The 225173-nt window shown below is 64.1% G+C and carries 213 protein-coding genes, 3 tRNA genes, 1 other RNA gene and 1 pseudogene (1 of these 218 running past the window's edge); 105 read left to right on the top strand and 113 right to left on the bottom strand.

Annotated elements, in window-relative coordinates; all coding sequences use genetic code 11:
* Positions 1-120 carry the 5' portion of a glycine-betaine demethylase subunit GbcB gene (gbcB, locus tag DMX06_RS02960; RefSeq protein ID WP_110734665.1) on the bottom strand. Its footprint begins 981 nt before the window's first position, so 120 of the gene's 1101 nt are visible here — the first part of the coding sequence; its start codon is at positions 118-120; the stop codon falls past the left edge of the window.
* Positions 121-417: 297 nt separating this feature from the next.
* On the opposite strand from gbcB, the gene gbcA reads away from it, so the two are divergent.
* Complete coding sequence (gbcA, locus tag DMX06_RS02950) at positions 418-1710, top strand: glycine-betaine demethylase subunit GbcA (RefSeq protein WP_110734422.1); 1293 nt, start codon at positions 418-420, stop codon at positions 1708-1710.
* Between the two features lie 494 nt (positions 1711-2204).
* Here gbcA and DMX06_RS02945 read toward each other — a convergent pair whose 3' ends face one another.
* The 8 genes from DMX06_RS02945 to DMX06_RS02905 all read right to left on the bottom strand — a co-directional run bounded on the left by DMX06_RS02945 (position 2205) and on the right by DMX06_RS02905 (position 12632).
* Positions 2205-3005 carry an RHS repeat-associated core domain-containing protein gene (locus DMX06_RS02945; RefSeq protein WP_110734420.1) on the bottom strand — a complete coding sequence of 267 codons (801 nt, stop codon included), beginning with the start codon at positions 3003-3005 and terminating at the stop codon, positions 2205-2207.
* Between the two features lie 61 nt (positions 3006-3066).
* Entirely contained in the window at positions 3067-3804 is a 738-nt protein-coding gene (locus DMX06_RS02940; RefSeq protein ID WP_375538075.1) for an RHS repeat-associated core domain-containing protein, read from the bottom strand.
* 993 nt (positions 3805-4797) lie between these two features.
* Entirely contained in the window at positions 4798-5568 is a 771-nt protein-coding gene (gene etfB / locus DMX06_RS02930; protein WP_110734415.1) for an electron transfer flavoprotein subunit beta, read from the bottom strand.
* Positions 5569-5579: 11 nt separating this feature from the next.
* Positions 5580-6812, bottom strand: coding sequence for an electron transfer flavoprotein subunit alpha (etfA, locus tag DMX06_RS02925; protein ID WP_110734413.1), 1233 nt, complete (start codon positions 6810-6812; stop codon positions 5580-5582).
* Entirely contained in the window at positions 6812-8764 is a 1953-nt protein-coding gene (dgcB, locus tag DMX06_RS02920) for a dimethylglycine demethylation protein DgcB (protein ID WP_110734411.1), read from the bottom strand. The genes etfA and dgcB overlap by 1 nt, the downstream gene beginning before the upstream one ends.
* 206 nt (positions 8765-8970) lie before the next feature.
* Positions 8971-11031, bottom strand: a complete 2061-nt coding sequence (gene dgcA, locus DMX06_RS02915) for a dimethylglycine demethylation protein DgcA (RefSeq protein WP_110734409.1) — start codon at positions 11029-11031, stop codon at positions 8971-8973.
* Between the two features lie 15 nt (positions 11032-11046).
* Positions 11047-11577, bottom strand: a complete 531-nt coding sequence (locus DMX06_RS02910; protein WP_028688448.1) for a DUF5943 domain-containing protein — start codon at positions 11575-11577, stop codon at positions 11047-11049.
* Positions 11578-11654: 77 nt separating this feature from the next.
* The gene (locus tag DMX06_RS02905; RefSeq protein ID WP_011536164.1) at positions 11655-12632 is read right to left on the bottom strand and encodes a dipeptidase; all 978 of its coding nucleotides are present in this window, start codon (positions 12630-12632) and stop codon (positions 11655-11657) included.
* 286 nt (positions 12633-12918) lie between these two features.
* Here DMX06_RS02905 and DMX06_RS02900 point away from each other — a divergent pair, with 286 nt between their 5' ends.
* Positions 12919-13320: a lysozyme inhibitor LprI family protein gene (locus DMX06_RS02900; protein WP_110734407.1), complete on the top strand. Its 402-nt coding sequence runs from the start codon at positions 12919-12921 to the stop codon at positions 13318-13320.
* Positions 13321-13420: 100 nt separating this feature from the next.
* Here DMX06_RS02900 and DMX06_RS02895 read toward each other — a convergent pair whose 3' ends face one another.
* Positions 13421-14365: a GlxA family transcriptional regulator gene (locus DMX06_RS02895; RefSeq protein WP_110734404.1), complete on the bottom strand. Its 945-nt coding sequence runs from the start codon at positions 14363-14365 to the stop codon at positions 13421-13423.
* Positions 14366-14509: 144 nt separating this feature from the next.
* Here DMX06_RS02895 and choX point away from each other — a divergent pair, with 144 nt between their 5' ends.
* From choX to DMX06_RS02870, 5 genes are all read left to right on the top strand, one after another.
* Complete coding sequence (gene choX, locus DMX06_RS02890; RefSeq protein WP_110734402.1) at positions 14510-15454, top strand: choline ABC transporter substrate-binding protein; 945 nt, start codon at positions 14510-14512, stop codon at positions 15452-15454.
* Positions 15455-15652: 198 nt separating this feature from the next.
* Positions 15653-16537, top strand: coding sequence for a 3-keto-5-aminohexanoate cleavage protein (locus tag DMX06_RS02885; RefSeq protein WP_110734400.1), 885 nt, complete (start codon positions 15653-15655; stop codon positions 16535-16537).
* A 20-nt stretch (positions 16538-16557) separates the two neighbouring features.
* Positions 16558-17523 carry an L-carnitine dehydrogenase gene (locus tag DMX06_RS02880; protein ID WP_110734397.1) on the top strand — a complete coding sequence of 322 codons (966 nt, stop codon included), beginning with the start codon at positions 16558-16560 and terminating at the stop codon, positions 17521-17523.
* Positions 17524-17533: 10 nt separating this feature from the next.
* Positions 17534-18007: a thioesterase family protein gene (locus DMX06_RS02875; protein WP_110734395.1), complete on the top strand. Its 474-nt coding sequence runs from the start codon at positions 17534-17536 to the stop codon at positions 18005-18007.
* Between the two features lie 291 nt (positions 18008-18298).
* Positions 18299-18556, top strand: coding sequence for a hypothetical protein (locus DMX06_RS02870; RefSeq protein ID WP_110734393.1), 258 nt, complete (start codon positions 18299-18301; stop codon positions 18554-18556).
* 147 nt (positions 18557-18703) lie between these two features.
* Here the strand turns inward: DMX06_RS02870 and DMX06_RS26075 are convergent, their stop codons facing one another.
* From DMX06_RS26075 to DMX06_RS02860, 3 genes are all read right to left on the bottom strand, one after another.
* Complete coding sequence (locus DMX06_RS26075; RefSeq protein WP_146232181.1) at positions 18704-20005, bottom strand: hypothetical protein; 1302 nt, start codon at positions 20003-20005, stop codon at positions 18704-18706.
* 313 nt (positions 20006-20318) lie between these two features.
* Entirely contained in the window at positions 20319-21425 is a 1107-nt protein-coding gene (gbdR, locus tag DMX06_RS02865) for a choline metabolism transcriptional regulator GbdR (protein ID WP_046853807.1), read from the bottom strand.
* Between the two features lie 389 nt (positions 21426-21814).
* Entirely contained in the window at positions 21815-23191 is a 1377-nt protein-coding gene (locus DMX06_RS02860; protein ID WP_110734390.1) for an L-serine ammonia-lyase, read from the bottom strand.
* A gap of 444 nt (positions 23192-23635) precedes the next feature.
* Here DMX06_RS02860 and DMX06_RS02855 point away from each other — a divergent pair, with 444 nt between their 5' ends.
* The 3 genes from DMX06_RS02855 to choV all read left to right on the top strand — a co-directional run bounded on the left by DMX06_RS02855 (position 23636) and on the right by choV (position 26688).
* Positions 23636-24583 carry a choline ABC transporter substrate-binding protein gene (locus DMX06_RS02855; RefSeq protein WP_110734388.1) on the top strand — a complete coding sequence of 316 codons (948 nt, stop codon included), beginning with the start codon at positions 23636-23638 and terminating at the stop codon, positions 24581-24583.
* Between the two features lie 81 nt (positions 24584-24664).
* Complete coding sequence (gene choW / locus DMX06_RS02850; RefSeq protein WP_181427774.1) at positions 24665-25513, top strand: choline ABC transporter permease subunit; 849 nt, start codon at positions 24665-24667, stop codon at positions 25511-25513.
* Positions 25510-26688 (top strand): choline ABC transporter ATP-binding protein, encoded by a 1179-nt coding sequence (choV, locus tag DMX06_RS02845; protein ID WP_110734382.1) that lies wholly within the window; start codon positions 25510-25512, stop codon positions 26686-26688. Before choW ends, choV begins: the two co-directional genes overlap by 4 nt.
* A 152-nt stretch (positions 26689-26840) precedes the next feature.
* On the opposite strand, the gene hisF is transcribed toward choV, so the two are convergent.
* The 6 genes from hisF to DMX06_RS02815 form a co-directional block, all read right to left on the bottom strand.
* Entirely contained in the window at positions 26841-27611 is a 771-nt protein-coding gene (hisF, locus tag DMX06_RS02840; protein ID WP_110734380.1) for an imidazole glycerol phosphate synthase subunit HisF, read from the bottom strand.
* 9 nt (positions 27612-27620) lie between these two features.
* Entirely contained in the window at positions 27621-28358 is a 738-nt protein-coding gene (hisA, locus tag DMX06_RS02835) for a 1-(5-phosphoribosyl)-5-[(5-phosphoribosylamino)methylideneamino]imidazole-4-carboxamide isomerase (protein ID WP_062572543.1), read from the bottom strand.
* Positions 28359-28385: 27 nt separating this feature from the next.
* Positions 28386-28646, bottom strand: coding sequence for a DUF2164 domain-containing protein (locus DMX06_RS02830; RefSeq protein ID WP_110734378.1), 261 nt, complete (start codon positions 28644-28646; stop codon positions 28386-28388).
* Positions 28647-29285 carry an imidazole glycerol phosphate synthase subunit HisH gene (hisH, locus tag DMX06_RS02825; protein WP_110734376.1) on the bottom strand — a complete coding sequence of 213 codons (639 nt, stop codon included), beginning with the start codon at positions 29283-29285 and terminating at the stop codon, positions 28647-28649.
* Complete coding sequence (gene hisB / locus DMX06_RS02820) at positions 29286-29879, bottom strand: imidazoleglycerol-phosphate dehydratase HisB (protein WP_028688464.1); 594 nt, start codon at positions 29877-29879, stop codon at positions 29286-29288.
* Positions 29880-30150: 271 nt separating this feature from the next.
* Positions 30151-31809, bottom strand: a complete 1659-nt coding sequence (locus DMX06_RS02815; protein ID WP_110734374.1) for an OFA family MFS transporter — start codon at positions 31807-31809, stop codon at positions 30151-30153.
* A 424-nt stretch (positions 31810-32233) separates the two neighbouring features.
* Here DMX06_RS02815 and DMX06_RS02810 point away from each other — a divergent pair, with 424 nt between their 5' ends.
* The 6 genes from DMX06_RS02810 to DMX06_RS02780 all read left to right on the top strand — a co-directional run bounded on the left by DMX06_RS02810 (position 32234) and on the right by DMX06_RS02780 (position 37806).
* Positions 32234-34483 (top strand): AsmA family protein, encoded by a 2250-nt coding sequence (locus DMX06_RS02810; protein WP_110734372.1) that lies wholly within the window; start codon positions 32234-32236, stop codon positions 34481-34483.
* Complete coding sequence (gene mutY / locus DMX06_RS02805) at positions 34480-35547, top strand: A/G-specific adenine glycosylase (RefSeq protein WP_110734370.1); 1068 nt, start codon at positions 34480-34482, stop codon at positions 35545-35547. The genes DMX06_RS02810 and mutY overlap by 4 nt, the downstream gene beginning before the upstream one ends.
* Positions 35544-35816 carry an oxidative damage protection protein gene (locus DMX06_RS02800; RefSeq protein WP_110734368.1) on the top strand — a complete coding sequence of 91 codons (273 nt, stop codon included), beginning with the start codon at positions 35544-35546 and terminating at the stop codon, positions 35814-35816. The genes mutY and DMX06_RS02800 overlap by 4 nt, the downstream gene beginning before the upstream one ends.
* A 90-nt stretch (positions 35817-35906) precedes the next feature.
* Positions 35907-35982 (top strand) — tRNA-Phe (locus tag DMX06_RS02795).
* Between the two features lie 188 nt (positions 35983-36170).
* Complete coding sequence (gene ppk2, locus DMX06_RS02790) at positions 36171-37181, top strand: polyphosphate kinase 2 (protein ID WP_110734366.1); 1011 nt, start codon at positions 36171-36173, stop codon at positions 37179-37181.
* Positions 37182-37362: 181 nt separating this feature from the next.
* Complete coding sequence (locus DMX06_RS02780; protein ID WP_110734361.1) at positions 37363-37806, top strand: hypothetical protein; 444 nt, start codon at positions 37363-37365, stop codon at positions 37804-37806.
* A gap of 83 nt (positions 37807-37889) precedes the next feature.
* Here DMX06_RS02780 and gabP read toward each other — a convergent pair whose 3' ends face one another.
* On the bottom strand, positions 37890-39275 hold the full coding sequence (gene gabP, locus DMX06_RS02775) for a GABA permease (protein ID WP_110734359.1): 1386 nt from the start codon (positions 39273-39275) through the stop codon (positions 37890-37892).
* A gap of 607 nt (positions 39276-39882) precedes the next feature.
* Here gabP and DMX06_RS02770 point away from each other — a divergent pair.
* The 5 genes from DMX06_RS02770 (at position 39883) to DMX06_RS02750 (ending at position 44197) form a co-directional block, all read left to right on the top strand.
* Positions 39883-40656 (top strand): ABC transporter ATP-binding protein, encoded by a 774-nt coding sequence (locus tag DMX06_RS02770; RefSeq protein WP_110734356.1) that lies wholly within the window; start codon positions 39883-39885, stop codon positions 40654-40656.
* A 13-nt stretch (positions 40657-40669) separates the two neighbouring features.
* Positions 40670-41431 carry an ABC transporter substrate-binding protein gene (locus tag DMX06_RS02765; protein WP_110734354.1) on the top strand — a complete coding sequence of 254 codons (762 nt, stop codon included), beginning with the start codon at positions 40670-40672 and terminating at the stop codon, positions 41429-41431.
* Between the two features lie 57 nt (positions 41432-41488).
* Positions 41489-42181 (top strand): ABC transporter permease, encoded by a 693-nt coding sequence (locus DMX06_RS02760; protein ID WP_110734352.1) that lies wholly within the window; start codon positions 41489-41491, stop codon positions 42179-42181.
* Positions 42182-42871 carry an ABC transporter permease gene (locus tag DMX06_RS02755; protein ID WP_110734349.1) on the top strand — a complete coding sequence of 230 codons (690 nt, stop codon included), beginning with the start codon at positions 42182-42184 and terminating at the stop codon, positions 42869-42871.
* A 102-nt stretch (positions 42872-42973) separates the two neighbouring features.
* Positions 42974-44197: a methyltransferase gene (locus DMX06_RS02750; protein ID WP_110734347.1), complete on the top strand. Its 1224-nt coding sequence runs from the start codon at positions 42974-42976 to the stop codon at positions 44195-44197.
* A gap of 225 nt (positions 44198-44422) precedes the next feature.
* Here DMX06_RS02750 and mdtI read toward each other — a convergent pair whose 3' ends face one another.
* Together mdtI and DMX06_RS02740 are read right to left on the bottom strand one after the other, a co-directional pair.
* Positions 44423-44740, bottom strand: coding sequence for a multidrug/spermidine efflux SMR transporter subunit MdtI (gene mdtI / locus DMX06_RS02745; protein WP_110734345.1), 318 nt, complete (start codon positions 44738-44740; stop codon positions 44423-44425).
* Positions 44734-45093 (bottom strand): multidrug/spermidine efflux SMR transporter subunit MdtJ, encoded by a 360-nt coding sequence (locus DMX06_RS02740; protein WP_110734343.1) that lies wholly within the window; start codon positions 45091-45093, stop codon positions 44734-44736. The genes mdtI and DMX06_RS02740 overlap by 7 nt, the downstream gene beginning before the upstream one ends.
* Before the next feature lie 526 nt (positions 45094-45619).
* On the opposite strand from DMX06_RS02740, the gene DMX06_RS02735 reads away from it, so the two are divergent.
* From DMX06_RS02735 to DMX06_RS02675, 12 genes are all read left to right on the top strand, one after another.
* The gene (locus tag DMX06_RS02735; protein ID WP_110734340.1) at positions 45620-46198 is read left to right on the top strand and encodes a hypothetical protein; all 579 of its coding nucleotides are present in this window, start codon (positions 45620-45622) and stop codon (positions 46196-46198) included.
* Between the two features lie 9 nt (positions 46199-46207).
* Positions 46208-46414 (top strand): helix-turn-helix domain-containing protein, encoded by a 207-nt coding sequence (locus DMX06_RS02730; protein WP_023629980.1) that lies wholly within the window; start codon positions 46208-46210, stop codon positions 46412-46414.
* An 18-nt stretch (positions 46415-46432) separates the two neighbouring features.
* Complete coding sequence (locus DMX06_RS02725; RefSeq protein ID WP_028688479.1) at positions 46433-46819, top strand: hypothetical protein; 387 nt, start codon at positions 46433-46435, stop codon at positions 46817-46819.
* 22 nt (positions 46820-46841) lie between these two features.
* Positions 46842-47093: a hypothetical protein gene (locus DMX06_RS02720; protein ID WP_258378796.1), complete on the top strand. Its 252-nt coding sequence runs from the start codon at positions 46842-46844 to the stop codon at positions 47091-47093.
* A 98-nt stretch (positions 47094-47191) separates the two neighbouring features.
* Positions 47192-47267 (top strand) — tRNA-Thr (locus tag DMX06_RS02715).
* A gap of 162 nt (positions 47268-47429) precedes the next feature.
* Positions 47430-48749, top strand: coding sequence for a tyrosine-type recombinase/integrase (locus DMX06_RS02710; RefSeq protein WP_110734338.1), 1320 nt, complete (start codon positions 47430-47432; stop codon positions 48747-48749).
* Between the two features lie 930 nt (positions 48750-49679).
* Positions 49680-50660, top strand: a complete 981-nt coding sequence (locus DMX06_RS02700; RefSeq protein ID WP_110734661.1) for an integrase domain-containing protein — start codon at positions 49680-49682, stop codon at positions 50658-50660.
* On the top strand, positions 50657-50932 hold the full coding sequence (locus DMX06_RS26505; RefSeq protein WP_110734333.1) for a hypothetical protein: 276 nt from the start codon (positions 50657-50659) through the stop codon (positions 50930-50932). Before DMX06_RS02700 ends, DMX06_RS26505 begins: the two co-directional genes overlap by 4 nt.
* 313 nt (positions 50933-51245) lie before the next feature.
* Positions 51246-51566: a DUF4031 domain-containing protein gene (locus tag DMX06_RS02690; RefSeq protein ID WP_309147755.1), complete on the top strand. Its 321-nt coding sequence runs from the start codon at positions 51246-51248 to the stop codon at positions 51564-51566.
* Positions 51567-51591: 25 nt separating this feature from the next.
* Complete coding sequence (locus tag DMX06_RS02685) at positions 51592-52545, top strand: thymidylate synthase (protein WP_181427769.1); 954 nt, start codon at positions 51592-51594, stop codon at positions 52543-52545.
* Position 52546: 1 nt separating this feature from the next.
* Entirely contained in the window at positions 52547-53395 is an 849-nt protein-coding gene (locus tag DMX06_RS02680) for a hypothetical protein (protein WP_220037402.1), read from the top strand.
* Positions 53382-54317, top strand: a complete 936-nt coding sequence (locus tag DMX06_RS02675) for an alpha-glutamyl/putrescinyl thymine pyrophosphorylase clade 3 protein (RefSeq protein ID WP_220037401.1) — start codon at positions 53382-53384, stop codon at positions 54315-54317. The genes DMX06_RS02680 and DMX06_RS02675 overlap by 14 nt, the downstream gene beginning before the upstream one ends.
* Here DMX06_RS02675 and DMX06_RS02670 read toward each other — a convergent pair whose 3' ends face one another.
* Positions 54318-55391, bottom strand: a complete 1074-nt coding sequence (locus DMX06_RS02670; RefSeq protein ID WP_181427768.1) for an ImmA/IrrE family metallo-endopeptidase — start codon at positions 55389-55391, stop codon at positions 54318-54320.
* Between the two features lie 4 nt (positions 55392-55395).
* The gene (locus DMX06_RS26070) at positions 55396-55734 is read right to left on the bottom strand and encodes a hypothetical protein (protein WP_104883144.1); all 339 of its coding nucleotides are present in this window, start codon (positions 55732-55734) and stop codon (positions 55396-55398) included.
* Between the two features lie 600 nt (positions 55735-56334).
* Here DMX06_RS26070 and nirK point away from each other — a divergent pair.
* Both nirK and DMX06_RS02660 read left to right on the top strand, forming a co-directional pair.
* Positions 56335-57480 (top strand): copper-containing nitrite reductase, encoded by a 1146-nt coding sequence (nirK, locus tag DMX06_RS02665; protein WP_110734325.1) that lies wholly within the window; start codon positions 56335-56337, stop codon positions 57478-57480.
* 77 nt (positions 57481-57557) lie between these two features.
* Positions 57558-57770: a DUF3079 domain-containing protein gene (locus tag DMX06_RS02660; protein WP_110734322.1), complete on the top strand. Its 213-nt coding sequence runs from the start codon at positions 57558-57560 to the stop codon at positions 57768-57770.
* Between the two features lie 105 nt (positions 57771-57875).
* Here the strand turns inward: DMX06_RS02660 and DMX06_RS02655 are convergent, their stop codons facing one another.
* The 7 genes and pseudogenes from DMX06_RS02655 to serA form a co-directional block, all read right to left on the bottom strand.
* Positions 57876-58289, bottom strand: a complete 414-nt coding sequence (locus tag DMX06_RS02655) for a type II toxin-antitoxin system HicB family antitoxin (protein WP_110734320.1) — start codon at positions 58287-58289, stop codon at positions 57876-57878.
* Between the two features lie 17 nt (positions 58290-58306).
* Positions 58307-58498, bottom strand: a pseudogene (locus DMX06_RS02650) (type II toxin-antitoxin system HicA family toxin).
* A gap of 176 nt (positions 58499-58674) precedes the next feature.
* The gene (locus DMX06_RS02645) at positions 58675-59220 is read right to left on the bottom strand and encodes a phosphonate degradation HD-domain oxygenase (RefSeq protein WP_110734319.1); all 546 of its coding nucleotides are present in this window, start codon (positions 59218-59220) and stop codon (positions 58675-58677) included.
* Between the two features lie 94 nt (positions 59221-59314).
* Positions 59315-60337 carry a putative 2-aminoethylphosphonate ABC transporter substrate-binding protein gene (locus tag DMX06_RS02640; protein ID WP_110734316.1) on the bottom strand — a complete coding sequence of 341 codons (1023 nt, stop codon included), beginning with the start codon at positions 60335-60337 and terminating at the stop codon, positions 59315-59317.
* 30 nt (positions 60338-60367) lie between these two features.
* The gene (locus DMX06_RS02635) at positions 60368-62092 is read right to left on the bottom strand and encodes a putative 2-aminoethylphosphonate ABC transporter permease subunit (protein WP_110734314.1); all 1725 of its coding nucleotides are present in this window, start codon (positions 62090-62092) and stop codon (positions 60368-60370) included.
* A gap of 1 nt (position 62093) precedes the next feature.
* Positions 62094-63152 carry a putative 2-aminoethylphosphonate ABC transporter ATP-binding protein gene (locus DMX06_RS02630; protein ID WP_110734312.1) on the bottom strand — a complete coding sequence of 353 codons (1059 nt, stop codon included), beginning with the start codon at positions 63150-63152 and terminating at the stop codon, positions 62094-62096.
* Positions 63153-63336: 184 nt separating this feature from the next.
* The gene (serA, locus tag DMX06_RS02625) at positions 63337-64566 is read right to left on the bottom strand and encodes a phosphoglycerate dehydrogenase (protein ID WP_110734310.1); all 1230 of its coding nucleotides are present in this window, start codon (positions 64564-64566) and stop codon (positions 63337-63339) included.
* Between the two features lie 170 nt (positions 64567-64736).
* On the opposite strand from serA, the gene DMX06_RS02620 reads away from it, so the two are divergent.
* The 4 genes from DMX06_RS02620 to DMX06_RS02605 all read left to right on the top strand — a co-directional run bounded on the left by DMX06_RS02620 (position 64737) and on the right by DMX06_RS02605 (position 68889).
* Positions 64737-66134, top strand: coding sequence for an FAD-binding oxidoreductase (locus tag DMX06_RS02620; protein WP_110734308.1), 1398 nt, complete (start codon positions 64737-64739; stop codon positions 66132-66134).
* 25 nt (positions 66135-66159) lie between these two features.
* Positions 66160-66825 (top strand): fumarylacetoacetate hydrolase family protein, encoded by a 666-nt coding sequence (locus DMX06_RS02615; protein ID WP_110734306.1) that lies wholly within the window; start codon positions 66160-66162, stop codon positions 66823-66825.
* A 151-nt stretch (positions 66826-66976) separates the two neighbouring features.
* The gene (locus DMX06_RS02610; RefSeq protein ID WP_110734304.1) at positions 66977-67897 is read left to right on the top strand and encodes an SdiA-regulated domain-containing protein; all 921 of its coding nucleotides are present in this window, start codon (positions 66977-66979) and stop codon (positions 67895-67897) included.
* An 86-nt stretch (positions 67898-67983) separates the two neighbouring features.
* On the top strand, positions 67984-68889 hold the full coding sequence (locus DMX06_RS02605; RefSeq protein ID WP_110734302.1) for an SdiA-regulated domain-containing protein: 906 nt from the start codon (positions 67984-67986) through the stop codon (positions 68887-68889).
* A gap of 71 nt (positions 68890-68960) precedes the next feature.
* Here the strand turns inward: DMX06_RS02605 and rpiA are convergent, their stop codons facing one another.
* Positions 68961-69635: a ribose-5-phosphate isomerase RpiA gene (gene rpiA / locus DMX06_RS02600; protein WP_011536226.1), complete on the bottom strand. Its 675-nt coding sequence runs from the start codon at positions 69633-69635 to the stop codon at positions 68961-68963.
* Between the two features lie 133 nt (positions 69636-69768).
* Between rpiA and ilvA the strand changes: the two genes are divergently transcribed.
* On the top strand, positions 69769-71283 hold the full coding sequence (gene ilvA, locus DMX06_RS02595) for a threonine ammonia-lyase, biosynthetic (protein WP_110734299.1): 1515 nt from the start codon (positions 69769-69771) through the stop codon (positions 71281-71283).
* 87 nt (positions 71284-71370) lie between these two features.
* A complete protein-coding gene (locus DMX06_RS02590; protein WP_110734654.1) occupies positions 71371-71796 on the top strand; it encodes a DUF2269 family protein in 426 nt (141 codons plus the stop codon).
* A 120-nt stretch (positions 71797-71916) separates the two neighbouring features.
* On the opposite strand, the gene DMX06_RS02585 is transcribed toward DMX06_RS02590, so the two are convergent.
* Positions 71917-72573, bottom strand: a complete 657-nt coding sequence (locus tag DMX06_RS02585) for a histidinol-phosphatase (protein ID WP_110734297.1) — start codon at positions 72571-72573, stop codon at positions 71917-71919.
* A gap of 141 nt (positions 72574-72714) precedes the next feature.
* Here DMX06_RS02585 and DMX06_RS02580 point away from each other — a divergent pair, with 141 nt between their 5' ends.
* Positions 72715-73194: an RNA pyrophosphohydrolase gene (locus DMX06_RS02580; RefSeq protein WP_028688498.1), complete on the top strand. Its 480-nt coding sequence runs from the start codon at positions 72715-72717 to the stop codon at positions 73192-73194.
* Positions 73195-73216: 22 nt separating this feature from the next.
* Positions 73217-75490, top strand: coding sequence for a phosphoenolpyruvate--protein phosphotransferase (gene ptsP / locus DMX06_RS02575; RefSeq protein WP_110734294.1), 2274 nt, complete (start codon positions 73217-73219; stop codon positions 75488-75490).
* A gap of 49 nt (positions 75491-75539) precedes the next feature.
* Here the strand turns inward: ptsP and DMX06_RS02570 are convergent, their stop codons facing one another.
* Positions 75540-76286, bottom strand: coding sequence for an NRDE family protein (locus tag DMX06_RS02570; protein ID WP_110734292.1), 747 nt, complete (start codon positions 76284-76286; stop codon positions 75540-75542).
* 131 nt (positions 76287-76417) lie between these two features.
* On the opposite strand from DMX06_RS02570, the gene DMX06_RS02565 reads away from it, so the two are divergent.
* From DMX06_RS02565 to DMX06_RS02555, 3 genes are read left to right on the top strand one after another with little or no spacing between them, the layout of a single operon-like run.
* Positions 76418-77200 carry a sulfite exporter TauE/SafE family protein gene (locus tag DMX06_RS02565; RefSeq protein WP_050707397.1) on the top strand — a complete coding sequence of 261 codons (783 nt, stop codon included), beginning with the start codon at positions 76418-76420 and terminating at the stop codon, positions 77198-77200.
* A gap of 16 nt (positions 77201-77216) precedes the next feature.
* Positions 77217-78026 (top strand): prolipoprotein diacylglyceryl transferase, encoded by an 810-nt coding sequence (lgt, locus tag DMX06_RS02560; RefSeq protein ID WP_023630701.1) that lies wholly within the window; start codon positions 77217-77219, stop codon positions 78024-78026.
* A 48-nt stretch (positions 78027-78074) separates the two neighbouring features.
* On the top strand, positions 78075-79046 hold the full coding sequence (locus DMX06_RS02555) for a thymidylate synthase (RefSeq protein ID WP_110734290.1): 972 nt from the start codon (positions 78075-78077) through the stop codon (positions 79044-79046).
* Between the two features lie 141 nt (positions 79047-79187).
* On the opposite strand, the gene cadR is transcribed toward DMX06_RS02555, so the two are convergent.
* Positions 79188-79631, bottom strand: a complete 444-nt coding sequence (cadR, locus tag DMX06_RS02550; protein WP_110734288.1) for a cadmium resistance transcriptional regulator CadR — start codon at positions 79629-79631, stop codon at positions 79188-79190.
* A 111-nt stretch (positions 79632-79742) separates the two neighbouring features.
* On the opposite strand from cadR, the gene DMX06_RS02545 reads away from it, so the two are divergent.
* Both DMX06_RS02545 and DMX06_RS02540 read left to right on the top strand, forming a co-directional pair.
* Entirely contained in the window at positions 79743-81974 is a 2232-nt protein-coding gene (locus DMX06_RS02545; protein ID WP_110734285.1) for a heavy metal translocating P-type ATPase, read from the top strand.
* Between the two features lie 32 nt (positions 81975-82006).
* Positions 82007-82876 (top strand): LysR family transcriptional regulator, encoded by an 870-nt coding sequence (locus DMX06_RS02540; RefSeq protein WP_110734283.1) that lies wholly within the window; start codon positions 82007-82009, stop codon positions 82874-82876.
* Between the two features lie 58 nt (positions 82877-82934).
* Here the strand turns inward: DMX06_RS02540 and DMX06_RS02535 are convergent, their stop codons facing one another.
* Positions 82935-83411 carry a DUF4399 domain-containing protein gene (locus DMX06_RS02535; RefSeq protein ID WP_062359824.1) on the bottom strand — a complete coding sequence of 159 codons (477 nt, stop codon included), beginning with the start codon at positions 83409-83411 and terminating at the stop codon, positions 82935-82937.
* A 228-nt stretch (positions 83412-83639) separates the two neighbouring features.
* Between DMX06_RS02535 and DMX06_RS02530 the strand changes: the two genes are divergently transcribed.
* Complete coding sequence (locus DMX06_RS02530; RefSeq protein WP_110734281.1) at positions 83640-84122, top strand: transporter substrate-binding domain-containing protein; 483 nt, start codon at positions 83640-83642, stop codon at positions 84120-84122.
* Between the two features lie 195 nt (positions 84123-84317).
* Here the strand turns inward: DMX06_RS02530 and DMX06_RS02525 are convergent, their stop codons facing one another.
* Together DMX06_RS02525 and DMX06_RS02520 are read right to left on the bottom strand one after the other, a co-directional pair.
* Entirely contained in the window at positions 84318-84821 is a 504-nt protein-coding gene (locus DMX06_RS02525) for a DUF523 domain-containing protein (RefSeq protein ID WP_110734279.1), read from the bottom strand.
* Positions 84808-85431, bottom strand: coding sequence for a 2OG-Fe(II) oxygenase (locus DMX06_RS02520; protein WP_110734277.1), 624 nt, complete (start codon positions 85429-85431; stop codon positions 84808-84810). The genes DMX06_RS02525 and DMX06_RS02520 overlap by 14 nt, the downstream gene beginning before the upstream one ends.
* Positions 85432-85552: 121 nt before the next feature.
* Between DMX06_RS02520 and DMX06_RS02515 the strand changes: the two genes are divergently transcribed.
* Positions 85553-86305: a DUF2059 domain-containing protein gene (locus DMX06_RS02515; protein WP_110734275.1), complete on the top strand. Its 753-nt coding sequence runs from the start codon at positions 85553-85555 to the stop codon at positions 86303-86305.
* Here the strand turns inward: DMX06_RS02515 and DMX06_RS02510 are convergent, their stop codons facing one another.
* On the bottom strand, positions 86306-87232 hold the full coding sequence (locus DMX06_RS02510; protein WP_110734273.1) for an alpha/beta hydrolase: 927 nt from the start codon (positions 87230-87232) through the stop codon (positions 86306-86308).
* A gap of 205 nt (positions 87233-87437) precedes the next feature.
* On the opposite strand from DMX06_RS02510, the gene DMX06_RS02505 reads away from it, so the two are divergent.
* A complete protein-coding gene (locus DMX06_RS02505; RefSeq protein WP_110734271.1) occupies positions 87438-88007 on the top strand; it encodes a DUF6436 domain-containing protein in 570 nt (189 codons plus the stop codon).
* Here DMX06_RS02505 and DMX06_RS02500 read toward each other — a convergent pair.
* Positions 87986-88552: a sugar O-acetyltransferase gene (locus DMX06_RS02500; protein WP_110734269.1), complete on the bottom strand. Its 567-nt coding sequence runs from the start codon at positions 88550-88552 to the stop codon at positions 87986-87988. The genes DMX06_RS02505 and DMX06_RS02500 overlap by 22 nt on opposite strands.
* A gap of 88 nt (positions 88553-88640) precedes the next feature.
* On the opposite strand from DMX06_RS02500, the gene DMX06_RS02495 reads away from it, so the two are divergent.
* Positions 88641-91004: a penicillin acylase family protein gene (locus DMX06_RS02495; protein WP_110734267.1), complete on the top strand. Its 2364-nt coding sequence runs from the start codon at positions 88641-88643 to the stop codon at positions 91002-91004.
* Positions 91005-91038: 34 nt separating this feature from the next.
* Here DMX06_RS02495 and DMX06_RS02490 read toward each other — a convergent pair whose 3' ends face one another.
* The 18 genes from DMX06_RS02490 to DMX06_RS02395 all read right to left on the bottom strand — a co-directional run bounded on the left by DMX06_RS02490 (position 91039) and on the right by DMX06_RS02395 (position 109462).
* Positions 91039-91911: a transporter substrate-binding domain-containing protein gene (locus tag DMX06_RS02490; protein WP_110734264.1), complete on the bottom strand. Its 873-nt coding sequence runs from the start codon at positions 91909-91911 to the stop codon at positions 91039-91041.
* Positions 91908-92681: an amino acid ABC transporter ATP-binding protein gene (locus DMX06_RS02485; RefSeq protein WP_110734262.1), complete on the bottom strand. Its 774-nt coding sequence runs from the start codon at positions 92679-92681 to the stop codon at positions 91908-91910. Before DMX06_RS02485 ends, DMX06_RS02490 begins: the two co-directional genes overlap by 4 nt.
* A complete protein-coding gene (locus tag DMX06_RS02480) occupies positions 92678-93337 on the bottom strand; it encodes an amino acid ABC transporter permease (RefSeq protein WP_110734260.1) in 660 nt (219 codons plus the stop codon). Before DMX06_RS02480 ends, DMX06_RS02485 begins: the two co-directional genes overlap by 4 nt.
* Entirely contained in the window at positions 93318-93983 is a 666-nt protein-coding gene (locus DMX06_RS02475; protein ID WP_050707417.1) for an amino acid ABC transporter permease, read from the bottom strand. The genes DMX06_RS02480 and DMX06_RS02475 overlap by 20 nt, the downstream gene beginning before the upstream one ends.
* A 715-nt stretch (positions 93984-94698) precedes the next feature.
* A complete protein-coding gene (locus tag DMX06_RS02470; RefSeq protein ID WP_110734258.1) occupies positions 94699-95484 on the bottom strand; it encodes a MetQ/NlpA family ABC transporter substrate-binding protein in 786 nt (261 codons plus the stop codon).
* 181 nt (positions 95485-95665) lie between these two features.
* Positions 95666-96613, bottom strand: coding sequence for a sigma 54-interacting transcriptional regulator (locus DMX06_RS02465; RefSeq protein ID WP_110734256.1), 948 nt, complete (start codon positions 96611-96613; stop codon positions 95666-95668).
* Positions 96614-96676: 63 nt separating this feature from the next.
* Complete coding sequence (locus tag DMX06_RS02460) at positions 96677-97258, bottom strand: alpha/beta hydrolase (protein ID WP_110734254.1); 582 nt, start codon at positions 97256-97258, stop codon at positions 96677-96679.
* Positions 97259-97615: 357 nt separating this feature from the next.
* A complete protein-coding gene (locus tag DMX06_RS02450; RefSeq protein ID WP_110734250.1) occupies positions 97616-98017 on the bottom strand; it encodes an ExbD/TolR family protein in 402 nt (133 codons plus the stop codon).
* 1 nt (position 98018) lies between these two features.
* A complete protein-coding gene (locus DMX06_RS02445; RefSeq protein ID WP_110734248.1) occupies positions 98019-98741 on the bottom strand; it encodes a MotA/TolQ/ExbB proton channel family protein in 723 nt (240 codons plus the stop codon).
* 30 nt (positions 98742-98771) lie between these two features.
* Positions 98772-99557: an energy transducer TonB gene (locus DMX06_RS02440; RefSeq protein ID WP_110734246.1), complete on the bottom strand. Its 786-nt coding sequence runs from the start codon at positions 99555-99557 to the stop codon at positions 98772-98774.
* Positions 99558-99917: 360 nt separating this feature from the next.
* Positions 99918-100907 (bottom strand): sulfate/molybdate ABC transporter ATP-binding protein, encoded by a 990-nt coding sequence (locus DMX06_RS02435; protein ID WP_008093195.1) that lies wholly within the window; start codon positions 100905-100907, stop codon positions 99918-99920.
* Positions 100908-100910: 3 nt separating this feature from the next.
* Positions 100911-101783: a sulfate ABC transporter permease subunit CysW gene (gene cysW, locus DMX06_RS02430; protein WP_050707422.1), complete on the bottom strand. Its 873-nt coding sequence runs from the start codon at positions 101781-101783 to the stop codon at positions 100911-100913.
* Between the two features lie 12 nt (positions 101784-101795).
* Positions 101796-102614: a sulfate ABC transporter permease subunit CysT gene (gene cysT, locus DMX06_RS02425; protein WP_110734244.1), complete on the bottom strand. Its 819-nt coding sequence runs from the start codon at positions 102612-102614 to the stop codon at positions 101796-101798.
* Positions 102615-102801: 187 nt separating this feature from the next.
* Complete coding sequence (locus DMX06_RS02415; RefSeq protein WP_110734240.1) at positions 102802-103809, bottom strand: sulfate ABC transporter substrate-binding protein; 1008 nt, start codon at positions 103807-103809, stop codon at positions 102802-102804.
* 48 nt (positions 103810-103857) lie between these two features.
* A complete protein-coding gene (gene oscA, locus DMX06_RS02410) occupies positions 103858-104040 on the bottom strand; it encodes a sulfur starvation response protein OscA (protein ID WP_016489716.1) in 183 nt (60 codons plus the stop codon).
* Positions 104041-104259: 219 nt separating this feature from the next.
* On the bottom strand, positions 104260-107313 hold the full coding sequence (locus tag DMX06_RS02405; protein WP_110734238.1) for an efflux RND transporter permease subunit: 3054 nt from the start codon (positions 107311-107313) through the stop codon (positions 104260-104262).
* Positions 107310-108377 carry an efflux RND transporter periplasmic adaptor subunit gene (locus DMX06_RS02400; RefSeq protein ID WP_110734236.1) on the bottom strand — a complete coding sequence of 356 codons (1068 nt, stop codon included), beginning with the start codon at positions 108375-108377 and terminating at the stop codon, positions 107310-107312. The genes DMX06_RS02405 and DMX06_RS02400 overlap by 4 nt, the downstream gene beginning before the upstream one ends.
* A complete protein-coding gene (locus DMX06_RS02395) occupies positions 108374-109462 on the bottom strand; it encodes an efflux RND transporter periplasmic adaptor subunit (protein WP_110734234.1) in 1089 nt (362 codons plus the stop codon). The genes DMX06_RS02400 and DMX06_RS02395 overlap by 4 nt, the downstream gene beginning before the upstream one ends.
* Positions 109463-109602: 140 nt before the next feature.
* On the opposite strand from DMX06_RS02395, the gene DMX06_RS02390 reads away from it, so the two are divergent.
* Positions 109603-110769 (top strand): AAA family ATPase, encoded by a 1167-nt coding sequence (locus DMX06_RS02390; RefSeq protein ID WP_110734232.1) that lies wholly within the window; start codon positions 109603-109605, stop codon positions 110767-110769.
* Positions 110770-110829: 60 nt separating this feature from the next.
* Here the strand turns inward: DMX06_RS02390 and DMX06_RS02385 are convergent, their stop codons facing one another.
* The 7 genes from DMX06_RS02385 to DMX06_RS02355 form a co-directional block, all read right to left on the bottom strand.
* Positions 110830-111723, bottom strand: a complete 894-nt coding sequence (locus tag DMX06_RS02385; RefSeq protein ID WP_110604142.1) for an ABC transporter permease subunit — start codon at positions 111721-111723, stop codon at positions 110830-110832.
* Entirely contained in the window at positions 111720-112601 is an 882-nt protein-coding gene (locus DMX06_RS02380; RefSeq protein WP_181427772.1) for an ABC transporter permease subunit, read from the bottom strand. Before DMX06_RS02380 ends, DMX06_RS02385 begins: the two co-directional genes overlap by 4 nt.
* 35 nt (positions 112602-112636) lie before the next feature.
* Positions 112637-113779, bottom strand: a complete 1143-nt coding sequence (potA, locus tag DMX06_RS02375; RefSeq protein ID WP_110734228.1) for a polyamine ABC transporter ATP-binding protein — start codon at positions 113777-113779, stop codon at positions 112637-112639.
* A gap of 57 nt (positions 113780-113836) precedes the next feature.
* Positions 113837-114931, bottom strand: coding sequence for a polyamine ABC transporter substrate-binding protein (locus DMX06_RS02370; protein WP_110734226.1), 1095 nt, complete (start codon positions 114929-114931; stop codon positions 113837-113839).
* Positions 114932-115092: 161 nt separating this feature from the next.
* Entirely contained in the window at positions 115093-116190 is a 1098-nt protein-coding gene (locus tag DMX06_RS02365) for a polyamine ABC transporter substrate-binding protein (RefSeq protein ID WP_110734225.1), read from the bottom strand.
* 169 nt (positions 116191-116359) lie between these two features.
* Complete coding sequence (locus DMX06_RS02360; protein WP_110734223.1) at positions 116360-117721, bottom strand: aspartate aminotransferase family protein; 1362 nt, start codon at positions 117719-117721, stop codon at positions 116360-116362.
* A 48-nt stretch (positions 117722-117769) separates the two neighbouring features.
* The gene (locus tag DMX06_RS02355) at positions 117770-119128 is read right to left on the bottom strand and encodes a glutamine synthetase family protein (protein ID WP_028688542.1); all 1359 of its coding nucleotides are present in this window, start codon (positions 119126-119128) and stop codon (positions 117770-117772) included.
* Between the two features lie 667 nt (positions 119129-119795).
* On the opposite strand from DMX06_RS02355, the gene DMX06_RS02345 reads away from it, so the two are divergent.
* A complete protein-coding gene (locus DMX06_RS02345) occupies positions 119796-121172 on the top strand; it encodes a glutamine synthetase family protein (RefSeq protein WP_110734219.1) in 1377 nt (458 codons plus the stop codon).
* Between the two features lie 203 nt (positions 121173-121375).
* On the opposite strand, the gene argA is transcribed toward DMX06_RS02345, so the two are convergent.
* Positions 121376-122674 (bottom strand): amino-acid N-acetyltransferase, encoded by a 1299-nt coding sequence (gene argA / locus DMX06_RS02340; RefSeq protein WP_110734217.1) that lies wholly within the window; start codon positions 122672-122674, stop codon positions 121376-121378.
* Positions 122675-122783: 109 nt separating this feature from the next.
* Entirely contained in the window at positions 122784-123929 is a 1146-nt protein-coding gene (argE, locus tag DMX06_RS02335) for an acetylornithine deacetylase (protein WP_110734216.1), read from the bottom strand.
* A gap of 128 nt (positions 123930-124057) precedes the next feature.
* On the opposite strand from argE, the gene DMX06_RS02330 reads away from it, so the two are divergent.
* Positions 124058-125437, top strand: a complete 1380-nt coding sequence (locus DMX06_RS02330) for a CYTH domain-containing protein (protein ID WP_110734214.1) — start codon at positions 124058-124060, stop codon at positions 125435-125437.
* 57 nt (positions 125438-125494) lie between these two features.
* On the opposite strand, the gene DMX06_RS02325 is transcribed toward DMX06_RS02330, so the two are convergent.
* The gene (locus DMX06_RS02325; RefSeq protein WP_110734211.1) at positions 125495-125965 is read right to left on the bottom strand and encodes an Lrp/AsnC family transcriptional regulator; all 471 of its coding nucleotides are present in this window, start codon (positions 125963-125965) and stop codon (positions 125495-125497) included.
* A gap of 126 nt (positions 125966-126091) precedes the next feature.
* Between DMX06_RS02325 and DMX06_RS02320 the strand changes: the two genes are divergently transcribed.
* From DMX06_RS02320 to DMX06_RS02310, 3 genes are all read left to right on the top strand, one after another.
* Complete coding sequence (locus DMX06_RS02320) at positions 126092-126406, top strand: hypothetical protein (RefSeq protein WP_110734209.1); 315 nt, start codon at positions 126092-126094, stop codon at positions 126404-126406.
* A gap of 99 nt (positions 126407-126505) precedes the next feature.
* Entirely contained in the window at positions 126506-128188 is a 1683-nt protein-coding gene (locus tag DMX06_RS02315) for a GspE/PulE family protein (RefSeq protein ID WP_110734208.1), read from the top strand.
* Positions 128189-128280: 92 nt separating this feature from the next.
* Entirely contained in the window at positions 128281-128595 is a 315-nt protein-coding gene (locus tag DMX06_RS02310; protein WP_028688550.1) for a DUF2388 domain-containing protein, read from the top strand.
* Positions 128596-128868: 273 nt separating this feature from the next.
* Here the strand turns inward: DMX06_RS02310 and gcvP are convergent, their stop codons facing one another.
* The 10 genes from gcvP to DMX06_RS02260 form a co-directional block, all read right to left on the bottom strand.
* Entirely contained in the window at positions 128869-131742 is a 2874-nt protein-coding gene (gene gcvP, locus DMX06_RS02305) for an aminomethyl-transferring glycine dehydrogenase (protein ID WP_110734206.1), read from the bottom strand.
* A 173-nt stretch (positions 131743-131915) separates the two neighbouring features.
* Positions 131916-132299 (bottom strand): glycine cleavage system protein GcvH, encoded by a 384-nt coding sequence (gcvH, locus tag DMX06_RS02300; RefSeq protein ID WP_110734204.1) that lies wholly within the window; start codon positions 132297-132299, stop codon positions 131916-131918.
* 49 nt (positions 132300-132348) lie between these two features.
* Positions 132349-133431, bottom strand: coding sequence for a glycine cleavage system aminomethyltransferase GcvT (gene gcvT / locus DMX06_RS02295; protein ID WP_110734201.1), 1083 nt, complete (start codon positions 133429-133431; stop codon positions 132349-132351).
* Between the two features lie 124 nt (positions 133432-133555).
* The gene (locus DMX06_RS02290; RefSeq protein ID WP_110734199.1) at positions 133556-135178 is read right to left on the bottom strand and encodes an ABC transporter permease; all 1623 of its coding nucleotides are present in this window, start codon (positions 135176-135178) and stop codon (positions 133556-133558) included.
* Positions 135179-135340: 162 nt separating this feature from the next.
* Positions 135341-136342, bottom strand: a complete 1002-nt coding sequence (locus tag DMX06_RS02285) for an extracellular solute-binding protein (RefSeq protein ID WP_110734197.1) — start codon at positions 136340-136342, stop codon at positions 135341-135343.
* Positions 136343-136501: 159 nt separating this feature from the next.
* Positions 136502-137719 carry a 2-octaprenyl-3-methyl-6-methoxy-1,4-benzoquinol hydroxylase gene (locus tag DMX06_RS02280; RefSeq protein WP_181427771.1) on the bottom strand — a complete coding sequence of 406 codons (1218 nt, stop codon included), beginning with the start codon at positions 137717-137719 and terminating at the stop codon, positions 136502-136504.
* A gap of 9 nt (positions 137720-137728) precedes the next feature.
* Positions 137729-138211 (bottom strand): DUF4442 domain-containing protein, encoded by a 483-nt coding sequence (locus DMX06_RS02275; RefSeq protein WP_110734193.1) that lies wholly within the window; start codon positions 138209-138211, stop codon positions 137729-137731.
* Complete coding sequence (gene ubiH / locus DMX06_RS02270; protein WP_110734190.1) at positions 138208-139407, bottom strand: 2-octaprenyl-6-methoxyphenyl hydroxylase; 1200 nt, start codon at positions 139405-139407, stop codon at positions 138208-138210. The genes DMX06_RS02275 and ubiH overlap by 4 nt, the downstream gene beginning before the upstream one ends.
* The gene (gene pepP / locus DMX06_RS02265) at positions 139404-140738 is read right to left on the bottom strand and encodes a Xaa-Pro aminopeptidase (protein ID WP_110734188.1); all 1335 of its coding nucleotides are present in this window, start codon (positions 140736-140738) and stop codon (positions 139404-139406) included. The genes ubiH and pepP overlap by 4 nt, the downstream gene beginning before the upstream one ends.
* Positions 140739-140759: 21 nt before the next feature.
* On the bottom strand, positions 140760-141314 hold the full coding sequence (locus DMX06_RS02260; protein ID WP_110734186.1) for a YecA/YgfB family protein: 555 nt from the start codon (positions 141312-141314) through the stop codon (positions 140760-140762).
* Positions 141315-141460: 146 nt separating this feature from the next.
* Here DMX06_RS02260 and DMX06_RS02255 point away from each other — a divergent pair, with 146 nt between their 5' ends.
* The 4 genes from DMX06_RS02255 (at position 141461) to DMX06_RS02240 (ending at position 142851) form a co-directional block, all read left to right on the top strand.
* A complete protein-coding gene (locus DMX06_RS02255) occupies positions 141461-141670 on the top strand; it encodes a TIGR02449 family protein (protein ID WP_023631616.1) in 210 nt (69 codons plus the stop codon).
* The gene (locus DMX06_RS02250) at positions 141667-141984 is read left to right on the top strand and encodes a cell division protein ZapA (protein WP_023631617.1); all 318 of its coding nucleotides are present in this window, start codon (positions 141667-141669) and stop codon (positions 141982-141984) included. Before DMX06_RS02255 ends, DMX06_RS02250 begins: the two co-directional genes overlap by 4 nt.
* A gap of 17 nt (positions 141985-142001) precedes the next feature.
* Positions 142002-142181, top strand: a non-coding RNA gene (ssrS, locus tag DMX06_RS02245) — 6S RNA.
* A 61-nt stretch (positions 142182-142242) separates the two neighbouring features.
* Positions 142243-142851 carry a 5-formyltetrahydrofolate cyclo-ligase gene (locus DMX06_RS02240; protein WP_110734184.1) on the top strand — a complete coding sequence of 203 codons (609 nt, stop codon included), beginning with the start codon at positions 142243-142245 and terminating at the stop codon, positions 142849-142851.
* Between the two features lie 7 nt (positions 142852-142858).
* Here the strand turns inward: DMX06_RS02240 and DMX06_RS26255 are convergent, their stop codons facing one another.
* On the bottom strand, positions 142859-143014 hold the full coding sequence (locus tag DMX06_RS26255) for a hypothetical protein (RefSeq protein ID WP_181427767.1): 156 nt from the start codon (positions 143012-143014) through the stop codon (positions 142859-142861).
* A gap of 176 nt (positions 143015-143190) precedes the next feature.
* Between DMX06_RS26255 and DMX06_RS02235 the strand changes: the two genes are divergently transcribed.
* From DMX06_RS02235 to DMX06_RS02220, 4 genes are all read left to right on the top strand, one after another.
* On the top strand, positions 143191-143640 hold the full coding sequence (locus DMX06_RS02235; RefSeq protein WP_110734182.1) for an EVE domain-containing protein: 450 nt from the start codon (positions 143191-143193) through the stop codon (positions 143638-143640).
* 93 nt (positions 143641-143733) lie between these two features.
* Positions 143734-144693, top strand: coding sequence for an HlyD family secretion protein (locus DMX06_RS02230; protein ID WP_050703321.1), 960 nt, complete (start codon positions 143734-143736; stop codon positions 144691-144693).
* Positions 144690-147413, top strand: coding sequence for a ribosome-associated ATPase/putative transporter RbbA (gene rbbA / locus DMX06_RS02225; protein ID WP_110734180.1), 2724 nt, complete (start codon positions 144690-144692; stop codon positions 147411-147413). Before DMX06_RS02230 ends, rbbA begins: the two co-directional genes overlap by 4 nt.
* 1 nt (position 147414) lies before the next feature.
* Entirely contained in the window at positions 147415-148524 is a 1110-nt protein-coding gene (locus DMX06_RS02220; RefSeq protein ID WP_110734178.1) for an ABC transporter permease, read from the top strand.
* Here the strand turns inward: DMX06_RS02220 and DMX06_RS02215 are convergent, their stop codons facing one another.
* Positions 148525-148926, bottom strand: a complete 402-nt coding sequence (locus DMX06_RS02215) for a flagellar basal body-associated protein FliL (protein WP_110734175.1) — start codon at positions 148924-148926, stop codon at positions 148525-148527.
* A gap of 157 nt (positions 148927-149083) precedes the next feature.
* Here DMX06_RS02215 and DMX06_RS02210 point away from each other — a divergent pair, with 157 nt between their 5' ends.
* The 7 genes from DMX06_RS02210 (at position 149084) to DMX06_RS02175 (ending at position 156926) form a co-directional block, all read left to right on the top strand.
* Complete coding sequence (locus DMX06_RS02210; protein ID WP_110734173.1) at positions 149084-150064, top strand: NADPH:quinone oxidoreductase family protein; 981 nt, start codon at positions 149084-149086, stop codon at positions 150062-150064.
* Between the two features lie 360 nt (positions 150065-150424).
* The gene (locus DMX06_RS02200) at positions 150425-151669 is read left to right on the top strand and encodes an SfnB family sulfur acquisition oxidoreductase (protein WP_110734169.1); all 1245 of its coding nucleotides are present in this window, start codon (positions 150425-150427) and stop codon (positions 151667-151669) included.
* Positions 151670-151815: 146 nt separating this feature from the next.
* Complete coding sequence (locus tag DMX06_RS02195; RefSeq protein ID WP_110734167.1) at positions 151816-152997, top strand: SfnB family sulfur acquisition oxidoreductase; 1182 nt, start codon at positions 151816-151818, stop codon at positions 152995-152997.
* Positions 152997-154388, top strand: coding sequence for an LLM class flavin-dependent oxidoreductase (locus tag DMX06_RS02190; protein ID WP_110734165.1), 1392 nt, complete (start codon positions 152997-152999; stop codon positions 154386-154388). Before DMX06_RS02195 ends, DMX06_RS02190 begins: the two co-directional genes overlap by 1 nt.
* A complete protein-coding gene (locus DMX06_RS02185) occupies positions 154381-155181 on the top strand; it encodes a MetQ/NlpA family ABC transporter substrate-binding protein (protein ID WP_110734163.1) in 801 nt (266 codons plus the stop codon). The genes DMX06_RS02190 and DMX06_RS02185 overlap by 8 nt, the downstream gene beginning before the upstream one ends.
* A gap of 1 nt (position 155182) precedes the next feature.
* Positions 155183-156292, top strand: a complete 1110-nt coding sequence (locus DMX06_RS02180; RefSeq protein WP_110734161.1) for a methionine ABC transporter ATP-binding protein — start codon at positions 155183-155185, stop codon at positions 156290-156292.
* A complete protein-coding gene (locus tag DMX06_RS02175; RefSeq protein ID WP_110734159.1) occupies positions 156282-156926 on the top strand; it encodes a methionine ABC transporter permease in 645 nt (214 codons plus the stop codon). Before DMX06_RS02180 ends, DMX06_RS02175 begins: the two co-directional genes overlap by 11 nt.
* 66 nt (positions 156927-156992) lie before the next feature.
* Here DMX06_RS02175 and dibA read toward each other — a convergent pair whose 3' ends face one another.
* The gene (gene dibA, locus DMX06_RS02170; protein WP_110734157.1) at positions 156993-158888 is read right to left on the bottom strand and encodes a phosphodiesterase DibA; all 1896 of its coding nucleotides are present in this window, start codon (positions 158886-158888) and stop codon (positions 156993-156995) included.
* Between the two features lie 151 nt (positions 158889-159039).
* On the opposite strand from dibA, the gene desA reads away from it, so the two are divergent.
* Both desA and DMX06_RS02160 read left to right on the top strand, forming a co-directional pair.
* Entirely contained in the window at positions 159040-160224 is a 1185-nt protein-coding gene (gene desA, locus DMX06_RS02165; protein WP_110734155.1) for a delta-9 fatty acid desaturase DesA, read from the top strand.
* A gap of 140 nt (positions 160225-160364) precedes the next feature.
* Complete coding sequence (locus DMX06_RS02160) at positions 160365-161354, top strand: GGDEF domain-containing protein (RefSeq protein ID WP_110734153.1); 990 nt, start codon at positions 160365-160367, stop codon at positions 161352-161354.
* A 6-nt stretch (positions 161355-161360) separates the two neighbouring features.
* Here DMX06_RS02160 and DMX06_RS26250 read toward each other — a convergent pair whose 3' ends face one another.
* The 6 genes from DMX06_RS26250 to DMX06_RS02130 all read right to left on the bottom strand — a co-directional run bounded on the left by DMX06_RS26250 (position 161361) and on the right by DMX06_RS02130 (position 171013).
* The gene (locus DMX06_RS26250) at positions 161361-162140 is read right to left on the bottom strand and encodes a hypothetical protein (protein WP_181427766.1); all 780 of its coding nucleotides are present in this window, start codon (positions 162138-162140) and stop codon (positions 161361-161363) included.
* A gap of 140 nt (positions 162141-162280) precedes the next feature.
* On the bottom strand, positions 162281-163618 hold the full coding sequence (locus DMX06_RS02150; protein WP_258378794.1) for a response regulator: 1338 nt from the start codon (positions 163616-163618) through the stop codon (positions 162281-162283).
* Between the two features lie 137 nt (positions 163619-163755).
* The gene (gene gabT, locus DMX06_RS02145) at positions 163756-165033 is read right to left on the bottom strand and encodes a 4-aminobutyrate--2-oxoglutarate transaminase (protein WP_110734151.1); all 1278 of its coding nucleotides are present in this window, start codon (positions 165031-165033) and stop codon (positions 163756-163758) included.
* A gap of 183 nt (positions 165034-165216) precedes the next feature.
* Positions 165217-166659: an NADP-dependent succinate-semialdehyde dehydrogenase gene (gabD, locus tag DMX06_RS02140; protein WP_028688580.1), complete on the bottom strand. Its 1443-nt coding sequence runs from the start codon at positions 166657-166659 to the stop codon at positions 165217-165219.
* A 326-nt stretch (positions 166660-166985) separates the two neighbouring features.
* Positions 166986-168659: an aryl-sulfate sulfotransferase gene (locus DMX06_RS02135; RefSeq protein ID WP_110734149.1), complete on the bottom strand. Its 1674-nt coding sequence runs from the start codon at positions 168657-168659 to the stop codon at positions 166986-166988.
* 17 nt (positions 168660-168676) lie between these two features.
* Entirely contained in the window at positions 168677-171013 is a 2337-nt protein-coding gene (locus DMX06_RS02130; protein WP_110734147.1) for a TonB-dependent receptor, read from the bottom strand.
* 192 nt (positions 171014-171205) lie between these two features.
* Between DMX06_RS02130 and DMX06_RS02125 the strand changes: the two genes are divergently transcribed.
* Positions 171206-172120 carry a LysR family transcriptional regulator gene (locus DMX06_RS02125; protein ID WP_110734144.1) on the top strand — a complete coding sequence of 305 codons (915 nt, stop codon included), beginning with the start codon at positions 171206-171208 and terminating at the stop codon, positions 172118-172120.
* 141 nt (positions 172121-172261) lie between these two features.
* Here the strand turns inward: DMX06_RS02125 and DMX06_RS02120 are convergent, their stop codons facing one another.
* On the bottom strand, positions 172262-173167 hold the full coding sequence (locus tag DMX06_RS02120) for a TauD/TfdA dioxygenase family protein (protein ID WP_110734142.1): 906 nt from the start codon (positions 173165-173167) through the stop codon (positions 172262-172264).
* A gap of 28 nt (positions 173168-173195) precedes the next feature.
* A complete protein-coding gene (locus DMX06_RS02115) occupies positions 173196-174236 on the bottom strand; it encodes an ABC transporter substrate-binding protein (protein WP_110734140.1) in 1041 nt (346 codons plus the stop codon).
* 299 nt (positions 174237-174535) lie between these two features.
* On the opposite strand from DMX06_RS02115, the gene DMX06_RS02110 reads away from it, so the two are divergent.
* The 3 genes from DMX06_RS02110 to DMX06_RS02100 all read left to right on the top strand — a co-directional run bounded on the left by DMX06_RS02110 (position 174536) and on the right by DMX06_RS02100 (position 177142).
* Complete coding sequence (locus DMX06_RS02110; protein WP_181427765.1) at positions 174536-176119, top strand: ABC transporter permease; 1584 nt, start codon at positions 174536-174538, stop codon at positions 176117-176119.
* A complete protein-coding gene (locus tag DMX06_RS02105; protein WP_110734138.1) occupies positions 176116-176979 on the top strand; it encodes an ABC transporter ATP-binding protein in 864 nt (287 codons plus the stop codon). The genes DMX06_RS02110 and DMX06_RS02105 overlap by 4 nt, the downstream gene beginning before the upstream one ends.
* Positions 176980-177065: 86 nt before the next feature.
* Positions 177066-177142: transfer RNA gene (locus tag DMX06_RS02100), tRNA-Arg, on the top strand.
* Positions 177143-177234: 92 nt separating this feature from the next.
* Here the strand turns inward: DMX06_RS02100 and DMX06_RS02095 are convergent.
* The gene (locus DMX06_RS02095) at positions 177235-179079 is read right to left on the bottom strand and encodes a DUF3857 domain-containing transglutaminase family protein (protein ID WP_110734650.1); all 1845 of its coding nucleotides are present in this window, start codon (positions 179077-179079) and stop codon (positions 177235-177237) included.
* A 389-nt stretch (positions 179080-179468) separates the two neighbouring features.
* On the opposite strand from DMX06_RS02095, the gene DMX06_RS02090 reads away from it, so the two are divergent.
* Both DMX06_RS02090 and DMX06_RS02085 read left to right on the top strand, forming a co-directional pair.
* Complete coding sequence (locus tag DMX06_RS02090; RefSeq protein ID WP_110734136.1) at positions 179469-181199, top strand: dipeptidase; 1731 nt, start codon at positions 179469-179471, stop codon at positions 181197-181199.
* Positions 181200-181345: 146 nt separating this feature from the next.
* Entirely contained in the window at positions 181346-181783 is a 438-nt protein-coding gene (locus tag DMX06_RS02085) for a CBS domain-containing protein (RefSeq protein ID WP_050703295.1), read from the top strand.
* 6 nt (positions 181784-181789) lie between these two features.
* On the opposite strand, the gene DMX06_RS02080 is transcribed toward DMX06_RS02085, so the two are convergent.
* The 3 genes from DMX06_RS02080 to DMX06_RS02070 form a co-directional block, all read right to left on the bottom strand.
* Positions 181790-182428: a hypothetical protein gene (locus tag DMX06_RS02080; protein ID WP_028688591.1), complete on the bottom strand. Its 639-nt coding sequence runs from the start codon at positions 182426-182428 to the stop codon at positions 181790-181792.
* A 70-nt stretch (positions 182429-182498) separates the two neighbouring features.
* Positions 182499-182741 (bottom strand): DUF2789 domain-containing protein, encoded by a 243-nt coding sequence (locus DMX06_RS02075; RefSeq protein ID WP_110734134.1) that lies wholly within the window; start codon positions 182739-182741, stop codon positions 182499-182501.
* A gap of 60 nt (positions 182742-182801) precedes the next feature.
* A complete protein-coding gene (locus DMX06_RS02070; protein WP_028688593.1) occupies positions 182802-183260 on the bottom strand; it encodes an aminoacyl-tRNA deacylase in 459 nt (152 codons plus the stop codon).
* A 96-nt stretch (positions 183261-183356) separates the two neighbouring features.
* On the opposite strand from DMX06_RS02070, the gene DMX06_RS02065 reads away from it, so the two are divergent.
* Both DMX06_RS02065 and DMX06_RS02060 read left to right on the top strand, forming a co-directional pair.
* Positions 183357-184706 carry an NfeD family protein gene (locus tag DMX06_RS02065; RefSeq protein WP_110734132.1) on the top strand — a complete coding sequence of 450 codons (1350 nt, stop codon included), beginning with the start codon at positions 183357-183359 and terminating at the stop codon, positions 184704-184706.
* 3 nt (positions 184707-184709) lie between these two features.
* Positions 184710-185462: a slipin family protein gene (locus tag DMX06_RS02060; RefSeq protein ID WP_110734130.1), complete on the top strand. Its 753-nt coding sequence runs from the start codon at positions 184710-184712 to the stop codon at positions 185460-185462.
* 28 nt (positions 185463-185490) lie between these two features.
* Here DMX06_RS02060 and DMX06_RS02055 read toward each other — a convergent pair whose 3' ends face one another.
* The 3 genes from DMX06_RS02055 to DMX06_RS02045 all read right to left on the bottom strand — a co-directional run bounded on the left by DMX06_RS02055 (position 185491) and on the right by DMX06_RS02045 (position 188798).
* Positions 185491-186123, bottom strand: a complete 633-nt coding sequence (locus DMX06_RS02055) for a LysE family transporter (protein ID WP_110734128.1) — start codon at positions 186121-186123, stop codon at positions 185491-185493.
* A 177-nt stretch (positions 186124-186300) separates the two neighbouring features.
* Positions 186301-186888 carry a mechanosensitive ion channel family protein gene (locus tag DMX06_RS02050; RefSeq protein ID WP_110734126.1) on the bottom strand — a complete coding sequence of 196 codons (588 nt, stop codon included), beginning with the start codon at positions 186886-186888 and terminating at the stop codon, positions 186301-186303.
* Entirely contained in the window at positions 186888-188798 is a 1911-nt protein-coding gene (locus tag DMX06_RS02045) for an ATP-binding cassette domain-containing protein (RefSeq protein WP_110734124.1), read from the bottom strand. Before DMX06_RS02045 ends, DMX06_RS02050 begins: the two co-directional genes overlap by 1 nt.
* Before the next feature lie 50 nt (positions 188799-188848).
* Between DMX06_RS02045 and DMX06_RS02040 the strand changes: the two genes are divergently transcribed.
* Positions 188849-189328, top strand: a complete 480-nt coding sequence (locus DMX06_RS02040) for a TIGR02444 family protein (RefSeq protein ID WP_110734122.1) — start codon at positions 188849-188851, stop codon at positions 189326-189328.
* On the opposite strand, the gene DMX06_RS02035 is transcribed toward DMX06_RS02040, so the two are convergent.
* Positions 189304-190386, bottom strand: coding sequence for an AlgP family protein (locus DMX06_RS02035; protein ID WP_110734120.1), 1083 nt, complete (start codon positions 190384-190386; stop codon positions 189304-189306). The genes DMX06_RS02040 and DMX06_RS02035 overlap by 25 nt on opposite strands.
* 224 nt (positions 190387-190610) lie before the next feature.
* Here DMX06_RS02035 and DMX06_RS02030 point away from each other — a divergent pair, with 224 nt between their 5' ends.
* A complete protein-coding gene (locus DMX06_RS02030; RefSeq protein WP_110734118.1) occupies positions 190611-191276 on the top strand; it encodes an FKBP-type peptidyl-prolyl cis-trans isomerase in 666 nt (221 codons plus the stop codon).
* Between the two features lies 1 nt (position 191277).
* Here the strand turns inward: DMX06_RS02030 and DMX06_RS02025 are convergent, their stop codons facing one another.
* From DMX06_RS02025 to DMX06_RS01995, 7 genes are all read right to left on the bottom strand, one after another.
* Positions 191278-191748, bottom strand: a complete 471-nt coding sequence (locus DMX06_RS02025) for an Rsd/AlgQ family anti-sigma factor (protein WP_050703285.1) — start codon at positions 191746-191748, stop codon at positions 191278-191280.
* A gap of 230 nt (positions 191749-191978) precedes the next feature.
* A complete protein-coding gene (locus DMX06_RS02020) occupies positions 191979-192476 on the bottom strand; it encodes a disulfide bond formation protein B (protein ID WP_110734116.1) in 498 nt (165 codons plus the stop codon).
* Between the two features lie 278 nt (positions 192477-192754).
* Positions 192755-193993: a heme biosynthesis protein HemY gene (locus tag DMX06_RS02015; RefSeq protein WP_110734114.1), complete on the bottom strand. Its 1239-nt coding sequence runs from the start codon at positions 193991-193993 to the stop codon at positions 192755-192757.
* A complete protein-coding gene (locus DMX06_RS02010; RefSeq protein WP_110734112.1) occupies positions 193990-195090 on the bottom strand; it encodes a uroporphyrinogen-III C-methyltransferase in 1101 nt (366 codons plus the stop codon). Before DMX06_RS02010 ends, DMX06_RS02015 begins: the two co-directional genes overlap by 4 nt.
* Positions 195091-195136: 46 nt before the next feature.
* Positions 195137-195904, bottom strand: coding sequence for a uroporphyrinogen-III synthase (locus tag DMX06_RS02005; protein ID WP_110734110.1), 768 nt, complete (start codon positions 195902-195904; stop codon positions 195137-195139).
* Complete coding sequence (hemC, locus tag DMX06_RS02000; RefSeq protein WP_110734108.1) at positions 195901-196842, bottom strand: hydroxymethylbilane synthase; 942 nt, start codon at positions 196840-196842, stop codon at positions 195901-195903. Before hemC ends, DMX06_RS02005 begins: the two co-directional genes overlap by 4 nt.
* 167 nt (positions 196843-197009) lie before the next feature.
* Positions 197010-197759 carry a LytR/AlgR family response regulator transcription factor gene (locus DMX06_RS01995; protein ID WP_110734106.1) on the bottom strand — a complete coding sequence of 250 codons (750 nt, stop codon included), beginning with the start codon at positions 197757-197759 and terminating at the stop codon, positions 197010-197012.
* Between the two features lie 297 nt (positions 197760-198056).
* Here DMX06_RS01995 and argH point away from each other — a divergent pair, with 297 nt between their 5' ends.
* Entirely contained in the window at positions 198057-199451 is a 1395-nt protein-coding gene (gene argH, locus DMX06_RS01990) for an argininosuccinate lyase (RefSeq protein WP_110734104.1), read from the top strand.
* 97 nt (positions 199452-199548) lie between these two features.
* Here argH and DMX06_RS01985 read toward each other — a convergent pair whose 3' ends face one another.
* A complete protein-coding gene (locus DMX06_RS01985; RefSeq protein ID WP_110734102.1) occupies positions 199549-200208 on the bottom strand; it encodes a glutathione S-transferase family protein in 660 nt (219 codons plus the stop codon).
* Positions 200209-200354: 146 nt separating this feature from the next.
* On the opposite strand from DMX06_RS01985, the gene DMX06_RS01980 reads away from it, so the two are divergent.
* The 3 genes from DMX06_RS01980 (at position 200355) to DMX06_RS01970 (ending at position 203970) form a co-directional block, all read left to right on the top strand.
* Positions 200355-200654, top strand: coding sequence for a hypothetical protein (locus tag DMX06_RS01980; protein ID WP_110734100.1), 300 nt, complete (start codon positions 200355-200357; stop codon positions 200652-200654).
* 51 nt (positions 200655-200705) lie between these two features.
* Positions 200706-200951: a TIGR02647 family protein gene (locus DMX06_RS01975; protein WP_050703275.1), complete on the top strand. Its 246-nt coding sequence runs from the start codon at positions 200706-200708 to the stop codon at positions 200949-200951.
* A gap of 154 nt (positions 200952-201105) precedes the next feature.
* Positions 201106-203970, top strand: coding sequence for a class I adenylate cyclase (locus DMX06_RS01970; protein ID WP_110734097.1), 2865 nt, complete (start codon positions 201106-201108; stop codon positions 203968-203970).
* A gap of 5 nt (positions 203971-203975) precedes the next feature.
* Here DMX06_RS01970 and rnk read toward each other — a convergent pair whose 3' ends face one another.
* The 3 genes from rnk to cyaY all read right to left on the bottom strand — a co-directional run bounded on the left by rnk (position 203976) and on the right by cyaY (position 205095).
* Entirely contained in the window at positions 203976-204386 is a 411-nt protein-coding gene (rnk, locus tag DMX06_RS01965; RefSeq protein WP_110734095.1) for a nucleoside diphosphate kinase regulator, read from the bottom strand.
* A 156-nt stretch (positions 204387-204542) separates the two neighbouring features.
* Positions 204543-204761, bottom strand: a complete 219-nt coding sequence (locus DMX06_RS01960) for a DUF1289 domain-containing protein (RefSeq protein ID WP_110734093.1) — start codon at positions 204759-204761, stop codon at positions 204543-204545.
* 1 nt (position 204762) lies between these two features.
* A complete protein-coding gene (gene cyaY, locus DMX06_RS01955) occupies positions 204763-205095 on the bottom strand; it encodes an iron donor protein CyaY (RefSeq protein ID WP_028688616.1) in 333 nt (110 codons plus the stop codon).
* A gap of 207 nt (positions 205096-205302) precedes the next feature.
* On the opposite strand from cyaY, the gene lptM reads away from it, so the two are divergent.
* The 6 genes from lptM to DMX06_RS01925 are packed head-to-tail and all read left to right on the top strand — an operon-like array spanning position 205303 to position 209916.
* Positions 205303-205509, top strand: a complete 207-nt coding sequence (gene lptM, locus DMX06_RS01950; protein ID WP_110734091.1) for an LPS translocon maturation chaperone LptM — start codon at positions 205303-205305, stop codon at positions 205507-205509.
* A 9-nt stretch (positions 205510-205518) separates the two neighbouring features.
* Complete coding sequence (gene lysA, locus DMX06_RS01945) at positions 205519-206766, top strand: diaminopimelate decarboxylase (protein ID WP_110734088.1); 1248 nt, start codon at positions 205519-205521, stop codon at positions 206764-206766.
* Between the two features lie 4 nt (positions 206767-206770).
* On the top strand, positions 206771-207601 hold the full coding sequence (dapF, locus tag DMX06_RS01940) for a diaminopimelate epimerase (protein ID WP_110734086.1): 831 nt from the start codon (positions 206771-206773) through the stop codon (positions 207599-207601).
* A 13-nt stretch (positions 207602-207614) separates the two neighbouring features.
* The gene (locus DMX06_RS01935; RefSeq protein ID WP_110734084.1) at positions 207615-208325 is read left to right on the top strand and encodes a DUF484 family protein; all 711 of its coding nucleotides are present in this window, start codon (positions 207615-207617) and stop codon (positions 208323-208325) included.
* Positions 208325-209224, top strand: coding sequence for a tyrosine recombinase XerC (gene xerC / locus DMX06_RS01930; protein ID WP_110734082.1), 900 nt, complete (start codon positions 208325-208327; stop codon positions 209222-209224). Before DMX06_RS01935 ends, xerC begins: the two co-directional genes overlap by 1 nt.
* Positions 209221-209916 carry an HAD family hydrolase gene (locus DMX06_RS01925; protein ID WP_046853674.1) on the top strand — a complete coding sequence of 232 codons (696 nt, stop codon included), beginning with the start codon at positions 209221-209223 and terminating at the stop codon, positions 209914-209916. Before xerC ends, DMX06_RS01925 begins: the two co-directional genes overlap by 4 nt.
* Positions 209917-210226: 310 nt before the next feature.
* Here the strand turns inward: DMX06_RS01925 and sutA are convergent, their stop codons facing one another.
* From sutA to glnK, 3 genes are all read right to left on the bottom strand, one after another.
* Positions 210227-210556: a transcriptional regulator SutA gene (gene sutA / locus DMX06_RS01920; protein WP_110734080.1), complete on the bottom strand. Its 330-nt coding sequence runs from the start codon at positions 210554-210556 to the stop codon at positions 210227-210229.
* Between the two features lie 431 nt (positions 210557-210987).
* Positions 210988-212322, bottom strand: a complete 1335-nt coding sequence (locus DMX06_RS01915) for an ammonium transporter (protein WP_028688622.1) — start codon at positions 212320-212322, stop codon at positions 210988-210990.
* A gap of 47 nt (positions 212323-212369) precedes the next feature.
* Positions 212370-212708 carry a P-II family nitrogen regulator gene (gene glnK, locus DMX06_RS01910; RefSeq protein ID WP_002555808.1) on the bottom strand — a complete coding sequence of 113 codons (339 nt, stop codon included), beginning with the start codon at positions 212706-212708 and terminating at the stop codon, positions 212370-212372.
* Between the two features lie 407 nt (positions 212709-213115).
* Here glnK and DMX06_RS01905 point away from each other — a divergent pair, with 407 nt between their 5' ends.
* From DMX06_RS01905 to DMX06_RS01875, 6 genes are all read left to right on the top strand, one after another.
* Positions 213116-213379: an accessory factor UbiK family protein gene (locus tag DMX06_RS01905; RefSeq protein ID WP_110734078.1), complete on the top strand. Its 264-nt coding sequence runs from the start codon at positions 213116-213118 to the stop codon at positions 213377-213379.
* Between the two features lie 3 nt (positions 213380-213382).
* Complete coding sequence (locus tag DMX06_RS01900) at positions 213383-213736, top strand: gamma-glutamylcyclotransferase family protein (protein WP_110734076.1); 354 nt, start codon at positions 213383-213385, stop codon at positions 213734-213736.
* Between the two features lie 41 nt (positions 213737-213777).
* Positions 213778-214206, top strand: coding sequence for a TOBE domain-containing protein (locus DMX06_RS01895; RefSeq protein ID WP_110734074.1), 429 nt, complete (start codon positions 213778-213780; stop codon positions 214204-214206).
* 920 nt (positions 214207-215126) lie between these two features.
* Positions 215127-217838: a magnesium-translocating P-type ATPase gene (gene mgtA, locus DMX06_RS01885; RefSeq protein ID WP_110734072.1), complete on the top strand. Its 2712-nt coding sequence runs from the start codon at positions 215127-215129 to the stop codon at positions 217836-217838.
* A 10-nt stretch (positions 217839-217848) separates the two neighbouring features.
* Positions 217849-218283: a DUF2493 domain-containing protein gene (locus DMX06_RS01880; RefSeq protein WP_110734070.1), complete on the top strand. Its 435-nt coding sequence runs from the start codon at positions 217849-217851 to the stop codon at positions 218281-218283.
* Positions 218284-218376: 93 nt separating this feature from the next.
* Positions 218377-218649 (top strand): type II toxin-antitoxin system RelE/ParE family toxin, encoded by a 273-nt coding sequence (locus tag DMX06_RS01875; protein ID WP_062359937.1) that lies wholly within the window; start codon positions 218377-218379, stop codon positions 218647-218649.
* A gap of 9 nt (positions 218650-218658) precedes the next feature.
* On the opposite strand, the gene DMX06_RS01870 is transcribed toward DMX06_RS01875, so the two are convergent.
* A complete protein-coding gene (locus tag DMX06_RS01870; RefSeq protein ID WP_110734067.1) occupies positions 218659-218925 on the bottom strand; it encodes a type II toxin-antitoxin system RelB/DinJ family antitoxin in 267 nt (88 codons plus the stop codon).
* Positions 218926-219124: 199 nt separating this feature from the next.
* Between DMX06_RS01870 and DMX06_RS01865 the strand changes: the two genes are divergently transcribed.
* The 4 genes from DMX06_RS01865 (at position 219125) to DMX06_RS01850 (ending at position 224158) form a co-directional block, all read left to right on the top strand.
* Entirely contained in the window at positions 219125-220612 is a 1488-nt protein-coding gene (locus tag DMX06_RS01865; protein WP_110734065.1) for a YifB family Mg chelatase-like AAA ATPase, read from the top strand.
* A gap of 227 nt (positions 220613-220839) precedes the next feature.
* Positions 220840-221091: a DUF2790 domain-containing protein gene (locus DMX06_RS01860; RefSeq protein ID WP_110734062.1), complete on the top strand. Its 252-nt coding sequence runs from the start codon at positions 220840-220842 to the stop codon at positions 221089-221091.
* Positions 221092-221122: 31 nt separating this feature from the next.
* Positions 221123-222139: an alpha/beta hydrolase gene (locus DMX06_RS01855; protein WP_110734060.1), complete on the top strand. Its 1017-nt coding sequence runs from the start codon at positions 221123-221125 to the stop codon at positions 222137-222139.
* Positions 222140-222370: 231 nt separating this feature from the next.
* Entirely contained in the window at positions 222371-224158 is a 1788-nt protein-coding gene (locus tag DMX06_RS01850) for a monovalent cation:proton antiporter-2 (CPA2) family protein (protein ID WP_110734058.1), read from the top strand.
* A 3-nt stretch (positions 224159-224161) separates the two neighbouring features.
* Here the strand turns inward: DMX06_RS01850 and DMX06_RS01845 are convergent, their stop codons facing one another.
* On the bottom strand, positions 224162-224440 hold the full coding sequence (locus DMX06_RS01845) for a HigA family addiction module antitoxin (RefSeq protein ID WP_110734056.1): 279 nt from the start codon (positions 224438-224440) through the stop codon (positions 224162-224164).
* Between the last annotated feature and the right edge of the window lie 733 nt (positions 224441-225173).

The following is a 225173-nucleotide window of genomic DNA, read 5'->3' as shown; positions in this document are numbered from 1 at the left end:
GGCCATGAAGCAGAAGGTGCGCACGTCCCAGGTTTCCTGGATGACCTTGACACAACGCACGATGTGGCGGCCATTGGCCCAGGTCTGGGTGGTAACCGGATTGAGGAAGGTATCGGACATGTTCATCTCCAGCAGCCGACTGTCGGCCATTCTTATGGCTCCGATAATGCGCAAGCGCACCGCGCCGTACATTCCCATCCGCGACATCGGCGTGCTTATCGCGACCAGCCCCGCGCTACAAGGGTTGGCGCGTCGGAATTCGATGCGGCCATGTCGCCCGTGGATATGGTCATTTCCCGGCCCGGACGCACACTCCTCGGCAAAACAACAGGCTGTTTATCGCGAACAACAGCCTTGCGGCACTACAACAACGATTAGCCACTTCAGCCGGCCGCGCGCGGCCACGAGGACCACACGATGGACGTCACCGCAACCCTGAGCCTGGGCGATCCACTGGAACCTGCACGCAAGGCCACCGCCGAGATGCTGCAGACCCGCGAGCGCACCTACTCGCTGCCGCAGCCGTTCTACTGCGACGAGCGCCTGTTCCAGATCGACATGCAGGAGATCTTCCACAAGGAGTGGCTGATCGCCGGCATGGTTTGCGAGATCCCGACCAAGGGCAACTACATCACCCTGCAGATCGGCAAGAACCCGATCATCGTGATACGCGGTGCAGAAGGTAAGGTGCATGCCTTCCACAACGTCTGCCGCCACCGCGGTTCGCGCCTGTGCGTCAGCGACAAAGGCAAGGTGGCCAAGCTGGTCTGCCACTACCACCAATGGACCTATGAACTCGACGGCCGCCTGCTGTTCGCCGGCTCCGAGATGGGCGCCGACTTCGACATGAACCAGTACGGCCTCAAGCCTGTGAACGTGAAGGTGGCCGGTGGCTACATCTTCATCAGCCTGGCCGAGAACCCACCGGCCATCGACGAGTTCCTGGCCACCCTCGACCACTACATGGAACCCTACGACATGGAGAACACCAAGGTGGCGGTGCAGACCACCTTGATGGAGAAGGCCAACTGGAAGCTGGTGCTGGAGAACAACCGCGAGTGCTACCACTGCAGCGGCTCACACCCCGAATTGCTGAAAACCCTGCTGGAATGGGACGACACCAACGACCCCCGCGCCAGCCAGGAATTCAAGGACCACGTGGCCGCCTCGGCCGCCGCCTGGGAAGCCGAGAAGATTCCGTACCTGCACAAGAGCCACGGCCTGCGTAACCGCATCGTGCGCATGCCGCTGCTCAAGGGCACCGTGTCGATGACCATGGACGGCAAGCAGGCCTGCCAGAAGCTGATGGGCCGCATCAAGAACCCGGACTTGGGCTCGATGCGCATCCTGCACCTGCCGCATTCGTGGAACCACTGCATGGGCGATCACATGATCGTGTTCACTGTGTGGCCGATCAGCGCGCAGGAAACCATGGTCACCACCAAGTGGTTGGTGCACAAGGACGCGGTGGAAGGCGTGGATTACAACCCGGAGGACATGCGCAAGGTGTGGGACGCCACCAACGACCAGGATCGGCGACTGGCGGAGGAGAACCAGCGGGGGATCAATTCCACTGCGTATCAACCGGGGCCTTATTCGAAGACCTACGAGTTTGGGGTGGTGAACTTCATCGACTGGTATAGCCAACGGCTGTTGAACAATTTGGGGGCGGAGCCGGCGGCTTATCTGAGAGAAGTGCAGGCTCAATGAGGTAGTAGAAGGATACAGTCGACTACATTGTCCCAAAGGGCTGCATTGCAGCCCTTTGAATGGCGCTGGTTTACGCTTGGTCACTCATATCAATCGCTTAGATCGCGTGTGTCATGCATGTTGCTTTGGGGGCTTCTAGTGTCCTGCCTCGAAAATACGTTCTCTTTGTGCTCGCATGCCATGCTCTCTCGGACATCCTGGATCTTGCGCAGACCGAATTCGTCGGTTCAGCTCAACTGGTTCATCATCACTGAGCACGATGCCTTGAAAATTCATTGCTCCACCCCGCGTCCTGTCTGACCAAGGAAGCGTAGCTCAAATAGAATACTTTATTCGTGACAAAATACTAATTACTCGAATCTACCAGACACATAAGTGCAGATACACTCTATTATCTAGCCTCTAATTCTCCCGGAGATGGCAGTCGCACCCTTACTTGTTTTTAACCGCCTTCACTCATGCAGCCTAAAATCAATCAAGACGGCGCTTGCAACTCATCGCCGAAGCCTGTTCATCTCAGATGAAGGCCAAGTTCCTAATCGGGGACGTCTGCTAGAAATCAAGTCACCTGACTCATCATGCTCGCCCCCCGGCAAAACTGGAATCGTACCACTATCCAGCCGAGGTTCTTCGAACCCCTCACCCTCCATCCTGCCAATCATACCATTAAGATCGTTGATGATGACTTCAACTCTAGACTTTTTCCTCTCGACCTTCACACTACTAATGATAAGTTTCGGAAGCTGATTTAAAAGTTCAAGATGGCTATCCGTATATGGCTTTTTATCTTTTCTAGCTTGATCAAGAAAATACTCAGCATCCCCAATTCTACCTTCCACATTTTTCTTGGATTTATCTAAAAACTTCCGAAATGACTCGGCATAATAAACGGTTTCCCGCAGCGCACTAACAAAAATACCTGAATAATCTCTTGTCTTACTCAGGTCAAGCACAGATACTGCTCTACTTTTGTTACTCCCAGAATGGTCCTGCCAGTTCACAGGATCCCCTTCACAGTATGCATAGGCGTTGATCCCCCCTCGTCCGAACGGACTTACACGATCCGGGGACTTAAAGCGCATCAGCCATGGGTTATACACTCGATAACCATTGCCCAGCAAATACCCTTCCAAGCAACCATCAAAGTACTGCCCTGTAAAGCCAATATTCATCGCCCCACCCTGTGACCAGTTATAGCCATAGGGTGTGAAAGGTACATATTGCAATACTCCTTGGGTGAGGGCTATTACTTTACTCAATTGATGGTCGCCCCCCAAGATTGTCGATGCCCGCATGTTATACCTCCAGACACAGAGTAACAGATAGCCTGCAACGTTTAGCAAACTAACAAAACTCCTAACTTCTGACCAAAGCCTGTAAATCTTGAGGGTTGCTAGCACTTAATCGCCTAGCAGGCGCTACCTCAGGGTATTGGAAGTGAACAATTTCTTCTCCATCTTGCTGTGAAAGCAACTGCCTGTTAAGCTCCACAGCTTCATTAACCGATTTTGCCCTATGCTCTGAATTATTTGCAGCCCGTCTAGTCACCTCACCGGTTACTACCGTATTTGGGGACCCAGGTGGCGTACTAAAGTGAGCCGCCACACGGTCCTTCGCAAGTTTATAAATATTCACCCCAAATCGATAAAATTCATCACCGAGAGCCAGTGCCGGGGCTAAAACGGTCGTCACATCCGCTACGATGCTTCCTTCGTCGCCATTATTAAGCTGCTGAACTCCAGCGGAGAAACCCCACGCTGCAATGGCCATCGTTACACCTGATCGGGCACCGGTTCCAAAGTTAGTTTTTCCTGTCTCTATCCGCTGATTAGCAAGTGCCAGCCCCGCCTGGGCAAAAGCAAGTCCATTTGCAGCCATTGTGATCTGGTGCGTAGCCCATTGGCCAGTAGGATCTATCTTGTTGATAGGGTCACCGTGACAGTACGCATAGCAATTCAGTCCGCCTTTCCCAAACGGACTCAACACATCAGCAGAAAGAAACCGCATCAACGACGGACTAAAAGCGCGATAGCCATTACCCAGCAGGTAGAAGCCCAACTCGACTTCTCGCAGTTTGCCAGTGAACCCCGTCATCGAGGCCTCTTTCGGTGCGGGGCGCCCACCATAGGCTGTGTAGGCGACCGGTGTCCGCCCTGACGAAGTCATCGTTGTTTGTGGGCTTTGTAGCCTGTCTACGACGAGCAAACATTTTCTGGTCATGTGCTTGTGCTCCATGGGCTGATTGGCACCAAGCTAGCATTGCCGTTGTGTTGTGATAACTGACAAAAATGCCAGGTCTCCATGGCGGGAAGCGATTGATCGAAGGGCTTTTACCCACAGCCCTTCAAGTAGCCTGGACGACGTAGCTCGAATAATAGAAATGTCTGTATTGATCAAAAAACAATCAGCTGCCTGCAAACCTTTGAAAACGTGGGGTTGAGACAAAACCGAACACGTTTTCCACAGGTGAACCAACAGGGAATGTTGATAAGGCCGACCCAGAATCTTGCAGACCCGTGGATAGCGTCATGAAGCACTTTTATTCCGAGACTTTAGCCACACTGAAGAAGGGCTGATCAAAAAACAGCCAACATTCTCCAAGCCAATGGATTCAATGCCTGTAGAGAAATCCAAACATGTTGTCCACAGGGCCACCAACAGCGATTGTGAGCAATTTCGCTGGTACCTGGCACTACGGTTTGGTTGTGCTTTTTACCGAGCTGATCATTTTTTGATCTATCCTTTGTAGGCCTTGAATTTCAGTGGCTCTGGCAATGCACGAACATTTTATTCACAGCCTGGCAAACAGATTCAGTGGGCAAGTGATGGAGCCGGTTCGAGTCGATGTCAGTCCAGCAGGATTCTGAGGATAGTTATGCACATGGATCAGTACGGCTATGGCGGAGCGTAAACAGCGGCCCCCTATGGGAGCGGGTTTACCCGCGAAGCCGGCCGCGTGCTGGATGGCACCGGCTCTGCCGGTGTTCGCGGGTAAACCCCTTCCCACACGGGGAGGTGTGAACTGGCCTAATGATTCTGGGCACCTTCACCGGGCGTTATGAGCTTGTGGATAGTGAGTGCCGCAAGTCAGCGCAGGACGCCCTCCTCCACCAGCAGCTTCAGGATCGCCTCGGCACCCTCCTGTGGCGACACATCTTTGAGCACCTTACCGCCCCCGCCACTGGCCTTGGCCGTGGCGGCTTTCATGCGGTCGGCACCACTCTTGGCCTTGATCACCTTGAGCCGCTTGGGCCGAGGGCGGGCAGGTTGTAAAGCATCCTCGGCCAACAGCGTATCCTCGATCACCGCTACGTGACGTGCCGCCAGCACCCCGCGCCGGGCCGGGCCGAACGCCGACTGCCGAGGCTTGGGCGCAGCGTTATCCACAGTCGCCAGCAATGGCAGGCGCACCTTCAGGCGACGCCGCTGACCCCTTGGCAGAGCCTGCAGCACCTGGGCGGTACCGTTGTCGATGGACTCGACCTCGGCCAATCCCACCACCAGCGGCCAGCCCAGTCTCTCGGCCAGCAGGAACGGCAGCATGCCCGAGCCTTCGCCGGTTTCGGCCTGGCTGCCGGTCAGCACCAACTGGGCACCCGCGTCGCGCAGATAGTCGCCGAGCACGCCCAATACATCGGCGCCGGCGGGTTGTTCCAGCACATCCAGATGATCCAGCCCCATGCCCAGGTAGGCACGTAGCGCCTCTTCGCGAGGATCGCCGGCATGCACCACCTGCAAGTTATCCCCAGCCAGCTGCAGACCCAGTTCCACGGCGCGGGCATCCTGCTCGGCGCGGCGGGCGCGGCCCGAGCTGGGGTGGGCGCCGATCGAGACCAGGCTGATGACTTTCGTACTCATGCTCGCTGCCCCTATGCCGCGTCGCGCTGGCCGCCGCTGCGGAAGTTGTCCACAGCCTCGATCAGTGCCTTGAGAATCGCCGAGCTGTCGCCGATCACCGACAGGTCGGCCCGTTTGATCATGTCGCAGCCCGGGTCCATATTGATCGCCACCACCTTGTCACAGGCGCCGATGCCCTGCAGGTGCTGGATGGCGCCGGAGATACCCACAGCCACATAGACCCGCGCCGTGACCCAGGTGCCGGTGGCGCCAACCTGGCGGTTGCGCGGCATGAAGCCGTCGTCCACCGCCACCCGCGACGCGCCCTCGGTGGCGCCGAGGGCCGCCGTGGCCCGGTGGTACAGGTCCCAGTCCTTGACGCCGTTGCCGCCGGAGACGATGAACTCGGCCTCGGCCATGGCGATGGCGGCCGGGTCCACGGCCACCGAGCCAAGATCTTCGATACGCGACAGGCTGCGCGCCACGCCTGTGGACAACTCCACCGGCAGCGCTTCGTGACGGGTTTCGCTGACCGGCTCGGCGCATTCGGCGGCGGCCAGGATCAGCCGTGGCACATTGCGCTGAATATCCTGCTGGCCGGCACCAGCACGGCCAATGCACTGGCCATCCTTGACCTGCCACACCCGCGTCGCCGGGCGTTCGCCCAACGCGGCGGCCAGGCGACGCCCCAGTTCGCCGCCGCCGGTACGGCTGTCGGGCAGCAGCCAGTGGCGTGGCGCGAACTGGTTATCCACAGCCCGCAAGCCCTGGACCAGTTGCTCCGGTGCATAACCTTCGAAGGCCTCGCCCTCGATGACCAGCAACCGATCGACGCCGGCTGTGGAAAAGTTGTTTTCCTTGTGCTCGCCGAAGACAACTGCCAGCACCGCGCCGTCGCTGCCAGCAAGGCTGTGGGCAAGGCCCAGCAGGTCTCGGTCGTGGCTGCCCAGGCGGCCACCGACCATGTCCGGTACCACGGCAATGTAGAAGGCCGGGGCCGCCACACTGTGCAGCGGCAACTGCACTTCGGCGGCCGCACTGCGTCGCCCGCCGACACCGGTGCCCTGCTGGGCGCCGCTGCGGTCAATGCGCTTGAGGCCGCTGGGGCCGATGAAGCCGGCGGCGATCGCGTGCGGGTTCTTGCGGATGATGCCGTGAGGCCCCATCCAGCTGGTCTGTTGCGTCTGCATCGCCGCGTGCAACGGGTGCAGGCGGTTACGGGCGATCCACTCGGCGCGTGGGTCGCGGCGGATGATGTCGCTCATCAGTGCACCTCCGCAGGTTCACGTTTGGCAGCCTGCGACTTCGCGGTTGTAGGGGTTTGGTCTTCGATCAGCACATCGGCGACCAGCTCGGCCAGGTCCTTGATCTGTGGGCGCGGTTCGACCACGCCCTCGAGCATCGCCGTGCACTGTGGACAACCCACCGCCACCAGCTCGGCCTCGGTCTCGCGGATATCGTCCATGCGCATGTCGGGAATACGCTGCTTGCCGGGGATGTCGGTGATCGGCGCACCGCCACCACCGCCGCAGCAGCGGGAACGGAAGCCCGAGCGCTGCATCTCGCGCACTTCGATACCCAGCGCCTTGAGCACTTCACGCGGGGCTTCGTATTCGCCGTTGTAACGGCCCAGGTAGCACGGGTCGTGGTAGGTGACACTGCCACCCTTGTGCTGGCCGAGGTTGAGCTTGTTCGCGGCGATCAGCTCGGCAATGTAGGTGCTGTGGTGCTGCACCTGGTACTCGCCGCCCAGGGCGCCGTATTCATTCTTCAGCACATGGAAGCTGTGCGGGTCACAGGTGACGATGCGCTGGAACTGGTACTTGCCCAGGGTCTGGATATTGCGCTTGGCCAGTTGCTGGAAGGTCGCTTCATCGCCCAGGCGCCGGGCCACGTCACCGCTGTCGCGTTCTTCCAGGCCGAGCACGGCGAAGTCCACGCCGGACGCTTTCAGCACTTTGACGAAGGCACGCAGGGTGCGCTGGTTGCGCATGTCGAAAGCACCGTCGCCGACCCAGAACAGCACCTCGGTGCGCTTCACCTCGGACATCAGCTTGAGGTTGAGGTCGGCAGCCCAGTTCATCCGCCCACCTGGAGCGAAACCACCGGGGTTGTCAGTCGCGATCAGGTTGTCCAGCACCTCGGCACCCTTGTTCGGCGTAGCGCCCTTTTCCAAGGTCAGGTGGCGGCGCATGTCGACAATGGCATCGACGTGCTCGATCATCATCGGGCACTCCTCGACGCAGGCGCGGCAGGTGGTGCACGACCACAGCGTCTCGGCGTCCACCAGGCCGTTGACGATCGGCTGGTGCGGATGGCCGCCATGCTCGCCGACCGGCTTGCCCGGGTAGGGGCTGCCGGCGAACTGCGCGTCGGTGCCACCGGCCAGGCCGATGACCATGTCCTGGATAAGTTTCTTCGGGTTCAGCGGCTGGCCGGCGGCGAACGCCGGGCACATGGCCTCGCATTTGCCGCACTGCACGCAGGCGTCGAAGCCAAGCAGCTGGTTCCAGGTGAAGTCGACCGGTTTTTCCACGCCCAGCGGCGCGTTGGGGTCTTCGAGGTCCAACGGCTTGAGGCCGGTGGAGCGGCCACCGCCGAAGCGCTCGGCGCGGCGGTGCCAGGCCAGGTGCAGGGCACCGGCGAAAGCGTGCTTCATCGGGCCGCCCCAGGTCATGCCGAAGAACAGCTCGGACACGCCCCACAGCACACCGACACCCAGCAAGGCGACCAGCACCCAGCCGCCAGTACCTTCCGGCAGGATGCCGGCAACCGGCAGCGTGGCGATGAAGAAGCTCGCCGCGAACATCAGCAGGCTTTTCGGCAGGCGCATCCAGGGGCCCCTGGACAGGCGCGAAGGAGGATTGAGTCGGCGTTTGAAGACGAAAAGCGCGCCCGTGAACATGATCACCGTGGCCACCAGCAAGGCATAGCCCAGGATCCTGCTATGCAGGCCGAAGCCGTGCACCAGGATCGCCAGCACGGCCGACAGCACGAAGCCGCCAGCGGTGGCCACGTGGGTCTTGGACATGTACTTATCGCGCTCGACCACATGGTGCAGGTCCACCAGGTAGCGCCGCGGCATGGCCAGCAGGCCACCAATCAGGTCAACCTTGCTCGGTCGCCCGCGCCGCCACATGCGTACCCGGCGCAGGGCGCCGAGCACCGCCAGGCCGAGGGCGGTGAACAGCAGGATGGGTAAGAGGGTGTTCAACATGGGAGGCTCCCACAACAGCTAGAATCCTGCGCCGCTCTCATGGGCGGCACCGACCCCTGTAGGAGCGGCCTTGTGTCGCGAAAGGGCTGCGAAGCAGCCCCAGCAATTCATCAGCGCTGAGAATGCCGGGGCCGCTGCGCGACCCTTTCGCGACACAAGGCCGCTCCTACAGGGGGGCCAATCCCGCCCCTAGAGAGGCGGTGCGATCAGAAGTCCTTGCACAACCGCAAGGCGTCATAGATCGCCGCGTGCACGTTGCGCTGGGCCACGCAGTCGCCGATGCGGTACAGCAGGTAGCCCTCGCCCGGCTGGCTCAGGATCGGCTGCGGCTTGATGGCGAACAGCGCCTCCACGTCGATCTGGCCCTTGTTGCGCGAGCCGTCCTTGAGCGCGTAGTACAGCTGCTCGTCAGGACGCACGCCGTTCTCCACCACCACCTGGTCGACCACGCGCTCTTCCTTGGCGCCGGTGTACTCGTTCTCGAGCACCGCCACCAGCTTGTCACCCTCGCGATAGACCTTTTCCAGCATCATGTCGCCGGTCATGATCACTTCCTTGGGGTACATGCTGCGGTAGTAGGTCGGGAAGGTCGTGCCGCCCATGGCCACGCCCGGCTTGATGTCGTCGGTGACGATCTCGACCTGGCTGCCCTTGTCGGCGAGGAAGTCGGCCACCGACATGCCGGTGAACTCGCAGATGGTGTCGTACACCAGCACGTTCTTGCCCGGTGCCACCTTGCCGTCGAGTACGTCCCAGCTGCTGACTACCAACCCTTCTGCGGCGCCCCAGTGCTCGTTCTGCTCAAGGAACGAATGGCCACCCACCGCCAGCACGATGATGTCCGGGCGCAGGTCCTGGATGGTGTCCACATCCGCGGCGGTGCCCAGGCGCAGGTCGACCTTCAGGCGGGCGAACTCCAGCTGGTACCAGCGGGTGATGCCGGCGATCTGGTCGCGCTGCGGCGCCTTGGCGGCAATAGTGATCTGCCCGCCGATCTGGTCCTTCTTCTCGAACACGGTGACGTCGTGGCCGCGTTCGGCGGCGACGCGGGCCGCCTCCATGCCGGCCGGGCCGGCGCCGACCACCACCACCTTGCGCTTCGGCCCGGTGGATTTCTCGATGATGTGCGGCACGCCCATGTATTCACGGGAGGTCGCGGCGTTCTGGATGCACAGCACATCCAGGCCCTGGTACTGGCGGTCGATGCAGTAGTTGGCGCCGACGCACTGCTTGATCTGGTCGACCTGACCCATCTTGATCTTGGCAATCAGGTGCGGGTCGGCGATGTGCGCGCGGGTCATGCCGACCATGTCGACATAGCCGCCTTCGAGAATTCGCGTGGCCTGGTTCGGGTCCTTGATGTTCTGTGCGTGCAGCACCGGGACCTTGACCACTTCCTTGATGCCGGCCGCCAGGTGCAGGAACGGCTCCGGCGGGTAGCTCATGTTGGGGATGACGTTGGCCAGGGTGTTGTGGGTGTCGCAGCCCGAGCCGACCACGCCGATGAAATCGAGCATGCCGGTGGCGTCGTAGTACGCGGCGATCTGCTTCATGTCCTCATGGCTCAGGCCATCGGGGTGGAACTCGTCGCCGCAGATGCGCATGCCCACGCAGAAGTCGTCGCCGACTTGGGCACGTACGGCTTTCAGAACTTCCAGGCCGAACTTCATGCGGCCCTCGAAGGTGCCGCCCCATTCGTCGGTACGCTTGTTGACTCGCGGGCTCCAGAACTGGTCGATCATGTGCTGGTGCACGGCCGACAGCTCGACGCCGTCCAGGCCGCCTTCCTTGGCACGACGCGCGGCTTGCGCGTAGTTGCCGATCACCCGCCAGATCTCCTCCACCTCGATGGTCTTGCAGGTCGCGCGGTGCACCGGCTCACGGATGCCCGACGGCGACATCAGGGTCGGCCAGTTGAAGCCGTCCCAGCGCGAGCGACGGCCCATGTGGGTAATCTGGATCATGATCTTGGCGCCATGCTTGTGCATGGCGTCGGCGAGGTTCTGGAAGTGCGGGATGATGCGGTCGGTGGAGAGGTTGACCGACGACCACCACTCTTGCGGGCTGTCGATGGCCACCACCGAGGAGCCGCCGCAGATGGCCAGGCCGATGCCGCCCTTGGCCTTCTCTTCGTAGTACTTCACGTAGCGGTCGGTGGTCATGCCGCCGTCGGTGGCGTAGACCTCGGCGTGCGCGGTACTGAGCACGCGGTTGCGGATGGTCAGCTTGCCGATCTGGATCGGCTGGAACATTGCTTCGAAGGCCATGACGCTATCTCCGGCTTACAACGGCTTTGTAACGAACAGGCCATCTTCGTGGCCCTCTTCCGAACCGCCGTAGACCTGCTCGGCCACGGTGCGGATCGAGCTGCCGCGGGCAGCGAGAATCTGGTCCATGGCCCCGGCGAACCAACCGGTGAACATGTAGTCGACCTTGCGGCCGCACTTGCCATACACGTACACGAACGCGGAGTGCTTGAGCTTGACGCTGCAAGTGCCTTTGTCGAGGTCGATGTCCTGGATCTGGAACAGGCCCCAGCCACGCTGGGACAGGCGCTTCATGTAGTGCTCGAACACTGCCACGCCTTCCAGGCCATGGCATTCGGCCTCTTTCTCGCACCAGTGCCAGGCGGATTTGTAACCGGCCTTGTAGAGGATCTCGGCGTACTTGTCGGCGCCCAGCACCTCCTCGATGCCCATGTGGTTGTTGACGAAGAAATGCCGCGGCACGTAGAGCATCGGCAGGGCGTCGCTGGTCCAGACACCGGTCTCGCTGTCGACTTCGATTGGCAATTGCGGGGCGATCTTGGCCATGGAAACTCAACTCCATAAAATTTTTTGTTTGGATGCCCCGGCGTTGCTGGCAGGGGCTCTCAGGCTTGGAGAGCGGCTTACTCGCCCCAGACGTCTTTCAAGACGTTGACCCAGTTTTCGCCCATGATCTTGCGCACCACGCGTTCGGAGTGGCCGCGCTTGAGCAGGGTTTCGGTCAGGTTGGGGAACTCGCCGACGGTACGGATACCCAGCGGGTTGATGATCTTGCCGAAGTTGGTCAGGCGCCGGGCGTAGCCCTTGTCGTGGGTCAGGTACTCGAAGAAGTCCTGGCCGTGGCCCTGGGTGAAGTCGGTGCCGATGCCGATGGCGTCCTCACCGACGATGTTCATGGTGTACTCGATGGCCTCGGCGTAGTCGTCGATGGTCGAGTCGATGCCCTTGGCCAGGAACGGCGCGAACATGGTCACGCCGACAAAGCCGCCATGGTCGGCAATGAACTTGAGCTCTGCGTCGGACTTGTTGCGCGGGTGTTCCTTGAGGCCCGATGGCAGGCAGTGGGAATAGCAGACCGGCTTCTTCGACTCGAGAATGACTTCCTCGGAGGTCTTGGAGCCGACGTGGGACAGGTCGCACATGATGCCGACTCGGTTCATCTCGGCGACGATCTCGCGGCCAAAGCCCGACAGGCCGCCGTCACGTTCGTAGCAACCGGTACCCACCAGGTTCTGGGTGTTGTAGCACATCTGCACGATGCCCACGCCGAGCTGCTTGAACACGTCGACATAGGCGATCTGGTCTTCGAACGCATGGGCGTTCTGGAAGCCGAAGAGGATGCCGGTCTTGCCCAGTTCCTTGGCCTTGCGGATGTCGGCGGTGGTGCGTACCGGCATCACCAGGTCGCTGTTCTCGCGGATCAGCTTCTGGCTGGACGCGATGTTGTCGACGGTGGCCTTGAAGCCCTCCCACACCGAGACCGTGCAGTTGGCCGCGGTCAGCCCGCCCTTGCGCATGTCCTCGAACAGCTCGCGGTTCCACTTGGCAATGATCAGGCCGTCGATGACGATGCTGTCGGCGTGAAGTTCGGCTGGGCTCATCAGGCTGTCCCCTTTTATTGAAGTCTGCATGCGCCGAACCTTGTGCCGGCGCTTTGGGGCCAGCATATGCCTGCCGCCCGAGGCGCCCCGATGCAAAAACGACAGGGGGTTTGCCGAAAGCGTCAAAGCCCGACAGGGCACGCTCTGGCCTGCGCCTCGCAGATGAGAGCCAGTCTCGACAACTGCCTTTGCAAGCCTTTGATGAACATTTCGTCAGGGAGCTATCGCCGCGCCCGAGGCTGAGCGAGAATCCCTGCGATTCGTCAGCCTGTTCAGGAGAAAACGGATGAAATCAATGGCATGGCTGGTCCTGCTGGCCGTCGCGTACGGCGCTCAGGCCGCCGAAGAAGAAAGCACGCCCTGCGACAACGTCGAGAGCGACCAGCAGGGCTATGCCTGCGCGGCCTACAACAAGCAGACCGCCGAGCGCGAGCTGAAGGCTGCCTACGATGACTTGATGCAACGCATCCGCGACCAGTACGCCGACGAAAGCGACAAGGCCGGTGCGCTGACCGGGCGTATGGAGGCAGCCGAGAAGCTGTGGGCGCAATTGCGCGATGCCGACTGCAAGGTCGAGACCTATGCCGAAAAGCCAGGCAGCAAGGCGTTCGAGGCGGCATGGAACACCTGTGTAGCGCAGCGTAGCGATGAGCGGTCGGAGTATCTGCAGACCATTGGGCAGCAGTGATCCTGCACCGGCCCCTTCGCGGGTAAACCCGCTCCCACAGGGACCGCGAATGCTTCTGTGGGAGCGGGTTTACCCGCGAAGGGGCCGGTGCAGGAGAACATCAGACTGCCTTGGCCAGCCTGTCCTCCCTCGGACAGCGCTCGAACCGCGCCCGGTAGCAGCGGGTGAAATACGACGCCGACTCGAATCCGCACGCCACCGCCACCTCCAGCACGCTCATGTCGGTCTGGCGCAGCAACTGGCGGGCCTTGTCCAGCCGCAGCCGCAGGTAGAAACCACTGGGCGTGTCGTCCAGGTACAAGCGAAACAGCCGCTCCAACTGGCGCCGGGTCACCTGCACGCCATCGGCCAGCACCTGGGTGTTGAGCGGCAGTTCGGTGTTGCGCTCCATCTCGCCGATCACCTTCACCAGTTTCTTGTTGCGCAGCCCATAACGCGTGGCGATCTCCATGCGCTGGTGGTCCTGGCGCGGACGGATGCGCCCTAGCACAAACTGCTCGGAAACCTGCACCGCCAGCTCACTGCCGTGGGCCTGGGCGATCAGGTCGAGCATCAGGTCGATGGAGGCCGTGCCGCCGGCGCAGGTGATGCGTCGGCGGTCGATCTCGAACAGCTCCTGGGTCGCCTGCAGGCGTGGATAGCGCTCCTTGAACGCCTCCAGCGCCTCCCAGTGCAGGGTCGCCCGGTGACCGTCGAGCAGCCCGGCCTCGGCCAGCACCATCGCGCCCGTGTCGATACCCCCGAGCACCACGCCTTCATGGTCGAGACGACGCAGCGCCTGCTGCAGCGCCGCGCCATAGCACGCCAGTGGCTCGAAGCCGGCCACCAGCAGCAACAGCCGCCCATGCCCGCCCTCCCCCAGCGCGCCGTCGGCATTCACCGACATGCCGTTGCTGGCCTCTACCGCGCCACCGTCCAGGCTCAGCACGCGCCAGCGGTACAACGGGCCACGGAAGCGGTTGGCCACGCGCAGCGGCTCGATGGCACTGATGAAACCCATGGCGGAAAAGCCGGGTAGCAACAGGAAGTCTATGGTTTCCGGCATCGCATGCTCCGCGCAAAGGTGGTCGCCTCCGTGCAAGTGTTGGTCGCCAGGGTGCGATTTTCCACCCTGCCGCCAGCGTAGCGTGTTCTCACGGCCCGCAGAGGCCGGACCCATAACAATATGCACTGCCGATGGAGAGCCACCATGCAACGCTTTATCCGCCGCAGCCTGTTGTCCCTCGCGCTCAGCACCACCGTAGCCGCTCCCCTTTTCGCCGCCGAACCCGCCGTCTGCAAGGACGTTCGCCTGGGCGTGGTCAACTGGACCGACGTGATCGCCACCAGCGCCATGGCCCAGGTGCTGCTCGATGGCCTGGGCTACCAGACCAAGCAGACCAGCGCCTCGCAGCAGATCATCTTCGCCGGTATCCGCGACAAGCGCCTGGACATGTTCCTCGGGTACTGGAACCCGATCATGACCCAGACCATCACCCCGTTCATCCAGGCCAAGCAGGTCAAGGTGCTCGACAAACCCAGCCTGGAAGACGCCCGCGCCACCCTGGCCGTGCCGAAATACCTGGCCGACAAAGGCCTGAAGACGTTCGCCGACATCCACAAGTTCCAGAAGGAACTGGGCGGCAAGATCTACGGCATTGAGCCAGGCTCCGGCGCCAATACCCAGATCAAGGCGATGATCACCAAGAACCAGTTCGACCTGGGCAAGTTCCAGCTGGTCGAGTCGAGCGAGGCCGGCATGCTCGCTGCGGTGGACCGCGCGGTGCGACGCAAGGAGGCGGTGGTGTTCTTCGGCTGGGCGCCGCACCCGATGAACGTGAACATCGACATGGTCTATCTCGGCGACAGCCAGGATGCCCTGGGCCCGGACGAAGGCCGTGCCACGGTGTGGACGGTGACCGCGCCGGACTACGCCCAGCGCTGCCCCAACGCCCACCGCCTGCTGGCCAACCTGAGTTTCAGCGCCGAAGACGAGAGCCGGATGATGCAGCCGCTGCTCGATCACAAGGACGCGCTGGAGTCCGCCCGTCAGTGGCTCAAGGACCATCCCGAGGACAAGGCGCGCTGGCTCGAGGGGGTAACGACCTTCGATGGCAAGCCCGCCGCGGACAACCTCAAGCTCACCGCCAACTGACAGAACCTCATCGCCTATTCGCACACCGACAGGTCAACCCGGTCGGTGTAGGAGCGGCCTTGTGTCGCGAAAGGGGTGCGAAGCGCCCCCAGGATTCGTGCATCAAGCAGATGTTGATGGGGCCGCTTTGCGGCCCTTTCGCGGCACTAGGCCGCTCCTACAAAAATCTATCGCCCAAATCATTACCAGGAATCCACCATGAACCACGAAGTCATCATCACCTGCGCCCTCACCGGCGCCGGCGACACGGTAGCCAAGAGCCACCTGGTCCCGGTCACCCCGAAACAGATCGCCGAATCCGCCGTCGAAGCCGCCAAGGCCGGCGCCACCGTGGTCCACTGCCACGTCCGCGACCCGCAAACCGGCCGCTTCAGCCGCGACGTCAACCTCTACCGCGAAGTGATGGAGCGCATCCGCGAGGCTGACGTGGACATCATCGTCAACCTCACCGCTGGCATGGGCGGTGACCTGGAGATCGGCCCGGGTGAATCGCCCATGGAGTTCGGCCCTGGCACTGACCTGATCGGCCCGCTGGAACGCCTGGCCCACGTCGAGGCGCTGCTGCCGGAAATCTGCACCCTCGACTGCGGCACCCTCAACTTCGGCGACGGCAACGCCATCTACGTCTCCACCCCGGCCCAGCTGCGCGCGGGCGCCAAGCGCATTACCGAGCTGGGCGTGAAGGCCGAGCTGGAAATCTTCGACACCGGGCACCTGTGGTTCGCCAAGCAGATGATCAAGGAAGGCCTGCTGGACGACCCGCTGTTCCAGCTGTGCCTGGGCATCCCGTGGGGCGCGCCGGCGGATACCACCACCATGAAGGCGATGGTCGACAACCTGCCCGCCGACGTGACCTGGGCCGGCTTCGGTATCGGCCGCATGCAGATGCCCATGGCCGCCCAGGCGGTACTGCTCGGCGGCAACGTGCGGGTGGGGCTTGAGGACAACCTCTACCTGGACCGTGGCGTACTGGCCAGCAACGGCCAGTTGGTGGAACGGGCGGCGGAAATCATCACCCGCATGGGTGCCCGCGTACTCAGCCCGGCAGAAGGCCGGGAAAAGATGAACCTCAAGCGTCGCTAAAATCCCCGTAGGAGCCTGATATGCCTTTCATCACCGACATCAAGACCTTCGCCGCCCTGGGTAGCGGCGTGATCGGCAGCGGCTGGGTCGCCCGTGCCCTGGCCCATGGCCTGGACGTGATCGCCTGGGACCCGGCGCCGGGCGCCGAGGCGGCCCTGCGCAAGCGCATCGCCAACGCCTGGCCAGCCTTGCAGAAGCAAGGCCTGGCGCCCGGCGCCTCGCAGGATCGCCTGACCTTCGTCGCCACCATCGAGGAATGTGTACGCGACGCCGATTTCATCCAGGAAAGCGCCCCCGAACGCCTGGACCTCAAGCTCGACCTGCATGCGCAGATCAGCGCCGCCGCCAAGCCCGACGCGATCATCGGCTCCAGCACCTCGGGCCTGCTGCCCAGCGAGTTCTACGAATCGGCCACCCACCCCGAGCGCTGTGTGGTGGGTCATCCGTTCAACCCGGTCTACCTGTTGCCACTGGTGGAGATCGTCGGTGGCCGCAATACCAGCCCCGACGCCATCGAAGCGGCGAAAACCATTTACACCGCGCTGGGCATGCGCCCGTTGCACGTGCGCAAGGAAGTCCCCGGTTTCATCGCCGACCGCCTGCTCGAAGCGCTCTGGCGCGAGGCCTTGCACCTGGTCAACGACGGTGTCGCCAGCACCGGCGAGATAGACGACGCGATCCGCTTCGGCGCCGGCCTGCGCTGGTCGTTCATGGGCACTTTCCTCACCTATACCCTGGCCGGTGGCGACGCCGGCATGCGCCACTTCATGGCCCAGTTCGGCCCGGCGCTGAAGCTACCCTGGACTTACTTGCCAGCGCCGGAGCTGACCGACAAGCTGATTGACGACGTGGTGGAAGGTACCTCGCAGCAGCTGGGCGAACGCAGCATCGCCGCGCTGGAGCGCTATCGTGATGACACCCTGCTGGCGGTGCTGGAGGCGGTGAAATCCAGCAAAGCCAGCCACGGCATGGCCTTCAGCGATTGAGGAGAAAACGATGCCCGCCCTGATCACCTACCGTACCCGGGTGTTGCCGGAATGGGTCGACTACAACGGCCACCTGCGCGATGCCTACTACCTGCTGATCTTCAGCTACGCCACCGACGCGCTGATGGAGCGCATCGGCCTGGATACCGACGCACGGGGCCAAAGTGGACACTCGCTGTTCACCCTGGAGGCGCACATCAACTACCTGCACGAGGTGAAGCTCGATACCGAAGTGTGGGTGCAGACGCAGATCATCGGCTTCGACAGGAAGCGCTTGCACCTGTATCACAGCTTGCACCGGGAAGGGTTTGACGAGGCGTTGGCGGCCAGTGAGCAGATGCTGCTGCATGTGGACTTGGCGGGGCCGAAGTCGGCGCTGTTTGGCGAGCATAGTGTTGCGTTACTGAATGGCCTGGTGGGCGAGCAGCGTGATCTGCAGGCACCGCAGTTTGTCGGGCACGTCCTGAGGCTACCTGCTGGCTGACAGATTCTGGGGGCGCGTTGCGCCCCTTGTGCCGCGAAAGGGTTGAAAAAAAACCCCGGAATGCCGTGAGCGTCCGGGGCCAGAAGCGAGCAACATCCACTGTGCATGAAGTGAGGGTGACCAAACCCTCGGTGCCGTGAATGACGTCAGTGTGCGGCCTCCCTTCCCCGACGATTTAGCCGTAAACGACCTGTTCTTAACCAAAGCGGCCATCGCGACAATCCGCCCTTGCCGCCTTGGCACATCGGACACAGAATCGATTGCAAACAACAGCAGCGAAGGACATTAGCCATGATGCATGCGGACTTGATCGACCAGGACGACCTGCTGGGCCAGCTGCGCTCGCGGGGTTTCGACATTCCGGCCGGCGCCAGCGCCGAGCAGGCCTGCGAGGTGGTGATACGCGGACTGACCGAGCCCAATGCGCGGGCCCTGAAGGGCATGGTCGAGCAAATGTACACCGGCAGCGCGACCATCCTCCCGGCAGTGCGCCAGGCCATCGACAAGCAGTTGCTGCCGGCGTTGGCGCATTTCATCAAGCGCGCTTGAAATGCTCGTGGGAGCGGACTTATCCCGCTCCCACCAAGTGCGTGATATATACATAAGTGCACACCGGCGAACGTTGACTCGCAAAATACATATTCACGAGCGCGCGTTAACCATGCCCCATGTCGAACCTCGCGACAGGGTTAATCACTAACGGAAATAATTCGCAATCTCCTCTCGACGCTCGTTAAGCAGGCGCACGACATTATTGTTATTAGCCGTTCCCAAGGCCGTACCTTCGTAAGTCGCGTTCGGGTCCGAAAAATGATTAAGCACCACAGAGTTATCTGTGGTCCAGGTAAATCTGTCCATCTCCGTTCTGAACGCCCTGCCACCATTTAATAACTTCCCTCTGTATGCAAACCGATAACGAGGCTCGCCCAGGTCGGGATCTCCAGTTACCCAGAGATGCTCAGCTCCAAAAAGATGTCCTAACTGATGATGAACGTTTAGTGCCCAAGTGTATGGTGGCACTATAGCAAATGCATTTTCTTTTCGGTTTGCAACATAGCTTTTCCCAGGCCTGCGGGATACCTGAGAAACAACCATCACCACATCGCCGCCCTCTTCTTCCCTCACAGCAGCTACCCTCTTGCCCACCGCTGTTGTTGGAAATCGAAAATAGCGCAGCAGTTCAGCTTCAGTACTCTTATGTTCAGAATTGCCAATTTCTCTAAACACAGGAGTGAACTTTACATTCACACCACTTGATTGAAATAATGAAGTAGCCGTTTCAAAGTCGTTCTGGAATCTTGGATGCAGATCAGGTACTTTCAACGCACTATCAGTCAATAGGACAAGCACCCGAATTTCACTTCTTGCACTAGACTTCTCCTTTACCTTTATGTCATTCCCTGTGTGCGCCACACTCTCGTGCAATGGCTGACAATCCATCTCCTCGGTAGGTTCTTGCTTTATCAGAACCTGCCGTGCATCTTTCAATGTATCCAACGCATAGACAACCCCTCGCACACTGACCGTTCCAAACAACCGCCCGTCGTAGCGGCTTACCGAAATCCAGGTCAGTGGATCCACATCGACTTCTTGAGCGGAAGAAAAACGTTGTTTACGGTCGTCATTTATATCGCCAAACCAGTATGAGCCGTGAGCATCGTCATCCTCTGATCTTCGCTTTTGAAACTGCAGAACCTGGCCGTCTGGCATTGATACAGATAGAGATTTTGTATCTCCTGCTATCAAGTCAGGTCTGGTCTCAACTAAATTAACCTCAACCTTGTACTTGCCGTGCACCGACGACACCAACTCCCGCACCACGGCGTCGCCTGGAAGTTTCGATTGCAGTTCCCCAAGGTCCAGCACCTGCTTTACCCGCAGCAGCATTGAAGCGTCATCTATCGACGCAGCATTTTCGCGCCCCATGACTTCCGGCGCTGAATTCAATAATAACGCACAAAGAACCAGCTTCACTTTGAACATTATGCGGTATGACATACTCTACCCCTGCCCTTCACTATATTGGATGCACTGGATGCATTGGATGCCATGAGTGATGAATCGGCAACTGGTAGAAATGTCAGGTCCTCAAAAGCCCCCTAAAAATCCGTGATCATCCGGGACACGTGCGAGCACAATCCATTTTGTGAAAACTGAAGGCGAGCAGATATCGGCGCCGAGAGTGGCCAACAGGCGCGTTACAACAATTCGCGGGAGCGGGCTTGGTCCGCGGAATCATCCGCAGGTGCTGCATCGCTGCCTTTTAGGCACCATCGCGGGCAAGCCCGCTCCCAGCAAGCGCGAGATGTGCTTACAAGCGCACACTGGCAAACGTCGACTCGTTGCGCGCCTGGCTCAGCGCCGCCATCGGCCCGCTGTGGGGCGACAGGGCCATGGCTTGCGGAATCGGCATCATCGCCACCTGCTGGGTGGTGTTCGAACCCACACGCTCGTCACGCGGCGGAATGCCGAAGTACTCGCGATAGCACTTGGAGAAGTGCGGCGTGGACACGAACCCGCACACCGACGCCACCTCGATGATCGACATCGGCGTCTGCTTGAGCAGTTGCCGGGCGCGGATCAGGCGCAGCTTGAGGTAGTAGCGCGACGGCGAGCAGTGCAGGTACTTCTGGAACAATCGCTCGAGCTGGCGCCGCGACACCGCCACATACACCGCCAGTTCGTCCAGGTCGATCGGCTCCTCGAGGTTGGCCTCCATCAGCGCGACGATCTCCTGCAGCTTCGGCTGGTTGGTGCCGAGCATATGCTTGAGCGGCACGCGCTGGTGATCCTGCTCGTTGCGGATGCGCTCGTAGACGAACATCTCGGAAATCGCCGCCGACAGCTCACGGCCATGATCGCGGCTGATCAGGTGCAGCATCATGTCCAGCGGCGCGGTGCCGCCGGAACTGGTGAAGCGGTTGCGGTCGAGGGTGAACAGGCGGGTGCTCATGTTCACCCGTGGATAGGCTTCCTGCATTGCCGCCAGGCATTCCCAGTGCACGCTGCAATCGAAACCGTCGAGCAACCCGGCGCAGGCCAGCGCCCAGCTGCCGGTGCACACCGCGCCCAGGCGGCGCGACTGGCGGGCCTGGGCCTGCAGCCAGGTGACGTGCTCGCGGGTGACGGTGCGCTGGATGCCCACGCCACCGCAGACGATCACCGTGTCCATGGGCGGTGCGCTGTGCATCGCCGCGTCCGGGGTGATCTGCAGGCCGTCGCTGGCCCATACCTGGCCGCCGTCGACGGTCAGCGTGTGCCAGCGGTACAGCTCACGACCGGACAACTGGTTGGCCATGCGCAGGGGTTCGACGGCCGAGGCCAGCGAAATGAGGGTGAAGTTGTCCAAAAGGAGAAAGCCGATGGACTGGGGTGCTGTGCGGTTCTGGGTTGGGGTCCCGGAGGTGTACGACGTCATCGCGATTTCTCCTCACACAATGCAGGGTGTGCCTCAGGCGAGCACTGTTCTTGTAATGGCCCCGTTTCGTATGCAGGGGCTTTGCCAATCTCAACGCAAATGGCATGCCTGAAATTGAACGCTCATCCAACAAAACCCAAAAACGACGTCGGCATGCGCCTTCCAACGGGCCGGGTGATGAGCGTCAGGTCAAACGCAAACGGGCGCGCCAGCGCCCCTGCGCGTCACCGCTGAGCAATTCGGTAGCACTTGTGGGAAGGTTGCCCAGATGCGACAGACTTGAGTGTCACCGACAACGACGCTGCTGGTAACGACAGGCGACGGCCGGTAGATGACAACCGATGCGCCAGAATGTGGCGCATCGGCCAGGCGTGGGCCGGAACGGCGCATCAGCATTCGATGACGCTGACCGCAAGGCCCCCACGGGAGGTTTCCTTGTACTTGTCGTGCATGTCGGCGCCGGTGTCGCGCATGGTGCGGATCACCTGATCCAACGAGATGAAGTGTTCGCCATCACCACGCAGGGCCATCTGCACGGCATTGATCGCCTTCACCGCGGCGATGGCGTTGCGCTCGATGCACGGCACCTGCACCAGGCCGCCGACCGGGTCGCAGGTCAGGCCGAGGTTGTGTTCCAGGGCGATTTCGGCGGCGTTTTCCAATTGTGCCGGTGTGGCGCCGAGCACATCGGCCAGACCGGCGGCGGCCATGGCACAGGCCGAGCCGACCTCGCCCTGGCAACCAACCTCGGCGCCGGAGATCGAGGCGTTCTTCTTGCACAGAATGCCTACCGCAGCAGCACCGAGGAAGAAATCCACCACGTTGGATTCATCCACCACATCGGAGAAGCGCATGTAATAGTGCAGCACCGCCGGGATGATTCCCGCCGCGCCATTGGTGGGCGCGGTGACCATGCGCCCGCCAGCGGCGTTCTCTTCGTTGACCGCCAGGGCGAACAGGTTGACCCACTCCATGGCGCTCATGGTCGAACCGATCACGTTGGGCTTGCCCAGCTCCTGCAGGCTGCGGTGCAGCCGGGCGGCGCGGCGACGCACATTGAGCCCGCCGGGCAGGATACCTTCATGCTTGAGGCCGTTGTTCACGCACTCCTGCATGGCTTGCCAGAGCTTGAGCAGGCCGGCGCGGATCTCGGCTTCGCTGCGCCAGACCTTTTCGTTCTCCAGCATCAATTGCGACACGCGCAGGTCGTTTTGCTTGCACAGGCGCAGCAGCTCGGCGGCGCTGTCGAAGTCGTATGGCAGCACGGTCTGGTCGGCGTCCAGCACGCCGCTGGCGGCCTGGGCGGCATCGACCACGAAGCCGCCGCCCACCGAGTAATAGGTGTCGCGATGCAGCTCGCCACCCTCGCCTTCGGCGATCAGGGTCATGGCGTTGGGGTGATACGGCAGGTTCTCGTCGAGCAGCAGCATGTCGCGGGCCCAGACGAATTCGATGGGCAGGCGGTTGTCGAGCTTGAGCACGTTGGTTTCGCGCAGGTCGGCGATGCGCGGGGTGATCTGGCTGGGGTCGATGGCGTCGGGCCATTCGCCCATCAGGCCCATGATCGTGGCGTTGTCGGTGCCGTGGCCGACGCCGGTGGCCGACAGCGAGCCATACAGCCTCACTTCGATGCGCCGCACCTGCTCCAGCTCGCCGCGTTCGCGCAGCCCCTGGACGAACAGCGCACCGGCGCGCATAGGGCCGACGGTGTGCGAGCTGGAAGGCCCGACACCGATCTTGAACAGGTCGAACACGCTGATGGCCATTGTCGCATCACCTCTTGATGGGCTTGTCTCGCAGCGCCGAACACCGCCTTGCGCAACTGCTAGGCTGAAAGCTCGAGCCGCCTTGGAATGCTCGCATCATCGGGCTTTTGCCCACCCCCTCGCCGTCTGCAACCGACGTACTTTTGTCCAGCAGCGCCGCCACTGCACCGGCCCTGCGTGCGCCGTTTTCCAGCGCCGGGACGCCGCAAAAACCGAGGCCGGGGGGTGGAAAAATCCAGTTGCGACATCGTCCGTACTGGATGCGACCCGTCCTGTACTGGATACGACGCCACCAGTAGGCGATTGCCGAACGCTGGAGGATTATCGAAAGCGACTCGTATTGCACGGCCTCGCATCCTGCCCTCTGCAGGCCTGGTCGACCGGAGCCCTGAGAACGCCCGGCGACCCACGCGAACCCGAAGATAAAATCACAGGAGTCCATCCATGAAAGGTTCACCCTCGCTGTTGCTGGTCGCGTTGCTGTCCGCTCCGCTGCTGGCCCAGGCCGCCGAACCCGAGCAGTGTCAATTGGTGCGTTTCTCGGATGTCGGCTGGACCGACATCACGGTCACCACCGCGACCACCAGCGTCGTGCTCGAAGCCCTGGGCTACAAGACCCACACCACCATGATCTCGGTACCGGTGACCTACAAGTCGCTGGCCACCGGCAAGGACCTGGACGTGTTTCTCGGCAACTGGATGCCGACCATGGAGAACGACATCAAGCAGTACCGCGACGCCGGCACCGTCGAGACCGTGCGCGCCAACCTGGAGAACGCCAAGTACACCCTGGCCGTGCCCCAGGCGCTGTATGACAAGGGCCTGAAGGACTTCTCGGACATTCCGAAATTCAAGAAGGAACTGGACGGCAAGATCTACGGCATCGAACCGGGCAACGACGGCAACCGCACCATCCAGAGCATGATCGACAAGAACGCCTTCGGCCTGAAGGACGCCGGTTTCAAGATCGTGCAGTCCAGCGAGGCCGGCATGCTGTCGCAGGTCGAGCGGGCGCAGAAACGCGACGAGGCGGTGGTGTTCCTGGGCTGGGAACCGCACCCGATGAACACCCGCTTCAAGATGCAATACCTGACCGGCGGGGACGAGTTCTTCGGTCCCGACTTCGGCAAGGCCACCGTGCTCACCAACACCCGCAAGGGCTATGCGCAGGAATGCGCCAACGTGGGCCAACTGCTGAAGAACCTGTCGTTCGAGCTCAAGGATGAAAGCACCATGATGGGCTATGTCCTGGACGACAAGATGAAACCCGAGGCCGCGGCCAAGAAGTGGCTCAAGGACAACCCCGGCAAGCTGGATGCTTGGCTGGCCGGCGTGACCACCGTGGACGGCAAGCCCGGCCTCGAGGCGGCCAAGGCCAAACTGACGCAATAACGCAAGACGCCATGGCAACACCGCGGGGCGGGACCGTGCCCGCCCCGGACTGATTTCAATCTTTGCAGGTGGAAGCTCGCTATCATGCTTATCGATCAGAAAATACCCCTGGGGCAGTACATCGCCTCATTCGTCGAATGGTTGACCCAGAACGGCGCCAGCTACTTCGACGCCATCGCCGCAGGCCTGGAATTCATGATCCATGGGGTCACCAGCGCCCTGACCTGGTTCAACCCGTTCGTGCTCATCGCCCTGTTCGCCGCGCTCGCGCACCTGATCCAGCGCAAGTGGGCACTCACCGTCTTCGTCGCCCTGTCGTTCCTGCTGATCCTCAACCTGGGCTACTGGCAGGAAACCATGGAAACCCTGGCGCAGGTCACCTTCGCCACGGTGGTCTGCGTGGTCATCGGCGTGCCGCTGGGCATCGCCGCCGCGCACAAGCCGATGTTCTACACCGCCATGCGCCCGGTGCTGGACCTGATGCAGACCGTGCCCACCTTCGTCTACCTGATCCCTACCCTGACCCTGTTCGGCCTGGGCGTGGTGCCGGGGCTGATCTCCACCGTGGTGTTCGCCATCGCCGCCCCCATCCGCCTCACTTATCTGGGTATCTGCGACGTGCCGCAGGAGCTGCTGGACGCCGGCAAGGCTTTCGGTTGCTCGCGCCGCCAGCTGCTGACCCGCATCGAACTGCCCCACGCCATGCCGAGCATCGCCGCTGGCGTGACCCAGTGCATCATGCTATCGCTGTCGATGGTGGTGATCGCCGCCCTGGTCGGCGCCGACGGCCTGGGCAAACCCGTGGTCAACGCACTGAACACCGCCGATATTTCCCTGGGCTTCGAAGCGGGCCTGGCGATCGTGCTGCTGGCAATCATGCTCGACCGTATCTGCAAGCAACCGGAGCTGCCGGTAAGGGGTGAGGCATGAGCATCATTCGTTTCGAAGACGTCGACGTCATCTTCTCAAGCAAGCCGCGCGAAGCGCTTTCCCTGCTCGACCAGGGCAAGACCCGCGAGCAGATCCTCAAGCAGACGGGCCTTGTGGTCGGCGTCGAGAAGGCCAACCTGGACATCAACAAGGGCGAGATCTGCGTGCTGATGGGCCTGTCCGGCTCGGGCAAATCCAGCCTGCTGCGCTGCATCAACGGTCTCAACACCGTGAGCCGCGGCAAGCTGTTCGTCGAGCACGAAGGCAAGCACATCGATATCGCTCACTGCACCCCGGCGGAACTGAAGATGATGCGCACCAAGCGCATCGCCATGGTGTTCCAGAAGTTCGCCCTGATGCCCTGGCTGACGGTGCGCGAGAACATCAGTTTCGGCCTGGAAATGCAGGGCCGCCCGGAGAAGGAACGGCGCAAGCTGGTCGACGAGAAGCTCGAACTGGTGGGCCTGACCCAATGGCGCAACAAGAAGCCGGACGAACTCTCCGGCGGCATGCAGCAGCGCGTGGGCCTGGCCCGGGCACTGGCGATGGACGCCGACATCCTGCTGATGGACGAGCCGTTCTCGGCCCTCGACCCGCTGATCCGCCAAGGCCTGCAGGACGAACTGCTGGCCCTGCAGAGCAAGCTGAGCAAGACCATCGTGTTCGTCAGCCACGACCTCGACGAGGCCCTGAAGCTGGGCAGCCGCATCGCGATCATGAAGGACGGGCGGATCATCCAGTACAGCAAGCCGGAAGACATCGTGCTCAACCCGGCCGACGAGTACGTGCGCACCTTCGTCGCCCACACCAACCCGCTGAACGTGCTCTGCGGCCGCAGCCTGATGCGCAGCCTGGACCAGTGCAAGCGGGTCAACGGCTCGGTATGCCTGGACCCGGGGATCGACTCATGGCTGGACCTCGGCGAAGGGGGCTCGCTCAAGCGCGCGCGCCAGGGCCAGAACGGGCTGGACATGCAGAATTGGGCACCAGGGCAGGACGTGGAGCTGCTGGAGCGCAGGCCGACCGTGGTGCACGCCGATATCGGCATGCGCGAGGCGCTGCGGATTCGTTACCAGACCGGCAACAAGCTGGTGTTGCAGGATAACGACAAGGTGGTGGGGATTCTTGGGGATACCGAGCTTTACCATGCCTTGCTTGGCAAGAACCACGGGTGATGCCTCTGGGGCCGCTTCGCGGCCCTTTCGCGACACAAGGCCGCTCCCACAGGGACAGTGCCAGCCTTAAGGGCAGCGCTGTACCTGTAGGAGCGGCCTTGCCGAGGCGTCGGACCGGTCGGAAAGGAGGGCAAAGCCCTCCCAGCAATTGCTCAGCGTACGACAATCCCACGCGAAGCCATATAGGCCTTCGCCTCAGGCACCGTGTACTCGCCAAAGTGGAAGATACTGGCCGCCAGCACCGCGCTGGCATGCCCTTCCAGAATCCCGTCGGCCAGGTGCTGCAGGTTGCCCACGCCACCCGAGGCAATCACCGGGATCCCCAGCGCATCGCTGATCGCCCGGGTAACCCCGAGGTCAAAGCCATTCTTCATGCCGTCCTGGTCCATGCTGGTCAGCAGGATCTCGCCGGCACCCAGGCCTTCCATCTTCTTCGCCCACTCCACTGCGTCCAGCCCGGTCGGCTTGCGACCACCGTGGGTGAAGATCTCCCAGCGCGGCGTTTCGCCTGTGCCTGAGACTTTCTTGGCGTCGATGGCAACCACGATGCACTGCGAACCGAAGCGGTCAGCCGCCTCACCCACGAATTCCGGGTTGAACACCGCGGCCGTGTTGATCGACACCTTGTCGGCACCGGCGTTGAGCAGGTTGCGGATGTCCTGCACGGTACGCACGCCGCCGCCCACGGTCAGCGGGATGAACACCTGGCTGGCCATGCGCTCGACGGTATGCAGGGTGGTGTCACGGCCATCGACGCTGGCGGTGATATCCAGGAAGGTGATCTCGTCCGCGCCCTGTTCGTTGTAGCGACGGGCGATCTCCACCGGGTCGCCGGCATCGCGGATATTCTCGAACTTGACGCCCTTGACCACCCGGCCGTTGTCCACGTCCAGGCAAGGGATGATGCGCTTGGCCAGTGCCATGGTCGTTCCTCAGCCTTGGTAGTTGTCGCAGAAGGCCTGGGCCTCGGCGACGTCGAGGGTGCCTTCGTAGATGGCGCGGCCGGTGATGGCGCCGATGATGCCGGGGGCCTTGGCGTCCAGCAGGGCCTTGATGTCGCCCAGGTTGTGGATGCCGCCCGAGGCGATCACCGGGATCGAGGTGGCTTCGGCCAAGGCCTTGGTGAAGGGCACGTTGCAGCCCTGCATCATGCCGTCCTTGGCGATGTCGGTGTAGACGATCGCCGAGACGCCATCGGCCTCGAAACGCTTGGCCAGGTCGATGACCTGCACCGAGCTCACTTCGGCCCAGCCGTCGGTAGCGACGAAGCCGTCTTTTGCGTCAAGACCGACGATGACCTTGCCCGGGAAGGCCTTGCACGCTTCGGCGACGAACTCGGGCTGCTTGACCGCCTTGGTGCCGATGATCACGTGGCTGACGCCGGCCTTGACGTAGTGCTCGATGGTTTCCAGCGAGCGGATGCCGCCGCCGATCTGGATCGGCAGGTTCGGGTAGCGCCTGGCGATGGCGGTAACCACTTCACCGTTGACCGGCTGGCCTTCGAAGGCACCGTTCAGGTCGACCAGGTGCAGGCGACGGCAGCCACCCTCGACCCATTTGGCGGCCATGCTCACCGGGTCGTCGGAAAATACGGTGGAGTCTTCCATGCGGCCTTGGCGCAGGCGTACGCAGGCACCGTCCTTGAGATCGATAGCGGGGATAATCAGCATCTTGGCAACCTGTCTTGTTCGTTGGGTTCAGGGCTTCTCGAGCGCCCACAGGTCGCTTTCGATGCTCTCGAACCGCTCCTTGAGGTGCAGCTGAACATCGGCAATCGCCCTGTTGTAATAGTGGGGTGCAATTTCCTTGCTGAACAGCTCGAGGACCTCGGCCACCTCGAACGACCCCAGCTCCAGCTCGAAGCGGTCTTCGAGGAAGCGCTTGAGCGTGTCGAGCGCGTCGCGCTCCTGCTCCGGGGTCAGCGTGATGATCGGGGCCTTGGTCTTCGATCGGCTCATTTACCAGCGCCCGTCCCAGGCGACGAAGTTCTGCAGCAACTGCAGGCCATGGGTATGGCTCTTCTCCGGGTGGAACTGCACGGCAAAGCGCGAGCCATCGGCCAGCGCGGCGGCGAAATCGACGCCATAGTGGCCGCGACCGACCACCTGGCCCGGCTTGCCGGCGTTGATGTAGTAGCTGTGCACGAAGTAGAAGCGCGCACGGTCGGGGATGTCGTGCCACAACGGGTGGTCATTGGTCTGGCCGACCTCGTTCCAGCCCATGTGCGGCACCTTCAGGTGCTCGCCATCTTCCTTCAGGTCTTTACCGAAGAAGCGCACCTGGCCGGGGAACAGGCCGATGCAGTCGACGCCATCGTTCTCTTCGCTATGGTCGAGCAGCGCCTGCATGCCGACACAAATGCCGAGGAACGGGCGATCCTGGCTGACCTCACGCACCAGGCTGTCGAAGCCCAGGCGGCGGATCTCGGCCATGCAGTCGCGGATCGCGCCGACGCCGGGGAACACCACGCGATCGGCCTCACGAATCACCGCGGCATCGCTGGTCACCAGCACCTTGCCGGCGCCCACGTGCTCCAGGGCCTTGGCCACCGAGTGCAGGTTGCCCATGCCATAGTCGATTACGGCTACCGTCTGCATTTACAGGCACCCTTTGGTGGACGGCATCTGCCCGGCCATGCGCTCATCGAGGGTGACGGCCATGCGCAGCGCGCGGCCGAAGGCCTTGAACACGGTCTCGATCTGGTGGTGGGTGTTGTGGCCACGCAGGTTGTCGATGTGCAGGGTCACCAGGGCGTGGTTGACGAAGCCCTGGAAGAACTCCTGGAACAGGTCGACATCGAAGCCGCCGACGGTGGCGCGGGTGTAGGGCACATGCATCTGCAGGCCCGGCCGGCCAGAGAAATCGATGACAACGCGCGACAGCGCTTCGTCCAGCGGCACATAGGCATGGCCGTAGCGGAAGATGCCTTTCTTGTCGCCAATGGCCTGGGCGAACGCCATGCCGAGGGTGATGCCGACGTCCTCGACGGTATGGTGATCGTCGATATGCAGGTCGCCCTTGCACTCGATGTCCAGGTCGATCAGCCCATGTCGGGCGATCTGGTCGAGCATGTGTTCAAGGAAAGGCACGCCGATTTCGAATCGGGCCTTGCCGCTACCATCGAGGTTGATCGAGCACTTGACCTGGGTTTCCAGGGTATTGCGCTCGACGGAAGCCTTACGTTCGACCATCACCAGCTCCGCAAAATCATTGGGCGAAAAGGGCTCCATTATAGGCCCAGAACGCGCCGGCTTGAAACGCGGATGACATATGGCAAGGCTAGTAATTGCGGGGGCGGGACGGGTCTACAGGTCTATACAAGTACCTTTGGGGGCTGCTTCGCAGCCCATCGCGACACAAGGCCGCTCCCACAGGAACCTCGTAACCCTGAAGGTACGCAGTGCCTGTGGGAGCGGCCTTGTGTCGCGAAAGGGGCGCAAAGCGCCCCCAGGGCCAGCTAACTCAATGGAACAGCACCGCCGTCTTCTGCAAGGTGATCCACACCCCCCAGGCCAGCGGAATCACCACCACGGCCCAGGCCAGCAGCACCAATGGCAGGCTGCCCGGCGCCGCATGCCACTCCAGCGAGCGCGCCGAATCCGCGCCCTTGTCATGGCTCAGCGCCCGCTCGGCAGCCAGTTCGGCATCGGTCATGAAGTACTTGTCCGCCACCGGCCGCACCAGCATGTTGCAGATGAAGCCCAGTACCAGCAGGCCGGCGAGGATGTACAAGGTCATGTCGTAGGCCGCCGCCCGCTCCACGCCCGCCGCCAGTTGCGCCTCGCGCAGGTAGGTGATCAGCACCGGACCGAGCACGCCGGCCGCCGCCCAGGCGGTCAGCAGGCGACCATGGATGGCGCCGACCATCTGCGTGCCGAACAGGTCGGCCAGGTACGCCGGCACGGTGGCGAAGCCGCCGCCGTACATCGACAGGATGATGCAGAACGCCGCCACGAACAGCGCCACGTTGCCAATGTGCCCCATGTTCGGCACCAGGCTGTAAAGGCCCACGCCCAGGGCGAAGAAGGCGAAGTAGGTGTTCTTGCGCCCGATGTAGTCGGAGAACGACGCCCAGAAGAAGCGCCCGCCGATGTTGAACAGGCTCAGCAGGCCGGTGAAGCCGGCGGCAATGGCGGCGATCTGCGCCAGCTGCGCGGCATTCAGCTCGCTGAAGGTCAACTCGTTGCCCAGCAGCTTGCCGGCGAACACTTCCTGCAGCAGCGGCGAGGCCATGCCGAGGATGCCGATGCCGGCCGACACGTTCAGGCACAGCACCAGCCACACCAGGGCGAACTGCGGGGTTTTCCAGGCCACGCTGACGTGCACGTGGCGGTCGGTGACCATGGCGTTGGCCTTCTTCGCCGGCGGCGTCCAGCCTTCAGGCTTCCAGCCGGTCGGCGGCACGCGGTAGGCCAGGGCACCGGCGGTCATGAACACGAAGTAGATTGCGGCCATGGCAACGAAGCTCTGCCATACGCCCACTTCGGTCGGGCTGGAGAAATGGCCCATCAGCGCGGTGGCCAGCGGCGCGCCCACCATGGCACCCCCGCCAAAGCCCATGATCGCCATGCCGGTGGCCATGCCACGCTTGTCCGGGAACCACTTGATCAGCGTCGACACCGGCGAGATGTAACCCAGGCCCAGGCCAATGCCGCCGATCACACCCGAGCCCAGCCACATCAGCCACAGCTGGTGAGTCTTCACGCCAATTGCCGAGATCAGCAGGCCGCCGCACCAGCACAGCGCCGATACCAGGCCGGCCTTGCGCGGGCCGGCGTGTTCCAGCCAGCCGCCGAGCACCGCGGCCGAGCAGCCGAGGAACACGAAGAACAGGGTGTAGATCCAGCTGAGCATGGAGATCGGCCAGTCGCACTCGGCGCTGAACAGGCGGGCGACGAAGCCCATGTCGGCGGCGCAGGCCACCGGCGCGCTGACGCCCAGGGCCTGGGACAGCGGCAACCAGAACACCGAGAAGCCATAGGCCATGCCGATGCACAGGTGAATCGCCAGGGCCGCCGGCGGCACCAGCCAGCGATTGAAGCCCGGGCGGGCGATGATGCGCTCCTTCGACAGGAAGCCCGGCGCGCTCGCCGCCGCCCCCGCCGTGATACTGCTGTTCATGGATTGTTCCTTTTGTAGGTGGGCTGTGCGCGTGGACGGCTCTGCTTTGGCTGCACGCAAGGCAGCCCGGCCGCTTGGGGTGACTCTCCGCGACAATGGGTCGCGGGGGTTCCACGGGCGGGCGCAAGATTACCAGCAGGCGGTGACATGAAAGCAATCTGATATCGTGTTTTTTTCGCTAGCTGAATCGGTATTTCGCGTACTCAGGTGAGGCTGTGTCGCCTGTTCGGGCCTCATCGCGGGGCAAGCCCGCTCCCACGCCGAACGGTGATGCGTGGGAGCCGGCTTGCCCCGCGATGAGGCCCGAGCAGGCAATAAATGAACTGTCATCATTGCCACTGTCGAAATGTCGGATACGCAGAGCCAGGTGCCGCGGCGCTATACTCGCCGCTGAATTTCTAAATCGGACTACAAGGACTCGCCCATGAAAGCGTTCGGCAAAATCCTGGGGCTGGGGCTTCTCGGGTTGTTGCTGATCATCGTGGCGCTGGGCTTCGCCCTGACCCACCTCTTCGATCCCAACGACTACAAAGACGAAATCCGCAAGCTGGCCCGCGACAAGGCCCATGTGGAGCTGACCCTCAACGGCGACATTGGCTGGAGCCTGTTCCCCTGGCTGGGCCTGGAGCTGCACGAGGCAAGCATCGCCACGCTGAACAACCCCAAGGTGCCCTTCGCCGACCTGCAGATGCTCGGCCTGTCGGTGCGCGTGCTGCCGCTGCTGCGCCGCGAGGTGCAGATGAGCGACGTGCGGGTCGAAGGCCTCAACCTGACCCTGACCCGCGACGCCAACGGCCACGGCAACTGGGAAGACATCGGCAAGCCCCTGCCGCAACCGACCATTGCCGGCGCGCCGGCCAACTCGCCGACTGAAGCGCCAGCCGCCGCACCTGCCGCCTCGGAAGCCAGCGAGCGCTCGGTCAAGCTCGACATCGACAGCCTGACCGTCAACAACGCCCGTGTGCTCTTCACCGACGAGAAGGCCGGGCAGACCTACGGCGCCGAAAGCATCCAGCTGAGCACAGGCCCCGTGCACGAAGGCGCGAACATCGCGCTCAAGGCCAGTGCCTTCCTCAGCGCCAGCCAGCCGAACATCAAGGCGCGCACCGAGCTGACCGGCGAGCTGCGCTTCGACCGCAAGCTCAAGCGCTACAACCTCGAGGACATGCGCCTGTCCGGCGAGACCTCGGGCGAGCCGCTGGCCGGCAAGACCCTGACCTTTGTTGCCCAAGGGCAGGTACTGGTCGACCTGGCGGCCAATGTCGCGTCCTGGAGCGGCCTGAAGGTCTCGGCCAACCAGCTGCGCGCCCTGGGCGAGCTGAACGTGCGCGACCTGGACAAGGCCCCGCAGGTCAGCGGCGGCCTGTCCATCGCCCAGTTCGACCTGCGCACCTTCCTCGACGGCATCGGCCACCCGCTGCCGGCCACCGCCGACCCGGCGGCATTCAAGAAGCTGGAGCTGGTCACCCGCCTGCAGGGCACGCAGAACAGCCTGGCCCTGGAGGATCTGGCGGTGAAGCTGGACGACAGCACCTTCACCGGTCGTGTCGCCATGGACGACTTCGCCAAGCAAGCGTTGCGCGTGCGTCTCAAAGCCGACAAGTTCGACGCCGACCGCTACCTGCCGGCCAAAAGCGAAGAAGCCAAGGGCGCCACCGCCGCGCGCCAGGCCGAGGTCAAGCAGCAGGAAGCCACCGCCGTCGCTGGAGCGGGCACCACACCGCTGCCCGACGCACCGACCCAGGTGGCCTGGAGCAACGACAAGCTGTTGCCGGTCGACCGCCTGCGCGCCCTGGACCTGCAGGCCGACCTGTCGTTCGGCGCGCTGACCCTGGACAAGCTACCGATCAGCGACGCACAGCTGACCGCCAGCGGCCAGGCCGGCCTGGTCACCCTGCAGACCCTGCGCGGCGGCCTGTACAACGGCACCTTCGAGGCCAAGGGCACTGTCGATGTGCGCCCCGCCGTGCCGCAGATCGGCGTGAACACCAGGATCAACCGTGTGCCTGTTGAGCACTTCATCAAGCGCGAAAGCCCGGACCAGGCGCCGCCGGTCAAGGGCCTGCTGACCCTCAACAGCGACCTGACCGCCACCGGCAACAGCCAGAAGGCTCTGGTCGATACCCTCAACGGCAACGCCAGCTTCACCATCAACGACGGTGTGCTGGTCAACGCCAACCTGGAACAGCAGCTGTGCCAGGCCATCGCCACCCTCAACCGCAAGCAGCTCAGCGGCGAACAGCGGGGCAAGGACACACCGTTCCAGGAACTGCGCGGCAGCCTGGTGGTGCGTAACGGCGTGGCCAGCAACCCGGACCTCAAGGCACGCATCCCGGGCCTGACCGTCAATGGCCATGGCGACCTCGACCTGCGCGTGCTGGGCATGGACTACAACGTCGGCGTAGTCGTCGAGGGCGACCAGCGCGCCATGCCCGACCCGGCCTGCCAGGTCAACGAGCGCTTTGCCGGCGTCGAAGTGCCGCTGCGCTGCCGTGGCCCGCTGGAGCTGGGCGCCAAGGCCTGCCGCCTGGACCAGGACGGCCTGGGCAAGGTCGCCGCGAAGCTGGCCGGCAACCGCCTGAAGGACAAGATCGATGAAAAGCTCGAAGAGAAACTCGGAGACAAGGTGAGCCCGGAACTCAAAGATGCGCTCAAGGGGCTGTTCAAACGATGACCCCCCAGCAGTTCTCCAGCGCCGTGCTGGACTGGTACGACCAGCACGGCCGCCACGACCTGCCCTGGCAACAGGGCATCAACCCGTATCGGGTGTGGGTCTCCGAAATCATGCTGCAGCAGACGCAAGTCAGCACCGTGCTCAACTACTTCGACCGTTTCATGCAGGCCCTGCCGACCGTGCAGGCCCTGGCCGAGGCGCCGGAGGACGAAGTGCTGCACCTGTGGACGGGCCTTGGCTACTACACCCGCGCCCGTAACCTGCAAAAAGCCGCGAAGATCGTCGTCGAGCAGCATGGCGGCGAGTTCCCGCGCAGCGTCGAGCAGCTCACCGAGCTGCCCGGCATCGGTCGTTCCACGGCGGGCGCCATCGCCAGCATCAGCATGGGCATCCGCGCACCGATCCTCGACGGCAACGTCAAGCGCGTGCTGGCCCGCTTCACCGCGCAGGCCGGCTATCCCGGCGAACCCAAAGTGGCCAACCAGCTATGGGCCACCGCCGAGCGCTTCACACCGATGACCCGGGTCAACCACTTCACCCAGGCGATGATGGACATGGGCGCCACGCTGTGCACCCGCAGCAGGCCCAGTTGCCTGATCTGCCCGCTGCAGCGCGGCTGCGAAGCCCACCTGCACGGCGAAGAGACCCGCTACCCCGAGCCCAAGCCGCGCAAGGCCCTGCCCCAGCGCAAGACCCTGATGCCGCTGCTGACCAACCACGAAGGCGCGATACTGCTCTACCGCCGGCCCTCCACCGGGTTGTGGGGGGGCCTGTGGAGCCTGCCGGAGCTGGACAACCTCGGGCAGCTCGACGACCTCGCTTACCAGCACGGCCTGCGCCTGGCCGGCAGCCAGGCACTCGAGGGCCTGACCCACACCTTCAGCCATTTCCAGCTGGCCATCGAGCCCTGGCTGGTGCGTGTCGAGCCCGTCGGCTCGCACGTGGCCGAGCCCGACTGGCTCTGGTATAACCTCGCCACCCCGCCGCGCCTGGGCCTCGCCGCCCCGGTCAAGAAGCTGCTGCAACGCGCGGCCGACGAACTGATTGCAGGAGACAAGCCATGACCCGCACCGTGAAGTGCCGCAAGTACAACGAAGAACTCCCAGGCCTCGACCGCCCGCCCTACCCGGGTGCCAAGGGCCAGGACATCTTCGAAAACATCTCGCAGAAAGCCTGGAAGGAGTGGCAGGACCACCAGACCATGCTGATCAACGAGAAGCGCCTGAACATGATGAATGCCGAGGACCGCAAATTCATCCAGGCCGAGATGGACAAGTTCTTCGCAGGCGAGGATTACGCCCAGGCCGAAGGCTACGTTCCGCCCTCGAACTGACCCCGAAAACCGTAAGCGACGGAATTAATTTAAATTTTTTCAAAAAAGTCGTTGACGATCGGTTCGGAAATCTATTTAATGCACCTCGTCGCCCAGATAGCTCAGTCGGTAGAGCAGAGGATTGAAAATCCTCGTGTCGGCGGTTCGACTCCGTCTCTGGGCACCACCTTCAAGCTTCTGGTGGTTGCAAAGTTACCCGAAGCGACACAAGAAACCCGCCCAGTGCGGGTTTTTTGTTGCCTGCGATTTTTACCTCAACAATCCTGCATCGCTGGTTGATCGATATCAAAAAGCCACTCATCACTTGCCCATAGGATGGAAGGTGGACATTCGAACGACCCCGCAAGGACCTCCATGAGCGAAGAATCCGCCACCCTCCTCCTGCCGTCGCCTGTCGAGACCGGCAGCAGCCCCAAGCCTGCTCCCCGCACCCGCCGCCCACGCCAGCGCAAGCCCGCCGCCAGTATCGCCGCGCAAGAGACCATCACCCAGGTCAGCCAGCAACCTGCAGCCCTGGAAGTGGCCAACGCCCGCAAAGGCAGCAACGAAGACAGCACCTCGGCACGCCTGCCAGCCAACTACCCGTACCGCACGCGCATGCGTCGCCAGGACTACGAGAAGGCCAAGCACGACCTGCAGATCGAGCTGCTCAAGGTGCAGAACTGGGTGAAGGAAACCGGCCAGCGCATCGTCGTGCTGTTCGAGGGTCGCGACGCTGCCGGCAAGGGCGGCACCATCAAGCGCTTCATGGAGCACCTGAACCCGCGCGGCGCGCGCATCGTCGCGCTGGAGAAGCCTTCCGAGCAGGAGAAGGGCCAGTGGTACTTCCAGCGCTATGTCCAGCACCTGCCCACGGCCGGTGAAATGGTGTTCTTCGACCGCTCCTGGTACAACCGCGCCGGGGTCGAGAAGGTCATGGACTTCTGCTCGCCCCTGCAATACCTGGAGTTCATGCGCCAGGCGCCGGACCTCGAGCGCATGCTGTGCAACAGCGGCATCCTGCTGTTCAAGTTCTGGTTCTCGGTGAACCGAGAGGAGCAACTGCGCCGCTTCATCTCGCGCCGGGATGATCCGCTCAAGCACTGGAAGCTTTCGCCCATCGACATCAAGTCGCTGGACAAGTGGGAGGACTACACCGCGGCCAAGGAAGCGATGTTCTTCCATACCGACACGGCCGATGCGCCGTGGACGGTGATCAAGTCGGACGACAAGAAGCGGGCACGGATCAACTGCATTCGGCATTTCCTGCATTCGCTGGATTATCCGGGCAAGGACCACAGCGTGGCGCATGCGCCGGATCCGTTGCTGGTCGGGCGGGCTTCGCGGGGGTTCGAGGAGGATGAGCCGGCGGCGCTAGTCAGTTGAATCCCCGGGGCTGCTACGCAGCCCTTTCGCGACACAAGGCCGCTCCCACAGGCCCGTGGGAGCGGCCTTGTGTCGCGAAAGGGGCGCAAAGCGCCCCCGGTGATCTCGAAGACCCCTTGGGTTTCCCTGGCAACTACGCTTCAATACGCGCCTTTACCAGCCCCCCCAAGGACCTGCCTCCATGGCCACCAACAGCAAACAACAGAAACGCGCCAAACGCGCCGCCACCAAGGCCAAGCAGAACCGCATGGTGCGCAGCGGCCAGGCGGTCAAGGCCAGCGCCGGTGACAGCGCCAGCGTCGAGCAGGTGTTCAACAAGGCCATGGAGTCGGGCAGCTACAACAGCCTGTTCGAAAAGATGAAGGAAGCCCAGGAAAACGGCCTGGTGCCAATGATCTCGGTATTCCTGGTCGACCCGCTGCTGGCGCTGGTGCTCAAGGGCCACAAGGAAGAACACGCCACCGACTACATCGTCCTGGTGTTCACCGCCTACCGCAAATGGCTCGACGGCGCCGACGAGGACGCAACCATGGCCTGGCTTGAAAGCGACGAGTTCCAGGACGCCTATGTCACCGCCTCGGAGGTCGTCGCCAGGCAGCAGCAGCAACAGAAGCAGTTCGGCTGAGTCGCACTGCACAACCTGCACCCTGGCAAACAAAAAGGCCGCGCCCCTCACAGGGCGCGGCCTTTTCATTTCACACCAGTGGATCAGCTATCCAGCGCAACACGCGCAGCAGCGCCACGCTTGCGGTGCAGCAACAGGCCAGCCGCCACCACACCAATGCTCAGGATGGCCGTGGCGATGATCTCGGCACGGTGGTCTTCACGCAGGGCCATCACCACCAGGATGGCGATGATGAAGGCGATGGTCGCCCAGGTCAGGCCCGGGAACATCCACATCTTGAACGAGACCTTCTCGCCCTTCGCTTCACGCTGGGCACGCATGCGCAGTTGCGACACGGCGATCACCAGGTACACCAGCAGGGCGATGGCGCCGGAGCTGGCCAGCAGGAACTCGAATACCGCGGCCGGGGCCAGGAAGTTGGCGAACACGCACAGGAAGGCGGCGGCAGTGGACAGCAGCACGGCCCAGTGAGGGGTGCCCGCCTTGGTGGTGCGCTGGGCAATGGCCGGGGCGTCACCACGTTTGCTCAGGGAGAACAGCATGCGCGAGGAGGTGTACAGCGCCGAGTTCAGGCAGCTGGTCACGGCGATCAGCACGACGATGTCGACGATCAGCTTGGCGTTCGGCACACCTATCAGGCTCAGCACGGTCTGGTAGGACCCCTTTTCGGCCAGGGTCGGATCGTTCCACGGCACCATGGCCACGACCAGGAAGATCGACACCAGGTAGAACAGGCAGATACGCCAGATCACCGAGTTGGTGGCCTTGCTGATCTGGCGGCCCGGGTCTTTCGACTCGGCAGCGGCGATGGTGACGATCTCGGTGCCCATGAACGAGAACATGGTGGTCAGCATCGCGGCCAGCACCGCGCCCAGACCGTTGGGCATGAAGCCCTGGGTGTCGAACAGGTGGCTGATGCCGCTGACCTGGCTGCTCGGCACCATGCCGAACATGGCCGCGCAACCGACAACGATGAAACCGATGATCGCCAGCACCTTGAGCAGGGCGAACCAGAACTCGAACTCACCGTAGTTCTTCACGCTGAACAGGTTGGTGATGGTCAGCGCCAAGGTAATGATCAGGGAAAACGCCCACAGGTCCACGGAGGGGAACCAGGCATGCAGGATGGCGGCGGCAGCGTTGGCCTCCAACGGAATCACCAGGACCCAGAACCACCAGTACAGCCAACCGATGGTGAAACCGGCCCAGCGTCCGATGGCGCGGTCGGCGTAGGTGGAAAAGGAACCGGTATCCGGCGAGGCGACCGCCATTTCACCGAGCATGCGCATCACCAGCACGACCAACGTACCCGCGGCGGCATAGGCCAGCAGCACGGCAGGGCCGGCGGCGGCAATGGCGTGGCCCGAGCCGACGAACAGGCCGGCGCCGATGACGCCAGCGATGGACAGCATGGTCACATGCCGTTGCTTGAGCCCCTGAGCGAGGTCATTGGAATTGTTACCGCTCATAAAACTACCTTTGTAAGGAGGTGGACTACACGAATGACTGGCCAGCGCGCCGGGGGTGAGAGCGGGCGTCGCTGCATTCAGTGGTTTCGGAATGGCAATAAGCGGGCCAGCCAAGAATGACTTTCGTCTGAAATGTTTCTGCAACCAATAACGACGCGGCTTGCAGGGCATTGTGCCAAGCCTTGGCCGAAAGGTCGCCAAATCCCCATGCCAAGTCGGGATTACTGAAATACTCACTTACAAACGCACCAAAGGTGCCCCTCGGTAACACCTGGGCACAAAGTCAGGGCACGGCAAAGCGCAACCTGAAGGCGCAACCTCCACCCCGTATTACCCGCGACACAGTGCCACCCGGCCAAAAACGGCTTCCCAGACCGGGCCAAAGCTGGCACCATCGCGCCTTTTTTCATCAAGGCTCCGGTGCTGGGCAAAACGCCAATGCGGATATCCTGGCGACAGTCCACTGCAGCGATGCGACAAACTGTCCCACCAGCGACCCGAGCCCCCCGCGACCCGGTTGGCCGCCGTTGCGCCGCTATGCTAGCGTGGCGCTCGCCAGGAAGGCCGCCAACAGCTGGGAACGCACCCGAACACATGAGGACCGCACATGGCCCAGGCCACGCCCGCGCTGGAAATCCGCAACCTGCACAAACGCTATGGCGAGCAGGAAATTCTCAAGGGTATTTCGCTGACCGCGCGCGACGGTGACGTGATCTCCATCCTCGGCTCATCCGGCTCTGGCAAGTCCACCCTGCTGCGCTGCATCAACCTGCTGGAGAACCCGCACCAGGGCGAAATCATCGTCGCCGGCGAGTCCCTCAAGCTCAAGGCGCAGAAAAACGGCGACCTGATCGCTGCCGACAACCGCCAGATCAACCGCCTGCGCAGCGAGATCGGCTTCGTCTTCCAGAATTTCAACCTGTGGCCGCACATGTCGATCCTCGACAACATCATCGAGGCGCCGCGCCGCGTGCTCGGCCAGAGCAAGGCCGAGGCCACCGAGCATGCCGAAGCGCTGCTGAACAAGGTCGGCATCTACGACAAGCGCCACAGCTACCCCGCCCAGCTGTCCGGTGGCCAGCAACAGCGTGCCGCCATCGCCCGTACCCTGGCCATGAAGCCCAAGGTCATCCTGTTCGACGAGCCGACCTCGGCGCTAGATCCGGAAATGGTCCAGGAAGTGCTTAACGTCATCCGCGCATTGGCCGAAGAAGGCCGTACCATGCTGCTGGTGACGCACGAGATGAACTTTGCCCGCCAGGTGTCCAGTGAAGTGGTCTTCCTGCACCAGGGCCTGGTCGAAGAGCAGGGATCGCCGCAGCAGGTCTTCGAGAACCCGACCTCGGCGCGTTGCAAGCAATTCATGTCCAGCCACCGCTAACGGAGCAACACGAATGCAGACCTACAAGAAATTCCTCCTGGCCGCTGCCGCCACCCTGGTGTTCTCGGCCAATGCCATGGCAGCCGAGAAACTGAAAATGGGCATCGAGGCGGCCTACCCGCCCTTCAACAACAAAGATGCCAGCGGCCAGGTGGTCGGCTTCGACAAGGATATCGGTGACGCCCTGTGCGCCAAGATGAAGGTCGAATGCGAAGTGGCCGTCTCCGACTGGGACGGCATCATCCCGGCGCTGAACGCCAAGAAGTCCGACTTCATCATCTCCTCGCTGTCGATCACCGACGAACGCAAGCAGGCCGTTGACTTCACCGACCCCTACTACTCGAACAAGCAGCAGTTCATCGCACCGAAAAACGTCGATTTCAAGACCGACCGCGCTTCGCTCAAGGGCAAGACCATCGGCACCCAGCGCGCCACTCAGGCGGCTACCTGGCTGGACGATAACGGCGGCATGGACGGCGAGTTCAAGGTCAACCTGTATGACGGCCAGGAAAATGCCTACCTCGACCTCACCTCCGGCCGCGTCGATGCCATCCTCGCCGACAAGTACGCCAACTACGACTGGCTGAAATCCGAAGCCGGCAAGAACTACGAGTTCAAAGGCGACCCGGTCAACGAAAGCGACAAGGTCGGCATTGCCGTGCGCAAAGGCGACAATGAGCTGCGCAACAAGCTCAACGCCGCACTGAAAGAAATCGTCGCCGACGGCACCTACAAGAAGATCAACGACAAGTACTTCCCGTTCAGCATCTATTGATTCGCCCCGACAGGCATCGCCGCCCTGGCGATGCCTGTCCCTTGAACAAACTTACCCATGAATATCGACCTGCACGGATTCGGCCCGGCCATGATGGCCGGTACCCTGATGACCGTAAAACTGGCGCTCTGCGCCTTGCTGCTGGGGCTGGTCCTGGGCCTGCTCGGCGCCCTGGCCAAGACTTCCCCGATCAAGCCGCTGCAATGGCTTGGCGGCACCTATTCGACACTGGTGCGCGGCGTACCCGAACTGCTCTGGGTGCTGCTCATCTACTTCGGTACCGTCGGGCTGATGAATAGCCTGGGCGAACTGCTGAACATGCCGGGCCTGGAGCTCAGCGCCTTCACCGCCGGGGTTATCGCCCTCGGCCTGTGCTTCGGCGCCTACGCCACGGAAGTGTTCCGCGGCGCGATCCTGGCCATCCCCAAGGGGCACCGTGAAGCGGGCCTGGCGCTGGGCCTGTCCAAGGGTCGCATCCTCTCGCGGATCATCCTCCCGCAGATGTGGCGCATCGCCCTGCCGGGCCTGGGCAACCTGTTCATGATCCTGATGAAGGACACCGCGCTGGTATCGGTGATCGGTCTGGAAGAGATCATGCGCCATGCACAGATCGGCGTGACCGTGAGCAAGGAGCCGTTCACCTTCTATGCCGTCGCCGCCTGCATCTACCTGGGCCTGACCATCATTGCGATGATCGGCATGCACTTCCTGGAAAAGCGCGCCGCTCGCGGCTTCATGAGGGCCGAATAAATGAACTGGGAAGTCATCATCAAGTGGCTGCCACGCCTGGCCCAAGGCGCGACCCTGACCCTGGAGCTGGTGGCCATCGCCGTCATCGCCGGCCTGATCCTGGCCATTCCGCTGGGTGTGGCGCGCTCTTCGCGGCATTGGTACGTGCGCGCCCTGCCCTACGGCTATATCTTCTTCTTCCGCGGCACACCGCTGCTGGTGCAGCTGTTCCTGGTCTACTACGGCCTGGCCCAGTTCGACGTGGTGCGCAGCAGTTCGCTGTGGCCGTACCTGCGCGATCCGTTCTGGTGCACGGTGCTGACCATGACCCTGCACACCGCAGCCTATATCGCCGAGATCCTGCGCGGCGCCCTGCAGGCGATCCCCAAGGGCGAGATCGAGGCAGCCAGGGCGCTGGGCATGTCGCGGGGCAAGACGCTGTTGTACATCATGCTGCCGCGCGCGACGCGCATCGGCCTGCCCGCCTACAGCAACGAAGTGATCCTGATGCTCAAGGCCAGCGCCCTGGCCAGTACCGTGACACTGCTGGAACTGACCGGCATGGCGCGGACCATCATTGCCCGGACCTACCTGCCGGTGGAGATCTTCTTCGCCGCCGGGGTGTTCTACCTGCTGATCTCGTTCGTGCTGGTGCAAGGCTTCAAGGTGCTGGAGCGCTGGCTGCGCGTGGATGCCTGCCAGGGGCGTTGAACCCATGAAGACAACGGGGCCGCACGCGGCCCCTCTGTAGGAGCGGCCTTGTGCCGCGATGGGCTGCACAGCAGCCCCTCTCGCTAGCGCCCCGGTGCTCGAATGACCACATCCCCCATCCTGCAAACCGACCAGCTCTTCGAGCGCTTCCAGGCCCTCGACCGCTTCCTCACACAACACCAGCCCCTGTGGCGCCCGCGCCCGTTCACCCACCTGCGCCTGGCGTGGGAAGACGAGCACCCGGCACTGTCCCATTGGCTGCGCCAACGCACGCTCGAGCAAGCCGAATCCCCCGACACACCTGAGGCCCCGCCCCCCTTCCCACAACTGGCCGCCGAAGCCGCGCAGCTGTCCGCCGTCGGCGAACTGCCCGATGCCGGCCTGCATCCCGCCGGCCACCGCCTCGATGTCGGTGTTCCCGGCCGCAAGTGGCAGCAGATCGAAGCCTTCAGCCGTCGCCTGGCGTTCAACCAACCCGCCCAGCACTGGCTCGACTGGTGTTCCGGCAAAGGTCATCTGGGTCGCCGCCTGCTGCAGACCGGCCAGCAATTGACCTGCCTGGAGTACGACGCCGAACTGGTCGGCGCCGGCAAGGCCCTGAGCGAGCATCACCACCTGCCCGCCACCCACGTACACCAGGACGTCATGGCCGCCGACAGCGCCCGCCATCTGGACGGCGACAAGAGCGCGGTCGCCCTGCACGCCTGCGGCGACCTGCATGTTCGGTTGCTGCAGCTGGCAAGCCAGCAGGGTTGCCGACAGATCGCGGTGGCGCCCTGCTGCTACAACCGCATCCAGGGCAAGGCCTACCAGCCGCTCTCCAGCGCCGCCCGGGCCTCGGCGCTGGCGTTGACCCAGGAAGACCTGGGCCTGCCGCTGAGCGAGGCGGTCACCTCCAGCCTGCGCACCCGACGCCAGCGCGACAGCTCCATGGCGCGCCGCCTGGGCTTCGACCTCTTGCAGCGCCAGCAACGTGGCATCGACGACTACCTGCCCACGCCATCGCTGCCGGTCAGCTGGCTGACAAAATCCTTCGAGCAGTACTGCCACGACCTGGCCGAACTCAAGCAGGTCACGCTCAGCGGCGATCCCGACTGGACCGCCCTGGAAGCTGCCGGCTGGCAACGCCTGGCCCAGGTGCGCAACCTCGAGCTGGTACGTAACCTGTTCCGCCGCCCTCTGGAAATGTGGCTGGTGCTCGACCGCGCCCTGTTCCTTCAGGAGCAAGGCTATGCGGTTCGTGTCGGGGTGTTCTGCGATTACCCGCTGACCCCCCGCAACCTGCTGCTGCTGGGTGAGCGCGGCACAGCGCCGCAGCGCGGTTGACAGCCTGTGGATAACTCTGTGAACAAGCTTGTGATGAAAATCACCAAATTCTGGATCCAGAGGCTATTTGCGCGGCTTTGCTTATTCCACCACAGCCGTCAAAGCCAGTAAAAACAGGCCTTTGCGCAAAGACCGATGGTAGCGCCGACCGGCATGCCTTTCGCGCAAGCGGCCAATGCCCATTGTGCATAAACCATTCGGCCAAGCGCTTTGGCGGGGGTGTTGTCAAGCCAGTTTGAGCAAACTCATGCCTACAAGCAGCAGTACCAGACCGAGCCAGCCACGCCCGGCCAGGCGCTGGCCGAACAACGCCCAGCCCATGGCCACGGTGGCGAGAATGCCGAAGCCACCCCAGATGGCGTAGGCCAGCGACAGGTCGATGTCCTTCACCGCCTGGGCCAGCGCGGTGAACGCCGCCAGCACGCAGAGGATCGAGGCGACGCCCAGGCCCTTGCGGCGCAAACCGTCGGAATACTTGAGCAGCAGGTTGGCCAGGACCTCCAGCACGATGGCCAGGCCCAACCAGGCAAATGGAATCAGCATGGCACGGCCTCCTCTTCACGTTCGACGGCCTTGGCCCGGGTGCCGGCCTTGACCAGCAGGATGCCGGCGATCATCACCGCCAGGCCCAGGGCCTTGGTCCAGCCCAGGCTTTCGCCGAGCCAGAGCACGCTGATCAAGGTGATCAGCACGATACCGAACCCCTCCCACAGCGCGTAGGCGACACCCACCGGCACGCGCTTGACCGCCAGGGCCAGGAAGAAATACGACAGGCAGATCATGACGTACATGACGGCATGCCCCAGCACGGGGAAATGGGTGGCGGCGAGTTTCATCGACGCCGTGCCGATCACTTCGAAGGTGATGGCGACGATCAGGTAGATCCAGGAACGCATGATGCCCTCCCATGGGCGACAGCAGCTGAGCGCACAGTCATCGGCGCCAGACGGAGACGTTTACGGTTGCAGAGGGAGGGTGGCGCTAGAGGTCGCCGGTCCAGTGACGCTCACGGGAAACCAGGCGGGAGGAAGAGAGGAGCTTGAAAGCTTTACTGTTCAACATAATGAACACAAGATTAGCTGAGCTGATCGATTAAGTCAAAACGATAGGCTAAGACTAAATATTTCTCGCGAAAATTTGCGCGTCTCTAGATTTATCCCCTTAAAGCCTGCTGAAAGCTTCGTAAATTATATTCCCCACACTCGTTCCTATTGGGATGATTCTTCGTCTGCTTTTCAGCGCAGGCAAGCGCCTTCGGCGTGGGAGCGGGCTAGCCCCGCGATCACCGGCAAGGCTGGTTCCATGCCCGGCCATCCTCCTGCGACAAACCGTCGCCATCGACACAAACAGAAAATTAATTATTGTTTTACGATAATTATTCAAGAATAATCCGCCCCGTTCATCACTGTACGGAGGCACCCCATGAACAGTAGATCCGTGGCCTATGCGCGTTCGCGCCTACGCACCATTGGCGCATTCGCCGCCTACCTGGCCTGGACGACCGCGATCGTCGAGCTGACGGTCACCCCGCTGCTCTTCATCTTTGACTTCCCCGAAATGCACAACGGTTATCTGCAGGCCTATGGCGACCAGATGCCCCTGCTGCTGGAACCCGGCTACCAGGCATCCCCCCTGGCCATCGGCCTGGTACTGGCGGTGGACATGATCCCGACGATGATTTCCGTCGTCGCTCTCTGCCTGACCGGCCTGTTCTTCCACCGGCTCTCCCGTGGCCAGACCTGGACCTCGGACAATATCAAGCTGCTGTGGTGGGTCGGCCTGCTGTGCATCTTCACCCCGTTGCTGTGGCCGGTGACTTACACCTTGCAGGGCCTGGCCCTGGCCATCGACCTGCCGGCCGGCGAAAGAAGCTTCAGCTTCTCGATCGGTGTATCATCGCAGGCTGTCTACGAGATCATGAAAGGCATCCTGCTGTGTGCCTTCTCGCTGCTCATGCGTGACGCCAAGACCATCAGCGATGAACACAACTGTTATGTCTGACTGCTTCCTATGCCGATAATCATCCGCCTCGACGTCGTCATGGCCCGGAACAAGATGCGTTCCAAGGACCTGGCGGAAATCATCGGTATCACGGAAGCGAACCTGTCGCTGCTGAAGAACGGCAAGATCAAGGGTTTCAAGATCGAGACCCTGGAGAAGCTGTGTCGCGCCCTGAACTGCCAGCCCGGCGATCTGCTGGAGTTCAGCGACGAATGATCAAGGACTGCAACACCCATGGCACTTTTCCACAACAGTTTGGCCGCCCTCGTGCTGGCCTGCCTGGCCTTGGCCCTGGCCGGCTGCGGCCCGAGCTACACCTATAGATACTCGCCACCGCCCAGTGCGCATGGCATGAATTGCATCAACAGCTGTTCGACGGAGCGCAACCACTGCCAGCAGATGGCGCGCCTGCAGGAGAACAGCGAACGTGCGCTGCACCAGGCCGAAATGAGGGCCTACCAGTACTGCAAGAACGGCAAGAGCAAGAAAGAAGCGCGTCACAGTTGCTACTACCCGAGCTACCCCTCCTACACGGGGAGCAGCTACAGTTGCGGCAATGACTACGACTCCTGCTACATGGCCTGCGGCGGCACCATCCAGCGCATCCTGAACAAAGACTGATCCCGGAACGGACTCGAACATCGTGAAACACACCAAGCCTTTCGCCCTGCTGACCCTCGCCCTGGCCATGACCGGCTGCGCCAGCGGCATGCCCTCGAGCAAGCCCGCCCCGCTGAACTGGAACATGCCCGGCATGCAACTGGGCGGCGACCGCGGCCTGCCCCTGCACAACGCCGACGGCAGCTGCCGCAAGCGTGGCTGCGACAACGGCAAGCTGTTCTTCAACCCCGGCCAGCCCGAACCAAGCGTCAACTCCATCCACCGCGGATGGTAGGAAAATTCTCCTTTGTGCGCGGTGACTTAGGGGAATGTGCGATGGATGCAACGAAGTGGTTTACAGCGGCAAATCCATCGCTATAATGACGCCCCTGTGCCGGTATAGCTCAGATGGTAGAGCAACTGACTTGTAATCAGTAGGTCCCGGGTTCGATTCCTGGTGCCGGCACCATTCAAGGTTCCATAGAAAGCTTTCAAAATCTCTGGAACCCCCGAAAAACCCGCCTTCTGGCGGGTTTTTTCGTTTTGGCGTTCCGTCGGATTCCGAGGGTAGCCAGCGCTAATAAGGGTACATTTAAGGATACCTACCAATTCGATATTGGAAAGTACCCTTATGGCTCGCACAACGGCTCCCCTCACCGACAACGCCTGCCGCACTGCAAAGGCTCGCGAACGTGAGTACAAGCTTTTTGACGGCGATGGCCTTTACCTGCTCGTGAAGCCCAACGGTCGCAAAGGCTGGCGGCTCAGGTACGTGAAGCCCGATGGCCGCGAGGGCCTGACCTCACTCGGCAATTATCCAGTGGTCGGGCTGGCTGACGCTCGCCGCAAGCGCTTCGACCTCAAACAGCAACTCGCCAACGGCATTGACCCTATTCAGTCCAAGCAGCAGGCCAAGGTGCAAGCCGTGATCAATGGCCGCACCTTCGAAAGCGTTGCGCTCGATTGGTATGCCGGGATGGTGCCGAAGTGGGCGCCGGGCCATGCTAAGACTGTGCTCAGCCGGTTGAAGACTCACGTATTCCCTTTGTTAGGTGCCAGGGCAATCGTTGAGTTGGACACCCACGACCTCATGCAGCCACTGGAGGCTGTGACGAAGCGCGGCACCATCGACGTGGCGCTCAGGATCAAGAACTACCTGCAAAGCATCATGCGCGAAGCCAAACGACTGCGACTGATCACGGCGAACCCGGCTCACGATCTCGATGGCTCGATCAAAACGCCACGGGTTACACATCGACCCGCACTACCCTTATCGCGGTTGCCTGAGCTACAGGCGCGTGTCGACGGCTACAAAGGTCGCCCGCTCACGCGCCTCACGGTGATGCTATCGCTGCACGTGTTCGTGCGCTCCAGTGAACTGCGCTTCGCCCGTTGGAACGAGTTTGACCTCAAGCGTGGCATCTGGGAGATCCCCGACACCCGCCCGGCGCTGGACGGAGTACCCTTTTCCACAAGGGGTACAAAAATGGCCGGGGATATCCACGTTGTACCCTTATCGCCGCAGGCAGTGGCCTTGCTTGAGCAGATCCACGCGATCACCGGCAAGTTCGAGCTGGTGTTCGCGGGGGATGCCAAACCTTGGAAACCGATGTCCGAGAACACGGTGAATGCCGCGCTCAGGACGATGGGCTACGACACCAAGGTGGATATCTGCGGCCACGGGTTCCGAGCCATGGCGTGCAGCGCGCTGGTCGAGTCCGGGTTGTGGTCGGAGACGGCTATCGAGCGGCAGATGAGCCACAAGGAGCGCAACAACGTGCGCGCCGCCTATACCCACAAGGCCGAGTTCCTCGAAGAGCGCCGGATGATCATGACCTGGTGGAGTCGGTTTCTAGAGGCGAACCGCGAGGACCATGTGACGCCGCATGAGTTTGCCAAGCAGACGGGCGAGAACGTCACGCGCCTTCGCAGTGCCAAGAGGACCGAGTAACCCGCCGCACCACCACCTCAACTCGCTGTGAAGTTACCCACAGCACCGCATGAAGCTCCTCCGCGCGGGTCCATTCAAACGGGGCTGCATAGCCGCCCCGTTTGAATGGACCATACCTTAGAAAAAAACTGGTGGCACAGAGTACGTCTGTGGAAAACCACTGATGTCCACCGGGGGATAGTTTTATCCACAGGCGCTAAATACCTGAAATCGCTTTGCTTGACGAATATTGTCCACAGGCGTAGACCGGGAGTTGCAAGAGCTGTCGATGACAGCACCCCAGGTGGCCCGAACCTTCAAGGCCACGCCGCTCTCGCGGTGGTTCTCCCCAAGGGCGATTAGCATTCGGCAGCTCGCCCGGTCACTACCCATGTGATGAATGCTCTTACACATATAGCGCTCGTGCGCCAGATACTCCGTACCTCGCTGCCCTGCAGCAACCTATCCGCTTGGCCGAAAATTTGCGCCAACCTGTGCCCGTCTCTTTCTTCTGGAAAGAGACGGGCACTTCTACCACTGCTGCAGCCCTGATCGCACAAGGCTTTGCGGCATTCACCCTCGTGACAATCGGCATGACAAACGCCGATGTCACCAGCAACAGCGCTGTAGATGATGGTGCCGCAGACCAGGGAATGGACTGCACCTGACTGACAGTCAGGCATGCCCCGGTCATCGCACCGCTGCGTTCACCCGGCTCAGGATCTTCAGGCGCTGGCCTCGTCAGCCAGCACTGCCTCCACCCGCCCACCGGTAACGGTGTTCAGGAGGCCAGATCATGAGATGCCCTTGCTCCCGGTCGTAAGGAGCCGCCAGTCCCGCGTAGAGGACATTCCCCACAGGTCGCAGGGGCCTTGATCCCTGATAACACTCAACATTCTTGGCGGGATGACGTGGGGCGAGGATCGGAGAACGGCAGATGAGGTGATCGACATGGCATTGGTGGGTAGACGCGATGGCCGTAATTTCGGCTACGGCAGGCAATTGAACTACGCAGGTCCGCAGGCGCTGAAAGATATGTTCGACGGAGGCCACTACGGCACGGTCAAGGCACACTGTGATCGGTGGCGGGCATTCGTCAAATGGTGCCGCTCCGAACAAGGGCCAGGTATCAACGATGCGCGGCAGATTGATCGGAAGGTACTGGCGGACTATGCGGCGTATCTGCACGACGTGGTTAGGCGCGGTGACCTCGCCATCAGTACCGCACAAAACCGACTATCCAGCGTTAACAGAACCATGGCGGCGCTTCGCGGTGATCAGTGCGTGAAATTGCCAAGTCCAAGCAAGGCATTGGGTATGCAGCGCACCGGGGTTCGACACTCGGTGCCTCAGGGCCAAGACCGCGAACAGGTTAAGCAGATTGTCGATGCACTTTGCATTCGTGATCATCTGCGGGCCGCCGCGATCGTTCTGTTGGCGCGAGCCACCGGCATGCGCTTACGTGAGGCCATCCTGGCAGACCTGCCACGGCTGAGCCATGAGGCTAAAGAGCTAGGCAGAATTAACATTCAAGATGGCACCAAAGGCGGCCGCGCCGGAGCCTCGGCCCCCCGCTGGATTGCGATTGACGACCATGTTCGAGGTGCTCTTGGATTCGCACGACAGGTTTTGCCTACGGGTAGCCGCAACCTGATTGCGCCACACGAGAGCTACCTAAATTTTCTGCAGGAAACCATCCGCCCTGCGCGGGACATCCTGCATACATACAATCTGAAAGGCTTCCATGAACTACGAGCAGCGTACGCATGTGAGCGCTATGAACAAATCACCCAAAATCGCGCGCCTATCAACGGCGGCCAATGTTGCCATGTAGATAGGAATCTTGACCATGAGGCCCGGTGGCAAATTAGCTATGAACTGGGACATGGTCGGATGGAGGTGACCGCGGCCTACATTGGAGGTCGAGCATGAGTAGGCCATTCGATATGGAGTTGTTCCTGGCTGGAGTGCTGACCGGCTCACACGCAACTCGACAACGTCATGTGAGACAGGCAAAAATCATCCAAGCAGAAATCGCAAAGCGCTGGCATCGAGAAACGCCTTGGGCATGGCAGAGAAAACACTTGACCTGGTTTCTTAATCGTTGCTTGAACAGGCAAAGTTTGGCTACGCGATACTATTACTTGCTGACTATACGGTTGTTAAATCGTCGGCTAGGCAAAACATGGGTAATTGATCTCTGAACGACATTCTGACTGTGATGACCCAAAGCTGTCACAGCGTAAACACGACTGAAACCAATCCAAAACTGAAGTGAAAACTGGGTAAGGCTCGTTAACTCTCAGGAGACCTGGCAGCTTCTTGCGGCAGTAGAGATGTGCGTCGGGCTGGCGTTTAACCTAGCACTGGCTTTTCTGCCGATGAATCGCATGAACCTATGAATTTACCATGCCTTGACTATTCCTCCCTCTACTCGACCATGCTAAAGTCCTACGACCCCCAAACCAAGGACGGCAGAATGATTATTTTTCCATCAATAATTCCTATAGCACGCACATGTCGCGGGCATGCTCTATGACTATTTACGTTGACAATGTCAAAGTTAAATGGGCTGGCAGTGAATGGTGTCATCTAGTCGCTGATACACTAGAGGAACTGCACAATTTCGCGTCACTGATAGGCCTTCGTCGACAATGGTTTCAAAGCTCCGCATCATATCCGCACTACGACATAAAACTTGCGGTACGCGAAAGAGCAATTCAGCTCGGAGCAGTTCCAGGCACAAGAAAGCAGATTATAGAATGTGCCAAAAAACTAAAAGTGGAATACCAAAAAAGAAGCACAAATGAAACTCCACAATTGAATCTTTTGTTTTAAGCACAAGTCCTGATTGGAGCTACGAGTGTTTATACAAGGCGATACCGTTGATGACCTGTTAAAGAAGATATTCAAAAAAATTCTGGACGATGGTACGGAAGTGCATCCCACGAAAGGCAAAACTAAGGAGTTATCCGGTGTTTTGCTGAAACTGACGGATCCACTAGGTAGGTTAAGCCGCACCGAGGGTAAAGGAACTATCTTCAGCTGCTTAGGTGAGCTTCTATGGTACTTGTCAGGATCTAACAAACTAGATCAAATTCAGTATTATATACAAAACTATTGTAAGTACTCGGATGACGGCAAAACCATATTTGGAGCTTATGGTCCAAAATTATTTGGTGTTGATGGTCAAATCCCATCGATCATCGTAGCCTTACAGCGGCAAAGCTCAACCCGGAAAGCAGTTGTCCAGTTGTTTTCTAGCTCAGACATCAAAGCGCAGCACAAAGATATACCTTGTACCTGTACACTTCAATTTATGGTTAGAGACGGAAAACTCAGTCTTTATACATCCATGCGTTCAAATGATGCATTCAAAGGTCTTCCCCACGATATCTTCGCGTTTACGATGCTTCAAGAATTGGTCGCGCGCAGACTCGAGCTTCCCATGGGAGAATACGGACACTACGCCACAAGCCTACATATATACATGGAAGACCTCGCTAAGATTCAAGGTTTCCAAAATGAAGGCTGGCAAGAAAAGGTTAGCATGCCGCCGATGCCTAATGGCGATCAGACGAGCAATGTCCTACGGCTACTTAAGCATGAAAGAGAACTGCGACTGAGCAATACAAGAATCTCTGGCAAACATACAGATGTCTATTGGAGAGACTTATCTCTTCTGCTTGAAGCGTTTAATCTTGTAAAACATAAAAAAATCACAGAGCTTAAAAATATAGAGCAATCTATAACGAACTTAGAACTACAAAGGTTTGTCACGAAAAAAATCATGTTAATCCAGGGAAATGGAGCATAAATTGCCTGAACACATTGATTTAAACTCGCTCCCTGAGACTCAGCTTAGCATATTGCAAAAAATGACAAGCCTCATTTCGGATCAACTACTCGACAAATTTGATGTAATTAAATGGGCTGCTCCAATTCCGTATTTTGGAGACCCTTGCAAGACAACTATTGCCACAGTCGGTTTAAATCCGAGCGACCGAGAATTCGTATCATCTGAGGGCAAAGAGCTCACCGAATCCGCACGTAGATTCCACACGCTAAATTCTTTTCAGTTGGCTAACTGGAATCAATTGAGCCTGCCTCAGCTAGAAGCTATACATACCTCTTGCACAGAGTATTTTTCCAGAAATCCTTATGATGCTTGGTTCAAGCCGTTAGACCTTTTGCTGAAAGGGACTAATGATTCATTTTATAGCTCATTATTCCATGCCTGCCATTTGGATCTCATCCCGTATGCAACAAGCGTGAAATGGGCATTTTTGAAACCTTGGCAACGTGAATCTTTGCTATCTATATCTGCAGGCTTCCTCGGTCAAGTTCTAAAATATTCGCCAATCAAAATACTAGTATTAAACGGCAAGACTGTAGTTGAAAATTTCGAAAAGGCTACTGACGTCACCTTCATCAAAAAAACTAAAGACGAATGGAGCTTACCGAGAAAAAATGGAAATCATATCAAAGGATATAGCTATGAAGGTAAAATTTCACGAATAGGAAGTAATGAGCTAGGAAGAGAGATCTACATATTAGGATATAATCACAACATCCAAAGCAGCTACGGTGTAACATCTACGGTACGAACTTCTATTCAAGAATGGATCACGAAAAAGACTAAGGAGATTCTAATTGCCAAACCCTAGATTACCTGTCAAGCAGTCATTGAGTACCAAACTCGATCAGGCTTTGAATACTGGTTTACAGCTACCCGGAATCCGTGCAATAGAAAACAAAACTGCGCTTGTGGAGCAGTTGGTAGAAAGTATTCGTCGAGTAGACTATGTAAGTGCGATTGCCTCAAGGAATATCAGCGCTAACCGCATTGACCCTGACAGTAATTACTTTGATCCAATCCGTGCTGCAGTCTTAAATGCGCATATTGGAAATTTTGAAGAGGCAAGTTGGCTAGTTTTCTTGGCAACACATTTCGGGAAAGCTAGTCGAACGGGTTGGCTCTTAACCAAAGACGTGTACGGAGCTCTCGGCGCAGGGTTCAACTGGACATGGCCATTGGTCAGCACCCAACCTTTGGACATGAGCCAATGGATTGCCAATAATCAGGCAGAATTAAGGAGTGGTGGCCGGAAATTTGGGAATCACCGAAAGTACGAGACTCTCGATCCATCCAAGTCAAACTCGACGGGGGAAGTTATTGAGAGCTACGTGAATTGGGTTATGCAGCATGGCTCCCATATGAACCTATTTACTAACGCGTTGGCTCAATCTGGTGGAGACCCCAGAGTTGCGTTTGGCATTCTCTATAAAACCATGGGGGCTGTAAAGCGGTTCGGTCGAACAGGAAAGTTTGATTACCTTACCATGATCGCGAAGGTAGGTATTTCAACAATCGTCGCAGACTCGACCTATATGGCGGAAGCAACTGGCCCCCTCAGAGGAGCACGCCTACTTTTTGGCGGAGCAACATCGGCAAATATTTCTGCCGCAGAGTTGGAGCAAAAAATTCAGCAGTTGGACGCAGTACTAGGCGTCGGCATGCAGGTTCTCGAAGACGCTCTGTGCAACTGGCAAAAATCCCCAGGACATTTTGTAAAATTCAGGGGTTAGTCAAATTGAGGACCACGAATATCGGACCTTCAACTTGTTCATATAGTTTACTTTCAATATACCTTCATACTGCATTTGCCCCACAACAATACCAGGAGCAACACCTATAGACTTAGCAAACTTAATTATACTTCTATAGTTTGAAGCATGAGCTCTCATATTTCTCCTAAATTCCATAGGAATGAGTTTGAGAGCTGCAAACTCATTAGCCTCTTCTTCCTCTTTCGTGCATTCGAACTCTTCACCATCCACAAAAGTCGATGTCTGCCCATGGAGCACAAGATGCCCAATTTCATGAAACAATGAAAACCAAAAATGATCATCCGACAAGTATCGGAAACTTAGCATAATAAGCGCTTTATCTGAAGAAACGAATTTAGCCAAACCACTAGCCGGACACCCATCGGGGGCTCGAGAGATAACCAATGCAACACCACAAGCTTTTAAAATATCTTGAAGCTTAGGGATAAATGACGAAGGCTCTGAAATATGCGTGAGGGCTAAAATTTCATTAAGGCTATTTAGAAGCTTATTTTCATCCCACGGCTCACATGAAATTTTTAGAGCCCTGAGCTCGCCAAATCTAACCCATGCAGCAGTTGCACCTACTTTCTTATCGAATGACTTGCTTGTTCTAAACCTTACGTTTTTAGTAAATTCCGAGCTTACATCCTTCCATGCACTAATGTCAGGAATACCGAAATAATCAAGGCAGTCGATTACCTTTTTTGACTTGCTTTCCGAGTCTGAAATCCACCCAAAATCCTGCATGCTTTTTATGGGTAACTCTTCAAGCCAGTTATCTTCCGTCTTGCTTGTCTTTCTAATAATCCGTGATATATCTTCACGATACTGCTGTTCTCGAGTAATCCAGAAATCAGCATCGGGGCCAATAGCTCCAGCTAATTTATGAGCCAAACTCTCATTTATAATATAATTGCCATCCAACAAGGCATTTACAGCGACCAAGTCATACCCTATGTCTCTTGCCAGGCACTCTGGACTAATATCAAGATCAGAGATAATGTCCAAAATTGTTTCGCCAGGAGGTGAAATCCAGGTTGGCTGAAACATAGAGTTATTCATCATTGTCTTTTCCAATCTTCAACAATTTTACATCCGTAACTGAGCCCCAGTTTACATTACCAGTGGCTAAGATTGGGACTTGCTGATGAGCGGCACTGAATAGAAGATGATGATTTTGATGAAGCTTCACCACCACTAGCCCAGGCGGTACAGCATCAATTTCGGCAGGTCTTCCGACGGGGAGATAGAGGATATTTGAGGCAGCGCGGATGTCCGCAAGCCGTTTGAAGAGACTCAGCGCCACCGTTTTTGGTAACTCCCGCAGAGCGATCACTTCGCTTGTGCAAAGGTCCCGGAGCTCCTCCGTCTCAAACGCCAATTTCAACGCCATTCTGTCCGATTCGTCCGTGATGTGGAGGCAGCAGTGGCATAATGATACCTCTTCGCCGTAAGAAAACACACGGTCTGTCACGTGTCAGCGCAAAAAGGATTTGTGCGCGTCAAACGTTCATCGCTTGTGGGATGAGTGGACCCATCGCAAGCGTTGGAACCCAGCACTGCAGCCATCATCTCGTCCCGATGGATCGCAGAATCCTTGGCTCATACTCCAAAGATATAGCAACCCACGTAATGCGCCAGGCAAGGATTTGATTTTTAATCCGCCTCATGCACTCCATTTGCCTGAGGCGGCCTACCCAGCAACAGGACAACGAACCGTGGCTCGTCATTTTGGCGAGGTATTAGGGTAGCTTTAGAGATAGAAGCTAATGAACCTAAAAGAAATATCCTTTAAATACATATATTTACGAGAAATTTCGACTCCTGGTGCCGCACCATCCTCAAAAGCCTCGACGAATGTCGGGGCTTTTTCGTTTCAGCCCCTGCGACACATTGCCCACCCTCTCCACTTCTTGTTCTCCCTCAATAAACCCTACATTCAAAGCGGCTATTCCTGTGGCCGACGGCTTTCGTCGACTCAAGGAGAAGTCCCATGAATGAGCAAGAAGGCGTGTCCCTGACCCGGCGTGGCATGCTGGCCGGTACCGTGTTGCTGGGCGTCGGCGCCTCGGCGCTTGGCAGTGGCCTGGCCCAGGCCGCGACCGCCGTGCCAGGCCAGGACCCGGCGGTTGACCTGGCGAAACTGGAGCGCATCAGCGTCGAGCTGGTGGCGCCGCCTCAAGTCCACGCTCATACCCAGCGCGCCGAGGGCAAGCCGCGGATCGTCGAGTTCCGCATGGTCATCGAGGAAAAGGAACTGGCCATCGACACCGCCGGCGCCTATATCCACGCCATGACCTTCAACGGCTCGGTTCCCGGCCCGCTGATGGTGGTGCACGAGGGCGACTACGTGGAACTCACGCTGGTCAACCCGGCCAGCAACAGCATGATGCACAACATCGACTTCCACGCCTCCACCGGCGCCCTCGGCGGCGGCGAGCTGACCCACGTGAAGCCCGGCGAGCAGGTGAAGCTGCGCTTCAAGGCCGACCGGGCCGGGGTGTTCGTGTATCACTGCGCGCCGGGCGGGGCGATGATCCCCTGGCATGTGGTGTGCGGCATGAACGGCGCGATCATGGTCCTGCCCCGCGATGGCCTGAAGGACCCCGAGGGCCGGCCATTGCACTACGACAAGGTCTGGTACATCGGCGAGCAGGACTACTACATCCCTCGCGACAAGGACGGCAAGTACAAACGCTACGCCAACCCCATGGCCAGCTTCGGCGACATGAGCCAGCTGATGAAAGGGCTGGTACCCAGCCATGTGGTGTTCAACGGCAGCGTCGGTGCCCTGACCGGCAAGCAGGCGCTCACCGCCAAGGTCGGCGAGACCGTGCTGATCGTTCATTCCCAGGCCAACCGCGACACTCGCCCGCACCTGATCGGCGGCCACGGCGACTATGTCTGGGCCTCGGGCAAGTTCGCCAACCCGCCGCAGCGCAACCTGGAGACCTGGTTCATCCCCGGCGGCGCGGCAGGCGCGGCGTTGTACACCTTCCGCCAGCCCGGGCTGTACACCTACCTCAACCACAACCTGATCGAAGCGGTGATGCTCGGCGCCGCCGCGCATGTACAGGTCGAGGGCCGCTGGAACGACGACCTGATGAAACAGGTTCAGGCGCCCGGACCGATCAGCTAGCGGCATTGACCCCGATCAAGCCCCTTGGCCATGCGCGGCATAGCCTGAATGCAGGCATTCACTTCATGGAGGGAGACATGGCCAAGCGATTTCCCAACAACCCCAGCCATCCCGAACGGATCTGCTGGGGCTGCGACCTGTACTGCCCGGCCAAGGCGCTGGCGTGCGGCAACGGAGCGGACCGGACCATGCATCCGGTGGAGTTGTTCGGGGAGGATTGGAACCAACTGGATGATCGCCTCGACAAGCCAATCGACAGCCACCCGGATCACCAAGCGAACACAGGTTGATGCGGCCCTCCAAACCTACAGATCTCGATCGGACTGAAACTGGAGATCCGGCAAGCTGGCGAATTGTGTCTCAGCGTGCGACTACCGTTGGACACGATTGCCCGATCACTTGCAATCACCCTGCAGGATCCTGAGCGCCGCTTCGGCCAAAAAGCCCGAACGGCTCTTGTGCTCCGGGTGGTTCTGCACGTACGAGTCGATGCGGGTGAGCAGGTACGCCGGCAGCGTGATATTGAGCTTCTCGGCCTTGCCCAGGTAACGGGTGATGTCGATATCGATCAGCGCCCAGGTACAGCCGGCATAGGCCGGATTGGCAGCGTGTACGCTGACCAGGCTGGCCTTGGGAATCTCCTGCTGGTCCTGGGCCAGCAATTCGAGGTGGCCTTCGATGGCTTCGCGGGCCATGGCGATGGCGTTGTCGAGGTCCTCGCCGGCCGAGAAACAGCCCGGAATGTCAGGGACTTCCACACCCCAGGCATGTTTATCGTCACCGGGGAGAATCGCAATGGGGAACAACATGGTGATGGGTCTCCTCTTCAGCTGGCATAGCCGATCAGCGCCTGGCGCAGGATGCTGGCCGCAGTGGCGGGCAGCAGATCTTTCTTCGGATGCGGGATGGTGACCAACCCTTACTTTTCGGGGTGCTTGAAGTGGTGGTGGCTGCCTTTCGAACGCACCAGGTACCAGCCATCCGCCTCGATCACTGAAATCATTTCACGGCTGTTCATGAACCCATTCCTTGGGCTGGTCGATCGGTGGTTAGTATAACCACCGAACAACTTTCATCAACACCATACCCACTATTGCGACGAGTGGGCTGCCAGGAGGGGAAGTAGGGTAAGAGGCACAGCATGAGCACTTGGAGAAGTGATGCGGGATCTTGCGATGAGGGATAGCGAGTCGATCAAAGTACCGCCAGCGCCTTTTTCTTAAGCACCTCAAGGTCCATCACAGGCACCCCGGTCAGCTTCGCCATCTCGTCCCACTCGCGCAGGCGCAGGCTCACCCGGAATAGTGGGTCGGTTTCGAAAGCGTCAGCCTCGCTGTTGTTCATCACCCCGCCCTGGTAGGCCAGCGTGCGCCGGCTGGCCTCGCTCAGGCGATCGTAGTAACCGGGCTGGCGCAAGGTCAGGTAGCGCTTGGCTTCGACGTGATACTGCACCAGCCGCGCCAACCGCTCGCTGAAGCCGCAGCGGCGCAGGTACTCGGCACCGATGCGCTCATGGCTGACGATGCCATAGCCGCCCATGTCCTCGCCCTCGCACAGGTGGCCGATGTCGTGGAAGAAGGCGGCGAGGATCACTTCATCGTCGTAGCCCTCCTCCATCGCCAACTGGGCGGCCTGGGACATGTGCTCGACCTGGGTGATGGCTTCACCGATATAGTCGGCACTGCCGTGACGGTCATAAAGGGCAAAGATGTCGCTGACGGTCTGGGAGGATGTTGCCATGACGCAGGCTCCTGTTCTGACGAGTCTGATGCTACCGCGGGGCAAGCCCACTCCCACCGACTTGCAGGAACAGGCTCGCTGCGCGATGAAGGCTTTACTGCTGGGCGACCTTCTCGGACTTGCCGTCGTAGCGCTTGCGCCACTCGCTGAGGATCTGGTCGCGGTTCTTCGACGCCCAGGCGAAGTCGTTCTTGATCAGGCGCTGCTCATAGTCCGCCGGCAACTCGGTCTGCGGCTTGGCGATGCCCGGCGCGGCAAGCACGGCGAAGTTTTCCTTGTACAGCTCCATGGCCGCAGGGCTGGCAGAGAAGTCGGCCAGGCGCTTGGCGGCATCGGCCTTCGGCGATCCCTTGATCACCGCAGTGGCTTCGATCTCCCAACCCAGGCCCTCCTTGGGCAGCACGATATCCAGTGGCGCGCCCTGGCGCTTGAGCTGCACGGCCGGGTACTCGAACGAGATGCCGATCGGGAACTCACCGGCGGCGGCCAGCTTGCACGGCTTGGAGCCGGAGTGGACGTACTGGCCGATGTTCTGGTGCAGCGCATCCATGTAGGCCCAGCCCTGCGGCTCGCCGAAGGTCTGCAGCCAGGCGCTCACATCCAGGAAGCCGGTGCCGGACGAAGCCGGGTTGGGCATGACGATCTTGCCCTTGTACTCAGGCTTGGTCAGGTCCTGCCAGCTCACTGGCTTGCTCAGGCCCTGCTTCTCGGCCTCGACGGTGTTGAAGCAGATGGTCGCGGCCCACACGTCCATGCCCACCCAGGCAGGTGGGTTGGCGGCATCGCGGTAGTTGGGCGAGATCTTGCCCAGGTCCTTCGGCGCGTAGGCTTCGAGCATGCCGTTCTGGTCGAGGATGGCCAGGCTGGAAGCGGCCAGGCCCCACACCGCGTCGGCCTGCGGACGTTCCTTCTCGGCCAGCAGCTTGGCAGTGATGATGCCTGTGGAGTCACGCACCCACTTGATCTCGATGTCGGGGTTGGCCTTTTCGAAAGCTTGCTTGTAGCTCTTGAGCTGCTCGGCCTCGAGGGCGGTGTAGACGGTCAGCTGGGTCGCGGCCGAGGCCTGCAGGCTGAAGACGGCGGATACGGCAGCGGCAAGTGCGAGGGGCTTGAACATGATGCGGTTCCTATCAGTGTGGGCAGTCGGTCAATGGCCTGGCGCGCGCTGGCGCCAGGCCTGGGAGCGGCGCAGCAGGCCGCGTGAGGCAGCGGCCAGCAGCAATGAGGCGGCGGCGCTGGTGAGCAGGATCAGGGTGGACATGGCGGCAGCGCCGCCGACGTTGCCGGCATCGTCCATGTTCAGCACGGCGACGGCGGCGAGGATGGTGTCGGGGCTGTACAGGAAGATCGCCGCCGACACGGTGGTCATCGCCGAGACGAACAGGTAGCGGATGATGTCCAGCAGCGCCGGCAGGCAGATCGGCACGGTGACCCGCATGAAATGCTTGTACAGCGGCGCCTTGAGCGACAGCGCGGCGGCCTCGAACTCGCCGTCGAGCTGGCGCAGGGCGGTGGTGGCGGTCATCTGCGCGGTGGTCAGGTAGTGGGCGATGGTGCACACCACCAGCAGCGCCATGCTGCCGTAGAACACATGCAGCGGGTTGCCGTTGAGGTTGAAGAAGAACACGTAGCCCAGGCCCAGCACCAGGCCGGGCACCGCCATGGGAATGAAGCTGAGCAGGCGCAGCAGCTGGTTGAGCAGGCGCTGCCCCTGGGTCTTCTCCATCAGGTAGGCACCGGTGAAGATCACCACGCTGCCGATCAGCGCAGTGCAGATGGCCATGGTCACGCTGTTACGGTAGGCCAGCCAGCCGCCACCGGCGGTGTCCTCGAACATGTAGTGCTTGAGCGACAGCGACAGGTTGTATGGCCAGAACTTGACCAGCGACGAGTACACCGCCATGCCGATCACCGCCAGCAGTGCCGCGCACACCAGCAGCACGATGGCCAGGAAGCAGCCATCGCGCAGCCTGGACGGCTTGGGCTCGAACACCTGGGCGCGGCCGCTCATGGCCTCGCCCTGGCGGCGACGCAACCAGGCATCGACGGCGAAGCTGAGCAGCGCCGGCACCAGCAGCACCATGCCGATCAACGCGCCGCGACCGAACTGTTGCTGGCCGACCACCGCCTTGTAGGCTTCCAGGGCCAGCACCTGGTAATCCCCACCCACCACGACAGGCACGCCGAAGTCGGTGATGGTCAGGGTGAACACCAGGCAGAACGCGGCGAACACCGCCTGGCGCGTGGCCGGCCAGGTGATGCTGAAGAACGCCCGCGCTGGCCCCGCCCCCATGCTCGAGGCCGCATCGAACAGCCTTGCGTCGGCCAGCGACAGCGCCGAGAGCAGGATCATCAGGGCGTGGGGGAAGGTGTAGATGACCTCACCGAGGACGATGCCCCAGAAGCCGTAGATATTGTCGCTGAGCAGCCCGCGCAGCAGGCCCTGGTTGCCGAACAGGTAGACCAGCGCAATGGCCGGCAGCATCGACGGCGCCAGCAGCGGCAGCAGCGAGATGCCGCGCCACAGGCCCTTGGCCGGGATCAGCGTGCGTTGCAGGGCATAGGCGAACAGGTAGGCCAGCGGCACGACGATGGCGGCGACGGTGAAGGCCACCGACAGGCTGTTGCCGAGCAGCCAATGGAAGTTCTCGCTGGCGAACAGTTCACGGGCAGCTGGCAGGCCGCCGCCCTGCCCGGCTTCAGCGCTGAAGCCGCGCCAGAAGATCGCCAGCAGCGGTATCAGCACCGCCAACACCAGCAGGATCAGCAGCAGGCTCTTGCCACCGATCACGAACAGACGGTCCCCCAGGGCAACTCCACTGCGAGGTGCCGCCTTGGTGGAGGTGAGCGGCAGGGTCATGGGCGCTGCCATCTCAGGCAAACACCTGCAGGCTCTGCGGCGGCAGGGCCACCCAGATGTCCTGCGAACCCAGGCGCGGCATCGCCTCCGGCGCCAGCTCAGCGAGCAACGCATGGCCCGGGAAGGCCTTGAACTCGAAGCTCATGCGGCAGCGGTTGCCAAGGAAGGTGATCTCGCGGACCTTGGCCGGGAACAGGTTTTCCTCGTGTACCACCGGGTTGACGGTGATCGCCTCGGGTCGGCAGAACAACCGGCCGCTGCTGGCGCCAGCGGCGTTGGCCGCCAGGCGCATGTGCAGGCCGCCGACCAGGGCATGGCTGTCGCCGCTGCGCTGGAACGGCAGCCAGTTGCCCTGGCCGACGAACTCGGCGACGAACGGTGTGGCCGGCTGGTCGTAGATTTCCTGGGGCGTGGCGTACTGCTCGACCTGGCCGTTGTTCATCACGGCGATGCGGTCGGCCATCAGCATGGCCTCGTCCTGGTTGTGGGTGACCATCAGCGTGGTGATGCCCAGCTGGCGCTGCAGTTGGCGCAGCTCGGTGCACAGGTGCTCGCGCACGCGGGCGTCCAGCGCCGACATCGGCTCGTCGAGCAGCAGCAGCGACGGCGAAGGCGCCAGGGCGCGGGCCAGGGCCACGCGCTGTTGCTGACCGCCGGAGAGTTGGCCGGGGTACTTCTTTTCACTGCCCGTCAGGCCGACCAGTTCGAGCATCTCGCCGACCCGCTGGCGCGACGCCTCGCGGTTGCTGCCGGTCAGGCCGTAGGCGATGTTGGCTTCGACGGTGAGGTTGGGGAACAAGGCGTAGGACTGGAACAGGATGCCGTAGTCGCGGGCCTGGGGTGGCAATTCGGAAATGTCGCGGTCACCGATGTACAGGGTGCCGCGGTCCTGGCGTTCGAGACCGGCGATGCAGCGCAGCAGGGTGGTCTTGCCGCAGCCCGACGGGCCGAGCAGGCACACCAGTTCGCCGGCGGCGATGTCGAGGGAGACGTCGTTGAGCGCGGTGAAGGCGCCGAAGCGCTTGTGGATACCGCGCACTTTCATCTGTGCGCCTGGGGTGGCGTTGTTCATGGCAAGGCCTCATCGAAGAGATGGGGCCATGCTAGGAGGGCTGTGAGACGGTTGTGTGGCGAGGGGGCAAAAACGGGTGATAGTGGTATTGGTGATTTTTTGTAGCGGCCATCCGCTTTTCAGCCGTTGACCGAACAAAAAAGGGAGGCCACCAGGGCCTCCCTCCTTCAGGACGCAGTGAAACTCAGAACAGTACGCGGGAACGAATGGTGCCCTTCACGTGCTGCAGTTTCTCCTGGGCCAGGTCCGAGTACTCGGCGTCAACGTCGATGACCACGTAACCCACTTTCTCGTTGGTCTGCAGGAACTGACCGGAGATGTTGATTGCGTTCTCGGCGAATACTTTGTTGATCTCGCTGAGCACGCCCGGGATGTTTTCGTGGATGTGCAGCAGGCGGTGCTTGCCAGGGTGCGCCGGCAGGGCCACTTCCGGGAAGTTGACCGACGACACGGAGGTGCCGTTGTCGCTGTACTTGACCAGTTTCTCGGCCACTTCCAGGCCGATGTTGGCCTGGGCCTCGGCGGTGGAACCACCGATGTGCGGGGTCAGGATCACGTTGTCCAGGCCGCGCAGCGGGCTTTCGAACTCTTCGTCGTTGGAGCGCGGCTCGACCGGGAACACGTCGATCGCGGCGCCGATCAGGTGCTTGTCCTTGATCGCGGCGGCCAGGTGGTCCAGCTCGACCACGGTGCCACGGGCGGCGTTGATCAGGATCGAGCCCTTCTTCATCGCGCGGATTTCCTTCTCGCCGATCATCCACTGGGTGGACGGCAGCTCAGGTACATGCAGCGAGACGATGTCGGCCAGGCCCAGCAGCTCGTGCAGGCTGGTGACCTGGGTGGCGTTGCCCAGCGGCAGCTTGGTCAGCGGGTCGAAGAAGTACACCTGCATGCCCAGGCTCTCGGCCAGGACCGACAGCTGGGTGCCGATCGAGCCGTAGCCGACGATGCCCAGCTTCTTGCCACGGATCTCGAAGGAGTTGGCCGCGCTCTTGATCCAGCCGCCACGGTGGCAGGAAGCGTTCTTCTCGGGGATGCCGCGCAGCAGCAGGATGGCTTCGGCCAGCACCAGCTCGGCCACCGAACGGGTGTTCGAGTAGGGGGCGTTGAACACGGCGATACCGCGCTCGCGGGCCGCTTCCAGGTCGACCTGGTTGGTGCCGATGCAGAAACAGCCGACCGCGACCAGTTTCTTCGCGCAGTCGAAGATCTCTTCGGTCAGTTGGGTGCGCGAACGGATCCCGATGAAGTGGGCATCGGCGATCTTTTCCTTCAGCTCGGCTTCCGGCAGCGAACCAGTGAGGTATTCGATGTTGGTGTAGCCGGCAGCCTTGAGGGTATCGACCGCGTTCTGGTGCACACCTTCAAGAAGAAGGAACCTGATCTTGCTCTTGTCGAGAGAAGTCTTGCTCATCTGCGTAAACCTGTATCCCGGAGAAAAATGGCGAGGAGAGTGGAGCGGCGCGGCGTCGGCCTTAGCACGAACAGCGGGAGGGCTATGCTAGCATACGCGACACAACCTGAGCTTATCCCGACAGGTGAAGCGTGCTCAGGGTGACTATGAATAAGTCGAGAGTTCCAGCGATGACCCAGTCTGCGGTAATTGATGAGCTGATGACCCTGGTCGACCCTGGCAAGGTCCTCACCGACCCGGCCTCGCTCGAGGCCTACGGCAAGGACTGGACCAAGCACTACCCGCCGGCGCCAAGCGCCATCGTCTTCCCCAAGTCCGTCGAGCAAGTACAGGCCATCGTGCGCTGGGCCAACCGGCACAAGGTCGCCCTGGTGCCGTCGGGCGGACGAACCGGGCTGTCGGGCGCCGCCGTTGCCGCCCATGGCGAGGTGGTGGTGGCCTTCGACTACATGAACCAGATCCTCGCTTTCAACGAGTTCGATCGTACCGTGGTCTGCCAGCCAGGAGTCGTCACCCGCCAGTTGCAGCAGTTCGCCGAGGACCAGGGCCTCTATTACCCGGTGGACTTCGCCTCGAGCGGCTCCAGCCAGATCGGCGGCAATATCGGTACCAACGCCGGCGGGATCAAGGTGATCCGCTACGGCATGACCCGCAACTGGGTGGCCGGGCTGAAGGTGGTCACCGGCAAGGGCGAACTGCTCGAGCTGAACAAGGACCTGATCAAGAACGCCACCGGCTACGACCTGCGCCAGTTGTTCATCGGCGCCGAAGGCACCCTGGGCTTCGTGGTCGAGGCGACCATGCGCCTGGACCGCGCGCCGCGCAACCTCACCGCCATGGTGCTGGGCACGCCCGACTTCGACGCGATCATGCCGGTGCTGCACGCCTTCCAGGGCAAGCTCGACCTGACAGCCTTCGAGTTCTTTTCCGACAAGGGCCTGGCCAGGATCCTCGCCCGGGGCGATGTGCCCGCGCCGTTCGAAACCGACTGCCCGTTCTATGCCCTGCTGGAGTTCGAAGCCAGCACCGAGGAGGTGGCCAACGAAGCCCTGGCCACCTTCGAGCACTGCGTGGAGCAGGGCTGGGTGCTGGACGGGGTGATGAGCCAGAGCGAGACCCAGCTGAAGAACCTGTGGAAGCTGCGCGAGTACCTGTCCGAGACCATCTCGCACTGGACGCCGTACAAGAACGACATCTCGGTCACCGTGTCGAAGGTGCCGGCCTTCCTGCGCGATATCGACGCCATCGTCGGCGAGCATTACCCGGACTACGAAGTGGTCTGGTACGGCCATATCGGCGACGGCAACCTGCACCTGAACATCCTCAAGCCCGACCACATGACCAAGGACGACTTCTTCGCCTCCTGCGCCAAGGTCAACAAGTGGGTGTTCGAGATCGTCGAACGCTACAACGGCTCGATCTCCGCCGAGCACGGCGTGGGCATGACCAAGCGCGACTACCTCGGCTACAGCCGCTCGCCGGAGGAAATCGCCTGCATGAAGGCGATCAAGGCAGTGTTCGACCCTAACGGCATCATGAATCCGGGTAAGATCTTCGCTCCCGAATAAAAAGCAGTATTCACAGGAGTCGGCCATGAGTTACCAGCACCAGTACGTAGACGGCACGCGCATCCACTTCCCGCTGGGCAAGGTGGTGTGCATCGGCCGCAACTACGCCGAGCATGCCAAGGAACTGGACAACCCCATCCCCAGCGAGCCGCTGCTGTTCATCAAGCCCGGCAGCTGCGTGGTGCCCCTGGAAGGCGGCTTCAAGATCCCGACCGAGCGCGGTTCGGTGCACTACGAGGCAGAGATCGCCGTGCTGCTGGGCAAGCCCCTGTCCACCCACCCTTCCGAGGAAGAGGTGCTCGACGCCATCTCCGGCTTTGCCCCGGCGCTGGACCTGACCCTGCGCGACGTGCAGGCAAAGCTGAAGGAAAAGGGCCTGCCCTGGGAACTGGCCAAGAGCTTCGATGGTGCCTGCGTACTGCCGCCGTTCGTGTCGGCCGGCACCTTCGAGGACCTGACCGACATCGGCATTCGCCTGACCATCAACGGCGAGGTGCGCCAGGACGGTAACAGCGCGCTGATGCTCAACCCGATTGTGCCGATGATCCAGCACATGGCGGCAAACTTCTCCCTGCAGGCCGGCGATGTCATCCTCACCGGCACCCCGGCGGGCGTGGGACCGTTCAATGTGGGCGATGAGCTGGTGCTGGAACTTCCGGGTGCAAGCCGGTTCGAAGGCCGGGTGCTTTGACTCCGGGCGACGACGGTGCAATGCCGTCGTCGCTGACTGTGCCGGTGGGATTTGTCGTTTTTTTCACAATTGATCCGGATAATTCGCTGTTTCACGTTCCTTTGCCCGCCGTGGCGAGCACGCTACCGCCTACTTCCAGGATCCCTGTCCGATGACCAATCCCCCTAGCGCATCCCTTCCGCCAAAGCGACGCATGCTCACACGCTGGTCGCTGTGGCTGCTTGCGCTGGCGATCATCGCCTATGGCCTGACGGTGGCCATGCACTGGGATGACCGTGGCCTGCTGTGGATAAAGGAAGGCTTTGAAAGCCAGGCCGAGCGCCAGGAAAGCATCTGGCTGCCGGATTATGTGGCCGACATCGACGCCAAGCCATTGCCGGGCATGGAGCGTGACGAGGCCTCGGACCTCGCATTCAACCCACACACCCGGACGTTGTTCTCGGTCATGGGCAAGCACCCGTTCCTGGTCGAGCTCACCCTTGACGGTGATGTGTTGCGCAAGATTCCGCTGGTAGGCTGGTCCAATCCGGAAGGCGTGGCGGTGCTCGAGGACGGCCAGATCGGCATCGTCGATGAGCGCAGGCACGACCTGACGCTGGTCAAGGTGAACCCCGACACCACATCCCTTGATCGCGCCGACTACCAGCCATACGACCTTGGCGAGACCGAAGACAGCAACAAGGGCTACGAGGCCATTGCCTGGGACCTGATGCGCCAGCGCCTGGTCATCGGCGCGGAGCGGCCGCCCAGGCTGTTCATCTGGAGCACCGATGGCCGCGGTCCGCTCAAGGGTGAAAAACAACCGCTGCCGAACGACGAACTGGACCTGCGCAACCTCTCCGCCCTGGCCATCGACCCCCGCACCGGGCATCTGCTGGCACTGTCGGCGGACTCCAACATGCTCCTCGAGCTGGACGAGAAAGGCGAGCAGGTCAGTTTCATGACCCTGCTGGGTGGTTTCAACGGCCTGGGTGACACCATCCCCCGGGCTGAAGGCGTGGCGATGGATGACCAGGGCAACCTGTACATCGTCAGCGAGCCCAATCTGTTCTATCGCTTCAGAAAGCACTGATCATTCAGATATTTCTGGTGATGGCATTAAGCTTTGCTTCAGTTGATAGTGGTTAGATACGTGCTCCTTTCGCCGAGTCCGACCCCATGCGCCGCCACCTTCGCTTGATCCTCGCCTTCATCGTGCTTGTTGCCCTGCTCGTCCTGGGCGCCGCCGGGCATGAGTTCCGCCTGTTCGAGCGGGGCTGGTTCAACCTCAAGACCTGGTGGCAGCCGGCCGAGCAAAGCATCGGCCTGGATCGCTATCAGGTGGCGATCGAAGCGCAACCCATCGACGGGCTGGACGACGACCTCTCGGCGCTGACCTACGACCCCGACCGCAAGAGCCTGTTCACCGTCACCAATGCCCGCTCGGAGCTGATCGAGCTGTCGCTGGACGGCCGCATCCTGCGCCGCGTGCCGCTGACCGGCTTCGGCGATCCCGAGGCGGTGGAGTACGTGGGTCCCAACAGCTACGTGATCACCGACGAGCGCCAGCAGCGGCTGATTCGCGTGCGCCTTGACGATGACACCCTGTTCCTTGACGCCAGCGATGCCGAACAACTGTCCCTCGGTATCGGCCTCAATGGCAACAAGGGGTTCGAAGGGTTGGCCTACGACTCGGCAGGCAAGCGCTTGTTCGTGGCCAAGGAACGCGACCCAATGATGATCTACGAGGTGCACGGCTTTCCCCATGACAACCCCGACAAGCCCTATGCAGTACATGTGGTGCAGGACCGCAAGCGCGACCGGCGGCTGTTCGTGAGGGACCTGTCGAGCCTGCAGTTCGACGAACGCAGCGGGCACCTGCTGGCGCTGTCGGACGAGTCGCGGTTGGTGCTGGAGCTGGATGTGAAGGGCAGGCCGCTGAGCACGCTGTCGCTGCGCAAGGGATTCCAGGGCTTGAAACAGACGGTGCCGCAGGCGGAAGGGATTGCGATGGACGACGCCGGGACCATCTACCTGGTCAGTGAACCGAACCTGTTCTATGTGTTCAGGCAGCCGGCTGATTGATTGCCTGGGCTGGCGCTATCGCGGGGCAAGCCCGCTCCCACGGTGGGAGCGAGCTTGCCCCGCGATGAGGATTACTCGGCCTTGAGGGTTTTCACGCCTTCAGCGGTCCCCAGCAACAGCACATCCGCCGGACGCGCCGCGAACAGACCATTGGTGACCACGCCGACAATGGCGTTGATCTGGCTTTCCAGCTCCACCGGGTTGGTGATCTGCAAGTTGTGCACATCCAGGATGACGTTGCCGTTGTCGGTCACCACGCCTTCACGATAGACCGGGTCGCCGCCCAGCTTGACCAGCTGGCGCGCCACGTGGCTGCGGGCCATCGGAATCACCTCGACCGGCAGCGGGAAGGCGCCCAGCACCGGCACCAGCTTGCTGGCGTCGGCAATGCAGATGAAGGTCTTGGCCACCGCCGCGACGATCTTCTCGCGGGTCAGGGCCGCGCCACCGCCCTTGATCAGATTGAGGTGGGCGTCGCTCTCGTCGGCGCCGTCGACGTAGAACTCCAACTCGCTGACACTGTTCAGCTCGTAGACCGGGATGCCATGGCCCTTCAGGCGCTGAGCGGTGGCTTCGGAGCTGGCGACGGCACCGTCGAAGGCGGTCTTGTGCTGGGCCAGGGCGTCGATGAAGAAATTGGCGGTCGAACCGGTACCGACGCCGACGACGCTTTTCTCATCCAGTTTCGGCAGGATGAGATCGACGGCGGCCTGGGCGACAGCCTGTTTGAGTTGGTCCTGGGTCATGCGGGCTCCGGAAGGGGCTGGGCGGATTTCAAAGTTGCCTAGTATAACGGCTCCGGCGGCTTTGCTGTGGTCGCCCGACGTGGCGCTGCGGTAGACTCCCAGCCCTTGTCCCGCGGCCCAGTGATGCTTTCCGATGCTCGAACAGTACGTCAAGAAGATCCTCACCTCGCGCGTCTACGACGTTGCCGTCGAAACCCCGTTGCACAGCGCCGGGCAGTTGAGCAAGCGCCTGGGCAACACGGTGCTGCTCAAGCGCGAGGACCTGCAGCCGGTGTTCTCGTTCAAGATCCGCGGGGCCTACAACAAACTCGCGCAACTGAGCGCCGAGGAACTGGCCCGCGGCGTGGTCACCGCCTCCGCCGGCAACCACGCCCAAGGCCTGGCCCTGGCGGCGCGGGAGCTGGGGATCAAGGCGACCATCGTCATGCCCAAGACCACCCCCGAGATCAAGATCGAAGGCGTGCGTTCCCGGGGCGGCAAGGTGGTGCTGCACGGTGACACCTTCCCCGAGGCGCTGGCCTACTCGCTGAAGCTGGTGGAAGAGAAGGGCTTCGTCTACATCCACCCCTACGACGATCCGCACACCATCGCCGGACAAGGCACGGTGGCCATGGAGATCCTGCGCCAGCACCCGGGCCAACTGGACGCGATCTTCGTGCCGGTCGGCGGCGGCGGGCTGATTGCCGGGATCGCGGCGTACGTGAAGTACCTGCGCCCCGAGATCAAGGTGATCGGCGTCGAACCGGACGACTCAAACTGCCTGCAGGCCGCCATGGACGCGGGCGAGCGCGTGGTGTTGCCGCAGGTCGGGCTGTTCGCCGACGGCGTGGCGGTGGCGCAGATCGGCCAGCATACCTTCGATATCTGCCGCCACCATGTGGACGAGGTGATCACCGTCAGCACCGACGAGATCTGCGCGGCGATCAAGGATATCTACGACGATACCCGCTCGATCACCGAACCTGCCGGAGCTTTGGGCGTGGCCGGCATCAAGAAGTACGTCGAGCTCAAGGGCGTTGCCGGGCAGACCCTGGTGGCCATCGACTCGGGCGCCAACGTCAATTTCGACCGCCTGCGCCATGTGGCCGAGCGCGCCGAACTGGGCGAGAAGCGCGAGGCGATCATCGCCGTGACCATCCCGGAACGCCCTGGCAGCTTCAAGGCCTTCTGCGAGGCCATCGGCAAGCGCCAGATCACCGAATTCAACTACCGCAAGCACACCTCGGACGAGGCGCATATCTTCGTCGGCGTGCAGACCCACCCTGAAACGGACCCGCGCGCGGCGTTGGTCCAGCAGTTGACCAAACAAGGCTTCCCGGTTACCGACCTGACCGACAATGAACTGGCCAAGCTGCACATCCGCCACATGGTCGGCGGCCACTCGGCCGGGGCCAGCGACGAGATGGTGCTGCGCTTCGAGTTTCCCGAGCGGCCGGGCGCGCTGTTCAACTTCCTCAACAAGCTGGGCGGGCGCTGGAACATCTCGATGTTCCACTACCGCAACCACGGCGCCGCCGATGGCCGGGTGGTCGCAGGCCTGCAGGTGCCGGAGGAGGAGCGCCACCTGGTGCCGGCGGCGCTGGCCAAGATCGGCTATCCGTACTGGGACGAGACCGAGAACCCGGCCTACCAGCTATTCTTGGGCTGAACACGCCACACTGACCTCGCGGGAGCGGCGGTGCGCCGATGCGACTTGCCCCGCGACGAGGGCATCAGCAAGAAGGACGATCACGAAATGGAACACCTGACCACCCTCAAGACCCTGCATATCCTCGCCACCGCCCTGCTATTGCTGGGCGCCCTGGGCCTGGCGACCTGGACTGTTCGCGCCCGCCGCCAGGGCGATACCGAGGCCTATGGCAAGCTGTTGCGCCGACCACTGGTGTTCGTCTGGCTGCTGATGGGGCTGTGCCTGGTGAGCATGCCATTCACCGGCTGGTGGCTGGTGCACCTGGTCGGCTGGCCGCTGGGGCAGACCTGGGTACTGGCGTCCAGCGTCATCTATACGCTCGGCGCGTTTGCCGTGTGGTGGCTGGTGGTGCGCCTGAACCGACTGCGCAAGGCTGAAACCGTGGGTTTGAAGTTCACCTTGGCGTTGGCGGTGTTCAGTGGCGTCTGCTTCCTGTCCATTGCAGGCCTGATGGGCGCCAAGCCGATCTGAAGCATCGCGGGGCAAGCCCGCTCCCACGCCAGATCGGGTTGCGCCCAAGATATTGGACATCAATCCAACGCCCGGAAGCAGTTCAGATCGTGGGAGCGGGCTTGCCCCGCGATCAGGCCTTCAATTGCGCAACGAAATAACCGGCCACCCACGCCGCTCGGCCTCGACCCGCAACCTCGGATCCGGATCCACTGCCACCGGGTTCGCCACCACCTCCAGCAACGGCACATCGTTCAGCGAGTCGCTGTAGAAGTAGCTGTCTTCCAGGTCGAACCCGTTCTCCAGCATCCAGCGCGCAAGCCGCGTCACCTTGCCTTCACGGAAACAGGGTATATCGGTACTGCGCCCGGTATAGCGCCCGTCCTGCGTTTCGCATTCGGTCGCCAACAAGGTACGCACGCCCAGGCGGCGGGCGATCGGCGCGGTGACGAAGCGGTTGGTGGCGGTGATGATCACCAGTTGGTCGCCCGCCTCGCGGTGCTGCTGCAGCAACGCCAGGGCCCTGGGCAGGATGATCGGCTCGATGCAGTCGCGCATGAACTCGCGGTGCCACTGCTCCAGTTGCGCAGGCTCGCTGGCCGCGAGGATCTCCATGGAAAAGGCCAGGTAGGCCTGCATGTCCAGGGTACCGTTGAGGTAGTCCTGGTAGAAGGCGTCGTTGCGTTGCTTGTAGGCGATCGGGTCGAGAATGCCCCGCTCGCACAGGTAGTCACCCCAGGCGTGGTCGCTGTCGCCACCGAGGAGGGTATTGTCCAGGTCGAATAAAGCCAGGCGCATCGCGGTCACTCGCATCAGCCACGGAAGAGTCCCGCAGAATACGGAGTTTTCACCTCGCTGCACATAAGCTTGGCGGGCGCGTTGCTGCGCGCTCGGGCTTTGTGGAACAATGCGTTGACATGCGTTTGCGAGGTTGCTGCCGTGATCGACCCGGATGGTTTTCGCCCCAATGTCGGGATCATTCTCACGAATGATGCCGGGCAGGTGCTATGGGCTCGGCGGATCAACCAGGATGCCTGGCAGTTTCCCCAGGGTGGCATCAACCCTGACGAGACGCCGGAAGATGCCCTGTACCGCGAGCTGAACGAAGAAGTGGGCCTGGAACGCCAGGACGTGGAAATTCTTGCCTGCACCCGTGGCTGGTTGCGTTATCGTTTACCCCAGCGCCTGGTGCGCACCCACAGCCAGCCGCTGTGCATCGGCCAGAAACAGAAGTGGTTCCTGCTACGCCTGGTGAGCAATGAGCAACGGGTGCGCATGGACCTCACCGGCAAACCGGAATTCGATGGCTGGCGCTGGGTCAGCTACTGGTATCCGCTTGGCCAGGTGGTGACATTCAAGCGCGAGGTATACCGCCGCGCCCTGAAAGAGCTAGCCCCGCGCCTGCTGACGCGCGACTGACGACGGAGTCCGACCCCGAGCCATGCTCAATACGCTGCGCAAGATCGTCCAGGAAGTGAACTCCGCCAAAGATCTCAAGACGGCGTTGGGTATCATTGTCTTGCGCGTCAAGGAGGCGATGGGCAGCCAGGTCTGCTCGGTCTACCTGCTCGACCCGGACAGCAACCGCTTCGTGCTGATGGCCTCCGAGGGCCTGAACAAGCGCTCCATCGGCAAGGTCAGCATGGCCCCCAACGAGGGCCTGGTCGGCCTGGTCGGTACCCGCGAGGAGCCGCTGAACCTCGAGAACGCCGCCGACCACCCGCGCTACCGCTACTTCGCCGAGACCGGCGAAGAGAAATTCGCCTCCTTCCTCGGTGCGCCGATCATCCACCACCGCCGCGTGGTGGGGGTACTGGTCATCCAGCAGAAGGAGCGCCGCCAGTTCGACGAGGGCGAAGAGGCCTTCCTGGTCACCATGAGCGCCCAGCTCGCCGGGGTTATCGCCCACGCCGAGGCGACCGGCTCGATCCGCGGCCTGGGCCGCCAGGGCAAGGGCATCCAGGAGGCCCGCTTCGTCGGCGTGCCAGGCTCCCCGGGCGCCGCCGTCGGCCGATCGGTGGTGATGTTGCCGCCCGCCGACCTCGAGGTAGTGCCGGACCGCACCGTCGAGGACATCGACAACGAACTCAAGCTGTTCAACAACGCCCTCGAAGGTGTGCGCGAGGACATGCGCAAGCTGTCGGCCAAGCTCGCCACCCAGCTGCGCCCCGAAGAACGCGCGTTGTTCGATGTATACCTGATGATGCTCGAGGACGCCGCCCTCGGTGGCGAAGTGGTCGAGGTCATCAAGACCGGCCAGTGGGCCCAGGGCGCCCTGCGCCAGGTGGTCGGCGAGCACGTCAACCGCTTCGAGCTGATGGACGACGACTACCTTCGCGAGCGCGCCTCGGACGTCAAGGACCTGGGCCGACGCCTGCTGGCGTACCTGCAGGAAGCCCGTTCACAATCGTTGGTCTACCAGGACAACACCATCCTCGTCAGCGAGGAGCTGACCCCCGCCATGCTCGGCGAGGTGCCGGAAGGCAAGCTGGTGGGCCTGGTTTCGGTGCTGGGCTCGGGCAACTCCCATGTGGCGATTCTTGCCCGTGCCATGGGCATCCCGACCGTCATGGGCGTGGTCGACCTGCCGTACTCGAAGGCCGACGGCATCGAGATGATCGTCGACGGCTACAAGGGCGAGGTGTTCACCAACCCCGGCGAGGTACTGCGCAAGCAGTACAGCGATGTGGTCGAGGAGGAGCGCCAGTTGGCACGTGGCCTCGACGCCCTGCGCGAGCTGCCGTGCATCACTCCGGACGGCCACCGCATGCCGCTGTGGGTCAACACCGGCCTGCTCGCCGACGTGGCCCGCGCCCAGCAGCGCGGCGCCGAGGGCGTCGGCCTGTACCGCACCGAAGTGCCATTCATGATCAACCAGCGCTTCCCCAGCGAGAAGGAACAGCTGGCGATCTACCGCGAGCAGCTGCAGGCGTTCCACCCGCTGCCGGTGACCATGCGCAGCCTCGACATCGGCGGCGACAAGTCGCTGTCGTACTTCCCCATCAAGGAAGAAAACCCGTTCCTCGGCTGGCGCGGCATCCGCGTCACCCTCGATCACCCGGAAATCTTCCTGGTGCAGACCCGCGCCATGCTCAAGGCCAGCGAGGGCCTGAACAACCTGCGCATCTTGCTGCCGATGATTTCCGGCATCCACGAGCTGGAAGAAGCCCAGCACCTCATCCACCGCGCCTGGGGCGAGGTGCGCGACGAGGGCACCGACGTGCCGATGCCGCCGGTGGGGGTGATGGTGGAGATTCCCGCCGCCGTGTACCAGACCCGCGAGCTGGCGCGCCAGGTGGACTTCCTTTCGGTCGGTTCCAACGACCTGACCCAGTACCTGCTGGCGGTCGATCGCAACAACCCGCGGGTCGCCGACCTGTACGACTACCTGCACCCGGCGGTGCTGCAGGCCCTGCAGACCGTGGTCAGCGTTGCCCACGAGGAAGGCAAGCCGGTGAGCATCTGCGGCGAGATGGCCGGCGACCCGGCTGCGGCGATCCTGCTGATGGCCATGGGCTTTGACAGCCTGTCGATGAACGCCACCAACCTGCCGAAAGTGAAGTGGATGCTGCGCCAGATCAACCTGGGCAAGGCCAAGGAGCTCTTGGCCGACGCCATGAGCCATGACAACCCGCAGGTTATCCACAGCTCGCTGCAACTGGCGCTGAAGAATCTTGGCCTGGCGCGGATGATCGGGCCGAACAAGACCCTTTGATCGTCTGTACCGGCCTGATCGCGGGGCAAGCCCCGCGATCAGGCTGGACTCACACCTCTAGGCTGATCTCGCCCAGATGCCCACCAAACGGCCCGAAACTGCGCTCGACCATCCGCCGACGCCCCTGGTCATCGACGATCAGCACCGTGCTCGCCCGCGTCCCATAGTTCTGGCTGGCGATGAACACGCTCGACAGCAACCGCTCGGTGGCTAGCCCCACGCCGGTCTCCGGCAATTCGCCGTCTGGCGCGGGCTGCACATCGCCCAGCAGGGCCAATAGCCGTTGCGGATCAGCGGCCTCGAGCAATCCCTCAAGCCCACTGCGCGCCTTGACCAGCTTCGGCCACGGCGTATCCAGCCCGGCATTCGAAAGCCCGTAGATACCAGGTTCCAGCAGGCGCGGCGCGGCCTCGCGGGCATGCAGGTAGCCCAGCCGCCCGCCATCGCCCACCAGCAGGTTGAACCCCGAGTACTGCCCGCTGCGGCTGGCCACTTGGTCCAGATAGGCCTCGACCCCCAGCTCGCCCTGCAGGTACGCCGCCACCAGCTCGCCCCGTGAGCGCGGCCCCAGCGGCTGGCGCGGGTCACGGATGTTGGTCAGCGCCGCGAAGCGCCCGTTCGGCCCCACGCCAAGCCAGGTTCCGCCGGCCTCCAGGTCACGCCCGGCATGCACCCCCGGTGCATCCTCCCAGGCTGCCAGGGCCTGGGTCGGTCGGGCGTAGAACTCGTCGCGGTTGGCCGCGACGATCAGCGGCCGGACTGTCCCCGGCCGCCAGGCGAATACGATCAGGCACATAGGTTGTCCCCTGTGTTTTCGGCCACTCTACCCGCGCCGCCGACCGCTATCCATCATCTGACACAGAGTTCACTAGAGCGCCGGGCGCGGCTTCCGTTACCATGCCGGATTGTTTTCCACTGGGGCCACGAATGGAATTCGCTCTCTATCTGCTGTTGGGCGCCTGTGCCGGCGTGCTGGCCGGGCTGTTCGGTGTCGGTGGCGGCATCATCATCGTGCCGGTGCTGGTGTTCAGTTTCACCCTGCAGGGCTTCGACCCTTCGGTGCTGACCCACCTGGCGGTCGGCACGTCGTTGGCGACCATCGTCTTCACTTCGATCAATGCCGTGCGCGAGCACCAGCGCAAGGGCGCGGTGCAGTGGCCGATCTTCGCCTGGATGACCGTGGGCATCCTGCTCGGCGCGCTGGTCGGGGCCAAGACCGCCTCGCTGATCCAGGGCCCGATGCTGCAGAAGATCATCGGCGTGTTTGCCCTGGTGATCGCCGCGCAGATGGCCCTGGACCTCAAGCCCAAGGCCAGCCGCGGCATCCCCGGCAAGCCCGGATTGACCGCCGCAGGCGGGGTGATCGGCTGGGCCTCGGCCATTTTCGGCATCGGCGGCGGCTCGCTGACCGTGCCGTTCCTCACCTGGCGCAGCCTGCCCATGCAGCAGGCAGTGGCGACGTCGTCGGCCTGCGGCCTGCCGATCGCCCTGGCCAGCGCCCTGGGCTTCATCTGGCTGGGCTGGCATGAGGAACACCTGCCGGCCCACAGCCTGGGCTACGTCTACCTTCCGGCGCTGGTCGGCATCGCTGCCACCAGCATGTTCTTCGCCCGCTACGGCGCGCGTCTGGCGCACAAGCTGTCGCCGCGTGTGCTCAAGCGCCTGTTCGCCGCGCTGCTGTTCTGCGTCGGACTCAGCTTCCTTATCTGAACCTAGAGGAAAGACAATGCTGCCTTACCCGCAGATCGACCCCGTGGCCGTGGCCCTCGGTCCACTGAAAATCCACTGGTACGGCCTGATGTACCTGATCGGCATCGGCGGCGCCTGGTTGCTGGCCTCGCGCCGGTTGAACCGCTTCGACCCGACCTGGAGCCGCGAGAAACTCTCCGACCTGGTGTTCTGGCTGTCGATGGGGGTGATCGTCGGCGGGCGCCTGGGCTATGTGCTGTTCTACGACCTGCACCAGTACCTGGCCAACCCGACGCTGATCTTCGAGGTGTGGAAGGGCGGCATGTCGTTCCACGGCGGTTTCATCGGCGTGATGCTGGCCGCGCTGTGGTTCGGCAAGCGCAACAACAAGTCGTTCTTCGAGCTGATGGACTTCGTCGCGCCGCTGGTGCCGATAGGCCTGGGCGCCGGGCGCATCGGCAACTTCATCAACGCCGAACTGTGGGGCAAGGCCACCGACGTGCCGTGGGCGATGATCTTCCCGCCGTTCAGCGACCCGGCCCAGTTGCCGCGTCACCCGTCGCAGCTGTATCAGTTCGCCCTCGAAGGTGTGGCATTATTCGTCATTCTCTGGCTGTACTCGCGCAAGCCGCGCCCGACCATGGCCGTTTCCGGCATGTTCGCGCTGTTCTACGGCATCTTCCGCTTCATCGTGGAATTCGTGCGGGTACCCGACGCCCAGCTGGGCTACATCGCCTTCGGCTGGTTGACCATGGGTCAGTTGCTCTGCGTACCGATGATTCTCGGCGGCATCTTCCTGATCTGGTGGGCCTACAACCGTAAACCGTCGGCCAAGGCCACCGTCTGATTTCCACGGCAGGGGCGATCCCCCTGCCGTTCTTGCTACAGGTAAGCCATGAAACAGTATCTAGATCTGGTCCGTGACGTCATCGACAACGGCACGCTGCAGGAAAACCGCACCGGCATCCGCACCATCAGCCTGCCGGGCGCCATGCTCAAGTTCGACCTGCAGAAGGGCTTCCCGGCCATCACCACGCGCAAGCTGGCGTTCAAGTCGGCGATCGGCGAGATGGTGGGCTTTTTGCGCGGCGTGAAGAACGCCGGCGAGTTCCGCGAGCTGGGCTGCAAGGTCTGGGACCAGAACGCCAACGAGAACGCCCAGTGGCTGGCCAACCCGTTCCGCCAGGGCCATGACGACCTCGGCGAGATCTACGGCGTGCAATGGCGCCAGTGGCCGGGCTACAAGCGCATCCCGCTGAGCAACCCGGCGGCCATCGAGATGGCCGAGCAGGCAGGTTTTCGTCGCATCGCCCAGGACGAAGAGGACGGCCAGGCGTTCGTCATCCTGTACAAGGCCATCGACCAGGTGCGCCAGTGTCTGGACACCATCGCCAACGACCCGGGCAGCCGCCGCATCCTGTTCCACGGCTGGAACTGCGCCCAGTTGGATGAAATGGCCCTGCCCCCGTGCCACCTGCTGTACCAGTTCCACCCGAATGTCGAGACCAAGGAAATTTCCCTTACCCTCTACATCCGCTCCAACGACCTGGGCCTGGGCACGCCGTTCAACCTCACCGAAGGCGCGGCGCTGCTGTCGCTGTTCGGCCGCCTGACCGGCTACACCCCGCGCTGGTTCACCTACTTCATCGGCGATGCCCATGTGTACGAGAACCACCTGGACATGCTCAATGAGCAGATGAAGCGTGAGCCTTTGGCGGCACCGAAGCTGGTGATCAGCGACCGCGTGCCGGCCTTCGCCGAGACCGGCAGGTACGAGCCGGAGTGGCTGGAGAAGATCGAGCCGAGCGACTTCTGGCTGGAAGGCTATGAGCACCATGCGCCGATGACGGCGCCGATGGCGGTGTAGCTTTTCAGATTGCCGGGGCTGCCTTGCAGCCCATCGCGACACAAGGCCGCTCCCACAGGTAGGCTGCAGAACCTGAAACTGCGCTGTACCTGTGGGAGCGGCCTTGTGTCGCGAAAGGGGTGCGCAGCGCCCCCAGTACTTTCAATGCCCGTGGCTTCTGCCCACATGCGTATGCTCTATCTCCGGCACCGTCACCGCCCCATTGGTTTCCAGCTGCTGCAGAATCGCGCACTCCGCCCCCTGCGCATTGCATTGCAGGCGCAACTCCACCAGCTGCGCCTGCAGCGCCACCAGCCCGTCGATCCTCGCCTGCACATGCTCGATATGCTCGTCGATCAGCGCGTTGACGCTGCCGCATGAGCCGTCGGGGCTGTCGCGCAGGCTCAACAGGCTGCGGATTTCATCGAGGGTCATGTCCAGGGTGCGGCAGTTGCGGATGAAGGTCAGCCGCTCGACATGGGCCTGGGTGTAGAGCCGATAGTTGCCGTCGCTGCGGGCGGGCTCGGGCAGCAGTTGCTCGCGTTCGTAGTAGCGGATGGTCTCCACGGCGCAGTCGGTGGCCTTGGCCAGTTCTCCGATCTTCATGGCAAATCTCCAGCAAGGGGCTTGACCCTATAGTGGCTACAGGGTGTTCACTTGGCAACAACCCACTCTGCGGATAACTGCAGAGGCCAGTGCTCAGTTAAGGATGATTCCATGAACCAGCCTGTCAGCCCCGATCACAAGCATGACCACGCGCATGGCCATGAGCCCCACGCCCACAGTTGCTGCTCCAGCAAGGCTGCCCCGGCCCTGGTGCAACTGACCGAGAAGGCCAGCGCCCAGGCGCAGCTCAGCCGCTTTCGCATCGAGGCCATGGACTGCCCCACCGAACAGACCCTGATCCAGGACAAGCTGGGCAAGCTGGCCGGCATCGAGCAGTTGGAGTTCAACCTGATCAACCGGGTGCTTGGCGTGCGCCACACGCTGGCCGGCACCGCCGAGATCGAGCGGGCCATCGACAGCCTGGGCATGAAGGCCGAACCGCTGGCTGCCGAGGACGACGGCGCCGCCAGCGCGCCCCAGCCGAACAGGACCCGCTGGTGGCCGCTGGCACTGTCGGGTGTCGCGGCAATCGCCGCAGAAATCGTGCACTTCTCCGGCAAGGCGCCGGAGTGGGTGGTCGCCGCGCTGGCCCTGGCGGCGATCCTCGGCTGCGGCCTGGGCACCTACAAGAAGGGCTGGATCGCCCTGAAGAACCGCAACCTCAACATCAATGCCCTGATGAGCATTGCCGTGACTGGCGCCGTGCTGATCGGCCAGTGGCCGGAAGCGGCCATGGTCATGGTGCTGTTCACCATCGCCGAGCTGATCGAGGCGCGTTCGCTGGATCGCGCGCGCAATGCCATCGGCGGCTTGATGCAACTGGCGCCGGACCTGGCCACCGTACAACAGGCTGACGGCCAGTGGCGCGAACTCGATGTGCGCGAGGTATCGATCGGCGCCCTGGTGCGGGTACGTCCGGGCGAGCGTATCGGCCTGGATGGCGAGGTGGTCAGTGGCCAGTCCAGCGTCGACCAGGCGCCGATCACCGGCGAGAGCCTGCCGGTCGAGAAGGCCGTGGGCGACAAACTGTTCGCCGGCACCATCAACCAGGCCGGAGCGCTGGAGTACCGCGTCACCGCCGCCGCCGGCCAGTCGACCCTGGCGCGGATCATCAAGGCGGTCGAGGAGGCCCAGGGCGCCCGTGCGCCGACCCAGCGCTTCGTCGACCAGTTCTCGCGCATCTACACCCCGGTGGTGTTCGCCGTGGCCCTGGCCGTGGCGGTGATCCCACCGCTGTTCATGGCCGGCGCCTGGTTCGACTGGATCTACCGCGCCCTGGTGCTGCTGGTGGTGGCCTGCCCGTGCGCGCTGGTGATCTCGACCCCGGTGACCATCGTCAGCGGCCTGGCCGCGGCGGCGCGAAAGGGCATCCTGATCAAGGGCGGCGTGTACCTCGAAGGCGGGCGCAAGCTGGACTTCCTCGCCCTGGACAAGACCGGCACCATCACCCACGGCAAGCCGGTGCAGACCGACAGCAAGGTCCTCGACCCGCTGTTCGAAGGCCGAGCCCAGGCACTGGCCGCCAGCCTGGCCGCCCGCTCCGACCACCCGGTGTCCGGCGCCATCGCCCTGTTCGCCAAGGACCAGGGCCTGGCCTTGAGCGAGGTCACCGAGTTCGCCGCCTTGGCCGGTCGCGGTGTGCGCGGCGATATCGAGGGCCAGACCTACCATCTGGGCAACCATCGCCTGGTGGAAGAGCTCGGCCTGTGCTCCCCGCAGCTCGAGGCGCAACTGGATGTGCTCGAGCGCCAGGGCAAGACCGTGGTGCTGTTGCTCGACCGCTCCGGCCCGCTGGCGCTGTTCGCCGTGGCCGATACGGTCAAGGACAGCAGCCGCCAGGCCATCGCCGAACTGCACGAACTGGGCATCAAGACTGTCATGTTGACCGGCGACAATCCCCACACCGCCCAGGCCATCGCCGCCCAGGTGGGGATCGATCGCGCCGAGGGCAACCTGCTGCCGGCGGACAAGCTGGCCAGCATCGAGCGCCTGTACGGCGAGGGCCATCGGGTCGGCATGGTCGGTGACGGCATCAACGACGCACCGGCCCTGGCCCGTGCCGAGATCGGCTTCGCCATGGCCGCCGCCGGCACCGACACTGCCATCGAGACCGCCGACGTGGCACTGATGGACGACGACTTGCGCAAAATCCCGGCGTTCGTCAGGCTGTCGCGCCAAAGCGCGGCGATCCTCACCCAGAACATCGTGCTGGCCCTGGGGATCAAGGCGATCTTCCTGGCAATCACCTTTGCCGGCATGGCCACCATGTGGATGGCGGTGTTCGCCGACATGGGCGTGAGCCTGCTGGTGGTGTTCAACGGTTTGCGCCTGCTGCGCAAATAAGCGCCCGCAGCGCAGAACAGAGGTTATCCACAATGCTGAGCGCCGAGCTCAAAGCCTTCTACATGGTGGCTCGCCTGGGCAGCATCACCCTGGCGGCGAAGAAGCTCGGGCTCAGCCAGCCGACGGTGACCACGCAGATCCGCAATCTCGAAGGCCAGTACAACGTCGAGCTGTTCTATCGCGGTGGCCGGCGCCTGGTGCTGAGCGAGGAAGGCGTGCGCCTGCTACCGATGGTCAAGGCACTGCTGCAGCAGGAGGCCGACATCGAATTCGAGCTGCGCAACAGCGGCCAGGCCCAGGGCAGCCTGCGCATCGCCGCCACGGCGCCCTACTACATCCTCGACCTGGTGAAGATCTTCCGCGAGCGCCTGCCCCAGGTGGAGGTGGCGGTGGAGATCGGCAACTCGCAGCAGGTGCTGGAGATGCTCGAGGATTACCGGGTGGATATCGCCGCTTCCTCGCAACTGCTCGAAGATGCACGCCTGGTGCGCCGGGTGCTGGGCACCGACCCGCTGGTGGTGGCGGTGCACCGCAATCATCCGCTGGCCCAGCGTCAGGCGGTATCCATCGACGTGGTGGCCGGGCATTGCCTGCTGATGCGCGAGCAGGGCTCGACCACGCGCAAGCTGACCGAGCAGATGATGCAGGAGGCCAACGTGAAGGCTGGAGCGCAACTGGAGATCGGCAGCCGCGAGTCGATCCGCGAAGCGGTGCTGCGCAACATCGGCATCAGCATCATTGCCCGCCACGAGGTGCCGCATAACCCGGAGCTAAGGGTGCTGGCGCTGGAGGATGCGCCGGTGATGCACGAGTACCTGTACTGCCTGAAGGAGCGGCGCCAGGCGCGGTTGCCGGCGGCTTTTCTGGGCGTGGCGCAGGAAGTGGTTGGCTCGCAGTTCTGAAACGGCCTGCAATGACGTCATCGCCGGCAAGCTGGCCTGCCGGCGATGGCGCAGCGGGTTATTTCACGTTGACGGTGATTTTCTGCGACTCGACGCTCGGCTTGAACGGCACGTGGTACTTGTCACCCAGCACCAGTTGCAGGGTGTGCTTACCCGGCGTGAGGGTGATGGTCGCCTCGGTCTGCGCCTTGCCGAAGTGCAGCACCTGTGGGCCGGCCGGCAGCGGCGCGTTGTTCTCGGGCATCAGGCTGGTGGGCAGCGGCTGGTCGGCCAGGGGGGCCTTGTCCACGTCCACCAGCAGGTGGTGATGGCCGGAGTGCGGGGTCTGGTCGCCCGCGGGCTTTAGGTCCATGCCTTCGATGCCGAATTTGACGGTGAAGGTCTTGTCGACCGTGGCCCCGTCGGCGGGGGAAACGATGAAGACCTTGGCGCCTTCCGGTGGCTGCTCGCTCTTCAGCGCATCCGCGGCACTGGCGAACACCGACGCCCCCATCAGCAGACCGGCGACGGCAGCACGCGAAAATAGGCTTTTCATTCACTTCTCCTGTGATTCACTTCAATTGACCGCTATCACTTAAACGAAGTACGGCGGTACTTCACCATAGTCCAACGCGACCGGCAGAGGTTCAAAAACAGGGACAGAAATATTTCAGGGCAGAAGAAAACCTTGCCGCGACCTGGAGGTCATAGGCTGCGTTCGCCCGAGGTAGACGAGAAAGCCACGGCGAATGCAATTCATCTGCCGAACAAGAAAGGGGCTCTCATGCGTTTGACCATTGGCATTCTGCTGGCGGTACTGTTCAGCCCATTGGCCCAGGCCGAACTGATCGATGAAATCAACGACCGTGGCGAACTGCGCATCGCCGTGCTTGGCGACGCGCCACCCTATGCGTTCAAGGAAAACGAACACCTGACAGGCTTCGAGATCGAATTGGGGCAGGCCCTGGCCAAGGAGCTGGATGTACGGGCCGAGTTCGTCGAGACTCCCGCCGAAGAGGTGCTCCCCGGAGTGGAAAGCGGAAAGTTCGACATGACCTTCAACCAGCAAGACATCGAACTGAGCGACAAGCTCGACGCCATTCGGGCCCTGGCCAGCCAGAAGCTGGTGATCCCGTACCAGAAGGGCAATCCAGCCTTCGAAGCGGCGGTGAACAATGCCCTGCAGCGGATCGAGGACGATGGTCGGTTGGCTGAGCTGGAGAAGAAATGGCTTACGGCTGCGCGCGAGACCAGTGCCGAACAGTAGTCATGCTACCAATGCAGGTCTGCGCCGACCTGTAGGAGCGGCCTTGTGTCGCGAAAGGGCCGCAAAGCGGCCCCGGCTATCTTTGCGTCAACACTGAAATTCTGGGGCCGCTACGCAGCCCTTTCGCGACACAAGGCCGCTCCTACAGGGATTGCGCATGGCCTGAAGAATGGGGTCACCCGCAAAATCGGCTGACTACAGGTAGCTTTCAAGCAACGCTCGCTGCGCGTCTTCCAGCTCCAGCTCGCTGAACACCTGCACCCCTTCTCGACGCAGCAAGGCCGTGGTCACCCCTTCCCCCGCCACCTTTACACCGCTGAAGGTGCCGTCATAGGTCTGCAGGTTGCCACACGACGGGCTGCCGGACTTGAGCACCGCCACACGGATGCCATGCCGGCGCACCAGCGCCAGCGCCAGTCGGGCCCCGGCCAGAAACGCCTCGCTGACATCGTCGCCGGTCACCGTCAGCACCTGTGCCTGCCCATCCAACACCGCACCACCCTGTCCGCCCGGAATCTCCGCAGGCGGTCGCGGCGTCGGCAAGCCACCGGCCACCTCCGGGCACAGCGGCACCACCCGGCCTTCGGCCTGCCAGCGCTGCAAGACATCGGGATGGCCGCTGGCACGTCCGTCATAGCGTACCGGCTGGCCCAGCAGGCAGGCGCTGACCAGCACCTTCGGCCGCTCAGAACGGGTCATTGCCACGGCGCCGGAACCAGCCGGTCAACGACAGGCGCTCACGCCCGGCCGGGAGCACTTCATGCGGGACTTCACCCGACAGGAACACCACCAGGCTGCCCGCAACCGGCTGCACGTCGTGTTCGACACCGTCCTGCAGGAACATGCGCAGCTGCCCGCCATCCTCCGGCTGCCAGCTTTCATTGAGGTAGAGCACGGCCGACACCATGCGCCGGTCGTCGTCACGAAAGCGGTCGAGATGGCGCTTGTAGAAAGCCCCTGGCGGATACAGGGCAAAATGGCACTCGAAATCCTCCAGCCCCAGGAACAAGCCCTGGTTGATGGCCTGGCGCAGGCTGTCCATCGCGCCCAGGTAGCGGTCGCAGACCGCCGATTCGCCGGGATCGAGCCACTGGATCTGGTCGCCACGGATCGCCTCGCGGATCTCCTGCGCGGCACCGCGACCAATGCTGGCAGGGTTGAGCTCGCCTTCGGCGTGACGGCGACGGCATTCGGCCGCCAGCGCGCGCGACAGCTCGTCGGGCAGGAAGCGAGGTTGCTGCGACCAGCCACGGGTGGCCAGGTCGTCGACGATCGTCGACAGCAGCGGATGTTCGAAAGGAGTGTGCATGGCGCATCATAGCCATTCGGCAACCGCTCGCACAGCGCCACTTGGTCAGGAAGCGCCGCTGGCGACTCGACAAAGCCCCGCCACGCCTAGGACAATAGCGGCCTGCCGACAGGAGTCCTGAATGCGCCGTCTGTTTTCCCTGCTTCTGCTGATGATCTGCACCATGCCTGTCTGGGCAGACAACCTCGATCAGCTGTACAAGGCCGCCGGCTGGCCCGACCAGCGCGCCCATTTCAACGATGCCGTGAGCGCCGCCCAGCAGCGCTACCGCAACAGCCTGCCGCCTGCTGTCTACCAGGCGCTGGTCAACAACAGCAACCAGCGCTTCCAGGCCCAGGCCATGGACCGCCGGGCCCAGGCGCAACTGCGCGCCAACCTGGCAAACCCCTCGCCGGCCCTCGCGTTCTTCCAGTCGCCGCTGGGGCGCAAGGTGGTGGCCGCCGAGCTGCTGGCCACGCGCAAGGACCAGTTGGCCAAGAACGCCAAGGGCCTGCCGAAGATCCAGGCCAGCGACAACCGCCTGCTGATCGTCGGTCACCTGGCCCAGGCCCTGCCGGCCCGCGAAGCCGGCGCCGAGGTCAGCCTGGCAATTGCCGGGGTGGCGGCCGACAGCCTGAGTTCGATGCTGCCCGGCCTGTTCGGCGGCGGCCAGGCGCAGAACCTGCTCGATGGCCAACGCCAACGCCTGATGAACCAGGTTGGCGAAGACCTGAACAATACCCTGCTGTACGTCTATCGCGACCTGTCGGACGCCGAGCTGGAGGAGTTCGCCACCTTTGCCGAGTCCGCCGACGGCCAGGCCTACTACAAGGCGGCGGTCACCGCGGTACGCGCGGCCCTGGCCGTGGGCCAGAACGCCGCCGAGCTGAAGTGATCAGCCCAGGCGCTGGCCGATGAAGTCAAAATAGCGCTGACGGATGCCGGGCAGCTCGTTGGCCAGGTGATGCCGCGCCTCGGGCAGCATGAGGATCTGCGGCTCGGCGAACTTGGCCTTGAGCACCTTCAGGTTGTAGGGCCAGTCCACCGTGCCGTCCGCCTCGCCCTGCACGATCAAAGGCCGGCGTGTGCTGCGCGGTGCGGCTTCGATACGCCGGACCCACTTCATCAGCGCCCCGACCCAGGCGGTCGGCAGGCGCCGTGGCTGCAGCGGGTCGGCCTCGAGGAAGGGCAGGAAGGCCGGGTCGTTGGTGTTCTCGCTGAAGCGCCGCTCGATGCCGTTGACGAAGTGGCGCAGCACCCGATAGCTCAGTTTCGACCAGTGCCAGGCACGCGGGCGCACCAGGGGCGCCAGCAGGATCACCTGGCCGTCGACTGGGCTGCGCTCACCCTGGTGCAGCAGGTGATCGACCGCGATCGCCCCGCCGGTACTCTGTCCACACAGATGCCAGGGGCGTGGCAGTTCCAGCAGACGGGCCTGCTCGAACAGTGCATCAAGCACTTGCTGGTAGATGCCGAAGTCGTCGATGCTGGCGCGCTCGCCGCTGGACAGGCCATGGCCTGGCAGATCGCAGCCGATCACCGCGTAGCCCTGGCCCAATGCCCATTCGATCACATGCCGGTACAGGCCCATGTGATCGTAGTAGCCGTGCAGCAGGAACAATGTCGCCATCGGTTGCTCCGGCAGCCAGAGCTGGCCGACCAGATCGAAGCCCGCCACCTGGAAGCCGCCCAGCCAACTGTGCGCGGGCAGATCCAGGCCGTAGAAGCGCTGGTAGGCCTGGCCCTGGGCGGACAATGGCTGGCGATCGACGAGGGGCGACAGGCTGGTACGCAGCGGGTCGGGATTGAAGCTGGCGGGCATTGGTACATCCAGTGTGCAGCAAGTATTGATCTGCGATATTCAGCTCTGGGCCACGCCATGGCAAGCTGCACCCCCACTCATCGGGCAGCCCGGCTCCTGTGGGAGCGGGTTTACCCGCGAATACGATGGTACAGCCACCGCCGCATTCGCGGGTAAACCCGCTCCCACAGAAGCCTGTGTCGCTCCAAGGCTCTGCGGACCGCCCATGCCAACCCGAAACACCAAGACATTATTCGCCACTCTCTGCGTCCTGCTCTGCGCCACCGTCCTCTGGTGGGCCTACGACAGCTTCCAGTCCCGCTACCTGCGCACCTTCGACAACCAGACCACCTTCTTCGACGGCAGCCAGCTGCGCCTGCCCCCCGAGCTGGCAGGCCCGGGCCCGATCCGCGTGGTGCACTTCTGGGACCCGGCCTGCCCCTGCAACGTCGGCAACCAGCAGCACCTGGGCGAACTGGTCGAGCACTTCGCGCCGCAAGGCATCAGCTTCCATGTCGTGCAGCGCCCCGACAGCCACGGCCAGCTGCCGGCTAACCTCGCCGCGCTCAAGCCGCTGGCCAGCCTGCCGGGCAGCGAGCAGCTGCCGGCCACCCCCGCCGTGGCCATCTGGGACCGCGACGGCAACCTCGCCTACTTCGGCCCCTACAGCGAAGGCGCGGTGTGCAATTCCAGCAACAGCTTCATCGAGCCGATCCTCACGGCGCTGAATGAAGGCCGCCGGGTGCAGGCATCCAATACCCTGGCAGTTGGCTGCTATTGCCCCTGGGCCGGCTGACGCACCCGCGCCGGGTTACCCACCACCACTGCCCCGGCCGGCACATCCCGGGTCACCACGCTGCCCGCGCCGACCACGGCGTTATCACCGATGGTCACCCCCGGCAGGATGATCGCCCCGCCGCCGATCCAGACATTGTCGCCGATGATCACCGGGCGCCCGCTTTCCAGGCCACTGCGGCGCAGGCCCGGGTCAAGAGGGTGGTCGGCGGTGTAGATCTGCACCGCCGGGGCGATCTGGCAATCGGCGCCGATGCGTACTGGCAGCACGTCGAGGATCACGCAGTTGAAGTTCATGAAGGTGTTCGCGCCCACGCTGATGTTGTAGCCGTAGTCGCAGAAGAACGGCGGGCGAATCACCACACCTTCGCCCACGCTGGCGAAATGCTCCGCCAACAGGCCATGACGCGCCTCGTTGGGCTGCTCGACACTGCTGTTGTAGCGGTGCATCCAGTGTCGGTTGGCGGCCTGTTCGGCCTGCAGCTCGGGGCAACCCGCGTGATAGAGCTGACCGGTCAGCATCTTCTGTTTTTCGCTCAGGGACATGGAAACTCCTTCCAGGGGACTATGCTCAGTTCGCGAATCCGCCGATGATCGGACCACATTTTCTCGTTCGAGTGCACAAGGAGTCTCGATGAAGCGCAGCCTGACCTTGCTGGCGGTGGTGATCGCCGTGGCCGCTGCAGGCACCGGTTACTGGTACGTGCGGGGCAAGCAGCCGCAACGTGACGGCGAGGTGGCCGTCGGTGGGTTGCAGGCACCGGTCAGCGTGCGCTTCGATGCCCGCGGCGTGCCGCACCTGCAGGCGCAGAACGAGCAGGACCTGTACCGCGCCCTGGGCTACGTGCACGCCCAGGACCGTCTGTTCCAGATGGAGATCATGCGCCGCCTGGCCCGTGGCGAACTGGCCGAGGTGCTGGGCGACAAGCTGCTGCAAACCGACACCCTGTTCCGCAGCCTGCGCATCCGCGACCAGGCGGCCCTGATGGCGCAGCGCCAGGACCGCGAGTCGCCGGCCTGGCAGGCGCTGCAGGCGTACCTGGACGGCATCAACCAGTGGCAGGCCGGCCATCCCAAACCGATGGAGTTCGACCTGCTCGGCATCCCGCCACGCCCCTTCACTGCCGAGGACACCCTGAGCATCGCCGGCTACCTCGCCTACAGCTTCGCCGCGGCATTCCGCACCGACCCCGCGCTGACCTACATCCGCGACCAGCTCGGTCCCGAATACCTGAAGATCTTCGACCTCGACTGGCAGCCTGACGGCGCCGTGGCCACGCCCCTGGCCGCCGCCGACTGGCGCAGCCTGGAGCAACTGGCGAGGCTGAGCCATGACGCCCTGGGCGATGCCGGCATCCCGCAGTTCGAGGGCAGCAACGCCTGGGCTGTGGCCGGCAGCCGCACCCGCAGCGGCCGGCCGTTGCTGGCGGGCGACCCGCACATCAGCTTCGCCGTGCCGGCCATCTGGTACGAAGCCGAACTGTCGGCACCGGGTTTCAACCTGTATGGCTACTTTCAGGCACTCAACCCGTTCGCCCTGCTCGGCCACAACCGCGACTTCGGCTGGAGCCTGACCATGTTCCAGAACGACGATGTCGACCTGATCACAGAGCGGACCAACCCGCAGGACCCCGAACAGGTGATGGTCGACGGCAAATGGCAGCCACTGGAAAAGACCGAGCAGAAAATTGCGGTCAAGGGCTCCGAACCGGCCAGCATCACCCTGCGCCGCTCGCCCCATGGCCCGATCGTCAACAGCGTGCTCGGCGATACCGCCGGCCCGACGCCCATCGCCATGTGGTGGGCGTTCCTGGAAACCGACAACCCGATCCTCGAAGGCTTCTACCAGATCAACCGCGCCGACACCCTGGGCAAGATGCGCGAGGCGGCGGCCAAGGTCCAGGCGCCGGGGCTTAACCTGGTATGGGCCAACGCCCGCGGCGATATCGGCTGGTGGGCGGCGGCGCGGCTGCCGATCCGCCCGGATGGCGTCAACCCGGCGTTCATTCTCGATGGCGCCAGCGGCCAGGCCGACAAGCCGGGGTTCTACCCGTTCAGCGCCAACCCGCAGCAGGAGAACCCGGCCAACGGCTACATCGTCTCGGCCAACTACCAGCCGCCCGGCGCCGTTCCCGTACCCGGCTACTACAACCTGGCCGATCGCGGCCGTCAGCTCGATCGCCAGCTGAGCAACCCGGACATCAAGTGGGACACCCAGAACAGCCAGGCCCTGCAGCTGGACACCAGCACCGACTATGGCCCGCGCACCCTGGCGCCGCTGCTCGGCACCTTGCGCAACGTCGCCCAGGGCGACGAGGAAAAGGAGCTGGTCGAGCAGTTGGCCGCGTGGCGCGGTGACTATCCGCTGGACTCCACCAGTGCCACGCTGTTCAACCAGTTCCTCTACGAGCTGGCATTCGCCGCCCTGCACGACGAACTGGGCGACACCTGGTTTCCGGTGCTGCTCAGCACCCGCGCCATCGACGCCGCCCTGCCGCGCCTGGCCGCGGACCCGGCATCGCCCTGGTGGAACCAGCGCGGCGGCAACGAACGCACCGACCGCAGTGCCATCGTGCGCCTGGCCTGGCAACGCAGCCTCAAGCACCTGCGCGAGACGTTCGGCAAGGACCCGGCCAGCTGGCAATGGGGCAAGGCCCATACCCTCACCCACAACCATCCGCTGGGGGTGAAGAAGCCGCTGAACCTGCTGTTCAATGTCGGCCCGTTCGCCGCGCCAGGTACCCACGAGGTGCCGAACAACCTGTCGGCGAAGATCGGTCCGGCGCCCTGGCCGGTCACCTATGGGCCTTCCACCCGCCGGGTGATCGACTTCGCCGATGCAGGCTCCGCATTGACCATCAACCCGGTCGGGCAGAGCGGCGTGCCGTTCGACCGGCATTACGGCGACCAGGCCGAGGACTATATCGAGGGGCGCTACCACAAGGCGCGGATGGGGATGATTCCGGCACAGAGCACGTTGCGGCTGGTGCCCAGATAGAAACTGGGGCTGCTTTGCAGCCCCGTTCAGGCAATCAGCCCTGCCACTTGCCGCCTTCGACGATCACGCTCTCCGGCTTGGTGTCGTCGCTCAGCTCCTTGCGCACATACTGGTCGTACAGCTTGAGCAGGAACTTCTCCTCGCCCAGCTTGGCCAGCTCGCTGTTCACCCAGTCGCGCAACTCGGTGTTGCCCTTCTTCACCGCCGGGGCGATCGGCGCCTCGTCACCCAGCAGCTGCGGCAGCACGCGGTAGCCCGGGTTCTGCTTGGCCCAGCTGAACAGGATCAGGTTGTCCTGGGCATAGGCATCGCCACGGCCATTGGCCAGCGCGGCCAGCGACTCGGTGTTCTTCTCGAACTTGAGCAGCTTCCAGTCCGGGTGGTTCTTGGTCAGCCAGATATCGGCGGTGGTGCCGGTGGTGACGATGATGGTCTTGTCGGCCAGGTCGTCGAGCTTCTGCACCGGGCTGCCATCGGCGACGATGGCCTGCACCGCCACGCGCAGGTTGGGGTTGGTGAAGTCCACCGCCTCCTTGCGCTCGGGGGTGACGGTCATGTTGGCGAGGATCAGGTCGACCTTGTCGCTCTGCAGGAACGGAATGCGGCTGGCAGGCTCGACGGCGACGAACTCGACCTTGCTTTCATCGCCCAGCAGGTCCTTGGCGAAGCGGCGGCCGATATCGGTGTCGAAGCCCACATAGCGCCCGCCTTCATCGACGAAGCCGAACGGTGGCTTGTCGGTGAACACGCCGACGATCAGCTTGTCGCGGGCCTTGATGGTTTCCAGGTAGCTGGTGGCCGGCGAGGCGGCGGCGGGCTTGGCCGGGTCTTCGGATTTGTTGCAGCCGGCCAGCAGGGCCAGGCCAAGCAAGGGAGCGAGCAGTTTGGCGAACGGGGCAGTCTTCATGACAGTTCCTTGTGCAGTGTCTTGGGCAGGCTTTCGACGAACGAGAATTTCTCCAGGAACTGCTGCGCGCGTGCGCTCTGCGGTTGGGTGAAGAAGCGCTCGGGGTGGTTCTGTTCAAGGATCCTGCCGGCCTCCATGAACACGATGCGGTCGGCCACCGCGCGGGCGAAGGCCATTTCGTGGGTGACGATGAGCAGGGTCATGCCTTCGCGGGCCAGGCCCTGGATCACCTGCAGCACCTCCTTGACCATCTCCGGGTCGAGGGCGGCGGTGACCTCGTCGAACAGCATCACCTGGGGGTTCATGCACAGCGAACGGACGATGGCGATCCGTTGCTGCTGGCCACCGGAAAGCTGGCGGGGAAAGGCGTCGCGCTTGTCCAGCAGGCCTACCCGGGCCAACAGCGCCTCGGCCTGGGTCTGGGCCTCGCGGCGTTCGCGCTTCTGCACCTTCAGCGGGCCCAGCAGCAGGTTGTCGATCACGCTCATATGGCCGAACAGGTGGTAGCTCTGGAATACCATGCCGACCCGCTGGCGCACCTGGCGCCAGTTGGTGTCCGGGCCGAGCAGTTCCTGGCCGTCGAGGCGCAGGCTGCCGCCCTGGGCCTCCTCCAGCCCGTTGAGGCAACGCAGCAGGGTGCTCTTGCCGCAGCCGCTGGGGCCGAGGATCACCACCACCTCGCCGGCCTGGACCTTGAGGTCGATGTCCGCGAGCACCTGGTGCTGGCCGAAGAACTTGTTGAAACCTTGGAATTCGATCAATGGATTCATGCGTGGGCCCAGCGCCGCTCCAGCACGCGGGAAGCGGCCGACAGCGGATAGCAGACAAGAAAGAAGAACAGGAACAGCGCGCCGTAGATCAGCACCGACTCGTAGGTGCGCTCGATGATCTGCTGGCCCGCCTTGATCACTTCGACCACGCCGATCAGCACTGCCAGCGAGCTGGTCTTGATGATCCGCGTGTAGATATTGATGGTCGGCGGGGTCATGCGCTTGAGCGCCTGGGGCAGCAGCACGTAGCCGTACAGCTGCCAGCCGCCCAGGCCGATCGACAACCCCGCCTCGCGCTGCCCGCGTGGCAGGGACTGCAGTGCGCCGCGCACCACCTCGCCGACCTCGCTGGCGCCCCACAGGCCCAGCACCAGCACCGCGCACCAGAAGCTGGGGATGCTCAGGCCGAAGAAGATCGGCAAACCGAAGAACACCAGGTACAGCCAGACCAGCACCGGAATCGCCCGGAACAGCTCGAGGTACACCTGCAGCAGGATGTTCAGCCAACGGTTGCCGAGGGTCGCCAGCACGCCGTAGAGCACGCCGCCCAGGCTAGCGAACAGGATGCCCAGGGCCGAGATCGCTAGCGTCTGCCCAGCACCCGCGGCCAGTTGCGGCAGCGAAACCAGCAGCAGCTCAATGCCCGAACTGGCCATGTTGCAGCCTCCGTTCCAGGTAGCGCAGCAGCAACGACAGCGGCAGGAAGATCAGCACGCAGAGCAGGGTCAGCACGGCGAGCATTTCATAGGTCTTGTAGTACAGGGCGATGTAGTTCTTGGTGGTGTAGAGGATCTCCGGCACCGCCACCGCCGAAACCACGGTGGTCTCCTTGAGCAGGAACACGAAGTTGGCGAACAGTGCCGGCAGGCTGAGGATGCCGGCCTGGGGCAGGATCACATGGCGCAGCAACTGGCCCTCGGAGAGCCCGATGGAACGCCCGGACTCCAGCTGCGCCCGCGGCACGGCCTCGACCCCGGCGCGCAGCACCTCGGTGAGGTAGGCACCGCCCATGAACGTCAGGGTGATTATCGCGGCGGCGAAGCCGGACACCTTCAACCCCAGGCTGGGCAAGGCGAAGTAGACGAAGAACAGCTGGATCAGCAACGGTGTGTTGCGGGCCAGTTCCACGTAGCCCTTGACCAGGCGCCACAGGTACGGCGTGCGCAACACCAGGATCGTCGCGTTGAGCAACGCCACCAGCAACGAGGTGACGATGGCGATCGCCCCGACTTGCAGGGTCACGCCAACGGCCTTGAAGAAGGCCGGCAGCGTGCTAAGCATGAAAGCGGTGTCGAAGCTCATGGAAGGGGCCTCGACACAAAGTCACGAAGGTACGGCATGGGGCAGGTCCAGGGTCGGCACGAGGGTGGCTCGGCGTCGTTTCACGAATAGTGGCGCTGTGCCGGTAAGCACGATCACTAGACTCTAAAGGTATAAAAATATTTTTATAAATATCTTTATTGCATATCTATATCACCGCCCCGTGACGCTCGGAAATTTCCTTCATTGCACACGGACCTTTCCGAGCATTTTCCCCTCCAAGGGGTTTCAAACTTTGACTTGCACGGCCCATCACATTCAACAAGGAAGACAACGATGAACAGCCCCTGCTTGCCTGCTTCGAATGAACAACTGCTGTGGCTCCTGGCGCTGCGCCGGGCACTGGCCAGTCAGCGCTGAGCCCTCTGTGGGAACCGCTGTCATACAGAGCGATTGGGATGCACACCTTTCCCTGTAGGAGATCGCCCAGCCCTTTGGGGGCTGCGCTGTCGCGCGGGGAACTGTCCCCCTGTGGGAGCGGCCTTGTGTCGCGAAAGGGGTGCGAAGCGCCCCCAGATCTGCGCACCAAGCTGATATTGCCGGGGCCGCTATGCGGCCCTTTCGCGACACAAGGCCGCCCCCACAGGGGCTAGCTAAATCAATGAGTTACGGTTTGTTCCATGAGAGCGGCCCTGCCATAAAAAAACCGACGCAGTTTGCGTCGGTTTTTTCGTTCAGGCGCAACTCTTGCCGCGTATCAGAACGCCGGCAGTACCGCGCCGCTGTATTTCTTCTCGATGAACGCCTTCACTTCCGGGCTGGTCAGCGCCTTGGCCAGCTTCTGGATGGCCTCGCTGTCCTTGTTGTCCGGGCGGGCAACCAGGAAGTTCACGTACGGCGAGTCGCTGCCTTCGATCACCAGGGCGTCCTTGGCCGGGTTCAGGCCGGCTTCGAGGGCGTAGTTGGTGTTGATCATGTCCAGGTCGACCTGATCCAGCACACGCGGCAGCATGGCCGACTCAAGCTCCTTGAACTTGAGCTTCTTCGGGTTCTCGGCGATATCTTTCGGCGTGGCCAGGGCGTTCTTCGGATCCTTCAGGGTAATCAGGCCAGCCTTCTGCAGCAGAAGCAGGGCGCGGCCACTGTTGCTGCCTTCGTTGGGGATGGCGACGGTGGCGCCGTCCTTCAGCTCGGCCAGGCTCTTGACCTTCTTCGAGTAGCCACCGAACGGTTCGACGTGCACACCGATCACGGTTTCCAGGTGGGTGCCCTTGCCTTCGTTGAAGTTCTTCAGGTACGGCAGGGTCTGGAAGTAGTTGGCATCCAGACGCTTCTGGTCGACCTGCACGTTGGGCTGGACATAGTCGGTGAAGACCTTGATCTGCAGGTCCACACCTTCCTTGGCCAGGGTCGGCTTGATCAGTTCGAGGATTTCGGCGTGCGGCACGGGCGTGGCAGCGACCACCAGTTTCTCGGCGGCGTTGGCGAGGCCCGTCAGCGACAGGGCGGCGGCCAGGGCGGTGGTCAGCAGGGTCTTTTTCATGGTGATCCTTGTTCTGGAGCTGGGCCATCGCAGATGGCGAGTCGGGTGCCCATCCGTTCGGGTGGGCGTGAACCGGACAATACCGAGATTTTTTATTCCGTAACAATATCTTTTGATTAGCTGCTTATTCCAAAAACAACTGGCCATCACGCCCTTTGCTTATGAGCCGCAACACACCGCTCTAGGGCGCGGGCTCGTTCAGGTTTGCCAAGGCCTTGCCCAGCAGGTCACGCAGTTCGGCAAGGGTCTGCGCCTCGCGGCTACTGCCCAGTTGCGCCAGCTGACGGGCCAGGCTGACCAGGGGGGCGGTGTCCGGCAGATCGAGGTGCTCGGGCAGGATCTCTTCACCATCGCTGACCAATAGTGCGAAATGGATGACGTTCTCCAGCTCGCGGGTATTGCCCGGCCAGGCATGGGCCTCCAGCGCCTGCTGGGCCGCCTCACTGATCAGGGGCAGCGGCCGATCCAGGCGCACGCTGTAGATGCCGACGAAGTATTCGGCCAGCGGCAGGATATCGCCGACCCGATCACGCAATGCCGGCAGCTCGAGTTCACCCTCGTGCAGGTAATGGTAAAGCCGCTCGTTGAAGCGCCCGGCACGCACGGCCTGGGCCAGGTCGATGCTGGAAGCGGCCACCAGCCGCACATCGACCGCCTGCGGCTGGGTGGCGCCGACCCGGGTTACCTCGCGGTTCTCCAGGGCCGCCAGCAGCTTGCCCTGGATCGCCAGGGGCAGGTCGGCGATTTCGTCCAGGTACAGCGTTCCGCCGTTGGCCGAGCCGAACCAGCCGGCGCGGCTGCTGGCGGTGCCACCCTGGGTGCCGGCGCTATAGCCGAACAATTCGGCATCGGCGTAGGTCGGGCTGATGGCCGCGCAGTTGACCGACACGAACAACCCGCCGCGGTCACTGGCGCGGTGGATCTGCCGGGCCAGCAGTTCCTTGCCGGTGCCGGTTTCGCCACGGATCAGCACCGGCAGTGGTTGTGGCGCCAATCGCTCCAGGGCCTGGCGCAGCACCTGGGAACGCGGATCGACGAACACCAGCGCCTTGGCGCGGATGCTCAACGGGCTCTTGTCCAATTCGGGGAAGGTCAGCAACGGCTGGCCGAAAGCAGTGTGAAACGTCATGGAATACTCCCGCCCCGGTCGCACGCGGCCGGGGATTCGATTCGTTCGATGAAAACCGGCGGATCAGGCGCGGCGCAGCGCGCGCTGATCGATACGGGCCTGCAAGCGGTAGAGGTAGGCGAAACCCTGTTCCCAACGCTCATGGCCCGACTTGACGTTGATATGCCCGGCGTCGGCCAGCAGCCCGGCCTCGGCACCCCAGGCCTGGGCCAGGTACAGCGCGCGCGGCACGCTTACCGCCGGGTCGTTGTCGGAGCTGACCACCTGGCTGGGAAACGGCAGGGCCTGCAGAGGAATCGGCGCGAAGTTGCGCAGGGCCGGTGCGCAGGTCGGCCGTTCGACATCCGCCGGCGCCACTAGCAGTGCGCCACGTACCCGGCGCAGCAGCTCGGGGCTGGCCTGGGCGGCCCAATGGGCGACCGTGATGCAGCCCAGGCTGTGGGCGATAAGAATCACCGGCGAGCGTTCGGCGGCAATCGCCCGCTCCAGCGCCTGGACCCAATCGCGCCGCTGCGGGGTCAGCCAGTCCTGCTGCTCGACCCGGGCGCTGTTGGGCAGGCTGCGCTGCCAGTGACTCTGCCAATGGTTGTCTGGCGATCCTTGCCAGCCCGGCACAATCAGGTAACGAATCGACTCATTGCGCATGGGGACGCCTCCGGAAGTTTGCGTGCTTGGGTGCAAGTATAGGGAGGGGGTTATATTCGTAAAGGAATAAGAAGCTATTTATTAATAACCAAAACACCTTTGCGCAATTTTCTTGCACAGTGTTCAAGCTCTGCGCCTCCCCCTGTAGGAGCGGCCTCGTGTCGCGAAAGGGCTGCGAAGCGGCCCCAGGATTTCAGCGTTTATGCACAGATCGCCGGGGCCGCTTTGCGGCCCTTTCGCGACACGAGGCCGCTCCTACAGGGATCGCAAAAGACTTTCTTGCTTCCAATAAAAAAAGGGCCATCCCCTGCCAAGGAAAATGGCCCCTAAGCACTTGCCTGAAGAGGGTATCGCCGGTCAGCGGGCGGTGATCACCGCCAGCTTGCTGATCCCGGCCCGCTCGATCGCCGCCATCGCGCGGGCGACCTCGCCGTAGTTCACACCATCGTCGGCCTGCAGCTGCACACGCAGCTCGGCGTCCTTGTCCCTGGCAGCCTTGAGGTTGGTCTCCAGCAGGTCGGGCTGGATCTCGTCCTTGTTGATGAACAGCTTGCCGCTGCCATCGATGCTCACCACCAGCGGATCCTTCTGCTCCACCGGGGCGACGGCCTCGGTCTTGGGCAGGTTGATGGGGATGGCATTGGTCAGCAATGGCGCGGTGACGATGAACACCACCAACAGCACCAGCATGACGTCCACCAATGGCGTGACGTTGATTTCACTCAACACTTCATCGCTGTCCTGGGTCGAGAAAGCCATCTCAGGAGGCCTCCTTCACAGGTTGGGTGAAGCCCGTGTGCTGGCGCTGCACCGTCGGGTGCACCAGCACGCGGAAGGCACTCTTCTGCGCCAGGCTGTAGAAGTCGTGGGCAAAGTCGTCCAGGTCGGCGGCGGTCAGCTTGAGGCGACGGAGGAAGTAGTTGTAGACCAGCACCGCCGGCACCGCGACGGCGATACCCACGCCGGTGGCGACCAGCGCCGCGCCGATCGGGCCGGCCACGGTTTCCAGGCTCGCCGAGCCCGCCGCGCTGATACCCTTGAGCGCCTCCATGATGCCCCACACGGTGCCGAACAGGCCGATGAACGGCGAGGTGCTGCCGATACTGGCCACCACTGCCAGGCCGGTCTCCAGCGAACGGCGCTCGCGGACGATCTGCTGGCGCAGGGCGCGCTCCAGGCGATCCTGGTGGTTGATGGCCTGGCTGAGATCACTGGCCTGGCCTGGCTCGCCAACCGCGATCGCCGCGAAGCCTGCCTGGGCGACGCGGGCGGCCGGGCCTGGCAGATCGTGGGCGGGCTCGGCGGCGGAGTCGAGGCTGGACGCGGCCCAGAACTGCTGGTGGAAGCGTTTGTCCTGGTTCTTCAGCCGCACGAACTGCACGACCTTGACCAGGGCCAGGGCCCAGGTGGCGACGGAGAAGCCGACCAGCAGCCAGATGACCGCGCTTTCAACGGATTCGAGGGGAGATGCCAACAAGCTCATGATGAAGTCCTTCCTGTATGCGGTCGCAAGTTAACGAAGCTTGAAATCGATCGGTACGCTGACCCAGCCCACCTGGGCCACGTCGCCCTGCTTGGCCGGGACGAAGCTCCAACGCTTCACCGCGGCCAGCGCGGCGGCGTCCAGGGCGTCGCGGCCACTGCTCTTCTGGATCTGGATCTGCCCCGGCTTGCCGCTGGGCAGCACCTCAACGCGCAGCAGCACGGTGCCTTCCCAGCCACGGCGCTGGGCCATCTGCGGATACTCCGGCGCCGGATTCTTCAGGTAGGCGGCGTTGGCCGAGGCCGGGGTCACTGGCGCAGGCGCGGGTGGCGCAGGTGCCGGCGCCGGGGGTGCTAGCGCGGCGACCGGTGTCGGCGGTGGCGCCTCGACTGGCTTGGGCTGCGGCTTGGGCACTGGCTTGGGTTTGGGGACCGGCTTGGGCGCGGGCTTGGCGGCCAGTTCGTCGACCACCGGTGGTGGTGGTGGCGGCTGGACCACAGGGGCCGGCGGCGGCGGCTCGACCACCGGTGGTGCGGGCGCGGCGAACTCGATGGTCATGGGCGGAATCTTCGGCGGGATGACCGGCAGCTCGGGGGTCGGCTGGTGGCTGACCCAGTACGCCGCCGCGCCATGCAGCACCAGCACCAGCAGGCCCAGCGCCAGCTTGTCGCGACGCTTGAGGCCGCTGACCGGCGTACGCTGCAGGCGCAACTGGCCCAGCGGCAGGCGTAGCGTGCGTCCGAGCTCGACCAGGTCACCCGATGCCGGGCGCCATGGCTGGTCGTAGGCCCTGACGGCCGTCTGGACATTGCCCATTGCTAAAACTCCTGGGGTTCTTGATTCAGGTGTGTGGCTGAATCATCGGGCCCAGAGACTTAGCTCATAAAGTAATGTTTAAAGTTAAAGCTAGATCGTTTTGATCTAACAGTTTTGCCAAGTTCCTTGCAGGGCCCGGTAGTAAAGGCCTGCAGCCGACCAGTGCTTTTTCGATGCCTGAAGGGCATATGAAAAATGCTCGAATGGCATGCTGGTGTACATGGCAATCGCGGGGCAAGTCGGAACGCCGCACCGCCGCTCCCACGTATGGTTGTGGGAGCGGGCTTGCCCCGCGATTGCGTCCGTCCAGGCAATAAAAAACCCGGGACCATGCCCGGGTCTTTCATTGCAAGCGCCAGCTCAGATATCCGCCACTTTCTGCCACACCTTCGGCCGGAAGAACAGCGTCTCGCCCCGCGCCAGCCCCGTCAGGCTGTCGTGATCCTTGACCACCTCGGCCTCGATCAGCTCGCTTTGCCCTTCCACCTTCAGGGTCACCCGGGTGGTCGCGCCCAACGGGCGGATATCGCGCACCTCGGCGGCATGGTGCCCCTCGGTCTCGTGGCGTGACAGCGACACCTCGTGCGGACGGAACAGCACGTGGTGCCCTTCGCTCAACGCCAACCTGTTGGAATCGCCGAGGAAGTGATAGACGAAGTCGTTGGCCGGCTTCTCGTACACCTCGCCGGGCGAACCGATCTGCTCGATCACGCCCTTGTTCATCACCACGATGCGGTCGGCGACTTCCATGGCCTCTTCCTGGTCGTGGGTGACGAACACCGAGGTCAGGTTGATGTCTTCGTGCAGGCGCGCCAGCCAGCGGCGCAGCTCCTTGCGCACCTTGGCATCCAGCGCCCCGAACGGCTCGTCGAGCAGCAGCACCTTGGGCTCGACCGCCAGGGCGCGGGCCAGGGCGATACGCTGGCGCTGGCCACCGGACAGCTGCTCGGGGTAGCGGTCGGACAGCCAGTCGAGCTGGACCATGTTCAAAAGCTCATGAACCTTCTCGGCGATCTTGCTCTCGCTCGGGCGCTCGCCCTTGGGCTTCATGCGCAGGCCGAAGGCGACGTTGTCGAACACGCTCATGTGGCGGAACAGCGCGTAGTGCTGGAACACGAAACCGACGTTGCGATCACGCACGTCGTGGCCGGACACGTCCTCGCCGTGGAACACGATGCTGCCGTCATCCGGCGTCTCGAGGCCTGCAATGATGCGCAGCAGGGTGGTCTTGCCGCAGCCGGACGGGCCGAGCAAAGCCACCAGCTCACCGCTGTGGATATCCAGGTTGATGTTGTCCAGGGCCTGGAAGCTGTTGAAGCGCTTGCTGACGTTACGAACTTCGATCGACATGAATCATTCCTCCGCGGCGCTGTGGCGCAGGCGGTTAATACGGTTCTCGCTCCACTGCTTGAGCAGCAGGATGAAGAGCGCCAGGATCAGCAGCAGGCTGGCCACGCTGAAGGCCGCGACGTGGTTGTACTCGTTGTAGAGGATCTCCACGTGCAGCGGCAAGGTGTTGGTGACGCCGCGGATATGGCCCGACACGACAGACACCGCGCCGAACTCGCCCATGGCTCGGGCGGTGCACAGCACCACGCCGTAGATCAGGCCCCACTTGATGTTCGGCAGAGTGACATGCCAGAACATCTGCCAGCCGTTGGCGCCGAGCAGGCGCGCGGCCTCCTCCTCCTGGGTGCCCTGCTCCTGCATCAGCGGGATCAGTTCACGGGCGACGAACGGCACGGTGACGAAGATGGTCGCCAGGACGATGCCCGGCAGGGCGAAGACGATCTGGATATCGTGGTCCTGCAGCCACGGCCCGAACAAGCCCTGGGCGCCGAACATCAGCACGTAGACCAGGCCGGCGATCACCGGCGATACCGAGAACGGCAGGTCGATCAGGGTGACCAGGATGCTCTTGCCGCGGAAGCTGTACTTGCTCACGCACCAGGCGGCGGACACGCCGAACACCAGGTTCAGCGGCACCGAGATGGCTACCGCCAGCAGGGTCAGCTTGAGCGCCGACAGCGCGTCGGGCTCGAAGATCGCCTCGAAGAAGGTGCCGAAGCCGTTCTTCAGCGCCTGCGACACCACGATCACCAGCGGTAGCGCCAGGAACAGCGCGAAGACGATCCAGGCCAGGGTGATCAGCACCCGGCGCGAGGTTGCGCTGCTGCGTCGGGCAGCGTTGGCGGCGGCGGTTGCGCTCATGGGTTGACTAGACATTGCCGGCCTCCTTCAAGGGGTTTCGATGCGCCGCTGCAGCAGGTTGATCAGCAGCAGCAGGATGAAGGAAACCACCAGCATCAGCACGCCGATGGCGGTGGCGCCGGTGTAGTCGTACTGGTCGAGCTTGACCATGATCAGCAGCGGCAGGATTTCGGTCTTCATCGGCATGTTGCCGGCGATGAAGATCACCGAACCGTACTCGCCCACGCCCCGGGCAAAGGCCAGGGCGAAGCCGGTCAGCCACGCCGGCAGCAAAGCCGGCGCCAGCACATGACGGAACACCTGCAAGGGCTTAGCGCCCAGGCAGGCGGCGGCCTCTTCCACTTCACGCGGGATGTCGGCCAGCACCGGCTGCACCGTGCGCACCACGAACGGCAGGGTGACGAAGGTCAGCGCCAGGGTGATGCCCAGGGGGGTGTAGGCGATCTTGAAGCCAAGGTCGGTGGCGAACTGGCCGACCCAGCCCGCCGGAGCGTAGAGGGCGGTCAGGGCGATGCCGGCGACAGCGGTGGGCAGGGCGAACGGCAGGTCGATCATCGCATCGATGATCTTGCGCCCCGGGAAGGTGTAGCGCACCAGCACCCAGGCCAGCAGGGTGCCGATCACACCGTTGATGATGGCGGCGAACAGGGCGGTGCCGAAACTCAGTTTCAGCGCGGCGATGACCCGTGGCGCGCTGACGATATTCCAGAACTGCTCCCAGGTGAGCTGCGAGGCATGGATGAACATGGCCGCCAGCGGTATCAGCACGATCAGGCTGAGGTACACCAAGGTGTAGCCCAGCGTCAGCCCGAAGCCGGGTATGACGGGGGAAATGCGACGTGACATAAAGGTCCCTGGTTGAACGCACTTGGCCCAGCGGTTATGCCGGGCCGGTGCAAGCTTTTGAATCCTGGGGCCGCTTTGCGGCCCTTTCGCGACGCAAGGCCGCTCCCACAGGAAATCGCGGTTCCTTGTGGGAGCGGCCTTGCGTCGCGAAAGGGCTGCAAGGCAGCCCTCGCTCTTCCATTACCGCTTACTGTGCCTGGTAGATCTGGTCGAACACCCCACCGTCATTGAAAAACTTGGGTTGTGCAGTCTTCCAGCCACCGAAGTCCTTGTCGATGGTCACCAGGTCCAGTTTCGGGAACTGCTTGCCGAATTCGGCGGCGACCTTCGCGTCACGCGGACGGTAGAAGTTCTGCGCGGCGATCTTCTGGCCAGCCGGGCTGTACAGGTGCTTGAGGTACTCCTCGGCGATCTTTTCATTGCCTTTCTTCGCGGCGTTCTTGTCGACCACCGCCACCGGTGGCTCGGCCAGGATCGACAGCGAAGGCACGACGATCTCGAACTTGTCGGCGCCGCCGTCTTCCTTCAGCGCCAGGAAGGCCTCGTTCTCCCAGGCCAGCAGCACATCGCCCTGGCCGTTGTTGACGAAGGTGATGGTCGAGCCACGGGCGCCGGTATCGAGCACCGGCACGTGCTTGAACAGCTCCTGCACGTAGGCCTTGGCCTTGTCTTCATTGCCGCCGGTCTTCAGGCCGTAGGCCCAGGCGGCGAGGAAGTTCCAGCGGGCGCCACCGGAGGTTTTCGGGTTGGGGGTGATGACCGAGACGTCCTTCTTGATCAGGTCGCCCCAGTCCTTGATGCCTTTCGGGTTGCCCTTGCGCACCAGGAACACGATGGTCGAGGTATAGGGGGTGCTGGCGTCCGGCAGGCGCTTCTGCCAGTCCTCCGGCAGGGTCTTGCCAAGCTTGGCGACTTCGTCGATGTCGCCGGCCAGGGCCAAGGTCACCACATCGGCGCGCAGGCCGTCGATCACCGCGCGGGCCTGCTTGCCGGAGCCGCCATGGGATTGCTGGATCTTCACCTGGTCGCCTGGGTGGGCGGCCTGCCAGTGCTTGATGAACTCGGCGTTGTACTGCTGGTACAGCTCGCGGGTCGGGTCATAGGACACGTTCAGCAGTTCGTAGTCCTTGGCGATCGCGGAACCGGCAAAAACGGCACTGGCCAGGGCGGCAAGCGCATAACGGCGGATGGACATGGTGAAGCTCCCGATTGGCATTTTTCTAGTTTTTGAAGTGATGCGGTGTCAGCCGGACTTGTTGCCGGGCTGCTGCAGGCGGAACTTCTCCTTGCGTTCGATCTGCACCACCTGGGCGTTGTGCACAGTGATCTCCACCGCGCCGAAGCGCAGGTCGCGCAGCGCGCTCTGGATTTCACGCAGAATGGTGGCTTCGTCCTGACCGTCGATGCTGCGCAGAGATGCACTCATGCTCGTTCTCCTGTGAGTAAGGGTGCCGGGCAGAGGTTTGAAGGGGATTAGCGCCTGGCTTGAAGGCAATAGTAGTGAGGCGCGGATATTCTTAAAAATACTGTTTAAGAATGTTTATATAACTGCTTTTGCTAATCGTGGGAGCGGGCTTGCCCCGCGATGACATGAATGGATTCACCATCGCCATTGCGGGGCAAGCCCGCTCCCACGGAGTACCCGTCAGGATTCGCGCTTCGGCTCGCGAATCTTGTACCAGGCCACATACAGCGCCGGCAGGAACAGCAGCGTCAGCAGCGTTGCACTGATGATGCCGCCGATCATGGCGTAGGCCATCGGCCCCCAGAACACTTCCCGGGCGATCGGGATCATGCCCAGGCTCGCCGCCGCCGCCGTCAGCAGGATCGGCCGGCGTCGGTGGTTGGTCGCTTCCACCACCGCATCCCAGGGCGAATAGCCCTGCTCCTCGAACTCGTCGATCTGGGTCACCAGGATCACCGAGTTGCGGATGATGATCCCGGCCAGGGCGAGAATCCCGAGAATCGCCACGAAGCCCATCGGCGTGCCCGTGGGCACCAGCGCCAGCACCACGCCGATCAGCCCCAGGGGCGCGACGCTGACCACCAGGAACAGCTTCTGCACGCTGTGCAGCTGGATCATCAGGAAGGTCGCCATCAGGAACAGCATCAACGGGATGACGTCGGCGATCGGCCCCTGGGCCTTGCTGCTCTCCTCCACCGTACCGCCGGTGGCCACGTCATAGCCCACCGGCAGCTTGCTGGCGAAGTCATCGATGCCAGGCTTGAGTTCGGCCACCAGGTCGGTGGGCTGGATATCACCGACCACCGAAGCCTTGATGGTGATGGTCGGCTTGCGGTCGCGGCGCCATACCAGCGGCTGCTCCTGCTCGTAGCGCACGGTGGCAAAAGCCAGCAACGGTATCGAGGCGCCGCTGGGCGTGACGATCTGCAGGTTCTGCAAGGTATCCGGCGAGCCGCGCTCGCTGTCCTCGGCGCGAGCCACCACATTGACCAGGTAGATGTTGTCGTTGACCTGGGTGACCGGCACGCCGCTGACGATGCTGTTCATCACATTGGCCACGTCCTCGGATGACAGGCCCAGCTGACGCGCCTTGTCCTGGGCGATCTCGATGCGCAGCACCTTACCGGGCTCGTTCCAGTCGTAGATCATCTCGCCGATGTGGTCGTTGCTGTCGAGCAAGGTCGCCAGTTCGATGGCGTGCCTGCGCACCTGGTCGATGTCCTTGCCGCTGACCCGGTACTGGATCGGCCGGCCCACCGGTGGGCCCATCTCCAGCGACTGGACGTTGGTACCGATACCGACGAACTCCTCATGCAGCAGCTTCTGCAGGCGCTCCATCATGCCTGCACGCTCCTCGAAGCCCTTGCTGACGATCACCAGCTGGGCGTAGTACGGGTTCTGCAACTGCTGGTCGAGGGGCAGGTAGAAGCGAATCGCGCCCTGGCCGATGTAGGTACTCCAGCGCACCAGGTCCGGGTCGTCCTTGATCCTCGCCTCCAGGCGGTCGACGACCTTGCGCGTTTCCTCGATCGAGGCGTTCTGCGGCAGGTTCAGGTCGACCAGGATCTCCGGCCGGTCCGACGACGGGAAGAACTGGTTCTGCACGAAACGCATGCTGAAGATCGACAGGGCGAACAGCAGCACCGTGCCGATGATGGTCAGCCAGCGGTGGCGCATGCACCACAGCAACCCGCCCTCGAATGCCCGGCCGACACGCCCGGGCTCGGCCTCGTGCGCCTTGAGCTTGCTGCTGCTGAGAATGTGCACACCCAGCACCGGGGCGAAGAACACCGCCACCACCCAGGACACCAGCAAGGCCACCGCTATCACCGCGAACAGGGTGTAGGTGTACTCGCCCGCGGAACTGGCGTTGAGGCCGATCGGCACGAAACCGGCCACCGTCACCAGGGTGCCGGTGAGCATGGGGAACGCGGTGGAGGTGTAGGCGAAGGTGGCCGCCTGCTCCTTGGTCTCGCCCATCTCCAGGCGCGTGACCATCACCTCGACGGTGATCATCGCGTCGTCCACCAATAATCCCAGGGCGATGATCAGCGCGCCGAGCGAGATCCGCTGCATGGTGATGTCGCTGTATTCCATGAACACGAAGACCATGGCCAGCACCAGCGGGATCGAACAGGCCACCACCAGCCCCGCGCGAATGCCGAGGCTGACGAAGCTCACCGCCAGCACGATCACCACGGCTTCGAACAACGCGCTGGTGAAGCCGCCGACCGCCTGCTTGACCACCACCGCCTGGTCGGACACGTTGTGCACGCCAACGCCCACCGGCAGGTCGCGGACGATGCTGTCCATCCGCGCCTTCAAGGCCGCGCCGAACACCTCGATGTTGGCGCCGGCCTTCATGCCGATCGCCAGGCCAATGGCGGTCTGGCCATTGAAGCGGAACATCGGTGAAGGCGGATCGACATAGCCGCGCTCGATATCGGCGATATCGGCCAGGCGGAAGAAGCGGTCGTTGATGCGCAGGTTCACCGTCTGCAGGTCCTTCTCCGAGGCGAACTGCCCGGTGGTGCGCACCGAGATGCGCTCGGGCCCGGCCTCGATCACCCCGGCCGGGGTCACCGCGTTCTGCTGCTGCAGGGCCTGCATGGCCTGGCGCTGGTCGATGCCCAGCGCGGCCAGCTTGCGGGTGGAGAAGTTCAGGTAGAGCACTTCGTCCTGGGTGCCGATCAGCTCGACCTTGCCGATGTTGGGCACTTCGCGCACCTCGGCCCGCGCCACCTCGACATAGTCGCGCAGCTGACGCAGGGTTAGGCCGTCGGCGGTGAACGCGTAGATCGAGCCGAACACGTCGCCGAACTCATCGTTGAAGGCGGGCCCCTGGATGCCTGCGGGGAACTGCCCGCGGATGTCCTGGATCTTCTTGCGTACCTGGTACCAGATCTCGGGGATGTCCTTGGCCTTGGTGGTGTCGCGCAGGTAGACGTAGACCGTGGATTCGCCCGGGCGGGTATAGCTCTTCACGTAGTCGAGCGAGTCGAGCTCCTCGAGCTTCTTCTCGATGCGGTCGGTGACCTGATACAGGGTCTCGTCCTGGGTGGCGCCGGGCCAGCGGCTCTGGATGACCATGGTCTTGATGGTGAAGGACGGGTCTTCCTCACGACCAAGGTTGAAGTAGGAGAAGATCCCCATCAGCAGGCCGACGAACATCAGGTACCAGACGAAGGACTGGTGCTTCAGCGCCCATTCCGAGAGGTTGAAGCTTCCTTTCATTGCGCATCCTCGTCGAAGGTGACCTTCTGGCCGGGCTTGAGGCTGTTCACTCCAGCGGTCACCACGCGCTCGCCGGGCTGCACGCCGGAGGCCAGGACGATGCTGTCGGCGGTACGCCCGATCAACGCGACCTCGCGGGTGGCCACGGTTTTCTGCTGCGGATCGACCACCCACACCTGGGTCTTGCCGTCACGTTCAAGCAACGCGGTCAGCGGCAACTCGCTGCGCGGGCTAACCGCCGAGGTCAGGGTGACGCTGACCGCGGTGCCCAGGTGGAAGGCATCGGGTGTGCTGGTCAGGGTCAAGCGGGCGCGGCGGGTACGGGTGGTGGCGTCGGCCTGTGGCTCGAGCTCGCGCAGCGTGGCGGTGGTATTGATGGCTGGGTCGAGCTGCGAGGCGACGGTGAAGGTGAGGTCCTTGTTCAGCTGTTCGGCAAGCGGAATCGGCAGGTCGATCACCGCCTCCTTGACGTCCGGACGGGCCAGGGTGACCACGGCCTGGCCGGCACTGACCGTCTGCCCCGCCTCGGCCTGCCAGGCAGTGACCACCGCCGCATGATCACTGCGCAAGGTGCTGTAGCCGAGCTGGTCGCGAGCCTGGCTGACCGCCGAACGGGCCTGCTCCAGCGCGGCGCCGGTGGTCTTCAGGTCGGTCTGGGCGATGTCCAGCTGGGCCTGGGCGCCGACACCACGGTCGTACAGCTGCTGCTGGCGGCGGGCATTGGCCTGGGCGTTGATCCATTGCGCCTGGACCTTGGCCAGGTCGCCTTCGGCGGCGCGCAGCTGGTTTTGCTGGTCGGTCGGGTCGAGGGTGGCCAGGGTGTCGCCAGGGCTTACCCGGGCGCCGACATCCAGCCAGCGTCGGGCAATGCGTCCGGACACCCGGAACCCCAGGGTGCTTTCGTAGCGGGCCTGGATGGCGCCGGCAAAGCGGCCCAGCTGCGACTGTACCTGCGGCTCGACCAGCGTCGACAGCACCGGGCGTATCGCCTCAGGCGGCGCCTCATCGCCCCCGCAGGCAGCCAGCATCAGGCTGGCGGACACTATCAGCAACTGACGTTTCATGGCGCGGCCCCTCCGTCCTTGGCGGTGACCTTCTCGACCTGCATGTCCGGGTGCAGAAGCTGTCCACCGCCCACCACCACGGTCTCGCCACCCTTGATACCGTCGGCGATCACCACCTTGCCGGTGAGGTAGCGCGCGACCTGGACCTTGCGCAATTCGACCTTGTCGCCCTCGCCCACCACCCACACCGCCGGCTCCTTCAGCGCCTTGGTCAGCGCCGACCACGGCAATTCGATGCTGGGCCGGCCCTGGGTGTTGCCAGTGGCCGTGACCGGTGAGCCCAGCTGCATGCCGGCCGGCACGTTGCGCAGCGCGACCTTGACCTGCACCGTGCCGCTCTCGGCGGACACCGTCGGGGTGATCTCGCGGACCCGGCCCTCGGCCCTGATCGCCGGGTTGTCCAGCAGGCTGACGACGACGCCCTCGTCGCTGGGGGACTTCACCAGCAGCGATTCGTAGACATTGAACACCGCGTCACGGTCGCCATCGACCGCCAGGCTGAAGATCGGCATGGTCGCCTGTACCACCTGGCCGACCTCGGCCTGGCGCGCGGTGATCACCCCGTCGGCCTCAGACACCAGGGCGGTGTAGCTCAACTGCTCGTTGGCATTGGCCAACTGCGCCTGGGCGGCCTTGAGCGCACTCTGGCTGCTGCGCAGCGCGGCTTCGGCCGAATCGTACTCGCTCTGGCTGGTGTAGCCCTTGGGCAGGAGCTTCTGCTGGCGCACGAACGCGGCGCTGGTCTGGGTGACCCGCGCCTGCTCGGCGAACACCTCGGCCTTGGCCGAGTCGACGTTGTTCTGCAGGTCCTTCGGATCCAGGCGCGCCAGCACCTGGTTGGCCTTGACGTGGTCGCCGACATCGACGCCGCGGGCGATGATCTTGCCGCCCACGCGAAACGACAGGTCGGTCTGCACCCGCGCCTGCACGTCACCGGTCAAGGTGACCCGGGCGGCAAAGTCGGTGGGCTGCACCTGTTGCACCGCGACCCGGGGCAATACCGGGGCAGCTTCTTCCTTGCCACAGCCCGAAAGCATGAACAGCAGCCCCAGGCAAACGACCATCGGCGGACGCGTTACCGTCATGCAGGCTCCTTGCTTCGACAAAGGGAGAGAGGGATGCGTTTGAAGCGTAGATCAGGGATGGACAAACGACACCGATGTCGGCTCAACAAAGCGCAGCGCTATCGGCGATACTGCCAGCCAGACGCTCAAGGACACCGCCGATGCTGACCACCCTGGCCATTGCCAACTACCGCTCGATCAACCAGCTGGTGATGCCGCTCGGGCGGCTCAACGTGATCACCGGAGCCAACGGCAGCGGCAAGTCCAACCTGTACAAGGCCTTGCGCCTGCTGGCCGAGACCGCCCGCGGCGGCGTGGTCAACGCGCTGGCTGCCGAGGGCGGGCTGGAGTCGACCTTCTGGGCCGGCCCCGAGAAGCTCACCCGGCGCATGCTCAACGGCGAGGTGCCGGTGGAAGGCGGGCCACGCCAGCAGGCCAGGCGCCTGAAGATGGGCTTTGCCGGCGAAGACTTCGGCTACGCGATCAGCCTCGGCCTGCCCGAACCCAGCCGGTCGCAGTTTGCCCTGGACCCGCAGATCAAGCAGGAGACGATCTGGGCCGGCCCCCTGTGCCGACCCGCCAGCCAGCTGGTGCAGCGCAATGCGGGGATGGTCAAGGCCCGTGACGGGCGCCAATGGCAGGTGCTGCACCAGCACATGACCGAGTTCGACAGCCTGTTCGACCAGGTCGGCAGTCTGCAGGGCTCCCCCGAGGTGCCACATCTGCGCGAACAGATCCGCAGCTGGCGCTTCTACGACCATTTCCGTACCGATGCCGATGCCCCTGCCCGGCAAGCGCGGCTGGGCACGCGCACACCGGTGCTTCATCACGATGGCCGCGACCTCGCCGCCGCACTGCAGACCATCGACGAGATCGGCGACCTGCAGGCCCTGCAGGACGCCGTGAGCGACGCCTTTCCCGGTGCTCGGCTCGCGGTCGACGCCCAGCCCGGCGGCCTGTTCGGCCTGCGTTTCCACCAGGCCGGGTTGCTGCGGCCGCTGAGCGCCGCTGAGCTGTCTGACGGGACCTTGCGCTACCTGTTGCTGGTGGCCGCCCTGCTCACGCCACGCCCGCCGAGCATGATGGTGCTCAACGAGCCGGAAACCAGCCTGCACCCAGACCTGTTGCCGGCACTGGCGCGCCTGATTCGCCGCGCGGCGCAGCAGTGCCAGGTATGGGTGGTGTCGCACGCGCCACGGCTGGTGGCGGCGCTGGAGGAGGATGCCGACTGCAATTCGATCCACCTGGAGAAGACCTTGGGTCAAACCTGTATCGTCGGGCAAGGCATGCTGGATGAACCGGCCTGGAACTGGCCGGACCAGGGCTGAAAAGATCGCGGGGCAAGTCGCATCGGCACACCGATGCGACTTGCCCCGCAATGCGTTGGCTCAAGCCTGCGCTGCGGCCTGGGCCGGACGACGGACCTGCGGCTGCGAGACGTTCGCCGCGGCGCCCTCTTCGATGGCCTGCTGGATCGCCCGGCGGCGACGCTCTTCGGCCTGGCGGCTGAAGTACCAGACCAGGAAGGTCACCAACGACACCGACAGCAGGATCAGGCTGGCCACGGCGTTGATCTCCGGCTTCACGCCCAGACGCACGGCCGAGAACACCTCCATCGGCAGGGTGGTCGAGCCCGGGCCGGAAACGAAGCTGGCCAGCACCAGGTCATCCAGCGACAGGGCGAACGACATCATGCCGCCCGCCGCCAGCGACGGCGCGATCATCGGGATGGTGATCAGGAAGAACACCTTCCACGGCTTGGCGCCCAGGTCCATGGCCGCCTCCTCGATCGAAAGGTCCAGCTCACGCAGGCGCGCCGACACCACCACCGCCACATAGGCGGCGCAGAACGTGGTGTGGGCGATCCAGATGGTGACGATGCCACGCTCCTGGGGCCAGCCGATCATCTGCGCCATGGCCACGAACAGCAGCAGCAGCGACAGACCGGTGATTACCTCGGGCATCACCAATGGCGCAGTGACCAGGCCACCGAACAGGGTGCGGCCCTTGAAGCGGGTGACCCGGGTCAGCACGAAGGCGGCCAGGGTGCCCAGCGCCACCGCGGCGACCGCCGTGTAGCAAGCGATCTCCAACGAGCGCATCACCGAACCCATGAGCTGGGTGTTGTCGAGCAGGCCGACGTACCACTTCACCGACCAGCCGCCCCACACCGTCACCAGCTTCGAGGCGTTGAACGAGTAGATCACCAGGATCAGCATCGGCAGGTAGATGAACAGCAAGCCGAGCACCAGCATCAGCTTGGAGAAACTGAAGCGTTTCATGCGCGGCCCTCCATCTCTTTGGCCTGGCTACGGTTGAACAGCAGGATTGGCACGATCAGGATCGCCAGCATCACCACCGCCAGCGCGGATGCCACCGGCCAGTCACGGTTGTTGAAGAACTCCTGCCACAGCACTTTACCGATCATCAGGGTTTCCGGGCCGCCGAGCAGTTCAGGGATGACGAACTCGCCCACCACCGGGATGAACACCAGCATGCAGCCGGCGATGATGCCGTTCTTCGACAGCGGCACGGTGATCTTCCAGAAGCTGTTGAAGGTGCTCGAACCCAGGTCCGATGCGGCTTCGAGCAGGCTCTCGTCGTGCTTCACCAGGTTGGCGTACAGCGGCAGGATCATGAACGGCAGGTACGAATAGACCACGCCGATATAGACCGCCAGGTTGGTGTTGAGGATCTGCAGCGGCTGGTCGATCACGCCCAGCCACAGCAGGAAGCTGTTGAGCAGCCCGTTGTTGCTGAGGATGCCCATCCAGGCATAGACGCGGATCAGGATCGCGGTCCAGGTCGGCATCATGATCAGCAGCAGCAGAACGGTCTGCGACTCCTTCCTGGCCTTGGAGATGGCGTAGGCCATCGGGTAGCCGATCAGCAGGCACAGCAAAGTGCTGAAGAAGGCCACCTTCAACGAACCGAGGTAGGCCGCGATGTACAGCTCGTCCTCGGTGAGCAGGCCGTAGTTGGCCAGGTTCAGCACCAGCTGCACCTTGCCTTCCAGATAGGTATAGATCTCGGTGTACGGCGGGATCGCCACGTCGGCTTCGGCAAAGCTGATCTTCAACACGATGAAGAACGGCAGCATGAAGAACAGGAACAGCCAGATGAACGGCACGCCGATCACCAGGTGCCGCCCTTCGGGGATCAAGCGCTGGAGGGCTCGTTTGAGCTTTCGTGGTTTCATGAGCGCAGTACCACGCCGCTGTCGTCTTCCCACCACACGTAGACTTCGTCATCCCAGGTCGGGCGGGTGCCCTGGCGCTCGGCGTTGGCGACGAACGACTGGACGATCTTGCCGCCGGGCAGCTCGACGTAGAACACCGAGTGGCCGCCGAGGTAGGCAATGTCGTGGACCTTGCCGCGCGACCAGTTGTGCTCGCAGGTCGGCTGCTCGGTGGTGACCAGCAGCTTCTCCGGACGCAGGGCGTAGGTGATGTGCTTGTCCTCGACCGAGGTGGTGACACCGTGGCCGACGTAGATCTTGCGCTCCAGCTCCGGGCTAGCGATGACCGCATGGCCTTCGGCATCGTCGACCACTTCGCCTTCGAACAGGTTGACGTTGCCAATGAACTCGCAGACCAGGCGGCTGGTCGGGGTTTCATAGATATCGATCGGGCTGCCGATCTGGGCGATCCAGCCCAGGTGCATGATGGCGATGCGCTGGGCCATGGTCATGGCCTCTTCCTGGTCGTGGGTCACCATCACGCAGGTCACGCCCACGCGCTCGATGATCTCCACCAGTTCCAGTTGCATCTGCGAGCGCAGTTTCTTGTCCAGCGCGCCCATGGGCTCGTCGAGCAGCAGCAGCTTGGGACGCTTGGCCAGCGAACGGGCCAGGGCCACGCGCTGCCGCTGGCCACCGGAGAGCTGGTGCGGCTTGCGCTTGGCGTACTGGGTCATGTGCACCAGCTTGAGCATCTCGGCCACGCGGGCGTCGATCTCGGCCTTGGGCATCTTGTCCTGCTGCAGGCCGAAGGCGATGTTCTGCGCCACGGTCATGTGCGGGAACAGTGCGTAGGACTGGAACATCATGTTGATCGGCCGCTCGTAGGGCGGCATGTCGGTGATGTCGACGCCATCGAGGAAGATCCGCCCTTCGGTCGGACGCTCGAAGCCGGCCAGCATGCGCAGCAAGGTCGATTTGCCGGACCCGGAGCCGCCCAGCAGGGCGAAGATCTCACCCTTGCGGATTTCCAGGGACACATCGTCCACGGCTACCGTTTCGTCGAACTTTTTCGTGACCCGGTCGATCTTGACCAGCACCTGCTTGGGTTGCTGGCCACCCTCGAGGGCTTTCTTATAGGCACCGGAGGCAACTGCCATGAGTGAAACTCCCAACAAGATTTATGTGCCCGCCGCTGCGCTGGCGGGCCTGGATTGTTACTTGCCCGACTTGACCTTGGTCCAGCTGCGGGTCATCAAACGTTGCACCTTGGGTGGCAACTCGGCGTTGACGAACATCTTGTCCAGCACTTCCTGCGGTGGGTAAACCGCGGCGTCAGTCCTCACGGCCTGGTCCATCAGGTCGCCAGCCTTGGGGTTCGGGTTGGCGTAACCGACGTAATCACTGACCTGGGCGATCACCTCAGGTTTCAGCAAATAGTTGATGAAGGCGTGGGCCTCCTTGACGTTGCTGGCGTCCTTGGGAATCGCCAGCACATCGAACCAGAGGTTGCCGCCTTCCTTGGGAATGGCGTAGGCCAGCTTCACGCCCTTCTTCGCCTCTTCGGCGCGGGCCTTGGCCTGGAAAATATCGCCGGAGAAGCCGGCGGCCACGCAGATATCGCCGTTGGCGAGATCGGTGATGTATTTGGATGAGTGGAAATAGGTGACGTACGGACGCACGGCCAGCAGTTTCTTTTCGGCTGCCTGGTAGTCCTTCGGGTTGCTGCTGTTCGGGTCCAGGCCCATGTAGTTGAGCACCGCCGGGAGCATCTCGTCGGCCGAGTCGAGGAAGGCCACTCCGCATTTGCTGAGCTTCTTCATGTTCTCGGGCTCGAACAGCACCGCCCAGGAGTCGATCTTGTCGGTGCCCAGCACCGCCTTGACCTTCTCGACGTTGTAGCCGATGCCATTGGTGCCCCACAGGTAGGGGACGGCGTACTGGTTGCCCGGGTCGTTCTTCTCCAGGCGCTTCATCAGCGCCGGGTCGAGGTTCGCGTAGTTGGGCAACAGGTCACGGTCGAGCTTCTGGAACGCGCCCGCCTTGATCTGCTTGCCGAGGAAATGGTTGGACGGCACGACCACGTCATAGCCGGTGCGTCCGGCCAGCAGTTTGCCTTCCAGCGTCTCGTTGCTGTCGAAGACGTCGTATTTCGGGGTGATGCCGGTTTCCTTCTGGAAATCAGCGAGGGTGTTGGGGCCGACGTAGTCAGACCAGTTGTAGATGTGCACCGTGGGCGCCGCTTGGACGCTGCAAGCCAGCGTCAGACCCGCTCCAGCCATCAAGGCCTTGCGAAAAACAGAAATAGACAAGTGGGTGGTCCTCACAATCAGTGCCTTTGCGGGCAGTAAACCTCGGCCGCACACGCAAAACCGGCGCGCAACTTACCTTCACGGCGTGGATGCCGCAAACTTATTTGCCTTTACTTGCCTCTGGGCCGGGAAACCCCGGCCCAGAGGGCCTTGCATCGGGCTTACTTGCCCGACTTGATCTTGGTCCAGCTACGGGTGATCTCGCGCTGGGCGGTCTTCTCCGGCGCCTTGATGGCGTACAGCTGCGCCTTCACTTCCTCGGACGGATAGATGGCCGGGTCGCTGGTGATGTCCTTGTCCACGAACTCGGTGGCCGCCTTGTTGCCGTTCGGGAACCGTACAGCATTGGTAATACCGGCCATCACTTTCGGCTGCAGCAGGTACTCCATGAACTTGTAGGCTGCGTCGACGTTCTCGGCATCTTTCGGAATGGCGACCATGTCATAGAAGGTGCCAGCACCTTCCTTCGGAATGACATAGTTCAGCTTGACCTTGTCACCAGCCTCGTGGGCACGGGCCTTGGACTGCTCCAGGTCACCCGAGTAACCCACGGCCACGCAGATGTTGCCGTTGGCCAGGTCCGAGATGTACTTGGAGGAGTGGAAGTAGGTGATCGACGGACGAATCTTCAGGAACAGATCTTCGGCGGCCTTCAGATCTTCTTTCTTGGTGCTGTCGCTCGGCTTGCCGAGGTAGTGCAGCGCGGCCGGGATCATCTCGGTCGGGGCATCGAGGAAGCTCACGCCGCAGCTCTTGAGCTTGGCGATGTTCTCGGGCTTGAACACGACGTCCCACGAGTCGATCTTGTCGATGCCCAGCGCGGCCTTGACCTTCTCCGGGTTGTAGCCGATGCCGATGGAGCCCCACATGTAGGGGAAGGCGAACTTGTTGCCCGGGTCGCTGGCGTCGCCAACAGCCTTGAGCAGGGCAGGGTCGAGGTTCTTCCAGCTAGGCAGCTTGGAGCGGTCCAGCTCCTGGTAAACGCCGGCCTTGATCTGCTTGGCCAGGAAATTGTTGGACGGCACGACGATGTCGTAGCCCGACTTGCCCGCCAGCAGCTTGGCTTCGAGGGTTTCGTTGCTGTCGAAGACGTCGTAGACGACCTTGATGCCGGTCTCTTTCTCGAAGTTGGCCACGGTGTCCGGGGCGATGTAGTCCGACCAGTTGTAGACGTGCAGCACCTTGTCGTCAGCCTGAACAGCGGTGGCCATGGCACCCATCAGGGCGGCGGCCAGCAGCGTCTTGCCCAATTTCTTCATGCGTAATGCTCCAGAATTTATTATCAAGCCATCTGTTCAGCAGCCAGGTACCACGGGACGCGCGTTGGGCGACTAAACAGCCGTTAGTCTGGCAAGTTACAAGGCGCTGTTTCAACCAAAGCAGGGCCTTGCAACGACATTAATGTCACCTCGCCAGCCTAGCAGACTGTCACTTGACCGCTTCGTAGGTCAGGTCCAGGCACTTGCGCGCCTTTTCCACCAGTTCGTCGATCTCTTCGCGGCTGATCACCAGAGGTGGCGCGATGATCATGGTGTCGCCCACCGCGCGCATCACCAGGCCGTTCTCGAAGCAGTGGGTGCGGCAAATCATGCCGACGCCTTTGCCCTCGTAGCGGCTGCGGGTGGCCTTGTCCTTGACCAGCTCGATCGCGCCGAGCAGGCCCAGGCCGCGCACCTCGCCCACCAGCGGGTGGTCCTGCAGCTCACGCAGTCGTTTTTGCAAATACGGTGCCGTTTCGGTCCGGGCGCGCTCGACAATTTTCTCGTCACGCAGGATGCGCAGGTTTTCCAGGCCCACCGCAGCCGCCACCGGGTGGCCGGAATAGGTGAAGCCGTGGTTGAAGTCACCACCTTCGCTGATCACCTTGGCCACTTTGTCACGCACGATCACACCACCCATGGGGATGTAACCGGAGGTCAGGCCCTTGGCGATGGTCATCAAATCAGGCGCAAGGTCGTAGTAGTCGGAGCCGAACCACTCGCCGGTGCGACCAAAGCCGCAGATCACTTCGTCGGCAACGAACAGGATGTCGTACTTGGCCAGGATCTCCTTGATCTTCGGCCAGTACGTCTCTGGCGGAATGATCACCCCACCCGCGCCCTGGATCGGTTCGGCGATGAAGGCGGCGACGTTGTCCTCGCCGACTTCGAGAATCTTCTTCTCCAGCTGTTCGGCCGCCCACACGCCGAACTCGTCCGGAGTCATGTCGCCACCCTCGCCGAACCAGTACGGCTGCGGGATATGCACGATGCCCGGGATCGGCAGGCCGCCCTGCTCGTGCATGCCGCTCATGCCGCCCAGGCACGCACCTGCAAAGGTGGAGCCGTGGTAGCCGTTGATGCGGCCGATGATGGTCTGCTTGTGCGGTTTACCCTTGAGCGCCCAGTAGTGGCGGACCATGCGCAGCACGGTGTCGTTGCCCTCGGAACCGGAGCCGGTGAAGAACACATGGGTCATGCCCTCGGGCGCCACGTCGGTGATCGCCTTGGCCAGCTCCAGCGCCGGCGGGTGGGCGGTCTGGAAGAACAGGTTGTAGTACGGCAGCTCGCGCATCTGCTTTTCTGCCGCCTGCACCAGCTCTTCGCGGCCATAGCCCACCGCCACGCACCACAGGCCGGCCATGCCGTCGAGGATCTTGTGCCCCTCGCTGTCCCACAAATGCACGCCCTGCGCCTTGGTGATGATGCGCGGCCCCTTCTCCTTCAGCTGCTTATAGTCACTGAAGGGTGCAAGGTGGTGCTCGCCGCTCAGGGTTTGCCATTCACGGGTTTGCGGGTTGTTGACGCTCATGTGCCTCTCCATTTTCCGGTGGCCGCCCATAGGCGGCCTCAGGGTTGATCACACAGCAAACAGCAGGAACTCACGCTCCCAGGAGCTGATGACGCGCTTGAAGTTCTCATGCTCGGCGCGCTTGGTGGCGACGTAGCCGGTGATGAATTTCTTGCCCAGGTACTGCACCAGCGCGCGGCTGTTCTCCATGCGCTCCAGGGCGTCCTCGATAGTCAGTGGCAGGCGCAGGTTGCGCCGCTCGTAGCCACGGCCCTGCACCGGCGCGCTGGCCTCGATGCCTTCGACCATGCCGATGTAGCCGCACAGCAGGCTCGCGGCGATGGCCAGGTAGGGGTTGGCGTCGGCGCCCGGCAAGCGGTTCTCGACCCGGCGGTTCTGCGGGCCGGCATCCGGCACGCGCAGGCCGACGGTGCGGTTCTCTTCGCCCCACTCGACGTTCACCGGTGCCGAGGTGTCCGGCAGGAAACGGCGGAACGAGTTGACGTTGGGGGCGAACAGCGGCAGCGCCTCGGGGATGAACTTCTGCAGGCCGCCGATATGGTGCAGGAACAGCTCGCTCATGCTGCCGTCGGCGTTGGAGAAGATGTTCTTGCCGGTGGCCACGTCGACCACGCTCTGGTGCAGGTGCATCGCGCTGCCCGGCTCGCCGGTCATGGGCTTGGCCATGAAGGTGGCGGCCACGTTGTGCTTGAGCGCCGCCTCGCGCATGGTGCGCTTGAACACCAGGATCTGGTCGGCCAGGTGCAGCGCGTCGCCGTGACGGAAGTTGATTTCCATCTGCGCGGTGCCGTCCTCGTGGATCAGCGTGTCGAGATCCAGCTGCTGCAGTTCGCACCAGTCGTAGACATCCTCGAACAGCGGGTCGAATTCGTTGGCCGCCTCGATGGAGAACGACTGGCGTCCGGTTTCCGGGCGGCCGGAACGGCCCACCGGCGGCTGCAGCGGAAAGTCCGGGTCTTCGCTACGCTTGGTGAGGTAGAACTCCATCTCGGGCGCGACGATCGGCTGCCAGCCTTTGTCGGCGTAGAGTTTCAGGACCTTCTTCAGCACGTTGCGCGGCGACAGCTCGACCGGGTTGCCCTTCTTGTCGTAGGTATCGTGGATCACCTGGGCGGTCGGTTCGATGGCCCATGGCACGAGAAACACCGCGTTCTCGTCGGGGCGGCAGATCATGTCGATGTCGGCCGGGTCGAGCAGTTCGTAATAGATGTCGTCGTCGACGTAGTCGCCGGTCACGGTCTGCAGCAGCACGCTTTCGGGCAGGCGCATGCCCTTCTCGGCGATGAACTTGTTGGTGGGCGAGATCTTGCCGCGGGTGATGCCGGTCAGGTCGCTGATCAGGCATTCCACTTCGGTGATCTTGTGCTCTTTCAACCAATCGGTGAGCTGGTCGAGGTTGTGACTCATAAATACCTCAGGAGGTAATGTGGCGCGGTTGAAGGCAACCGGCGGCCACTGACGCCAGGCGTCGGGCAAAGTCGGCGCGCAGGGCGCCGAGGGGCCTGGAAAGGCCCGCGCCTTGATTCTGGATGCTGTGCATGGCTAAAGCAAAACCCCACGCGCCGGACCACAGCGGATACACACCGCGAGCGCGTGTCCGAGCAGAAAGCGAAGGGCAGAAGGAAAGGAGGTGTTGCGGTAAAGCGTTACGAGGTATGGCTTTTTTACGCGAACCGTCAATTATTGCGGCCAGTGCGGCGCCCTTTCGATGCAGGCGTGCGATGACCGGACGGCAACCGGGAGATGTACCTGAACGCACCGTGCATGCGGCGCTGACAGGTCTCGGCAAGCGGACCATGTGACCCTCGTATTATTGTGTTCTGGGTTGTGACCGAGCTTATCCTCGTTCATTTTTTTACACAACCTCTCCGTAAAAAATAAAACACGCCCCGCTCGGGATAACCCTTCAGGGCGAAAATAGCGGATAATGGCACGCCCCGATATGCAGCAAATCTGCCGTAGATGTGCCATTTAAGGGCATCATGGGCTTGGCTTGACTTCACCTGGTCTTTCCGATTGACTGGGGTTGCAAGCCCCCCTTGATTGATATTTTTAACAACAAAGGTGTTGCATCATGTCGGTACCCCCGCGTGCCGTTCAGCTTAACGAAGCGAACGCGTTCCTTAAGGAACATCCTGAGGTTCTCTACGTTGACCTTCTGATTGCAGATATGAATGGTGTGGTGCGCGGCAAGCGCATAGAGCGCACCAGCCTCCACAAGGTTTACGAGAAAGGCATCAACCTGCCTGCCTCCCTCTTCGCCCTGGATATCAACGGTTCGACCGTCGAAAGCACCGGCCTTGGCCTGGACATCGGCGACGCCGACCGCATCTGCTACCCCATCCCCGGCACCCTCTCCAACGAACCCTGGCAGAAGCGCCCGACCGCGCAGCTGCTGATGACCATGCACGAAATCGAAGGCGAGCCGTTCTTCGCCGACCCGCGTGAAGTGCTGCGCCAGGTGGTGAGCAAGTTCACCGACATGGGCCTGACCATCTGCGCCGCGTTCGAGCTGGAGTTCTACCTGATCGACCAGGAGAACGTGAACGGCCGCCCACAACCGCCACGCTCGCCGATCTCGGGCAAGCGCCCGCAGTCGACCCAGGTGTACCTGATCGACGACCTCGACGAATACGCCGACTGCCTGCAGGACATCCTTGAAGGCGCGAAGGAACAAGGCATCCCGGCCGACGCCATCGTCAAGGAAAGCGCCCCGGCGCAGTTCGAAGTCAACCTGCACCACGTCGCCGACCCGCTCAAGGCCTGTGACTACGCGGTGTTGCTCAAGCGGTTGATCAAGAACATCGCCTACGACCATGAAATGGACACCACCTTCATGGCCAAGCCCTACCCGGGCCAGGCAGGCAACGGCCTGCATGTACACATTTCCGTGCTGGACAAGGATGGCAACAACATCTTCACCAGCGAGGATCCCGAGCAGAACGCCGCGCTACGTCACGCTGTCGGCGGTGTGCTCGAGACCCTGCCCGCTTCGATGGCGTTTCTCTGCCCGAACGTCAACTCGTACCGTCGTTTCGGTGCGCAGTTCTACGTGCCCAACGCACCGAGCTGGGGCCTGGACAACCGCACCGTCGCCCTGCGCGTGCCGACCGGCTCGCCGGACGCCGTACGCATCGAACACCGCGTGGCCGGAGCCGACGCCAACCCGTACCTGATGATGGCGGCCGTGCTGGCCGGCGTGCACCACGGTCTGACCAACAAGATCGAACCGGGCGAGCCGATCGAAGGCAACTCGTACGAGCAGCTGGAGCAGAGCCTGCCGAACAACCTGCGTGATGCCCTGCGCGAGCTGGACGACAGCGAGATCCTCAACAAGTACATCGATCCGAAGTACATCGACATCTTCGTCGCGTGCAAGGAGAGCGAGCTGGAGGAGTTCGAGCACTCGATCTCCGACCTCGAGTACAACTGGTACCTGCATACCGTGTAAACGAAAACGCCGCCCACAAGGGCGGCGTTTTTGTTTGGCCTTCCGGCGACTCCGCGCCCCCTGTAGGAGCGGCCTTGTGTCGCGAAAGGGGTGCGAAGCGCCCCCAGGATTCGTGCATCAAGCTGATATCGCCGGGGCTGCTATGCAGCCCTTTCGCGACACAAGGCCGCTCCCACAGGGGCCGCACAAGCTGGCGAACAGCTTTACAACGGCTTCTCGAAGATCTTCGAATTGCGCTGGTAGTTGTACAGCGAAGCCCGCGCCGCCGGCAGCCGCTCCACGCCACTGGGTGCAAAGCCACGCTCACGGAACCAGTGCGCGGTCCGAGTCGTCAGCACGAACAGGGTATTGAGTCCCAGTTTGCGCGCCCGCTCCTCGATGCGCTCGAGCAGTTCGTCGCCACGCCCGCCATGCCGGTACTCCGGGTTCACCGCCAGGCACGCCAGCTCCCCGGCCTCGGAGTCGGCAATCGGGTACAGCGCCGCGCAGGCGATGATCATGCCCTCGCGCTCGACCACGCTGAACTGCTCGATCTCTCGCTCCAGCACCTCGCGCGAACGGCGCACCAGGATGCCCTGCTCTTCCAGCGGGCTGATCAGCTCCAGCAAGCCGCCGACATCCTCGATGGTCGCCTCGCGCACCACCTCGAATTGCTCCTGGGACACCAGCGTGCCGCCGCCACCCCGGGTGAACAGCTCGGTCAGCAGCGCACCGTCCTCGGCATAGCTGACGATATGGCTGCGCGCCACGCCGCCCTTGCAGGCCTCGGCGGCGGCATCCAGCAGCTCGGCCTGGTAGTCGCTGCCCAGGCGCTGCAGGTGCGGCGCAATGTGTTGTGGCCGCAGCTCGCGCACCAGCTGGCCATGTGCGTCCAGCAGGCCCGGCTCGGCGCCGAACAGCAGCAGCTTGTCGGCGCCCAGCTCGATGGCGGCGCGAGTGGCCACGTCCTCGCAGGCGAGGTTGAAGATCTCGCCGGTCGGCGAATAGCCCAGCGGCGACAGCAGTACGATGGAGCGCTCGTCGAGCAGGCGGTTGATGCCCTTGCGGTCGACCCGGCGCACTTCGCCGGTGTGATGGTAGTCGACCCCTTCAAGCACGCCGATCGGCCGTGCCGTGACCAAGTTGCCGGAGGCCACCCGCAGGCGCGAGCCCTGCATCGGCGAGGCCGCCATGTCCATCGACAGGCGCGCCTCGATGGCCAGGCGCAGGGCGCCGACCGCATCGATCACGCAGTCGAGCGTCGCCGCGTCGGTGATGCGCATGCCATGGTGGTAGTGCGGGGTCAGGCCGCGGGCAGCCAGGCGGCTTTCGATCTGCGGGCGCGAGCCATGGACCAGCACCAGGCGCACGCCGAGGCTGTGCAGCAGTACCAGGTCGTGGACGATGTTGCCGAAGTTCGGGTGTTCGACGCCGTCACCGGGGAGCATGACCACGAAGGTGCAGTCGCGGTGGGCGTTGATGTAGGGAGACGCATGGCGCAGCCAGTTGACGTAATCGGGCATGACAGGGCCTGTGGATAAGTGAACGGAGAACGAAAAGGCGCACAACGTTCGAAAGTCATCGTCGGAACAGGCTTGCGGTCACGCGCGGTCTCCTCTGGTCAGGGAAAGATCAATGGCTCAGGCAATAGTGCCGGATCAGGTCACGCAATAGACGCACGGTAGGCTCGATTCGTGACATTTCAAGGTATTCGCCGGGCTGGTGGGCACAGGCGATGTCACCTGGGCCGAGCACGATGGTCTGGCAACCGAGCTGCTGAAGATAAGGCGCTTCGGTGCCAAAGGCCACCGCTTCGGCGCGGTGGCCGGTCAGACGTTCGGCCACCCGCACCAGTTCGCTGTCGGCGTTCTGCTCGAACGGCGGCACTTCGGGGAACAGCGGCGCATAGTCGATACGCACTTCATGGCGCTCGGCCAATGGCGCAAGCTTGCCGCGGATCGCCGCGCGCAGCTGCTCGACATCCATGCCCGGCAGCGGGCGCAGGTCGAACTCCAGGGCGCACTGGCCACAGATGCGGTTGGGGTTGTCGCCACCGTGGATGCAGCCGAAGTTCAGGGTCGGCGTCGGCACCGTGAACTGCGGGTTGCGGTACTGCTCCTGCCAGGTACGACGCAGGCCCATCAGCTCGCCCATCACCGCGTGCATGGCTTCCATGGCGCTGCGGCCCAGGCTCGGATCCGACGAATGGCCACTGCGCCCGAGGATGTCGATGCGGTCCATGAGGATGCCCTTGTGCATCCTGATCGGTTTGAGCCCGGTGGGCTCGCCGATCACCGCCGCCCGTCCGAGTGGCTGGCCGGCCTCGGCCAGGGCGCGAGCGCCGGACATCGAGCTTTCCTCGTCGCAGGTGGCGAGGATCAGCAGCGGTTGCTTGAAATCGTGTTCGAGCAGCGGGATGACTGCGTCGATGACCAGGGCGAAGAAGCCTTTCATGTCGCAGCTGCCCAGCCCGACCCAACGGCCATCGACCTCGGTCAGCTTGAGCGGATCACTGCTCCACAGCTGCGGGTCGTACGGCACGGTATCGCTGTGCCCGGCCAGCACCAGGCCGCCCGGGCCGGTGCCGCGGCTGGCCAGGAGGTTGAACTTGCCGGGGCTGACCTGCTGGATCTCGCAGGTGAACCCCAGGTCGCCCAGCCAGCCGGCCAGCAGGTCGATGACCGCGCGGTTGGACTGGTCCAGCGCAGGCTGGGTACAACTGACCGAGGGCGCGGCGATCAGGGCGGCGAACTGGTCTTTCAGCGACGGCAACGGCATGCGCGGACTCCTCGACGGCGTGAAAGGCATCATAACAATGGCTACCCGTCACCTGGCAATCCGCAGCATCCTCGTGGAGCAAGTACTGTAGACTGCCCAGCAACGATGCCCCTCCTTCCGAGCCCGCGATGCACAAAGAAACCGAACTCAAACTCCGCGCCAGCCGCGAGACCCTTGCCGCCCTGCGCGAGCACCCCCTGCTGAAGAAGCGCAACAAGTCCGGCTGGCAGACCCGCGAACTGCTCAACCAGTACTTCGACACCCCGGAGCGCGACCTGTCCGCCGCCCGTGTCGCCCTGCGCCTGCGCCGCGATGGCGAGGTCATCATCCAGACCCTCAAGTGCCGTGGCCAGAGCGTGGCCGGGCTGTCCGAGCGCAACGAGCACGAGTGGCACCTGGACAAGGCCAAGCTCGACCTGAAGAAGCTCGACGGCACCTGCTGGCCGGAGCAACTGGCCGGGCTGGACAAGAAGACCATCAAGCCGCTGTTCACCACCGACTTCACCCGCGAGTACGCCGAGATCGCCTGGGGCCGCGGCAAGGCGAAGGTGGTGATCGAGGCCGCGCTGGATCAAGGTTTCGTGATCGCCGGCAAGCGCAAGGAAGAGATTTGCGAGCTGGAGCTGGAACTGCGCGAAGGGGCCCCGGAAGCCCTTCTGGAACTGGCCGCCGAGCTGTCCGCCAGCCTGGCCCTGATGCCCTGCGACATCAGCAAGGCCGAGCGCGGCTACCGCCTGCTCGATCCGGACAGCTACGAACTGGGCCTGCCGGTGACCGAACTGCAGGCCGAGATGCCGCTGGACGACGCCTACGCCGCCCTCGCCTGGCAACTGCTGGGCAGCAGCCAGCGCCTGGCCGAGCAGTATCGCCACAATGGCCACTGGCGCCTGCTGCAGGACTGGGTTCGCTGCCTGGCCGAACTGCGCGCCCTCACCGCCAGTCTCGGCCAGGCAGCGCCGCGTCCGACTACCCGCGCCCTGCGCGCCAGCCTCGACGCGCTGCTGGAAGACTGGCGCCCGCTGGTACTGGCCGGCAACGATGACGAAGACATTCGCCGCGCCGCCCCCGAGCAGTTCGCCGAAGAGCTGGAAGACCCGCGCTGGGGCCAGTTCTCCCTGGAGACCGCGCGCTGGCTGACCGCCCGCGCCTGGACCGCCGAGCGCAAGGGCCGTGGCGAGCGCCAGGGCAAGGCGCAGCTGGCCAGCTGGCTGCAACACCTGCTGGGCGAGGAGTCCCGCGCCCTGAAACTGCCGCTGTACGTGCAGCGCCCGGAAGACCTGGCCGAGCAGCTGCCGCGCATCGAATGCGTGCAAACCTGGCTGCACCACGCCCGCCAGGTGCTGGACCTGCCGCAGCAGGACCGCCTCTACGGCGAGCTGAACAAGCTGCACGAGCTGGCCGAGCTGCCCCTGGTGGAAGAAGGCAAGGAAGAACTGCTCGAAGCCCGCATCGAGCAGGCCCGCGCCATCGAACAGAACCGCGCCTGGAAGCACCTGCTCAAGGCCTGAGTCCGCGCCGCCCGCTCCTGCACCTCGTAGGAGCGGGCTTGCCCCGCGATCGACGCCTCAGGGTCTCAATGGCAAGCTGGTGGTCGACTTGATCTCCGACAACGCCACGATCGAGTTCACTTCCTGGATACCCGGCACGTTCGACAGTTTTTCGAAGAAGAACCGCTCATATGCCTCGATATCCGAGGTGACGATGCGCAGCAGGAAGTCCACCGCCCCCATCAGCACGTAGCATTCCAGCACTTCGGGAAAGCCGCGGATTGCCTCAGTGAACTCGGCGAAGCTCGACCTCCCGTGGGCGTTGAGCTTTACCTCGGCGAAGATCTGCGTGTTCAGCCCCACCTTCTTGCGATCCAGCAGGGTCACCTGCCCGCGGATCACACCCTCCTCCTTCAAGCGCTGGATGCGCCGCCAGCACGGCGATTGCGACAGCCCCACGCGCTCGGCGATCTGCGCACTGGACAGCGACGCGTCCTCCTGCAGCAGTTCGAGGATGCGCCGATCATAGGCATCCAATTCGCTATGCATTATCAATTCCCAAAAGTTTAAATTTGCGAATTGAATTATTCGCAATGAATGGAAAACACTCAAATCATAGCGAAAAAATACCCCCATCAACGTGCAAGAATTTCTCCACTTCCGCGGAGAAATGCCATGCACGCAGCCGAACACCCCAGGATCGATGCCTGGGCCGCCAACACCGCCCACAGCACCGTCCACTATCGCCTACAGGCCGAGGCGGAACCCGACAGCCTGTGCCGGGTGCTCAACCTGTTCGCCCTGCAGTTCCTCACGCCGCACAGCGTGCGGGTCAGCCAGTGCGATGACCTGCTGGACATGGAAATCGGCATCGGCGGCCTGAGCTGGCACCGCGCCGAAGTCATCGCGCAGAAGCTGCGCAATCTGGTCTGCGTGACCGATGTCAGCCTGGAGTGCCGGCCACGCTTGGCGCAGGCCGCCTCGGCCTGAACGCGCTCCGGCAAGATTCCGAAACCCTTTATCCATCCAGTCGCTACGCCCTCTGGCTAGCCTTGCCAGCGTCACCGTTCACCTGGCAGGGAGCTCGCCATGTTCGCCAACGCTAGCCAAGACCTGGACCTGAACCGCCTGCTCGACGCCTTGCTCGCCGAACAGCGGATCGCCGCCTGCGACGCGCTCAAGGCGCTCGAACGGGCCAGGCTGCACCCTGACGAGCATCCCCTGGAGCTGATCGCCGAGTTGGCCCTGGCAGACCCGTTGCACCCTGGCCAGCACCTGAGCCTCGACGCGCTCTGCCACTGGCTGGCGGGCCTGGTGGACCAACCGTTCCTGCACATCGACCCGCTGCAGGTCGACCTGACACAGATCGCCAGCCTGATGTCCGCGGCCTTCGCCGAGCGTCACGGCATCCTCGCCGTGGCGCTGGACGACAGCAGCGTCACCGTGGCCAGCGCCCAGCCCTATCGACGCGACTGGGAGGCCGACCTGACCCACGGCCTGGGCAAGCGCGTGCAGCGTGTGCTGGCCAGCCCACGGCAGATCCGCCAGCTGACGCCCACCTTCTTCGGCTTGGCGCATTCGCTGCGCGGTGCCGGACAGCCCCCTACACCCGGGCTCGGCGAGCTGGAGCAACTGCTGGAGCTGGGCGCCAGCCAAGCCCAGGCGAGCGCCGACGATCAGCATGTGGTGCGCATCGTCGACTGGATGCTGCAGTACGCCATCGAGCAGCGCGCCAGCGATATCCACCTGGAACCGCGCCGTGAACTGGGTCACCTGCGCCTGCGCATCGATGGCCTGCTGTACCCCGTCTACGCCTTCCCGGCGGGCATCGCCGTGGCCATGGTCAGCCGCCTGAAGCACCTGGGCCGGATGAACGTGGCGGAGAAACGCCGGCCACAGGACGGCCGCCTGAAAAGTCGCCTGCCGGATGGCGCGCAAATCGAACTGCGCCTGTCCACGCTGCCCACGCCATTCGGCGAAAAGCTGGTGCTGCGCCTGTTCGACCCGCAACTACGTCACGAAACCCTCGAACACCTTGGCCTGGAGGCACCCTTGCTGGCCCAGTGGAAAACCCTGCTGCAGCGGCGCCAGGGCATCCTGCTGGTGACCGGCCCCACCGGCTCGGGCAAGACCAGCACCCTCTACGCCAGCCTGCGCCACCTGGCCACGCCCCAAGTCAACCTGTGCAGCATCGAAGACCCGATCGAGCGGCTGGAGCCAGCGATCAACCAGCTGCAGGTGCAACCCGGCCTGGGCCTGGACTTCGCCGATGGCGTGCGCGCCCTGCTGCGGCAAGACCCGGACATCATCATGATTGGCGAGATCCGTGACCAGGAAACCGCCCAGGTGGCGGTACAGGCAGCCCTGACCGGCCACCTGGTGCTGTCCACCCTGCACACCGACGATGCCTGCGCGGCGATCACCCGCCTGCAGGAGCTGAAGGTGGCCGACTACCTGATCAGGGCCACGTTACTCGGGGTCATGGCCCAGCGACTGGTGCGCACCCTGTGTCCTGCCTGCCAAGGCATGGAGCACACCGATCGCCCCGCCTGCCAGACCTGCCGGGGCAGCGGCTTTCATGGCCGCACCGGGCTGTTCGAGCTGCTCCGGGTCGGCAGCGCGCTGCGCCAGCGCATCACCCCGGGTGCCGACCTGGAGGCGCTGCGCCAGCAGGCGGCCGCCGATGGCCTGCACGACCTGCGCCGCTGCGGACGCCGGTTGGCCGAGCAACGGCTGACCTCCCCCGAGGAAGTGCTGCGGGTCTGTGGATAAGTAAGAAATCCCCTGTGTGGTCGGGAACTTGGCAGTGGTAAACCTGATCAAATCGGCATTCCGACAGCCCTCATCGACCGAGGTGATTCATCATGCGTTTCAAAACAGCCATCGCAGCCACCGTCCTCTGCTCGCTGCCCCTTGGCTCCGCCATGGCCGACACGTTCTGGCGCAACATCATCTCCTCCGGTGCCACCACTGCCTCGACCTACCTGACCTTCAAGGATCACAAGCTGATCGTCGCCGCCCAGGACGACGCCGGCAGCTTCGTCGCCAGTGAAGGCGCCATCCGCGGGCCTTTCCTGGAAGCCGCGATCCGCCAGGTACGCGCGGACAACCCAGGCGTCCAGGCCAGCGACATGGAGCTGGCCAACGCGATCCTGGCCAAGAACGCCGTGGCCGAATAAAACTCTACCCCCCTTTCCGGCCGGTCCGACGCCTCGGCAAGGCCGCTCTCATGGAACAAACCGTAACTCATTGATTTAGCTAAACCCTGTGGGAGCGGCCTTGCGTCGCTAAAGGGCTGCGCAGCAGCCCCGGCAATTTCGATGGTGGCTCGAAATCAGGGGGCCGCTACGCGCCCCTTTCGCGACGCAAGGCCGCTCCCACAGGGGACAGTTCCCTGCGCGACAGCGCAGCCCGAAGGGCTGGGTAATCTCCTACAGGGGATGGTTCCCCTCTCAGCGATACGCCTCCACCGGCACGCACGCACAGAACAGGTTCCTGTCCCCATACACGTTGTCGACCCGGTTCACCGCAGGCCAGTACTTGTGCTGGCGCGCGTGAGCGCTGGGAGCGATGCCCTGCTCGATGCTGTATGGCCGGTTCCACGGCGCCAGCACGTCGGCCAGGGTGTGCGGCGCATGCTTGAGCGGATTGTCCTCGGCCGGCCAGTTGCCCTCCTGCACCTCGGCGATTTCCGCCCTGATCGCCAGCATCGCCTCGACGAAACGGTCCAGTTCGGCCTTCGACTCGCTCTCGGTGGGCTCGACCATCAGCGTGCCCGGCACCGGGAACGACATGGTCGGCGCATGGAAGCCGTAGTCCATCAGGCGCTTGGCCACATCCTCCTCGGTGATACCGGTCAGCGCCTTGAGCGGCCGCAGGTCGAAGATGCACTCATGGGCCACCCGTTGGTTGCGCCCACGGTAGAGCACCGGGAAGGCATCGCGCAGCTGGCTGGCCAGGTAGTTGGCGGACAGGATCGCCACCTCGCTGGCGTCGGCCAGTTGCGGCCCCATCATGGCGATGTACATCCAGCTGATCGGCAGGATGCTGGCACTGCCCCAGGGCGCCGCGCTCACCGCGCTGTTGGTCGGCTCCAAGCCCGGCACCGGCACCACCGGGTGGCTGGCGACGAACGGCTTGAGGTGGGCGCGGATGCCGATCGGTCCCATGCCCGGACCGCCACCGCCATGGGGAATGCAGAAGGTCTTGTGCAGGTTCATGTGCGAGACATCGGCACCGATGTCCGCCGGTCGCGCCAGCCCCACCTGGGCATTGAGGTTGGCGCCGTCCATGTACACCTGCCCGCCGTACTGGTGCACCACTTCGCAGATCTCGCGGATCCCCTCCTCGTACACGCCATGGGTGGAGGGGTAGGTCACCATCAGGCATGACAGCCGCTCGCCGGCGGCCCGGGCCTTGGCCTTGAGATCATCGAGATCGACGTTGCCGTCTTCGTCGCACTCGACGATCACCACTTCCATGCCGGCCATCTGCGCCGATGCCGGGTTGGTGCCATGGGCCGAGGACGGGATCAGGCACAAGGTACGCCCGGGCTGGTGGCGACTGCGGTGGTAGCGGGTAATGGCCATGAGCCCGGCGTACTCGCCCTGGGCACCGGAGTTGGGTTGCATGCAGATGGCATCGAAGCCGGTGATGGCGCACAACCAGGTCTCGAGCTCGTCGATCATCGCCTTGTAGCCCTGCACCTGCCCCGCCGGGGCGAAAGGATGCGGTTGGGCGAACTCGGGCCAGGTGATGGGGATCATCTCGCTGGTGGCGTTGAGCTTCATGGTGCAGGAGCCCAGCGGGATCATCGACTGGTTCAAAGCCAGGTCCTTGTTCTCCAGCTGCTTGAGGTAGCGCAGCATTTCGGTTTCGCTGTGATGCAGGTTGAACACCGGGTGGTCGAGGATCGGCGTGCGGCGCACCAGCGCGCCGGGGATGCCTTCGGGCAGCGCCTGCTGGTCGAGCGTGGCGATGTCCAGGCCGTGGTCGACGCCGAGGAAGATATCCAGCAGCTTGAGCACCGTGGCTTCGTTACAGGTCTCGTCCAGGCTCACCCCCAGGTGCCCGCGCCCAAGGATGCGCAGGTTGATGCGGGCGGCTTCGGCGCTTTCGATGATCGCCGCCTGGGTGCCTCCGACGTCCAGGGTCAGGGTGTCGAAGAAGTGCTGGTTGAGGCGCTTGATGCCCTTGGCTTCAAGGCCGGCGGCGAGAATGAAGGTTAGCCGGTGCACCCGCTGGGCGATGCGCTGCAGGCCTTCGGGGCCGTGGTAGACGGCGTAGAAGCCGGCGATGTTGGCCAGCAGCACCTGGGCCGTGCAGATATTGGAGTTGGCCTTCTCCCGACGAATGTGTTGCTCGCGGGTCTGCAGGGCCATGCGCAGCGCGGTGTTGCCCCGGGCATCGCGGGACACGCCGATGATGCGCCCGGGCATGGCCCGCTTGTAGTCGTCGCGGCAGGCGAAATAGGCCGCATGCGGCCCGCCGTAGCCCATGGGCACGCCAAAGCGCTGGGTCGAACCGAGCACCACGTCGGCCCCCAGTTCGCCCGGCGGCGTGAGCACCACCAGGCTGAGGATGTCGGCAGCGACGCAGGCCAGGGCCTGCTGGGCGTGCAACTGGTCGATCAGCGGGCGCAGGTCGCGCACCTCGCCGTGGGTGTCCGGGTACTGCAGCAACGCTCCGAACACTTTGTGCTTGGTCAGGTTATCCACAGAGTCGATGATCAGCTCGAAACCGAAGCCTTCGGCACGAGTCTTGAGCACCGACAGGGTTTGCGGGTGACAGTGCTCGTCGGCGAAGAACGCGTTGCTCTTGCTGCGCGCCACCCGCTTGGCCAGGGCCATGGCCTCGGCGGCGGCCGTGGCCTCATCGAGCAGCGAGGCATTGGCCAGGGCCAGGCCGGTGAGGTCGATGACCATCTGCTGGTAGTTCAGCAGCGCCTCCAGCCGACCTTGGGCGATCTCCGGCTGGTAGGGCGTATAAGCGGTGTACCAGCCAGGATTCTCCAGCACGTTGCGCAGGATGACGGTGGGGATGATGGTCGCGTGATAACCCATGCCGATCAGGCTGGTCCACAGCTGGTTCTGCGCGGCATGGCCCGCCAACCTGGCCAGCGCGGCCTGCTCATCGAGGGCCGGCGGCAGGTCGAGCGGGCGGTTGAAGCGGATGCCTGGCGGCACCGTCTGCTCGATCAACTCGCTACGGCTGGCGACGCCAAGAGCGTCGAGCATGGCCTGCTGCTCCTGGGCATCGGGCCCCAGGTGGCGACGCAGGAAGGGGTTGGGCTCTTGCAGTTGATGCAGGGATGGCGACTGGGACATGGCGACGATCTCTTCCTGGACCAGTTCTCATGGGAGACTTACAAGTCTAGGAAGGATTGCCGAATGTGCGGGGATTATTGCATTTGCCGTGCAGGCCTCATCGCGGGGCAAGCCCGCTCCCACGCACGGAGCACATCGTCATGGCGTCGTGGGAGCGGGCTTGCCCGCGATCATTACTCGCCGATGGCAGCCTTGTAACCAGCGGCATCCAGCAGCTTGTCGAGCTCGGACTTGTCGCTTGGCTTGAGCTTGAAGATCCAGGAATCGTAGGGCTCGGAGTTCAGAAGCTCTGGCTCGCTGCTGAGCGCATCGTTGACGGCGATCACTTCGCCACCAATCGGCGCGTAGATGTCCGACGCAGCCTTGACCGACTCGACCACGCCAGCGGCGTCACCAGCAGCGAACACCTTGCCGACTTCAGCCAGCTCGACGAACACCACGTCACCCAGGGCTTCCTGGGCGTGGTCGCTGATACCCACGGTCACTGTGCCATCGGCTTCCAGGCGGGCCCATTCATGGCTTTCGGCAAAACGCAGGTCGGCGGGGATTTGGCTCATTGTCTTGTATTCCTCGTTAGGGTCAGCGGTCGGCCCGCCATTTGAGTGTTCAGATCAGGATCTTGCCATGGCGCACGAAGGTCGGCTTGACCACCCGCACCGGGTACCACTTGCCGCGGATCTCCACCTCGGCGCGGTCGCCGGTGGCCATGGGTACGCGGGCCAGGGCAATGGATTTGCTCAGCGTAGGCGAGAAACTACCACTGGTTATCTCTCCTTCGCCAATCCCGGATACACGGACCACCTGGTGGGCACGCAGTACACCGCGCTCCTCGAGCACCAGGCCGACCAGTTTTTCCTTCACGCCCTGCTCGATTTCCGCCAGCAGCCCGGCACGGCCGATGAACTCGCGCCCCGCCGGCTCCCAGGCGACGCTCCAACCCAGGTTGGAGGTCAGCGGGGTGTGGGCTTCGTCAATATCCTGGCCATACAGGTTCATGCCGGCTTCCAGGCGCAGCGTATCGCGCGCGCCCAGGCCGCTCGGGGCGATGCCGGCGCCGACCAGGTCGTTGAAGAACGCCGGGGCCTGCTCGCCGGGAAGGATGATTTCCAGGCCGTCCTCGCCGGTATAACCGGTGCGGGCGATGAACCAGTCACCGTCGGCGAGGCCTTCGAACGGGCGCAGTTCGCGGATCAGCGCGGCACGCGAGGCGCTGAGCAGGGCGGCGACCTTTTCCCGGGCATGGGGGCCCTGGATGGCGAGAATGGCCAGGTCAGGGCGCACCTTGAAACTGACCTTGAAACCTTCGCTGCGCGCTTGCAGCCAGGCCAGTACCTTGTCGCGGGTGGCGGCATTGGCCACCAGGCGGTAGCCGTCCTCGGTGCGGTAGGCGATCAGGTCGTCGATCACCCCGCCATCGGCGTTGAGCAGTGGACTGTAGAGCGCCTTGCCGGGGCTTTCCAGACGCGTCACGTCATTGGCCAGCAGATGTTGCAGCCAGGGCGTGGCGGCGCAACCGTCGATATCGATGACGGTCATGTGGGAGACATCGAAGACCCCGCAGTCACTGCGCACCTGGTGGTGCTCCTCGACTTGCGAGCCGTAATGCAGGGGCATGTCCCATCCGCCGAAATCGACCGTCTTGGCGCCGAGCGCCAGGTGCAGGTCATACAGAGGCGTACGCTGTCCCATGGGTTTCTCCTTCCGGGCGTGGCGAGGCGGCGGCGGTCGGCGATGTTCAATCATCACCTGTTCTTGTAGGACCCGTCGCTGCGAATGCCGCGCATTGTAGCCGCAAGGGCGCTGCGTGACACCCTCAGCGCGGGTGCCCCGGACGATGGGCCGAGCGGCGGATCAGGCCGATCACCGGCAGCAGGCCGACCAATACCAGGGTCAGTGCCGGCAGCGAGGCCCGTGCCCATTCGCCCTCGCTGGTCATCTCGAACACGCGCACGGCCAGGGTGTCCCAGCCGAACGGGCGCATCAGCAGGGTCGCCGGCATCTCCTTGAGCACATCGACAAACACCAGCAAGGCGGCGCTGAGCGCTCCGGGCACCAGCAACGGCAGATACACCTTGAAAAACAATCCCGGCCCGGCGACCCCGAGGCTGCGCGACGCCTCCGGCAACGACGGACGGATCCGCTCCAGGCTGCTTTCCAACGGGCCATAGGCCACGGCGATGAAGCGCACCAGGTAGGCCAGCAGCAGGGCCGACAGGCTGCCCAGCAGCAGCGGCTTGCCCGCCCCGCCCAACCATTGCGACAGCGGCACCACCAGTTGGTTGTCCAGGTAGCTGAACGCCAGCATGATCGATACAGCCAGCACCGAGCCCGGCAAGGCATAGCCGAGGTTGGCCAGGCCGACCCCGGCGCGGATGGCCGTGGTCGGCGCCTGGCGCCGGGCGAAGGCCATCAGCATGGCCACACTGACCGTGATCAGCGCCGCCATGGCGCCCAGGTACAAAGTGTGCAGGACCAACCCGACATACCGCTCATCCAGATCGTGCCGGCCGCGTTGCCAGAACCACGCCAGCAACTGCAGCATCGGTATGACGAAGGCGCAGGCGAACACCAGCAGGCACCAGCCGCTGGCGGCCAACGCCTTGATCCCCCGCAGGTGATACAGCGCCTGCCCCCTGGGCCGTTCATTGCCGCTGCGACTGGCACCACGGGCGCGGCGCTCGCCATACAGCACCAGCATCACCGCCAGCAGCAGCAGGCTGGCCAGCTGCGCCGCGCTGGACAGGCTGAAGAAGCCGTACCAGGTCTTGTAGATGGCCGTGGTGAAGGTGTCGAAGTTGAACACCGCCACCGCGCCGAAGTCGGCCAGGGTCTCCATCAGCGCCAGGGCGATGCCGGCGCCGATGGCCGGGCGCGCCATGGGCAAGGCCACCCGCCAGAACGCCTGCAGCGGCGACAGCCCGAGCACCCGCGCCGCCTCCATCAGGCCCTTGCCCTGGGCCATGAACGCGGTGCGCGCCAGCAGGTAGACATAGGGATAGAACACCAGCACCAGCACCGTGATCACGCCGCCCGTGGAGCGCACCCGCGGCAGGCGCATAGGCCCGAACACCTCGCGCAACGCTGTCTGCACGGGGCCTGCGAAATCGAGCAGGCCGACGAAGACGAACGCCAGGACATAGGCCGGAATCGCGAACGGCAGCATCAGCGCCCAGTCCAGCCAACGTCTGCCGGGGAATTCGCAGAGGCTGGTCAGCCAGGCCAGGCTCACTCCCAGCACGGTCACGCCGATGCCCACCCCCAGCACCAGGGTGAGGGTGTTGCCCAGCAGGCGGCTCATCTGGGTGTCGAGCAGGTGCGACCAGATCTGCACATCGACCGATTGCCAGGACAGCAGCAGGACGCTCAGCGGGAGCAGGACCAGGGCGGCGGTCAGGGAGACCGGCAGGTACCAGCGGCGTTGGGGGGTGTGGGGCAATGCAGGAGTCTCGGTTGCAGGTGGCGACCGCTGCGCGGTCGTTCGCGGCTAAAGCCGCTCCCACAGGGATCGCGCAAACCTGCCAGGCAGCGCAGAACCTGTGGGAGCGGCTTTAGCCGCGAAGGGGCCCTTGTAGGGCCCCGCAAGGATAAGCGCTGAAACTCAGTTCCAGCCAGCCCGATCCATCAAGCGAATCGCTTCGGCCTGACGCTTGCCGGCGACTTCCACCGGAATGCTGTCGGCCTTGAAGCTGCCCCAGGCCGCGACTTCCGTCGAAGGCTTGACCTTCGGGTTGGCCGGGAATTCCTGGTTGATATCGGCGAACAGCTTCTGCGCCTCCTCGCCCGTCATCCACTCCACCAGCTTCTTCGCCGCTTCCGGATGCGGCGCATGCTTGGTCAGGCCGATGCCCGACAGGTTGACGTGCACGCCACGGTCACCCTGGTTGGGCCAGAACAGTTTCACCGGCAGATCGGGCTTCTCCTTGTGCAGGCGCCCGTAGTAGTAAGTGTTGACGATGCCCACGTCGCACTGGCCGGCAGCAATGGCCTGAAGCACCGCGGTGTCGTCGGAGAACACATCGGTAGACAGGTTGTTGACCCAGCCCTTGATCAGCTTCTCGGTCTCGGCCTCGCCATGGTTCTCGATCAGCGTGGCGGTCAGCGACTGGTTGTAGACCTTCTTCGCCGTGCGCAGGCACAGGCGGCCTTCCCAGTTATTGTCGGCCAGGGCTTCGTAGGTGCTGAGCTGCGCCGGTTTGACCCGGTCGGTGGAGTAGGCGATGGTCCGCGCGCGCAGGCTCAGGCCGGTCCAGTCATGGGACGAGGCGCGATACTGCGGCGGGATGTTCTGGTCGATGACTGCCGACTTGATCGGCTGCAGGATACCCATCTGCTCGGCCTGCCAGAGGTTGCCGGCATCGACGGTGAGCAGCAGGTCGGCCACGCCATTCTCGCCCTCGGCCTTGATGCGCTGCATCAGCGGGGCTTCCTTGTCGGTGATGAACTTGATCTTGACGCCGGTCTTGGCGGTGTAGGCGTCGAACACCGGCTTGATCAGCTCGTCGATGCGCGAGGAATACACCACCACTTCATCCGCCGCCTGGGCGGTGCCGCCGAACAGCGTCAGGGCCAGGGCGGCCAGTAGGGGCTTGCGGGATAACATTCGGAGCACTCCTCGCTGAATTTAGAGTGCAAATGGTAGTGGTTCCCATTTTGTGACTCATCTGCCGAGCCGTTACCGGATGTTGCAAACAATCGCGGGGCAAGCCCGCTCCCACGTCCGCATGGTTCGTGGGAGCGGGCTTGCCCCGCGATGAGGGCCTCAGGCCCTGGCCAGCTCCGGCAGATCCCCGGACAACCCCAGGGCCTGCCGCACGAACAGCGCCTTGGCCTCGGGCATCTGCTCCACCAGTTTCAAGCCGCTGTTGCGCAACCAGCGCAGGGGCAACGGATTGGCCTGGAACAACCGCTCGAAGCCCTCCATCGCCGCCATCAACGCCAGGTTGTGCGGCATCCGTCGCCGCTCGAAGCGGCTCAGCACCTTAACATCGGCCAGGCGCTCGCCTCGCTCGCAGGCGCGGACCAGTTCCTCGGCCAGCACTGCGGCGTCGAGAAAACCCAGGTTGACTCCCTGCCCCGCCAACGGGTGGATGGTGTGGGCCGCATCGCCGATCAGCGCCAGCCCTTCTTCCACGTAACGCTTGGCATGGCGCTGGCGCAGCGGCACGCAGACCCGCGGATCTGCCTCCAGCACATCGCCCAGACGCCCCTCGAAAGCCCGCTCAAGAGCCTGGCGGAAGGTCGCGTCGTCCATCGCCATGGCCTGCTCGGCCTGTTCCGGCGTGGTCGACCAGACGATCGAGCACCAGTCCTGACGGCCATCGCGGCTGAGCGGCAGGAACGCCAGCGGGCCTTCGTCGGTGAAGCGCTGCCAGGCCGTGGCCCGGTGCGCCTCGCTGCAGCGCACGCTGGTGACGATGGCATGGTGCAGGTAATCCCACTCACGGGTCGTGCAGCCGGCCAGGCGGCGTACCGCCGAGTTGGCGCCATCGGCGGCGATCACCAGTGGCGCGCGCAGCTTGCGGCCATCGGCCAGGGTCAGCAGCCACTCATCGCCGGAGCGGCGCAGCTGTTCCAGGCGGGCGTTGGCCAGCAGCCCGACATCGCTGTCGTGCAGGCGCTCCAGCAGCCCGTCCTGGACCACACGGTTCTCAACGATATGGCCCAGCACCTCGGCATGCACGCTGGCCGCGGAGAAATGGATCTCGCCGGTGCCGCTGCCGTCCCAGACATGCATGTCCGAATACGGCGAGACACGCCGCCGGGCGATGCCCTCCCAGGCGCCCAGGCGCTCGAGAATGCGCTGGCTGGCCGCCGACAGGGCACTGACCCGCGGCTCGAAAGGCGCCTCGCCGTCAAACGGCTTGACCGTCATCGGGCCGCCATCGAGCAGGAGAACCTCCAGGCCACTGTGGCGCATGGCCAGGGCCAGGGCGCTGCCGACCATACCGGCACCGACAATCAACAGATCTGCGCGCATTTCCATGCCTTACGCCTGCCTCGCTTGCGGCTTGAGCCGCACGTATAGGGTTTTGTCGACCCGCGCCACCAGCTCGCCGGCGCCGTCGCGGATCTCCACCTGCAACCGGGGCAGGTATTTCTTGCCGCTGGCGGTCTGCTGGCGGATCTCGTCCAGCAGCGCGTCGTCGACGTGGAATTGGGCATACACCGGGCCCTTGCCCGGGGTGATGAAGTCGATACTGGCGGCCTTGTCCCAGACGATGTATTCACGCCCCAGCTGCTCGATCAGCAGCAGCATGTAAAACGGATCGACCATCGCGTAAAGGCTGCCGCCGAACTGGGTGCCGACGTAGTTGCGATTCCACCGTGTCAGCTTCATGCGCACCTTGACGCTGCGCATGTCCGGGCTGATCTCCTGGATATGAATTCCGGCGCCCAGGTAGGGCGGGTAGAAGTTCAACAACCAGCGCAGCATCCGCGCTCGCCGTGCGAGCCTGCGAACATCGCTCATGGGCGGCCTCGCGGGTCAGGGCGGGTGCCCAGGCCCATGGCCTGGCGGGCGAACCAGCTTTTTGCCGGCGGCAGCAGGTCCAGGCCAAGCAGGCCGAGGTTGCGCCCGGCCGCCAGCAACGGCTGGCTGCTGCCGAACAGACGGGTGACCTGGTCGGAGAAACCGATGGTCAGGGCCTGGTCGAGGCGCTGGCGCTGGTGATAGGCCTGCAGCGTGGCCAGGTCGCCCGGCAGTGCCGGGCCGGCCAGCAGGGCGTCCGCCAGCGACTGCACGTCGCGCAACGACAGGTTGAAGCCCTGGCCGGCAATGGGGTGCAGGCTGTGAGCGGCATTGCCCAGCACCACAAGGTGCGGGCGCACCTGCTCCTCGGCCTCGACCAGCGACAGTGGGTAGAGATGGCGGGCACCGACCTGGCGCAGGGCGCCGAGGCGATAGCCGAAAGCTTCCTGCAGCTCGCGCAGGAAGCTGCGTTCGTCGAGCTCGGCCAGGCGCCTGGCATCCATCCCCTGGCGGGTCCAGACCAACGCGCAGCGGTTGTCCGCCAGCGGCAGCAAGGCCATCGGCCCTTGCTCGGTGAAACGCTCGAAGGCCTGGCCGGCGTGGGCTTCGCCCGGGGTGATATTGGCGATCAGCGCGCTCTGGTCATAGGGCGTATTGCGCACATGGATGCCCAACTGCTCGCGCAGGCCCGAACGACCGCCGTCGGCCAGCACCGCCAGGTCGCACTCCAGCAAGGTGTCGTCGTCCAGCTGCAGGCGGTAGCCACCGGCGATGGCCTGCATCGCCTGCACCTGAGCCGGGCAGCGCCAGCTGATCACTTCGTTGTCGATGGCCTGCCACAGGCACTGACCGAGCCAGGCGTTCTCGACCACGTAACCGAGTGCCGGCACGCCCTCTTCCAGGGCGTCCAGGCGGGTGCCGCCAAAGCGGCCGCGGTCGGACACCTGGATCTGCCGGATCGGCTCGGCGCGGCGGCTGATGGTCTGCCACAGCCCCAGGCGCTCATAGATCTGCCGGGTACCGTAGGACAGCGCCGAGGAGCGTGCGTCATAGCTGGGCTGGAAGCTGTCGCCGGGCGCGAACGGCTCGATCAGCAGGATCTTCCAGCCACGGGCCTTGGCCGCGGCCTGCAGCGTCAGGGCCAGGCTCGCGCCCACCAGGCCGCCGCCGATGATCGCCAGGTTGACCCGGTTCATGCGGCGTCCTTGCGGGCATCGTGCATCAGCGCCTCGATCTCGGCGACCGTGCGCGGCACGCCCGAAGTGAGGATTTCACAGCCTTGTCTGGTCACCACCACGTCGTCCTCGATCCTTACCCCGATGCCACGCCACTTCTTCGCCACCGCCTGGTTGTCGGCGGCGATGTAGATGCCGGGTTCGACGGTCAGCGCCATGCCCGGTTCGAGCACGCGCCACTGGCCACCGACCTTGTATTCGCCCACGTCGTGCACATCCATGCCCAGCCAGTGTCCGGCGCGGTGCATGTAGAAGGCACGGTAGGCCTCGCTGTCGATCAAGGCCTGCACCTCGCCCTTGAGCAGCCCCAGCGTCACCAGCCCTTCGGTGATCACCCGCACGGTGGCCTCGTGGGCGTGGTTCCAGTGCCTGCCCGGGGCGATCTCGGCGAACGCCGCGGCCTGGGCCGCCAGCACCAGCTCGTAGATGGCCTTCTGTTCCGGCGAGAACCGCCCGCTGACCGGGAAGGTGCGGGTGATGTCGCTGGCGTAGCAGTCGATCTCGCAACCGGCGTCGATCAGGACCAGGTCGCCGTCCTTGAGCGGCGCGTCGTTCTGCTGGTAGTGCAGGATGCAGCCGTTGCGCCCGGCGGCGACGATCGAGCCGTAGGCCGGCATCTTCGCCCCGCCCTTGCGGAACTCGTAGTCCAGCTCGGCTTCCAGGCTGTACTCGTGCAGCCCGGCGCGGCAAGCCTGCATGGCGCGCACATGGGCCCGGGCGGAGATCGCCGCGGCCTCGCGCATGACCTTCACTTCTGCCGCCGATTTATACAGGCGCATGTCGTGCAGCAGATGATCCAGGGCAACGAACTCGTTCGGCGGCTGGGCGCCGAGGCGGGCCTTGGAGCGGATCACATTGATCCACTCCATCAGCCGGCGATCGAACTCGGGGTTGCTGCCCATGTTGCTGTAGACCCGCTCACGCCCTTCGATCAGGCCCGGCAGGATCTCGTCGATATCGCTGATGGGGAAGGCATCGTCGGCGCCGAAATCGCGCACTGCGCCTTCCTGGCCGGCGCGCAGGCCGTCCCATTGCTCGCGCTCGGGGTTGCGTTCGCGGCAGAACAGCACGTACTCGCCATGCTCGCGGCCCGGAATCAGGGCGATTACCGCCTCGGGTTCGGGGAAGCCGCTCAGGTACTGGAAATCGCTGTCCTGGCGGTAGACATGCTCGACGTCGCGGTTGCGGATGGCGACCGCGGCGGCCGGCAGGATGGCGATGCTGTTGGGGACCATCTGCGCCATCAGCGCCTTGCGCCGACGGGCGTACTCCGCCTTGGGTATGTGGCTCATGGGCAAACGACCCCGTTCAGATCAGTGCAACGATGGCTTTGGCGCGGGTGCGGCGGGTGCGGCCAGCTCCGTGTACAGCAGCAACGGGGCGACGCGCAGGTACTCCATGACCTCCATGTAGTCGCTCTCGCCGTCCTCGGATTCTTCCAGGGCTTCCTGGACCTGGGAGATGGCCACCAGGTCCTGGAGCACTTCCTTGGCATCGGTGGACAAGTCCTTGCCCCCGGCGTTCAGGCCGAATCCGGTGATGAAGCCCTGGCACCACTGGCCCAGCGCGGTGGCGCGGTCACTGAGTGCGGCATCATCGGAGGGCAGCAGCAGGACGATGGCGACGTCCTCGCCGGTCAGCTCGGCCTTGACCATCTCTTGCAGGCCGATCAGGGCATTGCGGACAGTCTCGCCGGGCTCGGTCTCGAGCAGCTGGGCGGCGTCGGCAAGCCAGGCATCGGCATCGAAGCCGGCGCCGGCGCAGCTGCGACCGATCAGCAGGCCATGCAGCTCGGCAGGGGTGACGGGGTGGCCATTGCTCGAAAGCAACATGGCGAAGGCGATGTAGGGCGATTGGGTATTGGGCATGGGCAGCTAGGCGCCAGACGGCGCAATGACTAGAATGGAGACCTTGTATCCTAGCACCGGCAGGCGCGCCAAGACCATCGGCACTGGCCGTCGCGCCCTTGGGGCAGGCATGATCGCCAGGCGAGTGAAGGAATCGAGTGCAACCCATGCAAGAGAACGACCTGCAAGCGCTGATGAGCCGGTTCGAGTTGCTGATCGAACGGGTCGAGCAACTAAAGCGGCAAAACGCACTCTTAGTAGCTCAGGAACGATCCTGGCGCGAGGAACGCGCCCACCTGATCGAAAAGAACGAGATCGCCAAACGCAAGATCGAATCGATGATCCTGCGCCTCAAGGCCCTGGAGCAAGACTCATGAGTTCAAGCAATAGCGTCACCGTCCAGATCCTCGACAAGGAATACTCGATCATCTGCCCGCCCGAGGAGCGCAACAATCTGGTCGGCGCCGCCCGTTACCTGGACGGCAAGATGCGCGAGATCCGCAGCAGCGGCAAGGTGATCGGCGCCGACCGCATCGCCGTGATGGCCGCGCTGAACATCACCCACGAGCTGCTGCACCGCCAGGAACGCCCAGAAGTGGCCAGCGGCGGCACCACCCGCGAACAGGTGCGCGACCTGCTGGAGCGGGTCGACCAGGCCCTGTCCGACGATCCGGTTAGCAAAAGCGACTGAGATTGGTATACTGGCGCCACTCCCTGGGGGATGCGCCAGTCGGTTATGTCCCTGAGCCGATACGCACAACCACGGGGGTTGCACGCTGGGGCCGGTGTGCATGTCCGCCCGACGGAAAGCCTTAACGCCCCCTGCAATCTCCACCTTGAACTTTCGGGTTCAAGGGCTACACCGATAGCGGTCTTGTCGGGGAGCCTGCATTCAGAACTGCCCGCCTCCAACGGCGGGCTTTTCGTTTCTTCTGGGATCGCCCGTGCCATGACCGACACCGCGCCGCTCACCCGCCCCCAGCTTCGCCGCCTGCTGCGCAACGCCCGCCGCGCCCTCACACCCGCCCAGCAACGCCAGGCCGCCGAAGGCCTGTATCACCAACTGGCGCAGGATCCGCTGTTCCGCCGTGCCCGGCATATCGCCCTGTACCTGCCCAACGACGGCGAGATCGACCCGCGCCTGCTGCTACGCGAAGCCCACAAGCGCGGCAAGCGCGTCTACCTGCCGGTGCTGCACGCCTGGCCACGCACGCGCATGGTGTTCCAGCGCTTCGAGGCCGGCGAGGCACTGCGCCCCAACCGGTTCCGCATCCTGGAACCGGTGATCGATCGCAAGCGCCAACGGCCGATCTGGGCGCTGGACCTGATCCTGCTGCCGCTGGTCGGTTTCGATGAGGTGGGGGGGCGCCTGGGCATGGGCGGTGGCTTCTATGACCGCAGCCTGGCCTACCAGGGCCGGCGCCAGACATGGAAAAAGCCATTGCTGCTGGGGCTGGCGCACGAATGCCAGAAAGTGGAGCGACTCAACCAGGCGAGCTGGGATGTACCGTTGCAAGGCACGGTTTCGGACCGTGGCTGGTACCTGGCGCCGAAGTGAGGTGCGATCAGCGGTGCTGTTGCTGCGCCGGATCGACGGGCGCCTGCTGGTAGGCGGCATCCAGCTTGCGCTCCCACAAGCCTTGCGCGTAACCGGTGGTGACCACGCCCAGCCCGAAGACGAAGGCCAGGATCCAGAGCAGGTCCGGTTTACGTTGTTTCATTGATCGTCCCCCAAGAACAACTGTCCAGGCTCGGCGGCTTTCTTGATGGCGGCCGGAGCATATAGCTTAAAATCGGCGCATTTTCCGACAACATGAGTCGCCAGGCAAACGTTGACGCCAACCGACTGTCGGTTTCATGCAACGAGTTATTTCAAACTCTTTCAGGAGCAGCACCCATGGCCTACTGGCTGATGAAATCCGAGCCCGACGAGCTCTCCGTCGAAGCCTTGGCACGCCTGGGCAGCGCCCGCTGGGACGGGGTGCGCAACTACCAGGCGCGCAATTTCCTGCGGGCCATGAGCGTAGGCGACGAATTCTTCTTCTACCACTCCAGCTGCCCGCAACCGGGGATCGCCGGCATCGCCCGGATCAGCGCCGCCGCCTACCCGGACCCGACCGCCCTGGATCCGCACAGCCACTACCACGACGCCAAGGCCAGCGCCGAGAAGAACCCGTGGAGCGCGGTGGACGTCGAGCATGTGCGGACCTTCCGCCAGGTGCTTGGCCTGGGCCTGCTCAAGCAGCAGGCGGCGCTCGAGGAACTGCCACTGGTGCAAAAGGGCAGCCGCCTGTCGGTGATGCCGGTGACCGCAGAACAATGGGCGGCGATCCTCGCGCTGAGCTGATTGTGCGGCTATTGTCAGGGGTTTGACCAATATCAACGCGCAAGGAAGCGCGTCGCGCCAGGATAAGGCGTGCTAGCCGCAGGATGCAGACCGATGAATAGAAAAGCCCCCAGAATCTTCGCCTCCGCCCTGGTATTGCTGTTGCTGGCGGCAGGCGGGCTGGGCTACTGGAAGTCTCTTCACGACCGCCTGCCCGAAGGCCTGAGCATGGGCAACGGACGCCTCGAGTCCACCGAGGTGCAGATCGCCAGCAAGATCCCCGGGCGCCTGGCCGAGGTGCTGGTCGACGAAGGCGACAAGGTTACCCGCGGCCAGTTGCTGGCGCGCATCGACACCCGCACCATGGAAGCCCAGCGCAGCCAGGCCGAGGCCGAAGTGCTGCGCGCCCGGGAGAACTACGCCGCCGCCCAGGCCAGCGTGCAGCTGCGCCAGAGCGAACTGTTGCTGGCCAGCCAGGAGCTCAAGCGGGTACGCGAGATCTACCAACGCAAGTTCGCCAGCCAGCAGCTGCTCGACCAGCAGCAGGCCCGCTACGACACCGCCACCGCGGCCGTGGTCGCGGCCCGGGCCCAGCTGGCGGCGATCAAGGCCGCCATCGGCGCCGCCGAGGCCCAGGTCGCCCAACTCACCAGCGAAATCGACGACAGCAGCCTGCGCGCGCCCATCGACGGCATCATCCAGCTGCGCCTGGCCGAACCCGGCGAAGTGCTCGGCGCCGGTGGCCGGGTGCTGATGCTGATCGACCCTAGCGACCAGTACATGAACCTCTACCTGCCCGCCGCCACCACCGGCCGGCTGACCGTCGGCGACCAGGCGCGGATCGTGCTCGACGCCCTGCCGGACAAGGCCCTGCCGGCCAAGGTGGCGTTCGTCGCGGCCAAGGCGCAGTTCACCCCGAAGCAGGTCGAGACCCGCGATGAGCGGCAGAAGCTGGTGTTCCGGGTCAAGCTGCGCCTGACCGAACCGAGCGCCGTGCCCCAGGCCAAGCCGGGCATGCCCGGCGCCGGTTATGTGCGCACCGCCGACGTGGGCTGGCCGGCTAACCTGCAATGAACGCGGCGATCGCCCTGCGTGCCGACGGCGTCAGCCACCGTTATGGCGACCTGCAGGCCCTGCACAGCCTCGCGTTCAGCCTGCCGACCGGCACCCGCTGCGGCCTGATCGGCCCGGATGGCGCCGGCAAGTCGACCCTGCTCGGGCTGATCGCCGGGGTCAAGCGCCTGCAACAGGGCGAGTTGCAGGTGCTCGGCGGCTCGATCCGCCAGCGCCGCCACCGCACCGCGCTGTATCCCAAGGTCGCCTTCATGCCCCAGGGCCTGGGCAACAACCTGTACCCGGAGCTGTCGATCCGCGAGAACATCCGCTTCTTCGCCACCCTGTTCGGTCTGGGCCGTACCGAATGCGAACAACGCATGGCCAGCCTGTTGCGCGCCACCGACCTGGAGCGCTTCGCCGAGCGCCCGGCCGGCAAGCTCTCGGGCGGCATGAAGCAGAAGCTGGGGTTGTGCTGCGCGCTGATCCACGAGCCGGACCTGCTGATCCTCGACGAGCCGACCACCGGCGTCGACCCGCTGTCGCGACGGCGTTTCTGGGAGCTGGTCGAGCAGGTGCGCGCCCAGCGCCCGCAACTGACCCTGCTGGTGGCCACCGCCTACATGGAAGAGGCCGAGCAGTTCGAGCACTGCCTGATGCTCGACGATGGCCGCCTGCTGGCCGCCGGCCTCAGCCTCGAACTGGCAGCGGTTACACCCAGCGGCAAACTGGACGACGCCTTCACCCACTTCCAGGGCGCTGGCCGCGCACAGCCCGAGCCCCTGCGTATTCCGCCACGCCAGGCCGATGACGGGCCGATCGCCATCGAGGCCCACGACCTGACCCTACGCTTCGGCGACTTTACCGCGGTGAACAAGGTCAGCTTCGCCATCGGCCGCGGTGAGATCTTCGGTTTCCTTGGCTCCAACGGCTGCGGCAAGACCACCACCATGAAGGTGCTCACCGGCCTGATGCCGGCCAGCGAGGGCAGCGCCAGCCTGCTCGGCCGCCCGGTGGATGCCGGCGACCTGGCCACGCGCAAGCGGGTCGGATTCATGTCCCAGAGCTATTCGCTGTATGGCGAGCTGAGCGCCCGGCAGAACCTCGAACTGCACGCCCGCCTGTTCGACCTGGCCAAGGCCGACAGCGCGCCGCGCATCGCCGAGCTCATCGAGCGCTTCGACTTAGGCGCCATTGCCGACCAGCCGTCCGGCGCCCTGCCCCTGGGCCTGCGCCAACGCCTGTCGCTGGCCGTGGCGGTATTGCACCGCCCGGAAGTGCTGATCCTCGACGAGCCGACCTCGGGTGTCGACCCGGCGGCCCGCGACGACTTCTGGCGCCTGCTGGTGGAGCTGTCCCGCGAGCAGGGCGTGACCATCTTCCTGTCCACCCATTTCATGAACGAGGCCCTGCGCTGCGACCGCATCTCGCTGATGCACGCCGGCCGGGTACTGGCCTGCGACACCCCGCTGGCCCTGCAGCGCCAGTTCGGCGGCGAGACCCTGGAAGACGCCTTCGTGCGCTGCCTCGAACAGGCCCAGGACGCGCCCGCCCAGGCGCAGGCCGATGCAGGGTTGGAACAGGCCGCCGCCCAAGCGCCCGCTTTGCGCCAGGCCTTCAGCCTGCGCCGCCTGCTGGCGGTGGCCAGCCGCGAAGGCAAGGAACTGCTGCGCGACAAGGTGCGCCTGGCGTTCGCCCTGCTTGGCGCACTGTTCATGATGGTGATCTTCGGCTATGGCATCTCCCTGGATGTGGAGAACCTCGCCTTCGCCGTGTACGACCAGGACCAGAGCCCGCAGAGCCGCGCCTACCTCGAGGCCTTCCGTGGCTCGCGCTACTTCGCCGAGCAGGCGCCGATTCGCGATGCCCGCCAGTTGCACCAGCGCCTGCAACGCTCGGAGATCAAACTGGCCCTGGAGATCCCGCCGGGCTTTGGCCGTGACCTGCATGCCGGGCGCCAGCCGGTGGTGGCTGCCTGGCTCGATGGCGGCATGCCGTTTCGCGCCGAGACCAGTCGCAACTATGTGGAAGCCGTGCACCAGGGCAACCTGGAGCAGCTGGCCGCCCTCGGCCCGCACCCTGTGGCGCGCCAGCAGCCGGTACGCCTGGAAACACGCTTTCGCTACAACCAGGACGTGGTCAGCGTGAACGCCATCGGCCCCGGGGTCATGGCGCTGATCCTGGCCTTCATCCCGGCCATGCTCACCGCGCTGGGCATCGTGCGGGAAAAGGAACTGGGCTCGATCACCAATTTCTACGCCACCCCGCTGACCCGCCTGGAATTCCTGCTCGGCAAGCAGGCGCCCTACCTCGCGGTGAGCCTGGTCAACCTGGCGCTGCTGGTGGCGATGAACCGCTGGCTGTTCGGCGTGCCGCTCAAGGGCAGCCCGCTGGCCCTGGCCTGCGGCGGCCTGGCCTACCTGCTGGCGACCACCAGCCTGGGCCTGCTGATCTCGGCCTTCACCCGCACGCAGATCGCGGCGATCCTCGGCACCATGATCATCACCAGCCTGCCGACCATCCAGTTCTCCGGCCTGATCGTGCCGCGCTCGTCGCTGGACGGCGCGGCGGCGCTGATGGGCCAGCTGTTCCCAGCCGGCTATTTCCTCGACATCGCCGTCGGCACCTTCACCAAGGCCCTGGGCCTGCGCGAGCTGTGGCCGCAGTGCCTGGCGCTGCTGGGCTTCTTCGCCGCCTTCACCGGGCTGAGCCTGGCCATGCTGAAAAAACAGGAGGCCTGAGATGAGCCGCCTCTCCCACACCCTGCGCCTGGGCCTGAAGGAACTCACCAGCCTGCGCCACGACAGCGTGTTGCTGCTGTTCCTGCTGTACGCCTTCAGCGTGGCGATCTACATGCCCGCCGCAGGCTCCGTGATCGGCGTGCACAACGCCAGTGTCGCGGTGGTCGACGAAGACCACGGCGCCGTCTCGCGCAAGCTCGCCGAGTCGCTGCAGCCGCCCGAGTTCCAGCCTGCCGTGGCACTGCCGGCGAATCACCTGGACCAGGCCATGGACAGCGGCCAGTACACCTTCGTGGTCAACGTACCGGTGAACTTCCAGGCCGACCTGCTGGCCGGGCGCTCGCCGGAGCTGCAGGTCAACGTCGATGCCACGGCCATGAGCCAGGCCTTCATGGGGGCCGGCTACATCGGCCGGATCTTCGAACGCGAACTGCTGGAGTACGCAGGCCGCAGCACCAGCAGCCCGGCCCTGCTCAACCCGAAAGCCCTGTTCAACCCCAACCTGGAAGGCGGCTGGTTCCTGGCGGTGATCCAGATCGTCAACAACATCACCATCCTGGCCATCGTCCTTACCGGCACCGCGCTGCTGCGCGAGCGTGAGCACGGCACCCTCGATCACCTGCTGGTGCTGCCGCTGACGGCGCTGGAAATCATGCTAGCGAAGATCGCCAGCAACGCCCTGGTAGTGGTGGCGTGTACCTGGATATCGCTGGAAGTGGTGGTCAAGGGCGCCCTGGGCGTGCCGCTGGCGGGCTCGATGGGGCTGTTCCTGGGGGTGACCGCGCTGTACCTGTTCGCCAGCACGGCGCTGGGCATCTTCCTCGCCACCCTGGCGCGCTCGACGCCGCAGTTCGGCCTGCTGGCGATCCCGGTGATCATCCCGATGCTGCTGCTCTCGGGCGGCAGCACGCCGCTGGACAGCATGCCGCAATGGCTGCAGTGGGTCATGCAGGGCTCGCCCTCGACCCACTTCGTCAGCCTCGGCGCGGCGATCCTGTTCCGCGACGCCGGACTGAACGTGGTGTGGCCGGATGTGGCGGCCCTGGCCGCGATCGGCCTGGTGTTCTTCGGCGTGGCCCTGGCGCGCTTTCGCCGCAGCCTCGCCGCCTGATCACTGCACGATCAGGTTGTTGAACAGCAGGTCCTCGACGATCGGCTTGCCCTCTTCGGACTCCATCACCTGCTGCACCTGCTTCAGGGCTTCCTGGCGCAGTTTTTCCTTGGCCTCGACATTGCTCATGTTGTCCACGCCCTGCTGGGTGAACAGCGCCACCAGCTGGTTGCGGATCAGCGGCTCGTGGTGCTTGACCGCGGTGGCGGCGGCATCGCCGGTCACGCGCAGGGCGACGTCGGCCTTGAACACACGCAGCTTGGGGCTGCCGTCGAGGGCGTAGTTGCCGACGAAGGGCGGGCTGAGGCTGATGTAGGCGACCTTGGGCTCGCCTTCCTTTTCCTCGGCCATCGCCGCCACTGGCAGCATCAGGGCCAGCACCATCAAGATCCACGCTTTCACGAATTCGCTCCTCAATACAGTTGGCGCCAGCTTACCCAGCACGCCGGCCAAACCCAAGCCCGGGCTTATGCCGGCTCATCAGGGCCGGCCATGCTCGTTGACCCTGGGGGTGGCCCTCCTACACTTATCGGCCACCACACGCAAAGGAATAGCCCTGATGAAAGCCTTGTTGTGCAAAGCCCTGGGCCCGGCGCGGGACCTGGTCCTGGAAGAGGTCGCCAGCCCCACGCCTAAGAAGAACGAGATCCTCCTCGACGTGCACGCCGCCGGGGTCAACTTCCCCGACACCCTGATCATCGAGGGCAAGTACCAGTTCCAGCCGCCGCTGCCGTTCGCCCCGGGTGGCGAGGCCGCCGGCGTGGTGGCCGCGGTCGGCGAGAAAGCTGGCGCGTTCAAGGTCGGCGACCGGGTCATGGCCCTGACCGGCTGGGGCGCCTTCGCCGAGCAGGTGGCGGTGCCGTTCTACAACGTGCTGCCGATTCCGGCGGGCATGGACTTCACCACCGCCGCCGCGTTCGGCATGACCTACGGCACCTCGATGCACGCCCTGACCCAGCGCGGCCAGCTCAAGGCCGGCGAAACCCTGCTGGTGCTCGGCGCCTCGGGCGGCGTCGGGCTGGCGGCGGTGGAGATCGGCAAGGCCCTGGGCGCCCGGGTGATCGCCGCGGCCAGCAGCGCCGAGAAACTGGCGATCGCCAAGACGGCCGGGGCCGACGAGCTGATCGACTACAGCCAGGCCAGCCTCAAGGACGAGATCAAGCGCCTGACCGGCGGCCAGGGTGTGGACGTGATCTACGACCCGGTCGGTGGCGCGCTGTTCGACCAGGCCGTGCGCGGGCTGGCGTGGAACGGGCGGTTGCTGGTGGTGGGCTTTGCCAGCGGCACGATCCCGCAACTGCCGGTGAACCTGACCCTGCTCAAGGGCGCGGCGGTGCTCGGGGTGTTCTGGGGCGCGTTCGCCCAGCGCCAGCCGGAAGACAACGCGGCCAACTTCCGTCAGCTGTTTGCCTGGCACGCCGAAGGCAAGTTGAAGCCCCTGGTGTCGCAGACCTTTGCACTGGCCGAGGGTGGCGCGGCGATCGAACGCCTGGCGCAGCGACAGGCGGTGGGCAAGCTGGTGGTGACGATCCCGCGCTGACCGCTCACGTAAACCATTGATTTGACTTAACCCTGTGGGAGCGGGTTTACCCGCGAAGAATCCAGCGCGGTGTATGGCACCGGCTTCGCCGGTGTTCGCGGGCAAGCCCGCTCCCACAGGGATAGCATTTCCCTGCACGACAGGGCCGACCCTGCAGTTCTTCTATCCATATTCCTAAACGGTAGTTCATAAACTTTTTCTAAACGAATAGGGTATATCGACCGGACCACCGGACCAGCAAACGTCTGTCGCCATCAGCTGAGGCGACGCTTTCAACTTTGTGAGGTTAGGAATGGTCAGGATCACAATCACCCCAGTGCATAACGCCAGGGCATTGAGTGCAGCCAAGGAGCGGTACTGATGTCCAGCCAACCAACTACTACCCGATTCCACAGCGATCTCGACAGCTCGCCGCTGCTGCTCCCGGCCACGGTGTTGCGCAACGACGAAGAGGCCCTGCAGGCCGCCCGCGAACTGGCCGAGGTGGCCCGCCAGCAGGCCGCCAAACGTGACCAGCAGCGCAAGCTGCCCTGGGCCGAGATCGAACAGTTCACCCGCAGCGGCCTGGGCAGCATCAGCGTGCCCAAGGCCTTCGGCGGCCCCGAGGTCTCCTTCTCCACCATCGCCGAAGTGTTCCGCCTGATCAGTGCCGCCGACCCGGCGCTGGGGCAGATTCCGCAGAACCAGTTCGGCATCCTGCAACTGATCCGCCTGACCGCCACCCAGGCCCAGCAGGAAGTGATCTTCCGCTCGGTGCTCGACGGCTGGCGCATCGGCAATGCCGGCCCCGAGCGCGGGACCAAGGACACCCTGACGCTCAAGGCACGCCTCACCCGTGATGGCGACGGCTATCGCATCAGCGGCGAGAAGTTCTATTCCACCGGCGCCCTGTACGCCCACTGGGTGGCGGTCAAGGCGCTGGACGACGATGGCCGCCAGCGCCTGGCGTTCGTCCGTCGCGGCAGCCCGGGGCTGCGTATCGTCGACGACTGGTCCGGCTTCGGCCAGCGCACCACCGCCAGCGGCACCGTGCTGCTCGACCAGGTGCCAGTGGACGCCGACCTGGTGGTGGACAACTGGCGCCTGCGTGAGGAGCCCAGCATCCAGGGCGCCGCCTCGCAGCTGATCCAGGCGGCGATCGACGCCGGCATCGCCGAAGCGGCCATCGAGGACACGATCCAGTTCGTCCGAGAGAAATCCCGGCCGTGGATCGAAGCCAAGGTCGAACGCAACAGCGACGATCCCTATGTGATCGCCGACATCGGTCGCCTGAAGCTCGAACTGCATGCCGCCGAGGCCCTGCTGCGCAAGGCCGCCAAGGTGCTCGACGAGGTGAATGCCGGCGTGATCGATGCCGCCGCCGCGGCCCGTGCCTCGATTGCCGTGGCCGAAGCCAAGGTGCTCACCACCGAGATCTCGCTGCAGGCCAGCGAGAAGCTGTTCGAACTGGCCGGCAGCCGCGCCAGCCTGGCCGAGTTCAACCTCGACCGGCACTGGCGCAACGCCCGGGTCCACACCCTGCACGACCCGGTGCGCTGGAAGTACCACGCCGTCGGCGCCTACCACCTCAACGGCACCCTGCCTGCCCGCCATTCCTGGATCTGATTTCGAGCCTTGGGGCTGCTGCGCAGCCCTTCGCGGGTAAACCCGCTCCCACAGGGATCGCACTGATTCCGATAACAGCGCTGTACCTGTGGGAGCGGGTTTACCCGCGAAGAGGCGCACGACGTCCCCAGGCTCCGGAGAGCAAAATGACTGCATCCATCATCACCACCGACGCCCAGGCCCTGGCCGTCGCCGACGAACTCGCCCAACACCTGCGCCAGGACAGCGCCCTGCGCGACCGCGAGCGCCGCCTGCCCCATGCCGAACTCGAACGCTTCGTGCAGTCCGGCCTGTGGGGCATCAGCGTGCCCAAGTCCTTTGGCGGCGCCGGGGTGTCCAACGTCACCCTGGCCAAGGTCATCGCCCGCATCGCCCAGGCCGACGCCTCGCTCGGGCAGATCCCGCAAAACCACTTCTACGCCCTGGAAGTGCTGCGCGTGAACGGCAACCCCGAACAGCAGCGCCGCCTCTACGCCGAAGTCCTCGCTGGCCGCCGCTTCGGCAACGCCCTGGCCGAGCTAGGCACCAAGAACGCCCACGAGCGCACCACCCGCCTGAGCCGCGACGGCGACCACTATCGCATCGACGGCCGCAAGTTCTATTGCACCGGCGCGATCTACGCCCAGCGCATCCCGACCCTGGTGATCGACGAGCAGGAAGTGTCGCACCTGGCCTTCGTGCCCGCCGACAGCCAAGGCATCGAGGTGATCGACGACTGGAGCGGCTTCGGCCAGCGCACCACCGGCAGCGGCTCGGTGGTGTTCAGCCACGTGCTGGTCCGCGCCGAGGACGTGGTGCCGTTCCAGAGCGCCTTCGAACGCCCGACCACGGTCGGCCCGCTGGCGCAGATCCTCCATGCCGCCATCGACACCGGTATCGCCCGCGCCGCCTACGAGGACGCCCTGCACTTCGTGCGCACCCGCAGCCGCCCCTGGATCGACTCCGGCCTCGACAAGGCCAGCGACGACCCGCTGACCCTGAAGAGCTTCGGCCACCTGGCGATCCGCCTGCACGCCACCGAGGCGTTGCTCGAACGGGCCGGGGAAATCCTCGACATCGCCCAGGCCGACAGCAACGCCCAGACCCTGGCCGCCGCTTCCATCGCGGTGGCCGAAGCCCGGGCGATCAGTACCGAAATTTCCCTGGCCGCCGGCACCACGCTGTTCGAACTGGCCGGCAGCCAGGCCACCCTGGCCGAGCACAACCTCGACCGCCACTGGCGCAACGCCCGGGTGCACACCCTGCACGACCCGGTGCGCTGGAAGTACCACGCCATCGGCAACTACTACCTCAACGACGAGAAGCCGCCGCGCCGGGGGACCATCTGATGGCCAAGCAGATCCTGCTCAATGCCTTCAACATGAACTGCATCGGGCACATCAACCACGGTTTGTGGACCCACCCACGGGACACTTCGACCCAGTACAAGACCCTCGACTATTGGACCGACCTGGCCCGCCTGCTCGAGCGCGGGCTGTTCGACGGGCTGTTCATCGCCGACATCGTCGGCACCTACGATGTCTATGGCCAGTCGCTGGACGTGACGCTCAAGGAGTCGATCCAGCTGCCGGTCAACGATCCGCTGCTGCTGGTTTCGGCCATGGCGGCGGTGACCAGGCACCTGGGCTTCGGCCTCACCGCCAACCTGACCTACGAGGCGCCCTACCTGTTCGCCCGGCGCCTTTCCACCCTCGATCACCTGAGCAATGGCCGGGTTGGCTGGAACATCGTCACCGGCTACCTCGACAGCGCCGCCCGGGCCATGGGCCTGGAAAAGCAGCCCGAGCACGACCGCCGCTACGACCAGGCCGACGAGTACCTGCAGGTGCTGTACAAGCTGCTCGAAGGCAGCTGGGCCGACGATGCCGTGATCGCCGACCGCGAGCAGCGGGTCTATGCCCGCCCGGACAAGGTGCGCAAGGTCGAGCACCACGGCGAGTTCTACAAGGTCGAGGGCTACCACCTGTGCGAGCCTTCGCCGCAGCGCACGCCCGTGCTGTTCCAGGCCGGCAGTTCGCCACGCGGGCTGGCCTTCGCCGGCAACCATGCCGAGTGCGTGTTCATCAGCGGCCAGAACAAGGCCGCCACCCGCGCCCAGGTCGACAAGGTGCGCGCCGCGGCCAAGGCGGCCGGGCGCGACCCAGAGGCGGTCAAGGTGTTCATGGGCATCACCGTGATCGTCGCGCCGACCGAGGCGCAGGCCCAGGCCAAGCACGCCGAATACCTACGCTACGCCAGCGCCGAGGCCGGGGTCGCGCACTTCGCCAGCTCCACCGGTATCGATTTCTCGCGCTACGAACTGGACGAGCCCATCGGCTTCGCCAAGGGCAACGCCATCCAGTCCGCCACCCGCCAGTTGCAGGAAAGCGCCTGGACCCGCCGCCGCCTGCTCGAGCAGCACGCCCTGGGCGGTCGCTACGTGACCCTGGTGGGCGACGCCGAGCAGGTGGCCGAGCAACTGATCGCCTGGATCGACGAAACCGGCCTGGACGGTTTCAACCTGACCCGCACCGTCACCCCGGAAAGCTACGAGGACTTCATCGAGCTGGTGGTCCCCGCCCTGCAACGCCGCGGTCGCTACAAGACCGCCTACGCCGAGGGCACCCTGCGCGAGAAGCTGTTCGCCAGCGGCGAGCCGCATCTGCCGGCCGGACACCCCGGCGCCCGCTACCGCAACACCCCCGACCCTGCCCCGACTGGAGCCCTGCACCATGCTTGAGAAACTGTTCCGGCCCGTCGCGGCCATTGCCCTGGGCCTCGGCCTGTCCGCCGCCGCCTTTGCCGCCGAGCCCCTGAAGATCGGCACCACCGCCGCCTTTGCCATCCCCCTGGAGGCGGCGGTGGAGGAGGCCCATAAACAAGGCCTGGAAGTGAAGCTGATCGAGTTCAGCGACTGGATCGCGCCGAATGTCAGCCTCAACAGCGGCGATATCGACGTGAACTACTTCCAGCACATCCCGTTCCTGGAAAACGCCAAGGCCGCCGCCGGCTTCGACCTGGTCCCGTACGCGCCGGGGATCATCAACAACGTCGGCCTATACTCGAAAAAGTACAAGAGTTTCCAGGAACTGCCCGAGGGTGCCAGCGTGGCCATCGCCAACGACCCGATCAACAGTGGCCGAGGCCTGCAATTGCTGGCCAAGGCCGGGCTGATCACCCTCAAGCCGGGCGTGGGCTACAAGGCCACCGAGGACGACATCGTCGCCAACCCGAAGAAGCTCCGGATTCTCCAGGTCGAGGCCGTGCAGCTGGTACGCGCCTATGACGACGCCGACCTGGTCCAGGGCTATCCGGCCTACATCCGCCTGGCCAACAGCTTCGACGCCACCTCGGCGCTGCTGTTCGACGGCCTGGAGAACAAGGAGTACGTGATCCAGTTCGTCATCCGCCCGCAGGAGAAGAACGACCCGCGCCTGGCCAAGTTCGTCGATATCTACCAACACTCGCCGGTCGTGCGCGCCGCCCTGGACAAGGCCCATGGCAAGCTCTACCAGGCCGGCTGGGAAGGCTGACATGGCCCAGGCCAGCGCCCTCAGGGCGCCCGTCCCGCCCGCCGAACCGTTCAAGGCCGAGGAAACGGCCCTGCGCCCGGAGGTGAACCAGGCGCACATCCGCTTCATCGGCCTGGGCAAGACCTATCCGGGCCAGGGCCAGCCGGCGCTGCAAGGCATCGACCTGAACATCCGCCGGGGCGAGATCTTCGGCATCATCGGCCGCAGCGGCGCCGGCAAGTCCTCGCTGCTGCGCACCATCAATCGCCTGGAGCAACCCAGCCAGGGGCGGGTGCTGATCGACCAGGTGGATATCGCGCCGTTCGACGAGGAACGTCTGGTGGCCTTGCGTCGGCGCATCGGCATGATCTTCCAGCACTTCAACCTGATGTCGGCCAAGACCGTGTGGCAGAACGTCGAGCTGCCGCTGAAGGTGGCCGGCGTGGCCAAGGCCGAGCGCCAGCGCAAGGTGCGCGAGCTGCTTGAGCTGGTTGGCCTGGCGGAAAAACATCACGTCTACCCGGCGCAACTGTCCGGTGGGCAGAAGCAGCGCGTCGGCATCGCCCGGGCCCTGGTACATGACCCCGAGATCCTGCTGTGCGACGAGGCCACCTCGGCGCTGGACCCGGAAACCACCGCCTCGATCCTCGAACTGCTGCGTGACATCAACCGGCGCCTGGGCCTGACCGTGGTGCTGATCACCCACGAGATGGCGGTTATCCGCGACATCTGCCAGCGCGTGGTTGTGCTCGAACGTGGCAAGATCGTCGAGCAGGGCGAGGTCTGGCAGGTATTCGGTACGCCGCGCCATGACGTCACCCGCACCCTGCTCGCACCGCTGCAGACCAAGCTGCCGGCAGCCTTGCAGGCCAGCCTGCGCGCCCAGCCGGTCAGCCGCGACGCGGCCGTGGTGCTCAAGCTCGACCTGGTCGGCGAACCGGAGCTGAGCGCCCTGTTCAACGACCTGGGCGGGCGCGTGCGGCTGCTCCAGGGCGGCGTCGAGACCATCGGCGAACAGGCCCTGGGGCAGTTGATCCTGTCCGTGCGCGGCTCGCCACTGGACACTCGCCAATTGCTCGAACGCGCCCGTCGCTGGGCCGCGGATGTGGAGGTACTCGGCCATGTGGATTGATCGCCTGCTGCAAGGCCTGCTTGACACCCTGCTGATGGTCGGCGTGTCCTCGCTGGTCGCGCTGCTCGTCGGGGTGCCGATGGCGGTGCTGCTGGTCACCAGCGACAAGGGCGGGATCTTCGAGGGCCCGGCGCTGAACCGGGTGCTGGGCGCCATCGTCAACCTGTTCCGCTCGATCCCGTTCCTGATCCTGATGGTCGCGCTGATCCCCTTCACCCGCCTGGTGGTAGGCACCACCTATGGCGTGTGGGCGGCCGTGGTGCCGCTGACCATCGCCGCCACGCCGTTCTTCGCGCGGATCGCCGAAGTCAGCTTGCGCGAGGTCGACCATGGTTTGATCGAAGCCGCCCAGGCCATGGGCTGCCGGCGCTGGCACATCGTCTGGCACGTGCTGCTGCCCGAGGCCCTGCCGGGCATCGTTGGCGGCTTCACCATCACCCTGGTGACACTGATCAACTCCTCGGCCATGGCCGGGGCGATCGGCGCCGGGGGCCTGGGGGATATCGCTTATCGGTACGGATACCAACGCTTCGACAGCCAGATCATGCTGACCGTAATCGTGATGCTGGTGGCATTGGTGGCGGTGATCCAGCTGGGCGGGGACCGTCTGGCCAAAGGTTTGAACAAGCGTTGAGGCCATCGCGGGGCAAGCCCGCTCCCACGGTCGAACGTGGGAGCGGGCTTGCCCCGCGATACGATCTCAGCCCCAGTGCAGCTCCGCTGCCGGCACCGGCCGCCCGAACCAGTACCCCTGCCCCAGCTGGCATTGCTGTTCCAGCAGGAACCGCGCCTGCTCCGCCTGCTCGACCCCTTCGGCGTGCACCTGCATGCCCATGCTCCGGGCCAGGGCGATGATCACCCGCACGATGGCGATATCGTCCTCGTCATGGGGCAGGCCCGCGACGAAGCCCTGGTCGATCTTGAGCTTCTGCACGGGCATCCGCTTGAGCCGCAACAATGACGAATAGCCCGTGCCGAAGTCATCGATGGCCAGTGTCACACCCAGCTCACGCAGGCGGTGCAGTTGCTCCAGGGCAACCTCAGGGTCTTCCATCACCGCGCTCTCGGTCACTTCGAGTTCGAGCAACGCAGGATCCAGCCCGGTGTCGTGCAGCGCATCGGCCACCTGCCGATACAGGTCGCGCTGGCTGAACAGGCGGCTGGAAATGTTCACCGCGACGAACGCCAGCTGCCGCCCTTCGGTCTGCCATTGCACCATCTGCCGGCAGGCCTGGTGCAGCACCCAGGCATCGATCTCGGCGATCAGCCCGGTGCGCTCGGCGATGGGGATGAACTCCCCGGGCGGAACCAGGCCGCGCTGGGGATGCTGCCACCGCACCAGCGCCTCGACGCCGATCATCCGAGCGGTGAACAGGTCGTGCACCGGCTGGAAGAACACCCGCAGCTCCTGCTGCTCAAGCGCCCGGCGCAACTCGCCGGCGGTCTCGACCCGCTGCTGGGCATGAGCGGTGAGCTCCTCGGTGTACAGCGCATAGCAGGCGCGGCCGTTGCTCTTGGCCTTGAACAGCGCGGAGTCGGCGTTGCGCAGCAACTGCTCGGCGCTCAGCGCATCGCTGGGGAACAGGCTGATGCCGATGCTGGCACTGATGAACAGGCGATTGCCCTCGAAGCAGAACGGTTCTTTCAAACGCTCGATGATCGACTGCGCCAGCTTGCCGGCCTGGCCGACCTGCTGGCAGTTCTCGGCCAGCACACCGAACTCGTCGCCGCCCAACCGGGCCAGGGTCACGCCGCTGCCCAGCACCTCACACAGGCGCTCGCCGACCAGTTTGAGCAGTTGGTCGCCAATGGTGTGGCCGAGGCCATCGTTGATGCTCTGGAAATGGTCGAGGTCCAGCAGCAACAAGGCGCAGCCACGCTTGTTGGCCTGGGCCGCGGCCATGGCCTGCATGGCGCGGTCGTTGAACAACAGGCGGTTGGGCAGGCCGGTCAGCGGGTCGTGATGAACGAGATAGGCCAGTTCTTCCTCGGTATGCTTGATCGCGCTGATGTCGCTGAAGACCGCGACGTAATGGCTGAGCGCGCCGCTGTCATCGCGAATGGCGCAGATCGTCTGCCACTGCGGGTAGATCTCGCCACTCTTGCGGCGGTTCCAGATTTCTCCACTCCACTCGCCCTTCTCGGCCAGCGCGGCATAGATCTGCTGGTAGAACGGCGCGCCATGGCGGCCGGACTTGAACTTGCTCGGGCGTTGGCCGATGACTTCTTCCTGCTGATAGCCGGTGATGCGCATGAATGCACGATTGACGTGCACGATCAGGCCGTTGCGGTCGGTCACCAGCACGCCCTCCAGGGTGCTGTCGAACACCGCCGCGGCCATGCGCAGGCGCTCACGGTCCTCACTGCGCAGGCGCGCGCCGATGCCGATGAAGTTCAGCAGCCGGGCGCGCGAGACGAAGATCAGCAGGGCGCTGAGCAGCACCCACACCACGACGTTGATCTGACGCCCCACGGTCAGTGCCAGCGGGTCCTCGGTCATGCTGTGCAGAATCCCCTCGGACGCTGCCAGCCAGAGGATCGAGAACACCACGTAGAGCCCGGCCATGCGCAAGGCGTCGCGAACGGAAACAGACATGTCGGGTGGATGAGCCCATGAAAAAGGAAGGGGCATTATAAAGGCTGAAACACCCTGTGACCTCCTATCTAAAAGGGCGACTGGTTTTATTTCCCCACCCGGGGATAATGCGAGCGCTGTTCCCCCTGAGTTTTCGAGGGTCTTTCCCGTTATGTGGTACTACGGTCTACTCGACTTGTCGGCCTGGCAACTGGTCGCCGTCACCCTGCTGATGACCCACCTGACCATCGTCAGCGTCACCATCTACCTGCACCGCTACTCGGCGCACCGCGCCCTGGAGCTGAACGCGGGGCTCAAGCATTTCTTCCGTTTCTGGCTGTGGCTCACCACCGCCCAGAACACCCGCGAGTGGACCGCCATCCACCGCAAGCACCACGCCAAGTGCGAAACCCCGGACGACCCGCACAGCCCCGTGCACAAGGGCCTGGGCACCGTGCTGCGCAAGGGCGCCGAGCTGTACCGTGAAGAGGCGCGCAACGAGGAAACGCTGCGCATCTACGGCAAGAACTGCCCGGACGACTGGATCGAGCGCAACCTCTACACCCGCTACAAGCTCGGCGGCATCGCCCTGATGGCGGTGATCGACCTGCTGCTGTTCGGCACCATCGGCATCACCATCTGGGCGATCCAGATGATGTGGATTCCGTTCTGGGCCGCCGGCGTGGTCAACGGCCTGGGCCATGCCGTGGGCTACCGCAACTTCGAGTGCCGCGACGCCGCCACCAACCTGGTGCCGTGGGGCATCATCATTGGCGGCGAGGAGCTGCACAACAACCACCACACCTACCCCAACTCGGCAAAGCTCTCGGTGCGGCGCTGGGAATTCGACATGGGCTGGATGTGGATCCGCCTGCTGAGCCTGCTGCGCCTGGCCAAGGTGCAGCGCGTCGCGCCCATCGCCCATCGCGTGGAAGGCAAGGCGTCGCTGGACATGGACACCGCCATGGCCATCCTCAACAACCGCTTCCAGATCATGGCCCAGTACCGCAAGCTGGTGATCGGCCCGCTGGTCAAGCAGGAGCTGGACAAGGTCGACGCCTCGATGCGCCACCGTTTCCGCCGCGCCAAGCGCCTGCTCTCGCGGGAAACCAGCCTGCTGCAGGACCGCCACCACGTGCGCATCGAGTCGATGCTGGCCCACAGCCAGGCACTCAAGACCATCTACGAAAAGCGCCTGGCGCTGCAGCAGATCTGGGCGCGCACCAGCGCCAACGGCCACGACATGCTCGCCGCGATGAAGGATTGGGTACACGAGGCCGAGGCCAGTGGCATCCACTCGCTGCGTGACTTCGCCGCCCAGCTCAAGACCTACTCGCTGCGCCCCAACGGCGCCTGAGCACCGTTGATCGGCATGCCCCGCAACGGGGCGTGCCGACCGGAACTTCCCCCCCGCAAATCGACTCAAACCCGGCATATCGCCCGCGTGGCGGGCCGGACCGTGGCCGCACGCCCATCGTCGAGAAACGTTCCGTGCTCATGGCCAAAGACCTCCCACCCACACCTGCCGGCACTCCACGCCCAGAAGCCGCCCAGACCCTGCTGGCCCTGCTCCATGCCCAAGGCGAAGTGGCTCGCTTGAGCGAACGCGAGCAGCTGTACAGCTCGCTGCTCGACAGCGTCAACGCCGTACTCTGGGCCTTCGACTGGGAAACCCGCCAGGTGCTCTACGTCAGCCCCGCCTACGAGCGCATCTTCGGCCGTCCGGCCAGCTTGGTGCTGGCCGACTACAACGAATGGCGCGACGCCATCTACCCGGACGACCTGGAGTACGCAGAGCGCAGCCTGGCCCAGGTACTGGTCAAGGGCACCGTCGAGGACCGCGAGTACCGTATTCTCAATGCCGACAGGGAGGTGCGCTGGCTCAGCGACAAGTGCTACATCAACCAGCAGCGCGAAGGCGACCAGCGGGTGATCATTGTCGGCATCGCCGAGGACATCACCGAAAAGAAACAGCTCGAGGGCGAGCTGCAGCGCCTGGCCACCACCGATGTGCTCACCCAGAGCAGCAACCGCCGACACTTCTTCGAGTGCGCCCAGCAGGCCTTCGACAGCGCCCGCGAGGACGGCACGCCGATGGCTTTCCTGCTGCTGGACATCGACGATTTCAAGCACATCAACGACACCTACGGCCACCAGGAAGGCGACCAGGTGCTACAGCGCATCGCCGACAGCGGCAAGGCCGTGCTGCGCCGTGGCGATCAGTTCGGGCGAATCGGTGGTGAGGAGTTTGCCGCCGTGTTCCCCGGCTGCACCGCACAGGTGGCCGAACAGATTGCCGAGCGTCTGCAGCGGGAGATCCAGCGGTTGAGTTTCAGCCATGGCGAGCACACCTACGGGGTTACCGTAAGCCAAGGGCTGACCGCGTTGCAGGATGAGGATGAAACGCTCGACAGCCTTTTTGCCCGGGCGGACGCGGCCATGTACCGTGCCAAGCGCCAGGGCAAGAACCAGATCGTTAAAGGCTGAAGCGGATCACTTCGCGGCTGCGGTACTCCACTCGTAATCGATCGGCCCGCTACGTGGCCCAGCCAGTTTCCCCCCGGGCTCTTTCTCCAGACCTTCCTTGAAGCCGACTTCGAGAAAATGCCATTGCTGATCGGTGATTTCACCCGCCAGAGCGATGGCTTGGGCTGTGTAGCGTTTGATCAATGCCGCCTTCCTGGAATCTTTCGAATAGCTCATAGGTACCTCCGATATGTGGAAAGTACGTTGCTGGCTCATAGCCGCAACGGGGATCACGAGACTCCCGGCCGAATCGCGAACGAAGCCAAGCGACTGATACAGGGGTTCCGCCCCCGGATCGGGCTGTTGAACTTCGATTCGCGAGTACTTGAGCATTCTTGCGTACTCCGCAACCGCCAGCAGTGACAGTGACGCCACTAGCCCCCTCAATGGGTTACCCGGGCCGGGATTACCCTCCAGCAGGATGATCTTGATGCAGCGCCTGCTTTGCCGGGGACTGGCATAGCAAAGACCGCAGAGCTCCCGTGCTGACCACAACGACAGGTCGAAACCTTTGAGATCGCAGTCCGTCCATCGCGGCACCTCTTCCCAAGGAAAGAGGTGAGTCTGCTCGCCCCAGCGCTGTAAAGCCTCGACAGCCCGGTGACCAATGGGTTCGAAACACATCTTGTCGACGTCAAGCCCAGGCCTGAGCAGACGTTGACTCCTGCAGAATGCTTCCAGGGCGCGCTTCCGCGCTTGCGATCGATAGACCTGATAGCGCAGACCACGGTGTCTGTACGTGCTCATCTTCAACCGCAACCTTCCTGCCATTCCGTTGATGGAGTGGAGGGGAAGCTACGCCTGACGAACTTCTCTGGATACGAACACTCGTCCGCAATATCTGTAGGAAGGGTCCCAAGCCTGATACAACCCCGGCGATACGCCGATCAGACCTGGCGCTCCTCGCCCTCGGCCGGGCCTGCATCGGTAGCCGGTGCAATGATCGGGGCAACCTCCGGCTCGCTCGCAGCAGCTTCCGCTGCCAGACGCTCGGCCTCCTCCCGCGCCAGCGCCTCAGGGTCCACCTTGCGCAGCCGCGACAGCTCCGGCAACCCAAGCTTGAGCAGGCGTGCCGTCTTGCTGCTGGCGACCTTCTCCAGCCCTTCGCTGGGCTTGAGCCGCGACAGCTGTCCGGCCAGGTTCATCGCCAGGATCTCCCGGGAGTAGACGCCGCCGCCCAGCTGGTACACCGCGGCGATCAACTCGCGCAGGTCCAGCGGCAGACGCCAGCGGGTGCGCAGCGCCGAGCCGAACGGCGCGCCGAACTCGTTGAGCGACAGCTCCACCTGGTCCTCGTCCAGCTCGCCACCGGCCAGGCGCCATTCCTGCAAGGTGCGCAGCACCGCCAGGTCACCCAGGCAGTGCAGCAGCCCCGCGCAGTAGCAGCGCGCTTCGTCCACCTCGAGCATGCGCGCCAGGGTGCGGCCGTACTCGGCGGTGTGCAGCGACAGGTTCCAGTAATGGGTGGCGTGCCGCGCCAGCAGCGGGTCGGTCAGACGGGCGCTGCGCTTGAGCGTCAGGCCGAGGATGAGGTTCATGCTCTGGGTGCTGCCGAGCTTGTTCAACGCCTGCAGCAGGGTTTGTACCGGCGCTTCACGGTGCAAGGCAGCACTGTTTGCGGCGGCGATGAGCACGCCGGTGATCTGCGGGTCGTTGCGCACCTCTTCCTCGAGCACCTTGAGGTTGAGCCCGTGGGGATTGAGGGCACGCTTGACCGCCAATTGCACATCGGCGAACAGCGGGCCGCCATCGGCGGTGGCCCGTCGCTGTTCCAGGTAGGCCGGCAGCTGCGCGCCCGGTTGCAGCGGCGGTACCGGGCAGGCGATCTGCTCGCCCACTGCCAGCAGCAGGTTCTCCAGGCGCTTGCGCAGGTTGTCCAGGTCGAGCGGCTTGCTCAGGTAGGCGGTCGGGTGCAACGGCAGCGCCTCGCGCACACTGGCGCTGTCGGTGCGATCACTCATGAGGATGAACGGCAAACCGGGCTTGTCGCCCTTGGCGCGCACCTTGCGCAACAGATCGAGGCCGTCGAACCCTGAGAGTTCACGGGCGGCGATAATCAGGTCGGGTTTTGCCGCCAGCGCGCTCAGCGCCTCGGAACCATCGGCACAGACCTGCAGGCGGGCGTCGCAGCGCACGCTAAGCAGCATTTCGCTGAGCATGTCGCGCACCCAGGGATCGCCTTCGGCAATCAGCACGCAGGGGGGGACGGGGTCGACAGCGCTCATGGGCTATTCTCCAGGCTATGACGCGCGATCCATCGCAGCTTCCACGGAATCCTCGTACAACCTTAGCGCCTGACGCTGGCGAGCGGCACAAAAAAAACCCGCCGAGGCGGGTTTTTTTCTGAAGCGTGTCACATTTTTCAGGCCAGTTCGGCGAAGCACTCTTCGATGATGGCCAGGCCTTTGTCCAGCAGCGCGTCTTCGGCGGTCAGCGGAACCAGGATCCGCAGGACGTTGCCGTAGGTGCCGCAAGACAGCAGGATCAGGCCCTTGTCGCGAGCCTTGGCGACCACCTGGGCAACGGCGGCGGCGTTCGGGGTGTGGGTGCCTTTCTCGAAGACTTCCACGGCGATCATCGAGCCCAGACCACGGACATCGCCGATGATCGAATGCTTCTTCTGGATTTCACGCAGGCCGGCGGTCAGGCGCTCGCCGACAGCCTTGCTACGGTCCAGCAGTTTCTCTTCCTCGAACACTTCGATCACGGCCAGGGCCGCGGCGCAGGCGATCGGCGAACCGGCATAGGTGCCGCCCAGGCCGCCCGGGGCGATGGCGTCCATGTACTCGGCCTTGCCGCACACACCGGCCAGCGGGAAGCCGCCGGCGATGGACTTGGCGAAGGTGGTCAGGTCAGGCGCGACGCCCATCTGCTCCATGGCGAAGAAGGTGCCGGTACGGCCAGCGCCGGTCTGCACTTCGTCGGCGATCAGCAGAATGCCGTGCTGGTCGCACAGGGCGCGCAGGCGCTTCATCAGCTCTTTCGGCGCCGGCAGGAAGCCGCCTTCGCCTTGTACCGGCTCGAGGATGATCGCGGCGATGTCGCGCGGCTCGGCGTCATTCTTGAAGATGCGCTCGACCGAAGCGATGGCATCGTCGACGCTGATGCCGTGCAGTTCGCTCGGGAACAGGGCGCGGAAGATGCCGCCTGGCATCAGGCCCATGCCAGCGGAGTACGGCACGACCTTGCCGGTCAGGCCCAGGGTCATCATGGTGCGGCCGTGGTAGCCGCCGGTGAAGGCGATCACGCCGGCACGGCCAGTGGCGGCACGGGCGATCTTCACGGCGTTTTCAACGGCTTCGGAGCCGGTGGTGACCAGCAGGGTCTTCTTGTCGAAGTTGCCCGGGACCAGCTTGTTGATCTTCTCGCACAGCTCGACGTAGGGCTCGTAGGCCAGCACCTGGAAGCAGGTGTGGCTGACCTTGGTCAGCTGCTCTTGCACGGCCGCTACCACTTTCGGGTGCAGGTGGCCGGTGTTCAGTACCGCGATGCCGCCAGCGAAGTCGATCAGTTCGCGGCCTTCAACGTCGATCACGGTCGAGTTCTTCGCGGTGTCGACGAAGATCGGGTGGATCTGGCCAACGCCACGTGGGACGGCGGCTACACGGCGTTGCATCAGGGATTCGTTGGTCTTGCTCATAGTGCCCTCAATGGCGCCGGTTCTGCGGCGCTTTTATTCGGGGGTGGCTGGATGCAGGCGTGCACAGTATTCGTTGATCGACTGCCACACATGCCCTGGCCACCAGGTACCGCTATGTCAAAAAGGCCAGCAAGACGTCGCTCTCGCGCCCCGCTGGCAGAGGTAAAAGCGTTTACCTGGCGATCAGACGCTGATGCACAGGTATTTGATCTCGAGGTAGTCCTCGATACCGTACTTGGAGCCTTCACGGCCCAGGCCCGAAGCCTTGATGCCGCCGAACGGCGCCACTTCGTTGGAGATCAGGCCAGTGTTGATACCCACCATGCCGTATTCCAGGGCCTCGGCGACGCGGAACACGCGGCTCATGTCGCGGGCGTAGAAGTACGAGGCCAGGCCGAATTCGGTGTCGTTGGACATGGCGATGACTTCGGCCTCGTCCTTGAAGCGGAACAGCGGCGCCAGCGGGCCGAAGGTCTCTTCCTTGGCGACGGCGGCGGTTTTCGGCACATCGACCAGGATGGTCGGCTCGAAGAAGTTGCCTTCGATGATCTTGCCGCCGGACAGCACCTTGGCGCCCTTGGCGACGGCGTCCTCGATGTGCTCCTGGACCTTGGCGACAGCCTTGCCGTCGATCAGCGGACCAGTGGTGGTGCCTTCTTCCAGGCCGTTGCCGATCTTCAGCTTGGCCACGGCGGCTTTCAGCTTCTCGGCGAAGGCGTCGTAGACACCGTCCTGCACGTAGATACGGTTGGCGCAGACGCAGGTCTGGCCGTTGTTACGGTACTTGGAGATGATCGCGCCCTCGACCGCCTTGTCCAGGTCGGCGTCGTCGAACACGATGAACGGAGCGTTGCCGCCCAGCTCCAGGGAAACCTTCTTGATGTCCTTGGCGCATTCTTCCATCAACTGGCGGCCGATTTCGGTGGAGCCGGTGAAGGACAGCTTGCGCACCAGGGAGTTGCCGGTCAGCTCGGAGCCGACTTCGCCGGCGCTGCCGGTGATCACGCTCAGCACGCCGGCCGGGATGCCGGCACGGGTGGCCAGCTCGACCAGGGCCAGGGCGGAGTAGGGGGTCTGCGAAGCGGGCTTGAGCACCATGGTGCAACCGGCGGCCAGGGCCGGGCCGGCTTTACGGGTGATCATCGCGGCCGGGAAGTTCCACGGGGTGATGGCGGCGGTGACACCGATCGGCTGCTTGATGACGATCAGCCGCTTGTCCGGCTGGTGGCCAGGGATGACGTCGCCGTACACACGCTTGGCTTCCTCGGCGAACCACTCGATGAACGAGGCGGCGTAGGCGATCTCGCCCTTGGCTTCGGCCAGTGGCTTGCCCTGCTCGGTGGTCATCAGGCGGGCCAGGTCGTCCTGGTGCTCGATCATCAGCTCGAACCAGCGACGCAGCTTGCCGGCACGCTCCTTGGCAGTCAGTGCGCGCCAGGCCGGCAGGGCCTTGTCGGCGGCCTCGATGGCGCGACGGGTCTCGGCGGCGCCCATCTTCGGCACGGTACCGATCACCTCACCGGTGGCCGGGTTGGTCACCTTGATGGTCTGACCGCTGTCCGCATCCAGCCATTCACCGTTGATGAAGGCCTGCTGGCGGAACAACTGAGCGTCTTTGAGCTGCATGTCGGCTTCCCTTTACTGCGAATTATTGATTGTTGAAAAGGCGCCCCCGAGCGGGGGCGGCCGTCACAAATTCGTGCACCAGGGTGTTCGACGCCTGGGTGCCGAGCGTTTGAAATCTCAAACGGAATGCTAAGCGGGGGTTGGGGTGTTGGACAATAGGCTGTTCGAAAAAAAGAACGAATGGTTGAACACCCTGTCCGAAATTCGCATCGCCCATTCGCGGGTAAACCCGCTCCTACAGGGTCGGTGGCGAACCAGTGGGAGCGGGTTTACCCGCGAAGAGGCCAGCACAGGTTAGCCGATAACCTGCTGGGGGAAGGATTGGATCAGAACGCCTTGTCGAGATCGATCACCAGCGCCCGGTAGCCCACGCTGCCCGGCTGGCGACTGTGCACTTTCAGCTCCACCGCCACCTCCTGGGTCCCCCGACGCACTTCATTGAGCACGGTGGTGGTCAGTTTCTCGGGCGTCAGGAAATTCACCGAAGCCGAGTAGATGAACTGGGTATCGGTATCCGCCCGGTACGCCACCACCGAGGTGATCGGGCTGTACCACTCGTCCCCGCGTTCCTTGCCGTACTGCCACACTTGCTCGACCGTGCCCTTGGCCTCGTCGATGCGGTACTCCACGGCTCGGCTGTAGTTGCCGCTCAGCCTGGTCGGGCCGAAGTCGCGGCCCCAGCCGTTGTCGAACACGGTCAGCGTGCCGCGCCCGGTCAGCCAGGCGGTGTGCTGGGTCCAGGACCATTCGAAGCCTTCACCCACAAGCTTGAGCACCTTGTCCTGCAGGCGCGCCGGCCAGCCCTGGGGGGCGGCGAGGATCCACTTCACCTGCTTGTCGCGACCGATCTTCACCACGCCCTGGTGCCGTGCTGAAACGATGATGCTGTCGTCATCGGCGTCGTAGTCGATGGCATTGACGTGAGCCCAGTTGCGCCCGGTGCCGACACCCGGGGTGTCGCCGAAAGGCAGGTCGCCTTCGGCCAGTTCGTTGGCCAGCCGGTCGTCCTGTTTCTGCACGCCGTCCGGCAGCTGGAGCGCGGCCTTGCCCAAGGTTTCCAGCAGCTCGCCGCGATAGGGGTCGAGGATCTGGTTCAGGTCCCAGAAGTCCAGCACGTCACCGGCTTCGTTGACCTCGATGATATGGTCGCGGATCGAGCGCACGCGCTTGCCGTCAGGGCGGCGGTAGTCGCTGGTACCGACCCGCAGCAGGTAGCTGCCGTTCGCCGTCTCGCGGATCTCGTGGGAGAAGTCGGCGAACTTGTCCGGCAGGTTGCGCTGCCACACCTTGCGCCCCAGCAGATCGTACTTGGAGTAGGTCTGGCCCTGGCCCCAGATCAGCTTGCCGTCGCGGGTCTGGTGGAAGCCCATGGTGCCGCCCAGGCCGTCGCGGTGGTTGGAATCGTGTATCTGCTCGATGTCCAGGTACCAGCGCACGTCACCGTTGCTGTCGGCGATCCAGTTGTTGCCCACCGAGTCCCACTCGGCGGCGCCGCCCAGGCCGTTCCACTTGAAGGCACGCCCACCGGGGATCTCGGCCAGCAGGTGGTTGAACAGGTACAGGCGCTGCTCGAAACCGGGCGCGACCTTGACCGGCTCCACCTCGGGCAGCGCGGCGGTCTGCTTCGCCACCACCGGCAGGCGCACCGCCGGGGCGTAGATTTCGTAACGTTCGCGGATGCGTTCGCCATCGAGCTTGTAGCTCACCTCGACCTGGTTGACGTGGTCGGGGTACAGGCCGAACACCGGGATACCGCCGTAGGTCCACAGCGAGCGGTCGGACACGTCGTAGACGATATCGACACCGCGCTCGCCGCGGCCCAGCACCCGCACATGGGCGGCGCTCAGGGTGCGTCCGCCGTCACGGATGATCGCGGTCAGCGGCGCCAAGCGGTACGGGTTGACCACCACCTCGCCAAGCAGGGCTTGGTCGCGGTCGGGCACCTTGGCGGTGAGGCAGGCGCCTTCGGGCAGGTCGTGCGGTTGGGTCTTGGCATTCATGGCAAAGCTCCTTGTGCTCAGAAGTCGTAACGGGCGGTGGCGCCCACGGTGCGCGGGGTGCCCAGCACGCCGGCATAGCCGCCGTTGGCGGAGTTCCACAGGCTGGTGAAGTAGGTCTTGTCGCCGGCGTTCTTCACCCACAGCGACAGGTCGAGCACACCGTCGCCCTGGTCCAGGCGCACACCGGTGGACAGGTTGACGATGGCGTAGCTGGGGATCTGGCCGTAGTCGGAGTCGTCGATGGTGCCGACGGCCTTCGAACGGAACGCGTAACTGGCGGTGACGTAGGGCTCGATGCGCTCGCTGAGCTGCCACTTGTACTGGCCGTTGAGGTTGGCGATGTACTTGGAGGCACCGACCACCTGGTGGCCGGACAGGTCGCAGGTGGCGGCGGGATTGGCCAGGCTCACCTCCGGCGGGCAGGGTGCGTCGTCGTACTCGGTGTAGCGCACGTCATTCCACGAGCCGTTGAAGTTCAGGGTCAGCCCACGGACCGGCAGGGCGGTGGCCTCGAACTCCAGGCCACGGGAACGCACGCTGCCGGCATTGGCCAGATACTGCACGCGGTTGACCTGGTCGTAGACGTTGGCCTGGTAGCCGTGCACTTCGGTCCAGAACAGGTTGGTATTGAGTTGCAGGTGGTTGTCCAGCAGCGTGCTCTTGATCCCGAGTTCCGCGTTGTTGGCGCGCTCGGTGCCCACCAGCAGCGAGTCGGTACCCAGGCGCGGCGCGGCACCGACGGTGAGGTTGACGCCGCCGGACTTCTCGCCATGGGAAAGGCTGGCATAGCCCAGCACGTCGTCGCTGAAGCGGTAGCTCAGGCTGAGCAGCCCGGACGGGGCGAAGCTGTACTGGTTGAGGTCACCTGAATCGTAGGCCCCCACCCTGCCCTGACGGGCCGCGGCCGCCGCACCGGTGACGGCCGCGCCGCCGGTCGGCGCATCGCGGGTCACCCAGGCGCTTTTCTCCTCGTAGGTGCCACGCACCCCGGCGGTGAAGTCCAGGCGTTCGGTCAGGTGCCAGGTCCCCTGGGCGAACAGCGCGTAGCTGTCGGTATCGATATGGCCGTTGCCGAGGGTGGTGACGTTGGCCAGGGCGCCGGCCGGTGTCAGGTTCCAGATGTCTGCCTGGGGGCCGTTGTAGGTGAACGACTTGTTGTCCAGGTCCTGCTTGAAGTAGTAGGCGCCGAGCACATAGTCGAAGAAGCCGCCGGTGGGCGAAGCCAGGCGGATTTCCTGGGAGTACTGCTTGTCGCGCACCGACACCCCGGCACTGTGGAACACCGGCACGTTGAGGCCGTCGTCGTTGCGCGGGGTGAAATCCCACCAGCGGTAGGCGCTGATCGAGGTGAGGGTGAAGTCGTTGGGCAGGGTCCAGTTGGCCTCCACCGAGGTGCCGCCCTGGAACACCTTGACCATCTGGTCGGCGTCGAAGTTGACCTTGCGGTCCTTGCCCGACACCAGGGTGGCACCGGCCTGGGCGGCCAGGCTTTCGTAGCGGTTCACGCCATTGATGGTCGGACCGGTGCTGTACAGGCTGAGGATGCCGTTATCGGAGTCTTCTTCGTTGTACTCGCCGATCCAGCGCAGGTTGAAGGTTTCACTGGGCTTGAACAGCAACTGGGTACGAAAGCCCTGGCGCTTGCCGCCATTGAGGTCGTGGCCGTTGTAGACGTTCTTCACATAGCCGTCGTCCTCGGTGTGGTAGGCACTGATGCGCCCGGCGAGGATGTCGGTCAGGGGGCCGGAGAAGCTGCCCTGGGTCTGCCAGTAGCCATCCTCGCCCAACGACGACTGCACACTGCCTTCCTGGTGGAAGGTCGGCTTGCGGGTGGTGATGTTGAGCACGCCAGCGGTGGTGTTCTTGCCGAACAGCGTGCCCTGCGGTCCACGCAGCACCTCCAGCTGCTCGACATCGAGCAGGTCGAACACCGCCATGCCCGGTCGCCCCAGGTAGACGTTGTCCAGGTACACGCCGACGCTGCCTTCCAGGCCATCACTGGCCGGGTTGTTGCCCAGCCCACGGATGGAGATGCTCGACTGCCGGGCGTGCACATAGGCGACGTTGGTACTCGGCACCAGCTGTTGCAGGTCCTGCACGCGGTAGATGCGCTGGGTCTCCAGGGTTTCGCTGCCCAGCACGCTGATCGGCGTGGGCACGCTCTGGGCGGTCTCCTCACGGCGCCGGGCATTGACGGTGACGGTGCCGAGCTTGGCTTCCTGCTCGAGCGCCGGTGCAGTCGAGCGTGGTTCTTCAGCAAAGCTGTTGCCGGCGGCGGCCAGCAGCACGCCAGCGGCCAAGGGTTGCAGGGCGAATACCGACGCGCGCGCCGGCCAACGGGAAAGTCGGGACATGCAGATGCTCCTTGGAGGCACAGGCCCTGGCGAGCATTTCCGTTGGCGGAACCGAATCGCGATCAGACGGGCTTTATTCTTTTAAGAGATATAAATATTTATATTTCATATTTTGTGGAATAAGTGACTCCCTTTATAAGGTTCCCAACCCTTCCCAGCAATTGCATTCCACCGAAAGTTTCCATGTAGAAAATGCATATCGACCTGCGCCAGCTCCGCCACTTCATCGCCCTTGTCGAGCACCGCAGTTTCGTCGCCGCGGCGGCGGCGGTGAACCTCTCGCAATCGGCCTTCAGCCGCAGCATCCAGACGCTGGAACACAACGTCGGCTGCCGCCTGGTCGACCGCGCCAGCAAGGAGCTGGCGCCGACCCGCCAGGGCCTGCTGGTGCTGGAGCATTCGCGACGGCTGGTGCACGGGGCGCACAACCTGGTCAACGAGATCAACCAGTTCAATGGCGCCACCACCGGCGTGGTGCGCTTCGGCTCGGGGCCGGCGCCCGCCGGCGGGCTGGTGCCGCGGGCGGTGGCGCGGTTCGTTGCCGAGTACCCGGCGGCGCGCACCTGCTTCCAGGTGGACAACTGGCAGGCGCTGAACCGGCGGCTGATCGCCGAGGAGATCGAGTTCTTCGTCGCCGACACCCGCCAGTTCGAGGCCGACCCGGATTACCAGGTGCACAAGCTCAGGCCACAGCGCTGGCACTTCTGCTGCCGCCGGGGGCATCCATTGACCGAGCTGGCCGAGGTAAGGGCGCGGGACCTGTTCGATTATCCGCTGGCCACCACCTTTCGCCCGCCGAACATCCGCAAGATCCTCAGCGACCTGAGCGGGCGGCAGGACTTTCTGCCCAGCGTGGAATGCGAGCATGGTTATGCGCTGCTCAATGTCGTGCTGCATTCGGACACCATCGGCATCGCTTGCAGTGCGAACCTGCGGCCCTATGACGGCCTGGTGGCCCTCAAGCTGGTGGATCTGGCGCCGGAGCAGGAAGAGGCGTTCTACACCCGCTATGGGGTGGTGAGCCGGGTGGGGTATGGATTGTCGGCGCTGGCGCAGGGGTTGGTGAGGCAGTTGGTGGCCTGCGATACCGATATCATGTCGATCTAGCAGAGACCTTTGGGAGCGGCCTTGTGTCGCGATGGGGCGCGCAGCGGCCCGATGATCTCGGCATCATGCAAAATTGCCGGGGCCGCTGTGCGGCCCTTTCGCGACACAAGGCCGCTCCCACAGGGTAAGCCAGGCCAGACGTCAGTCTTTACGGGTAGTGCGGCTCAGTTGTCCATCGACGCCCACCGGCACCTCGCCAGCCAAGGTCACGCGGCGCACGATGCGCGGCTGGGTGCCGTAGTCATCCACCGCATAGTGCTGCGTCGCGCGGTTGTCCCAGATCGCCACGTCCCCCGCCTGCCAGCGCCAGCGCACGGTGTTTTCCAGGCGTGTCACATGCCCCTGCAACAGCGCGAACAGATGCTGCGAGTCCGCCAGCGAATAGCCCTTGATGCGCTTGACGAAATGCCCCAGCTGCAACGCCCGCTCGCCGCTGATCGGATGCACCCGCACCACCGGGTGCTCGGTCTCGTACACCGTGGAAGTGAACACCTTGCGGTAGCGCTCAAGCTTCGCCGGGTCGACATCCGGCTTCACGCTGGCATAGTCGTATTCGTTGCTGTGCACCGCCCACAGCTTGTCGGCCAGTTCGCGCAGCGGCTCGGGCAGTTCCTGGTAGGCCGCGGCGGTATTGGCCCACACCGTGTCGCCACCCGCGGCCGGGGCCACCACGCTGCGCAGGATCGAGGCCTTGGGGTAGGCGTCGACGAAGGTCACGTCGGTGTGCCAGGAGTTGGCCCGCTGCCCCTCGGCGCCATCGAGTTGCAGCAGGTAGCTGGTGCCATCGACCACCGGCACCGTGGGGTGGGCGATGGGCTCGCCGAGCAATTGGGCGAAAGCCTCCTGGCCCACGTCGTCCAGATGCTCCTGGGCCCGGAAGAAGATCACCTTGTGGCGCACCAACGCCGCCTGGATGGCATCGATGGTGGCCGGATCAAGGTCGGCGGACAGCTTGATGCCACGGATCTCGGCGCCGATGCGCCCGGCAACGGGGTGGATGTCGAGTTCGAGGGTTTGCGGCGCGGTGGCCAGTGCGGCGTTGCTCATGGTCGTGCTCCTCACGGTTGTTGTCGGGTCAGCGGGCGGCCTGGACAGCCTGGTCCTGGCGCTGTGCGGCATCGATGAAACGCGGTTCGATCCAGTCGGCCACCTGGAAGCCGCGGCGGATCAGGCGCTCCTTGACGGCCAGGTCCACGCCCTGTTGCAGCAGGCCGACAAAACCGGCATCCAGGCGCGGGTCGAAGTAGTTGCCAAGGTTCTCCTGGGCAAGGTCGTCGCGCAGGATCGCTTTCGGCCAGTTGGCCGTGTTCGCCACCAAGTCCACATAGGCTTCGCGGTTGCGTTCGTCGCGCAGCCACTTCACCGCCTGCTCCTGGGCGTTGACCACGCGCTGCACCAGGTCGGGGTGCTGGCGGATGAACTCGCCGGTACCGAGCAGCACCGCCTGGGTGCTGCCGGCGCCTTTCAGATCCCGGGAGTTGACCGGCAGCTCGACCAGCCCGCGCTCGCGCAGCGACAGCAGGTTGGACAGGCCCCAGGTGGCGTCGATCTGCTTGGCGGCCAGGGCGGCGTTGGCCGCGTTGAAATCGAGGTTGATGACTTTCAGCTCACGTTCGGACAGCCCCTGGCTGGCCAGGGCGCTGGCGAACGACAGCTGGTTGGCGGTGCCGCGGAACACCGCCACACGCTTGCCCTTGAGGTCCTGCAGGCTGTGGATCCCCGAGCCGGGCACCACGCCGAGGTAGCTCTTCACCCCACGCACCCCGGCCGACAGCACGCGGGTGTCGAGGCCGTTGGCCTTGCCGATGATCGCGGCCAGGTCGCCCAGGTAAGCGAAGTCCGCCTGGCCATTGGCCAGGGCCTCGTTGACCACGGGGCCGGCGCCCTTGAAGAAGCGCCAGTCGATGCGAATGCCGTCCTTGGCAAACTCTTTCTCCAGCAGTTGCTGGCCGCGCAGCACATCTACCACGCCGCCGGCGCTGGGCTTGCTGCCGGCGCTGAGGTCGGGCACGGCGATGCGGATTACATCCGGCTGGGCGGCATGGGCTGCCACGGGCACGGCGCTCAACAAGGCGGCGAGCAACGGGCTGAGCAGATGGCGGAAGGCGGTTTTCATGGCAAGGCTCCTTGGCAGGCTGCCACCGGCGATGGCCGGCGCTATGGGCCAGAAGCTAGGCAGGTCCGGTTAGAACCTACAAAGATCAAAACTTCATTTTTTAGTAACCAGAAGACATAAACCAGGCGCCATGCGGGCCTGCGACGGGCTTGCAGGAAACGCATGGAAAATATGAGGAAAACGCAATGGGATGGGGCTTTCGCATGCACCGGGCGCATGCTCTTATCTCTTGAATTTCGCTTGATGGAGTTTTTAATTCCATCAGCGAATAAACAAGGAATGGTTTGAGAGGTGCCCTGATGAGCGAAGTCTTGAGCGTAAGCCTGCGCCGTCTGTGGGGGCCGCTGCGCGGCCCTTTCGCGGCGCAAGGCCGCTCCTACCTGCCGTGGATCGTGCCGCTGGCGGTGGCGGCCTTGTGGGTCGTCGCCAGCCGTGAACACTGGATGAGCGAACAGATCCTGCCTGCTCCCACGCTGGTCTGGCAAAGCGCGCTGGAGTTCGGCTCGGGCGAGCTCTGGGCTCACCTGTGGATAAGTCTGCAGCGCCTGATCTGGGGGCTGCTGGCAGGGATCGTCAGCGGCCTGCTGCTGGGCACCTGGCTGGGCGGATCACGGCGGGCGCAGACCCTGGTGCTGCCCACCTTCGTCGCCCTGGCGCAGATCCCGACCCTGGCCTGGATCCCGCTGTTCATGCTGTTCTTCGGCATCGGCGAACTGCTCAAGCTGGTGGTGCTGGTCAAGGCCGTGGTGGTGCCGGTCACGCTGCATACCCTGGTCGGCGTACGCGACGCCCAGCCCAAGCTGCGCGAAGCCGCCGCCGTCCTGCGCCTGCCCCCTCACCTGCTGTTCCTGCGCCTGCTGCTGCCCGCCGCGCTGCCGGCGTTTCTTGCCGGTGTGCGGCTGGCCCTGGCCACCGGCTGGACGTCATTGCTGGCGGTGGAACTGCTGGCCTCCAGCGAAGGCATCGGCTACCTGATGGTCTGGGGGCGGCAGTTGTTCATGCTCGACCTGGTGTTCCTCTGCATCCTGCTGATCGGCCTGGTCGGCGCGCTGATGGATCGCGGCTTCTCACGCCTGGAACGTGGCCTGTTGCACTGGCCGCAACCGGCCACGGGCGAACAGCTGCGCGGCCAGGTGCCACGCGGCTGGCAAAGCCTGCTGCTGCCTGCAGGTCTGTTGCTGCTGTGGCAGGCCGCCAACAGCCTTGGCTGGGTCGATGCCAACATCCTCTCTTCACCGCTGGATGTGCTGCGCAGCCTGTACGCAGGCCTGCTCGACGGTTCGTTACCCGAGGCCCTGCGCCTGAGCCTGCAACGCACCCTGGCCGGTCTGCTGCTCGGCGGTGGCGCAGGCTTCGTACTGGGCCTGCTGCTGGGCTTGTCAGCCAACGCCGAGCGCCTGCTCGGCCCGAGCCTGTCGGCGGTGCGCCAGGTGGCGCTGTTCGCCTGGGTGCCGCTGCTGACTGCCTGGTTCGGCCTGGGCGAAGGCGCCAAGCTGGTGTTCGTCGCGCTGGCGGCGTTCTTCCCGCTGCTGATCGCCACCCAGCGCGGCATCGCCAGCCTTGCGCCACAACTGGGCGAAGCGGCCCAGGCCCTGCGCCTGGACCTGCCGCACCGGCTGCGTCTGCTGGTGCTGCCCGGCGCCGCCCCGGCGATCTTCGCCGGGCTGCGCCTGGCGTTGATCTACGCCTGGCTCGGCACCATCGGCGCCGAGTACTTCATGCCCTCGGACGGCGGCATCGCCAGCCTCATGATCGGCGCCCAGCAATTGTTCCGCATGGACCAGGTGATGGCTGCCATGGTCCTGATCGGCCTGGTCGGCGCCCTGCTCGGCCACCTCGGCCAACGCCTCGAATCGCACGCCACGCGCTGGAGATCCGCATGAACGCCTTCATCACCCCGGCCCTGCACGCGGCCAACCAACCCGACGCCACGCCACCGCTGGTCAGTTTCGAGCAGGTCGGCAAGACCTTCAGCGTCGATGGCCAGCCCTTCGAGGCGATCCGCAACTTCGACCTGTCGATCAACGAAGGCGAGTTCATCGCCATCGTCGGCTCCTCCGGCTGCGGCAAGTCCACCCTGCTGCGTCTGCTGGTGGGGCTGGACACCGACTACAGCGGCACGATCCGGGTCGACGGCCAGCTGGTCAACGGCATCGGCGGCGAACGCGGCATCGTGTTTCAGGAGCACCGCCTGTTCCCATGGCTGACGGTGGCGCAAAACATCGGCCTGGGGCTGGTCAACGAGACCCTCACCCAGGGCGAGCGTGCCCGGCGCGTGCACGAGTTCGTGCAGCTGGTGGGGCTGGTCGGCTTCGAATCGGCCTATCCGCACCAGCTGTCCGGCGGCATGGCCCAGCGCGTGGCTATCGCCCGCGGCCTGGTGGCCAGTCCACGGATCCTGCTGCTGGACGAACCCTTCGGCGCCCTCGACGCGCTGACCCGCCAACAGCTGCAGGACGAACTGCTGGCGATTCGCGAGCGCTCGGGGATCACCATCCTGCTGGTCACCCACGATGCCGAGGAAGCCACCTACCTGGCCGACCGGGTGGTGGTGCTGGAGCCGAGGCCGGGGAGGATCAAGGCGGTGGTGGAAATCGACCTGCCGCACCCGCGCCAGCGCACCGGCGTGGCATTGCATGGCTTGCGCGAAAAGGTCCTGCACCAGATCACCGGGGATGGCGGGTATCTCAAGCCTGCGGGACAGCGGGTGGAGGGGCTGCGGCCGGAGCTGATCGCACTGTGACCGGCACCCGCTGTCCCCCCGGGAAAAAACTCCACAGATCAAGGCCATGGACGCCACCGACACAGATGGGTATCATGCGGCCCGTTGCACTCGTAGCTCAGCTGGATAGAGTACTGCCCTCCGAAGGCAGGGGTCGTGGGTTCGAATCCCGCCGAGTGCGCCATGATATCAGCCGTCACCCGTGTGTTTTCACCGGTGCCGGCAAGCAAAAGCCCCGCTCAGATCGCTCTGGCGGGGCTTTTTCGTTTCCGGACCTCAGCCCTGCACGATGATCTGGCCCTGCAGGTCCCGGACCATGGTCTCGATGACCGGCTTCATCGCCTTGAACTCCTCAGGCGTGCACACCGCCTTCGGGTGCTTGAACTGCATGCGACGCTCGACCACCACCGCGTTGCCGTCACGGGTGTAGCGGGCGCTGTAGTCGAAACTGCCTTCCTTCACAGCAACGGCCTTTGGCGTCGCCAGGACGGTGACGCCGGCAGGGAACTCGAAGCGCGACTGCTCCAGCGTTTCGTTGGAAATGCACACGAAGCCCTGGGTGCGCTCGTTCTCGGTGGCAAACCCGTAGACCGACTGGGCGATGCCGCCCACCAGGCTGCTCAGGGCTGGCACGCCCACCGGGCCGGGCAGGTTCACCAGGTTCTCGGTATGGCCCTGGACCTGGCTGCGGAAATGCTCCGGTGCCACCGACGGCTGGATCAGGATCTTGCCGCTGCCCCGTTGCCCGTAGGCATTGAGCACCTGCTCGACGATGCGATCGAGGTCTGTCGGTTTCATCGTCTTGGCGCCATAGCGGTTGACCTCGCTGGCCCAGCCTTCGATGGTCGAGTCGCCGCTGAAGTCCGCGGCCCCCGTGTCCTTGACCTTGAACAGCATTTCACCGACCTGCTTGCCGAACTGGGTGGCCGGTGTCTTGCCGAACGCGCCGGTGGCGGTCAGCAGCGTGGTCTTGTCCAGGTCCATCAGCGGCAGGTAACCGGCAGCCACCGACGGATCGGTCGAGTCCAGGTACAGGTCGAGGCTCGGCACATAGGTCAGCACATGGTTGAGCACGCCGAGTGTCGGCACCTTCGGCAGCTGGTAGGCATTGCCGAGGTTGATCAGCGCCGGCGAGCTCTCTATACCCGCCGCCTTGAGCAGCGCCTCGAGCAGGGCCACATGGTCCTTGCAGTCGCCATAGCGGTTGTCGAGCACGCTCTGCGCCGCATGCGGAACCACGCCGCCGGCACCGACATAGACCGCCACGTAGCGGATGTTCTCACGCACCCAATCGCTGAGCTTGAGCGCCTTGGCCCGGGCGTCGGGCAGGTTCGCCGTCAATTGTTCGGCCAACGCGGCAATCGCCGGGGTCACTTGCACGCCGGCGCGCGCCTGGTAGCTGGCAGCGAGCCCTGCGTAGTCGTTGAAGGTCGAGACCGCGAGGTACTGACCATAGTCCAGGTAGGACACCGCGCTCGCCTCGATCCTGGCCCTGTCGGTCGGCACGAAGTCCCAGCGGTAGACCTTGCGGCCCTTGCCGACCTTGGGCGTGGACGCCTTGAAACCACGTGCGTCGGCATACAGTGGCAGGTCCGCCGGCAGGTCGTAGATCAGCGAGAACTGCCCCACGGGGTGAAACTCCGCCGCGGTGAGGTCCTCGAAATGGCCGGGGAACAGCGCGGTGGTGCGATGGCGCTTGTAGCGCAACACCAGGCGGTCACCAACGGCCACTTCCGGGAAGATCACCACCTTGACCCGGGAGTCCTGGAACATCGGCGCGTAGGTGGACGCCTGCTCCTGCTGCTCCTTGATCTGCGAGGCATCGACCATGACCTTGCGCCCGTCGGGCTTCTGGGTGAAGGCTTGGTCGACCTCCAGGGTTTCGTACCCACGGTTGTAGCTCAGTGCTTGCTGGGCCTTGGCCTGGATGGCGCGCTCTTCGTTGATGCGCGAGACCGATTCGATCGCCACCTGGAAACTGCCGTCGCGCTGCACGGTGAAGGTCTGCACGACCTTTTCAAGGGTGACGGAGTGGTCGGTGCCATCGTCCCGGGCCTGGGCGGGCGCAATGCAGGCCAGGGTGAATGCCAGCACCCCGGCCAGGGGTGCAAGGTAAGACATGAACATGAGGATCCTTCTCTTGTGACGCTAGTGTCCTGTCTCGGAAATAAGCTGTTCACTTTTGGCGGCGTCTTGGGCGCCCGGCCCGCGTTGCCACTCCTCGCCATAGCCCTGCTATGACTCGTCGCGGCGCCTTGGCCGAACACCCAAGCCACTCGCCAAAAGAGAACGTATTTCCGAGACAGGACACTAGGGTTATTACAAAAAACGCTAATGATACGCATTTTTGTCATAAACCTGCAGGCCGCGCCGTAGATGAAAGCTTGCACGTTTGTGCAGAAAAGCACATTGCCGCCTCTCCCGTGCCGGTGGTCATTGGTGATAGCGTGGGCATCTTCCGTTTGCGTAAACGGTCACCCTCCACCCCTTGCAAAGGAATGCCCACACCCATGCCCTTCACCAAGCTATCCGCCGCATCGCTCCTGCTGGCCAGCGTGGCCATGTTCTCGATCCCGGCCCAGGCCAACCTCTCCCAGCAGCAGTCTGCCGCCATCATCAAGGCCTACGACGGCAGCGACCCGGCCGACTTCAAGCAGTTCCTCGGCAAGCTGGCCGGCAGCGACCTGGCCAAGGCCGACAAGCTGGACGACACCCTCAAGCTGTACCTGGCCGGCAAGCCGCTGAGCGCCGAGCAGCAGGACGAGATCAACCGCCTGCTGGGCCTGTACACCCGCATCAAGTACGGCAAGGCCGCCAAGGAAACCCTGCGCGAGCTGGTGGAAATCCCGACCGTTCGCAAAGAGGGTGTGCCGCAGCACGAGAACCCTGAGTTCATCAAGATTGCCGACAAGATCAAGGCCCTGGCCGAGGGCTTCGGCCTGACGTTCCGCAACATCGACAACCGCGTCTACGAGATCACCCTCGGTGAAGGCAAGGAAGTGATCGGCATCCACGCCCACGCCGACGTGGTACCGGTCACTCCGGAAAACTGGAAGCTCAAGGACGGCACCAAGCTCGACCCGTTCAAGGTCACCCTGGTGGGCGACCGCATGTATGGCCGCGGCACCGAGGACGACAAGAACGGCATCGTCGTCGCGCTGTACGCGCTGAAGGTGGCCAAGGACGAGAAGCTGCCGCTGGCGCGCCAGTTCAAGCTGCTGGTGGACACCACCGAGGAAACCACCGGTGACGCCATCCCCTACTACTTCGAACGCAACGCCACCCCCGACTACAACCTGGCGCTGGACGGCGGCTACCCGGTGGTGATCGCCGAGAAGGGCTATGGCACCGTCATGGCCACCTTCGCCAAGCGTGCCGGTGACGGCAAAGGCGCCGAAGTGATCAACCTCACCGGCGGCCTGGCCACCAACCAGATCCCCGGCAGCTCGGTGGCGACACTGACCAGCGACAAGCCGGCCGACATGGCCAAGGCGCTGAACAAGGCCGGCGCGGCCTATGTCAAACACCATGGCGGCGACTTCAGCATCGACGCCAAGGTGGACGGCAAGCAGGTGCTGCTGACCGTGACCGGCGTGTCGGCGCACTCCTCCGAGCCCGAATCCGGGGTCAACCCGGTGGCACGCATGCTCGACTTCCTCAACGGCCTGGGCAAAGACGTACCGCTCAAGCACAACCACATCACCGACGCCGCCCGCTACGCCGCCGACAACTGGGGCCTGGACTACCTGGGCAACAAGCTCGGCGTCGGCTTCAAGGACGACTTCATGGGTCCGCTGACCACCTCGCTGACCTTCGTCGGCCTGGATGACAAGGCGCTGAAGCTGGCGGTGAACCTGCGCATTCCAAAGGGCAAGTCGCTCGACACCCTGAAGGGCGAGATCGCCGGCAAGCTCGATGCGTGGAAGGCCAAGAGCAAGACCCCGGTTGCCTTCGACTACACCCTCGACGAGCCGATGTACCGCAACCCCGAGGGCGAATGGGTCAAGGCCCTGCTGGCCGTGGCCAGCGAGAACCTGGGCATGAAGCACGAGTACGGCACCTCCGCCGGCGCCACCTCGGTGCATGACCTGCCCAATGGCGTGCAGTTCGGCCTGGCCATGCCGGACGTGAAATACACCGGGCACAACGACAACGAGTTCAAGACCGTGGAGCAGTTCATGCTCGACCTGCAGATCGTCAGCGAGATGGTGGCGCGGATCGGGCAGATGCCGAAGCTCTGATGACCCACCCGGGGCCGCGTTGCGGCCCCTTGCCGCGATGACGTTTTTCAATCACCTCGATGCCGTTTCCTGCATTGCCGTGCAGAGCGCCGTGCCGGATGCTTTATTTACTCCGACACGTCGCGTTTCCACCCACAGAGGCCCGTATGAAGAACGTCGAACAAATCCTCAAAGCCAAGTCCCAGCACCACACCGTCTACACCATCAACCCTGACGACTCGGTGCTGGATGCCTTGAGGCTGCTGGCGGAGAAGAACGTCGGTGCACTGCCGGTGGTGGAGAACGACCAGGTAGTGGGAATCGTCAGCGAACGCGACTACGCCCGCAAGCTGGTGCTCAAGGGTCGCTCCTCGGCGGCCACGCCGGTACGCGACATCATGAGTTCTCCGGTAGTCACGGTTGAGCCCAAGCAGAACCTCGAGTACTGCATGAACCTGATGACCAACCGCCACCTGCGCCACCTGCCGGTGGTGCATGAGGGCAAGCTGCTCGGGTTGCTGTCGATCGGCGACCTGGTCAAGGAAACCATCGCCGAACAGGCCAACCTGATCCTGCAGCTTGAGCAATACATCCGCGGTGAATAACCCTGCTCAGTGATAGGCGCGCTCCAGCTCGTCCAGCTGATGGTCGAAGCTGCGCAGGCGCGCCGACCAGGTGTATACCAGCACTTCCAGATCCCGGTTGAGCACGGCGGTGTTGCCGCCGTCACGGGCCGGCGCATCGCACAGGTCCAGCTGATAGCGCTCGCGGGCCATGGCCGTGGCCACGCTGGACAGGTCGCGGGCATTGGCCAGCCAGTGATGGTGGTGGTCGTGCACTTCCCGGTCGAGTTCCCGGCACTGGCGCTTGAGGGCGTCCAGGCTCTGCTCCAGCGGCGTGCCCTTGAGCTCGCCCATCACCTCCTCGAAGGTGCGTCCGGAGTGCCAGTAGCTGCCCCAGAAATAACGGTCGAACACCGTCTCGACGCGGCGCAGGGCGACCTTGGTGTTCCAGATGGTCAGCAACGTTCGCCCCTGGGCGACTTCACGCCTGTTCAGGTGCAACTGCTGCCAGGCGATCCACGCCAGGCCGCACAACGCCACCGCCGCGGTCACGGCGGCGGCGGCATAGAGAAACTGCACGGCCTGGTTCATCGTGTGGGTGTGCCGGATACCGTAGAAGTAGCCGGCGGTCAGGGTGCCCAGGATCGTCACGGTGCACCAGAAACCGGGTGCGTAGGGATCTTTCATTGCGCCATCCCCTCTTGTTTTCCCTGAGCATAGCAACGGCCCGATCACCCATCAGGTGCCGCTCGGCGCTTTATTTGCGGGGACGGCGCAGCGCTTCGTTGAGTTGGTCGAACAGCTCCGCCCAATCGGCATCCTCAAGGATGCTGTCCCTGAGGAACGAGCGCTGGGACTCGTTCCAGAACGGCGCGTCCACCAGCTTCACATCCCCCTTGAGCGGCGAATGGCTGGTGATGAACTGGTCGATGCCCAGCGCATCGTCCGGCAGGCCCAGTTGCTTGAACAGTTCGGAAAACTTGTGGATCGGCGCTTCCATGATTCACTCCTATGGCCGGGCCGGTCGTCCACGACGCCAGCCCGGCGTGGTTTGCGAGCATCAGCTCAGTTCGCGCACTTCGGCGTGCGGCACCAGTTTCAAGTATTGCTCCATGCTCATATGGATAAGGTGATCGTGGTCACCTGCCTCGAGATAGACATCACCCTGGCGGGTAAGGGTCCGGTCGAGCAGCATGGGAATGTTGTAGGCGTCGCCCAGGGCCGGGATGGCGCCGCGTTCGCAATCGCCGAACAGGCTCGGCAGGTTGCTTTCGCGGGTCAGTTGCCAGGCGCCGGTCATGCGCACCTCGGTCATGTCCAGGTGCCGGTTGGCCGGCAGCACGGCCATGATGTAGTTGCCATGGCGGTCATCGAGCATCACCGACTTGGCGACCCGCTCGGCGGGTACGCCGGCCGTGCGCGCCGACTCCAGGCTGGTGGCCGAATGGGGATGGGGAATGATGTCGTAGTCGCAGTTGGCCTGGTCCAGGCGCTGCTGAAGGGTCTTGGCCATACGCATGATGCACCTCCGGTTTTGCCCCCACCCTCAAGTTTAGGCCGTGGCCCGGCAGCCACGGCTAAACTTCAAGGACAGGTCCGCATGAGGTGACGACAGGTGATCGCCCGGCGCTGGTGCGTGCTGCTGTTGCTGTTGCTGCTGATCCTGGGCTTCGCCCCGGGGGGCCAGGCCGCGCCCGGCGCCAATGTGTGGCTGCTGAGCGTCGACGACGCCATCGGCCCGGCGAGCGCCGACTACCTGTTGCGCGGGCTGGACCAGGCGCAGGCCCAAGGCGCGCAGCTGGTGGTGATCCGCCTCGACACCCCCGGCGGGCTCGACAGCGCCATGCGCCAGATCATCAAGGCCATCCTCGCAAGCCCCGTGCCGGTGGTCACCTACGTCGCCCCGAGCGGTGCCCGGGCGGCCAGCGCCGGTACCTACATCCTCTACGCCAGCCACGTGGCGGCCATGGCCCCAGGCACCAACCTGGGCGCGGCGACGCCGGTACAGATCGGCATCCCCGGCAAGGACGAAAAGCCCGCTGCGAACAGCGAGCAGGACACCCTCGCCCGCAAACAGGTCAACGACGCCGCGGCCTACATCCGTGGCCTGGCGCAACTGCGCGGGCGCAACGCCGACTGGGCGGAAAAGGCCGTGCGCGAGGCGGTCAGCCTGTCGGCCAGCGAAGCCCAGCGGCTGAAGGTGATCGACCTGGTCGCCGTTGACCTGCCCGACCTGCTGCGCCAACTCGATGGCCGGACGCTGGCCGTCGCCGGCCAGTCAGCATCACTGCAGACCGTCGGCGCCAATGTGGTGGAGCACCTGCCGGACTGGCGCACTCGCCTGCTGGCGGTGATCACCAACCCCAGCGTGGCGCTGATCCTGATCATGATCGGCGTGTACGGCCTGCTGTTCGAGTTCATGAATCCGGGCTCCGGGGTCGGCGGCGTGGTCGGTGGCATCTGCCTGCTGCTGGCGCTGTACGCCCTGCAATTGCTGCCGGTGAGCCACGCCGGGGTGGCGTTGATCCTGCTCGGGGTGGCGTTCATGGTCGCCGAGGCGTTCCTGCCCAGTTTCGGGGTGGTCGGCTTCGGCGGCATCGTCGCCTTCGTGGTCGGCGCGGTGATCCTGATGGACACTGACGCCCCGGGTTTCGGCATCCCGCTGACGCTGATCGTCAGCCTGGCGGTACTGTCGGCGCTGCTGCTCGGTGGCGTGCTGGGCATGGCGCTGAAGGCACGCCGGCGCGCCCTGGTCAGCGGCGACGCCGGGCTGGTGGGCAGCCTGGTCACGGTGATCCAGGTACACACGGACAACCCGTTCTGCGGTTCGGTACAGGCCCAGGGCGAACAGTGGCAGGCGCAGTGCGCGACACCGCTGCAGCCGGGCCAGCACGTGCGGGTGACTGCCCGTCATGGCGTGACGCTGGAGGTCAGCGCCACTGCGCCCACGGCGCAAGGAGAGTAGACGATGTTCATGCAATTCGGTTTCAGCGCCATGCTGGTGCTGCTGGCCATACTGCTGCTGTCGGCCCTGCGCATCCTGCGCGAGTACGAGCGCGGCGTGGTGTTCCAGCTCGGGCGCTTCTGGCAGGTCAAGGGCCCGGGGCTGATCATCCTGATTCCCGGCATCCAGCAGATGGTCCGCGTCGACCTGCGCACCGTGGTGCTCGACGTGCCGCCCCAGGACGTGATCACCCGCGACAACGTCTCGGTCAAGGTCAACGCCGTGCTGTACTTTCGCGTGCTCGACCCGCAGAAGGCGATCATCCAGGTCGAGGACTTCCTCGCCGCCACCAGCCAGCTGGCCCAGACCACCCTGCGCGCCGTGCTCGGCAAGCACGAGCTGGACGAACTGCTGGCCGAGCGCGAACAGTTGAACTCGGACATCCGCCAGGTACTGGACGCGCAGACCGACGCCTGGGGCATCAAGGTGGCCAACGTCGAGATCAAGCATGTCGACCTCAACGAGTCGATGGTCCGCGCCATCGCCCGCCAGGCCGAGGCCGAACGCGAACGACGGGCCAAGGTGATCCATGCCGAAGGCGAGCTGCAGGCGTCGGAGAAGCTGATGCAGGCGGCGCAGATGCTGGGCAAGGAGCCAGGGGCGATGCAGCTGCGCTACATGCAGACGCTGGGGTCGATCGCCGGGGACAAGAGCTCGACCATCGTGTTTCCGATGCCGATGGATCTGCTCAAGGGGTTGGTGGACAAGCAGCGCTGATGGGGCCTCTGGGAGGCCCCAGCACGCGTCAAAGCGGCGCGCGACGCAAGGTAGCGAGGAACGTCGCCGCGCCGATGAACAGCCCGGCAAAGGTGCGGTTCAGGCGCTTCTGCTGCTTCGGTGTGCGCAACAGGCGCAGCACCCGCGAAGCCAGCCCGGTATAACCTGCCATCACCAGCAGGTCGACGCTGATCATGGTCACGGTGATGGCCACGTACTGCGGCAGCAACGCCTCGTGCGGGTTGATGAACTGCGGCAGCACCGCCAGCATGAACACCAGCGCCTTGGGGTTGCTGACGTTGACCAGGAAGCCGCGGAACACCAGGCTCAACGGCTTGCCGATCGGCCGCACGCCGGACTCGTCGCTCATGTCCAACGGCAGGGCGCGCCATTGCTTGTAGGCGAGGTAGACCAGGTAGGCGACGCCGAACCACTTGATGACCTGGAAGGCGGTGGCCGACGCGGCGAGGATGGCGCCGACACCGGCGGCGATGATGGCGATCTGCACGATCAGGCCCAGTTGCAGGCCCAGGGCGTTCCAGTAACCACGCCAGAAACCGTACTGCAGCCCGCTGGACATCGAGGCAATGGCCCCGGCACCCGGCGACAGGCTGATCACCCAGCACGCGGCAAAGAAGGCCAACCACGTTTCCATCGACATCGCACACCTCGCTCGAACATTTATTGCAAAACGTTAAGCTACGGTGCTGGCGAAAAAATAACCAGTGGTTTTTCTGCTTGAAACGATCGCGGGGCAAGCCCGCTCCCACGCCAGCCATCCAACAGTACCCGGGCGTGGGAGCGGGCTTGCCCCGCGATTGCAACGAGCAGCGCCCTGTCAATCGCCCTCGACAGGTGCCTCTTGCAGTGCCACCGAAGCCTCGGCGCCCCGCCAACGGCGCACGGCCTTCTGGAAGAACTGGCTGTTCGGCACCTGTACCAGCGCCCCACCCGCCTCCGGTGTTTCCATCAGCGTGGTATACAGCAGGTTGATGGCGATCACCCGGCCCTTCACACCCGGCTTGTCGAGGGTGTCGACCAGCTCGACCACATCGCCGATGCGAAACGGCCCGACGGTGAAGATCAGCACCGCGCACAGCAGGTTGGACAGCACGCTCCAGATGGCGAAGAACGCCACCGCTGCAACCGCGACAAAGCCCGACAACGCCGTCCACAGCACCGTGGCCGACACCCCCAGACGCTCCAGCACGAACAGCAGCGCGCTGCCCATGATCAGCCAGCGCAGGGCGCCGCGCACCGGCACCATCAGCTCGTGCGGCAACGGGTAGCGCTCGCCCAGGCTGCGCAACCCGCGGGCGACCATGCGCTGCAGGACGAACGCGACGATCAGGATCAGCAGGATCTGCAGCCCCAGCCAGAACGTGTCCATCCACTGCCCGGGCAGCAGCGAACGCAGCTCCTCCATCAGGACAGCGCCTCGAGCTCGGCCTGCATGCTTTCCAGCGTTTCCAGGGCCTCCATCCAGGCTTCCTCAAGCTCGCCTTCGCGTTGCTTGAGCTTGGTCTGACGGGCCAGCAGATCACGCAGCTCATCCTTGCGCGAGGCCTCGTACAAACCGCTGTCGCCCAAGGCAGTCTCGATCTCGGCCAGTTGCTGGTGCACCTGGTTTAGCTCGGCCTCCAGCTTGTCGGCCGCCTTCTTGTGCGGGGCCAATTGCTGGCGCAAGGCCGCTGCGGCCTGGCGCTGGGCCTTCTTGTCGGTCTTGTCCGGGTTCGCCGGCGTGCTGCTCACTGGCGCGTTGCGCTGGCGGAACTCCCCCAGCCAGCGGCTGTAGTCGTCCAGGTCACCGTCGAAGGTGTCGACCTTGCCGTCGGCCACCAGCAGGAAGTCGTTGGTGGTGCTCTTGAGCAGGTGACGGTCGTGGGAGACCACCACCACGGCGCCGGCGAACTCCTGCAAGGCCATGGTCAGCGCCAGGCGCATCTCCAGGTCCAGGTGGTTGGTCGGTTCGTCGAGCAGCAGCAGGTTCGGCCGCTCCCAGGCGATCAGCGCCAGGGCCAGGCGGGCCTTTTCGCCACCGGAGAAGTTCACCACCGGCTCGTCGACACGATTGCCGTGGAAATCGAAGCCACCGAGGAAGTCGCGCAGGGTCTGCTCGCGCTCACCCGGGGCGATGCGCTGCAGGTGCAGCAGCGGGCTGGCCTTGTCGTCCAGCGAGTCGAGCTGGTGCTGGGCGAAGTAGCCGACGGCGAGGTTCTCGCCGCGCACCAGGCGCCCGGACAACGGCTGCAGTTCGCCGGCGAGGTTCTTGATCAGGGTCGACTTACCGGCGCCGTTGGGGCCGAGCAGGCCGATGCGCGCACCCGGCGCCAGCTGCAGCTTGACCTTCTCAAGGATGGCTTTGTCGCCATAGCCCAGACGGCCTTCGGACAGGTCGAGCAACGGGCTGGAAATCTTCTCCGACTCGCGGAAGACGAAGTCGAACGGCGAATCGACGTGAGCCGCCGACAGCTCCTCCATGCGCTCCAGGGCCTTGATCCGGCTCTGCGCCTGGCGGGCCTTGGTGGCCTGGGCCTTGAAGCGGGCGATGTACTTTTCCATGTGCGCGCGCTGCGCCTGCTGCTTCTCGTAGGCCTGCTGCTGTTGCGCCAGGCGTTCGGCGCGGGTGCGCTCGAAGGCGCTGTAGCCGCCCTTGTAGAGATTGAGCTTGCGCTGCTCGACATGCAGCACATGGTCGACCACGGCATCGAGGAAGTCGCGGTCGTGGGAGATCAGCAGCAGCGTGCCCGGGTAGCCCTTGAGCCACTCCTCCAGCCAGAGGATGGCATCGAGGTCCAGGTGGTTGGTGGGCTCGTCGAGCAGCAGCAGATCGGACGGGCACATCAGTGCCTGGGCCAGGTTCAGGCGCATCCGCCAGCCACCGGAGAAGTCGCCGACGCGGCGGTCCATCTGCTCGTTGCTGAAGCCCAGGCCGGCCAGCAGCTTGCGCGCACGGGCATCGGCGGTGTAGCCGTCGGCGCTGTCCAGCTCACTGTGCAGGCGCGCCAGGGCGGTGCCGTCGTGGGCCTGCTCGGCGGCCGCGAGATCCGCCTGGACCTTGCGCAGGCGGGCATCACCGTCGAGCACATAGTCCACGGCGATGCGGTCGAGGGTGTCGACCTCCTGGCGCATGTGGGCAATGCGCCAGTCGCCGGGCAGCAGGCAATCGCCGGCATCGGGCGACAGCTCACCGCGCAGCAGGGCGAACAGGCTGGATTTGCCAGCGCCGTTGGCGCCGATCAGGCCGGCCTTGTGACCGGTGTGCAGGGTCATCTCGGCGCCTTCTAGCAGGCGCTGGGGACCACGCTGTAAAGTGAGGTTCGATAGTCTGATCATGATGGTCGCGGAGTCTACCAGCTTCGCCGATCACTGGCGCGAGTGAAACCATGCACACCGACCTGTGGAATCACGCCCTGGCCTTGTATGCCCGGCCAGGCGTCGAGGCTGCCAGCCTGGCCCTCCAGGAACTGGGCGGCGATGTCTGCCTGCTGCTCTGCGGCACCTGGCTGCAGGCCCGCGGCGTGGCCGCCGATGAACAGCGGATCGCCGCCCTGCAGGCCCTGGCCGGCCCCTGGCAACGCGATGTGGTGACGCCGCTGCGCGCACTGCGTCGGCAGTGGCGCGAACACGCGTTGGCCGATCCGCAACTGAGCGTGCTGCGTGAACAGGTCAAGGGGCTGGAGTTACAGGCTGAACGCACCTTGCTGGAGCGCCTGGAGGCGCTGGCGCGTGAATGGCCTGCGCAGGCAGGCGCCGCGCAGGACTGGCTGACCCGGCTGGCACCGGGCCAGGCCCGGGACCACGACGCGCTGCATCAGCTGCGCGCCGCGGCCCGTGGGCTTCAGGACGCCGAAGTCGACGACTGAGCCGGAGTGCCGGTTGCCGCAGGCGTGGCCGCGCTGGTCGCAGGCGCCGGGGAGGCGCTGGCGGCCGGCGTGGCTTGCTTGCTTTCGGCAGGCTTGCTGGCGACAGGCTTGGCCGGAGCTTTGGCTGCGGCCGGTTTGGCTGTTGGCTTGACTACAGGTTTGGCCGCTGCTGGCTTGGCCGGGGCCTTGGCGGCGGCAGGCTTGGCCGCTGGCTTGGCTGCTGGTTTCGCTGCAGCGGTCTTCGCCGGGGCCCTGGCAGCAGCTGGTTTGGCCGCTGGCTTGGCGGCTGGTTTCGCGGCGGCGGTCTTCGCCGGGGCCTTGGCGGCGGCCGGTTTGGCTGCTGGCCTCGCGGCAGCAGTCTTCGCCGGCGCCTTGGCGGCAGCCGGTTTGGCCGCTGGCTTGGCTGCGGGTTTCGCGGCGGCGGTCTTCGCCGGTGCCTTGGCGGCAGCCAGTTTGGCCGCTGGCTTGGCGGCAGGTTTCGCGGCGGCAGTCCTCGCCGGTGCCTTGACGGCAGCAGGCTTGGCTGCTGGCTTGGCTGCTGGCTTGGCAGCAGGCTTGGCTGCTGGCTTGGCAGCAGGTTTCGCGGCGGCGGTCTTCGCCGGTGCCTTGGCGGCGGCAGGCTTGGTCGCGGGTTTCGCGGCGGCTTTCGGCGCCGTCGTACGCGAGTCCAGGGCCTTGGCGGCCGCCTCACGCACTTTGCCAACACCCTGGGCCAGTTTCAGGCTTTCCTGGGCATCACGCTTGAGTTGCTGGATGTAAGTTCGGGTCTGGGCCTGGCGATCCTTGAGCGAATCGAGCAAGTGTTCAAGTTCACCCGCGGCTTTTTGCGCCTTGCCCTGAGCCTTGGCTTTACCGGCCTTGGCGGCGTCCTGCAACTTCAGGCGAGCGTTGTGCAGTTTCTCCTGGGTCTTGCCACGTTGTTTTTCCAACTTGGCCAACAGTTTCTCGGCATCCGCCAGCGCTTGGGAGCAGGCATCTTCCAAATGTTCGAGCAAGCTCCCCGAAAGTTGCTGGAGCAGGTGCAACGGCGTACTGACTGCTTTTTTCTTGGCCGACATGGTTTACCTCCTGGCTGACGAGAGTGCGGCTCATACTATGCTTCTGCTGCTACCGCCGCTAGGGCATGTTGACAGTCTCAGTAGCGCCGCGTTGCATGCCTGGGCAAAGTTGTTGTCTTGCAGCTGGAAACAAGTGTAGTTGCCCATTAGTGCACTGCCGATATTTACACATCTTCGCCCAACAACGCTGGCATACTTTGCGCTCTTTACCGCAGGAACCGTCCATGCCTCGTTATCTGATTCTGGGCCTGTGCCTGGTGATGCCACTCTCCCTGGCCAACGCCGAAACCGCCCCCGCCAACGACAGCGACCTGGCCTACAGCCTCGGTGCCAGCCTGGGCGAACGCCTGCGCCAGGAAGTCCCCGGCCTGCAGCTCGACGCCTTGGTCGAAGGCCTGCGCCAGGCCTACCAGGGTGAGCCGCCCCGCATTGCCAAGTCACGCATGCAGGCCATCCTCGAACAGCACGAGACGCAAGCCAACGCCGCCGCCGAACAGGCCCAGGTGGACAAGCTGATGGAAGCGGAAAAACGCTTCATCGCCGGCGAGCGGGCCAAGGCCGGGGTACGCGAGCTGCCCGAGGGCATCCTCTACAGCGAGCTGGCCAGCGGCAACGGCGCGCAACCCAAGGCCAGCGGTCGCGTGCAAGTGCGCTATGTGGGGAAACTGCCGGATGGCACGGTGTTCGACCAGAACCTGCAACCGCAATGGTTCAAGCTGGACTCGGTGATCGAGGGCTGGCAGGTGGCGCTGCCACGGATGAAGGCGGGGGCGAAATGGCGCCTGGTGATCCCGTCGGCGCAAGCTTATGGCGCCGACGGTGCGGGTGACCTGATCGCACCCTATACCCCACTGGTGTTCGAGATCGAACTGCTGGACGTGGCCGACTGAATCAGGCCTGCAGCGCGTCCTCTTCCTTGTGCGCGGTATGCAGCACTTCGATGAGGCAGTCCTCCAGCTCGAAGCGTTCTCGCAACAGGCCGCCCAGCTTGCCCAGCTTGTCCGCGAAGCGCTCGGGGTCGGTGCACTCGCCCTTCTCGCAATGGTCATTGAAAGCCAGCGCGATCTGGGTGCTGTCATCGATACGCGGGTTTATCTGTGTGGCAAGCTCCAGGGCCTTGGTATCGCCAAAGGCCTTGGCTTCGCTGACCAGCTGCTCGCTGACTTCGAAGTGCCAGGCCGAGACATAGTCGACCAGGAGCGCGCAAAAATCGCGGTTCTTGTCCTTGTCGGCAAAGGCCGGCTTGGCATCGCGCAAGGCGCGGAAGGCATGCACCAACTCCTGGCGCTCCTCCAGCCAACGATCGATCAGCTTGTGAACACCGCCCCAGCGTTCCTGGGCGTTCTGGCAACTATCGAGCATGGCGATCTCTTCCCTTCTGGGTAGATGCCGCTGCACCTCGCGACACAACACCGTGGCACAAAGGTGACGTCAGCAAACGGCATCGAGCAGTTGTATTTTCGGTAAGCGTGCTGGGAGATTATTCCCGTGTGACCTGCCCTTCAAGGTACGCAGCAGACTAAGTTCATACAAGCGTTTAATCCCGCCGTCGGCCACCGCTGGTCGCGCAATCCCAGGTGCATTGCCGTGGATCAACCTGCCGCGTCATGGCGCAATCGATAAAGCACCAGCCACGACAACGGCGCCGCCGCCAGCAACAGGAACGCCAGCAGGCTCCATTCCGGCAGGGTCAGGTCGAGGAAGCTCCAGGTGACCGACACGCAGTCCGGGCTGCCCAGCAGGAACGCCTGCAGGATCTCGCTCCAGGGGCGTTCCACCAGATGCGCCAGGGGCAGGTGGCAACCACTGACCGGCAGCGGTTCGGCCTGCAGCCAGACATGCCGGCCTGCCAACAAGGCCCCGCCCAACGAGAACAACAGGGCCAGCCAGGCATGCACGCGGCGACCGCCGGCATGGATGGCGGCGGCCAGGCAGGCCAGCGCAAAGCACCCAAGCATCAGGCGCTGGCTGAAACACAACGCGCAGGGGTCCAGGCCGACCACATTTTCGAGGCGGAACGAAGCGACCAGCACGGCCATGGCGGCCAGGAAGGCGGGAAGGAACGAGCTGCGCAAGCAGGCCAGCGACATGGGTAGAGGTGATCCGAAAATGAGGAAAGTGGGTTGAAACGGTAGAGGAAAGGGGCGCTTTGTATCAAGGCGCTACAGTGCAGACAAGTCGCTGAATGGATAGGGAATCATTTTCACGGAAAGTGGGAACATTCCGACACGAGCGAAGGAAAGTTCGACACCCTCCACGAGGAGGGCGTCTTGAGTCATTACTCATCAGATATTGCGACGCCCCGCTGACAACACATCGCATCTGCAAGTGCCAGCGACGCCGGTGTCTGCAGGCCAGGGCGGTTCCCTCAGGCCCGAACACCCTCCGGTAATGGCAACGCCAGCAGGCGCTCATCCAGCAGCCCCAGCCCCTCCTGGAACAGCTGATTGCTCCGTTCGGTCTCGCCAAGTCCGGCCAGCAGGCGTGCCAGCTCGGCACAGGTTTCCGGATTGCGCTCCATGCGCAGACTGCTCTCAAGGTAGTCACGCGCCTTGCCCCACAAGCGATTCTGCAGGCTCAGCCGCCCGAGGGTAAGCAGCAGGCTCGGATCCTGCGGGTGTTCTTTCAACCAGCCTTCGGCCGTCTGCAGCTGGCGTGCCGGATCATCGCCGCGCACCAGCCCGTACAGACGCGCCAGGTGGCTTTCGTAGCCGCGCTTGAGCGCGCCGCGAAGCACCTGCTCGGCCTCGCCCTGGGCACCGACCTGACGCAGTTGCTCGGCGTATGCAGACACCAGTTGCGGTTCCTGGCGCTGGGCATTGGTCAGCTGCTGCCAGGCGCGCTCGAGCGCCTGGCGTGCCGTCTGCGGATCCTCGCCACGGGTCGCCGCCAGGCCCAGGTTCTGACCCCAGGTGCGCTGTTCCAGGTCGGCAAGTTCCGCCGCAGGCAGCACCTTGTGCTTGCGCAGGTCCGGCAGCAGGCGGATCAACGCCGGCCAGTCGCCGCGCTCAAGGTGCAGGCGCTGCAACAGGCGCAGCACCTGGGCGTTGTGCGGGTGACGCTCCTGCATCGCCTGCAGGGCCTCCAGCGCACCCTCGCTCTCGCCCCGGTCCATCTGCAGTTGGGCGTGGGTCAAGGCGACGGCGAGCTCGGCCTGGGGCTGGCGCTCCAGGGCGCGTTCGAGCAGATTGTCGCGCTCCTCGACCCGCCCCTGTTCGTTGGCGGCACGCGCGGCGCCGAGGTAGTAGAGCAACGGCTGGCGATCGGACTCGGCAGCACGCTGCAAGTGGCGCTGGGCGCTCGCCCAGCGCCCCTCGGCCAGGTCCAGTTGGCCTTGTTCGACGGCGATACGGGTGCGGCGGCTGCGGTTGCGTCGCGACCACGGGTTGACCACCCCGGACGAGGTCAGCACCAGCCCGACCAGGTAACGCGCCAGCAACAGCAACAGGATGATGCCGACCAGCGCGCCGAGCGCCGCCCACAGTCCCGACTGGTAGCGGAAGCTGCCGTAGGCGATCATCACGTAGCCACTGTGCTTGGCGATCGCGATGCCCAACGCCGCGGCGACGACGATCGCCAATACCGCCAGCAGGTAGACACGCTTCATGGCTTGCCCCCCTCGGCGGCAGCCGGCAGGTGGCGACGCTGGATATAGGCCTGCACCGCGGCGAGGCTCTCGCTCAGGTCAGGCGTGACCACCGACACCGGCTGTTCGGCCAGCTGGTTGAGGTTGTCGAGCATCGCCTTGCTTTGCGGGTTGTCCGGGTTGAAGTTGGCCAGCAACACGCTGCGCGCATCGTCCAGGGCCTGGGCATAGACCTTGGCCTCGCCATTGAGCGCCGCCCACTGCGCCTGCTCGATGGTCAGGCTCAGGGCCAGGCGCAGTTGGTTGAGCGACTGCCCGGACAGCAGCGGGCGGACGTTGTCATCGGCATTGAACTCGATCTGGAAGTACTTGGAGATCTCGGCCCACCACTGCGACCAACGACTGGCACCGTCACCATCGGCGGTCAGCGCGCCCATGGCGTCGGCCTTGCTGTCGAATTCCGGCGACTGGGCACTGAGCTGCTGCACCAGCTCACGCTGCGCGGCGAGCTTGAGGAACAGCCCGGTGCGATCCGGCTGCTCGGTGCTGGAGAGCGTCGCCAAGCTGCGGGCCAACTGCTCGCGGGCGGCGAAGGCGCCGGGGTCGCTCTGCTCGCGAAGGATCTCATCGGCACCTTCGACCAGCGCCTTGGCGCTGGTGATGTCCTGCAACGCCGACAAACGCAGGGTGGCCAGGCGCAGCAGGTGTTCGGCCTCGGCCAGGCGCCACTCCTTGCGGCTCTCCCCGAGCACGGTCTCCAGGCGCTGGCTCAGGCGCTGCTGGTCACCCTGCAGTTGCGCCACCAGGCGCCGGCGGTCTTCCAGCTCACTGGCCGCCGGCAGGCTGCCCAGCTGCGCACTGAGCTGCTGCTCGCGCTGCTGGAGCGCGTCGGCGCGCTGATTGAGCGCTTGCAGGTGTTCACCCTGGTCGTGCTCGCTGCCTTGCAGCTGGCGGACCTGCCAGGCGCCCCAGCCGCCGACCGCGACGCCGGCGGCGCCCAGCAGCAGGGCCAGCAGCGCCAAGCCGTTGCCGGAGCGTCGGGCGGGCTTGACGGTGGCGGATTGCGACGCTTCGGGCGCCGCGGGCTGTTCGGTGTTGGACAAGACAGTTTCGCTCACGTATCCATCCTTTGCATGGTGGCGCATCGCTCTCTAGCTTAGCGCCTTAAGGGGCAGGCGCAGCGGTTCGCTGCACGGCTGCCAGCAAGGCCGTGGCGCTGGCGCCACGGCAATCCACAATGTCTTTCGCCCCAAGCGCTCGGGCCTGATCGGCCACGCGGGGGCTGGGCACGAACAACGGCAAGCGGGAAAACCGCGGCCAATCCGCACCCGCCAGTCGATGCAAGTGTTCCAGACCCTGCCCACTGCTGACCACCAGGCCATTGAGGCGTTCCCCATCGATGCGCTGGGCGAGGGTCGTGGCGGGGTAGTGCGGCAGGCAGCGGCGATACAATTCCAGATAATCGACACTAGCACCTTGCTCGGCAAGACGCTCGGCCAGCAGTTCACGACCTCCGACGCCGCGCACGACAAGGACGCGGGGTGCCGGCCCGGCGATAGCCTCGCGCAGGTCGGGCAATGCGAGCAAGGCTTCGCTGTCGTCGCCGGCCGCCGGAAAGGCCACCTGCAACCGGTGATCCTGAAGGATCCGCGCCGTCGCCTCGCCCACCGTGAACCAGCCGGCGGACGGTGGCGTCACCCCCGCCTGGGCGAGTTGCTCCAGCAGCAGGCGAGCCGCCGGCTTGCTGACCACGATGATGGCCTGGGCCTCGCCTATCGCCCGCAGGCGCTGCAACTGCGCAGGGTCCGGCGCGATCGGCTCGATCACCAGCAACGGCAGGCTGGCACTGGCGATGCCCGCATCGGCCAGGGTCTGCGCCAGCGCCGCACAGTCCTCTTCAGGCCGGGTCAGCAGCAGGCGCCAGGGGCTCACGGGTGACCGGCCTCGCCGTAGACTTCCTTGAGGATCGCTTCGGCGCCCTGCCCGAGCAGGTCCTCGGCAACCTGCACGCCCAGGCGCTCGGCATCGGCACGCGGCGCCCGGGCCTCGGCCACCAGCAAGGTGCCGCCGGAGGGCTGCCCGACCAGGCCACGCAGCCACAGCTGCTCGCCTTCGAGCACCGCGTAGCAGGCGATCGGCACCTGGCAGCCGCCATTAAGGCGCTTGTTCAGGGCTCGCTCGGCCACCACCCGGTCGGCGGTGTCGGCATGGTGCAACGGCGCAAGCAAGGCATGGATCTGGGCATCGGCGCTGCGGCATTCGATGCCCACCGCGCCCTGGCCGCCCGCCGGCAGGCTGTCGTCGACGCTGATGGAGGCGGTGATGCGGTCTTCGAAGCCAAGGCGGATCAGGCCGGCGGCGGCGAGGATGATGGCGTCGTATTCGCCAGCATCGAGCTTGGCCAGGCGGGTGTTGACGTTGCCGCGCAGGAAGCGGATTTCCAGGTCGGGACGGCGCGCCAGCAACTGGGCCTGGCGCCGTAGGCTGGAGGTGCCGACGATGCTGCCGGCCGGCAAGGCCTCGAGGCTGGCGAAGGTGCTGGAAACGAAAGCGTCGCGCGGGTCTTCACGCTCGCAGATGCAGTACAGGCCAAGGCCCTCGGGGAAGTCCATGGGGACGTCCTTCATCGAGTGCACGGCGATGTCGGCCTCGTTGTCGAGCAGGGCGGTTTCCAGCTCCTTGACGAACAGGCCCTTGCCGCCGATCTTCGCCAGCGGCGCGTCGAGCAGCTTGTCGCCGCGGCTGACCATTGGCACCAGGGTCACCAGAAGGCCGGGATGCGCCTGTTCCAGGCGGGCTTTGACGTATTCGGCCTGCCACAGGGCCAAGGCACTTTTACGGGTGGCAATGCGGATTTCGCGAGTGGACATGAAACGCACCGATCCAGAGAAATGCGGTCGATGATAACAGCTCCTCCAGCTGTTCCCGCAGATTCAGATCAGCAAAGCGCCACGCGGAAGCGGGCTTGACCCGCGATTGCGATGGCGGGCAACACCTCATCGCGGGGCAAGCCCGCTCCCACGCTACCAACAGGTATTCAGTGCAAGCTCTGCATCATCTTGCGCACTCCCGCCACATGGCGGCGGCTGACGGTCAGGGCGTCGCCATCCAGGCCCTTGAGATAGAGCTGGAAGTGCCCAAGCGGCGTGCGCTGCAGCCGTTCGATGCGCTCACGGGCAACCAGCGCGTTGCGGTGGATGCGCACAAAGCGCTCGCCAAACTCGTCCTCCAGGGCCTTGAGCGGCTCGTCGAGCAGCACTTCGCCCGCTTCATGGCGCAGGGTGACGTACTTGTGGTCGGCGATAAAGTAGATGACCTGGGGAATGGGGATCAACTCGATGCCCTTGCGGGTACGTGCACTGATATGGCTGCGCGGGCCACCGCCGGCCTCGCCGGCAGGACGGGTCAACGCCGCCAGCTGGGCACGGTTGGGCTTTTCTGCCCGGCGCAGGGCGTCGCGCAGGGCCTGCGGCTGGAAAGGCTTCTCGACATGGCTCAGGGTGCTGTCCCTGAAGGCTTCGCTGCCGTATTCATCGTCGCCGGTGCAGAACACCACCGCCGGCGGCGACTCGCGCTCGCACAGCCGGGCGGCGACCTGCAGGCCATCGAGGCCCGGCATGCCGATATCCAGCAGCACCACATCGGGCTTGAGGCTTTCGATCAAGGTCAGGGCCTCCTCGCCGTTGGTGGCGCTGGGCTCCATCACGGTGTAACCCTCCAGCTCGCCAAGCAGCCGGCTCAGGCGCTCGCGGGCCTGGGGTTCATCATCAACGATCAGGACATTCATAATTGCGCTGGATTCCTGAGTGAGTCTCGCACGGGTATAGCGTAGACAAGTGTGGGGCGACCGAAACGCGGTCACGCTACAGACCGGTGCGAAGGCCAAAGATTCACTGGCCTGGCAGATTCACCACCAGTCCTTTGTCCAACTGTAGACGCTCCGTGGAACACTGCCGTTCAATCGTTGAATATGCCGCACCCCCTTGTAACCGGACGATTCTCGCGACCAGCGCCCTGCGGCGGCGGGCGCAACCCTGCTATGATCGCGGCACTTTTTCCGTTCACGCCTTCAACGAGTGAATCCATGAGCACCGACAAGACCAATCAGTCCTGGGGCGGCCGCTTCAGTGAGCCCGTCGACGCCTTCGTCGCCCGCTTCACCGCCTCGGTCGATTTCGACAAGCGCCTGTACCGCCACGACATCATGGGTTCGATCGCCCACGCCACCATGCTGGCGCAGGTCGGCGTACTCAGCGATGCCGAGCGCGACACCATCATCGATGGCCTGAAGACCATCCAGGGCGAAATCGAGGCCGGCACCTTCGACTGGCGCGTCGACCTCGAAGACGTGCACATGAACATCGAAGCGCGCCTGACCGACCGCATCGGCATCACCGGCAAGAAGCTGCACACCGGCCGCAGCCGCAACGACCAGGTGGCCACCGACATCCGCCTGTGGCTGCGCGACGAGATCGACCTGATCCTGGCCGAGATCACCCGCCTGCAGCAGGGCCTGCTGGAGCAGGCCGAGCGCGAGGCCGAGACCATCATGCCCGGTTTCACCCACCTGCAGACCGCGCAGCCGGTGACCTTCGGCCACCACCTGTTGGCCTGGTTCGAAATGCTCAGCCGCGACTACGAGCGCCTGGTGGACTGCCGCAAGCGCGCCAACCGCATGCCCCTGGGCAGCGCCGCCCTGGCCGGCACCACCTACCCGATCGACCGCGAACTGACCTGCAAGCTGCTGGGCTTCGAAGCCGTGGGCGGCAACTCGCTGGACAGCGTCTCGGACCGCGACTTCGCCATCGAATTCTGCTCGGCGGCCAGCATCGCGATGATGCACCTGTCGCGCTTCTCCGAAGAGCTGGTGCTGTGGACCAGCGCCCAGTTCCAGTTCGTCGACCTGCCTGATCGTTTCTGCACCGGCAGCTCGATCATGCCGCAGAAGAAGAACCCGGACGTGCCGGAGCTGGTACGCGGCAAGAGCGGCCGCGTGTTCGGCGCCCTGACCGGCCTGCTGACCCTGATGAAGGGCCAGCCGCTGGCCTACAACAAGGACAACCAGGAAGATAAGGAGCCGTTGTTCGACGCCGCCGACACCCTGCGCGACTCGCTGCGCGCCTTCGCCGACATGATCCCGGCGATCAAGCCCAAGCACGCGATCATGCGCGAAGCGGCCCTGCGCGGTTTCTCCACCGCCACGGACCTGGCCGACTACCTGGTGCGCCGCGGACTGCCGTTCCGTGACTGCCACGAGATCGTCGGCCATGCGGTGAAGTACGGCGTCGATACCGGCAAGGACCTGGCCGAGATGAGCCTGGATGAGCTGCGCCAGTTCAGCGACCAGATCGAGCAGGACGTGTTCGCCGTGCTGACCCTGGAAGGTTCGGTCAATGCCCGCAACCACATCGGCGGCACCGCGCCGGCACAAGTACGCGCGGCAGTGATTCGCGGCAAGGCCCTGCTGGCTTCGCGCTAAACCACAATCGCGGGGCAAGCCCGCTCCCACCAGCCTCGCTCAGGCTCGTGGGAGCGGCGGTGCGCCGATGCGACTTGCCCCGCGATCGTTTGTGGCCTCAGCGCTTGCTCTTGATCATTTCGAGGAACGCAGGCATCGCCGCGTCCTTGTCCGCCACGATCCGCGCCATGTGCGGGTTCTCGCGCAGTTTCTCCAGCAACGCCGTCGCTTGCGGGAAATCCGCCAGGAAGTCGATGCTCAGCACCTTCTTGCCCACCGCACAGGCCAGGTCGACCGAGAAGCAGAACATCAGGTCGGCGATGGTCAGCTGCTCCCCGGCCACGTATGGCTGGAACCGTCCATTGCGCTTGAGGGTAGCGAAGCCTGCCAGCAGGTCCGCCCGTGCCCGTTCCTTGATCAGCGGCTCCACCGCAGCGCCGAAGAACGCCTCGGCGTAGCAGGTACGCGCCGGCAACTCGATATACAGCTCGATCTCCCGCAGCAGCTCGCGCACCTTGGCCTGCCCGAATGCATCGGCCGGCAGCAGCGCCTTGCCCGGCTGGGTCTGTTCGAGGTAATCGAGGATCACCCCGGTCTCACTGAGAAAACCGTGCTCGGTCTGCAGCGCCGGCACCTTGCCACGCGGGCTTTTGGCCAGGGCCTCGGGGGCCTGGCCGCCGAAGAATGGCACCTCTTCGAAGGGCACGCCTTTCTCCAGCAAGGCCAGCTTGACCATGTTGTAGTAGTTGCTGACCGCGAATCCATGAAGCTTGAGCATTGAGACAGCCTCCAAGGCCGTATGGGGTTGGCCCGGCTTTTATAGCCCCCTTCCCCACCCTTGGCCAGCGTCATGCCCGGCGTCGATGACCGGGCATTGCTGGCGCAGGCGTGGCAAACTGTGTCCCCCACCACAGGAGTAACGCCATGAGCGAGCCCACCGACATCGACAATGACGACGAAGACTTCGCCGAGGCGACACTGACCCAGGCCATCGAGAACCAGATCGAAAGCGGCGAGCCGCCGGCGGCCAAGGCCACGTTCAACAAACTGACCCTGGTCGGCTACGAGCGCGAGGACATCCTCAACCTCATGGCCCACGTGCTGGCCATCGAGATCGACGCCATGCTCGACGAAGACCGCCCGTTCAACACCGAATGGTATGAAACCGCCCTGCGCGCCCTGCCGGAGCTGCCACCTGAGGCGGATCAAGGCGACATCGAATAAACCTGACTACACTCCTGACTTCCATCCTTGTCTCGAAGTCAGGAGTAGCCCATGCCCTTCAATCCCGAACTGATCGCCGAACTGGAAGTGCTCGCCCAGTTCAACCTGGACAGTCACCAGGAAGGCATCAAGGTTTGTAGCGACGCCTCCCCGGCATTGGTCGCCGCCGCCAAGCGCCTGCACGACAAAGGTCTCACTGACCAACCCGACGGCGGCTACCTCACCAGCCTGGGCACTGATGCCGCTGAAAGTATGCAGTTACTCCTCAGGGTGCTTAAAACTCCGCAGCCTGCCTGAGTTCACCAAGCCCGCCCCCGTGGGAGCGGGCTTGCCCCGCGATGAGCCCCAGGGGATCGCTGTAAAACTGACGTCAAAAAGCCACCAACCCCTTATCCGACCGCCCCACTCAGGCTAAACTCGCCAGAGCTCCCCCGGCCTGCCTGAGTGCGCAATGAATCACCCCCATGAAATCCGCCCCGATCTCGACCAAGGCATCGACCGCAAGGAGCTGTCCAAGCTGCGCGCGCGCTTCCTGAAGATCAACCAGGGCCGCCTGGCACGGGCAATGGAGGGGCTGTCCACGCGCCAGCAGCAGGTCCTCACCCTGTTGCCGCTGTTCTTCCACGTCAATCACCCTCTGCTGCCGGGTTATGTCTCGGGCACCACCCCCGCCGGCGTCTCCGGTTTCGAGCCCGACAGCGACCTGCTGGCCGAGGCCCAGCGCCTGACCCGCTCGTTCACCTACAAGCCACGCCACGGCAAGCCGCCGCAACCGATCCACGGCCTGTTCCTGATGGGCAGCCTGGGCACCCTGGCCCAGGCCGAGCAGAGCGACATGGACCTGTGGGTCTGCCATGCCCCCGACCTGGATGAGCAGGCTCTGGCCGACCTGCGGCGCAAATGCCAGCTGCTCGAGGCCTGGGCCGCCAGCCAGGGCGCCGAGGCGCACCTGTTCCTGATCGAGCCACGCGGCTTCGTCCAGGGCGAGCGCGACAGCCAGCTCAGCTCCGACGACTGCGGTACCACCCAACATTACCTGCTGCTCGACGAGTTCTACCGTACCGCCATCTGGCTGGCCGGGCGCACGCCGCTGTGGTGGCTGGTGCCGGTGTACCAGGAGCATGATTACCGGGACTTTACCCAGACCCTGCTGTCCAAGCGCTTCATCCGCGTCACCGACGCCCTGGACCTCGGCAACCTGGCGCACATACCGCCTGGCGAGTATGTCGGCGCCGGGCTGTGGCAGCTGTTCAAGGGCATCGACTCGCCCTACAAGTCGCTGCTAAAGCTGCTGCTCACCGAGGCCTACGCCAGCGAGCACCCGCAAGTGCGCTGCCTGAGCCTGGACTACAAGCAGGCCGTGTTCGCCAACCAGCTGGACCTGGACGAGCTCGACCCCTACGTCATGGTCTACCGGCGCATCGAACGCTACCTGCTCCAGCGTGGCGAGTCGGCACGCCTGGAGCTGGCGCGGCGCAGCCTGTACCTGAAGGTGAACAAGAAGCTCAGCGACCTGGGCCGCACCCGCAGCGGCGGCTGGCAGCGCCAGCTGCTCGGGCGCCTGACCGAGGAATGGGGCTGGGACGAGCGCCAGCTGGCGCTGCTCGACAGCCGCAGCCAGTGGAAAGTGCGCCAGGTGGCGGTCGAGCGCCGTGAGCTGGTGGCCGAGCTGAACCACAGCTACCGCTTCCTGACCCAGTTCGCCCGCCTGCAGAACGCCAACAGCCGCGCCGACCAGCGCGACCTCAACGTCCTCGGCCGGCGCCTGTACGCCGCCTTCGAGCGTCGGGCCGGCAAGATCGAGGTGATCAACCCGGGCATCGCTCCGGACCTGGCCGAAGACACCCTCACCCTGGTGCACTCGCCCAACCGCAAGGAACCGGGCACCCATCACTGGGGCCTGTACAACGGCAACCTGGGCGTGCACGAGTGGGAGCACTTCAGCCCGATCAAGCGCTGCCGCGAGCTGCTCGAACTGCTCACCTGGGCCCATCGCAACGGCGTGATCGACAGCGGCACACGCCTGGCCCTGCACCCTGGCGCCAGCGACCTGAGCGAGTTCGAACTGTTCAACCTGATCGGCAGCCTGCAACAGAGCATCCCCCTCCCGCTGGAGACGGTCAGCGAGGTGCGGCTGCTGCAACCGAGCGTGGCCGACGAGATTCTGCTGCTGGTGAATGTCGGGGTCGATCCGCTGCGCCATCACCGCGACCTGAACATCCTGATGACCACCGAGCGCACCGACTCGCTGAGCTACGCAGGGGTGCGCGAGAACCTGGTGCTGACCCTCGACCAGATCACCCTCAACAGCTGGAGCGAGGTGCTGGTGCAGCGCTACGACGGCGAGCATGCGCTGGTGCGCTGCCTGCGCGACTTCCTCAACAGCCTGGGCCTGCGCAGCCACCGCCCGCGGGTGCGGGTGCGCTGCTACTGCCACAACCGCGCCCAGGCCATCAGCCAGCGGGTCGAGGACATCTTCGACACCGTGCAGCTGCTGCTCGACCAGGGCCTGAATCACCGCTACCTGCTGCAGGTGGCCCAGTACACCCACATCCTTGACCTGCAGCCCGCGCAGGTTACCCTGGCCAGCCTCGCCGACCACGATGCGGTGCTGGCGGCCCTAGGCGAGGAGCGCATCCGCTACAGCCCGCTGCACCTGGACGCCCACGCCCTGCAGGACCACGACCTGCCGCTGGTCCTGGCCCAGGGCCGCCCCGGCTGCATCCAGGTGTTCTACCGCCTGCTCGAAGGCTGGGCCGACCTGTACGTGCTCGACGAGCACAATGCGCTCTGGCAACAACGGCTGCCGCTGCAGGACGAACCGCACCTGCTGCTGCCGCTGCAACGCTTCCTGCAGTCAATGCTGATGCGCCGCGACGCCCAGTTGCCGCTGGACAGCCTGCCGCTGGCGTCGCTGGATATCCTCTACTACCAGTTGCTGCCCTCCGGTACCGGCAAGGCCCGCAGCCTGGAGCCGCGACAGACGCCAATGGACAGCCAGAACCAGGCCTACTACGAGGTTCAGGCGATCCTCCAGGCGGGTACCGGCGACGGGGTGCATGTCACGCTCTACTGCGACCAGCAGGAGTTTTCCGAACTGGAGCACGGCGACCAGCTGTATGCCGTGGTCGCCCGCCAGATCCTGGGCCAGCGCCGCAGCAGCGGCCGTTACCGCTGCTACATCACCGACCTTGACCTGTCCGAGCTGCTGGGGGACGAGCAGGGGTCCACCAGCCTGTACCTGCGCTACAAGCGCGAGCTGGAGCAGGCGCTCAACGATGGGCTGGAACAGCTGCAGGCGCGGCTGGAGCCCTGATCAACTCAGAGATCGAAATCCCCTGCCGCCTCCGGCTGGTACTCGACCGCCAGCAGCTCCAGCTTGAGGGTCTTGCCGCCCGGCGCCGGCCAGTCGATCTGGTCGCCCACCGACAACCCCAGCAAGGCGCAGCCGATCGGCGCGAGAATCGAGACATTACCCTCGGGGCCGGCATCCTTCGGGTATACCAAGGTCAGGTGGTAGTCCTTGCCACTGGCGCTCTCGCGGCAGTGCACCCGCGAATTCATGGTCACCACGCCGGCCGGGACTTCCTCGTGACCCACCACTTTCTCGGCACGGTCCAGCTCCTCCTGCAGGGCGAGCACACCCGGGGTGCTTTCATCGAGGTCGTCGAGCAGGCGCTCGAGACGCTGCACGTCCAAGCGGGTGAGGATGAGGGAAGGCTTGGTGCTCATGATCCAGTCAGACTCCTTTGAACAGGCAATTTTCAACAGGCAGATAAAGCAAAACCCCGCCCAAGGGCGGGGTTTGTGAAATGCTGTGGCGTCATCGACGCAGACCCTGACACTACCACAGCGGGGCAAATACTCAAGCCCACGCCTTCGTTGTGCCTATGCCGATGCCCGCGCTTTCAGGGCCAGCGCCTCGCGACAGATCTGCCGGCGCCGCTCGTCATCGGCCGAGCGCCACTCGCGGATATGCTCGACATGGCGGTGGCAGCCGGTGCAGACCTTGTGCTCATCCAGCCGACATATGCTGATACAAGGTGACGGCACCGCCGGGCTCACATTGCTGTAGAGCGGCTTCGGTGGCCGGGGCAGGTCGCTCATTTCAGATCTCGTCGAAGTCCAGCTTCTCGCCGGCGCGTTCCCAGACGATGCGCTCGAGCATCTCGCCCAGCAACTCTTCGCTCTTCTCGCAAACCCACTTGCCGCTCTCTTCGTCGTAGTCGAAGTGGAAGCCGCCGGACTTGTCCGCCAGCCACAGCTGGCGCAGCGGCTCCTGGCGGCTGAAGATCAGCTGGCTGCCGTTGTCGAACTTGACGGTGAGAACGCCGGCGGAGTTCTCCATGTCCAGGTCCATGCCGCTTTCATCGAACAGGTCTTCCAGGGCCTGTTGGGTCGCATCGACCAGGTCGTGGAAACGCGCTTCGCTCAAACTCATTGCAGGGACCTCGAAAAATGGCTGTACACACGCAAGCCGGGCACGATAAGGGCGAACGCCTCAAGCTACAAGCTAATCACTGTAAGAAAAAGCCGCATGCCCTTCGGTCGCCCACGCCCGCCGAGCGGGGCCGACCCTTGCATAGGCAATCAGGTGGGCGCTCGGTATACTCGGGCGCAATACTGCATATTTCCAAGGATTTCACCCATGAAACGCCTGATTTCCTCCCTCGCGGCGCTGGTCGCGGTTGCCTGCCTCGTTTCGGCCTGCGGTCAGAAAGGCCCTCTGTACCTGCCGGAAGACGGCAAGGACGGCAAAGGCCCGCGCAAATCGCACCAGCATGCCAAGCCTGTCCAGCCGCAACCGGTACTGGAGCAGCCGCAAGAGCAGCCAGAAGAGTCGCCCGCGCAGTAAGGAAATCCCATGGATGCATTCAACTACCGCGGCGGCGAGCTGTTCGCGGAAGGGGTGGCCCTGACGGCGATCGCCGAACGCTTCGGCACGCCCACCTACGTGTACTCGCGCGCCCACATCGAGGCCCAGTACCGCAGCTATACCGACGCCCTGCAAGGGGTCGAGCACCTGGTCTGTTTCGCGGTCAAGGCCAACTCCAACCTGGGCGTGCTGAACCTGCTGGCGCGCCTGGGCGCGGGCTTCGACATCGTCTCCGGCGGTGAGCTGGAGCGCGTCCTGGCCGCTGGCGGGCGCGCCGATCGCGTGGTGTTCTCCGGGGTCGGCAAGACCCGTGAAGACATGCGCCGCGCCCTGGAAGTGGGCGTGCACTGCTTCAACGTCGAGTCCACCGACGAGCTTGAGCGCCTCCAGGTCGTTGCCGCCGAAATGGGCAAGACGGCCCCGGTTTCGCTACGTGTGAACCCGGACGTCGACGCCGGCACCCATCCGTACATTTCCACCGGCCTCAAAGAGAACAAGTTCGGCATCGCCATCGCCGACGCCGAGGCCATCTACCTGCGCGCCGCGCAGTTGCCGAACCTGGACGTGGTCGGTGTCGACTGCCACATCGGCTCGCAACTGACCACCGTCGAACCCTTCCTCGATGCCCTCGACCGCCTGCTGGTGCTGGTCGATCGCCTGGCCGAGTGCGGCATCCATCTGCGCCACCTGGACCTCGGTGGCGGGGTTGGCGTGCGCTACCGCGACGAACAGCCACCGCTGCTGGCCGACTATATCCAGGCCATCCGCGAGCGCGTCGGTGAGCGCGACCTGGCGCTGGTGTTCGAGCCGGGCCGCTACATCGTCGCAAACGGCGGCGTGCTGCTGACCCGCGTGGAATACCTCAAGCACACCGAGCACAAGGACTTCGCCATCATCGACGCGGCCATGAACGACCTGATCCGTCCCGCCTTGTACCAGGCCTGGATGGACGTCAGCGCGGTCAAGCCCCGTGACGGCGAAGGCCGCGCCTACGACCTGGTCGGCCCGATCTGCGAGACCGGCGACTTCCTGGGCAAGGACCGCGTGCTGGACCTGGCCGAAGGCGACCTGCTGGCCGTCCGCTCGGCGGGCGCCTATGGTTTCGTCATGAGCTCCAACTACAACACCCGTGGCCGTTGCGCCGAAGTGCTGGTCGATGGCGACCAGGCTTTCGAAGTGCGCCGCCGTGAAACCATTGCCGAACTGTTCGCCGGCGAAAGCCTGCTGCCGGAGTGAACCCATGTTGCTGCGTTTTACCAAGATGCACGGGCTGGGCAACGACTTCATGGTCCTTGACCTGGTCAGCCAGCACGCACACATCCAACCCAAGCACGCCAAGCAATGGGGCGATCGCAATACCGGTATCGGCTTCGACCAGTTGCTGATCGTCGAGGCACCGAACAATCCGGAAGTGGACTTCCGCTACCGGATCTTCAATGCCGACGGCTCCGAGGTAGAGCAGTGCGGTAATGGCGCGCGCTGCTTCGCCCGCTTCGTGCTGGACAAGCGCCTGACCGCCAAGAAGCGCATCCGCGTCGAAACCAAGGGCGGCATCATCGAGCTCGATGTGCGCAACGACGGCCAGATCTGCGTCGACATGGGCCCGCCGCGCTTCGTGCCGGCCGATATCCCGTTCATTGCCGACGAGCAAGCCAGCAGCTATGCGCTGGAAGTCGATGGCCAGGTGCACCAGATCGCCGCCGTGTCCATGGGCAACCCGCATTCGGTACTGCGCGTCGACGACGTACGCAGTGCGCCGGTCCATGAGCTGGGCCCGAAGATCGAGCATCACCCGCGCTTCCCGCAGCGGGTCAATGCCGGCTTCATCCAGGTGGTCGACCGTCACCGCGCCAACCTGCGGGTATGGGAGCGTGGCGCCGGCGAGACCCAGGCCTGCGGTACCGGCGCCTGCGCCGCGGCCGTGGCGGCGATCAGCCAGGGCTGGATGGACTCGCCGGTGACCATCGACTTGCCGGGTGGCCGTCTGAGCATCGAGTGGGCCGGCCCTGGCAAACCGGTGCTGATGACCGGCCCTGCCGTCCGCGTGTTCGAAGGACAAGTTCGTCTCTAAGCGAGTATCCGCCATGACCGATCAGCCTAACGTTGCATCCCCGCAGGCCAGTGAGCTCGATGCCGAAGCGGTGGTCGCCTACCTGCGCGCCCACCCGACCTTCTTCGCCGAGCACGACGAACTGCTGCTCGAACAGCGCATCCCCCACCAGCGCGGCGATAGCGTGTCGCTGGTGGAGCGCCAGCTCAAGCTGCTGCGTGACCGCAACATCGAGATGCGCCATCGCCTGTCGCAACTGATGGACGTGGCCCGCGACAACGACCGGCTGTTCGACAAGACCCGCCGGCTGATCCTCGACCTGCTCGACGCCGGCACCCTCGAAGAGGTGGTGATGGCGGTCGAGGACAGCCTGCGCCAGGAGTTCCAGGTGCCCTTCGTCAGCCTGATCCTGTTCGGCGAGAACGCAGCGCCCGTGGGCCGCTGGGTCTCCGGCGCCGAGGCGCAGCAGGCCATTGGTGGCCTGATCGGCGGCGGCAAGACCATCAGCGGCAGCCTGCGCGAGCATGAACTGGCCTTCCTGTTCGGCGATGCCCAGCACAAGGAAGTCGGTTCCAGCGCCGTGGCCACCCTCGAGTACCAGGGCCTGCATGGCGTGCTGGCGATCGGCAGCCGCGACCCGCAGCACTACAAGAGCAGCGTCGGCACCCTGTTCCTCAGCTACATCGCCGAGGTGCTTGGCCGCGTGGTGCCGCGCTTCACCCAGACGCTGCGCTCGGTGCGCTGATGGAACACCAGCTGGAGGCTTATTGCGCTCACCTGCGCAACGAGCGCCAGGTGTCCGAGCACACCCTGCTGGCCTACCGTCGCGACCTCGAGAAAGTCATCGAATTCTGCAACACCCAGGGCATCGCCGGCTGGAGCGCCCTGCAGGTCCAGCAGCTGCGTCAGCTGGTCGCCCGCCAGCACCACCACGGCCAGTCCTCGCGCAGCCTGGCGCGCCTGCTTTCGGCGGTGCGCGGCCTGTACCGTTACCTCAATCGCGAAGGCCATTGCCAGCACGACCCGGCCAACGGCCTGGCGCCGCCCAAAGGCGAGCGGCGCCTGCCCAAGGTGCTGGACACCGACCGCGCCCTGCAGTTGCTCGATGGCGGCGTCGACGACGAATTCATCGCCCGCCGCGACCAGGCGATCCTCGAACTGTTCTATTCGTCCGGCCTGCGCCTGTCGGAACTGACCGGGCTCGACCTCGAACACCTGGACCTGGCCGCCGGGCTGGTACAGGTGCACGGCAAGGGCGGCAAGAGCCGCGTGCTGCCGGTCGGCCGCAAGGCCCGCGAGGCGATGCAGGCGTGGCTCAGGCTGCGCGGCATCGCCGGCCCGCGGGACGGCGCGGTGTTCCTCAGCCGCCAGGGCAAGCGCCTCGGCCCCCGCGCCATCCAGCTGCGAGTAAAGGCCGCCGGCGAGCGCGAGCTCGGCCAGCACCTGCACCCGCACATGCTTCGCCATTCCTTCGCCAGCCACCTGCTGGAATCGTCCCAGGACCTGCGCGCGGTGCAGGAGATGCTCGGCCATGCCGACATCAGCACCACGCAGATCTACACCCACCTGGACTTCCAGCACCTGGCCGCGGTGTACGACAGCGCCCACCCTCGGGCCAAACGCAGCAAGGACACGGACTCATGAGCATCAAGCTGATCACCTTCGACCTGGACGACACCCTCTGGGACACCGCGCCAGTCATCGCCAGCGCCGAAGTCGTCCTGCGCGACTGGCTCGAAGCCAACGCACCGATCCTCGGCGGCGTGCCGGTGGAGCACCTGTTCGCCATCCGCGAGCGCCTGGTACAGGCCGAACCGGGCCTCAAGCACCGCATCAGCGCCCTGCGCCGACGGGTGCTGTTCCACGCCCTGGAAGAGGTCGGCTACAGCGAGAAACACGCCCAGGAGCTGGCCAACGAGGGCTTCGAGGTGTTCCTGCATGCCCGGCACCAGGTCGAAGTGTTCCCCGAGGTGCAGCCGGTGCTGGAAATCCTGCGCCACCACTACACCCTCGGCGTGGTCACCAATGGCAATGCCGACGTGCGCCGCCTGGGGCTGGCGGATTACTTCCGCTTCGCCCTGTGCGCCGAGGACCTGGGCATCGGCAAACCGGACCCGGCACCGTTCCTTGAGGCGCTGAAGCGCGGCGAGGTAGACGCGGGGGCGGCGGTGCACGTCGGCGATCATCCAGGCGACGACATCGCCGGCGCCCAGCGCGCCGGGTTGCGCGCAGTGTGGTTCAACCCGCAGCACAAGCCCTGGAGCGGCGAGCAGGCGCCGGATGCGGAGATCCAGCGGCTGTCGCAGTTGCCCGACGTGCTCGCGCGCTGGCGCTGACCGGGCTTCGCAATCCCTGTAGGAGATTACACAGCCCTTCCGGGCTGCGCTGTCGCGCAGGAAACTGCCCCCTGTGGGAGCGGCCTTGCCGAAGCGTCAGACCGGTCGGAAAGGGCTGCGCAGCAGCCCCAGCAATTTCGATGATGGCTCGGAATATGGGGCCGCTGCGCGCCCCTTTCGCGACGCAAGGCCGCTCCCACAGGGTCCAGCTAAATCAATAAGTTACGGTTTGTTCCATGAGAGCGGCCTTGCCAACCTGACAGGCACAAAAAAGCCCGCAGCGACGGCGGGCTTTTTTGCGTTCAGCCACTCAGATAGGGCGGCTGCCGTACTTGTTGTCCGGTTTCTTGGGCGGATCGGCGACCACGTTGGCCTCCACTTCCTGCACCTTGCCACCGCGCGACAGGAACTCTTCCATCGCCTTGGCCAACGCATCGCGCTCTTTCTGCTTGGCTTCCATGCTCGGCATCTCGTCTACCGAGACTGCCGCCTTGGACTTGCCCTTGGCCGCCGGAGCCGGGCTGCTGTCATCGTCGCCGGAGTCTTCCGCGCCGTCGTCAGCCGCTGCCTCAAGGCCTTCATCAGCCTCGTCTTCGTCGCCTACCTCGAGGTCGTCATTTTCCAGATCGTCGTCGCTCATGTTCTACCTCATGACTTGCGAAAAGCAGGTTAGTTATAGACCGGTGCAGCCGTAGACCGGCAGCCACCAGTGAAAATTCAACTGGCCGTGGATTGGCCACTGCCCTGGGTGTCCACCCCCTCATGGGGGGTCCGGCACCCTGCAGGCCCTGCTCCTGGCAAGGCCTGACAAAATTTTTTGAGCCCTTGCTGGCCACAGGCTATTGGCAAGCCTAGCAAAGGGTAGCGAAGTGTGTGGACTACTCGTCCAGCTTCCTTCGGCGCGCATTCTAGCGCGCTCGCAGAAAAAGCAAAGCACCAGAAACACCCGATGGCTTGTAAGTTTTAACCCCAGGTCGCGATCAGCGCACGGAAACCGTTTGCCCCAGGCCAAACGGTAAATTACAGGCAAAAAAATGCCCGGCGAACCGGGCAAGTTTTCCAGCATCGCGGTTACAGGTTGTAGCCGCGCTCGTTGTGTTGAGCCAGGTCGAGGCCGACCGACTCTTCTTCTTCGCTGACCCGCAGGCCCATCACCAGGTCCAGGACCTTGAGGATCACGTAGGTGACGATGGCGGTGTAGACCACGGTGAAGATCACGCCCTTGGCCTGGATCCAGAACTGCGCGGCAATGTCGGTGACCGCGCCGAAGCCGCCCAGGGCAGGCGCCGCGAACACGCCGGTGAGCAGGGCGCCGATGATGCCGCCGATGCCGTGCACGCCAAAGGCGTCCAGGGAATCGTCATAGCCCAGCTTGCGCTTGAGGCTGGTGGCGCAGAAGTAGCAGACCACGCCGGACACCAGGCCGATCACCAGGGCGCCCATCGGGCCGACGGTGCCGGCGGCGGGGGTGATGGCGACCAGGCCGGCGACCACGCCCGAGGCGATGCCCAGGGCGCTTGGCTTGCCGTGGAAGATCCACTCGGCGAACATCCAGCCCAGGGCGGCGGCGGCGGTGGCGATCTGGGTCACCAGCATGGCCATGCCGGCGGTGCCGTTGGCGGCGGCGGCGGAACCTGCGTTGAAGCCGAACCAGCCGATCCACAGCATGGCCGCGCCCATCAGGGTGTAGCCCAGGTTGTGCGGGGCCATCGGCGTGGTCGGGTAGCCCTTGCGCTTGCCCAGCACCAGGCAGCAGACCAGGCCGGCGATACCGGCATTGATGTGCACCACGGTGCCGCCGGCGAAGTCCAGCACGCCCCAATCCCACATCAGCGCGCCGTCACCGCTCCAGACCATGTGCGCGATCGGTGCATAGACCAGGGTGAACCACACGCCCATGAAGATCAGCATGGCCGAGAACTTCATGCGTTCGGCGAAAGCACCGACGATCAGCGCCGGGGTGATGATGGCGAAAGTCATCTGGAAGGTGATGAACACCGCCTCGGGGAACAGCGCGGTGGCCGAGGTCAGGCCCGACGGCGTGACGCCGTTGAGGAAGGCCTTGGAGAAGCCACCGATGAAGGAATTGAAGTTGAGCACGCCCTTTTCCATACCGGCGGTATCGAAAGCCAGGCTGTAGCCGTAGATGACCCACAGGATGCTGATCAACCCGGTGATGGCGAAACACTGCATCATCACCGACAGCACGTTCTTCGAGCGCACCATGCCGCCGTAGAACAGGGCCAGGCCCGGGATGGTCATGAACAGGACCAGTGCCGTCGAGGTGAGCATCCAGGCGGTGTCGCCGGAGTTCAGCACGGGGGCGGCAGTTTCCTCGGCCAGGGCCAGCCCTGGCATTACGAGGGACAATAGGGCTCCTAGCCCTGCGATCTTGCGCAGAGTCATGTTGTTTTCTCCTGGGGCGTTGGGTTTGGTGAGGCTTGGTTTGGCGCTTAGATCGCGTCGGTATCGGTCTCGCCGGTACGGATGCGGATCGCCTGCTCCAGATTGACCACGAAGATCTTGCCGTCGCCGATCTTGCCGGTGTTGGCCGCCTTGGTGATGGCTTCGATCACCCGATCGAGGTCCTTGTCGTCGATGGCGACATCGATCTTCACCTTGGGCAGGAAATCGACCACGTATTCAGCGCCGCGATACAGCTCGGTGTGACCCTTCTGCCGGCCGAAGCCTTTGACTTCGGTCACGGTGATGCCCTGCACGCCGATTTCCGACAGCGACTCGCGCACGTCGTCCAGCTTGAACGGCTTGATGATGGCAGTGACTAGCTTCATGAAACTCTCTCCCGATTTGGTGGACTTGCCCCAGGAAAACAAACCCGTCTCAAGTCTAAGCGCAGCGCCTGGCTTTGTAACGCGTCGTCGGCTCCATCCTCCCCGCCGACGCACGATCCGGCTGTGACGAAGAACCTTCCGGCTCCGCCTGCGCACTGCCTGGTCACAAGGGACTGCATCAGTGCATGGCTCGCTCTGGTCTTTGCAGAAACCTTGCCAGTTGGCACAAGTCACGGGAAAACAGGTAGTTGCGTGAACCGGCAGGGATTGGCCAATCGCCAGCAGGGAAAAAGCGCACAAAATCGGTGCGCGACCTTTGGCCGCCCTGCGCGAAAAGCGTGCAGCGCAAGTGGCCCGGAGCCCCGTGCTACACTGCTGCCCTTTCAGTGATCAGCGGATACCCAGACATGCTCGCGCCCAAAGCCTTCCTCGACGCCCTGAGCGACCAGGCCTCGCGCCTGTTCAGCGGCGATACCGCCGCGCCTCGTGCCGAACTGGAAAGCCAGTTCAAGGTGCTGATGCAGGGCGCCTTCAGCAAGCTCGACCTGGTCAGCCGCGAGGAATTCGACAGCCAGATGGTGGTGCTGGCCCGCACCCGCGCCCGCCTCGAAGCCCTCGAGCAGCAATTCGCCGAGCTGGAAGCACGGATCGCCCCTCCTCCTCAGGAATAAGCCATGCATCCGTCCAGCGATTACCCGGTACTGCTGTTCTCCTACGGCACCTTGCAGGACAAGGCCGTACAACTGGCCAACTTCGGCCGTGAACTGACCGGCCAGGCCGACAGCATGCCGGGCTATCGCCAGGACTGGGTGCAGATCACCGACCCTGAAGTGCTGGCCACCAGCGGCAAGAGCCACCACCCCATCGTCTCCCCCAGCGAGCGGGCCGAAGACAGCGTCGCCGGCATGGTCTTCCAGATCAGCGAGCAAGAGCTGGCCGCTGCCGATCGCTATGAAGTAGCGGACTACAAGCGTATCGCCGTCAGCCTCGCCTCGGGGCTGACCGCCTGGGTTTATGTACGCGCCTGAATGCCTCGGGCGTGGTGATTGATCACACGGAGTGCTTCCCCATGAAAGTCAGTGCACGCAATGTCTTCGAAGGTAGTGTCAGCGACATCAAGCCGGGCGCGGTGAATGCCGAGGTCGAGCTGACCCTGGCCGGCGGCGAGAAGCTGGTGGCGGTGGTCACCATGGCCAGCCTGCACAACCTCAACATCAACGTCGGCAAGCAGGCCGTGGCGCTGGTCAAGGCGCCCTGGGTGGTGCTGATGACCGATGCCGCCGGCTACAGGCTGTCCGCGCGCAACAGCCTGGAAGGCGAAGTGCTGCGGGTCGGTGACGGCGCGGTAAATGCCGAGGTGGTGCTCAAGCTGTCGGGCGGTACCGAGGTGTATGCCATCGTCACCCGCGAAGCGGTGCAGGAGCTCGGCCTGAAGCCGGGTGTGAAGGCCACCGCGCTGATCAAGGCCTCGCACATCATCCTGGGCGCCAAGCCTTGATCGAATGCCTGCTTCTGCCTTGACCAGGCAGGAGGGCGCACACCCTGTGGGAGCGGCTTCAGCCGCGAAGCAAGCGACACGGTGGATCGCACCGGCTTCGCCGGTGTTCGCGGCTAAAGCCGCTCCCACAGGTACTACGCCAACCTGTAGGAGCGGGCTTGCCCCGCGATAGCACTTGCGCAGTACCTTGCATTAATTCCCCTCCCAGCAGATGAAACATATTTAAGTTACGCCTTCCCGGTTGACTTCCCCGCTATGCTTTGCATAAAGTTCACCCGCCCCGAAAAGCGGGCCTTTATTTCAACTCACGAAGAATTCAATGGACACAGTATCTAGTCGCTGTCTGGCAGCCTTTGGTCGCCAGGCACTTGAACCGGAACTCCGGGCCCGCCCCTAGGTCGGGCAAGCCGCGCCAGAGCCTGTTGCTCCGCCGTAGCTTGCCGCCCCGGGTGCCCGCCCGGTCGGAGGCAAGCTCATGAACCTCGATATCGCCACCCCTCGCCTGCGCACCTGTGCGCACAAGGCCCCGCACCGTCCTGTCCTCGGCTGGGGCCTGTCCTCGTCCCTGGAACCGCCCAGTCGATAGCGCGCCCGTTACTGCCTTTAGTGACGCGCGCGATGCTGTCCGTTCGCTGAACTGACGCCATATAAATCGCCAGAAACTTCCGAACTTTAAATAATTAAAGTTCGTTGGAGTTCTATTGCCCGGCATTTAGCAAAGGGATCAACCGACCATGGAATCAGCCAGTAGAAAGTTCGCTGCCGATCTTATTTCCGGCATTCGCCAGCGAACACGTAGACGTCGGAAAAACCACGTTTTTCATTGTTTGAATGATTGCGACACGGGACACGTTCACTCACCTTCCCCACCGTGAGTCGACTGTGTGTCGTGCCGCCTCCTGCGGCAGGAGCACAGCCAAATGACCGTAAAAGACCGCAACACCCGCAGCAAAGCCGGCGAAGACACCCGCCTGTCCATGCGCGCCGCCCGCGAGGCCCGCAACGGCCTGGCCGTGACCCTGGCCAACCTCGACGCCACCGAGCTGGGCCTGACCGAGCACGAAGCCGCCAAGCGCCTGCAGCGCGACGGCGCCAACCAAGTCGCCCATGACAAGCCGCAACCGGCCCTGGTGCAACTGCTCAAGGCCCTGCACAACCCCTTCATCTACGTGTTGCTCACCCTCGCCGGCATCAGCTTCATCACCGACTACTGGCTGCCGGTACGCGCCGGCGACCTGGAAGAAGCGGACCTGACCAAGGTCATCATCATCATGACCATGGTCAGCCTCAGCAGCCTGCTGCGCTTCTGGCAGGAGTACCGCTCGGGCAAGGCCGCCGACTCCCTCAAAGCCATGGTCCGCACCACTGCCACCGTGCTGCGCCGCGAGCGCCACGACCAGCCGGCGCGCCTGCGCGAAGTACCGATGAACGAGCTGGTGGCCGGCGATATCGTGCAACTGGCCGCCGGCGACATGATCCCCGCCGATATCCGCCTGATCGAGTCCCGCGACCTGTTCATCAGCCAGGCGGTACTGACCGGCGAGGCGCTGCCGGTGGAGAAGTACGACACCCTCGGCCACGTCGCGCAAAAGTCCGCCGCAGGCAGCGCCAGCGATGAAAGCGGTCCGCTCGACCTGCCCAACATCGGCTTCATGGGCACCAACGTAGTCAGCGGCCGCGCCCGCGCCGTGGTGGTGGCCACCGGCAAGCGCACCTACTTCGGCTCGCTGGCCAAGGCCATCGTCGGCTCGCGCAGCCAGACCGCCTTCGACCGTGGAGTGAACAGCGTCAGCCGCCTGTTGATCCGCTTCATGCTGGTGATGGTGCCGGTGGTGTTCATGCTCAACGGCGTGGTCAAGGGCGACTGGAGCGACGCCTTCCTGTTCGCCCTGGCCGTTGCCGTGGGCCTGACCCCGGAAATGCTGCCAATGATCGTCAGCGCCAACCTGGCCAAGGGCGCCGTGGCCATGGCCCGGCGCAAGGTGGTGGTCAAGCGCCTGAACGCCATCCAGAACTTCGGTTCGATGGACGTGCTGTGCACCGACAAGACCGGCACCCTGACCCAGGACCGCATCATCCTCGAACACCACGTCGACCCCAGCGGCCACAAGGACTCGCGCCTGCTGCAACTGGCCTGGCTCAACAGCCACCACCAGAGCGGCGTGAAGAACCTGATGGACCAGGCCGTGCTGCGCTTTGCCGGCGAAGACCAGGGCTTCCAGCCACCCTATGCCTACGCCAAGGTCGACGAACTGCCCTTCGACTTCATCCGCCGGCGCCTGTCGGTGATCGTCAAGGATGCCCTGGGCGACCATCTGCTGGTGAGCAAGGGCGCCGTCGAGGAAATGCTGGCCATCGCCACCCATGTCGAAGAAGGCGGCCAGCGGGTCGCCCTGGATGCCGGGCGACGCCAGCAACTGCTGGATACCGCCAGCGCCTACAATCAGGAGGGCTTTCGCGTGTTGCTGGTCGGTACCCGCGACATTCCGGCCGCCGCCGGCAAGCCCCAGTACCACACCGATGACGAGCGCGAGCTGGTGATCCGCGGCTTCCTGACCTTCCTCGATCCGCCCAAGGAAACCGCCGGCCCGGCCATCGCCGCCCTGCGCGAGATGGGGGTGAAGGTCAAGGTGCTGACCGGCGACAACCCGGTGGTCACCTGCAAGGTCTGCCGCGAAGTGGGCCTGGAACCCGGCCAGCCGTTGCTCGGCCAGGACATCGAGCGCCTGGACGACACCCAGCTCAAGGCGCTGGTCGAGGAGCGCACCGTGTTCGCCAAGCTCACCCCGTTGCAGAAGTCGCGGGTGCTCAAGGCGCTGCAGGCCAACGGCCACACCGTGGGCTTCCTCGGCGACGGCATCAACGACGCCCCGGCGCTGCGCGATGCCGACGTGGGCATCTCGGTGGACAGCGGTACCGACATCGCCAAGGAGTCGGCCGACATCATCCTCCTGGAAAAGAGCCTGATGGTGCTGGAAGAAGGCGTGCTCAAGGGCCGCGAAACCTTCGGCAACATCATGAAGTACCTGTGCATGACCGCCAGCTCCAACTTCGGCAACGTGTTCTCGGTGCTGGTGGCCAGCGCGTTCATCCCGTTCATGCCGATGCTGGCGATCCACTTGCTGCTGCAGAACCTGATGTACGACTTCTCCCAGCTGTCGCTGCCGTGGGATCGCATGGACAAGGAATTCCTGCGCGAGCCACGCAAGTGGGATGCCCGCAACATCGGCCGTTTCATGCTGTGGATCGGCCCCACTTCGTCGATCTTCGATATCACTACCTTCGCCCTGATGTGGTACGTGTTCGCCGCCAACAGCGTGGAAGTGCAGGCGCTGTTCCAGTCCGGCTGGTTCATCGAGGGGTTGTTGTCGCAAACGCTGGTGGTGCACATGCTGCGCACCCGCAAGGTGCCGTTCTTCCAGAGCACCGCGGCGCTGCCGGTGATCCTGGCCACCGGCCTGGTGATGTGCCTGGGCATCTACATCCCGTTCTCGCCGCTGGGGACGATCGTCGGGCTGGTGCCGCTGCCGTGGGAATACTTCCCGTGGCTGGCCGCCACCCTGCTGGGCTACTGCCTGGTGGCCCAGGGCATGAAGACCCTGTACATCCGCCGCTTCGGCCAGTGGTTCTGAGGGGGTGGGCATGCGCGTACTGATCTGCGCGGGGCGCAACTACGCCGACAGCCAACGCTGCTGCCAGGCGCTGGACGCCCTCCAGCGCCAGCAACCGATCCGGGTGCTGATCCACGGCGGCAGCCAGCACCTGGGCGGCGAGATCGAAGGCTGGGCCCGGGAACAGGGCGCCGACATCGTGCGCTACCCGCCCAACTGGCAGCTACACGGTAAGCTGGCCGAGCGCCTGCGCAACGTCTTCATGCTGCGCGACAGCCGGCCCGACCTGGTGCTGGCGCTGCCAGGCGGCGACGACACCGAGGAGCTGCTGGCACGGGCGCGGGGTTCGGGGATTCCGGTGATCTGCGGCAGGCAGCCTCGGGCGGCAGGCGCCCACAGTACTGAGTGCCAGGCCGGACAAAACTCGACGCACTCTTCTCGTCCACCCGCCCAGGAGCACCACTAAGCTTTGCCAAGCCGCAGGCTGCGGCTTTCACGCGAACCTGGAGTGCCAACCCCAACCGAAACTCCCGTCGCGCAACCCGGCGGGAGGCCTCCAATGTTCAAAATCCAGACCACCGAACAATTCCGGGCCGACTTTCGGTTGCAACTAAGCAGGGGCCCAGACCTTGCCGCCTTCAAGGATGTTGTCCGCCACCTGGAAAAGCAGCTCCCGCTGCCGCCCAGGCATTGTGATGGTCAGCTGGTAGGGGCGCCCGGTCGCTGGTGCTGCCTCGTCAGTTACGACTGGTGGTTAATCTACCAATGCGACATCAGAGCCGGCGCCATCACCTTGGAACAGACCGGCCCACACAGCTACCTGTTCGAATAGGCCCTTGGCTCAAATACCCAGGTCCTTGAACAACGCCTCGGCGTTGTCATGCGTCTGCACGGTACGCTCACGATCCTGGGTTTCCATTACCTGGCGGGCTCTCTCATTCAGCGACAAGGCCTTCACTTCGAACGGCAGCGCCTTGGTCTGTACGACCTGGACCAGCATCATGCGGATGGCCTGGGAAACGGTGATGCCCATTTCCTCCAGGATTCTTGTCGCGTTGGTCTTCAGCTCGCTATCGATGCGCGTGCGAACGACTTCGGTATGGGCCATGAGACTCCCCTTAAGCACTTTGTAGCTACGTTGTGACCACATTCTAGACCTTAGCCTCGCCCTGTCCAGATACAACAGTCAGAAAGGCGGGCTGACCCGGAAAAACCTCGACGCACTCTTCTCGTCCACCCGCCCAAGCGCACCACTAAGCTTTGCCAGGCCGCAGGACGCGGCCATCACCTGCAAACACGGAGTGCCCATGTCCCTCGCCCTCGTCCACAGCCGCGCCCAGGTGGGCGTGCAAGCGCCCGCTGTCAGTGTCGAAACCCACCTGGCCAACGGCCTGCCCACGCTCACCCTGGTCGGCCTGCCGGAAACCACGGTCAAGGAGAGCAAGGACCGGGTACGCAGCGCTATCGTCAACTCCGGGCTGGACTACCCGGCCCGACGCATCACCCAGAGCCTCGCCCCCGCCGACCTGCCCAAGGACGGAGGCCGCTACGACCTGGCCATCGCCCTGGGCATCCTCGCCGCCAATGGCCAGGTACCGGTGGCCACACTCGACGACATCGAGTGCCTGGGCGAACTGGCCCTGTCGGGCACATTGCGCCCGGTGCAGGGCGTGCTGCCCGCTGCACTGGCGGCCCGGGATGCGGGCCGGGCATTGGTGGTGCCACGGGAGAATGCCGAGGAGGCCAGCCTGGCCAGCGGCCTGGTGGTGTATGCGATGGGGCACCTGCGCGAGCTGGTGGCCCACCTGAACGGCCAGCCCGCGCTGTCTCCCTACGCGGCCAATGGCCTGTTGCTGGAACAACGCCCCTATCCGGACCTCAGCGAGGTCCAGGGCCAGATCGCCGCCAAGCGCGCCCTGCTGGTCGCCGCGGCCGGGGCGCACAACCTGTTGTTCACAGGCCCCCCGGGCACCGGCAAGACCCTGCTTGCCAGCCGCCTGCCCGGGCTGCTGCCGCCGCTGGACGAGCGCGAGGCACTGGAGGTGGCGGCGATCCGCTCGGTCAGTGGCCATGCACCGCTCGACAGCTGGCCGCAGAGACCCTTTCGTCACCCCCATCATTCCGCATCCGGCCCGGCATTGGTGGGCGGTGGCAGCCGGCCGCAACCCGGCGAGATTACCCTGGCGCACCATGGCGTGCTGTTTCTCGACGAACTGCCCGAGTTCGAGCGACGTGTGCTGGAGGTGCTGCGCGAACCGCTGGAGTCCGGCGAGATCGTGGTGGCCCGGGCCAAGGACCGCGTACGTTTTCCGGCGCGCTTCCAGCTGGTGGCGGCCATGAACCCCTGCCCCTGCGGCTACCTGGGCGACCCCACCGGCCGCTGCCGGTGCAGCAGCGAGCAGGTCCAGCGTTATCGCAACAAGCTGTCGGGCCCACTGCTCGACCGCATCGATCTGCACCTGACGGTGGCTCGGGAAAGTACCGTGCTGACCCACCAGCCCAGTGGCGAGACCAGCGCCAACGTCGGCCAGTGGGTGGCCGAGGCCCGGGCGCTGCAGCAGCGCAGGCAGGGCTGCGCCAACGCCTTCCTCGACCTCAAGGGACTGCGCCGGCATTGCCCGCTGGAGCCGGTTGACCAGGCCTGGCTGGAGCAGGCCTGCGAACGGCTGACACTGTCGTTGCGGGCGGCGCACCGGCTGCTGAAGGTCGCCCGCACGCTGGCGGACCTGGAGGGCGCGCAATCCATCGCCAGGGCGCACCTGGCGGAAGCGTTGCAGTACCGACCCAGCGCTTGATGCTGCCTCCCTGTGGGAGCGGGTTTACCCGCGAAACAGACAACGCGGTGCCTGGCACCCGCTTCGCGGGTGTTCGCGGGTAAACCCGCTCCCACAGAAGCTGGCCAAGACGCACTCAATCAGCGTCATAGCGGAAATATATTTTGCGCACTAACTATTTGCGCGCAATATTAATCCCAAGCAGCAAGCAGTCGCCATTCCCACTCAGCAGAACCCGGAGAACGATCATGACCCTTCGCAAAGCCTTCGCCCTCACCGTCACCACCCTGGCCCTCGGCACCAGCGCCGGCAGCTTCGCCAGCGAAGCCACCCCGTACCACTACGGCATGGACCTGGACATCGCCAAGGTCGTCAGCGTCGATGCACCCGCCAGCGTCCAAGGCCAGGCCAGCACCGCCACCCTGACCTACCGCGACAGCAGCGGCCAGCTGCGCGCCGTGAGCTACGTGCAACCCACCGTCCTCGCCAACCAGAACTGAGCCACGGCTCGAACCCTAAAGGAGCTAGAACATGAAACTGTCCCACACCCTGACCGCCGGCCTGCTGGCCCTCGCCGTGAACAGCGCCTTCGCCGCCGGCAGCCCCGGCGTCGAGCACACCACCCAGGGCTTCCTCGAGGCCCTGGCCACAGGTGGCGGCAAGCCGCTGGAAACCCTCTCGCCCAAGGATGCCCGTGCGGTGCTGAGCGGTGCCCAGGCCGGGGTGAAGGTGGACCTGTCGGGGATCCGCGTCGAACGCCGGACCATCCAGGCCGACGGCAAGCCGCTGGAAATTCGTGTGGTGCGGCCCGAAGGCGCCAAGGGTGAGCTACCGGTGTTCATGTTCTTCCACGGCGGCGGCTGGGTGCTGGGTGACTACGCCACCCACGAACGCCTGATCCGTGACCTGGTGGTGGGCTCCGGTGCTGCGGCGGTCTACGTCGACTACGCGCCATCGCCGGAAGCCAGGTTCCCCACCGCGATCAACCAGGCCTACGCCGCCACCCGCTGGGTCGCCGAGCACGGCAAGGAGATCGGCGTGGACAGCAGCCGCCTGGCGGTAGCCGGCAACAGCGTCGGCGGCAACATGGCCGCGGTGGTGGCGATCAAGGCCAAGGAGGCCGGCACCCCGAAGCTGCGCTTCCAGGCCCTGCTGTGGCCGGTGACCGACGCCAACTTCAACAATGCGTCCTATAACCAGTTCGCCGAAGGCCACTTCCTGACCCGCAACATGATGCAGTGGTTCTGGAACAACTACACCACCGACCCACGCCAGCGCGACGACATCCACGCCTCGCCGCTGCGCGCCAGCCTCGAACAGTTGAAAGGCCTGCCGCCGGCCCTGGTGCAGACCGCCGAGATGGACGTGCTGCGCGACGAAGGCGAAGCCTATGCCCGCAAGCTGGACGCCGCCGGGGTACCGGTGACCGCCGTGCGCTACAACGGCCTGATCCATGACTACGGCCTGCTCAATGTGCTCAGCACCGTGCCCAGTGTGCGCAGTGCGATGGACCAGGCGGCACAGGCCTTGAAAACCCATCTGCAATAAGTGGTCGATCGCCATCGCGGGGCAAGCCCGCTCCCACGCAAGGTGTAAAACCTTCGTGGGGGCGGGCTTGTCCCGCGATTGAATAAGCAAAGGTCCCACTTTCAGAACGCTGCTTCCTGTAACCCCGGTATTGTCCTGTTTCCCCTCTCACCCGAAAATGCCCGCCTCTTTCATCGATGGCATAAGCTGTTGCATCAAACGCTGCCGCACGCAGTTCAAGGAGTCCGAGCAATGCCACACGAAGGCAGCCTTCTACAAACCGCCGTCATCTTCCTCCTCGCCGCCGTGGTCGCCGTGCCCCTGGCCAAGCGCCTGCAACTGGGCGCCGTGCTCGGCTACCTGCTGGCCGGCGTGGCCATCGGCCCGCAGGCCCTGGGGCTGATCCGCGACACCGAGAGCGTCGCGCACATCTCCGAACTGGGCGTTGTCCTGCTGCTGTTCATCATCGGCCTGGAGCTGTCGCCCCGGCGCCTGTGGCTGATGCGCAAGTCGGTGTTCGGCGTCGGCACCGCGCAGGTGGTCCTGACCGGCGCGACGCTCGGCGCCATCGCCCTGTTCGGCTTCAGCCAAAGCCTGCCGGCGGCCATCGTGCTCGGCCTGGGCCTGGCGCTGTCCTCCACCGCCCTGGGCCTGCAGAGCCTGGCCGAGAGCAAGCAGCTCAACGCGCCCCACGGCCGCCTGGCCTTCGCCATCCTGCTGTTCCAGGACATCGCCGCCATCCCATTGATCGCCCTGGTGCCGCTGTTGGCCGCGAGCGGCCCGGACACCAGCCACGGCGACAGCTTCGAACATGGCCTGAAAGTATTCGCCAGCATCGCCATCGTTATCGTCGGCGGCCGCTACCTTTTGCGCCCGCTGTTTCGCACCGTTGCCCGCACCGGCCTGCCGGAGGTGTCCACCGCCACTGCGCTGCTGGTGGTGATCGGCACCGCCTGGCTGATGGAGGAAGCCGGTATTTCCATGGCTCTGGGCGCCTTCCTCGCCGGCCTGTTGCTGGCCGACTCCGAGTACCGCCACGAGCTGGAAGCGCAGATCGAACCGTTCAAGGGCCTGCTGCTGGGGCTGTTCTTCATCAGTGTCGGCATGGGCGCCAACCTGCGTCTGCTGCTGGAAATGCCGCTGGTGCTGCTGGGCATGACCGTGCTGTTGATCGCGGTGAAACTGCTGCTGCTGATCGGCGTCGGCCGCCTCGCCGGGGGCCTCAACAGCGCCAGCGCCCTGCGCCTGGGCATGGTGCTGGCGGCCGGTGGCGAATTTGCCTTCGTGGTGTTCAAGCTGGGCAAGGACCAGGGCCTGTTCGACACCCTGACCTACGACCTGCTGCTGATGACCATCACCCTGTCGATGGCCCTCACCCCGCTGCTGATGATTGGCTGCGCCCGCGCCCTCAAGCGTCCGCAACCCGCCCGGGAAGTGCCCGAGCAGTACACGCAGATCGACGCCGGCACGCCACGGGTGGTGATCGTCGGCATGGGCCGCATGGGCCAGATCGTCGCGCGCATCCTGCGGGCGCAGAAGATCCCCTTCGTCGCCCTGGAAACCTCGGTGGACACCATCGAGATGACGCGCATGTTCGAGCAGGTGCCGGTGTTCTACGGCGATCCGTCGCGCACCGAGGTGCTGCATGCGGCCAAGGTCGCCGAAGCCGAGTACGTGATCATCACCATCGACGACCCCGAGGCCGCCACCCGCACGGCCGAGCGGGTCAAGCGCCTGTACCCGCACCTGAAGGTCATCGCCCGGGCGCGCAACCGCCAGCATGTGCACAAGCTGGTGGACGTGGGCGCCGAGCCGATTCGCGAGACCTACCATTCCAGCCTGGAGATGAGCCGGCGCGCGCTGGTCGGGCTGGGGCTGACGGAAGCGCAGGCGGCGGATCGCATCGCCCGCTTCACCGAGCATGACGAGCAGGTGCTGGAGGCCCAGGGGCATGTGCGCGACGACCGGGCCAAGGTGATGCAGACGGCCAAGGAGGCGCGGGTGGAGCTGGAGCGGTTGTTTGCGTCGGATGAGGATTGACGCTCAGGCGAACGCGAGCCGCTCGATGGGTGGATGCTCGCGGTGCGCGGCCTGCCACAGGTCGTAGGCCGCCTGCTCGGCCAGATACTGCCGGGCACTGCCAAGACCGGCCAGTTCGAGGCGATAGGCCAGATCGGCTGAAATGGCTGCATGGCCGTTGAGCACTGTGGATAACTGACCACGTGAATAGCCAAGGTGGCGGGCCAGGGAAGAGACGTTCATGCCGATGGCGGGCAGGACATCTTCGCGCAGGGCTTCGCCGGGGTGGGTTGGGTTGTGCATAGTTGTCACTTCGTCTTGAAATCTTGGGGCTGCTACGCAGCCCTTTCGCGACACAAGGCCGCTCCCACAGCGATCGCGCCAGATTGAGGGGCCTGAGCAAGATAGTCACTCCCACAGGAGATCGCTATCCCTGTGGGAGCGGCCTTGTGTCGCGAAAGGGCCGCAAAGCGGCCCCCCGTTCAAACAGCAGATCGAGGTCTCACCCTACGCTGATGATCCAGCCACCAACGGGGTTCCTACGCCAGTTCTCGCCACTGGATAGCAACTGGTTTCGCGCTCGCCTGAAACCATACAACAGCGGCAGTGCAGATCAACCGAGAAGCTTCCGACAAGCTCGAAGGAACGTGTTCAAAAAACGCTCGAATCTGCTGAGCTCAGCCATGTCCTACGTGATCTGAAAACCTTTCCTACTGGGCAGCCTGCAGCCCAAGAAATACCCTACAAAGTCTGTCGATACCCTTCTGATTGTCCGGGGAAATCATGCCCTCTAGGCTGACCGGGTCGCTGTCGGTTCAGCGATCGGGCGTGGAAACCCGGCTGGTTGGTTATCGGATTATCTGTCGTAACGGCAGCTGTACGCGGGAGGCCGTAAGGCCTGCCGGGGTTCTCCGATAACCTGGTTTTCCACCCCGTGTACAGCCGCCACCCTTCGCGTGGAAACGGACGGTGCCGGTCAATTTCTATCGGAGTTTGACCATGAAGAAAATCGTCCCCGACCCACCCCTCCCCGACA

Origin of the sequence: Pseudomonas mosselii, assembly GCF_003205295.1 — a bacterium.
Lineage (GTDB): Bacteria > Pseudomonadota > Gammaproteobacteria > Pseudomonadales > Pseudomonadaceae > Aquipseudomonas > Aquipseudomonas mosselii_B.
Note: the sequence above shows the minus strand (reverse complement) of the source record. Positions and strands in the feature narration are given on the sequence as shown.

What these genes read in the sequence shown, in the direction of transcription:
- gbcA (WP_110734422.1), top strand. Translation starts at nt 418, where the DNA reads ATGGACGTCACCGCAACCCTGAGCCTGGGCGATCCACTGGAACCTGCA.
- DMX06_RS02945 (WP_110734420.1), bottom strand. Translation starts at nt 3,005, where the DNA reads ATGCGGGCATCGACAATCTTGGGGGGCGACCATCAATTGAGTAAAGTA.
- DMX06_RS02940 (WP_375538075.1), bottom strand. Translation starts at nt 3,804, where the DNA reads ATGACGGGGTTCACTGGCAAACTGCGAGAAGTCGAGTTGGGCTTCTAC.
- etfB (WP_110734415.1), bottom strand. Translation starts at nt 5,568, where the DNA reads ATGAGTACGAAAGTCATCAGCCTGGTCTCGATCGGCGCCCACCCCAGC.
- etfA (WP_110734413.1), bottom strand. Translation starts at nt 6,812, where the DNA reads ATGAGCGACATCATCCGCCGCGACCCACGCGCCGAGTGGATCGCCCGT.
- dgcB (WP_110734411.1), bottom strand. Translation starts at nt 8,764, where the DNA reads ATGTTGAACACCCTCTTACCCATCCTGCTGTTCACCGCCCTCGGCCTG.
- dgcA (WP_110734409.1), bottom strand. Translation starts at nt 11,031, where the DNA reads ATGGCCTTCGAAGCAATGTTCCAGCCGATCCAGATCGGCAAGCTGACC.
- DMX06_RS02910 (WP_028688448.1), bottom strand. Translation starts at nt 11,577, where the DNA reads ATGGCCAAGATCGCCCCGCAATTGCCAATCGAAGTCGACAGCGAGACC.
- DMX06_RS02905 (WP_011536164.1), bottom strand. Translation starts at nt 12,632, where the DNA reads ATGAGCCCAGCCGAACTTCACGCCGACAGCATCGTCATCGACGGCCTG.
- DMX06_RS02900 (WP_110734407.1), top strand. Translation starts at nt 12,919, where the DNA reads ATGAAATCAATGGCATGGCTGGTCCTGCTGGCCGTCGCGTACGGCGCT.
- DMX06_RS02895 (WP_110734404.1), bottom strand. Translation starts at nt 14,365, where the DNA reads ATGCCGGAAACCATAGACTTCCTGTTGCTACCCGGCTTTTCCGCCATG.
- choX (WP_110734402.1), top strand. Translation starts at nt 14,510, where the DNA reads ATGCAACGCTTTATCCGCCGCAGCCTGTTGTCCCTCGCGCTCAGCACC.
- DMX06_RS02885 (WP_110734400.1), top strand. Translation starts at nt 15,653, where the DNA reads ATGAACCACGAAGTCATCATCACCTGCGCCCTCACCGGCGCCGGCGAC.
- DMX06_RS02880 (WP_110734397.1), top strand. Translation starts at nt 16,558, where the DNA reads ATGCCTTTCATCACCGACATCAAGACCTTCGCCGCCCTGGGTAGCGGC.
- DMX06_RS02875 (WP_110734395.1), top strand. Translation starts at nt 17,534, where the DNA reads ATGCCCGCCCTGATCACCTACCGTACCCGGGTGTTGCCGGAATGGGTC.
- DMX06_RS02870 (WP_110734393.1), top strand. Translation starts at nt 18,299, where the DNA reads ATGATGCATGCGGACTTGATCGACCAGGACGACCTGCTGGGCCAGCTG.
- DMX06_RS26075 (WP_146232181.1), bottom strand. Translation starts at nt 20,005, where the DNA reads ATGTCATACCGCATAATGTTCAAAGTGAAGCTGGTTCTTTGTGCGTTA.
- gbdR (WP_046853807.1), bottom strand. Translation starts at nt 21,425, where the DNA reads ATGACGTCGTACACCTCCGGGACCCCAACCCAGAACCGCACAGCACCC.
- DMX06_RS02860 (WP_110734390.1), bottom strand. Translation starts at nt 23,191, where the DNA reads ATGGCCATCAGCGTGTTCGACCTGTTCAAGATCGGTGTCGGGCCTTCC.
- DMX06_RS02855 (WP_110734388.1), top strand. Translation starts at nt 23,636, where the DNA reads ATGAAAGGTTCACCCTCGCTGTTGCTGGTCGCGTTGCTGTCCGCTCCG.
- choV (WP_110734382.1), top strand. Translation starts at nt 25,510, where the DNA reads ATGAGCATCATTCGTTTCGAAGACGTCGACGTCATCTTCTCAAGCAAG.
- hisF (WP_110734380.1), bottom strand. Translation starts at nt 27,611, where the DNA reads ATGGCACTGGCCAAGCGCATCATCCCTTGCCTGGACGTGGACAACGGC.
- hisA (WP_062572543.1), bottom strand. Translation starts at nt 28,358, where the DNA reads ATGCTGATTATCCCCGCTATCGATCTCAAGGACGGTGCCTGCGTACGC.
- DMX06_RS02830 (WP_110734378.1), bottom strand. Translation starts at nt 28,646, where the DNA reads ATGAGCCGATCGAAGACCAAGGCCCCGATCATCACGCTGACCCCGGAG.
- hisH (WP_110734376.1), bottom strand. Translation starts at nt 29,285, where the DNA reads ATGCAGACGGTAGCCGTAATCGACTATGGCATGGGCAACCTGCACTCG.
- hisB (WP_028688464.1), bottom strand. Translation starts at nt 29,879, where the DNA reads ATGGTCGAACGTAAGGCTTCCGTCGAGCGCAATACCCTGGAAACCCAG.
- DMX06_RS02815 (WP_110734374.1), bottom strand. Translation starts at nt 31,809, where the DNA reads ATGAACAGCAGTATCACGGCGGGGGCGGCGGCGAGCGCGCCGGGCTTC.
- DMX06_RS02810 (WP_110734372.1), top strand. Translation starts at nt 32,234, where the DNA reads ATGAAAGCGTTCGGCAAAATCCTGGGGCTGGGGCTTCTCGGGTTGTTG.
- mutY (WP_110734370.1), top strand. Translation starts at nt 34,480, where the DNA reads ATGACCCCCCAGCAGTTCTCCAGCGCCGTGCTGGACTGGTACGACCAG.
- DMX06_RS02800 (WP_110734368.1), top strand. Translation starts at nt 35,544, where the DNA reads ATGACCCGCACCGTGAAGTGCCGCAAGTACAACGAAGAACTCCCAGGC.
- ppk2 (WP_110734366.1), top strand. Translation starts at nt 36,171, where the DNA reads ATGAGCGAAGAATCCGCCACCCTCCTCCTGCCGTCGCCTGTCGAGACC.
- DMX06_RS02780 (WP_110734361.1), top strand. Translation starts at nt 37,363, where the DNA reads ATGGCCACCAACAGCAAACAACAGAAACGCGCCAAACGCGCCGCCACC.
- gabP (WP_110734359.1), bottom strand. Translation starts at nt 39,275, where the DNA reads ATGAGCGGTAACAATTCCAATGACCTCGCTCAGGGGCTCAAGCAACGG.
- DMX06_RS02770 (WP_110734356.1), top strand. Translation starts at nt 39,883, where the DNA reads ATGGCCCAGGCCACGCCCGCGCTGGAAATCCGCAACCTGCACAAACGC.
- DMX06_RS02765 (WP_110734354.1), top strand. Translation starts at nt 40,670, where the DNA reads ATGCAGACCTACAAGAAATTCCTCCTGGCCGCTGCCGCCACCCTGGTG.
- DMX06_RS02760 (WP_110734352.1), top strand. Translation starts at nt 41,489, where the DNA reads ATGAATATCGACCTGCACGGATTCGGCCCGGCCATGATGGCCGGTACC.
- DMX06_RS02755 (WP_110734349.1), top strand. Translation starts at nt 42,182, where the DNA reads ATGAACTGGGAAGTCATCATCAAGTGGCTGCCACGCCTGGCCCAAGGC.
- DMX06_RS02750 (WP_110734347.1), top strand. Translation starts at nt 42,974, where the DNA reads ATGACCACATCCCCCATCCTGCAAACCGACCAGCTCTTCGAGCGCTTC.
- mdtI (WP_110734345.1), bottom strand. Translation starts at nt 44,740, where the DNA reads ATGCTGATTCCATTTGCCTGGTTGGGCCTGGCCATCGTGCTGGAGGTC.
- DMX06_RS02740 (WP_110734343.1), bottom strand. Translation starts at nt 45,093, where the DNA reads ATGCGTTCCTGGATCTACCTGATCGTCGCCATCACCTTCGAAGTGATC.
- DMX06_RS02735 (WP_110734340.1), top strand. Translation starts at nt 45,620, where the DNA reads ATGAACAGTAGATCCGTGGCCTATGCGCGTTCGCGCCTACGCACCATT.
- DMX06_RS02730 (WP_023629980.1), top strand. Translation starts at nt 46,208, where the DNA reads ATGCCGATAATCATCCGCCTCGACGTCGTCATGGCCCGGAACAAGATG.
- DMX06_RS02725 (WP_028688479.1), top strand. Translation starts at nt 46,433, where the DNA reads ATGGCACTTTTCCACAACAGTTTGGCCGCCCTCGTGCTGGCCTGCCTG.
- DMX06_RS02710 (WP_110734338.1), top strand. Translation starts at nt 47,430, where the DNA reads ATGGCTCGCACAACGGCTCCCCTCACCGACAACGCCTGCCGCACTGCA.
- DMX06_RS02700 (WP_110734661.1), top strand. Translation starts at nt 49,680, where the DNA reads ATGGCATTGGTGGGTAGACGCGATGGCCGTAATTTCGGCTACGGCAGG.
- DMX06_RS26505 (WP_110734333.1), top strand. Translation starts at nt 50,657, where the DNA reads ATGAGTAGGCCATTCGATATGGAGTTGTTCCTGGCTGGAGTGCTGACC.
- DMX06_RS02690 (WP_309147755.1), top strand. Translation starts at nt 51,246, where the DNA reads ATGTCGCGGGCATGCTCTATGACTATTTACGTTGACAATGTCAAAGTT.
- DMX06_RS02670 (WP_181427768.1), bottom strand. Translation starts at nt 55,391, where the DNA reads ATGTTTCAGCCAACCTGGATTTCACCTCCTGGCGAAACAATTTTGGAC.
- DMX06_RS26070 (WP_104883144.1), bottom strand. Translation starts at nt 55,734, where the DNA reads ATGGCGTTGAAATTGGCGTTTGAGACGGAGGAGCTCCGGGACCTTTGC.
- nirK (WP_110734325.1), top strand. Translation starts at nt 56,335, where the DNA reads ATGAATGAGCAAGAAGGCGTGTCCCTGACCCGGCGTGGCATGCTGGCC.
- DMX06_RS02660 (WP_110734322.1), top strand. Translation starts at nt 57,558, where the DNA reads ATGGCCAAGCGATTTCCCAACAACCCCAGCCATCCCGAACGGATCTGC.
- DMX06_RS02655 (WP_110734320.1), bottom strand. Translation starts at nt 58,289, where the DNA reads ATGTTGTTCCCCATTGCGATTCTCCCCGGTGACGATAAACATGCCTGG.
- DMX06_RS02645 (WP_110734319.1), bottom strand. Translation starts at nt 59,220, where the DNA reads ATGGCAACATCCTCCCAGACCGTCAGCGACATCTTTGCCCTTTATGAC.
- DMX06_RS02640 (WP_110734316.1), bottom strand. Translation starts at nt 60,337, where the DNA reads ATGTTCAAGCCCCTCGCACTTGCCGCTGCCGTATCCGCCGTCTTCAGC.
- DMX06_RS02635 (WP_110734314.1), bottom strand. Translation starts at nt 62,092, where the DNA reads ATGGCAGCGCCCATGACCCTGCCGCTCACCTCCACCAAGGCGGCACCT.
- DMX06_RS02630 (WP_110734312.1), bottom strand. Translation starts at nt 63,152, where the DNA reads ATGAACAACGCCACCCCAGGCGCACAGATGAAAGTGCGCGGTATCCAC.
- serA (WP_110734310.1), bottom strand. Translation starts at nt 64,566, where the DNA reads ATGAGCAAGACTTCTCTCGACAAGAGCAAGATCAGGTTCCTTCTTCTT.
- DMX06_RS02620 (WP_110734308.1), top strand. Translation starts at nt 64,737, where the DNA reads ATGACCCAGTCTGCGGTAATTGATGAGCTGATGACCCTGGTCGACCCT.
- DMX06_RS02615 (WP_110734306.1), top strand. Translation starts at nt 66,160, where the DNA reads ATGAGTTACCAGCACCAGTACGTAGACGGCACGCGCATCCACTTCCCG.
- DMX06_RS02610 (WP_110734304.1), top strand. Translation starts at nt 66,977, where the DNA reads ATGACCAATCCCCCTAGCGCATCCCTTCCGCCAAAGCGACGCATGCTC.
- DMX06_RS02605 (WP_110734302.1), top strand. Translation starts at nt 67,984, where the DNA reads ATGCGCCGCCACCTTCGCTTGATCCTCGCCTTCATCGTGCTTGTTGCC.
- rpiA (WP_011536226.1), bottom strand. Translation starts at nt 69,635, where the DNA reads ATGACCCAGGACCAACTCAAACAGGCTGTCGCCCAGGCCGCCGTCGAT.
- ilvA (WP_110734299.1), top strand. Translation starts at nt 69,769, where the DNA reads ATGCTCGAACAGTACGTCAAGAAGATCCTCACCTCGCGCGTCTACGAC.
- DMX06_RS02590 (WP_110734654.1), top strand. Translation starts at nt 71,371, where the DNA reads ATGGAACACCTGACCACCCTCAAGACCCTGCATATCCTCGCCACCGCC.
- DMX06_RS02585 (WP_110734297.1), bottom strand. Translation starts at nt 72,573, where the DNA reads ATGCGCCTGGCTTTATTCGACCTGGACAATACCCTCCTCGGTGGCGAC.
- ptsP (WP_110734294.1), top strand. Translation starts at nt 73,217, where the DNA reads ATGCTCAATACGCTGCGCAAGATCGTCCAGGAAGTGAACTCCGCCAAA.
- DMX06_RS02570 (WP_110734292.1), bottom strand. Translation starts at nt 76,286, where the DNA reads ATGTGCCTGATCGTATTCGCCTGGCGGCCGGGGACAGTCCGGCCGCTG.
- DMX06_RS02565 (WP_050707397.1), top strand. Translation starts at nt 76,418, where the DNA reads ATGGAATTCGCTCTCTATCTGCTGTTGGGCGCCTGTGCCGGCGTGCTG.
- lgt (WP_023630701.1), top strand. Translation starts at nt 77,217, where the DNA reads ATGCTGCCTTACCCGCAGATCGACCCCGTGGCCGTGGCCCTCGGTCCA.
- DMX06_RS02555 (WP_110734290.1), top strand. Translation starts at nt 78,075, where the DNA reads ATGAAACAGTATCTAGATCTGGTCCGTGACGTCATCGACAACGGCACG.
- cadR (WP_110734288.1), bottom strand. Translation starts at nt 79,631, where the DNA reads ATGAAGATCGGAGAACTGGCCAAGGCCACCGACTGCGCCGTGGAGACC.
- DMX06_RS02545 (WP_110734285.1), top strand. Translation starts at nt 79,743, where the DNA reads ATGAACCAGCCTGTCAGCCCCGATCACAAGCATGACCACGCGCATGGC.
- DMX06_RS02540 (WP_110734283.1), top strand. Translation starts at nt 82,007, where the DNA reads ATGCTGAGCGCCGAGCTCAAAGCCTTCTACATGGTGGCTCGCCTGGGC.
- DMX06_RS02535 (WP_062359824.1), bottom strand. Translation starts at nt 83,411, where the DNA reads ATGAAAAGCCTATTTTCGCGTGCTGCCGTCGCCGGTCTGCTGATGGGG.
- DMX06_RS02530 (WP_110734281.1), top strand. Translation starts at nt 83,640, where the DNA reads ATGCGTTTGACCATTGGCATTCTGCTGGCGGTACTGTTCAGCCCATTG.
- DMX06_RS02525 (WP_110734279.1), bottom strand. Translation starts at nt 84,821, where the DNA reads ATGACCCGTTCTGAGCGGCCGAAGGTGCTGGTCAGCGCCTGCCTGCTG.
- DMX06_RS02520 (WP_110734277.1), bottom strand. Translation starts at nt 85,431, where the DNA reads ATGCACACTCCTTTCGAACATCCGCTGCTGTCGACGATCGTCGACGAC.
- DMX06_RS02515 (WP_110734275.1), top strand. Translation starts at nt 85,553, where the DNA reads ATGCGCCGTCTGTTTTCCCTGCTTCTGCTGATGATCTGCACCATGCCT.
- DMX06_RS02510 (WP_110734273.1), bottom strand. Translation starts at nt 87,232, where the DNA reads ATGCCCGCCAGCTTCAATCCCGACCCGCTGCGTACCAGCCTGTCGCCC.
- DMX06_RS02505 (WP_110734271.1), top strand. Translation starts at nt 87,438, where the DNA reads ATGCCAACCCGAAACACCAAGACATTATTCGCCACTCTCTGCGTCCTG.
- DMX06_RS02500 (WP_110734269.1), bottom strand. Translation starts at nt 88,552, where the DNA reads ATGTCCCTGAGCGAAAAACAGAAGATGCTGACCGGTCAGCTCTATCAC.
- DMX06_RS02495 (WP_110734267.1), top strand. Translation starts at nt 88,641, where the DNA reads ATGAAGCGCAGCCTGACCTTGCTGGCGGTGGTGATCGCCGTGGCCGCT.
- DMX06_RS02490 (WP_110734264.1), bottom strand. Translation starts at nt 91,911, where the DNA reads ATGAAGACTGCCCCGTTCGCCAAACTGCTCGCTCCCTTGCTTGGCCTG.
- DMX06_RS02485 (WP_110734262.1), bottom strand. Translation starts at nt 92,681, where the DNA reads ATGAATCCATTGATCGAATTCCAAGGTTTCAACAAGTTCTTCGGCCAG.
- DMX06_RS02480 (WP_110734260.1), bottom strand. Translation starts at nt 93,337, where the DNA reads ATGGCCAGTTCGGGCATTGAGCTGCTGCTGGTTTCGCTGCCGCAACTG.
- DMX06_RS02475 (WP_050707417.1), bottom strand. Translation starts at nt 93,983, where the DNA reads ATGAGCTTCGACACCGCTTTCATGCTTAGCACGCTGCCGGCCTTCTTC.
- DMX06_RS02470 (WP_110734258.1), bottom strand. Translation starts at nt 95,484, where the DNA reads ATGAAAAAGACCCTGCTGACCACCGCCCTGGCCGCCGCCCTGTCGCTG.
- DMX06_RS02465 (WP_110734256.1), bottom strand. Translation starts at nt 96,613, where the DNA reads ATGACGTTTCACACTGCTTTCGGCCAGCCGTTGCTGACCTTCCCCGAA.
- DMX06_RS02460 (WP_110734254.1), bottom strand. Translation starts at nt 97,258, where the DNA reads ATGCGCAATGAGTCGATTCGTTACCTGATTGTGCCGGGCTGGCAAGGA.
- DMX06_RS02450 (WP_110734250.1), bottom strand. Translation starts at nt 98,017, where the DNA reads ATGGCTTTCTCGACCCAGGACAGCGATGAAGTGTTGAGTGAAATCAAC.
- DMX06_RS02445 (WP_110734248.1), bottom strand. Translation starts at nt 98,741, where the DNA reads ATGAGCTTGTTGGCATCTCCCCTCGAATCCGTTGAAAGCGCGGTCATC.
- DMX06_RS02440 (WP_110734246.1), bottom strand. Translation starts at nt 99,557, where the DNA reads ATGGGCAATGTCCAGACGGCCGTCAGGGCCTACGACCAGCCATGGCGC.
- DMX06_RS02435 (WP_008093195.1), bottom strand. Translation starts at nt 100,907, where the DNA reads ATGTCGATCGAAGTTCGTAACGTCAGCAAGCGCTTCAACAGCTTCCAG.
- cysW (WP_050707422.1), bottom strand. Translation starts at nt 101,783, where the DNA reads ATGTCTAGTCAACCCATGAGCGCAACCGCCGCCGCCAACGCTGCCCGA.
- cysT (WP_110734244.1), bottom strand. Translation starts at nt 102,614, where the DNA reads ATGTCACGTCGCATTTCCCCCGTCATACCCGGCTTCGGGCTGACGCTG.
- DMX06_RS02415 (WP_110734240.1), bottom strand. Translation starts at nt 103,809, where the DNA reads ATGTCCATCCGCCGTTATGCGCTTGCCGCCCTGGCCAGTGCCGTTTTT.
- oscA (WP_016489716.1), bottom strand. Translation starts at nt 104,040, where the DNA reads ATGAGTGCATCTCTGCGCAGCATCGACGGTCAGGACGAAGCCACCATT.
- DMX06_RS02405 (WP_110734238.1), bottom strand. Translation starts at nt 107,313, where the DNA reads ATGAAAGGAAGCTTCAACCTCTCGGAATGGGCGCTGAAGCACCAGTCC.
- DMX06_RS02400 (WP_110734236.1), bottom strand. Translation starts at nt 108,377, where the DNA reads ATGAAACGTCAGTTGCTGATAGTGTCCGCCAGCCTGATGCTGGCTGCC.
- DMX06_RS02395 (WP_110734234.1), bottom strand. Translation starts at nt 109,462, where the DNA reads ATGACGGTAACGCGTCCGCCGATGGTCGTTTGCCTGGGGCTGCTGTTC.
- DMX06_RS02390 (WP_110734232.1), top strand. Translation starts at nt 109,603, where the DNA reads ATGCTGACCACCCTGGCCATTGCCAACTACCGCTCGATCAACCAGCTG.
- DMX06_RS02385 (WP_110604142.1), bottom strand. Translation starts at nt 111,723, where the DNA reads ATGAAACGCTTCAGTTTCTCCAAGCTGATGCTGGTGCTCGGCTTGCTG.
- potA (WP_110734228.1), bottom strand. Translation starts at nt 113,779, where the DNA reads ATGGCAGTTGCCTCCGGTGCCTATAAGAAAGCCCTCGAGGGTGGCCAG.
- DMX06_RS02365 (WP_110734225.1), bottom strand. Translation starts at nt 116,190, where the DNA reads ATGAAGAAATTGGGCAAGACGCTGCTGGCCGCCGCCCTGATGGGTGCC.
- DMX06_RS02360 (WP_110734223.1), bottom strand. Translation starts at nt 117,721, where the DNA reads ATGAGCGTCAACAACCCGCAAACCCGTGAATGGCAAACCCTGAGCGGC.
- DMX06_RS02355 (WP_028688542.1), bottom strand. Translation starts at nt 119,128, where the DNA reads ATGAGTCACAACCTCGACCAGCTCACCGATTGGTTGAAAGAGCACAAG.
- DMX06_RS02345 (WP_110734219.1), top strand. Translation starts at nt 119,796, where the DNA reads ATGTCGGTACCCCCGCGTGCCGTTCAGCTTAACGAAGCGAACGCGTTC.
- argA (WP_110734217.1), bottom strand. Translation starts at nt 122,674, where the DNA reads ATGCCCGATTACGTCAACTGGCTGCGCCATGCGTCTCCCTACATCAAC.
- argE (WP_110734216.1), bottom strand. Translation starts at nt 123,929, where the DNA reads ATGCCGTTGCCGTCGCTGAAAGACCAGTTCGCCGCCCTGATCGCCGCG.
- DMX06_RS02330 (WP_110734214.1), top strand. Translation starts at nt 124,058, where the DNA reads ATGCACAAAGAAACCGAACTCAAACTCCGCGCCAGCCGCGAGACCCTT.
- DMX06_RS02325 (WP_110734211.1), bottom strand. Translation starts at nt 125,965, where the DNA reads ATGCATAGCGAATTGGATGCCTATGATCGGCGCATCCTCGAACTGCTG.
- DMX06_RS02320 (WP_110734209.1), top strand. Translation starts at nt 126,092, where the DNA reads ATGCACGCAGCCGAACACCCCAGGATCGATGCCTGGGCCGCCAACACC.
- DMX06_RS02315 (WP_110734208.1), top strand. Translation starts at nt 126,506, where the DNA reads ATGTTCGCCAACGCTAGCCAAGACCTGGACCTGAACCGCCTGCTCGAC.
- DMX06_RS02310 (WP_028688550.1), top strand. Translation starts at nt 128,281, where the DNA reads ATGCGTTTCAAAACAGCCATCGCAGCCACCGTCCTCTGCTCGCTGCCC.
- gcvP (WP_110734206.1), bottom strand. Translation starts at nt 131,742, where the DNA reads ATGTCCCAGTCGCCATCCCTGCATCAACTGCAAGAGCCCAACCCCTTC.
- gcvH (WP_110734204.1), bottom strand. Translation starts at nt 132,299, where the DNA reads ATGAGCCAAATCCCCGCCGACCTGCGTTTTGCCGAAAGCCATGAATGG.
- gcvT (WP_110734201.1), bottom strand. Translation starts at nt 133,431, where the DNA reads ATGGGACAGCGTACGCCTCTGTATGACCTGCACCTGGCGCTCGGCGCC.
- DMX06_RS02285 (WP_110734197.1), bottom strand. Translation starts at nt 136,342, where the DNA reads ATGTTATCCCGCAAGCCCCTACTGGCCGCCCTGGCCCTGACGCTGTTC.
- DMX06_RS02280 (WP_181427771.1), bottom strand. Translation starts at nt 137,719, where the DNA reads ATGCGCGCAGATCTGTTGATTGTCGGTGCCGGTATGGTCGGCAGCGCC.
- DMX06_RS02275 (WP_110734193.1), bottom strand. Translation starts at nt 138,211, where the DNA reads ATGAGCGATGTTCGCAGGCTCGCACGGCGAGCGCGGATGCTGCGCTGG.
- ubiH (WP_110734190.1), bottom strand. Translation starts at nt 139,407, where the DNA reads ATGAACCGGGTCAACCTGGCGATCATCGGCGGCGGCCTGGTGGGCGCG.
- pepP (WP_110734188.1), bottom strand. Translation starts at nt 140,738, where the DNA reads ATGAGCCACATACCCAAGGCGGAGTACGCCCGTCGGCGCAAGGCGCTG.
- DMX06_RS02260 (WP_110734186.1), bottom strand. Translation starts at nt 141,314, where the DNA reads ATGCCCAATACCCAATCGCCCTACATCGCCTTCGCCATGTTGCTTTCG.
- DMX06_RS02255 (WP_023631616.1), top strand. Translation starts at nt 141,461, where the DNA reads ATGCAAGAGAACGACCTGCAAGCGCTGATGAGCCGGTTCGAGTTGCTG.
- DMX06_RS02250 (WP_023631617.1), top strand. Translation starts at nt 141,667, where the DNA reads ATGAGTTCAAGCAATAGCGTCACCGTCCAGATCCTCGACAAGGAATAC.
- DMX06_RS02240 (WP_110734184.1), top strand. Translation starts at nt 142,243, where the DNA reads ATGACCGACACCGCGCCGCTCACCCGCCCCCAGCTTCGCCGCCTGCTG.
- DMX06_RS26255 (WP_181427767.1), bottom strand. Translation starts at nt 143,014, where the DNA reads ATGAAACAACGTAAACCGGACCTGCTCTGGATCCTGGCCTTCGTCTTC.
- DMX06_RS02235 (WP_110734182.1), top strand. Translation starts at nt 143,191, where the DNA reads ATGGCCTACTGGCTGATGAAATCCGAGCCCGACGAGCTCTCCGTCGAA.
- DMX06_RS02230 (WP_050703321.1), top strand. Translation starts at nt 143,734, where the DNA reads ATGAATAGAAAAGCCCCCAGAATCTTCGCCTCCGCCCTGGTATTGCTG.
- rbbA (WP_110734180.1), top strand. Translation starts at nt 144,690, where the DNA reads ATGAACGCGGCGATCGCCCTGCGTGCCGACGGCGTCAGCCACCGTTAT.
- DMX06_RS02220 (WP_110734178.1), top strand. Translation starts at nt 147,415, where the DNA reads ATGAGCCGCCTCTCCCACACCCTGCGCCTGGGCCTGAAGGAACTCACC.
- DMX06_RS02210 (WP_110734173.1), top strand. Translation starts at nt 149,084, where the DNA reads ATGAAAGCCTTGTTGTGCAAAGCCCTGGGCCCGGCGCGGGACCTGGTC.
- DMX06_RS02200 (WP_110734169.1), top strand. Translation starts at nt 150,425, where the DNA reads ATGTCCAGCCAACCAACTACTACCCGATTCCACAGCGATCTCGACAGC.
- DMX06_RS02195 (WP_110734167.1), top strand. Translation starts at nt 151,816, where the DNA reads ATGACTGCATCCATCATCACCACCGACGCCCAGGCCCTGGCCGTCGCC.
- DMX06_RS02190 (WP_110734165.1), top strand. Translation starts at nt 152,997, where the DNA reads ATGGCCAAGCAGATCCTGCTCAATGCCTTCAACATGAACTGCATCGGG.
- DMX06_RS02185 (WP_110734163.1), top strand. Translation starts at nt 154,381, where the DNA reads ATGCTTGAGAAACTGTTCCGGCCCGTCGCGGCCATTGCCCTGGGCCTC.
- DMX06_RS02180 (WP_110734161.1), top strand. Translation starts at nt 155,183, where the DNA reads ATGGCCCAGGCCAGCGCCCTCAGGGCGCCCGTCCCGCCCGCCGAACCG.
- DMX06_RS02175 (WP_110734159.1), top strand. Translation starts at nt 156,282, where the DNA reads ATGTGGATTGATCGCCTGCTGCAAGGCCTGCTTGACACCCTGCTGATG.
- dibA (WP_110734157.1), bottom strand. Translation starts at nt 158,888, where the DNA reads ATGTCTGTTTCCGTTCGCGACGCCTTGCGCATGGCCGGGCTCTACGTG.
- desA (WP_110734155.1), top strand. Translation starts at nt 159,040, where the DNA reads ATGTGGTACTACGGTCTACTCGACTTGTCGGCCTGGCAACTGGTCGCC.
- DMX06_RS02160 (WP_110734153.1), top strand. Translation starts at nt 160,365, where the DNA reads ATGGCCAAAGACCTCCCACCCACACCTGCCGGCACTCCACGCCCAGAA.
- DMX06_RS26250 (WP_181427766.1), bottom strand. Translation starts at nt 162,140, where the DNA reads ATGAGCACGTACAGACACCGTGGTCTGCGCTATCAGGTCTATCGATCG.
- DMX06_RS02150 (WP_258378794.1), bottom strand. Translation starts at nt 163,618, where the DNA reads ATGAGCGCTGTCGACCCCGTCCCCCCCTGCGTGCTGATTGCCGAAGGC.
- gabT (WP_110734151.1), bottom strand. Translation starts at nt 165,033, where the DNA reads ATGAGCAAGACCAACGAATCCCTGATGCAACGCCGTGTAGCCGCCGTC.
- gabD (WP_028688580.1), bottom strand. Translation starts at nt 166,659, where the DNA reads ATGCAGCTCAAAGACGCTCAGTTGTTCCGCCAGCAGGCCTTCATCAAC.
- DMX06_RS02135 (WP_110734149.1), bottom strand. Translation starts at nt 168,659, where the DNA reads ATGAATGCCAAGACCCAACCGCACGACCTGCCCGAAGGCGCCTGCCTC.
- DMX06_RS02130 (WP_110734147.1), bottom strand. Translation starts at nt 171,013, where the DNA reads ATGTCCCGACTTTCCCGTTGGCCGGCGCGCGCGTCGGTATTCGCCCTG.
- DMX06_RS02125 (WP_110734144.1), top strand. Translation starts at nt 171,206, where the DNA reads ATGCATATCGACCTGCGCCAGCTCCGCCACTTCATCGCCCTTGTCGAG.
- DMX06_RS02120 (WP_110734142.1), bottom strand. Translation starts at nt 173,167, where the DNA reads ATGAGCAACGCCGCACTGGCCACCGCGCCGCAAACCCTCGAACTCGAC.
- DMX06_RS02115 (WP_110734140.1), bottom strand. Translation starts at nt 174,236, where the DNA reads ATGAAAACCGCCTTCCGCCATCTGCTCAGCCCGTTGCTCGCCGCCTTG.
- DMX06_RS02110 (WP_181427765.1), top strand. Translation starts at nt 174,536, where the DNA reads ATGAGCGAAGTCTTGAGCGTAAGCCTGCGCCGTCTGTGGGGGCCGCTG.
- DMX06_RS02105 (WP_110734138.1), top strand. Translation starts at nt 176,116, where the DNA reads ATGAACGCCTTCATCACCCCGGCCCTGCACGCGGCCAACCAACCCGAC.
- DMX06_RS02095 (WP_110734650.1), bottom strand. Translation starts at nt 179,079, where the DNA reads ATGTCTTACCTTGCACCCCTGGCCGGGGTGCTGGCATTCACCCTGGCC.
- DMX06_RS02090 (WP_110734136.1), top strand. Translation starts at nt 179,469, where the DNA reads ATGCCCTTCACCAAGCTATCCGCCGCATCGCTCCTGCTGGCCAGCGTG.
- DMX06_RS02085 (WP_050703295.1), top strand. Translation starts at nt 181,346, where the DNA reads ATGAAGAACGTCGAACAAATCCTCAAAGCCAAGTCCCAGCACCACACC.
- DMX06_RS02080 (WP_028688591.1), bottom strand. Translation starts at nt 182,428, where the DNA reads ATGAAAGATCCCTACGCACCCGGTTTCTGGTGCACCGTGACGATCCTG.
- DMX06_RS02075 (WP_110734134.1), bottom strand. Translation starts at nt 182,741, where the DNA reads ATGGAAGCGCCGATCCACAAGTTTTCCGAACTGTTCAAGCAACTGGGC.
- DMX06_RS02070 (WP_028688593.1), bottom strand. Translation starts at nt 183,260, where the DNA reads ATGCGTATGGCCAAGACCCTTCAGCAGCGCCTGGACCAGGCCAACTGC.
- DMX06_RS02060 (WP_110734130.1), top strand. Translation starts at nt 184,710, where the DNA reads ATGTTCATGCAATTCGGTTTCAGCGCCATGCTGGTGCTGCTGGCCATA.
- DMX06_RS02055 (WP_110734128.1), bottom strand. Translation starts at nt 186,123, where the DNA reads ATGTCGATGGAAACGTGGTTGGCCTTCTTTGCCGCGTGCTGGGTGATC.
- DMX06_RS02050 (WP_110734126.1), bottom strand. Translation starts at nt 186,888, where the DNA reads ATGGAGGAGCTGCGTTCGCTGCTGCCCGGGCAGTGGATGGACACGTTC.
- DMX06_RS02045 (WP_110734124.1), bottom strand. Translation starts at nt 188,798, where the DNA reads ATGATCAGACTATCGAACCTCACTTTACAGCGTGGTCCCCAGCGCCTG.
- DMX06_RS02040 (WP_110734122.1), top strand. Translation starts at nt 188,849, where the DNA reads ATGCACACCGACCTGTGGAATCACGCCCTGGCCTTGTATGCCCGGCCA.
- DMX06_RS02035 (WP_110734120.1), bottom strand. Translation starts at nt 190,386, where the DNA reads ATGTCGGCCAAGAAAAAAGCAGTCAGTACGCCGTTGCACCTGCTCCAG.
- DMX06_RS02030 (WP_110734118.1), top strand. Translation starts at nt 190,611, where the DNA reads ATGCCTCGTTATCTGATTCTGGGCCTGTGCCTGGTGATGCCACTCTCC.
- DMX06_RS02025 (WP_050703285.1), bottom strand. Translation starts at nt 191,748, where the DNA reads ATGCTCGATAGTTGCCAGAACGCCCAGGAACGCTGGGGCGGTGTTCAC.
- DMX06_RS02020 (WP_110734116.1), bottom strand. Translation starts at nt 192,476, where the DNA reads ATGTCGCTGGCCTGCTTGCGCAGCTCGTTCCTTCCCGCCTTCCTGGCC.
- DMX06_RS02015 (WP_110734114.1), bottom strand. Translation starts at nt 193,993, where the DNA reads ATGAAGCGTGTCTACCTGCTGGCGGTATTGGCGATCGTCGTCGCCGCG.
- hemC (WP_110734108.1), bottom strand. Translation starts at nt 196,842, where the DNA reads ATGTCCACTCGCGAAATCCGCATTGCCACCCGTAAAAGTGCCTTGGCC.
- DMX06_RS01995 (WP_110734106.1), bottom strand. Translation starts at nt 197,759, where the DNA reads ATGAATGTCCTGATCGTTGATGATGAACCCCAGGCCCGCGAGCGCCTG.
- argH (WP_110734104.1), top strand. Translation starts at nt 198,057, where the DNA reads ATGAGCACCGACAAGACCAATCAGTCCTGGGGCGGCCGCTTCAGTGAG.
- DMX06_RS01985 (WP_110734102.1), bottom strand. Translation starts at nt 200,208, where the DNA reads ATGCTCAAGCTTCATGGATTCGCGGTCAGCAACTACTACAACATGGTC.
- DMX06_RS01980 (WP_110734100.1), top strand. Translation starts at nt 200,355, where the DNA reads ATGAGCGAGCCCACCGACATCGACAATGACGACGAAGACTTCGCCGAG.
- DMX06_RS01975 (WP_050703275.1), top strand. Translation starts at nt 200,706, where the DNA reads ATGCCCTTCAATCCCGAACTGATCGCCGAACTGGAAGTGCTCGCCCAG.
- DMX06_RS01970 (WP_110734097.1), top strand. Translation starts at nt 201,106, where the DNA reads ATGAATCACCCCCATGAAATCCGCCCCGATCTCGACCAAGGCATCGAC.
- rnk (WP_110734095.1), bottom strand. Translation starts at nt 204,386, where the DNA reads ATGAGCACCAAGCCTTCCCTCATCCTCACCCGCTTGGACGTGCAGCGT.
- DMX06_RS01960 (WP_110734093.1), bottom strand. Translation starts at nt 204,761, where the DNA reads ATGAGCGACCTGCCCCGGCCACCGAAGCCGCTCTACAGCAATGTGAGC.
- cyaY (WP_028688616.1), bottom strand. Translation starts at nt 205,095, where the DNA reads ATGAGTTTGAGCGAAGCGCGTTTCCACGACCTGGTCGATGCGACCCAA.
- lptM (WP_110734091.1), top strand. Translation starts at nt 205,303, where the DNA reads ATGAAACGCCTGATTTCCTCCCTCGCGGCGCTGGTCGCGGTTGCCTGC.
- lysA (WP_110734088.1), top strand. Translation starts at nt 205,519, where the DNA reads ATGGATGCATTCAACTACCGCGGCGGCGAGCTGTTCGCGGAAGGGGTG.
- dapF (WP_110734086.1), top strand. Translation starts at nt 206,771, where the DNA reads ATGTTGCTGCGTTTTACCAAGATGCACGGGCTGGGCAACGACTTCATG.
- DMX06_RS01935 (WP_110734084.1), top strand. Translation starts at nt 207,615, where the DNA reads ATGACCGATCAGCCTAACGTTGCATCCCCGCAGGCCAGTGAGCTCGAT.
- xerC (WP_110734082.1), top strand. Translation starts at nt 208,325, where the DNA reads ATGGAACACCAGCTGGAGGCTTATTGCGCTCACCTGCGCAACGAGCGC.
- DMX06_RS01925 (WP_046853674.1), top strand. Translation starts at nt 209,221, where the DNA reads ATGAGCATCAAGCTGATCACCTTCGACCTGGACGACACCCTCTGGGAC.
- sutA (WP_110734080.1), bottom strand. Translation starts at nt 210,556, where the DNA reads ATGAGCGACGACGATCTGGAAAATGACGACCTCGAGGTAGGCGACGAA.
- DMX06_RS01915 (WP_028688622.1), bottom strand. Translation starts at nt 212,322, where the DNA reads ATGACTCTGCGCAAGATCGCAGGGCTAGGAGCCCTATTGTCCCTCGTA.
- glnK (WP_002555808.1), bottom strand. Translation starts at nt 212,708, where the DNA reads ATGAAGCTAGTCACTGCCATCATCAAGCCGTTCAAGCTGGACGACGTG.
- DMX06_RS01905 (WP_110734078.1), top strand. Translation starts at nt 213,116, where the DNA reads ATGCTCGCGCCCAAAGCCTTCCTCGACGCCCTGAGCGACCAGGCCTCG.
- DMX06_RS01900 (WP_110734076.1), top strand. Translation starts at nt 213,383, where the DNA reads ATGCATCCGTCCAGCGATTACCCGGTACTGCTGTTCTCCTACGGCACC.
- DMX06_RS01895 (WP_110734074.1), top strand. Translation starts at nt 213,778, where the DNA reads ATGAAAGTCAGTGCACGCAATGTCTTCGAAGGTAGTGTCAGCGACATC.
- mgtA (WP_110734072.1), top strand. Translation starts at nt 215,127, where the DNA reads ATGACCGTAAAAGACCGCAACACCCGCAGCAAAGCCGGCGAAGACACC.
- DMX06_RS01880 (WP_110734070.1), top strand. Translation starts at nt 217,849, where the DNA reads ATGCGCGTACTGATCTGCGCGGGGCGCAACTACGCCGACAGCCAACGC.
- DMX06_RS01875 (WP_062359937.1), top strand. Translation starts at nt 218,377, where the DNA reads ATGTTCAAAATCCAGACCACCGAACAATTCCGGGCCGACTTTCGGTTG.
- DMX06_RS01870 (WP_110734067.1), bottom strand. Translation starts at nt 218,925, where the DNA reads ATGGCCCATACCGAAGTCGTTCGCACGCGCATCGATAGCGAGCTGAAG.
- DMX06_RS01865 (WP_110734065.1), top strand. Translation starts at nt 219,125, where the DNA reads ATGTCCCTCGCCCTCGTCCACAGCCGCGCCCAGGTGGGCGTGCAAGCG.
- DMX06_RS01860 (WP_110734062.1), top strand. Translation starts at nt 220,840, where the DNA reads ATGACCCTTCGCAAAGCCTTCGCCCTCACCGTCACCACCCTGGCCCTC.
- DMX06_RS01855 (WP_110734060.1), top strand. Translation starts at nt 221,123, where the DNA reads ATGAAACTGTCCCACACCCTGACCGCCGGCCTGCTGGCCCTCGCCGTG.
- DMX06_RS01850 (WP_110734058.1), top strand. Translation starts at nt 222,371, where the DNA reads ATGCCACACGAAGGCAGCCTTCTACAAACCGCCGTCATCTTCCTCCTC.
- DMX06_RS01845 (WP_110734056.1), bottom strand. Translation starts at nt 224,440, where the DNA reads ATGCACAACCCAACCCACCCCGGCGAAGCCCTGCGCGAAGATGTCCTG.